The sequence below is a fragment of the Streptomyces sp. NPDC006610 genome, from assembly GCF_040611575.1.
Lineage (GTDB): Bacteria > Actinomycetota > Actinomycetes > Streptomycetales > Streptomycetaceae > Streptomyces.
Map to the genome: position 1 here is coordinate 1 of NZ_JBEXOP010000003.1, position 228,504 is coordinate 228,504.

The following is a 228,504-nucleotide window of genomic DNA, read 5'->3' on the forward strand; positions in this document are numbered from 1 at the left end:
CGCCCGGTTACATTCCGAACCCGGAAGCTAAGCCTTACAGCGCCGATGGTACTGCAGGGGGGACCCTGTGGGAGAGTAGGACGCCGCCGAACAATCTTTGAGAAAACCCCGTGCCTTTCGGCACGGGGTTTTCTGCGTTCAGGCGTTCAAGGGCTGGCCGACCGCGAACTGACGGCGGTCGGTGGTCGCAGGTCAGAGTCGGCCGGCCGCTTTCAGGGCCAGGTATGCGTCCGCCAGTGCCGGGGCCAGTTCCTCGGGCCTCGCGTCCACGACCGTAACCCCGTGACGGTGGAGTTGTTCGGCGGTGCGGTGGCGTTCGGACTGCGCCTGGGCAGCAGCCGCTGCGTCGTACACCGAGTCGATGTCTCCTCGGGACGCTGCCATGCGGGTGACGTGCGGGTCCGCTACTGACGCCACCAGGACCGTGTGGCGTTGGGTGAGCTGCGGCAGGACGGGGAGCAGGCCCTCCTCGACCGGGGCGGCGTCCAGCGTCGTGAGCAGGACGATCAGGGAGCGGCGGGGGGCCGTACGGAGGGCCGTGGCGGTCAGGCCGCGGGCGTCGGTTTCCACGAGCTCGGGTTCGAGAGTGGCCATGGCGTTGACCATGGATGGAAGGACTTCTCCGGTCGGGCGGCCCTGGACCAGGGCGCGGACGCGGCGGTCGTAGGCGAGCAGGTCGACGCGGTCGCCGGCGCGTGAGGCGAGTGCCGCCAAAAGCAGGGCCGCGTCCATGGAGGCGTCGAGTCGGGGGGCGTCGTCCACGCGGCCTGCGGAGGTGCGGCCGCTGTCCAGGACCAGGAGGATGTGGCGGTCCCGTTCGGGGCGCCAGGTGCGTACGGCGACCGTCGATTGGCGGGCTGTGGCGCGCCAGTCGATGGAGCGGGTGTCGTCGCCGGGGACGTACTCGCGCAGGCTGTCGAACTCGGTGCCCTCGCCGCGCTGCAGGACGCTGGTGCGACCGTCGAGTTCGCGCAGGCGGGCCAGCTTCGACGGGAGGTGCTTGCGGCTGGTGAAGGGAGGCAGGACGCGTACGGTCCACGGGATCTTGTGGGCGGCCTGGCGTGCGAACAGGCCCAGGGGACCGTAGGAGCGAACGGTGACGCGGTCCGCCTGGTGGTCGCCGCGGCGGGTGGGGCGCAAGCGGGTCGTCACGCGGCGGCGTTCGCCGGCCGGGACGGTCAGGCGGTGGCGGGACGAGGTCTCCGCGCCGGGCTGCCGGCTGCTCGGCGGCCAGGCGTCGCGGATGTCGGCGCGGAGGAGGCGGCCGGAGGGGTTGGTGACCGTGAGGGTCACGTCCGCCGTCTCGCCCAGTCGTGCCGAGGTGTCGCCGGAACGGGCCAGGATCAGGCGCCGTACGGGGGCCGCGAGGGCGAAGTCGCAGGCGCAGGCCAGGACGAGTGGACCGTTCACGGCGAGGATGCCCGTCCAGCCGGGTTCCCACAGGCCGACGGGGAGGGAGCCGAGGGCCGCGAGGAGCGCGGCGCGTCCGGTGAGAGCCATCAGCGGGGCACGGGGACGTGGGTGAGGATCGCGTTGATGACGGAGTCGGCCGTCACGCCCTCCATTTCGGCCTCGGGGCGGAGCTGGATCCGGTGCCGGAGGGTCGGCAGGGCCAGGGCTTTGACGTCGTCGGGGGTGACGTAGTCGCGGCCGGTGAGCCAGGCCCAGGCGCGTGAGGTGGACAGCAGGGCGGTGGCTCCGCGCGGGGAGACGCCGAGCGTGAGGGACGGCGATTCGCGGGTGGCGCGGCAGATGTCGACCACATAGGCGGTGATCTCCGGGGAGACCGTCGTCTTGGAGACCGCGGCGCGGGCGGCGTCGAGAACGGCCCGTCCCGCGACGGGGCGCACGCCGGCGGCGCGCAGGTCGCGCGGGTTGAAGCCCTCCGCGTGCCGGGTGAGGACGGCGATCTCGTCCTGGCGGGAGGGGAGGGGGATGGTGAGTTTCAGGAGGAAGCGGTCCAGCTGCGCTTCCGGGAGGGGATAGGTGCCCTCGTACTCGAGCGGGTTCTGGGTCGCGGCGACCAGGAACGGCTCGGGGAGCGGGCGTGGGGTGCCGTCGACGGTGACCTGGCGTTCCTCCATGGCCTCCAGGAGGGACGACTGGGTCTTGGGGGGCGTGCGGTTGATCTCGTCGGCCAGGAGGAGGTTGGTGAAGACCGGGCCGGGCTGGAAGGAGAACTCGGCGGTGCGAGTGTCGTAGACCAGGGAGCCGGTCACGTCGCTCGGCATCAGGTCGGCGGTGAACTGGACGCGCTTGGTGTCGAGCTCCAGGGCCGAGGCGAGGGCGCGGACGAGGAGGGTCTTGGCGACGCCGGGGACGCCTTCGAGCAGGACATGACCGCGGCACAGCAGCGCCACCACGAGGCCGGTCACCGCGGGGTCCTGGCCGACCACGGCCTTGGCGATCTCGGCGCGCAGGGTTTCCAGGGCGGCCCGGGCGTCACCCGGGGTCCCGCTCTGCCCGGCGTTGTCAGTGGTCGGGTCCATCATGGACGGCGTACCTCTCTTTCGAGGGCGTCGAGTCGGTCGGCGAGGGTGATCAGGCCTGCGTCGTCACGGGGCGGCGGGCCGAAGAGGAGGGTGTGCAGGGCCTGATCGCCGCCGAGTTCGCCGTGGAGGCGGGCGGACAGGGCCGGGAGCAGGGTCTCGGGCGAGTGCGCCCGGGCGACGGGGACGCCTACGAGGGGGGCGAGGCGGGTGCGGGTGGCGGAGCGAAGAGCGGTGGACGCGCGGTCGCGGGCGTTCGCCTTGCGGTAGAGGCGGGCGCGGCCTTCGACGGTCTCGGAGGCGCGGATCGCGACGGGGAGTTTCTCGGGCACCAGGGGGCCCAGTCGGCGAGCCCGCCACAGGGCGGCGAGGGCTGCGGCGATGAAGAGCTGGAGCGTGCCCCAGAGCCAGCCCGGAGGGAGCAGTTCGAACAGGGTGCGTTCGTCGTCCTGGCCCGCGGCGGAGGCGTCGGCCAGTGAGGGGAGGTACCAGACCAGATGCGGGCGCGAGCCGAGGAGTTGCAGGGCGAGCGAGGCGTTGCCGTGCTCGTCGAGGCGGTCGTTGTAGAGGATGTCGGGCGCGCCGAGGACGACGGTGTCGCCGTCGCCGGTCGGGGAGGGGAGCCGGATCAGGGTGGCCAGGCGCTGGCTGGCGTAGCACTGGTCGGCGTCGGGGTGGGTGGTGGTGTAGCGCAGGCCGCCGGTGTCGGCGGTGCCCGCGCGCCGGGCGGCGGGCAGGTCGCAGCCGGGGGTGAGGGTGGACCCGAGGCTGGTGGCGGGGTCGGCGGTGACGCCGGGGGCGAGCTGTTCGACGGAGGAGCCGCCGGGGGCGACGAGCAGGGTGCGGCCGCCGGAATCGGCGGTGCCGGCGTGCAGAAGGGCCTGTTGAGGGCGTGTCAGCAGGTCGGGGGTGGCGATCAGGAGGGTGGTGTCCGGGGCGGCCGCGGCGCGTGCCTCGTCCAGGGTGGTGACCACGCGGGTGGACACGCCGCGGTCGGCGAGGAGTTCGGCGACGGCTCGGCTGCCCTGCGCCTCGGCGGAACGCGGGTCGAGGGTGCCGCGCTGGGCGTCGGAGCGGATCACGGCGAGGACGACGGCCCCCGCGAGGAGCACGGCGAAGGCGAGGGCGACGCCTCGCGCGCGGGTCCACACCTGACGGACCGTGAGCGAGACCGAGGTGGTGGCGGGCTGGGCCTCGGTGGTCATCCGGCGGCTCCCGGGCGGGCGTTGTGGTCCGCGCTGCGGGCGTGGCTGCTGCTCGCGGCGGCAGTGAGCCGGGGCTTGGTGCGCTCCAGGTCGCGGTCGAGTTCGGTGATGCGGCGGTACGACTGTTCGTCCGCGGTGCGGCCACCGTATGTCACGTCGTCGAAGTCCCGGGCGGCGGCGCGGAGTCGGTCGGTGTGGGAGGGCAGGACGCGAGCGGCTTCGGCGGCCGCCTCGTCGGCGGTGCGGCCGGGGCGGGAGTCGAGCAGGGCGCGTTCCTCGAGGGAGCGGACGACGGCCCGCATGCGTTCCTGGAGGGCCTGGCTCCAGGAAGCCTGGGCGGCGTGGGCGTCGGCTGCGGCCCGGTGTTCCGCGGCGCTGCGGGGGCGGTCGTCGAACAGTGCGGGTGCGGAGGAGGCGGACCGGCGGTGCGGGGTGCCCAGCCGCCACCACAGGGCGGCCAGGACGGCGACCACCGCGAGGACGACGACGATCAGGCCCGCGGCGCCGCCGGGGGTCGCGGTCGCGGCGGCGCCGAACAGGTCGCCGACCCACTCCCAGAAGGCGTCGAGGGCTCGCTGGAGGAGGCCGGGGTCGTCCTCGTGGTACAGGCGCTTGGACAGCTCGCGGCGGGCCGCCTCGCGGGCGGGGTCGCGCGGAACGGTCAGCGGCGGCGCGTCGTCCGAGCCGTCGGCCGACAGCACCCACAGCGCCCGCGGTGCCGGGAGGACGAGCGTGGCGGACGCGTCGTGCGGCGGCCGTGTCGCCGCGGTGGCGCCCGGCAGCGCCTGCACCGCGGTGAGGACTCCCCCCGGCAGGATCACCGCATCAGCTCCCCGGGGTGGGACCGTAGCCCTGGACGCCGGCGGCCCGGGCCAGTTCGAGGTCGAGGGCCTCGCGGCGGATGCGCTGGTCGATGTAGAGCAGCACGGTCACGCCGGCCGTGATCGGGAAGGTGATCATGGAGCCGATCACCGAGCCGATCCCGGTGACGATGAGGAAGGTCCAGCTGAGGTGGCCGGTGCCCTCGATGAAGCCGTCGAGGCCCTCCGCGCCGAAGACCGCGGCGAGCACGGTGAAGGGGATGACGACGATCGCCGCGACGATGTTCGCGATGAGCGTGGCCAGCAGCTGGATGCCGAAGACGCGCCACCAGGAGCCGCGGACGAGCTTCGCGGAGCGGCTCATGGCCTTGCCGATGCCCTGCTTCTCCAGCATCAGTGCCGGGGAGGCCAGAGAGAAGCGGATCATCAGCCAGAGGGCGACGACCGCGCCGGTCAGGCCGCCCAGAACGGCCAGGGCGCCGCCTGCCGCGCCGCCGCCGCCCGCGAGCACCAGGATGCCCGGCAGCGCGCCGACGAGGGTCAGGCCGAACGCGATGAGCAGCAGCAGGACGATCAGGCCGAGCAGCTTCACCACGAGGGGGCGGGCGTCCTGCCAGGCCTCCTTGGTGGTCACCGGCTTGCCGAGGACCGCGCGGCTGGTGACGGTGGTGAGCAGCGCGGTCGCGGCGACCGTGCCGACGAGGGTGACGAGGAAGATGACGCCGTTGCCGAGCAGGACGTCGCCCAGGGCGCCGGCGAGTTCGTCGGTGGTGGCGCTCGGGTCGTTGAGTGCCTCGCTGCTGAGGGCGTCGTTGAGGAAGAAGCCCTGGAGCAGGATGACGGCGATCTGCATGACGACGGCGACGGTGAGGGAGATGCCGAGGACCGTGCGCCAGTAGGCGCGCATGGTCGAGACCGCGCCGTCGAGTATTTCACCGATGCCGAGCGGGCGGAGCGGGATCACGCCCGGCTTCGCGGCGGGAGGGGGACCGCCCCAGGGGCTGCCCCAGCCGCCGTAGGGGGCGCCTCCGGGGCCCTCGGGGCCGGTGGGGCCTCCAGGGCCTCCGGGACCGAAGCCGCCGGGTCCGCCGTGGGGCTGTTCGCCCCAGCCGGGGACCGGGGGCGGTGGGGGAGCCTGGCCGGGGCTCGCGGCGCCGGTGGGCGCGGACCACTGGGCAGGCGGCGGCTGCTCCTTGGACCACTGCGCGCCGGGGCCCTGTGGGTCGTGGGCCGGCTGCTCCGGCTGGCCCGGCCGATCCGCGGGCTGCGCGGGGCCGGGCCGGTCACCGGGACCGGACGTGCCGGACGGCTGCCCGTCGGACGGGGTGGATCCGGGCGAGGCCCAGCCCGGAGTGTCGTTCATCGTCGCTCCTTCACGGTGCCCGTCCGCAGGCGCGGCGGCAGGTTGGCAGACATCGTGCCATGGCGCGCTCCCCCGGGGCCCGGCCGAGGTCGGGGGTGCGCGCCTTCAATTGTCCGCCGTTCACGGGGCAGACTGACGACATGGCAGATCACTACGCGCGAAGCGGCGAGGACACATGGCCGAGTGACATACCCGCGATCCGCTGGGAGGAGCCGCCCGAGGGCCCGGTCGTGGTCCTGCTGGACCAGACCAGACTGCCCGCCGAAGAGGTCGAGCTGGTCTGCACGGACGCGTCCGCGCTGGTGGAGGCGATCCGTTCGCTCGCCGTGCGCGGGGCGCCGCTGCTCGGGATCGCGGGCGCGTACGGAGTCGCGCTCGCCGCCGCGCGGGGGTTCGACGTGGAGGAGGCGGCGACGGCGCTCGCGGGCGCCCGGCCCACCGCGGTGAACCTCTCCGTCGGCGTACGCCGGGCCCAGCAGGCGCATCAGGCGGCGCTGACCGGCGGCGGCACCCTCGGGCAGGCCGCCGGGGCGGCGCTGGCGGCGGCACGGCAGCTGCACCGTGAGGATGCGGAGGCCAGCGCCCGGATGGCGGAGCACGGGCTGGCGCTGCTGGACGAGCTGCTGCCCGGCGGCAACCACCGGATCCTCACCCACTGCAACACCGGCGCGCTGGTGTCGGGCGGGGAGGGGACCGCGTTCGCGGTGGCCCTCGCCGCGCACCGCCAGGGGCGGCTGAGGCGGCTGTGGGTGGACGAAACCCGTCCGCTGCTGCAGGGGGCGCGGCTCACCGCGTACGAGGCGGCGCGCAACGGTATGGCGTACACGCTGCTCACCGACAACGCGGCCGGTTCGCTGTTCGCGGCGGGAGAGGTCGACGCCGTGCTGATCGGCGCGGACCGGATCGCGGCGGACGGCTCGGTGGCGAACAAGGTGGGCAGTTATCCGCTGGCGGTGCTGGCGCGGTACCACCATGTGCCGTTCATCGTGGTGGCGCCGCTGACGACGGTCGACCCGGACACCGCCGACGGGGCGTCCATCGAGGTCGAGCAGCGGCCCGGGTTCGAGGTGACCGAGGTCGCGGTTCCGCAGGCGCCGGTGACCGGGGCCGGCGGCGGCGTGCCGGTGGCGCCGCTCGGGACGCAGGCCTACAACCCGGCGTTCGACGTGACGCCGCCGGAGCTGGTGACGGCGATCGTGACCGAGGAGGGCGTCGTCTCGCCGGTGACGGCGGAGGGCCTGGCCGAGCTGTGCGCGAGGTCGCGAGGGGCGGCGCCGGCCGGCGGATGACGGTGGCCGAGACCGTTCGCAGGGGGCCATGACGGGTGTGGGCAGACAGTGACGCCCTCGTACGACTATGGTCACGAGGCAGTGACCTGCCTCACCTGCGCCTTCGCCACCGTTATGAGAATGGGATGATGTCGTTTATGAAGGGAAGAGTCCTTGTCGTCGACGACGACACCGCACTGGCCGAGATGCTCGGCATTGTGCTGCGTGGTGAAGGTTTTGAGCCGTCTTTCGTAGCCGACGGCGACAAGGCGCTGGCCGCTTTCCGGGAGAGCAAGCCCGATCTGGTGCTGCTCGACCTGATGCTGCCCGGCCGTGACGGCATCGAGGTGTGCCGCCTGATCAGGGCGGAGTCCGGGGTGCCGATCGTGATGCTCACGGCCAAGAGCGACACCGTCGACGTCGTCGTGGGCCTGGAGTCGGGCGCGGACGACTACATCGTGAAGCCGTTCAAACCCAAGGAGCTGGTGGCCCGTATCCGGGCGCGGCTGCGCAGGTCGGAGGAGCCGGCGCCGGAGCAGCTCGCCATCGGCGATCTGGTCATCGACGTGGCCGGGCACTCCGTGAAGCGGGACGGGCAGTCGATCGCGCTGACGCCGCTGGAGTTCGACCTGCTGGTGGCGCTGGCCCGCAAGCCGTGGCAGGTGTTCACGCGCGAGGTGCTCCTGGAGCAGGTCTGGGGCTACCGGCACGCGGCGGACACGCGGCTGGTCAACGTCCATGTGCAGCGGCTGCGCTCCAAGGTCGAGAAGGACCCGGAGCGGCCGGAGATCGTGGTGACGGTCCGTGGTGTCGGATACAAGGCCGGGCCGAGCTGACATGACCGGGGACAGTGCCGCTTCGGCGCCCGGCCGGTCCGGGGCCCGCGCCGGGCGGCCTGTCGGCCGGAAGGCGGCGGGCTCCCGCTGGGGACGGTTCCCGGAGGGCGGCCTGCTGCAGGGCGGAGTGCAGGGCAGCCCGGTGTTCCGCCTGTTCATGCGGTGGGTGCGCCGCCCGCTGCTGCCCGTCATGCGGTTGTGGCGGCGCAACATCCAGCTCAAGGTCGTCGTCACGACCCTGCTGATGTCGCTGGGCGTGGTGCTGCTGCTGGGCTTCGTCGTCATCGGGCAGGTGCGCAACGGCCTGCTGGACGCCAAGGTGAAGGCGTCGCAGAGCCAGGCCACGGGCGGGTTCGCGGTGGCCAAGCAGGCGGCCGACGAGGCGGCGGGCGGGACCGCCGACGAGCCGGCGCCGGTGGACGGCCGCCCCTCCCAGAACGTCATCCAGTGGATGAGCGACCTCGTGTCCGACCTGTCCAGCGGCGGTCAGGGCGCTTTCGACGTGGTCACGCTCCCGGCGGGCGACGACAGCGGCAGCGGGCTCGGTCCGCGCGCCTCCGGCGGAGTGGACCCGAACAAGAGCGTTCCCGAGGACCTGCGGGCGCGGATCAACGCCAGCTCGGCCGCCGCGCAGAGCTACACGCGCATCATCTACAGCGGCGAGGCCAAGGAGGCCCAGCCGGCCCTGGTCATCGGCAAGACGGTCGACGACCCGAACGGCGACCCGTACCAGCTGTACTACCTCTTCCCGCTCACCCAGGAGGAGCGGTCCCTGAGCCTGGTCAAGGGGACGCTCGCGACGGCGGGGCTGTTCGTCGTCGTCCTGCTCGGGGCCATCGCCTGGCTGGTGGTGCGCCAGGTCGTCACGCCGGTGCGGATGGCGGCGGGGATCGCCGAGCGGCTGTCCGCCGGGCGGCTGCAGGAGCGGATGAAGGTCACCGGCGAGGACGACATCGCCCGCCTGGGCGAGGCGTTCAACAAGATGGCGCAGAACCTCCAGCTGAAGATCAGCCAGCTCGAGGACCTGTCGCGGATGCAGCGGCGGTTCGTGTCGGACGTGTCGCACGAGCTGCGGACGCCGCTGACGACCGTGCGGATGGCCGCCGACGTCATCCACGAGGCGCGCGAGGACTTCGATCCGGTGACCGCGCGGTCGGCGGAACTGCTCGCCGACCAGCTGGACCGCTTCGAGTCGCTCCTCGCCGACCTGCTGGAGATCAGCCGCTTCGACGCGGGAGCCGCCGCGCTGGAGGCGGAGCCGATAGACCTCCGGGAGGTCGTGCGACGCGTGGTCAGCGGGGCCGAGCCGCTCGCCGAGCGCAAGGGCTCGCGCATACGCGTCGTCGGCGATCAGCAGCCCGTCGTCGCCGAGGCCGACGCCCGGCGCGTCGAGCGGGTGCTGCGCAACCTCGTCGTCAACGCCGTCGAGCACGGCGAGGGCAGGGACGTCGTCGTCAGGCTCGCCGCGGCGGGCGGCGCGGTCGCCGTCGCGGTGCGCGACTACGGCGTCGGGCTCAAGCCCGGCGAGGCGACCCGTGTCTTCAGCCGCTTCTGGCGGGCCGACCCGGCCCGCGCGCGGACGACCGGCGGCACGGGCCTGGGGCTGTCCATCGCTTTGGAGGACGCGCGGCTGCACGGCGGCTGGCTGCAGGCGTGGGGCGAGCCGGGCGGCGGTTCCCAGTTCCGGCTGACGCTGCCGCGGACCGCGGACGAGCCGCTGCGGGGCTCGCCGATACCGCTGGAACCCAAGGACTCCCGACGCAACCGAGGACTGAACGAGGCCGGTGCGCCCCGCGGCGGCGAGAAGACCGCCACGGTGCCCGCGCAGCCCTCCGGCGGCCAGGGACCGGCCAGGGACCCGATAGGCGCCCGCACGGCGTCCGCCGCCCCCACGGCCGATCCGACAGCGCTGCCCGGCAACGGCGCGCGGGTGGTGCCGCGGCCCGCGGAGGCGGCGCGCAGAGCGGCTCCCTCCGGACCGGGGGACGCCCGCACCGAGGAGCGGAACGGACAAGGGGAGGCATTTCGTGGTCGCTGACCGCGAGGGGGGCGCCCGGCGTACGCCGGCGCGCGCGGTGGCGTACGCCGCCTGTGGCGCCGTACTGCTGGCGGGGTGCGCCTCGATGCCCGACCGCGGGGATCTGCGCGGGGTGGAGTCCACGCCCCGGCAGGACGCCCCGGTGCGCGTGTTCGCCGTGCCGCCCCGGGAGGACGCCTCGCCGTCGGAGATCGTGCGGGGCTTCCTGGAGGCGTTGACCAGCGACGATCTGCACTACGAGACGGCGAGGCAGTATCTGACCCCGGCCGCGGCGAAGCAGTGGCGGCCCGAGCTGTCCACCACCGTGCTCGCGGACGGGCCCGACGCCGACGCCGACTCGTACGCCGTCCGCGCGGAGGGCGTCGACTTCTCGTTCACGCTGACCGGCAGCAAGGTCGCGCTGGTGGACGAGCAGCAGTCGTACGTGCCGGCCGACGGCGAGTACAGCAAGCAGGTCCATCTCACGAAGGACGACAAGACCGGGCAGTGGCGCATCGACGGGCTGCCGCAGGGCGTGGTCCTCGGACAGTCGGACTTCCAGCGCAACTACGTGTCCGTCAACAAGTACTACTTCGCCTCCAACGGCACGGTCGTCGGGTCCGCGCAGCAGGCCGCCGTGGCGGATCCGGTGTACGTGCGGCGCGTGGACTCCATGACGCAGATGGTGCGTTCGGTGCTCAGGGGGCCCACGAGCTGGGTGGAGCCCGTGGTCCGGTCCAGCTTCCCTGCCGGTACGGCGCTGGAGAAGGGCGTCGCCACGCTGACGGAGGACGACCGGAGCAGGCTGACCGTGCCGCTGAACGGCAAGGCGGCGCGGGTCGGACCGGGCCGGTGCAACGAGATGGCCGCCCAGTTGCTCTTCACTCTCCAGGACCTCACCCCCGCGGTGGAGGAGGTCGAACTGCGGTCGGACGACCGGGAACTGTGCGTGCTCGACGCCGACGGTGCGGCCACCGTCGCCGCACACAGCACGGCCGGGCGCCCCGACTACCTGTACTTCCTCGACGGCGAGCACCAGTTGGTGCGGATCCCGGCCGGCAGCAAGGGCACGCGGGCCGAACCGGTGCCGGGGCAGTTCGGCGGGGGCGAGCAGGCCCTGCGGTCGGTGGCGGTGTCGCGCGACGAGCAGGCCGCGGCCGGCGTGACCCTCGACGGCTCGCGGCTGTACGTCGCCGAGCTGGTGTCGGGCGGTTCGCTCGGCGAGCCGGTGGTGCGCAGCACGGGCCGCACCGAGGCCGACCGGCTGACCACGCCCAGCTGGGACAGCCGGGGCGATCTGTGGGTCGCCGACCGTGATGACCGCAAGCCGCGGCTGCTGCTGCTCCGGCAGGGCAAGGGAGAGCCGCTGGAGGTGCGGGTGCCGGGGCTCGACGGGCGGATCAACTCGCTGCGGGTGGCCGCCGACGGGGTGCGGATCGCGCTGGTCGTGGAGAAGGACGGCAAGCAGTCCCTCCAGGTGGGGCGGATCGAGCGGGGCGCGGAGGACGAGCGGACCGGGGTGCAGCCGGTCTCGGTCCTGGACCTGCGGTCGGCCACGCCCGCGCTGGAGGAGGTGGCCGCCATGTCGTGGGCCGGGGACAGCCGGCTCGTGGTGGTCGGGCGGGAACACGAGGGCGTGCAGCAGCTGCGGTACGTCCAGGTCGACGGCTCCACGCCGGAAGGGCCCGCGCCCGACGCGCTGTCCGGCGTGGAGGAGATCGCCGCGGCGGAGGACGAGCGGCTTCCGCTGGTGGCGTACTCGGAGGACGGCATCGTGCGGCTGCCGGACGGGACGCAGTGGCAGAAGGTGGTCAAGGACGGGTCGGCACCGGTTTATCCCGGGTGATCGGCGCCGGCGCCCGGGTCGGCCGGGCGAGGGCCGGGGCGGTGTTCGTCCGGTCCGGTGAGGGGGAGGCTCGGCGCAGGTGACGCGGCCGTTCCCGGCGCGCTTGTCGAGGCACGCCGGGGACGGCCGTTTTCGCTGGTCGCCGCGGTGGGGCGGCCTGTGGGCGAGGCGGCCGGAGTTTTCCACAGGCGGTTTCCACAGGGGTGGCAGGCCCGCGGCGGCCTTGGCACAGTGGTGGTCATGCGGGGGTGGTGGCGGGATCTCACCGACCTGGTGCTGCCGGCCGAGTGCGGAGGCTGCGGACGGCCGCGCACGGTGCTCTGCCCGGAGTGCCGTGCCGTCCTCACGGCCGCCGTGCCGCGCCGGGTGCGGCCGGCGCCGGAGCCGTCCGGGCTGCCGGTGGTGCTCGCGGCGGCCCGGTACGCCGACGAAACGCGGGCCCTGCTGCTGGCCCACAAGGAACGCGGCGCGCTCGCACTCGCCGGGCCGCTCGGCACGGCTTTGGCGGGCGCGGTGCGGGCCACGCTCGGCGGTGGCCGGGCGAGGACGGGCGGCGCGACCGTGCTGCTGGTTCCCGTGCCGTCCGGGCGCGGTGCGGTGCGGGCGCGCGGGCACGACCCGACACGGCGGATCGCGCTCGCGGCGGCCGGTGAGCTGCGGCGGACCGGGACACCGGCGCGGGTCGTCGCCGTGCTCCGGCAACGGCGGCCGGTCGCCGACCAGTCCGGGCTCGACGCCCGGCAGCGGCGGGCGAACCTCTCGGGCGCGCTGGGAGTGGCGGCCGCAGGCGCGGGACTGCTCGGCGGCGGCCCCGTGGTGCTCGTCGACGACCTGATGACGACGGGCGCGTCCCTCGCGGAGGCGGCGCGGGCGCTGCGGGCGGTCGGTGTCGGCGCGGCGGTGTACGAAGGAGCCGACCGGGAAAGGACTGGAGAACGGATGGCAGCGGCAATGGAGGGGAACACGGACCACACCATCCGTGCCGCCGTGATCGCGGCGTCACCGGATTCTTTGGAAATAAACCGGAACTGACTGCGAACTTGCATCGTTCCAGCTAGTGAGAGCCTTAATTCACCTGAACGGAGGTACGCGTCGCTAGAGGGTGACGACATCCGTCCGGGCGAGATATGTTCGGTTGTGAGGGAAAGCCGCAGGCCAAGCGCAGGTCGCACCTCGCATATCCGAATGCCGTCCCGCGGGATTCAGCACAATCACCCGGGACGGTGGGGTGGACATCCCGCCCGTGGGGGAGGAGGAGGTGGACGTCACCGAGTCCGAGGTTCCGGAATCCCCGGAACCTGGTGCACAAGGGAGATGCTCCGCCAGTGGAGCGGAGCGATCCGGGAACGGAGTTCTGCGTGGACATCGTCGTCAAGGGCCGCAAAACAGAGGTGCCCGAGCGGTTCCGCAAGCACGTGGCCGAGAAGCTGAAGCTGGAGAAGATCCAGAAGCTCGATGGCAAGGTGATCAGCCTCGACGTCGAGGTGTCCAAGGAGCCCAACCCCCGACAGGCCGACCGTTGCGACCGGGTGGAGATCACCCTCCGCTCCCGCGGTCCGGTGATCCGGGCGGAGGCGGCGGCCAGTGACCCGTACGCGGCACTCGACCTGGCGGCGGAGAAACTGGAGGCGCGGCTGCGCCGGCAGCACGACAAGCGCCACACGCGCCGGGGTCTGCGCCGGCTCACGGCGGCCGAGGTCCCCGACCACGTCCCGGGCGCGGCGACGCTCAACGGCAACGGCGGCATCGTCCCGGCCGAGGGGGCGGACGAGGTCCCGACCAAGAAGATCGGCTCGCTGGAGGTCAAGGGCGAAGGGCCGCTCGTCGTCCGCGAGAAGACCCACGTCGCGGCGCCGATGACGCTCGACCAGGCGCTCTATGAGATGGAACTGGTCGGGCACGACTTCTATCTCTTCGTCGACTCCGAGACCAAGGAGCCCAGCGTCGTCTACCGGCGCCACGCCTACGACTACGGCGTGATCCACCTCAGCACCGACACGATGGTCACCGAGGCGTCCCCCGACGCGGGCGGGACGCTGGGCGGCTGACGTCGCGGACGGCGGTCGAAGCGGTGCCCCTGGAGCGCCTGTGCGCCCCCAGGGGCACCGGCGTGCGACCGCTTCCGCACCGCTTGGTCACCGAGGTGCCGCCCGGACATGGAATCATGGCGGCAACGGCTCAACCGGTGGGCCGTTGCCTTGGGTTGGCGATGGCACAGGACCACGGGCCACAGCCTTCAGGGGGAGGAACGATGGCGGACAGCTTCGGACCGATGCATCACGGGGACGCCGACGTCGGCGCCGCCGGCATGGGCCCGGACGCGGACTCACCACGCAAGGAACCGATCCGGGTCCTGGTCGTGGACGACCATGCCCTGTTCCGCCGCGGACTGGAGATCGTGCTCGCGGCCGAGGAGGACATCCAGGTCGTGGGGGAGGCAGGGGACGGCGCCGAGGCCGTGGAGAAGGCGGCCGACCTGCTGCCCGACATCGTCCTGATGGACGTGCGCATGCCGAAGCGGGGCGGGATCGAGGCCTGCACCTCCATCAAGGAGGTGGCGCCGAGTGCGAAGATCATCATGCTGACGATCAGCGACGAGGAAGCCGATCTCTACGACGCCATCAAGGCGGGAGCCACCGGTTATCTCCTCAAGGAGATCTCCACCGACGAAGTGGCCACGGCGATTCGCGCGGTGGCCGACGGCCAGTCGCAGATCAGCCCGTCCATGGCGTCGAAACTGCTCACCGAGTTCAAGTCGATGATCCAGCGCACGGACGAACGACGTCTGGTGCCCGCGCCCCGGCTCACCGACCGCGAACTCGAAGTGCTGAAACTGGTCGCCACGGGGATGAACAACCGGGACATCGCCAAAGAGTTGTTCATCTCCGAGAACACCGTGAAGAACCACGTGCGCAACATCCTGGAGAAACTGCAACTGCACTCCAGGATGGAAGCGGTGGTCTACGCGATGCGGGAGAAGATCCTCGAGATCCGGTGAGCGGCCCGTCAGGCCAGGGCCCGGGTGAGCTCCCTCGTGAGCGGCTCGCGCAGTTCGGGGGCGTCCACGCGCTCCACGCGCACGTTCGTGCAGTCCACCCAGCTCGCCGCCTCGATCAGCGCCTGCGCCACCGCCGGGACCGCCTTCGGCCCCTCCAGCGTGACCTGCCGGGCCACCAGCGTGCGGCCCTCGCGGGCGGGGTCCACCCGGCCGACCAGCCGGCCGCCGGCCAGGACCGGCATGGCGAAGTAGCCGTACACCCGCTTCGGCTTCGGGACGTAGGCCTCCAGCCGGTGGGTGAAACCGAAGATCCGCTCCGTGCGGGCCCGTTCCCAGATCAGCGAGTCGAACGGGGACAGCAGCGTCGTACGGTGCCGGCCGCGCGGGGGCGTCTCCAGGGCCGCCGGATCCGCCCAGGCCACCTTCCCCCACCCCTCGACCGTGACGGGCACCAGGCCCGAGTCGGCGATCACCGCGTCGACCTGCTCGGCCTTCAGCCGGTGGTAGTCGGCGATGTCCGCGCGGGTGCCGACGCCCAGGGACCGGCCGGCCAGCCGGACCAGCCGCAGCAGGCACTCGGCGTCGGACGGCTCCTCCCGCAGCAGGTCCGCGGGCACCGCGCGCTCGGCCAGGTCGTACACGCGCTTCCAGCCGCGGCGCTCCACGCAGACCACCTCGCCGTACATCAGCGCCCGCTCGACGGCGACCTTGGTGCCGGACCAGTCCCACCAGTCGCTCGTCTTCTTCGCCCCGCCCAGCTCGGTCGCGGTCAGCGGGCCCTCCGCGCGGAGCTGCTTGATCACCTGGTCGTAGACGCCGTCGGGCAGTTCGTGGTGCCACTGCGGGCGGTTGCGGTAGGCGCGGCGGCGGAAGGCGAAGTGCGGCCACTCCTCGATCGGCAGGATGCACGCGGCGTGCGACCAGTACTCGAAGGCGTGCGGCGGGGAGGCGGGCCCCTCGGCGGGCGACTTCCAGTAGGCGTTCTCCACCGCCCTGCGGCCGACGGCGCCGAGGCGGGCGTAGGGGACCAGCTCGTGGGAGCGGGCGAGGACCGAGATGGTGTCGAGCTGCACCGCGCCGAGGTGGCGGAGTATCCCGCGGACGCCGGAGCGGCGGTCCGGGGCGCCGAGGAAGCCCTGGGCGCGCAGGGCGATGCGGCGGGCCTCGGCCGCGGAGAGCTGGGTGGGACGCGCGGTCGTCATGCCCTCGAAGATAGGGGCTGCCACTGACAACCGGTCCGCTGCCGCCGACGACCGGTCCCCGCCGCAGAGTTGGCCGGTGTCACGGCCGGCCCGGCAGATACGGGGCCGTCGAGGGCAGGCCCAGGTCCGAGGGGAGCAGCGAGGCCACCCAGCAGTCGCGCAGGACGCCCTTGTTGTTGATGGCCGAGCGCAAGGTGCCCTCCAGGGTGAAGCCGGCCCGGGTCGCCACCGCGCGGGAGGCGGTGTTGCCGACCTCCGCGCGCCACTCCACGCGGTCGACGGACAGCTCGGTGAAGGCCCACCGGCAGGCGGCGACGGTGGCCTCGGTGATGTAACCGCGGCCACGGTGCTCCTTGGCGGCCCAGAAGCCGACCTCGGCGGTGCCCAGGGAGCGCATGGTCAGGCCGAGCATGCCGGTCAGGTCGCCGCCGGGCAGGAAGACGCCGAAGGTGAACATCGAGGCGCTCGCCCAGCCGTCGGGGGCGAGCTGTCCGGTGAAGCTCTCCGCGTGCTCGGGCAGGTAGGGCGAGGGGACGGTGGTCCAGCGCTGGATGTCGGGGTCCTGACACGCCGTGCAGACGGCGTCCGTGTCCTCGGGGCCGACGGTGCGCAGGCGCAGACGGGCGGTAGTGATCGTGACGGGCTCCATCGCCCGATTCTGCTCGCGACCGCGGCGACACGCCATCCGTTTTGCCACTGCGCGACTGTCCGGTCACCCTCCGCGAATTCGCCGGCGCGGCGCGGCACCATCCGCAACCCCGGGCCGTTGTCCGGGTGAAGGCAGAACCGAGAACCGATCTGCGGCGGTGGGCGTCGTCGTCCCGCAGGGCCTCCCGGCGCGGCGGGGTCCTCGCATACGATGGCCGTTGCTCAGTACGTCAAAGGAAACCGACCGTCCCAGGCCCGACCGGCAAGGAGACCAACCCCCGTGTCCGTCCTCTCGAAGATCATGCGTGCAGGCGAAGGCAAGATCCTGCGCAAGCTGCACCGCATCGCGGACCAGGTCAACTCCATCGAAGAGGACTTCATCGACCTCTCCGACGCCGAGCTGCGGGCCCTCACCGACGAGTACAAGCAGCGGTACGCCGATGGTGAGAGTCTGGACGACCTGCTGCCCGAGGCCTTCGCCACCGTGCGGGAGGCCGCCAAGCGCGTCCTCGGACAGCGGCACTACGACGTCCAGATGATGGGCGGCGCCGCCCTGCACATGGGCTACGTCGCCGAGATGAAGACCGGTGAGGGCAAGACCCTGGTCGGCACCCTGCCGGCGTATCTCAACGCGCTGTCGGGCGACGGCGTCCACCTCATCACGGTCAACGACTACCTGGCCGAGCGCGACTCCGAGATGATGGGCCGCGTCCACAAGTTCCTGGGCCTGAGCGTCGGCTGCATCCTCGCCAACATGACGCCGGCCCAGCGCCGCGAGCAGTACGCCTGCGACATCACGTACGGCACGAACAACGAGTTCGGCTTCGACTACCTGCGCGACAACATGGCGTGGTCCAAGGAGGAGCTGGTCCAGCGCGGCCACAACTTCGCCATCGTCGACGAGGTCGACTCCATCCTCATCGACGAGGCCCGTACGCCGCTGATCATCTCCGGCCCGGCCGACCAGGCCACCAAGTGGTACGGCGACTTCGCCAAGCTGGTCAAGCGCCTCAAGCGCGGTGAGGCCGGCCAGCCCCTCAAGGGCATCGAGGAGACCGGCGACTACGACGTCGACGAGAAGAAGCGCACGGTCGCCATCCACGAGTCCGGCGTCAGCAAGGTCGAGGACTGGCTGGGCATCGACAACCTCTACGAGTCGGTCAACACCCCGCTCGTCGGCTATCTGAACAACGCCATCAAGGCGAAGGAACTGTTCAAGAAGGACAAGGACTACGTCGTCATCGACGGCGAGGTCATGATCGTCGACGAGCACACCGGCCGTATCCTCGCCGGCCGCCGCTACAACGAGGGCATGCATCAGGCGATCGAGGCGAAGGAAGGGGTGCCGATCAAGGACGAGAACCAGACCCTCGCCACGATCACCCTGCAGAACTTCTTCCGCCTCTACGGCAAGCTCTCCGGCATGACCGGTACGGCGATGACCGAGGCCGCCGAGTTCCACCAGATCTACAAGCTCGGCGTGGTCCCGATCCCGACCAACAGGCCGATGATCCGCAAGGACCAGTCGGACCTGATCTACCGCACCGAGGTGGCGAAGTTCGAGGCGGTCGTCGACGACATCGCCGAGAAGCACGAGAAGGGCCAGCCGATCCTGGTCGGCACCACCTCGGTCGAGAAGTCCGAGTACCTCTCGCAGCAGCTGTCCAAGCGCGGCATCCAGCACGAGGTGCTCAACGCCAAGCAGCACGACCGTGAGGCGCAGATCGTCGCCCAGGCTGGCCGCAAGGGCGCCGTGACCGTCGCGACGAACATGGCCGGCCGCGGTACCGACATCAAGCTCGGCGGCAACCCCGAGGACCTCGCCGAGGCCGAGCTGCGCCAGCGCGGGCTCGACCCCGAGGAGCACATCGAGGAGTGGGCCGCCGCCCTCCCGGCCGCCCTGGAGCGGGCCGAGCAGGCGGTCAAGGCCGAGAAGGAGGAGGTCGAGGCGCTCGGCGGCCTGTACGTGCTGGGCACCGAGCGGCACGAGTCGCGCCGTATCGACAACCAGCTGCGCGGTCGTTCCGGCCGTCAGGGCGACCCCGGCGAGTCCCGCTTCTACCTCTCCCTCGGCGACGACCTGATGCGGCTGTTCAAGGCCCAGATGGTCGAGCGCGTGATGTCCATGGCGAACGTCCCGGACGACGTGCCGATCGAGAACAAGATGGTCACGCGCGCGATCGCGTCCGCCCAGTCCCAGGTCGAGCAGCAGAACTTCGAGACCCGCAAGAACGTCCTCAAGTACGACGAGGTGCTCAACCGCCAGCGCGAGGTCATCTACGGCGAGCGCCGCCGCGTCCTGGAGGGCGAGGACCTGCACGAGCAGATCCAGCACTTCATGGACGACACGATCGACGCGTACATCGCCGCGGAGACCGCCGAGGGCTTCGCCGAGGAGTGGGACCTGGACCGCCTGTGGGGCGCGTTCAAGCAGCTCTACCCGTGCGGCGTCACCATCGAGGAGCTGGAGGAGGCGGCCGGCGACCGGGCCGGGCTCACCGCCGACTTCATCTCCGAGTCCATCAAGGACGACATCCACCAGCAGTACGCGGCGCGTGAGGCGCAGCTCGGCTCGGAGATCATGCGCGAGCTGGAGCGCCGGGTCGTGCTGTCGGTCCTGGACCGCAAGTGGCGCGAGCACCTCTACGAGATGGACTACCTCCAGGAGGGCATCGGCCTGCGCGCGATGGCCCAGAAGGACCCGCTGGTCGAGTACCAGCGCGAGGGCTTCGACATGTTCCAGGCCATGATGGACGGCATCAAGGAGGAGTCCGTCGGCTACCTGTTCAACCTGGAGGTCCAGGTCGAGCAGCAGGTCGAGGAGGTCCCGGTCGAGGACGCCGCGCCGAGCCTGGAGAAGCAGGACGCGGTGCCGGCGCAGGCGGGCACCCCGCGCCCGGAGATCCGCGCGAAGGGCCTGGAGGCCCCGCAGCGGCGGAACCTGCACTTCACCGCGCCGACCGTCGACGGTGAGGGCGGCACCATCGAGGGCGAGTTCGCGGACGAGGAGCCGGTGCGTTCGTCCGCCGACGGCCTGACCCGCGCCGAGCGCCGCAAGCAGGCCAAGGGCGGGCGTCGCCGCAAGAAGTAGGCGATGGGGATGCGTTGAGGGCCGGGTCACCTTCGGGTGGCCCGGCCCTTCGCCGTGACGGCGGCCGGGTACGGCCGGACCGGGTCGGGTGTGCGGACCGGGGGCTGCTCCCGGGGGTGCGGGGCCGGGGGCAGCCCCCGGGTCTGTGGGCCGGGGGCTGCCCGCGCGGCCCTGGCCGTTCGGTGACCCGGGTTCTAGTCGGGTTCCGTGGGGCGGGGGCCGCCCGCTTCCACCGCCGTGCAGCGCCAGCGCAGGTCGCGGCCGAGTTCCAGGCGGAAGGCCAGGGCGCGCAGCCGGTCGCCGGCGCCGATGCGGGCGAAGGCCTCGATGGCGCCCGGGCGGGGCTCGAAGTAGCCGATGTCGCGGACGACCGGGCGGGCGCCGCGGGTGCGCAGGGGCCCGCGTTCGGCGAGCCGGGCCAGTTCGTCGTAGGCGCGTCCGGCGGTGTGGCGCAGCATGCAGTGCACGGGGCGCTGGCCGCTGAGGACCAGCACGAGACGGTCGGCGAAGACGTCGGTGGGGCGGGGTTGGGGGACGGCGACGGGGTGGCGGGGCGACTGGGCGGGGACTCGGAGCGGCGCGGCGGCGCGGTGGGGCGGTGCGTGGCGGGGTGGCGTGGAACCGGCCGGGGGCGGGGCGGGCGTCGGTGCGGGTCCCGGCCCGGCCGGCATCGCCGTCGTACGGGTCGCCTGGGTCGCCGTACGGGACGCCGGGGCCGTTGTGCCGGGGGTGGCGCGGGAAGGCCCCCTGCCGGGCGTGGGCGGGCGGCCCGTACCGGGCGGGTACGGGCGGCTCCTGCCGGGCGCGCCGACGGAAACCGCGGCGGGCGTGCCGGGGCCCGGGCGGGGCGCCTCGGATGGCGGTGCCTCGGGAAGGGGCGCCTCGCGGGTCCGGGACGAGCCCCGGACGGCGGGGCGTGGGGTGGTGCTGCCCGGGCGGCGGGGATCCCGGCGGGTCGGAGGGCGGGTGCCGGGGGAGGGGCGGAGGCGGGTCATGACCTTGTTCATCGGGGCCCCGTTCGGTGCGGCCGGTTGTACCGGTCGGTAACTTGCGGTCGGAGATCTTGTACGGGGACGAGGGCCGCGGCCGCAAGGCGGGAGGGAGCCGGGCGGAGGACCGGCCAGGTTCACTTATTCGGGTGATATCGAGCGATCGAGCCCAGGTCGGGGGCGTGTACGGGGTGAATTCGCCGCCCGCGGGTTGACCTGGACGGGGGTGCCGGGTACGCCCCGAAGGGGGACCCCCGCACGTATCCTGAAGGCCGTCCAGAGGTCTTGCGGAGCCCTCCGACCACGAGAAAGCGGCCAGCCCATGCGCGTCTACGTCCCCCTGACCCTCTCCGGTCTCGCCGAGGCGTACAGGACCGGCGAGGTGGGCGCCGGGCCGCTCGTCGCGTACGCCGTCACGCCCGCGTTGCGCGAGTGGTACCTCTCCGACGACATCGAGGAGCTGGAGTACGCGGCGCTCAGCAGGGCCGCGCTGGCCTCCCTGCGGCTGCTCGCCGCCGACCCGGACGCACCGCGGCGGCGGGTCGTCGTCGCCGTCGACGTGCCGGACGGCGCCGCTGCCGCCGACCCCGATCGGGGCCTCGACCCGGCCGCGCTCGGCGAGGTGCGGGTCAAGGGCGCCGTACCGCTGGCCAAGGCGGCGGCGGTGCACGTCGACGCGGACGAGGCGGAGGCGGACGTGACGGCCGCCGCGCAGGCGCTGGAGGCGGCGGACGCCGGGGACGACGACGCCCAGTTCGTGGTGGACGGGGCCGACGACCACGAGCTGCTGTGGTTCGCGACGCAGGAGATCCCGAACCTGGTGGGGCAGGACGGCTGAGTCCGGCCGTCACTGATTGTCAGCGGCGGCGGGTACGGTTTTCGGCATGGGGAAGCAGCAGACCGCGCACATCGTCTGGGACTGGAACGGCACCTTGTTCCACGACAATGACGCGATCATCGGGGCGACGAACGCGGCGTTCGCCGAGCTGGGACTGGATCCGATCACGATGGAGCAGTACCGGGCGCTGTACTGCGTGCCGGTGCCGAAGTTCTACGAACGGCTGATGGGCCGGCTGCCCACGGACGCCGAGTGGGAGGTCATGGACGCGATCTTCCACCGGCATTACAGCGAGCACCGGGTGCGGTGCGGGCTGACCGAGGGCGCGGCCGAGCTGCTGGCGCGGTGGCGGTCGGCGGGGCGCAGCCAGTCGCTCCTCAGCATGTACGGGCACGAGGACCTGGTCCCGCTGGTGCGCGGCTTCGGCATCGAGACCCACTTCATACGCGTCGACGGGCGTACCGGGCCGTCCGGCGGCAGCAAGGCCGAGCACATGGTGCGGCACCTGGAGGCGCTCGCGGAAGCCGTGCGCCCCGAGCGGACCGTGGTGATCGGAGACGCCGCGGACGACGCGGTCGCGGCCCTGCACGTCGGCGCGCAGGCCGTCCTTTACACCGGGGGCTCGCACAGCCGGGCGAGCCTGGAGGTCGTGGGCGTGCCGGTCGTGGACAGCCTGGCCGAGGCGGTCGACGAGGCGGGAAGACTCGCGGCGGCGGCCTGAGAGCCGGACGGAGCCGTCACGGGACGCGGCAGGACGCCGACCCCGCAACGGCTCCCGCCCGGTCCGTCGGGTCCCGGGTCCGTCGGGTCACGGGTTCGCCGGGGCCTTCTCCCGCAGGACCTTCAGGAACTCCCGCATCCACGCCGGATGGTCCGGCCAGGCGCGGGAGGACACCAGGGCGCCGTCCACCACGGCCTCCGTGTCCTGGAAGGTGGCGCCGGCGGCCTGCATGTCGAGTTCGAGAGCCGGGTACGCGGTGACCCGTCGGCCGCGCAGGCCGTCGGACGCCGCGGTCAGGAGCGGGCCGTGGCAGATCTGGGCGACGGGTTTGTCGGCGTCGAAGAAGGACTTGAGGATCTTGCGGAGTTCGGGATCGTTGCGCAGGTACTCCGGGGCGCGGCCCCCGGGGATCACGACGGCGGCGTACTGGCCGGGGTCGACCTCGGAGAAGGCGAGATCGGCGGGCCAGGTGTAGCCGGGCTTCTCGGTGTAGGTGTCGAAGCCCTCTTCGAAGTCGTGCACGACGAACCGCAGCGTCTTGCGGGTGGGAGCCGCGATGTGGACTTCGTAGCCCTCTTCGAGGAGGCGCTGGTAGGGGTAGAGGACCTCCAGCGACTCTGCTGCGTCGCCGGTGACGATGAGGATTTTGGCGGTCATGGGGGCAACGTGCACCGGACGGCGGACCCTGCCAAGGGGACGCGCGGGAACGCGTCGTGATCCGGCGCCGTGCGGGCTCCGTCCCGGACCCCGTCTCTGTGCAGAGTGTCAAAGTTCGGACCCCTGTTTTGTACACATACGGCTCATGACGCGCGCCCGGAGGGGAGAGATAGCCTTGTGGCGTGATCAGCGCGATAGCTCGCGGGGACATCGGTGTCCCCGCCCCGCGCCCGGGACGCACGGACCACATCCGTGACCGGGCGGCAGTCGCTGGTCCTCGCGGGCGGGCCGGGGACGCGAAGCGCCCCGCAGTGGCGCGCACACCCCGTTCGGGGGCGCCGGAATTGGCTGAAAACCCACCGCTCATCTCCCTTTGCGGCATAGCGTCGGTGAGGACCGGACACCCCGTGTCCCGGCGTGACGCCGGAAGGCCGGAGACCGTACTTCCTTCTACGTCACGCAACGGCGCGCGACAGGAGCCAGAGGACAATGCAGACCAAGCTGGACGAAGCAAAGGCCGAGCTGCTCGAGAGGGCCGCCCGGGTAGCTGAGAACAGCCCGGTCGGGGGGTATCTACCGACTGGGACGACCGAGGGCGGCACTCCGGACGCGGACGCCGTGCTCGCGTTCCTCCAGCGCTACTACCTGCACACCGCGCCCGAGGACCTCACCGACCGCGACCCGGTCGACGTCTTCGGCGCCGCCCACTCCCACTACCGGCTGGCCGAGAACCGCCCCCAGGGCACGGCCAACGTGCGGGTGCACACCCCGACGGTCGAGGAGAACGGCTGGACGTGCAGCCACTCCGTCGTGGAAGTCGTCACCGACGACATGCCCTTCCTGGTCGACTCGGTCACCAACGAGCTGACCCGGCAGGGCCGCGGCATCCACGTCGTCATCCACCCCCAGGTGGTCGTCCGCCGGGACGTCACGGGCAGGCTGGTCGAGCTGCTCACCACGCGCCCGACCGGGGACCTCCCGCACGATGCGCACGTCGAGTCCTGGATCCACGTCGAGATCGACCGCGAGACCGACCGCTCCGACCTCAAGCAGATCGGCGCCGACCTGCTGCGCGTGCTGTCCGACGTCCGCGAGGCCGTCGAGGACTGGGGCAAGATGCGCGAGGCGGCCCTGCGGATCGCCGAGGGGCTGCCCGGCGAGCCGGTCGCCGCCGACCTGCCCGGCGAGGAGATCGAGGAGGCCCGCGAGCTGCTGCGCTGGCTGGCCGACGACCACTTCACCTTCCTCGGCTACCGCGAGTACCAGCTGCGCGACGACGACTCGCTGGCCGCCGTCCCCGGCACCGGCCTCGGCATACTGCGCGCCGATCCCCACCACGCCGGCGGCGAGAGCCACCCGGTCAGCCCGTCCTTCGAGCGGCTGCCCGCCGACGCCCGCGCCAAGGCCCGCGAGCACAAGCTGCTCGTGCTGACCAAGGCCAACAGCCGGGCCACCGTGCACCGGCCGTCGTACCTGGACTACATCGGCGTCAAGAAGTTCGACGAGCAGGGCAACGTCGTCGGCGAGCGGCGCTTCCTGGGGCTGTTCTCCTCCGCCGCCTACACCGAGTCCGTCCGGCGCGTCCCGGTCATCCGGCGCAAGGTCGGCGAGGTGCTCAGCCGCGCCGGGTTCTCGCCCAACAGCCACGACGGCCGCGACCTGCTGCAGATCCTGGAGACCTACCCGCGCGACGAGCTGTTCCAGACGCCGGTCGGCGAGCTCCAGGCCATCGTCACCTCCGTGCTCTACCTCCAGGAGCGCCGCCGGCTGCGGCTGTACCTGCGTCAGGACGAGTACGGCCGCTACTACTCCGCCCTCGTCTACCTCCCGCGCGACCGCTACACCACCGGCGTCCGGCTGCGGATCATCGACATCCTCAAGGAGGAACTGGGCGGTATCAGCGTCGACTTCACCGCCTGGAACACCGAGTCGATCCTGTCCCGGCTGCACTTCGTCGTCCGCGTCCCGCAGGGCACCGAACTGCCCCAGCTGTCCGACGCCGACAAGGAGCGCATCGAGGCCCGTCTGGTCGAGGCCGCCCGCTCCTGGGCGGACGGCTACACCGAGGCGCTGAACGCCGAGTTCGGCGAGGAGCGCGCCGCCGAACTGCTGCGCCGCTACGGCAACGCCTTCGCCGAGGGCTACAAGGCCGACCACTCGCCGCGCGCCGCGGTCGCCGACCTCGCCCGGCTGGAACGGCTCGGCGAGCACAACGACTTCGCGCTCAGCCTGTACGAGCCGGTGGGCGCCGCCCACGACGAGCGCCGCTTCAAGATCTACCGCAAGGGCGACGCCGTCTCCCTGTCCGCCGTCCTGCCGGTGCTGAACCGGCTCGGCGTCGAGGTGATCGACGAGCGGCCGTACGAACTGCGCTGCGCCGACCGCAGCGTCGCCTGGATCTACGACTTCGGCCTGCGCATGCCCAAGCCGCAGGGCGCCGCCGGGGACTACTCGGGCGACGACGCGCGCGAGCGGTTCCAGGAGGCCTTCGCCGCCACCTGGACCGGCAAGGCCGAGAACGACGGCTTCAACGCCCTGGTGCTCGGCGCCGGGCTGACCTGGCGGCAGGCGATGGTCCTGCGGGCGTACGCGAAGTACCTGCGCCAGGCAGGATCGACGTTCAGCCAGGACTACATGGAGGACACCCTCCGCAACAACGTCCACACCACCCGGCTGCTCGTCTCCCTGTTCGAGGCGCGGATGTCGCCCGAGCGGCAGAGCGCCGGACGGGAGATCGTCGACGCCCTGCTGGAGGAGCTGGACGCGGCCCTCGACCAGGTCGCCTCGCTGGACGAGGACCGCATCCTGCGGTCGTTCCTCACCGTCATCAAGGCGACCCTGCGGACCAACTTCTTCCAGGAGGCCTCGGGCGGCAGGCCGCACGACTACGTCTCCATGAAGTTCGACCCGCGGGCCATCCCCGACCTGCCCGCGCCCCGGCCGGCGTTCGAGATCTGGGTGTACTCCCCGCGCGTCGAGGGCGTGCACCTGCGGTTCGGCAAGGTCGCGCGCGGCGGACTGCGCTGGTCCGACCGGCGAGAGGACTTCCGCACCGAGATCCTCGGCCTGGTCAAGGCGCAGATGGTGAAGAACACCGTCATCGTCCCGGTCGGCGCCAAGGGCGGCTTCGTCGCCAAGCAGCTCCCGGACCCGTCCGTGGACCGCGACGCCTGGATGGCGGAGGGCGTCGCCGCCTACCGGACGTTCATCTCCGCCCTGCTCGACATCACCGACAACATGGTCGCCGGCGAGGTCGTGCCCCCGCCGGAGGTCGTCCGGCACGACGAGGACGACACCTATCTCGTCGTCGCCGCCGACAAGGGCACCGCGACCTTCTCCGACATCGCCAACGAGGTCGCCCAGTCGTACAACTTCTGGCTCGGGGACGCCTTCGCCTCCGGCGGCTCGGCCGGCTACGACCACAAGGGCATGGGCATCACCGCGCGCGGCGCCTGGGAGTCCGTCAAGCGGCACTTCCGCGAGCTGGGCACGGACACCCAGAGCGAGGACTTCACCGTCGTCGGCATCGGCGACATGTCCGGCGACGTCTTCGGCAACGGCATGCTCCTCAGCGAGCACATCCGCCTGGTCGCCGCCTTCGACCACCGGCACATCTTCATCGACCCGACCCCGGACGCGGCCGTCTCCTACGCCGAGCGCCGCCGGCTGTTCGAACTGCCGCGCAGCTCCTGGGCCGACTACGACACCGCCCTGCTGTCGCCCGGCGGCGGGGTCTTCCCCCGCTCCGCCAAGTCCATCCCGGTCAACGCCCACGTCCGCCAGGCCCTCGGCATCGAGGACGGCGTCACCAAGCTGACCCCGGCCGACCTGATGAAGGCCATCCTCAAGGCGCCGGTCGACCTGCTGTGGAACGGCGGCATCGGCACCTACGTCAAGTCGAGCGCGGAGTCCAACGCCGACGTCGGCGACAAGGCCAACGACGCCATCCGCGTGGACGGCCAGGACCTGCGCGTCAAGGTCGTCGGCGAGGGCGGCAACCTGGGCCTGACCCAGCTCGGCCGGATCGAGTTCGCGCTGCAGGGCGGGCGGATCAACACCGACGCCATCGACAACAGCGCGGGCGTGGACACCTCCGACCACGAGGTGAACATCAAGATCCTGCTCAACGGCCTGGTCACCGAGGGCGACATGACGGTCAAGCAGCGCAACAAGCTGCTCGCCGAGATGACCGACGAGGTCGGCCGGCTGGTCCTGCGCAACAACTACGCGCAGAACACGGCCATCGCCAACGCCCTCGCCCAGTCCGCGGACATGCTCCACGCCCAGCAGCGCTTCATGCGCCACCTGGTCCGGGAGGGCCACCTCGACCGGGCGCTGGAGTTCCTGCCGACCGACCGCCAGATCCGCGAACGCCTCGGCTCCGGGCAGGGCCTGACCGGCCCCGAGACGGCCGTCCTGCTGGCGTACACGAAGATCACGGTCGCCGAGGAACTGCTGCACACCTCGCTGCCGGACGACCCCTACCTGCAGGGCCTGCTCCACGCGTACTTCCCGAGCGCGCTGCGCGAGCGGTTCCCGGAGCAGATCGACGGTCACCCGCTGCGCCGCGAGATCGTCACGACGGTGCTGGTCAACGACACCGTCAACACGGGCGGCACGAGCTTCCTGCACCGGCTGCGCGAGGAGACCGGAGCCTCGCTGGAGGAGATCGTCCGGGCGCAGACCGCGGCCCGCGCGATCTTCCACTCCGCCGCCGTGTGGGACGGCGTCGAGTCGCTCGACAACAAGGTGGCGGCCGACGTCCAGACCAGGATCAGGCTGCACTCCCGCCGCCTGGTGGAGCGGGGCACCCGCTGGCTGCTCAACAACCGGCCGCAGCCGCTGGAGATCGCCGAGACGGTGGAGTTCTTCGGCGAGCGGGTCGAACAGGTCTGGTCACAGCTGCCGAAGCTGCTGCGCGGCGCGGACCTGCAGTGGTGGCAGAAGATCCACGACGAGCTGACCGGGGCCGGCGTCCCGGACGAGCAGGCCACCCGCGTGGCCGGGTTCTCCTCCGCCTTCCCGGCGCTCGACATCGTCTCGGTGGCCGACCGCACGGGCCGTGAGCCGCTGGACGTCGCCGAGGTCTACTACGACCTCGCCGACCGCCTCGGCATCGCTCAGCTGATGGACCGGATCATCGAGCTGCCCCGTGCCGACCGCTGGCAGTCCATGGCCCGCGCCGCCATCCGCGAGGACCTCTTCGCCGCCCACGCGGCCCTGACGTCCGACGTGCTGGCGGTGGGCAACGGCACGTCGACGCCGGAGCAGCGGTTCCAGCTCTGGCAGCGGAAGAACGCCGCGATCCTGAGCCGGGCCCGCACCACCCTGGAGGAGATCCAGAACTCGGACGCGTTCGACCTCGCCAACCTGTCGGTGGCGATGCGGACGATGCGGTCGCTGCTGCGGGCGCACTCGTAGGGGCACGCCGTACGGCGGTTCGCAGCAGCACACCGAACGGCGGCTCTGTCGGGGCCTTGCGCGAAGGGCGCCCCGGGCCGGAATCCCCGGCTCGGGGCGCCCTTCGCCCTTCGCCCTACGGCCGTCGGGCGCGTCAGGCGGGTGCGGCGGTCGCGGGCGGCGTCTTGCGCCGGGGGGCTGGCGGGCGCCCCGGCGTCTTGTCGCCGGTGAAGGCCTCGTACTCCTTCATGACCTCCTCCGTGGGCCCGTCCATGCGCAGTTCGCCGCGCTCCAGCCACAGCACGCGCTCGCAGGTGTCGCGGATGGACTTGTTGTTGTGGCTGACCAGGAAGACCGTGCCGGCCTGGCCGCGCAGCTCCCGGATGCGGGCCTCGGAGCGTCGGCGGAAGGAGCCGTCGCCGGTGGCGAGGGCCTCGTCGATGAGCAGCACGTCGTGGTCCTTGGCGGCGGCGATGGAGAATCGCAGCCGGGCCGCCATGCCGGAGGAGTAGGTGCGCATCGGCAGGGTGATGAAGTCGCCCTTGTCGTTGATCCCGGAGAAGTCGACGATCTCCCGGTAGCGCGCCCGGATCTGCTCCCGGCTCATGCCCATCGCGAGCCCGCCCAGGTGGACGTTGCGCTCGCCGGTCAGGTCGTTCATCAGGGCGGCGTTGACGCCGAGCAGGGAGGGCTGCCCGCCGGTGTAGATGCGGCCGCGCTCCACCGGCAGCAGGCCCGCGACGGCCTTGAGCAGCGTCGACTTGCCGGAGCCGTTGGTGCCGATCAGCCCGATCGCCTCGCCCTTGTACGCGACGAAGGAGACGTCCCGCACGGCGTGCACGGTGCGTACGCCGGCCGCCCTCTCGGCCTTCTCGCGGCGCAGGATGCGGTTGAGCGCGGCGGTGGCGGAGCCGCGTCCGGCGCCGGTGCCGTTGACGCGGTAGACGATGTCCACGTGGTCCGCGATGACGGTGGGGACCCTGTCGCCCCGGGGGTTCTCAGCCACGGCCGTACATCTCCTCGGCCTTCCAGAAGTAGAGGAAGCCGCCGACTCCGGCGAGCAGTGCCCAGCCGGTGGCCAGCGCCCAGACGTGCGGAGGCAGCTGGCTCGCGTGGAAGCTGTCGATCAGCGCGAAGCGCATCAGGTCGATGTAGAGGGCGGCGGGGTTGGCCTGGAGCACGGTGCCCACCCAGGACGGCCAGTCGGTGTGCTTGCTGAGCACGTGCTCGATGCTCCACATCACGCCCGACGCGTACATCCAGGTCCGCAGCACGAACGGCATCAGCTGGGCGATGTCCGGCGTCTTCGCGCCGACCCGCGCGAGAACCATGGACAGGCCGGTGTTGAAGACGAACTGGAGCACCAGCGCCGGGACGGCCAGCAGCCAGGAGGCGGCGACGGGCACGCCGAACACGAGCAGGATGACGACGAGGGTCGCCATCGAGAACATCAGCTGCTGGAGCTGCTGGAGGCACAGGGCGATCGGCAGCGAGGCCCGCGGGAAGTGCAGGGCGCGCACGAGGCCGAGGTTCCCGGAGATCGCGCGGGTGCCCGACAGGAGCGACGTCTGGGTGAACGTCCAGATGAACACGCCCGTGACCAGGAACGGCACGTAGTCCGGCACGCCGTTCTTGGTCTGCAGCAGCACGCCGAAGATCAGATAGAAGACCGCCGCGTTGAGCAGCGGGGTCATCACCTGCCAGATCTGGCCCAGCTTGGCCTGGCTGTACTGGGCGGTGAGCTTGGCGGTCGAGAAGGCGGTGATGAAGTGGCGGCGTTCCCACAGCCGGCGCAGGTACTGGGGCAGGGTCGGGCGGGCGCCGCTGACCGTGAGGCCGTGGCGGGCGGCGAGGGCCGCGAGGTCGTCGTAGGCCGGGGTAGGGGCCACGGCCGTGGTCGAGGCCGTGGTCGTGGTCGACGGGTTCGTCGTCGGGGGCGGTGTGTCGAGGACCTGGCTCACATCCGCTGCTTTCGGTCGGGGGGTGGGGGGCGGGCGGTGCGGCGTCCGGCGTTCTCCGGGGGTCTCCCTCGCGGCCATACGACGGGACGGCACCGTATCGTCGCAACGCGAGCGTAGGCCGAGTGGGCGTCGGAACGCAACCGTTTCGTCGTCACGGCCTATGCTGTGGGGCATGACCACGAACGCCGACGGACCGCCGCCGCGCCCGCGCCGCCGCCCCGCGGGGGCGGCCGTGCTGCGCGAGGACGTGACCGAGGCGATCCGGGCGGCCGTGTTCGAGGAACTCGCGGCGGTCGGCTACGCGCGCATGTCGATCGAGGGCATCGCCCGCCGGGCCGGCGTGGGCAAGACGGCGGTGTACCGCCGCTGGCGCTCCAAGCTGCACCTGGTGCTCGACGTCGTCTCCGCCCTCGCGGTGCAGGGACTGCCCGCGCCGGACACGGGCTCGCTGGAGGGCGATCTGCGGCTGCTGTACGAGGTGACGTCACGGGCGCTGCGGCACCCGGTCGCCTCGCAGATCATCCCCGACCTCCAGGCGGAGGCGGCCCGCAACCCGGAGATCGCCGAGGCGCTCCAGAAGGCGGTGCGCGAGGGGCAGGACGGCGTCGCCAGCACGATCGTGGCGGCGGCGCAGCGCCGGGGCGAGGTCCGGCAGGGCATCGACGGAGACCTCGCCCTCGACCTGATCTCCGGGCCGCTGTACTGGCGGTCGGTGGTGATCCGGGGCGGGAAGCTGCCCAAGGGCTATCTGGCGTCGCTGACGCGGGCCACGGCGGGGGCGCTCAAGGCGCTGTGAGGGCGGGCCCGGTGGGCGGGTGCCGAGTGCCCGCACCGAGTGCCCGCACCGGGGACTTGCCCCGGGGACTCGGCCCGGGGAGTGGGCCGGGGGCTTCACCGCCGCTTCGGTTCACCGCCGCCTCAGTTCACCGCCGCCCCGGGATGCAGCCGCACCCAGCCCTCCCACGCCGATGTGATCATGTCCTCGACGTCGTACCGGGCCTTCCAGCCCAGCTCGGCGGCGATGCGGTCGGCGTCGGCGACGACGCGGGGCGGGTCGCCGGGGCGGCGCGGGGTGACGGTCGGGGCGCGGTGGTGGCCGGTCACGGCGTTGATGCGGTCGATCATCTCCCGCACCGAGACGCCCTCCCCGCGCCCGACGTTCAGGGTGAGGTCGCGGCCGGGGGCGGAGCGCAGGGCGCGGGCCACGGCGACGTGGGCCTCGGCGAGGTCCACCACATGGATGTAGTCCCGGATGCAGGTGCCGTCGGGGGTGGGGTAGTCGTCGCCGAAGATGCGCGGCGAGGCGCCCTCGGTGAGCTTCTCGAAGACCATCGGCACGAGGTTGAAGACGCCGGTGTCGGCCAGCGCGGGGGCCGCCGCGCCCGCCACGTTGAAGTAGCGCAGGGACGCGGTCGCCAGCCCGGTCGCCCGGCCCGTGGCCCGCACCAGCCACTCGCCGGCCAGCTTGGTCTCGCCGTACGGGCTCATCGGCGCGCACGGCGTCTCCTCGGTGACCGGCGCGCCCGCGCGCGTGGCGTCCGGCGTCCCGTACACGGCGGCCGAGGAGGAGAACACGAACGTGGCCACGTCGGCCTCCGTCACCGCCTCCAGCAGGACGCGCAGGCCCTCGACGTTCTCCCGGTAGTAGTGCAGCGGGCGGTCCACCGACTCGCCGACCTGCTTCTTCGCCGCCAGATGGACCACGCCGGTGATGCCGTGGCGGGTGAGCGCCCGCCGCAGCAGCGTGCCGTCCAGGGTCGAGCCGACGACCAGCGGGACACCGTCCGGCACCCGGTCGGCGACGCCGGTCGACAGGTCGTCGTACACGACCGTCCGCTCGCCCGCCTCGGTCATCGCCCGGACGACGTGCGCCCCGATGTATCCGGCCCCGCCGGTGATCAGCCAGGTCATCTGAGGCCGTCCCCTCGTGTCGCGCCTTTCGTGCCGCTCACAGTGAAGCAGGCCGCGGGGAGGAGCCGCAGGTCCGCTGGATCGCGGGTCTGCCGGGCCGCGAGTCGGCTGGGACGCGGGTCTTCCGGGAGGTGGGTCTGCCGGGGCGAGGGTCGGCTGGGACGCGGGTCTCCCCGACCGAGGGCTGTCCCGGTCGCGGGTCCTACCGGGAGGCCTCCGCCGCCACCGCCGCGTCGAGGGCGGTGGTGAGGCGGTCCAGGCGGGCCCGCAGTTCGCCGATCTCGTCGACGTCGCAGCCGGTCGCCGCGACGATCCGGCGCGGCACCTCCAGCGCACGCTCGCGCATCGCCGCGCCCTCCTCCGTCAGCCGCACCTCGACCGAGCGTTCGTCGCGGGTGCTGCGCTCACGGCGTACCAGCCCGGCCGATTCCAGCCGCTTGAGCAGCGGGGAGAGCGTGCCGGAGTCGAGGCGCAGATGTTCGCCCAGCCGCTTCACCGGCAGATCGCCGTGCTCCCACAGCACGAGCATCACCAGGTACTGCGGATAGGTGAGGCCGAGGTCCTTGAGCAGGACGCGGTAGACGCCGCCGAAGGCGCGCGAGGCGGCGTTCAGCGAGAAGCAGATCTGCTGGTCGAGTCTCAGCCAGTCGGCGGTGGGGGCGGTCATGGCTCCAGGGTAGCCGGGGACGTCCCTGCCCGCCATTTAGTTGTGCGCAACTCAATTGTGTGCTCTACTCATGTCCGTACTCGCCCGGCGGCCCGGTCCGACCGACCCGCCGCCGGGACACGACACGAGAGGGATGGTTTTCCATGGACGCGCTCTACACCGCCGTCGCCACCGCGACCCACGGCCGCGAGGGCCGCGCCGTCTCCTCCGACGGCAAGCTGGACCTCCAGCTGGGCATCCCCGTGGAGATGGGCGGCAACGGCCAGGGCACCAACCCCGAACAGCTCTTCGCCGCCGGCTACTCCGCCTGTTTCGCCAGCGCCCTCGGTCTCGTCGGCCGGCAGGCCAAGGTCGACGTCAGCGACGCCGCCGTGACCGCCGAGGTCGGCATCGGCAAGGACGGTCAGGGCTTCGGGCTCGCGGTCACCCTGCGCGTGGAGCTGCCCGAGGGCCTCGACGAGGCGACCGGCCGCAAGCTGGTCGACGCCGCTCACCAGGTCTGCCCGTACTCCAACGCCACGCGCGGGAACGTCCCGGTCGAGATCGTCGTGGAGTAGTCCGGGCCCGGCCGCGGATCAGACGGAGCGCATGGACCGGGCGGCGGTCGCCACGGCGCGGTACGCGTACCGCGCCGGTTTCCCGCCCGGGCCCGCCGTCCGTGCGGCCAGCCGGTCGGCCGCGCGCAGCGCCGGGTACGCCCCGGCCGCCAGCAGCCGCCGCCGTACGTCGGGGGCGCGGTGGCCGACGGGGCGGTGGCGGCGGTACAGGGCGCGCGCCCGGTGGAAGAAGATGCGGCGCTCGCGCGGGGACGTCACGCCGGGCAGCGCCCTCAGTACCGCGGCGAACAGCTGGTCGAACAGCGCGTACGACCGCCCGGCGGACAGTTCCTCGGCGGCGGCCCAGGACAGCACCAGCTCCACCTGGTCCAGCAGGGCCAACCGGTCGCCGGGGCCCCGCCCGGCCGGCCCGCGCCGTACGACGGCCGAGTCCAGCACCGCCAGCCGCCCGGCCAGGACCGTCACCAGCCCGCCCCAGCCGACGTCGGCGAAGTCGCCGTACGGGAAGGCGAGCTGGTGGACGGTGAGGAAGCCGCGCCGGTAGGCCGCGCCGCACACCGGGCGGTTCACGGCCGTGAGGTGCGGGGCCGCGTCCGGGGCGAAGGCGGCGGCCGGGGCCGGCGGAAGGGGGTGGGGGCGCGGCCCCGTCCCCTCCCGTTCGTACCCGAAGTGCAGGACGTCGACCGGGCCCGTCTGTCGCAGCCGTGCGTCCAGTGCCGCCAGCGCCCCCGGGAGCAGCAGGTCGCCGCCGTCGAGGAACAGCAGATGGGCGCCGGCCGCCTCCCGCATCCCCGTCGTGCGCGCCGCGCCCGCACCGGCGCGGGGCGGGCAGTGGGCCGCCCGTACCCGGCCGTCGCGCTCGGCGAGGGCGGCGACCAGGCGCCCGGAGGGGGTTCCGGGCTCGTCGCACACCGCGATCAGCTCGACGTCGCCGAACGGCTGGGCGAGGACGGAGTCCAGGGTCCGGGCCGCCGGGCCGCCGGGGGCGTCGTGCGCCGACACGACGACGCTGAAACGGGGCATGCGGGTTCCTCCGTTTCCTCGGGCCGGGTACGACGGGCTGCTGTGCCGCCGCGTCGTGTGCTGCTGTACTGCCGTGTTGCTGTGCCGCCGTGCTGCTGTCGGGTGGAGACGGCCGCTGCCAGGTGAAACGGCGCAGTCCGCTTTCGGTGACGGTGAAATGACCGGAAGGTTGCGAAATGGTGGCCCGGAGTGGTGAGTCCCGCACTGGTGTTCCCGCCGAACAGCCGAAGGGGCGGGCCGTCGCCGGTCCGCCCCTTCCCCGCCGTGACGCCGCTACTTGACCGCCCCCGCCATCACGCCGGACACGAACTGCCGCTGGAACGCGAAGAACACCGCCAGCGGGACCACCATGGAGATGAACGCGCCGGGCGCCAGCACGTCGATGTTGTTGCCGAACTGCCGTACCTGCGTCTGCAGCGCGACCGTGATCGGCTGGTTGCCGGAGTCGGAGAACACCAGCGCCACCAGCATGTCGTTCCACACCCACAGGAACTGGAAGATGCCCAGGCTCGCGATGGCCGGCCCGCCCAGCGGCATCACCACCCGCGTGAACAGGCGCAGTTCGCCCGCGCCGTCCAGCCGGGCCGCCTCCAGCAGCTCGCGCGGAATCTCCGCGAAGAAGTTCCGCAGCAGGAACACCGCGAACGGCAGACCGAACCCGACGTGGAACAGGACCACGCCGAGGATCGAGCCGAACAGACCGATGTTGCCGAACAGTTCGGCGATCGGGATCAGCGCCACCTGCACCGGCACCACCAGCAGCCCCACCACGCCCAGGAACCACCAGTCACGGCCCGGGAACTCCATCCAGGCGAACGCGTAGCCCGCGAGCGCGCCGATGACCACGACCAGCACGGTCGCCGGGACCGTGATCAGCACCGTGTTCACCAGGGAGTCGGTGATGTCGCCGTTCTCCAGCAGCTTCTCGTAGCTGTCGAAGGTGAGCTTCGCCGGCTCGGTGAACACCGTCCACCAGCCGCTCTCGTTCATGTCGGACGGCGTGCGCAGCGAGGACAGCAGCAGTCCGATCGTCGGCAGCAGCCAGAACAGGCCGACGGCGACCAGGAAGAACTGGATCAGACCCCCGCCGGCCTTCTCGACGAGGCGTGCGCCCAGGGGCCGTTTCACCGTGCCGGGCTCCGTCGTCATCGCCGCACCTCCCGCCTGAGCCTGCGGATGTTGAACCACATCACCGGGAGCACCAGGAGCAGCAGGAACACCGCGATGGCGCTGGCGATGCCCGGCTGGTCCTCGGAGAAGCCCTTGCGGTAAAGCTCCAGCGCGAGGACGTTGGCGTCGTCCTGCGAGGAGCCCGGCGCGATGATGAACACCAGGTCGAAGACCTTCAGCACATTGATCATCAAAGTGACCGTGACGACCGCGAGGACCGGTGCCAGCAGCGGCACCGTGATCCGCCGGAACACCTGCCACTCGTTGGCTCCGTCGACCCGCGCCGCCTCCAGCAGCTCCCGCGGCATCCCCGCGAGCCCGGCCGCGATCAGCACCATCGCGAACCCGGCCCACATCCAGATGTACGAGTCGATGATCGCCGGGGTGACCAGGGACGGGCCGAGCCAGTCCAGGCCGTTGTACGCCTCCTTGAAGTTGCTCGCCGGCAGTCTCAGCAGGGCGCCGTCGGCCTCGGCCGACAGGGAGAACGTGCCGTCGTCGGCCGCCGTGGCCGTCTCCACCACCTTGCCGTCCTTGACGGCCTCGATCTTCATGCCGGGATAGCCCAGCTCGTCGGCGTCGACGCCGTTCAGCGTGCCGACGCCCTTGCCACGGGTGAAGTCCTGCCAGGTCGTGCCCGTGATCCGGTCCGGCTCCGGCTTCGGCGCCGCCGCCCGCTTCGCGTCGTCCGGCATCAGGTCCGGGGCCACGCCGACCAGCGGCAGCACGACCGGGTCGCCGGCGCTCACCGGGGACCGGGTGATGTACGCGCCCCCGCCGGCCGGCTCCAGCGGCGACTCGCGCCCCGGGTGCGCCTTCGGGAACGCCGACGCCTGCGCGAAGGTGTCGTGCACGCCCACCCACACCGCGTTGGCGACGCCCTTGTCCGGGTCCTGGTCGTACACCAGACGGAAGATGATGCCCGCGGCGAGCATCGAGATCGCCATCGGCATGAAGACGATCAGTTTGAACGCCGTGCCCCAGCGGACCCGCTCGGTCAGCACCGCGAAGATCAGGCCGAGCGCGGTGGCGACCGTCGGCGCGAACACCACCCACACGATGTTGTTCTTCAGGGCGGTGCGGATTCCGTCGTCCGAGAAGAGGGCGCGGTAGTTGTCGAGCCCGGCGAAACCGTCGCCGGACTGGTCGTAGAAGCTGCGGAAGACCGAGTACCCGATCGGGTAGACCACGAGCGCGCCGAGCAGGACCAGGGCGGGCAGCAGGAACAGCGCCGCCACGGTCCTGCGGGTGCCGGTCACGCTCCTGCGCGACCTGGGGCCTTTTGGGGCGGCAGGGGCGGCGAGGGCCCCTGCCGTGGTGTCCGACTTCATCGCCGGCTCAGTGCCCGTAGGCCGCGGCCGCGTCGGCCTCCAGCCGGCGCTGGGTTCCCGCGACGTCCTTCGGGTTCTTCAGGAAGTCCTGCAGCGCCTTCCACTCACCCTTGCCGGGTGTGCCGCCGAAGGCCTGCGGGGCCTGGTCGGACATGTCGAAGCGGAAGTCGTCGCCGGCCGCGACGAGCGCCTCGGCCATCTTGCGCTGCACGTCGTTCGGGTACACCGACGGGTCCACGTTCTTGTTCGGCGACAGGTAGCCGCCGAGCTTCGCCTGGACGGCCGCCGCGTCCGGGGACGCCAGGAAGGTGGCCAGGGCCTGGGACGCCTTGGAGTCCTCCAGGATCACCGCCGCGTCGCCGCCGGAGACCACCGGCGCGGTGTCGCCGACCGCCGGGAACGGGAACACCTTGGCGTCCGTGCCGACCTCGGCGTCCGTCTCCGCGATGTTGACCTGCACGAAGTCGCCCTCGAAGACCATGCCCGCCTTCGGCTGGTCGCCCCCGGTGAAGGTCTGGGTGACCGACGCCGGGAACTCCGTCTGCAGGGCGCCGCTCGCACCGCCCGCCACGTAGTCGGCCTTGCCCCAGATCTCGGCGAGGGTGGTCAGCGCCTCCTTCACGGAGGGGTCCGTCCACTTGATCTCGTGCTTGGCGAGCTGGTCGTACTTCTCCGGACCCGCCTGCGACAGATAGACGTTCTCGAACCAGTCGGTGAGCGTCCAGCCGTCCGCGCCGCCGACCGAGAACGGCGTGACGCCGGAGTCGTAGACGGTCTGCGCGGCGGTCAGCAGTTCGTCCCAGGTCTTGGGCTCGGTCGCGCCCGCGTTCTCGAAGACCTGGGCGTTGTACCAGATCAGGGACTTGTTGGCGGCCTTGTAGTAGACGCCGTACTGCTCGCCGTCCACCTTGCCGAGGTCCTGCCAGCCCTGCGAGTAGTTCTTGGCCAGTTGCTCCTTCGCCTCCGCGCCGACCGGCTTGGCCCAGCCCTTCTCCACCGCCTGACGGATCGCGCCGACCTGCGGCAGCATCGCGACGTCCGGTGGGGCGCCGCCCGCGATCTTCGAGCCGAGGAAGTTGATGATCGGGTCCTGGGCGGGCACGAAGGCGACCTTCGCGCCCGTGCGCTTCTCGAACTCGGCCAGGACCTTCTTGAAGTTCTCCTGCTCCGGCCCGGTCCAGACGGCGGCGACCTCCAGGGTCTCGCCGTCGAGCTTGGGAAGGGTGACGGTCGCGGCGGTCTCCTTGCCGCCGCCTCCGCCCTCGTCGCCGCTGTCGTCGTCGTCACCGCCGCAGGCGCTCAGCGAGAACGCGAGCGCTCCCGCGAGTACGGCTGCCGCGGCCCTACCGGCCGCCCTGCGGGTCCTTGTCCGGCTGCTGGTGCTGCTGTCGCTGTACATCACGGCCCCGTTCTTCCGTTCCTCGTCGAACGTTCGAGCGCTGCTCCGTGGCCTCTGGTCTACGCCGGGTGCGAGGGGTCGGCAAGAGCGCCTGCCGTGTACAGCGAATGATCGTTAGCGCGTCGTGACGTGCGTTGTGGGCGGTTTCGGGAGGGGCGGGGAGGGTAGGGCGCGGGCGGTTGCCGGGGCGTCCGGGCATGCCTGATCAGGGATGCGGCGCAGTTGTACCCCGGGTGCGGCTGCGGCTGCCGGGGCGCGGCGCGCCGCTGCGGCCGGGGGGCGTGGGAGGCGCGTGCCGCGCGATGGCTTCGGGGGTGGTGCGGAAGCGGTGAGGGGGCGCGCGCCCTTGGTCGGGAAGGCCGGGGCGCAGCCGATCGCCCCGCCCCCCGTGCGCGACCCCCGTCCTCAGCCCCCTACAGCAGCGACGGCACCTTCGGGGCCGCGACCTCCCGGGCGGCCCGCTCCAGGGCGCTGGCCAGGAGGGCCAGGTCCGTGGGGCCGTTGCCCAGCTCCCGGACCGGCCGGCGGGTCGGGGGGTCGCCCATGCGGTGCCACTCCAGGGGGACGACCGTCGGGCGCAGGGTCGCCGTCCGCGGGATGCGGCCCGTGACCCGGCCGCCCTGGAACGGGGTGACCCGGCCGTCGCCCGCGGTCAGGCGCCCGCGTCCCGCCGGGGGTTCGTCGGGGCCGGTGGCCGGCGGGTCGAGCGTGACGCGCAGGGCGGCCCGGCGCACCGGCTCCGTCTCCGCCGTACGGCCGCCCGGGCCCGTCGCCGCCACGAGGTGGACGCCGAGCCGCTCGCCCTCCCGCGCCACCGCCTCCAGCGCCCGCACGACCGACCCGGCCGCGGGCCGACCGGGGGAGCCCAGCGGCGGCGAGACCAGGGCGTCCAGGTCGTCGACCACCACGACCAGCCGGGGCAGCGGCGGCGCCTCCACGGGACGCCGGCTCGCCGCGGGCCGCAGCTTCAGCGTGGAACTGGGCGGTGTGTCGATGTCGCCCGCCCCGCCCGAGGCGCCCGCGCGCTGGGCGACCATCCGGTCCGCCACCGCGCGCCCGGTGTGCCACTCGGCGAAGTCCGACCGGCCGAGCAGCTCCGCCCGGCGCTTCAGCTCCGCCGCCAGGGACTGCGCGAACTCCCGCATCCGCACCGGGTCGTTGGCCGGCAGGTGCGTCGAGACGTGCGGCACGTCCGTGCAGACCCGCAGCCCCTCGCCGTGACCGCTGCCCGCCCCGACGCCGTCCCTGCCGTCCATCAGGACGATGCCCAGCCGGTCCGGCCGCTCGGCGGCGGCGAGCGAGGCGACGACCGCGCGCAGCAGTTCGGTGCGCCCGCTGCCGGGCGGGCCCTCGACCAGCAGGTGCGGGCCGTCGGCGACGAGGTCGGCGGCGACCGGCCCGCGCGGCCCGGCGCCGAGGACGGCGCACGCCCTTCCGCCGAGCGCCTCGGCGTCGTCCGCCGCGTCCGCCCAGCGCGCCATCAGCGAGGCCGGGGTGGCGCGGGCGAGGCCCAGTTCGTCGAGCAGCCGTGCGGCCTGGGGCAGCGGGGCGGACACGCGGGAGTGCCGCTCGCCCGGGGCGGCGTCCGTCCGTAGCGGGGCCAGCGCGCGGGCGAACCGCTCGGCCCAGGCGGGCGAGACGGCGTCCACCGTGCCGACGGTGCCGTTGCCGACCGGGCCCGGCCGGTCGCCGGGCGCCACGCCCGCGCGGGCGATCCGCAGCAGCCGCAGCGCCGTGGCCACGTCGCCGCTGAGCAGTGCCGCCGCCCCGCAGCCGCGGAACGCCGGGGCCGCCTCGCAGGCCGCCTCGTAGGTGTCGGTCACGGGCGACGCCGGCGACGCGGGAGCCGTCTCCGCCAGGCAGACCACATGGACGCCCGCCCGTGGTCCCTCGGCCACCAGCCGCGTCACGGCCTCCCGCAGACCGGCCCCGCCGGGGTCGCCGTCCACGACGACGACCGTGTACGGGCCGGGGAAGGGGGAGCCGTCCCGGCCGGGGCCCGCCGCCTCGCCCGGGGCGTCGGCACGGGCCCAGGAGGGGCGGCGGGGCGGACCGGCGGTGGCCGCGCGGTCGGCGCCGGGGTCCGGGGTCCGGTCCGGCGCCCCGTCCGCTATGTGGTCGTCGAGGCGGCGCAGCAGTTCTTCCGTGCGGGCGGCGGCCTGCTCGCGGTCGTAGGCGAGCAGCAGCCGGCAGTCCTGGCCGTGGCCCGGCCGCACATGCGGGAGCCAGCCCAGCCAGCCCCACTCGGCGACCCGCTCCTCCAGCGGCCGGGAGCGGTCCGTGCTGATCAGGACCACTTCCAGGGCGTCCGGGGAGTGCAGGGCCGCGAGCTGGGCCACCACCGCGCGGGCCAGCCCGGACAGCCGGGGGCGCGGCCCGGCCAGGCCCAGCGCGCCGACCTCGCGCAGGTCGGCGGTCACCGGCACCGCGGGCAGCAGTCCCGAGCCGTCGGGCGCCGCCCGGTCGGCCGTGCCGAGCCGCACCGTGAGCGCCTCGGGATGGCCCGGGGCGCGCTCCCACAGGCGCGGGCCGGGGCCGTGCACCGTCAGCAGCAGCGCCGAGGGGTCGGGCCACCGCTCGGGCGCCTCGGGACGGGCGGGCGGCTCGTCGGCCGCGCCGGCCACCGGTCCGGGGACCTCGGCGGCAGCCGGGCCGGCCGGGTCCGGCTCGGCACGCGCGCCCGTCAGCCGCCGCGCCCAGGCCGTGAGCCCACGTCTGCGCACGCCCTGCGGGACGTCGGTGCCGGACAGGGGGGTGCCCTGGCGGCGGCCCCCGGCGTCGGAGGAGCCGAGGGCGAGACTGCCGCCGCCGTGGGTGGTGTCCCCGGAGGGAGGACCGGGGGGAACCGCCGGTCCGGCAGCGCCGGGGCGGCTCTCCACGTGCGGGGCCCGGCCCTGCTCCGGCACCAGCGCCGACCGCGCGGGGGAGTGCGTGGAGTGCTCCGCCCACGCGTCGGGGCCGTGGGGGCCGGCGGTGGCGTCCGGGACGGGCCGCGCGCCCAGGTCGGCGTCGCCGTACGCGTGCCCGGTCCGGTCGGAGGGGCCCGCCTGCGGCACGTCGGCGCCGGTGGCGGCTTCCCGCTCGGCCGCCGGGGACACCCGTACGTGGCCCTCGCCGTCCGGAGCCGTCGGCACGCGCGCCCCGGGGCCTCCGGGCGGGGCCAGACGCAGGGTGGACTCGCCGATCCGCAGCAGCGCGCCCGGCGCGAAACGCAGCGGGCGGGCGCCGACGCGCGCGCCGTCCAGGGTGGTGCCGTTGGTGGAGCCGAGGTCGGCGACCGTGACCCGGCCGTCGGCGGCGAGCGTCACGGCGCAGTGCAGCCGGGAGACGTCCGGGTCGTCGAGGGGGACGTCGGCGTCGGCGGAGCGGCCGATGTGGACCTGCCCGCCGTGCAGCAGATGGACGCCGCCCGCGTCGGGACCGGCGACCACATGGAGCCGCGCCGGGGCGTCGTCCACCTCGGGATGCGGCTCGGGATCGACCGGGCCGCCCACCGCCAGCACCGCGCCGTCCAGCAGCGGGGGCTCGCCCAGCGTGCAGCGCTGCGTGTCCAGGCGCTCGGCGCCGGCGTAGAGCACCACGTGCCCGCTCGGGGACGGTCCGCCGTCCCCGGAGACCGCCGAGGCCAGCGCCGCGGCCACCGCCGACAGGGCCGTGCCGGCGGGCGCCGTGACCAGCACGTCCCGGCTCGCGGCGCGCCCCCGTGCCTCCGCGGGCGGGCCCAGCGGGTCTACGACGGTCAGCCGGATCTGCATCGCCGTCAGCGTCCCTTCTGCACGGGCGCCCGCGCACCGGGCCGAGGCCGCACGCGGTCCCCCACCGCGGACTTCCCCCACCACCGCACGAGCACGTCGGCCAGTACTGGAGGCATCCTCGCACCTGCCACCGACAACGCGCCCGCCTCCCCTCCGCGAATGATCTTCATTGGTCGGCTCTGCCCGTAAAAATGCCTGACCACGACGCCACCGCTGTCCACTTGAGAACCGTTGGGGACCGATCACGTCCGGGTCCGGCAACCAAAGGGACCGGGTCGGGCGTCTTTCCTGTGACCGCGTTCGGCAGCCGGGGTCATGGGCGGCGGCACTACAGTGGGTCGGAACCCCGTAGCACAGTGGGCCAGGCAAGCAAGCAGCAGGGAGCGCATGACGTGCGGCCGGTAGGCAGCAAGTACTTCCTCGAGGAGCCGCTCGGACGCGGCGCCACGGGGACCGTCTGGCGAGCCCGCCAGCGGGAGACCGCGGGCGCCGAGGCGGCCGTGCCGGGGCAGCCCGGGGAAACCGTCGCGATCAAGGTCCTCAAGGAGGAGCTGGCCGGCGATCCGGACGTCGTGATGCGGTTCCTGCGGGAGCGCTCCGTCCTGCTCCGGCTGACCCACCCGAACATCGTCAGGGTCCGCGACCTGGTCGTCGAGGGCGAGCTGCTCGCCCTCGTCATGGACCTCGTCGACGGCCCCGACCTGCACCGCCACCTGCGCGAGAACGGGCCGTTCACCCCGGTCGCCGCCGCCCTGCTCACCGCGCAGATCGCCGACGCGCTGGCCGCCAGCCACGCCGACGGCGTCGTCCACCGCGACCTGAAGCCCGCCAACGTCCTGCTCAAGCGGACCGGCGACGAGCTGCACCCGATGCTGACCGACTTCGGCATCGCCCGCCTCGCCGACTCCCCGGGCCTCACCCGCACCCACGAGTTCGTCGGCACGCCCGCGTACGTCGCACCGGAGTCCGCCGAGGGCCGCCCGCAGACCTCCGCCGTCGACATCTACGGCGCCGGAATCCTGCTGTACGAGCTGGTCACCGGCCGCCCGCCGTTCTCCGGCAGCTCCGCCCTCGAAGTCCTCCACCAGCACCTGAGCGCCGAGCCGCGCCGCCCCTCCACCGTCCCGGAACCCCTGTGGACGGTCATCGAGCGCTGCCTGCGCAAGAACCCCGACGAACGGCCCGGCGCCCAGAACCTCGCCCGCGCCCTGCGGGTCGTCGCCGAGGGCGTCGGCGTGCACGCCAACTCCGCGCAGATCGCCGCCGCCGAGAACGTCGCAGCGCTCCTCGCGCCCGACCCCGCGCCCGCGGCCGTCCCCGGCACGCCCGGCGCCGCCGACCCGACGCAGGTCCTGCCGCGCGGCGCGTCCGGAGCCCACGACCCCAACGCCGCGACCAGCGTCCTGCCGCACACCGCGGGCCCGGCGGGCGCCGCCGACCCCACCTCCGTACTGCCGCACACCGGGGCGGCCGACCCGACCGCCGTCCTGCCGCAGAACCAGCAGGGACAGCAGAACCAGCAGGGACAGCAGAACCAGCAGGGACAGCAGAACCAGCAGGGCGAGCCCGGGCAGCAGGGTGAGCAGCCGCACCCCTGGCAGACCCAGCTGCGCGCCGCGCGGGACCGCAACGAGCAGACGCAGATCCAGTACCTCGACCCCGCCGAGGACCCGCTGCGCCGCCGCCCGCAGCGGCAGGTCGCCCGGCCGCAGCAGCAGCCGCGCCCTCAGCAGCCGCAGCAGCGCCCCCAGCAGGGCCCGCCGCCCGGTTACGGCTACCCGCAGCAGCAACACCAGCCGCAGCAGTACGCCCCCCAGCGCCGGCAGCCGCAGCCCCAGCAGCCTCAGCGGTACGCCCCGCCGCCCGCCCCCGCCGCGCCGCGGCGGCCGGCGCCGGAGCCCAGGCAGCCGCGGCAGCGCAGCGCCAATCCGATGCGCATCCCGGGGCTGGGCTGCCTCAAGGGGTGCCTGGTCACGGTCGTCATCCTGGTCGTCGCCAGTTGGCTGGTCTGGGAGCTGAGCCCGCTGCAGGACTGGATCGGCACCGGCAAGGGGTACTGGGAGCAGATCGGCGACTGGTTCACCACGGCCACCGACTGGATCGGGGAGCTGGGCGGGAACTCCGGCAGCGACTCTCCCACGATCGACGATGTTGGAGATTTGTCGACACCTGGCGGGTGATTTCCGCCTCCCCGGTGAAGGTTGGCTCTCCGGACGCGTAGTTTTGGCGACAACACGCGTCTGTAGGAGCAGTCTTGGCACGGAAGATCGGCAGCCGGTACACCGCGAACCAGATCCTGGGTCGGGGCAGCGCCGGCACGGTGTGGCTGGGCGAGGGCCCCGAGGGGCCCGTCGCCATCAAACTGCTGCGCGAGGATCTCGCATCCGACCAGGAGCTCGTCGGACGCTTCGTCCAGGAGCGCACGGCACTGCTGGGACTCGAGCATCCCCATGTCGTCTCGGTCCGCGACCTGGTCGTCGACGGCAACGACCTCGCGCTGGTCATGGACCTGGTCCGCGGCACCGACCTGCGCACCCGGTTGGAACGGGAGCGGCGGCTGGCTCCCGAGGCGGCGGTCGCGATCGTCGCCGACGTCGCGGAGGGGCTCGCCGCGGCGCACGCGGCCGGGGTCGTGCACCGGGACGTGAAGCCCGAGAACGTCCTGCTCGACATGCAGGGCCCGCTCGGGCCGGGAGGCTCGCACCGGGCGCTGCTGACGGACTTCGGGATCGCCAAACTGATCGACACCCCGCAGCGGACGCGGGCCACGAAGGTCATCGGCACGCCGGACTACCTGGCGCCGGAGATCGTCGAGGGCCTGCCGCCGCGGGCCGCCGTCGACATCTACGCGCTGGCGACGGTCCTGTACGAGCTGCTGGCCGGGTTCACGCCGTTCGGCGGCGGGCACCCCGGCGCCGTACTGCGCCGCCACGTCACGGAGACGGTGGTCCCGCTGCCGGGCATCCCGGACGAGCTGTGGCAGCTGATCGTCCAGTGCCTCGCCAAGGCCCCCGCGTCCCGGCTGCGCGCCTCCGAGCTGGCCGCCCGGCTGCGCGAGCAGCTCCCGGCCCTCGCCGGGATGCCCCCGCTGGACGTGGACGAGCCCGACGACGCCGAGCCCGCGGAGGAGCCGGCCGAGGCGACGCCGGGCGAGGCGGAGACGCCGGCGCGGGTACGGCGGGGCGCGGTGCCGCTGGTGCCGGGCGCGCGGCCGGACTCCAACCGCGACACGCACACGTCGATGCGGGTCCCCGCCCCCGACGAGCTGTCCGGCGGCGCCCACGGCACCGCCCGCGCCCCCCGCGCCGCGGGCGCCCCCCGCCCCGGCTCGGCCCGCAACCGCGCCGCGACCCGGCGCCGCCGCCTCGCCCTCGCGGCGGCGACCGCGGCCGTCCTGGCGATGGCGGGCCTCGGCACCTGGCTGGCCACCGCGGACGACGAGGCGCGGACGCCGCCCCAGGACACGAAGAACTCCTCCACGAGCCCCTGAACCCGGGGCGCACGCCCTATGCCCGCGCGCGCTCTGCGCCCGCGGGCATAGGGTCGCGAGGGCGGGGACGAACGCCGTGACGCGCCCCGTGAGGCCGTGACGCGTGCCGTGACGGACGCGGTGGCGTCGCGGTAAGACACGCGGTGAGGCAACGCGGTGAGGCAACGCGGTGAGGTATATGGCGCAGGTCACGTGCGGCGGAGCGGGCGGGAGGGCCCCCCGCCCCGCACCCGGCGCTGCCTTTCCGGCGGAGCCGTTACGCTGGGAGCGTGGCAGTCGTCGATGTATCCGAAGAGCTCAAGTCCCTCTCCTCGACCATGGAGTCGATCGAGGCCGTTCTGGACCTCGACAAGCTGAGGGCAGACGTCGCCGTGCTCGAGGAGCAGGCGGCCGCGCCGTCCCTCTGGGACAACCCGGACGAGGCGCAGAAGATCACCAGCAAGCTCTCCCACCTCCAGGCCGAGGTGAGGAAGGCGGAGGCCCTGCGCGGCCGGATCGACGATCTCGCCGTCCTCTTCGAGATGGCCGAGGAGGAGGACGACCCGGACGCCCGCGCCGAGGCCGAGTCCGAGCTGGCCGCCGTCAAGAAGGCGCTGGACGAGATGGAGGTCCGGACGCTGCTCAGCGGCGAGTACGACTCCCGCGAGGCGCTCGTGAACATCCGCGCCGAGGCGGGCGGCGTCGACGCGGCCGACTTCGCCGAGAAGCTCCAGCGGATGTACCTGCGCTGGGCCGAGCAGCGCGGCTACAAGACCGAGCTGATCGAGACGTCGTACGCCGAAGAGGCCGGCATCAAGTCGACCACCTTCGCCGTCCAGGCGCCCTACGCCTACGGCACCCTCTCCGTCGAGCAGGGCACCCACCGCCTCGTGCGCATCTCGCCCTTCGACAACCAGGGCCGCCGTCAGACGTCCTTCGCCGGCGTCGAGGTGCTCCCCGTGGTCGAGCAGTCCGACCACGTCGAGATCGACGAGTCCGAGCTGCGCATCGACGTCTACCGGTCCTCCGGCCCCGGCGGCCAGGGCGTCAACACCACCGACTCCGCGGTGCGCATCACCCACCTGCCCACCGGCATCGTCGTCTCCTGCCAGAACGAGCGGTCGCAGATCCAGAACAAGGCCACGGCGATGAACGTCCTCCAGGCCAAGCTGCTGGAGCGCCGCCGGCAGGAGGAACAGGCCAAGATGGACGCCCTCAAGGGCGACGGCGGCAACTCCTGGGGCAACCAGATGCGTTCCTACGTCCTGCACCCGTACCAGATGGTCAAGGACCTGCGCACGGAGCACGAGGTCGGCAACCCCGAGGCCGTGTTCAACGGCGAGATCGACGGCTTCCTGGAGGCCGGAATTCGCTGGCGCAAGCAGCAGGAGAAGTAGCGGAAACCGTTTTGTCGACAAGGCAACTGCCGCCCTGTGGGCGGCAGTTGCCTTTTGTGTACGGCCCGCACGGGATCTGCGTCACACTCGCACATCGCCGCGCCCGGCATTGACCCCGTATCAGGACATCGCGTACGCAACGGCCTTGACGCCTTCTTGAAAAGTGGGAAGGGTGAAGCTCGGCATGCGTATCTTCGGGGCGCATGTGAACCGGGGGGCTTTCCGATACGGCTGCTACCTCCGTCGATCACGGCCCCGAGCGCGGCCCTCATCGACGACTGGCTACTGGGGGTAGCAAACATATGACGAAGAAGATGCGGATCCGCGTCGCGCGTGTCGCGGCCGGCGCCGTGATCGCCGCGGGCGCGTCGCTGACCGCCGCCGGCGCCGCCTCCGCGCTCGACCTCGGCATCGGCGTCAGCGTGAACGACGGGGATTACAAGGACCCCTGCGACATCAGCGTCGATCCGGAGTGCGACGACGACACCAGTGGTGGCGCTGACGGTGGTGCCGATGGCGGTGCTGACGGTGGCGCTGATGGCGGTGCTGACGGTGGCGCTGATGGCGGTGCCGATGGTGGCGCTGACGGCGGTGCCGATGGTGGCGCTGATGGAGGCGCTGATGGCGGTGCCGATGGTGGCGCTGACGGTGGTGCCGATGGTGGCGCTGACGGCGGTGCCGATGGTGGCGCTGACGGCGGCGCTGACGGCGGTGCCGACGGGGGCGCTGATGGCGGTGCCGATGGTGGCGCTGACGGCGGTGCCGACGGGGGTGCTGACGGCGGTGCCGACGGCGGCGCTGACGGCGGCGCTGACGGTGGTGCGGACGGCGGTTCCGGCAACGGCGGCGGCAACGGCAACGGCGGCGGCAACGGCAACGGCGGCTCCGGCGACGGCGGCTCCGGCAACGGCGGCGCGGGCAGCGTCGGCGGCACCGACAACACCGACCCCGACGGCGGCAGCAACGACGCCGTGCAGGGCGAGGCCGAGTCGGCCCTGACCGACACCGGCACCGAGGCCACCCCGCAGGGCGGCGGCGAGGAGCTGGCCGAGACCGGCGCCGCGCAGACCACCTTCCTGCTGGTCGGCGCCGCGACGATGATCGCCGGCGGCATCGGCTTCCGCGTCCTGCCGCGTCTGATGGACGGCCGTGGAGGCGCGGCCGCCTAGGCGGCTGTACACAACCCCACCACGCGACGAGGGCCCGGAGCAGCCTGCTCCGGGCCCTCGCCCACGTCGTAAGCCGGCTGGTGGCCCTGCCGCAGGCGCTACGCGCTCTGGTGCGCCAGGAACGCCACCGCCGCGATCAGCACCGCCAGCAGGGCGATCAGCGTCATCGGGTTCAGCGAGGCGAAGGGGTTCTCCTGCTGCAACCGCTCGCGGTTGGCCCGGCATACCGGGCAACGGCCCTCGGCCACGGGCGCGGCACAGTTCGCGCACACCAGTCGGTCGTACGTCATGTGCCCTCCTCGCACCGGGACCGGTTCATCTCCACAACGCTCGCGGTCACCCGAACGTTCCCCCTCCACTGTGCCAGGTTCCGCCGCGACGGGCTCGGGGACCGGGGGAGCACCCGCTTGACATTCTCGGACAAAACGGGCAAGGGGCGTGCAACCTCCTACGGCGACTGCGGTTGCGCACCCGCTTCGCGTATGGTCACGCTCATCTACCCCCGGCGACCCGTGGTGCATCCGTGATCCGATTCGACAACGTCTCCAAGGTCTACCCCAAGCAGAACCGCCCCGCACTCAGGGATGTGTCCCTGGAAGTGGAGAAGGGCGAGTTCGTGTTCCTCGTGGGGTCCTCCGGCTCCGGAAAGTCCACCTTCCTGCGGCTGATCCTCCGCGAGGAGCGGGCCAGCCACGGACAGGTGCACGTTCTGGGCAAGGACCTCGCCCGTCTGTCCAACTGGAAGGTGCCGCACATGCGCCGCCAGCTGGGGACGGTGTTCCAGGACTTCCGGCTGCTGCCGAACAAGACGGTGGCGGAGAACGTCGCCTTCGCGCAGGAGGTCATCGGCAAGTCGCGCGGCGAGATCCGCAAGTCCGTGCCGCAGGTGCTGGAGCTGGTCGGGCTCGGCGGGAAGGAGGACCGCATGCCGGGCGAGCTGTCCGGCGGTGAGCAGCAGCGCGTCGCCATCGCGCGGGCCTTCGTCAACCGGCCCAAGCTGCTGATCGCCGACGAGCCCACCGGCAACCTCGACCCGCAGACGTCCGTCGGCATCATGAAGCTGCTCGACCGCATCAACCGGACGGGCACCACCGTGGTCATGGCGACGCACGACCAGAACATCGTGGACCAGATGCGCAAGCGCGTCATCGAGCTGGAGAAGGGCCGCCTCGTCCGCGACCAGGCCCGCGGCGTGTACGGCTACCAGCACTGACCGCGCCCCGACCCCGCAGACGTCCCGGAAAGGCTTGAAACAGACGCCATGCGCGCCCAGTTCGTTCTGTCGGAGATCGGTGTCGGTCTCCGCCGCAATCTGACGATGACCTTCGCGGTCGTCGTCTCCGTCGCCCTCTCCCTGGCCCTGTTCGGCGGTTCGCTGCTGATGCAGGACCAGGTGAGCACCATGAAGGGCTACTGGTACGACAAGGTCAACGTCTCGATCTTCCTGTGCAACAAGAGCGACGCCGACTCCGACCCGAACTGCGTCGAGGGCGCGGTCACCGGGGAGCAGAAGGAGGAGATCCTCGCCGAGCTCAAGGGCATGGAGGTCGTGGACACGGTCACGTACGAGTCGCAGGACCAGGCGTACAAGCACTACAAGGAGCAGTTCGGCGACTCCCCGCTGGCCAGCTCCCTCACGCCGGACCAGATGCAGGAGTCGTACCGCGTCAAGCTGAAGGACCCGGAGAAGTACCAGGTCATCGCCAGCAAGTTCAACGCCCGGGACGGCGTGCAGTCCGTGCAGGACCAGAAGGGCATCCTGGACAACCTCTTCGGGCTGCTGAACGGCATGAAGTGGGCCGCCCGGGCGATCATGGCGCTGATGCTGGTCGTCGCGCTGATGCTGATCGTCAACACGGTGCGCGTCTCGGCGTTCAGCCGACGGCGTGAGACCGGCATCATGCGCCTGGTCGGCGCGTCCGGCTTCTACATCCAGGCGCCGTTCATCGCCGAGGCGGCGGTCGCGGGGCTCATCGGCGGGGTGGTCGCCTGCGGCTTCCTGGTGACCGGGCGGTACTTCATCATCGACAACGGCCTGTCCCTGTCCGAGAAGCTGAACCTGATCAACTTCATCGGCTGGGACGCCGTCCTGACGAAGCTTCCGCTGATCCTCGCCACCAGCCTGCTCATGCCGGCGCTGGCCGCGTTCTTCGCTCTGCGCAAGTACCTGAAGGTGTGACACATGCCAAGAGGGCCGTACGGTCAACCGGCCGTACGGCCCTTCGCCTTGTCCTAGACTCACCGGCATGTCAGGCCGTGAGCTGTTCTGTCCGCCCCGCCGCGTCCGCCGCGGGGTCGCCCTGACATTGGTCTTCGGCTGCGTCCTCGTCGCCGGCGCCGCGACCGGATCGCTGCCGACCAGCGACCGGAAACCCACCCCCGGCCAGACCCGCACCTCCGCCTCCGCGGCCCGCCCGGACGCGGTCGCCGAGGCCGCCGCCGAGGCCCTGGCCGAGGGGAAGTCCCCGATGGAGGCCGCCGAGCGGGCGGTCAGCCGCAGCGGGGACCGCTGGGACGCGGTCTACTCCCAGGGCGAGTACGAGGAGTTCCAGGAGGCCCTCGACGGCGCGTACACCGGCGTCGGCCTCACCGCCCGGCGCGAGCGGGACGGCCGTATCGAGGTGACCGGCGTCGCCGCCGGCTCGCCCGCGGCCGCCGCCGGGATCCGGCCGGGCGACCGGTTGCGCAGCGTCGACGGGCACCGCGTCGACGGGCGCCCGGTCGCCGAGGTCGTCTCCCTCCTGCGCGGCGACGCCCAGGACGCGGCGGCCGGCACGACCGTCCGGCTCGGCCTCCAGCGGGGCGAGCGCGAGTGGACCGAGAGCCTGCGCCGGGCCCGGCTGTCCACCGGCTCCGTGACCGTCCGGCGGCTGCCGGGCGGGGCCACCGTGATCAGGATCGGCGCCTTCACCAAGGGCTCCGGCGACGCCGTGCGCACCGCCGTACGGAGGGACGCGCCCGGCGCCGGCGTCATCCTCGACCTGCGCGGCAACTCCGGCGGCCTGGTCACCGAGGCCGTCACCGCCGCCTCCGCCTTCCTCGACGGCGGCCTGGTCGCCACCTACGACGTCGAGGGCGACCAGCGCGCCCTGCACGCCGAACCCGGCGGCGACACCGCGACACCGCTGGTCACGCTGGTCGACGGCGGCACGATGAGCGCGGCCGAACTGCTCACCGGCGCCCTCCAGGACCGGGGCCGGGCCGTCGTCGTCGGCTCCCGCACCTTCGGCAAGGGCTCCGTGCAGATGCCGAGCCGGCTGCCCGACGGCTCCGTCGCCGAGCTGACCGTCGGCCACTACCGCACCCCGGCCGGGCGCACCGTCGACGGGCAGGGCATCACCCCCGACCTGGAGGCGGACGAGCGGGCGCTGGAGCGGGCGGAGACCGTCCTCGACGGCCTCGGGGACTCGCAGTAGACCGTCGCTCCTCCCGGGCGCCGCGTTAATCGGCTTCCCCCGCACCCCCCGCGTAGTGCGAAAATGGGCGGCACTATGGCTAAGGAAAAAGGGCGCAAGCTGATCGCGCAGAACAAGAAGGCGCGGCACGACTACCACATCCTCGACACCTACGAGGCCGGACTGGTCCTCACCGGCACCGAGGTGAAGTCGCTGCGCCAGGGGCGGGCCTCGCTGGTGGACGGCTTCGTCCAGCTCGACGGGCACGAGGCGTGGCTGTACAACGTGCACGTGCCCGAGTACAGCCAGGGCACCTGGACCAACCACAGCGCCCGGCGCAAGCGCAAGCTGCTGCTGCACCGCCTGGAGATCGACAAGCTGGAGTCCAAGTCCCAGGAGACCGGTCACACGATCGTGCCGCTCTCCCTGTACTTCAAGGACGGCCGGGCCAAGGTCGAGATCGCGCTGGCGAAGGGCAAGAAGGAGTACGACAAGCGCCAGACGCTCCGCGAGAAGCAGGACCGGCGCGAGGCCGAGCGGGCGATGTCGGCGGTCCGCCGCAAGCAGCGGGCCTGAGCCGCCGCGAGCAGGGGCCGCTGGGGCCGGGCCACCGCGGGCAGGGGGCCGGGCCGCCCGGAATACGCTGGCATCGACCCGCGTTGTTCACGTACGATGGCACCTGCACCTCACAGCGGGTGCGCACCTTGAGAAATCAACATGGGGATGATCGGTTTCGACAGCGGCTGTCGAAGCAGGGGAAGCGTGTCGAGGAAGCGGCCATGATCTCGTAAACCACAGGCCGAAAAAAATAATCGCCAACACCAAGCGCGATTCCTTCGCCCTCGCTGCCTAAGTAGCGACTTGCGAAGTGTCAGCCCGGGGCTGTTCCCGACCCGGATCCTGGCATCAGCTAGGGAACTAAACCTTGATCCCGGTCACGGGGTGAAGAGGGAAACCAAACAGTGACTGAGCCCGTCGGAGACTTGTCCGCGTGATCTCCGGGGCCGAGAAAAGCACAGCGGACTGCACACGGAGAAGCCCTGGTTCCGCACCGTTGGACGCGGGTTCGATTCCCGCCATCTCCACTCCACCCCATGTGGGCGAAGGCCCCGTCGCTGAAGCGGCGGGGCCTTCGTCATGCCGTCACCCCATCCGGAACTCCGCCACCCGCACCCCCTCGCTCACCACCAGGTACACATCCGCCCTCCCCCGGGCCGCCTCCGTCAGCTGTGCCGTCACCGTCTCGTACGTGTACGGCGACGGCGTGCCGTTCGCCGTGGCCGTGCCGGCGACGGGGCCGGTCGGGGAGTGGAGGCGGAGTTCGATCGTGCCGCGGGGGCCGGCGACCCGGGCAGTGAGGTCCGTGCCGGTCACACGGGCGTCCTTGAACTTCAGCCACGCCCCGTCCCGTGACGCCGACACCGCCGTGCCGCGTTCCTTCGACTCGTCCACCAGGCGTACGGCCTCGTAGTCGTCGAAGTTCTCCGCGCGCGTCGGGCGGGACAGGTCGCGGGGCGGGATGGTCTCGCCGTGGACGTGCCAGGAGGCGCGGACGCGGATGTCCGTGGCGGAGGCGCCGGCCAGGATGTCGTAGGCGCCGCTCTCCACCACCCACTTGGAGCGGGTCACGTCCCAGTGGGCCAGGTCCTCGCGGGTGAGGGGCAGGTGGACCGTCCTCGTCTCGCCGGGGGCGAGGGTGACACGGTCGAAGGACTTCAGCTGTCTCAGCGGCTGTTCGTTCCGCGACGTGCGGTGGCGGACGTACAGCTGCACCACCTCGTCGCCCGCCCGGCTGCCCGTGTTGGTGACCGGCAGCTCGTAGCCGCCCTTCACGCGGCGCAGGTCGCCGTAGCGGAAGGTGGTGTAGGAGAGGCCGTGGCCGAAGGGGTAGAGCGGGCGGCCCTTGAAGTACTGGTAGGTGCGGGCCGACTTGATGATGTCGTAGTCCAGGATCGACGGCAGGTCGGACTCCGAGCGGTACCAGGTCTGGGTGAGCCGCCCCGCCGGGTTGACGTCGCCGTACAGGACGTCGGCGAGCGCGTTGCCGGTCTCCTGGCCCGCGTGGGACGTCCACAGGATTGCCGGGACCTCGCGCTGCAGGGCGTTCAGGGTGGTCGGGTAGCTGTTCTCGACGATCACGACGGTGTTCGGGTTGGCCCGGTGCACCGCCCTGGCCAGGGCCTCCTGCGCGGGCGCGAGGCCCATGTCCTCGCGGTCGTCGGTCTCGCGGCCGTTGATCGCGGGCATCGAGCCGACGACCACCACCGCCGCGTCCTTGCCCCTGACCGCCGCCACGGCCTCGTCGACGCCGCTGCGGACGACGTCCATCGCGTAACGGGCCGCCCGGTCCTTCGCCACCAGGCCCAACACGCCGTCCACCGGGCCCAGGTACACCGGGCTCGACCACCACGACTCACGCGTCTCGTAGCCCGCGTAACGGAGGAGGTATGTGCCGTCCTGCTGCCGTTCCGGCACGAACTGCTGCTGGACGAACCAACCGCCCGGCTGCTCCTGGTCGTTGACGAAACCCGACCAGTCGTAGCCGACGTACCTGCCGTTCGCCGCCGAGCGGAGCGTGACGATGCCGGCGCCCCAGTCGAAGACGTCGAACTGCGCCGCCGGGCCGGTCTCCGGTGTCTCCCTCAGCGGCTCGCCGTCCGCGTCCGTGCCCGCCGTCACGTAGGCGCCCGTTTCCGTGTTGCGCAGCGTGATCCGGTCCACGCCCTCCACCGGCGACACCGGGCGGCCCGTGCGTGCCGCGATGCCCTCGGCGGGGGTGACGGCGTAGGGGAGGGCGCCCGAGTACCAGTCCGTGTAGAGGGTGTCGGCGAGGGGGCCGACCACGGCCACGTCGGCGGCCTTCGACAGGGGCAGCGCGCCCTTGTTCTTCAGCAGCACCGCGCCCTTCGCCGCCGCCTCCCGCGCCAGCCCGCGGTGCTCCACGCTGTTGACCACCGACTTGTCGATGGCGCCGTACTTCCCGCCGCCCGGATCGAATTCGCCCAGCCGGATGCGGACGGACAGGATGTGGGAGACGGCCCTGTCGATGTCCGGCTCCGACAGCAGGCCGTCCCGCAGGGCGGTGTCGATGGCCGTCGTCGTCGGGACCGGGTCCGATCCGTTGTCCGTGAAGCTGTCGATGCCCGCCTTCAGCGCCGCCGCGTCGCCCTGCGCCAGGGTCGGGTAATAGCGCTGCTCGCCGGGGAGGTTGGCGGGGGCGTAGGCGTCGGTGACGTTCAGCAGGTCGCGGTCGGTCCAGGTGCGCACCGCGTCGTTCAGGTCCGGGTTCACCGTGGCGGGGCGGCCGTTGACGAGGTTGTACGACGTCATCACGCCCGTCGCCGCGTCCGCCTCGATCGCCGGGCGGAACGCCGCCTCCTCGTACTCCTTCAGCACGCGCGGACGCAGGTCGGAGGAGGTCAGATGGCGGTTCGCCTCGTTGTTGTTGGCGAGGTAGTGCTTGAGCGTCGGGGCGGTCTTCAGGTGGTCCGGATCGCCGCCGGTCAGGCCCTTGCCGTACGCGGTGGCCAGGGCGCCGGTGAGGGTCGGGTCCTCGCTGTAGCCCTCCTCGTTGCGGCCCCAGCGCGGGTCGCGCAGCGGGTTGACCACGGGCGCCCAGACGTTCAGGCCCCAGCCCTCGGGGCGCTCCTGCTGGAAGCCGCGCACCTCGTCGCCGACCGCCGAGCCGACGCGCCGCATCAGCTCCGGGTCCCAGGCCGAGGCGAGGCCCACGGCCTGCGGGAAGACGGTGGCCTCGCCGAGCCAGGCGACGCCGTGCAGGGCCTCCGTGCCGGTGCGGAACGACCGGATGCCCAGGCGGGGGATCGCGGGCTGGTGCTGGTGGAGGAGGGAGACCTTCTCCGGGAGGGTGAGGCGGCCGAGCAGGTCGTCCACGCGGCGGTCGAGGGGCAGGGCGGGGTCGCGGAACGCGTACGCCGGGTCCGCGGCCTGCGCGGGGACGGCCGTGGCGCCGAGGCCCGCGGTCAGGGCCAGCGCCAGCAGCAGGATCGCGGCTCTCGGTCTTCTTCGCTCGCCTTTCATACGGCGGCTCCCATCGGGGGGTAGGGGCGTGGACGGCTCAGGCCGTGCGCGGGGCCGTGCTCGCCCGGACCGTCAGGCCGGGGCGCAGCAGCGTGGCCTCGGGGACGGGGGCGGTGCCGGCGAGCTTCTCCATCAGCAGCTCCACCGCCCGCGTGCCGATCTCCGCGGACGGCAGGTCGACGGAGGTCACGGGCACGCGGACCGACTCCGCCAGCTCGCGCGGACAGATGGCGGTGACCGAGAGGTCCTCCGGCACCCGCAGGCCCAGCTGCTCGAAGGCGTCGATCAGCGGTTCGAGGACTGGCTCGTTGTGCACGACGACACCGGTCAGCGCGGGCTGTTCGCGCAGCAGCCGCTCGGCGACGCGGCGGGCCGCGGCGGGCGCCGCCTCGCAGGGGCGGACGGCGGAGGCCAGCCCGTGCCGGTCGGCGGCGGCCGTGAAACCCTGGACGACCCGCTGGGCGAACGCGGTCTGCCGCACGTACACCTCCGGCGGCGAGCCGACCAGCGCCACCGACCGGTGCCCGAGCCCCGCCAGATGCTCCACGCACACCTCCCCGGCCGCCTTGAAGTCCAGGTCGATGCAGGTCAGCCCGGACGCCTCGGCGGGGAAGCCGATCATCACCGTCGGCCGGTCCAGCGAGCGCAGCAGCGGCAGCCGGGCGTCGGCGAGCTGCACGTCCATCAGGATCAGGGCGTCCACCAAGGCGGTGTCGGCGACCCTGCGCAGCCCTTCCTCGCCCTCCTCCTGGGTGAGCAACAGCACGTCGTGGTCGTGCCGGCGGGCAGCGGTCACCACCGACACCGCGAACTGCATCACCACGGGCACGTGCATCCCGGCGCGCAGCGGCATCACCAGCGCGAGCACGTTCGACTTGCTGCTGGCCAGGGCGCGCGCGCCGGCGTGCGGGCGGTAGCCGAGGGCGCGGATGGAGGCGTGGACGCGCCGCCGGGTCTCCTCGCTGATCGGGCGCTTGCCGCTGAGCGCGTAGGACACGGTGCTGGGGGAGACCCCGGCGTGCCGCGCGACGTCCGTGATCTTCACCATCGGGCCGGCTCCACCGTCAGGAACCCGGTCCCCGCCTCGGCCCGCACCTCGCGCCCGCCGGCCGCCAGCCCCCAGGGCGCCACCGGGTCGCTGCACGACGCCCGCAGCGTGTCGCCCTCCCGGACGACGGTGAAGACGACCTCGCCGACCCGCACCGTGACCTGGTCGCCGCGCCGCATCCCGTACGCCCGCAGCGTCACCCCGTCGGCGTGGTCGTAGTCGGGCCGGTCGTCCGCCGCGCCCACCGGGATCACCGCGCCGGGCCTGACCAGCAGCGGCACGCTCAGGACGTCGTGCCGCTCGCGCACCCAGCGCGGACCGGTCACCGTGCGCCCGGTGAGGAAGTGCGTCCAGACGCCCTCGGGGACGTAGTACGTCACCTCGCCCTCGTCGTCGAACACCGGCGCGACCAGCAGATCGGAGCCGAGCATGTACTGCCGCTCCAGATGGGCGCACCCCGGGTCGTCCGGGAACTCCAGCACCATGGCCCGCATCACCGGCACGCCCTCGGTGTGGGCGACGCGGGCGGCCTCGTACAGGTACGGCATCAGGCGCAGCTTCAGGCGCGTGAAGTGCCGGGCCACGTCGACGGCCTCCTCGTCGAACAGCCACGGCACCCGGTACGAGGAGCTGCCGTGCAGCCGGCTGTGCGAGGACAGCAGGCCGAAGGCGAGCCAGCGTTTGAACAGCGCGGGCGTCGGCGTGCCCTCGAAGCCGCCGATGTCGTGGCTCCAGTAGCCGAAGCCGGACAGGCCCAGCGACGGCCCGCCGCGCAGCGACTCCGCCATCGACTCGTACGTCGCCTCGCAGTCCCCGCCCCAGTGCACCGGGAACTTCTGGCTGCCCGTCGTCGCCGACCGGGCGAAGACCACGGCCTCGCCCTCGCCGCGGTGCCCCCGCAGCACCTCGAAGACGGTGCGGTTGTAGAGGTACGCGTAGTGGTTGTGCATGCGCTCCGGGTCGGAGCCGTCGAACCACACGACGTCGACCGGGACCCGCTCGCCGAAGTCGGTCTTGAAGCAGTCCACGCCCTGCGCGAGCAGCGCCTCCAGCTTCGCCGCGTACCAGGCGCGGGCCGCCGCGCTGGTGAAGTCGACCAGCGCCATGCCCGGCTGCCACAGGTCCCACTGCCACACGCTGCCGTCCGGCCGGCGCAGCAGGTGCCCGAGCGCCTTGCCCTCCGCGAACAGCGGCGAGCGCTGCGCGATGTACGGGTTGATCCACACGCTCACCCGCAGGCCCCGGGCCTTGAGCCGGGCCAGCATCCCCTCCGGGTCGGGGAAGACCCGCGGGTCCCACTGGAAGTCGCACCAGTGGAACTCCCGCATCCAGAAGCAGTCGAAGTGGAACACCGACAGCGGCAGCCGGCGGTCCCGCATCCCCTCGATGAAGGAGGTGACGGTCTTCTCGTCGTACGAGGTGGTGAACGACGTCGACAGCCACAGCCCGAACGACCAGGCGGGCGGCAGCGCGGGACGCCCGGTGAGGGCCGTGTACCTGCGCAGGATCTCCTTCGGCGTCGGGCCGTGGATCACGTAGTACGTCAGTTCCTGCGCCTCCACGCTGAACTGCACCCGCGACACCGTCTCGGAGCCGACCTCGAAGGACACCTTGCCGGGGTGGTCGACGAAGACGCCGTAGCCGGCGTCGGTGAGGTAGAAGGGGACGTTCTTGTAGGCCTGTTCGGTGGCGGTGCCGCCGTCGGCGTTCCAGATGTCGACGACCTGGCCGTTCTTCACCAGCGGGCCGAACCGCTCGCCGAGGCCGTAGACGTGGGCGCCGACGCCGAGGCCGAGTTGTTCGCGCAGGTAGTGGGCGCCGGTGGCGTCCCGCATGATGCCGATCCCCTTGGGACCGCTGGAGGTCAGGACGCGACCGCGGGCGAGGAAGTCGACGCGCCAGGAGCCGGTGCGGGCCACGCGCATCGACAGCTCGCCGGAGATCAGGGTGGCGTGCTCGTCGTCGTACTCCGTCTGCGGGGTGAAGTCCTGCCCGCTCAGGTCGAACACGGGGCCGCGCGGCCGGCCGCCCTCGAAGTGGGTGAGCGTGACCCCGATGACGCCCGGCATCGGCGCGTGGGCGGTGACGGTCACGACCGGTCCCTTCAGCAGGTCGCCGCGGTGGCGGACGGGCTGCGTCGGCGCGTGGATCTCCAGGCCGCCGTCCGTCGCGGCGACGTCGAGGACCTGCGCCGGGTGGGCGGCGGTGACGCCCTCGCGCAGCAGCCAGTACCCGTCGGTGAACTTCACGCGCGCACCCCTTACTTGACCGCGCCCACGGCGATGCCGCGGGTCAGCGTCCGCTGGAAGACGAGGAAGAAGACGATCGCGGGCAGCACGCCGAGCAGGGCGGCCGCGTTGGTCATGGTGGCGTCCATCAGCCGCTGGCCCTGGAGCACGCCGAGGGCCACGGAGACGGTCTGGTTGTCGTTGGAGATCAGCATCACCAGCGGCAGCAGGAACTCGTTCCACGTCCAGATGAAGAAGAACACCAGCAGCACCCCGAGGGTGGGCCGGCTGACGGGGACGACGATCCGCCACAGCACCTGCCACCTGGTCGCCCCGTCGATCCGGGCGGCCTCGATGATCTCGCGCGGGAACCGGCTCAGCACCGCCGAGAGCAGGTACGTGCCGAACGCCGCCTGGATCACCGTGAAGACGATGATCACGCTCAGCCGGGTGTCGTACAGCCCGGCCTCCTTGCTGAGGTGGTACACGGGGTAGACCAGCGCCTCCTGCGGCAGCATGTTGGCCAGCACGAAGAACGCCAGCACCCAGGTGCGGCCCCTGATCCGCCCGATGCCGATCGCGTAGGCGTTGAGCAGCGACAGAACGGCGGCGAGGACCGCCACCGAGCCGCTGATCAGCACGGAGTTGAACAGCTTCTGCCCGTAGTCGACGCGCTCCCAGAAGTCCGCGAGCCCGTCGAGGTACACGCCCTCGGGCAGGCTCAGCGGCCCGTTCCGAGCGTACTCCGCAGGGGACTTGACCGCGTTGACGGCGACGACGAGGAACGGCACCACCATGAACAGCGCGGCCAGGCAGAGCGCGACGAGGACGGGGTAGCGGCGCAGGACGGCGGCGCCGGGCCCGGGGGAGACCTTCGCGGGCACGGGCGAGCCCTTCGCGGACGCGTGCGCACCCTTCATGACCGCACCCCTCCTTCCTCCGCGTCCTCCGCGCGGGTCTGCAGCCTCAGCCCGACGAGCGACAGGGCGAGGATGATCACCGTCAGCACCGTGGAGATCGCGGCGCCGTAGCCGACCTGCGTCTTCTCGAAGAAGGTGGTGAAGGAGAAGTACGACGGAACGTTGGTCGCGCCGCCCGGGCCGCCCTTGGTCAGCACGTACACCGCGCCGAACACCTTCAGCGCGGCGATCGAGCACCAGGTGAGCACGACGTACGTCTCCGGGCGGATCTGCGGCAGCGTGATGTGCCAGAACCGGCGCCACCAGCCCGCCCCGTCCAGCTCCGCCGCCTCGTACAACTGCGGGTCCACCCGCTCCAGGCCGGCCATGAACACGACCAGCGGGAAGCCGATCTGCACCCAGACCATGACGCCCATCACCGTGTAGAGGGCGAGGTCCGGGTCGCCGAGCCAGTCCTGCCGCCAGGAGTCCAGGCCGACCGCGGTGAGCAGCTCGTTGAGCGAGCCGTTCTCCGGGGCGAGGATCCAGCTCCAGACGATGCCGGCGACGGCGATCGGCAGGACCTGCGGGAGGTAGAAGCAGGCCCGCAGCACGGTGGTCACGCGCGAGCCGAAGTGCTGGGCGACGTGGTCGAACAGCGCCGCGGCCAGCACCAGGCCGATCACCGTGGGCACCAGCGCCATCGCCAGGACCATGAACAGGCTGTGCCGGAACGACGCCCAGAACTCGCTGTCGTCCAGCAGCTCGCGGTAGTTGGCGAGCCCCGTCCACCGCGGGTTGCCCACGCCCTGCCAGTCGGTGAAGCTGACGCCCGTGTTCATCAGGAACGGCACGACGACCACCGCGAGGAAGGCCAGGGCGCCGGGGAGCAGGAACAGGGCGTACGACTCCCTCGGGCCGCGCGGACGGCCGGGCCGGCGCTCCTTGCCGGCCCCGGCCGTCCCCGCACCGCGTTCGACGGTGACCGTCATCGCCGGGAGACGCCCTTGTCGTACGCCTCCTGGAGGGCGCCGAGATAGGTGTGCGGCTTCGCGCTGCCGGTGATCAGCTTCTGCGTCTCGGAGACCAGGACGTCGTAGAAGCCGGCCGCCGGCCAGTCCGGGTAGAACGCGAGGCCGTCGCGCTTCGAGAGGGTGTTGAAGTCCTCGATCAGCTTCTTGGACTGCGGGTCGGTGATGGCGGCCGGGTCGGCGGCGACGGGGACGCCGCCGTTGTTGCCGAGCAGGTTCTGGATCTTCTCGGAGAGGGTGATCTCGATGAAGTCGTACGCCAGTTCCTTGTTCGGCGCCTTCTCGGGCACCACCCAGAGGTTGCCGCCGGAGCCCAGGGTCAGGTCGGAGCCGGGCCACAGGAACGTGCCCCAGTCGAACTTCGCCTCCTCCTGGAAGCGGCCGTACCACCAGCTGCCGGAGAACAGGATCGGCGTCCTGCCCTGGATGAAGTCGAGCCCGGCCTGCTCGGCCTTGGCGCCGGTGGAGTCCTTGGAGACGTACCCCTTGTCCACCCAGTCGGCGAAGGTCTCGGCGGCGTGGACCCAGGCCTCGTCGTGGAAGTCGGTCTTGCCCTTGTACAGCTGGTAGGCGTCCACCCAGGCGCGGTCCGCCCCGGACAGGGCGAGCTGGTAGACGTACTGCTGGGCGAGGTACTCGGCGCCGGCGTTGGCCAGCGGGGTGACGCCCGCGTCGACGAACGTGTCCATCGCGGCGGTGAGTTCGTCGAGGGTGGTGGGCTCCTCGACACCGTGCTCCTCGAAGAGCTCCCGGTTGTAGAACACCATCGTGTACTCGGCGTAGTTGGGCACGCCGTACCACTTGCCGGAGCCCATCACGCCCTGGGCGTCGTACATGCTGGTCGTGCGGACGCCCTCGCCGATCTTCTTGTCCCAGCCGCGCCGGGTCGCCTCGGCGGTGAGATCGGTGAGCAGGCCCTGCTTGGAGAGGTGGCCCGCGGTCGCGTTGCCCTTGTTGTACTCCATCAGGTCGGGCGCGTCCGAGGAGTTGAGCACCATGGGGGCGGTCTTCTGGATCTGCTCGAAGCTCTTCTCCTCGAACTCGACCGTCACGCCCGGGTGCGTCGCCTCGAACTCGTTGATCGCCTCCGTCCAGGCGACGCCCATCGCGCTGTTCGGGGCCTCGTAGTGCCACAGCCGCAGGGTCTTCGCCTCACCGGACCCTTCGTCCGAACCCCCGCAGGAGGCCAGCAGCAACGCCCCGACCAGGGCCGCCGCCGTCGCCACCACACGCCTTCGTGCCGTCAACATCCCGTGCCTCCAGGGGAGTCGGATGGGAATCGGGGCATCACGCGGCGTCCGTCGAACGGTTTCACCACGGGATGTCGAAGCGCTTCGACGCTGGAAGGTATGGGGGGTGGGGCGGGGTGGTCAATGGGTCGCGCGCGAATTGGTGAAGCGGTTCGACTGGGGGACCCGCGGGCGCCTCCTCGACGGCACCGCCGCCGACGTGATCCCCAGCGCGGCCACCGCCGCCGCCACCGGCACCGCGAAGCCCGCCGCCGGTGACGCGTGCTCCACCGCCCAGCCGCCCAGCGCGCTCCCGAGGGCGATCCCGCCGAGCAGGCCGGTGACCGCCAGGGTCATGCCCTCGTTCAGCCGGCCCTCGGGCGTGCGCTCCTGGATCAGCGTCATCCCCGTCACCATCGTCGGCGCCGTCGCCATCCCGGCGATCAGCAGCGCGCCGGCCAGGACGAGCAGCGACCCCGTCAGCGCCACGGCGAGCAGCGGCAGCGTCAGCAGCACGGCCATCACGGCGATGCACCAGCGGTAGCGCCGCTGAGCCGGACCGCTCGGCCGCAGCGTCCCGTACGCCAGCCCCGCCGCGCAGGAACCGGCCGCCTGGAGGCCGAGCACCACGCCCGCCCACACCCGTTGACCCTGTGCGTCCGCAAAGGCGATCGTGACGACCTCCATGGCCCCGAACACCGCGCCCATCGCCAGGCAGACGACGAGCAGCGGGGGTATGCCCGGCGCCCGCAGCGGCGGCCTCCCCGGCGCCCGGCCCGGGGGCGCGAGCGGCGGCTCGGTCGAGCGCTGCGCGGTGAACAGCAGTGTCCCGGTCACCAGCAGCACCCCGCCGACCAGCGTCCCCGCCTCCGGGAAGAACGTCGCGCACAGGAACGCCGCGAGGACCGGCCCCAGCATGAAGCACAGCTCGTCGGCCGCCTGCTCGAAGGAGTTTGCGGTGTGCAGCGCGTCGGGGTCGTCCCGGAACAGATGGGCCCACCGGGCGCGGGCCATCCCGCCGGTGTTCGGCGTCGTCGCGGTGGCGGCGTAGGCGGCGAACAGCGTCCACGCCGGGGCGTCCAGCCGTACGCACAGCAGCAGGCACAGCCCGCCGAGCGCGGCGACGAGGGTGGCGGGCCGGGCGACCCGGGCCTGGCCGTGCCGGTCGACCAGCCGGGCGGTCCAGGGCGCGACCAGCGCCGTCGCCGCCAGCCCGGTCGCCGTGACCGCGCCGGCGAGGGCGTAGGAGCCGTACGCGTCGGCGATCATCACGACCGCGCTGACGCTGAACATGCCCATCGGCAGGCGTGCGACGAGGTTCCCGATCGTGAAGGCGCGGGCGCCGGGGTGGACGAAGAGACGGCGGTAGGGGTGGGCGGGACGGGGCCCGGCGGAGGACTTCGGCATGCGCCCACCGTCGCCCGGAGCCGGTCAAGGGGTCCAACACCTGTCCCGGCCCCACTCACGCGCTCCTGTTGTAAATTCACCGGGTGCCCGCCCTCATGGACCCCCGCCTCCTGCGCGCCTTCGTCGCCGTCGCCGAGGAACTGCACTTCACGCGGGCCGCCGCCCGGCTCTACGTCGCCCAGCAGGCGCTCAGCCGGGACGTGCGGCGGCTGGAGCGGGAGCTGGGCACGGAGCTGTTCGTCCGCACGACCCGGCAGGTGACCCCCACCCCGGACGCCGAGCGCCTGCTGCCGTACGCCCGCCGGGTCCTCGCGGCCCACGACGACCTGCTCGCCGCCTTCGGGCAGGCCCGCCCGCTGCTGGTCGACCTCAACTCCCCGGGCCTCGGCACCCCGCGCCGCGTCCTGGAGCGCGCTCGCGACATCGCCCCCGACCACGAGTTGATGGCCCGCTACGAGAGCGGCCTGACCGGCGCGGCCGGGGAACTGCTCGCCGGGCGCCTGGACGCGTCGTTCGGCCGGTACGCGGGCCTGGCCCCCACGCTGCGCGCGCAGCTCGAACACCAACCCGTACGCTTCGAACCGATGGCGATCGTGCTGCCCGAGGACCACCCGCTGGCGTCCCTGGAGGCCGTGCCGCTCGCCGCGCTCGCCGGAGAGACCGTCTACGCGGGCGCCGGGAACCCGCGCACCCCCGAGTGGACCGACCTCGCGCACCGCCTCTTCGACGGCCGGGGCGTCTCGATCGCGGCCCCCTTCCCGCTGGCCGTCGGGACCGAGGAGTTCCAGCGGATCATGGCCAAGACCGGGCACCCGGTGCTGGCGGTGGTGGATTTCCCGCCCATGCCGGCGACCGTACGGCGGCCGCTGGTGGACCCGGTTCCGCTGTCCCCCGTGTCGCTGGTGTGGCGCCGGGGTCTGGCCCACCCGGCGCTGGACGCGCTGCGGCGGGCCGCGGCCGAGGTGGCGGCGGAGCGGGGCTGGCTGCGGGTGCCCGCCGGGAGCTGGACCCCGGAGGCGGACGGAAACCCGGCGGTTACCGCAGGTTCGACGGCTCGAACGACCGACCGGTGACGGGTGTTGTTCATCACCAACTGTGCCCTATTATGTACGAATTTGTTGTGTGGAGGTATTGTGCAGGCTGCTGGTATTTTGCAGACGCGTTGAACTGTGGGGTCGGCAGTCGGTCTACAGCCGCGTCCACCGCAACCAAGTCGGTCTCTCGGGCGTCTGACTTGCGCGACTGGTGCCGAATGCGAGGGGGGACATGGTGACGCCGAAGGGGCGAGGGGAGGAAGAGCCCTGGGAGCCGAAGCCTGAGTCGGAGTCCGACCGGACCATGCAGTTGAAGGCGCTCGGTCCGATCCAGCCGAACAGGCCGACGCAGCCGGTCGAACCGATCGAAGTGATCGAGCCGATGGAGCCGGCCGAAACGGCCAAGGCGATCAAGCCGTACCGACCGGAAGAGACCGTGCAGCTGCGCGTGCCCATCCAGCGCACGGCCGCCACGGAGAACGAGAGGTCCCGCGCGACCGACACGGCCGGGATCCTTGACGCCTTCGGAACTCCGGAGAAGTCCGAGACATCCGGGATCTCCGGGATATACGCGGCGTCCGAGGTGAACGCTGCGGACCGAATACCCGGCGGCGAAACGATCTCCCTCGCCCCCCGCCCGGAAACCCGCGCCTCCCGCCGTGCCCGCGGCGCCCGTAACAAAAGCAACAGCGAAAACGCCGACGCCTCCCGCCCCTCCCGCAAGGCCCCCCGCCCCTCCCTGCGCGCCCGCCTCGCCGCCGACCCCCGCCTCGCGGTCGTGCTGGGCGTCCTCGCCACGCTGGCCGCGCGCGCCGCGCCGTACGCCCGCCGGATGAAGCCGGAGTACCCCCGCCCCGGGCGCACCGGCTGGCGCCGCTGGCTCCCCTCCTGGCGGCAGTGGATCGGCGGCGCCTTCGCCGGCATCGGCCTCAGCGGCTGCTTCCTCGTCGTCGCCTACGCGGCCACCGACATCCCGGACAACCTCAACTCGTACGCCACCCAGCAGGACAACGTGTACTTCTGGGCGGACGGTACGCCCATGGCCCGCACCGGCTGGGTGCAGCGCCAGGAGATGCCGCTGGAGGACATCCCCGAGGACGTCCGCTGGGCGGTCCTCGCCGCCGAGAACGCGAGCTTCTACAGCGACCCGGGCATCTCCGTGAAGGGCATCAGCCGCGCCGTCCTGCGCACCTTCGGCCAGGGCGACACCCAGGGCGGCTCGACCATCACCCAGCAGTACGTGAAGAACGTCTACCTGAACCAGGACCAGACCGTCCGCCGCAAGTTCACCGAAGCGATGATGGCCCTCAAGCTCGACAACCGGATGAGCAAGGACGAGATCCTCGAGGCCTACCTCAACACCAGCTGGTTCGGCCGCGGCACCTACGGCATCCAGCGCGCCGCCCAGGCCTACTACGGCAAGGACGTCGGCGAGCTGAACGCCAGCGAGGCCGCCTTCCTCGCCGCTCTCCTCAAGGGCGCCGGCCTCTACGACCCGACCCTGAGCCAGACCAACCGCGACCGGGCCGTCGAGCGCTGGTCCTGGACCCTCGACCGGATGGTGGCGATCGGCAGGCTGTCGCCCGAGGAGCGGGCCGGCTACAAGAAGTTCCCCGAGCCGCTGAAGAACAACCCGCTGTACTCCACCGGCGAGCAGAGCGACTACCTGGTCGAACTCGCCTCCCAGTACGCAAAGAAGGCCGCGAAGATCTCCGACAAGCAGTTCGACCTCGGCGGCTACCAGATCTACACGACCTTCGAGAAGGACCGCGAACGCCGCCTCACCGACGTCGTCACCGACGCCCGCAAGAAGGCGCTGGAGGACGACCCGAAGACCGCGAAGACCGCCCACTACGGGGCGGCCTCGGTGGCCGCCGACGGCCGGATCCTCGCCGTCTACGGCGGTCCCGACTACCGCAAACAGGGCTTCAACGAGTCCAACGCCACCACCGTCCCGGCCGGCACCGCCTTCACGCCGTTCGTCTACGCGGCCGGCCTGGAGCACGGCGTGCGCACCGCCCGCGACGGGGCGACGACGCCGGTCACCGGCGAGTCCCTCTACAACGGCGACGACGACGTCCCGGTGACCACCCCGGAGGGCCCGTACTGGGACCGCAGCGGCCGCAAGGTCGCCGCCAGCAACGACGGCGACCGCTCCTACGGGCAGATCTCCCTGCACCGGGCGATGGCGCTGTCGGTCAACACCCCGTTCATGCAGCTCGGCATGGACACCGGCCTGGACAAGGTGCGCTCCACCGCCGTGGCCGCGGGACTGCTGCCGTCCAGCATCGGCGCCCGCGTCCCCGCCCTCTCCATGGGAAGCTCCACCCCCAGCGCCATCCGCATGGCGAGCGGCTACGCGACGTTCGCCGCCGAGGGCCGGCACACCGAGCCGTACTCGGTGCTCCGCATCACCCACAACGGCACCAAGCTCCCCCTGGACGCGCCCCAGTCGCGCCGGGCGGTCGGTGCGGACGTGGCCGAGGAGGTCACCTCCGCGCTCACGGAGTCCTTCCGCACCGCCCATCCCGACGCCGCGCCCCTGTCCGAGAAGGTGGCCGGGAAGGCCGGGACGACGGAGAAGGACACCGCCGCCTGGTACGTCGGCACCCACGAGTCCGTCTCCACGGCGGTCGTCGTCTACCGCATCGACCTCGCCAAGAGCCTCGAACCACTGCCGCTCAAGGGCATCGCCGGCACCGCCGACGACAGCGTCCCGTACGGCATCTGGTCCGGCGCCCTGGGCCTCGCCGGCTGACCCCGGCAGGGCCCCCGCAGTCCCACCGTCCTTGGAGAATGAGCCGCAGATGAAGTCACCGTCGGGGCGCCGCCGCAAAGCCCGGGCACCGCGCCGCACCGCAGCCCTGCGCCCGGGCTTCCTGGCCTCGGCGGCGCTGCTCGCCGCGGCGTCGCTCACGGCCGGCTACCTGATGCTGGGCGGCACCGGCAACACCGCGCCGACCGCGTCCTCGGGGGACCAGCGGAAGACGGCGGGGCCCGCCGGCGACGAGGAGCCGGAGTGGGACGGCAGGACCAAGGTCATCGGGGACGGCTCCACCTCGTACACCGGCCCGCAGAAGGGCCGCCTGAAGCCGGTGCCGCTCAAGCCGGGCCAGAAGCCGCCCCAGTTCGTCGTCTTCTCCTGGGACGGCGCGCTCCAGGGCGACGACGGCCTGTTCTCGCACTTCCTGGACGTGGCCAAGCAGCACGACGCCCACATGACGTTCTTCCTCACCGGGATCTACCTCCTCCCCGAGAGCAAGAAGGCGCTCTACGACCCGCCCCAGCACGACCGGGGCGCCGCGGCGATCAGCTACCCCACCGACGAGCACATCCGCACCACGCTGGAGCAGCTCGGCCGGGCCTGGAAGGAGGGGAACGAGATCGGCACCCACTTCAACGGCCACTTCTGCGGCGAGAAGGGCGGCGGCGACTGGAGTGTCGCGGAGTGGAAGAGCGAGATCGACCAGTTCAACTCCTTCGTCAAGAACTGGAAGACCAACACCGGTTACACCGACCTGCCCCCGCTGCCCTTCGACGTCGACAGGGAGGTCGTCGGCGGACGCGCCCCCTGCCTGGAGGGCCAGGCGAACCTGATGAAGGCCAGCAAGGACTACGGCTACCGCTACGACGCCAGCTCCGCGGGCGACTTCCAGATCTGGCCGGTCAAGAAGGACGGCATCTGGGACTTCCCGCTGCAGATGCTCCCGTACGAGGGCGGCAAGTACCAGGGCCTGTCCATGGACTTCAACTTCCTCTACAACCAGTCCGACGGCGAGACGGAGGGCGACCCGGCGATGTACCCGCAGTGGGAGCAAGAGACCCTCGCCACCTACATGAACGGCTTCAACCGCGTTTATTACGGCAGCCGGGCCCCGCTGTTCATCGGCAACCACTTCGAGACCTGGAACGGCGGCATCTACATGCGGGCCGTGGAGCGGATGATCGAGAACGTGTGCACCAAGAAGGACGTCAAGTGCGTGTCCTTCAAGGAGCTGGCGGACTGGATGGACGTACAGAAGCCGGAGACGCTGAACCGGCTGCGCACCCTCGACCCGGCGCAGTCCCCGGACTGGTCCACGGTCGTGCAGTGACGTTCCCGGGCCGTTTGTCCAACTGACGCACCCCTCTTCACAAGAGCCGCACACCGCGTGCAAAGATGCCGCTCCCCGGCACATCCCCCCGCCGGGGCAAGAGGGGAAACATCAGTGAAGTCACGAAAGATAAGCCGCACGCGGCGCCGGGCCACCGTATTCGGGGCGGCAGCCGCTTCCGTCGTCGCCGGAGCGGCGCTGCTGCCCAACTGGAACGCGGGCGCCGCGATCACCGACGATCCCACGGTGGACGCCAGGACCAGGGCGACCTTCCAGCGACTGGCGGACGCCGTCTTCACCGACCGTACCGAGGCACTGGTCGAGGGCGGCCGGAGCGAGCCGGGGAAGCCGCTGACCGACGACTTCTCGGGAGACGTCCGGCTGTCGTCCGGCACCGCCCGCAAGGAGGACGCCGCCCTCACGGCGCTCGACCGGCGCCGGGACCGACTCGCCCAGCTGGGCGAGGAGTACAGCAAGGGCAGCACGACCGTCACGCTGAACGCGACGAACGTCAAGGGCCGCAAGGCCAAGGTCGCGGTCACCGAGACGACGACGCTCACCTACGCCAAGGTGCGCGGCGGCGAGCCGAACACCACGGGGTTCCAGGCCCACCACGAACTGACGTTCACGGCGGACCGGCACGGAAACTGGCAGCTCACCGGAATCCGCCAGTCCGACGAGGACCAGCTCGCCGTCAACCAGACCACGGCCCCGCCCGCCACCGGCTCCAGGACCACGCGGTCCGGCACCACGATGCCGGCCGCGCCCAAGGCGTCGACCACGTACCCCGGCCCGGCGAACCCGAAGAACTTCACCGCCAGCGGCCTGGACTACAAGGCGATGGCCGCGTACGCCAAGCAGTACTGGTCCAACTACAACCCGGCCTACCCGAACTTCAACGGCCAGGGCGCCGGCGGCGACTGCACCAACTTCGTCAGCCAGGCCCTCAAGGCGGGCGGCTGGAAGCACGTCCCCGGCTACGTCTACGACTACACCCGGTGGTTCGGCAACGCCGACATCCAGTCGCACTCCTTCGTCGGCGTCAACGAGTGGTCCTGGTTCGCCCAGAACTCCAAGCGCACGACGAGCCTCGCCAACGTCTACCAGATGGACGTCGGCGACGTGCTCCAGATCGACTTCGACAAGAACGGCTCGAAGGACCACACGATGATCGTCACGTCCCGCAGCCGGGGCGTCCCGTACCTGACGTACCACTCCACGAACACGTACAGCAGGTCGGTGTCGAGCATCATCGCGTCGTACCCGACGGCGGCGTACTACGCGTACCGGACCTGATCCGGGGATCGGACCACGCGGTCGGCGCCTGCCCTGCTCTGGCCGGGGTGGGCGCCGACGTGCGAGCGGGGCGCCACGGTGGTCGCCGACCTGGTTTCACCCCTCTCGCGAGCCCGGCGTCGTCCTACGGCCGCCGCACCCTCATGACGGCAGTCGCGTAGACAAATGATTCCCGACATCCCGACATCCCGACATCGCGTCATCCCGACATCCCGTCACCCGGAAGGTTTCCGGCGCCCTCAGATGTTGACGGTGGAGAAATTGACGAGGTTGGCCGGTTTGCTGCGATGAGGAAGTGGGCGGGCCACAGTTTCCCCCCGTCAACCGCTGACGAGGGATCCCATTCCGGCCACACACCCGTCTTTTCCTTGCGGATCTGCTGGTCAGCGGGGCGAGCATCTCGCTAACGTCCTTGACCCTTCGGGACCGACGGGACGGGGTGGGGCACGATGGCGGATCGGCTGGCGGTCGACGGCGACGAACTCGGGCGTTTCATGAAGATGCTCAACCAGTCGAGCAGGTCGCTGAAGGGCGTCCGCAAGGCGCTGTCCGACGCGACGGTGACCGGGCTGGGTACGGACGACCTCGACGGCGCGTGCGAGGACTTCCAAGAGGACTGGAAGTACGGCTCGGAGGAGATCGGCAAGCAGACGGAGGACTTGGCGGAGATCATCGGCAAGAGCCGGGACAGCTACCGTGAAGTCGACCTGGCGCTGGAACGGGCGTTGCGGGAGGCCAAGTCCGGCAAAGGCGGGGGCGGCAGGTGAGCCTCTCGCCGGGTGACGAGCCGCTGCCGCGTCCGGATTCGCCGGCGTATCGGGACGGCCCGCTGCCGCAGGGTCTCAAGTCCTACCCGAAGATGAACAATCCCGATTACCCGCACCTGGGTTTCAACCCGGTGCCGGGCAGCACGGAGACCGTGCGCGCGCTGCGCAAGAAGCTGAGCGGCTGCGCGGAGGTCCTCCAGGACACCCATGACCTGGTGACCAGGCTTCTCGACGGCAGCTACTGGAAGGGCGACGCGGCGGTCGCCTTCCGGGAGCAACTGGAGGACGGCCCGCTGCCGTCGAACCTGAAGAACGCGGCACAGTCCCTCCGCAAGGCCGCCAAGCAACTCGGCCGCTGGGAGGGCGAGCTGGACGACTTCCAGGGACGGGCGCGGCAATTGGAGCGGTCGGCGAAGGACGCGCAGGACGTCGTGGACAGCGCGAAGGGCAGAGCGGCCAAGGCCGGCGCCGACCCGGACCTGGACAAGAAGGGCGACGATCGCGACACCGCGCGGAAGGCCCTGGACCGCGCGAACGCGGCCGTGGAAGAGGCCGAGGCGGAGCTGGAGAGGATCCGGACGAGGGCACGGCGGCTCGCGGAGGAGCATGAGAGCAAGGCCAAGCACCGCGCGGCCAAGATCCGCGACGCGACGGAGAAACTGGCGCCACAGGAGCCGGGGTGGTTCGACGAGGCGCTGGACTGGCTGGGGGAGAACCTTCCGGACATTCTGAGTTTCGTGGCGGGTGTGATCGGATTGGTGGCGATCATCTTCGCGGGGCCGTTGGGGATCGCGATGGTGGCGGCGCTGATGCTGACGGCGTCGGCGTTGAGCTTTACGGCTTTGACGTTGCGCCTGAGTGACGCCGAGACGTGGGAATCGTTGAAAGATGGAATCATGAAGGGTGAATTTGACGCCGATTTCTGGAGCAACGCGGTATCTGTGGGGGCTGACCTAGTAGGTACCCTCCCTGGTGTCGGAGCAGTTTCCAAGGGGGCGGCGACAGGTATCCAGGCTGTTTCCAGGAGCGGTCCTGCGCCGACTTTGGGGCAAAAGGTTTCCCTTTATGGAAGTGCGACCATGGATGAGGCCAAGGCCATCGCGGGGTTGGAAAACACGATCGTTATGCGCTCGGTACGCGGGCTGAGTAATCCGCAGGCAGCTGCGCAGACTGTATCGACCGCGTCGGCTTCCGTCGGTGTTGCCACTGCTGGTTTCGGAATCGTCAATAAGCTGGCGGATGCCGATGAAAACAAGTACAAGGACGGCACCGTTGCGGGAATTGATGGCGCGCGCCTCGCCATCGACAGTGGAAGCCTGTGGAGCCTTATTCAGTACGTGCGATGAACACCGCTACGGGAAAGGCAAGTCATTGAACCCCAGTGAACATGCGACCGCCTGGGATCACCCGCCCACTCGCTGGGCATGGGTCGGACAGATGGCCCTGAACCTCATCGGACTTATTGGTTGGTTGGCCATGCTCCTGGGGTTGTTTTATGTGCTACTTGGGTACCTCTCGCCGGGGTTTTCTGTACTCTTCGCTCCCTTGATTGTTTACTCCTTCTATCGCGTGGTCATTCAGTTGCGCTATTTCCCGGCGTCGTTGAATGTACTCCAAGTGCTCCAGTTCTATCCCTGGCGGGTTCTTCATGGCGCCCCGCGAAGCCTCGACCAGCATCCGGGTGCGGAGGCCGACGGCATGTGGATCGAGTTTCCGTATCCGGAGGGGAATGGTGAGAAGGGAATCCCGCTCGTCTTCGTCAAGCACTACCGCTCCCTCTGGTGGCTGAAGCGCATCGGCGGGCCGCGCACGAAACCGGAGCTGAAGGCACAACTGGACACCCTGTGGTTCGCGGGCGACCCCCGCTTTCTCGGTGTCGTCGCCGTGCCGTCCAAGAACGGGGACTCACCCAGGCGACTGCACTTCCTCTACCAGCCCTCGGCCTGTGCCCCAGCCGCCGCTCGTAGGCACTGGGAAAACGCCACGTTCGCCGACCTGGAACGCGCCCGCCGCGCCGGAGCCCGCTTCGTCGAGCCCAGTCCCAGCCCTCGCTGATGCCCTACGCCACCCCGAGCGGGGAGCCCATGCCCACCACCCCGGCCTTCGTCATCGACAACTCCGTCCACGACCCGGAAGCCGAACTCTGGTTCGCCGAACCCGCCGGCTTCACCCCCCTGCCACTCTCCGCACTGCTTCCTGCCCCCGATTCGGACGGCGCTGAGCAGTTACGAGTCGCCGCGGCACCGTTCCTGGAAGCCGCACCCGATGACCTGGCTCGGCAACAGTTCATCGCACGGTTCGCGGCAGGCCAGCAGATACTGGGCGCCTTGCGTGAAGTGGGCACCGTGCACGTCTCCGTAGGCCTGCACCGAGACGATGTCGACGCGGCGGCGGGCGAGAGCGGCAGACGTCAGCCGTTGCTCTCCTTCTTCACGATCTCCTGGCGTGACACGGCAGTCGCCCCGCGCGGGGTCACGGCCGCCCGTGCGGTGACCGGAGCGCAGGGACACGCGCACACCCAGTACCTGGAACTTCCCTGTGGCCCGGCCACCTTCAGCGAGACGTTGCGAACGCCGCGACCCGGCTCAGGCCTTCCGCGTGAACCGCTGCTCCAGCTCCACGCCCACCTCCCGCACCCGGACTGCAAGCGCCTGGCCGTCCTCACCTTGAGCACGACAGCAGTCGCCCGGCGCGAGGAGTACCGCGCGATCCGCCGCCTGATCGCGGAAACAGTCAGCTTCGAGGATCCACTGAAGGCTGAAGACCTGTGCTGAAGCGGGCAGCAGGTCGCTCCGTCCCAGTCTCGAAGTGTTCCGACCTTCAGGACCGCTCACCCATCGAACGTACCCCGCGCGAGTGGCACCGCAACGTCCTCGAGATCCCCCTGACCGAGGAGGGTCGCGCCGTCCTCGCCGACGCCGACGAACGGGCTGTGCGCACGAAACGAGGGCTGGCCGGGAGTTCACGAACGAGGAGCGGGAACGGAGTGGTCAACGTCGCTGTCGCGAACGGCAATTCAATCTGGTGTGCCGCTTGCCACCCCGGCTACGGTAGCGCTGTTCCCAGAACCGACAGTGTGCCCAGGAGCCCCTTGTGACCCGCCGCCCTCGCCTACTCACCACAACAGCCGCAGCAGGGGTGGCCGCCCTGCTTCTGACAGCGTGCGGCGGTGACGACAGCGACACGAAGGCGAACGACAAGATCGCGGGCGCGGAGACGAGCGCCCAGGCTACTTCGTCGCCGACTACGTCACCCTCTGCCACTGACGGCCGTCCGAAGATCGAGCTCCCGTCCGATCTCGAGCTGATCTTTGAGGACGCGGAAACGGGAGACCCGGTTCAGGACGCCGTTCTTGCGGATAATGCGGAGCGCATGCGGGCGGTAGACGCAGCGATTACCGGAACAGACCCCAAGGGCGAGGCGCTCGGGTTCTACAACACGGGCAAGGCGCTGGAAGCTGCTGTCTCCTGGGTCAACGCGTTCGAGAAGGCCGGCGCGACGATCACAGGCGAGGTCCGTTACTACGACCGCAAGGTGACGTTGAAGAACGACACGTCAGCGACCCTCACGTTCTGCGCCGACGAGAGCAAGGGCTTCAGCAAGGACAAGAAGACCGGAAAAATCGCCAAGACGCCGGTCACCAAGAACAGTTACGTCCAGTACAACACCAGGTTGGACAAGAACCCGGACGGTGTGTGGCAGACATCGCAGATCATTTCTACGAGGGGCGCCGAACGGTGCCAGCCATGAGCAGGACGCTGCTGTGCGCCCTTGCAGCCATCCTCTCCTTGGTGGCCTCAGCCGGGACGGCGCGCGCCGACATCGTGCCCGGGGGATCAGGCACAGGCTCTGAGAGTCAGGTGGGCGGTGGACAGGACGGTGACACGATCTCCGCCACCGCCGGCGGCGTCGTCTTCGACCGTTCCAAGAACGGCAGCGGCGCCTCCGTCGGACCCGTCACCGCCGCTTCCGCGTGGACCCCTCCCGCCTGCTGGTACGCGCCCAAGTACACCCCCGCGCAGCTCGAAGCCACGCTGAAGCCGATCTGGGCGGCCGAGTCCACCGGCGCCGAGTGGGAGGCGACGCAGCGGGCGCGTTATGTGGACGGGGAGCCGTACAAGGACTTCAACAAGGACAAGACCGGCGAGGGCTACTTCTGGGACTCGTACGTCAACGAATCCTTCCCGCCCGGTTGGGACAGTTGCGACGAGGACATCTTCTGGGTGGACACGGGTGAAGCCCCGCCTCCCGAGATCGAGAACGCCATCACCCCCGAGATCCTCGCCCAGCTCGCGTACGCCGAGATCCGCGTCCCCAGTACCGAAGTGACCCTGGCCCCCGAAGGCGCCACCAAGGTCAACCTGCCCACCTGGGCCTGGCTCGACGGCGCCGAGTTCAAGCCCGTCTCCGTCACCGCCTCCGTCCCGGTGCTCGGCATCCAGGCCACCACCACCGCCGAGCCCGTCGCCCTCAAGATCGAGCCCGGCACCGGCGACGCCGAGACCTACCCGGCGTCCGGGGTGTGCGAGATCAGGAACGGTCGTATCGGGGAGCCGTACGCCCGGGGCAAGGCGGATCGCACGCCGCCCTGTGGAGTGCGGTACCTGCGTTCCTCCGGTGACGGTTCCTATCCGCTCCGGGCCACCGTGACCTGGGAGATCTCCTGGACCGGTACCGGTGTCAACGATCCCCGGGACCTTCCGAACGGGGAGTTCGGCGCGGAGCAGGACGTGGTCGTGCAGGAGATCCAGGCGATCAACCGTTGATTGAGGTTCAGGTGCGGGGCCTGTTCCGGGACGCGGCGCCGGCTGCGTAGGTGAGGAATGGGCCCCAGGCGGAGGGCGCGACGGCCGAGTGCCCAGCGTCGGGGTTCTTCGAGTCGAGGATGCGTACGACGGTCCCGGTCCTGGCTGTGTCGACGCAGTTGATGCCGTCGCCGCTGTAGGTGGACTTCTGCCGGTGGCTGCATGGCCCAGAAGTGCGGGGATGTGGATCACCAAGGCCACCGATCGCAGGTCGAGTCCGAGAGCGACCGTCCGGCCTCCGCGCCTGCCGACGCCTGCGGTGGGCGGGCTGCGGCTCGTGCGGGAGTGTGCCGACTCCTGGGGCGCCTGGCCCGGCGGAGGTGCCGGGCTGCCCGGGCAGCGCGCCGGGAAGCTGCTGTGGTTCGAGGTGGGGCGGCCGGCGCGCGCGTGGCCGTAAGTCGACGCTCCCCCGAGCGGTCGTTGCTGTGTCAAACTTTTCCATTGCAGACGGTGACGTGACGCAAGCTACGGGGGAGCGGCGTGAGCGGCATGAACGACGAGAAGCACGTGCGGGCCGTGTTACGGAAGACGGCGACGGGCGGTTCCGTCGAGGTCGCCAGGACCATGGCCTGCGTCACAAGGCGGGGTGTCCCCGGACCCGTACCCGCTCCCGCCCCCGTCCCGTCCCGCCGGTTCCACCAGTACCGACCCCACCACCCACACCCCCACACCACCCCCTACCTGGGCCCCCCACAACCCTGCCCCCCGAAGCTCTCTGCCCCGGACCTCTCACCCCCCACCCCCAAACGGTGAGACCAAAGTTCCTTTCCGGTCACCCAGAGCCACAGGCAGGAAACGCGCCCTGCCTACCTTCGGGATCAGACAGTCACCCCGTACGAGCCGTACGTAGCCCGGAGCACCGTGGAGGCGTCATGACAGCCCGCAGTACAGCCCCCGCAACCCCGAGCAGGGGCGGCCGATGGATCCAGGAATGGGATCCCGAGGACGAGACCTTCTGGCGGGAGAAGGGCGAGAGAATCGCCAAGCGGAACCTGTACTTCTCCGTTCTGTCGGAGCACATCGGGTTCTCCATCTGGACGCTGTGGTCCGTGATGGTGCTGTTCATGGGGCCGGAGTACGGCCTCAGCCCCGCCGACAAGTTCACCATCGTGTCGATGGCGACCCTGGTCGGCGCCGTCGTCCGCATCCCCTACACCTTCGCCGTGGCGATCTTCGGCGGCCGGAACTGGACGATCGTCTCCGCGTCCCTCCTCCTCATCCCGTCGATCGCGGCCTTCTCGGTGATGGAGCCGGGGACGTCGTTCTCGACCTTCCTGATCTGCGCGATGCTCGCCGGCATCGGCGGCGGCAACTTCGCCTCCTCCATGACCAACATCAACGCCTTCTTCCCGCTCCGTAAGAAGGGGTGGGCCCTCGGTCTGAACGCCGGCGGCGGGAACATCGGCGTGCCGGTCGTGCAGCTGATCGGGCTGGCGGTCATCGGGGCCGGCGGCGGGCCGCGGCTGCTGCTCGGGATCTACATCCCCTTCATCTTCGTCGCCGCCGTCCTCGCCGCCCTCTACATGGACAACATCGCGTCCGTGAAGAACGACACCGGCGCCGCCAAGGAGGCCGTCCGGGACCGCCACACCTGGATCATGGCCTTCCTCTACATCGGGACGTTCGGCTCGTTCATCGGCTACAGCTTCGCCTTCGGCCTGGTGCTCCAGACGCAGTTCGGCCGCACGCCGCTCCAGGCCGCCTACGTCACCTTCATCGGCCCGCTGCTCGGCTCGCTCATCCGTCCGCTCGGCGGTGCGCTCGCCGACAAGTACGGCGGCGCGAAGATCACGCTGGGGAACTACGTGGCCATGGCCGCCGCCACCACCGTCGTGATCGTCGCCTCGATGCAGGAGTCGCTCCCGCTGTTCACGGTCGCCTTCATCGCGCTGTTCGTGCTCAGCGGCCTCGGCAACGGGTCGACGTTCAAGATGATCCCCGGGATCTTCCAGAACAAGGCGATCGCCATGGGGCTGACCGGCGAGGCCGCGGCGGCGTACGGGCGGCGGCTGTCCGGCGCGTCGATGGGACTCATCGGCGCGGTCGGCGCGGTCGGCGGGCTCGGGATCAACCTCGCGTTCCGCCAGTCCTTCCTCAGCGTGGGCTCCGGCACCGGCGCCTTCGTCGCCTTCCTCGCCTTCTACGGCGTGTGCTTCGCGGTCACCTGGGCCGTATACCTTCGCCGCCCGATGGGCCGCCCCGGGGCCGCGAAGATCACCGATGAGGAGAAGTCGCAGCTCAGCTACGCCGAGGTGTGACGTAACACCGGCGACATGAAGCGGAACCGAGCCTGTCACGAGCCGTTGACAGGCTCGGTCGGCATGCAGGTGCACTGACACCGACTCGAGTGCGGGACGAGAGTTAGTTATGTACGACGAACAGCAGCAGCGCACGGGGGCGACCCAGTCGCCCCCGGACCAGCCGGCGCACGAGCGACCGGATCGACCGGAGCGAGCGGACCGACCGGAGCGGGCCGAGCGGGCGGAGGCAGAGGGCGGCCGGGCGGACGAGCACGGGCCGCTCGCCGGATTCACCGTGGGCGTCACCGCCGCGCGCCGGGCCGACGAACTCGGGGCCCTGCTCCGGCGACGCGGCGCCGCCGTACTGCACGCGCCCGCCCTGCGGATCGTGCAGCTCTCCGACGACAGCGAGCTGCTCGACGCCACCAAAGGGCTCATCGACCAGGCGCCGGACGTCGTGGTGGCCACCACCGCCATCGGCTTCCGGGGCTGGATCGAGGCCGCCGAGGGGTGGGGGCTCGGCACGGCCCTCGTCGACCGGCTGCGCGAGGTCGAGCTGCTCGCGCGCGGGCCCAAGGTCAAGGGCGCGGTGCGGGCGGCGGGGCTGACCGAGCACTGGTCGCCGTCGTCGGAGTCCATGGCGGAGCTGCTCGACCGGCTGCTCGAAGAGGGCGTCGACGGGCGCCGTATCGCGGTGCAGCTGCACGGCGAGCCGCTGCCCGGGTTCGTGGAATCGCTGCGGGAGGCCGGGGCCGAGGTCATCGGCGTGCCGGTCTACCGGTGGATGCCGCCGGAGGACCTCTCGCCCGTGGACCGGCTGCTCGACGCCGCCGTCTCGCGCGGGGTGGACGCCGTCACCTTCACCAGCGCCCCCGCGGCCGTGTCCCTGCTGTCCCGGGCGGACGAGCGCGGGCTGCTGCCGGAGGTGCTCGCCGCCTTCAGCCACGACGTGCTGCCGGTCTGCGTCGGCCCGGTGACCGCGCTGCCGCTGCAGGCGCGCGGCATCGACACCGTGCAGCCGGAACGCTTCCGGCTCGGTCCCCTCGTCCAGCTGCTCTGCCAGGAACTGCCCGCGCGGGCCAGGGCGTTGCCGATCGCCGGGCACCAGGTGGAGATCCGCGGGCACGCGGTGCTGGTGGACGGGGAGCTCAAGCCCGTGCCGCCGGCCGGGATGTCGCTGTTGCGGGCGTTGTCCCGGCGGCCCGGCTGGGTGGTCTCCCGGTCCGACCTGCTGCGTGCGCTGCCGGGCGCGGGCAAGGACGAGCACGCCGTCGAGACGGCCATGGCCCGGCTGCGTACGGCGCTGGGCGCGCCGAAGCTGATCCAGACGGTCGTCAAGCGCGGTTACCGGCTGGCGCTGGACCCGGCGGCGGACAGCAAGTACGCCGACGCGTGAGGCTCCGCCCCGGGGGTTACGGCCGGGGCGGCGCCGGTGCACTGTGGGAGGAGGCGGCGGAACTCTCCGGCACCTTCCGGCACCCTCCGACCCTGGGCGGTGACAGGCGCATGGCACCGAGTACGGCCACGGCCTCGTCCTCCTCGTACGCGCTGCGGTTCGACGCCGGACGCGTCTGCCTCGACCTGCCGGCGACCACCCATCCCACCGAACGGCTCGACTCCGTACTGGTGTTGCGCGCGTGGATCAGCGGGGCCGGTCTCGTACCGCCGGGCACGCCGCTCGCCCACGTCGACGCCTCCTGGCTGCCGCCCTTCCGCGAACTGCGGGACGCGATCGCGCTGTTGACGCGCGGCGCCCTGCCCACGGGCCCCAGCCCATCCCCATCCCCACCCCCGCCTGCGTCCCCGTCTCCCCCCGACGACCTCGCTCTCGCCCGCGTCAACGCCGCGGCCCACGCCGCGCCCCCCGCCCCACACGCCGTCCGCGCCGACGACGGCACACTGGTCCGGGAGTTGGACCGGCTCCCCGACCGCGCGGCCCTGCTGTCCCTCGTGGCCCGCGACGCCGTGGACCTGCTCACCGACCCCGCCGCCCGCGCCTGCCTGCGCCGGTGCGCCGGCGACGACTGCCCCATCGTCTACCTCGACACCTCTCGCGGTCACCGCCGGCGCTGGTGCTCCGGCGACATCTGCGGCAACCGCGAACGGGTGGCCCGGCACCGACGGCGCACGGGGGCGGGGGCGCGTCCCGAGCCACGCCGCTGAAGTCGGCGGGCGCCGCGTCAGGTCGTCGGCCTTTCGGGCCGTCAGGCGTCGGGCGCCGGGCCGTTCCGCGCCGGGCCGGGCCGTCGGGCCGATACGCATCGAACCTCCATCGAACCCCCCGAGAAAATTCCCGCCCCTTTGAACACACCGCCCCCTCGCATCCGTACCCGTCCTCGAGCGACCGACTGGGGGAACCCCCGGACACCGGAGGTGGGCGTGCGCAAGGATGCGGCCGTGGCCAGGGAACGCGGAGCGAGGGCCCGACATCGCATGACCCAGCCCGCGTCGGAGCCCGACGAGGAGCTGATGCGCGCGCTGTACCGCGAGCACGCCGGACCCTTGCTCGCCTATGTGCTGCGGCTGGTCGCCGGAGACCGCCAGCGCGCCGAGGACGTCGTGCAGGAGACGCTCATCCGTGCCTGGAAGAACGCCGGTCGGCTCAACCGAGCGACCGGTTCGGTACGCCCCTGGCTGGTGACGGTCGCCCGGCGCATCGTCATCGACGGCCACCGCAGCCGGCAGGCCCGGCCGCAGGAGGTCGACCCGTCGCCGCTGGAGGTCATCCCCGCGGAGGACGAGATCGACAAGGCGCTGTGGCTGATGACGCTGTCGGACGCGCTCGACGACCTGACCCCGGCCCACCGGGAGGTGCTCGTCGAGACGTACTTCAAGGGGCGTACCGTCAATGAGGCGGCGGAAACGCTCGGCATACCCAGCGGCACCGTCCGCTCGCGGGTGTTCTACGCCCTGCGTTCCATGAAGCTGGCACTGGAGGAGCGGGGGGTGACGGCGTGATGAGCGGTTACGGGGGATTCGGAGCGGAGGGTCCGGGTACGTCTGGCCCCATGCAGCCCATGCAGCCCATGCAGGGTCAGGGATCAACGGGCCCGAACGAACACGAGACCGTCGGCGCCTACGCCCTCGGGATTCTCGACGACGCCGAGGCGACCGCTTTCGAGGCCCATCTCGCCGGCTGCGAATGGTGCGCCCAGCAGCTCGACGAGCTGGCCGGGATGGAGCCGATGCTGGCGGCGCTCGCCGACCTGCCGGGCGCCGGGACGCCCGCGATCGGGGAGTCGCTGTCCGCGCGTCCGAGCCCGCGGCTGGCGGAGGCGCTGGTCGACGAGGTCGCCGAGCGCCGGGCGGAGAAGCGGCGGCGCGGGATGTACATGGTGGCGGCCGCCGCCGCGCTGATCGTCGGCGGCCCGTTGGTGTCGGTCGCGGCGACCGGGGGCGGCGACGACTCCGGCGGTGGCAACGTCCCGCTGCGGGCGTCCAGTCCGGCCGAGATCGCCTTCGAGGCCATGCCCGACCGGGTCACCGCCACCGACCCGGGCACGGCGGTCAGCGCGACCGTCGCCCTGGAGAAGAAGGCGTGGGGCACCAGCGCGGTGCTGGAGCTGAAGAACGTCAAGGGTCCCGAGAAGTGCGCCCTGATCGCCGTCGGCAAGAACGGCGAGCGGGAGACGGTCAGTTCCTGGTCCGTCCCGGACTGGGGGTACGGCATCCCGAACGCCACGACCGAGCAGGCCAAGAACCCGCTCTACGTCCAGGGCGGCGCCGCCCTCACCCCCAACGAGATCGACCACTTCGAGGTCATGACCTTCGACGGACGCCGACTCGTGGAGGTCGACGCGTAGCCTGAACCGGTCCCCTTCGCGTACGGTGGACGGCTGCCCAGCACGTCAGAAGGGGGCCCGGTGGCCGCTCAGGCTCAACAGGAAACCGCGCTCGATCCCGCCCGGGACTCCGTCCGCGACCGAGAGATCGGCGTCGAGCAGGAGCACCTGGACCGGGTGTACCGGCGCCTCGAGGAAAAGATCCACGAGGCGGAGTTCCTCATGCACGACGCGGCCCAGCGCGGCCAGGTCGGCACTCCCGGAGCGCTCGCCGAGCGGGACGCCCAGGTCTTCCGGGCGGGGGTGCATCTCAACCGGCTGAACAACGAGTTCGAGGACTTCCTCTTCGGCCGGATCGACCTGCTGCCCGGCAAGGACGGCAAGAAGGGCCCCGACGGCGCGTACACGGCGGTGGAGCCCGCCGAGGGCGCCATCCGCGCCGACCGCACCGCCGACATCGCCGAGACCCTGCACATCGGCCGCATCGGCGTCCTCGACCAGGACTACGCCCCGCTGGTCATCGACTGGCGGGCGCCCGCCGCCGCGCCGTTCTACCGCTCGACGCCGGTCGACCCGGGCCGGGTCGTACGGCGCCGGGTCATCCGCTCCAAGGGGCGGCGCGTCCTCGGCGTCGAGGACGATCTGATGCGTCCCGAGCTGACGGCGTTCCTTGACGGCCACGAGCTGGCGGTGATCGGCGACGGCGCGCTGATGGCCGCCCTCGGACAGGCCCGCAGCCACACCATGCGGGACATCGTCGCCTCCATCCAGGCGGAGCAGGACCTGGTCATCCGGGCCCCCGCCGCCTCCGTGACGTACGTCGAGGGCGGGCCCGGCACCGGCAAGACAGCCGTCGCCCTGCACCGGGCGGCGTACCTCCTCTACCAGGACCGGCGCCGGTACGCGGGCGGCATCCTGATCGTCTCGCCGACCCCGCTGCTGGTGGCGTACACCGAGGGCGTGCTGCCCTCCCTCGGCGAGGAGGGGCAGGTCGCGATCCGCGCGATCGGCTCGCTCGTCGACGGGGCGGAGGCCACGCTGTACGACTCCCCGGCCGTGGCCCGCGCCAAGGGCTCGTACCGCATGCTCAAGGTGCTGCGGAAGGCCGCCCGCGGCGCGCTGGAGTTGAACGATTCGCCGCAGCGGCTGAGAGTCGTCGCCTTCGGCCGCCGGCTGGAGCTGGAGGCCGGGGAGCTGGAGCACATCCGCCGCATCGCCCTCGGCGGCACCGCGCCCGTCAACCTGCTGCGCCCGCGCGCCCGCAAGCTGCTGCTGGACGCCCTGTGGGAGAAGTCGGGCGGCGCCACCCGCCACACCGACCCGGAGCTGGCCGCAGAACTGCGCTCCTCCTTCGACGAGGACGTGGTCTCCGAGGACCCGTTCATCGAGTTCCTGGACGCATGGTGGCCGGAACTGACCCCGCAGGCCGTGCTGCGCGCGATGGCCGACGAGCGCCGGCTCGGCCGCTGGGCCCGGCGGATCCTGAACCCGGGGGAGGTGCGCAAGGTCGCCCGTTCCCTGAAGCGGGACGGCCACTCGGTGCACGACATCGCCATGCTGGACGAGCTGCAGGCCGTCCTCGGCGCCCCGGCCCGCCCGCGCCGCCGGCGCGAGCTGGACCCGCTCGACCAGCTCACCGGCCTGGAGGAGCTGATGCCGGTGCGCGAGGAGTCGCAGCGCGAGCGCGCCGAGCGGCTGGCGCAGGAGCGGGTCGAGTACGCCCACGTCATCGTCGACGAGGCCCAGGACCTCACGCCGATGCAGTGGCGGATGATCGGCCGCCGCGGCCGGCACGCCACGTGGACGATCGTCGGCGACCCGGCGCAGTCGTCCTGGTCCGACCCGGACGAGGCGGCCGAGGCCCGCGACGAGGCCCTCGGCAGCCGCCCGCGCCGCCGCTTCCGGCTCACGGTGAACTACCGCAACCCCGCGGAGATCGCCGAGCTGGCCGCGAAGGTGCTGGCGCTGGCCATGCCCGGCTCCGAGTCGCCGTCGGCGGTCCGCTCCACCGGGGTCGAGCCGCGCTTCAGCGTCGTACGGGACTCCCTCCCGCAGACCGTCCGGGAGGAGGCCGCGCGGCTGCTGGACCGGGTTGACGGCACGGTCGGCGTCGTCGTCGCCATGAACCGGCGCGAGGAGGCCGCCCGCTGGCTCGCCGGACTCGGCGACCGGGTGGTGGCGCTGGGCAGCCTGGAGGCGAAGGGCCTGGAGTACGACGCGACGGTGGTCGTCTCCCCGGCCGAGATCGCCGACGAGTCGCCCGCCGGGCTGCGCGTGCTGTACGTGGCGCTGACCAGGGCGACCCAGCAGCTGACCATCGTCTCCGCGGAGCGGGACGAGCCGGACGAGGCGGGGGTGCCGGACCTGCTGCGGGACTGATCCGAAATAGTCGCGCCGCAGGGAATGGTCTCGCCGGATCCGTTTGTTAGCCTGGATGTGACACCGGCCCGATCCAAGCCCCCGGGCCCAACCTTCGTCGCTACGAGCGACCACTTGCCGCGAGGCGAGCATGGCGGGTCGGTGTCACCAAACGTGTGCGAGGCCCGCGTCACCTTCGGGTGACGCGGGCCTCTTTCGTGTGCCTCCGCTGTGAACACAACGTCCGTAACCCGGGGCGGCTACCGCCTACCCGGCGGTAGGTGCGACGATCGGACGGCAACAGAGCGACACGGTGAAAGCAGAGGAAGTCGGCCATGGCAACGGCGCCCAGCGTCTCCTACTCGATGACGATCCGGCTGGAGGTGCCCGCGAGCGGAACGGCCGTCTCGCAGCTCACCACCGCCGTGGAGTCCTCCGGAGGCTCGGTGACCGGCCTCGACGTCACCGCGTCCGGGCACGAGAAACTCCGCATCGACGTCACCATCGCGGCGAGCTCCACCGCGCACGCCGACGAGATCGTGGGCAAGCTGCGCACCATCGAGGGCGTCACGCTCGGCAAGGTCTCCGACCGTACGTTCCTGATGCACCTCGGCGGCAAGATCGAGATGGCGTCCAAGCACCCCATCCGCAACCGTGACGACCTCTCCATGATCTACACGCCCGGTGTCGCCCGCGTCTGCATGGCCATCGCCGAGAACCCCGAGGACGCCCGCCGCCTCACCATCAAGCGCAACTCCGTTGCGGTCGTGACGGACGGCTCCGCCGTGCTGGGGCTCGGCAACATCGGCCCCAAGGCCGCGCTGCCCGTGATGGAGGGCAAGGCGGCCCTCTTCAAGCGGTTCGCCGGCATCGACGCCTGGCCGATCTGCCTCGACACCCAGGACACCGACGCGATCGTCGAGATCGTCAAGGCCATCGCCCCGGGCTTCGCCGGCATCAACCTGGAGGACATCTCCGCGCCGCGCTGCTTCGAGATCGAGGCCCGCCTGCGCGAGGCGCTCGACATCCCCGTCTTCCACGACGACCAGCACGGCACGGCCATCGTCGTCCTCGCCGCCCTCACCAACGCACTGCGCGTGGTGGGCAAGGGAGTCGGCGACGTGCGCGTCGTCATGTCCGGCGCCGGCGCGGCCGGTACGGCGATCCTCAAACTGCTGCTCGCCGCGGGCGTCAAGCACGCCGTCGTCGCCGACATCCACGGCGTCGTGCACGCCGGCCGCGAGGACCTGGTCGACGCCGCGCCCGGCTCGGCGCTGCGCTGGATCGCCGACAACACCAACCCCGAGGGCGTCACCGGCACCCTCAAGGACGCCGTGCGCGGCGCCGACGTGTTCATCGGCGTCTCCGCCCCCAACGTCCTCGACGGCACGGACGTGGCCGCGATGGCCGACGACGCGGTCGTGTTCGCGCTCGCGAACCCGGACCCCGAGGTCGACCCGGCAATCGCCCGGCAGACCGCGGCAGTTGTCGCCACCGGCCGCTCCGACTTCCCCAACCAGATCAACAACGTGCTGGTCTTCCCCGGTGTGTTCCGCGGTCTGCTGGACGCCCAGTCCCGCACCGTCAACACGGAGATGATGCTCGCCGCCGCGAAGGCCCTGGCCGGCGTGGTGACCGAGGACGAGCTGAACCCGAACTACATCGTCCCCAGCGTGTTCAACGACAAGGTCGCGGGCGCCGTGGCCGGGGCGGTGCGGGAGGCCGCGAAGGCGGCGGGCGCGTCGGCGACCGGCTCCTGAACGGCCTCGTTCGTGTGACGTCGTGGCTGTGAGCATCGCCACGATCGGGCGCCGCGACGGCGCGTCGCGGAACCGCGCGCGGCGTACGGGCCTCTAGGGTGGCGGCCGGACTCGGGTCTCCCGGGTCCGGAAGACCTCGCGTTCCGCTGCCGGGAGCGGACTGGGCGTCACCACGTCGAGGCCGTGGCGCTCACCGTGACTCCCAAGGGTGTTCTCACGACTCCTACGGGTGCCGGATTGGCTTTCCCGCCGCAGGTGGGGGCAGGATGCTCCTCCAGGACGGAGTCCTGGGGGCACCCCCAGGGGCGCGAGCGTCTGACGACGGACCCGGTCCGGGCACCGTCCGAGGACCCTGGCAGCATCGGCTTCGCTGTGCCCGGTGGCGGCTCCGCCGCGTGGCACGCCCCAACAGCAAGAAGAACACGGGAGTAAGAAAATGAACCGCAGTGAGCTGGTGGCCGCGCTGGCCGACCGCGCCGAGGTGACCCGCAAGGACGCCGACGCCGTCCTGGCCGCGTTCGCCGAGGTCGTCGGCGACATCGTCTCCAAGGGCGACGAGAAGGTCACCATCCCCGGCTTCCTGACCTTCGAGCGCACCCACCGTGCCGCTCGCACCGCCCGCAACCCGCAGACCGGCGACCCGATCCAGATCCCGGCCGGCTACAGCGTGAAGGTCTCCGCGGGCTCCAAGCTCAAGGAAGCCGCCAAGGGCAAGTGACCCTGCCGTACGCACACCGCGGGACGGCGTGCGGGGCCCGCTAGGGCGCAGCGGCAACGCCAATGGGGCGGCCACCCGATCGGGGTGGCCGCCCCATGGTCGTTCAGGAAGGGCTGCCCGCCGGGTCAGCCCAGAGCCTTGCCGGGCAGTTCGACCTTCGCCCCGAGTTCCATCAACTTCTCCATGAAGTTCTCGTAACCCCGGTTGATCAGGTCGATGCCGTGGACCCGGGACGTGCCCTGGGCCGCCAGGGCCGCGATGAGGTAGGAGAAGCCGCCGCGCAGGTCGGGGATGACCAGGTCGGCGCCCTGGAGGCGGGTCGGGCCGGAGACCACCGCGGAGTGCAGGAAGTTGCGCTGGCCGAAGCGGCAGTGGGAGCCGCCGAGGCACTCGCGGTAGAGCTGGATGTGCGCGCCCATCTGGTTCAGCGCCGAGGTGAAGCCGAGCCGGGACTCGTACACCGTCTCGTGGATGATCGACAGGCCGGTGGCCTGCGTCAGCGCCACCACCAGCGGCTGTTGCCAGTCGGTCTGGAAGCCGGGGTGCACGTCCGTCTCCAGCGCGATCGACTTCAGCTGCCCGCCCGGGTGCCAGAAGCGGATGCCCTCGTCGTCGATCTCGAACGCGCCGCCGACCTTGCGGTAGGTGTTCAGGAACGTCATCATCGACCGCTGCTGGGCCCCGCGGACGTAGATGTCGCCCTCGGTCGCCAGCGCCGCGGACGCCCAGGAGGCCGCCTCCAGGCGGTCCGGGAGGGCGCGGTGGGTGTAGCCGCCGAGCCGGTCCACACCGGTGATGCGGATCGTGCGGTCGGTGTCCATCGCGATGATCGCGCCCATCTTCTGCAGCACGCAGATGAGGTCCTCGATCTCCGGCTCCACCGCCGCGTTCGCCAGCTCCGTCACGCCCTCGGCCAGCACCGCCGTCAGCAGCACCTGCTCGGTCGCGCCGACGGACGGGTACGGCAGCCGGATCTTGGTGCCGCGCAGCCGCTGCGGCGCCTCCAGGTACTGGCCGTCCGCCCGCTTCTCGATCGTCGCGCCGAACTGCCGCAGCACGTCGAAGTGGAAGTCGATGGGCCGGCCGCCGATGTCGCAGCCGCCGAGACCGGGGATGAAGGCGTGCCCGAGCCGGTGCAGCAGCGGGCCGCAGAACAGGATCGGAATCCGGCTCGACCCCGCGTGCGCGTCGATGTCGGCGACGTTCGCGCTCTCCACATGCGTCGGGTCCAGCACCAGCTCGCCCGGTTCCTCACCCGGACGGACCGACACCCCGTGCAGCTGGAGCAGGCCGCGCACGACGCGGACGTCGCGGATGTCCGGGACGTTGCGCAGCCGACTCGGCGCACTGCCCAGCAGGGCGGCGACCATGGCCTTGGGTACGAGGTTCTTCGCACCGCGGACACGGATCTCGCCCTCGAGCGGGGTGCCGCCATGGACAAGCAGTACGTCGTCAGTGCCGTTGACGGTCATGTATCTCGCGTTCCGATGAGTTGGGCTGACGTTGGGCAGGGCCGGGGCCGGGAAACGGCTGGATCGGGCAAGGGCCGGATGGACAGAGTAATCGCCGCCGACCCCCCTGCCGTAAGCCCAGGGACCACCCGGGGACGTCATGGCTGTGTCACAACACGAACCGTTCCCAATCGGGCACAAGGGGTCACCACGGTCCCGCCCGGGGCGGCCGTGCGCCCCGTCCGCTCCCGTCCGCCCCTGAGCTGCGCACACCCCGGTGGACGGATTGGCTCCCCATGCGCCGGGAAGATGCGGGATCATGTGTGGCATGACCGAGGTGTCCTCGCTCACAGGGCGGCTGCTCGTGGCAACGCCCGCCCTGGCGGACCCGAACTTCGACCGCGCGGTGGTGCTGCTCCTCGACCACGACGAGGAGGGCTCGCTCGGCGTCGTCCTCAACCGCCCGACGCCGGTGGGCGTGGGCGACATCCTGGAGGCGTGGGCGGACCTGGCCGGCGAGCCCGGCGTCGTCTTCCAGGGCGGGCCGGTCTCCCTCGACTCGGCCCTCGGCGTCGCCGTCATCCCCGGCGGCGGGTCCGGCGACGGCGCGCCCCTCGGTTGGCGGCGCGTGCACGGCGCGATCGGCCTGGTCGACCTGGAGGCCCCGCCCGAGCTGCTGGCCTCCGCCCTCGGCTCGCTGCGGATCTTCGCCGGGTACGCCGGCTGGGGCCCGGGCCAGCTGGAGGACGAACTGGCCGAGGGCGCCTGGTACGTCGTGGAGTCCGAGCCCGGCGACGTCTACTCCCCGGAGCCGGAGCGGCTGTGGCGCGAGGTGCTGCGCCGGCAGCGCAACGAGCTGGCGATGGTGGCCACGTATCCGGACGACCCTTCGCTCAACTGATGCGTGTGAGCTTCAGTACCCTTGGCGGTATGAGCACTCTCGAGCCCGAGCGCGGGACTGGTACGGGGACCCTCGTCGAGCCCACGCCGCAGACTTCCCACGGCGACGGCGATCACGAGCGCTTCGCCCACTACGTCCAGAAGGACAAGATCATGGCGAGCGCGCTCGACGGCACGCCCGTCGTGGCGCTGTGCGGCAAGGTGTGGGTGCCCGGCCGCGACCCGAAGAAGTACCCCGTGTGCCCCATGTGCAAGGAGATCTACGAGTCCATGGGCGCCGGCGGCGACGACAAGGGCAAGGGCAAGGGCGACAAGTAGATCTCCGGACGGGCAGAGCTCTGCCGGGCTCGTTCGTCGGGGGGCTCTCTCTCGGGCTCGTTCGTCGCGTTGGTCGGGGGACCATCCCGGGCTCGCCCGTCCGGAGGTCCTCCCCGGACCGTGTCCGTCCGGAGGTCACTCCCGGACCTCGTCCGTCCGGTGGCACACGCAAGGCCCCCGGGGTGCGTTCGGCGCGCCCCGGGGGCGCTCACGTTCGATCACATCTGTGAAGGGCTGGGATGAGCGACGGGGTGGATGTGATTCCGGCGCCGCGGCTGCTGCGCCGGGACGGGGCGGGCCGTACGCGCCTCGACGAGGGGACCTGGCTCCGGGCGCTGCCCGGGACCGAGGGCGTCGCGCGCTGGCTGCGGGCGACGGTCGGCGCGGCGACCGGGCTGCCGCTGCCCGAGGGACCGGGTGATCCGGACCGCGGCATCGTGCTGGGCATCGACCCCGGCCTGCCCCCGGAGGGGTACCGTCTCGTCGTCGACGGCCGGGTGCGCCTGGAGGGCGGCGGCGCGGCCGGCGTCTTCTGGGCCGCGCAGACCCTCCGTCAGCTGCTCGGCCCCGACGCCTTCCGGCGGGCTCCCGTGCGCCCGGGCGCGGAGTGGCAGCTGCCGTACGTGACGATCGAGGACGCCCCGCGCTTCGGCTGGCGCGGCCTCATGCTCGACGTCGCCCGGCACTTCACGCCCAAGGAGGGCGTGCTGCGCCACCTCGACCTGATGGCGGCGCACAAACTCAACGTCTTCCACTTCCACCTGACGGACGATCAGGGCTGGCGCGTCGAGATCGAGCGGTATCCGAGGCTGACCGAGGTCGCCTCCTGGCGGGCGCGGACGAAAATCGGTCACCGTGCCTCGCCGCTGTGGGAGGAGAAGCCGCACGGCGGTTTCTACACCCACGACGACATCCGGGAGATCGTCGCCTACGCCGCCGAGCGGCACATCACCGTCGTCCCGGAGATCGACGTACCGGGACACTCGCAGGCCGCCATCGCCGCGTATCCGGAACTCGGCAACACCGACGTCATCGACACCACCGCCCTCACCGTCTGGGACAACTGGGGAATCTCCGCCAACGTCCTCGCCCCCACGGACGACACCCTCCGCTTCTACGAAGGGGTGTTCGAGGAGCTGCTGGAGCTGTTCCCGTCGGAGTTCATCCACGTCGGCGGCGACGAGTGCCTCAAGGACCAGTGGCAGCGGTCGGCTACGGCGCAGGCGCGCATCGCGGAACTCGGGCTCGCGGACGAGAACGCGCTCCAGGCGTGGTTCATCGGCCATTTCGACGCCTGGCTCGCCGCGCGCGGACGCCGGCTCATCGGCTGGGACGAGATCCTGGAGGGCGGTCTCGCGGCGGGCGCGGCCGTCTCCTCGTGGCGCGGGTACGCGGGCGGGATCGCCGCCGCGCGGGCCGGCCACGACGTCGTCATGTGCCCCGAGCAGCAGGTCTATCTCGACCACCGGCAGGCCGCCGGGGACGACGAGCCCGTGCCGATCGGCTACGTCCGCACCCTGGAGGACGTCTACCGGTTCGAGCCCGTGCCCCCGGAGCTGACCCCCGCGGAAGCCGAGCACGTCCTCGGCACGCAGGCCAACCTGTGGACCGAGGTGATGGAGGACCAGGCGCGCGTGGACTACCAGGCGTTCCCGCGGCTCGCCGCGTTCGCCGAGGTGGCCTGGAGCGCCCTGCCCGCCCCCGCCGACCGGGACTTCGCCGCATTCGAGCGGCGGATGGCCGTCCACTACCGGCGGCTCGACGCGCTCGGCGTCGCCTACCGGCCGCCCTCCGGCCCGCGCCCCTGGCAGCGGAGGCCGGGCGTCCTCGGCCGCCCGATCGACGGACCGCCGCCCAGCGCCTGAGACGGCCCGGTCGGGTGGGTGTGACGCAAAACCTTCACAACGGTCACCGAAGAGTGTCAATGTCGGTGCACCCGTGAAGTGCGGCCGAAATGGGACGGAAGTGGAAAAAAGCTGGCCATCTCGCCGGTCAGGTGGGCGAATGCCTCCTAGCGGACCCCCGCGTTCGAGCCCTGCGAAGATGTGCCAGAGTTGCCACGTCCGCCCTGTCGGCACGTACCGTACGGGCCACACGGGCGGGACCAGGTGGGGCAGCGGGAAGGGGCAGCCGGTTTGACCACGCACGCACCGCAGGCGGCGCAGGCCGTCACGCTGCCCGCCACGCTGGACGAGGCAGTGGCGGCGCTCACCGCCATGCCCGCCGCCGTACCCGTGGCGGGCGGCACGGACCTGATGGCCGCCGTCAACAGCGGACAGCTCAGGCCCGCCGCGCTGGTCGGCCTCGGCCGCATCAGCGAGATCCGCGGCTGGCAGTACCAGGACGGCCACGCGCTGCTCGGCGCCGGACTCACCCACGCGCGGATGGGCCGCCCCGACTTCGCCGCCCTGATCCCGGCGCTCGCCGCCGCCGCGCGCGCCGCGGGCCCGCCGCACATCCGCAACGCCGGCACCCTCGGCGGCAACATCGCCTCCGCCGCGCCCACCGGCGACGCGCTGCCGGTGCTGGCCGCCCTGGAAGCCACGCTGATCATCGCGGGCGCGGGCGGCGCCCGCCGGGAGATCCCGGTGTCGCACCTGCTGGCCGGCATGGAGACGCTGCGCCCCGGGGAGCTCATCGGATACGTGCGCGTGCCGCTGCTGCACGCCCCGCAGGTCTTCCTCAAGGCGACCGGCCGGACCGGGCCGGGCCGCGCGGTGGCCTCCGTCGCGCTGGTCCTCGACCCGGCCCGGCGCGGGGTGCGGTGCGCGGTCGGTGCCATCGCGCCGATGCCGCTGCGCCCGCTGGACGCCGAGCAGTGGGTCGCCCAGCTCATCGACTGGGACAACGACCGCGCGGTCGTCCCCGAGGCGCTGGGCGCCTTCGGCGAGTACGTCGCCGCGGCCTGCATCCCCGACCCCGCGCCGGCCGAGGACGGCTCCGTACCGCAGCTTCCGCCCGCCGTACTGCACCTGCGGCGCACCGTCGCCGCGCTGGCCCGACGAGCACTGGGGAGGGCGCTGTCGTGACCGACGAACAGCACGGACAGGGCACGCCCCCGGGCGGCGGCGGCCGCTGGGACCCGCTGCCGCAGGGCGACTACGACGACGGCGCGACCGCCTTCGTCACGCTCCCCGAGGGCGGTCTCGACGCGCAGCCGGCCTCCTCCGAGTCGCCGCTCGCCGCGCCGGGCCACGGCTACGTGCCGCCGCAGATAACGGTCGCGCCCGCGACGACGGCGGGCACCGACCCGGCCGCCACGGGCAGCTGGGCCATGCCGCCCGAGGGCGCGCAGTGGCCCGACCCGAACGCCGGACAGGACGGCTCGGGGCAGGACCGGTTCGCGTACAACCCCGGCGCCACCCAGCAGTGGTCCTTCGAGGACGCCGGGACGGGGGAGCCGTCGGCGCCCGCGCCGGGGCACGACGTGACCGGGCAGTGGTCGATTCCCGTGGCGAACGGGGACATCCCGGACGAATCGGGCGAGTTCACCACGTCGTCCCTGGTCGAGCAGTGGGGCGGTACCCCGCCGACGACCCTGCCCGGCGGCGCGTCGGCCCCGTGGGCGACGCACCAGCCGGAGCGGCAGGACCGGCAGGAGCACGCCGAGCAGCCCGGGTACGTCGAGCGGCCGGGTCGCGGGGAGCATCGCGGTCACGCGGAGCAGCCCGGTCACGACGGGTACCCCGACGAGTCCGGGCAGCCGTCCCACGCCGGGCAGCCGTCCCACGCCGAGCAGTCGGCGCACGGCGGGCAGTCGGCGCACGGCGAGCACCCGCGACACGCCGGGCGCCCGGCCGCCGAGGTGTCCGCGCAGGCGTACACGCGTCCCGCGCCGCGGCCCGACGCCCCCGGCGACGCCTCACCGCCCGCGGAGCCCTCACAGCCTGCCCCCGTGCACCGTGAGACCGCCGACGCGACCCCCGAAACCGGGTCGGCAGGGCCCGCCGAGGCCCCTGGGAGCCCCGCGGAGCCCCCGGCCGGTGACCCGCCGTCCACCCCTGCCGCAGGGCAGGCCGCGCAGGAGCCGGCGACGGCCGCAGCGCAGGACGCCCCGGACGGCGCCCCCGAGCCGCGGCCCGAGGACGCCCGGGGCACCTCCGAGGCGGCCGACGCTCCGGACGCCCCCGCCGCACCCGCGGCCCCCCACGACGAACACCCCCTCGCCTCCTACGTCCTGCGCGTCAACGGCGCCGAGCGCCCGGTCGCCGACGCCTGGATCGGCGAGTCGCTGCTCTACGTGCTGCGCGAGCGGCTCGGTCTCGCGGGCGCCAAGGACGGCTGCTCCCAGGGCGAGTGCGGCGCCTGCAACGTCCAGGTCGACGGCCGTCTCGTCGCGTCCTGCCTGGTGCCGGCCGCGACCGCCGCCGGCAGCGAGGTCCGTACGGTCGAGGGTCTGGCCGCCGACGGACAGCCCTCGGACGTGCAGCGGGCGCTCGCCAAGTGCGGCGCGGTGCAGTGCGGTTTCTGCGTGCCCGGCATGGCGATGACCGTGCACGACCTCCTGGAGGGCAATCCGGCGCCGACCGAGCTGGAGACCCGCCAGGCGCTGTGCGGCAACCTGTGCCGCTGCTCCGGCTACCGGGCCGTCCTGGACGCCGTCAAGGAGGTCGTGTCCGAACGCGAGGCGCACGCCGCGCCCGAGGCGTCCGAACACGACGGCGACGAGCCGCGTATTCCTCAGCAGGCGGGCCCCGGCGCCGGCGGCGTCAACGCGTCGGCGTTCGAGTCCCCCCGCACCTCGGGCCTGTACGACCGGCCCGACACGCCGCCGGACGACCGGACGTACGGCAACGGACACGGGCACGGACCAGGACGCGACCAGGGACAGGGACAGGACGGAGGCCCGGCGTGAGCAACGAAACCGCCACCGCGACCACCGCCGCGGAGACCCTCTCCGCCCCCGAGCCGCTGCCGCACGGTCTCGGCGCGTCCCTGCCCGCGGCCGACGCGGGCGCCAAGACGGAGGGCACCTTCCCCTACGCCGCCGACCTGTGGGCGGAGGGCCTGCTGTGGGCGGCCGTGCTGCGCTCACCGCACCCGCACGCGCGCATCGTGTCCATCGACACCACCCACGCGCGCGAGATGCCCGGCGTCCGCGCGGTCGTCACGCACGAGGACGTCCCGGGCAACCCGCTGCACGGACGCGGCAAGGCCGACCGCCCCGTCTTCGCCTCCGAGGTCGTACGGCACCACGGCGAGCCCATCGCCGCCGTCGCCGCCGACCACCCGGACACCGCGCGGATGGCCGCGGCGGCCGTCATCGTCGAGTACGAGGTGCTCGACCCGGTGACCGACCCCGAGCAGGCGTTCGAGGCCGAGCCGCTGCACCCCGACGGCAACCTGATCCGGCACATCCCGCTGCGCCACGGCGACCCTGAGGCGGCCGGCGAGATCGTGGTCGAGGGCCTCTACCGCATCGGCCGCCAGGACCCCGCCCCGATCGGCGCCGAGGCCGGCCTCGCCGTGCCCCGCCCGGACGGCGGCGTCGAGCTGTACGTCGCCTCCACCGACCCGCACACCGACCGCGACACGGCCGCCGCCTGCTACGGGCTGGAGCCCGAACGGGTGAAGGTCGTCGTCACCGGCGTGCCCGGCGCCACGGCCGACCGCGAGGACCAGGGCTTCCAGCTCCCGCTCGGACTGCTCGCCCTGAAGACCGGCTGCCCGGTGAAACTCACGGCCACGCGCGAGGAGTCCTTCCTCGGGCACGCGCACAGACATCCCACGCTGCTGCGCTACCGCCACCACGCCGACGCCGAGGGCCGGCTGGTCAAGGTCGAGGCGCAGATCCTGCTCGACGCGGGCGCGTACGCCGACACGTCCTCCGACGCCCTCGCCGCCGCCGTCTCCTTCGCCTGCGGCCCCTACGTCGTGCCGAACGCCTTCATCGAGGGCTGGGCCGTGCGCACCAACAACCCGCCCTCGGGCCATGTGCGCGGCGAGGGCGCCATGCAGGTGTGCGCCGCCTACGAGGCGCAGATGGACAAGCTCGCCAAGAAGCTCGGCGTCGAACCGGCGGAGCTGCGGCTGCGCAACGTCATGGCGACCGGCGACGTCCTGCCGACCGGCCAGACGGTGACCTGCCCCGCGCCGGTCGCCGAACTCCTCCGGGCGGTACGCGACTTCCCGCTGCCGGCGCTGCCCAAGGACACGCCCGAGGACGAGTGGCTGCTGCCCGGCGGCCCCGAGGGCGCGGGCGAGCCCGGCGCCGTGCGCCGGGGCGTGGGCTACGGCGTGGGCATGGTGCACATGCTCGGCGCCGAGGGCGCCGACGAGGTCTCCACGGCGACGGTGAAGGTCCAGGACGGCGTCGCGACCGTGCTGTGCGCGGCCGTGGAGACCGGGCAGGGCTTCAGCACGCTCGCCCGCCAGATCGTCCAGGAGATCCTCGGCGTGGACGAGGTGCACGTCGCCCCCGTGGACACCGACCAGCCCCCGGCCGGCGCCGGCTGCCGGGGCCGCCACACCTGGGTGTCGGGCGGCGCGGTGGAGCGGGCGGCCAAGATGGTCCGCACCCAGCTCCTGCAGCCCCTCGCGCACAAGTTCGGCATGTCGGCGGAGCTGCTCCAGATCGCCGACGGCAAGATCACCTCGTACGACGGCGTCCTGTCGACCACGGTCGCCGAGGCGCTGGAGGGCAAGGAGCTGTGGGCCACCGCCCAGTGCCGCCCCCACCCGACCGAACCGCTCGACGAGGCCGGTCAGGGCGACGCCTTCGTGGGGCTCGCCTTCTGCGCGATCCGCGCGGTGGTGGACGTCGACATCGAACTGGGCTCGGTGCGGGTGGTGGAGCTGGCGGTCGCCCAGGACGTCGGCCGGATCCTCAACCCGGCGCAGCTGGCGGCCCGGATCGAGGCGGGCGTCACCCAGGGCGTGGGCGTGGCCCTCACCGAGAACCTGCGTACGCCGCGCGGTGTGATCCGCCATCCCGACCTCACCGGCTACGCCCTGCCGACGGCCCTGGACGCGCCCGACATCCGGATCGTCAAGCTGATCGAGGAGCGGGACGTGGTGGCGCCGTTCGGCGCGAAGGCGGTCAGCGCGGTCCCGGTCGTGGCGTCCCCGGCGGCGATCGCGTCGGCGGTGCGGGCGGCGACGGGCCGCCCGGTCAACCGCCTGCCGATCCGCCCGCAGGCCGCGGTGGTGGTCACGGGGTGATCCCCGCGGGGGGCGGGTACCCCCAGGGCGGTCGTTTCCGCAGGTGGGAGCGATTGTCAGTGGGGGCGCGTAGTGTTCTGGGCAGTGAGGACGACGGCGACCGCGTCGAACGACGAAGGCGGCCGTCCGCGTCCTCGCTTCGAGCGAGCATGCGCGGGGGAGCCATGATCACGACCGAGACCGTCACGCCGGTGACCGCGATGACGGTGGCCGCCACGACCGAGCGCCTCACTGCCGGGACGGTCACGACGGGCGGCACCGTGCCCGGCGTCGCCGCCGCGACCGCCACCACGACCGGCGCCGCCACCACGATCTCCGCCGCCCTCTGCGAGGAGACGCTCGCCGAAGACGCCCTCGCCGATCTGCTGACGTGCGCCTCTCTGCTCGGCGGCGTGAGCGCGCCGCCCCCGGCCGACCCGGCGCTGTGCACGCTGCTGCGGTTCGCCACGGCCGCGGAGGAACTGGCGGAGCTACGCCGTGACGCCGCCTCGGGCCTGGCGCTGGACGTGCCGGGACGGCTGCTGGCCGAGGAGTTCGGGCGCGGCGGCATCGTCCGCTTCGAGGAGCTCGACTTCCCCGCGGCGCTCACCCACGAGCCGACGCGCCGCTTCCTGCGCGAGACGGGCCTGCCGGAGGACGGCCGACTCTTCCACCTGGACATGGACGTCCCGCTGCCCACCCTCACCGCCTATTACGAGGCCGAACGCCCCGGCGGCCGGCTCCCCGCCCGCGCCGACCACCTGATACGCCTGGGCCACCCGGCCGAGGACCACAGCGTGGTCGTCGACGGCGCGACCGGCGAGGTGCACATCTGGAGCGAGCGCGAGGCGATTCTGCATCCGCTCAGCCGGGACGTCTCCACCCTCGCCTTCACCCTCTGGCTGCTCAACGGGTCCTAGCTAGGGGGTGTCCGCCTCAGTCGCCCGTGTCCCGTAGCGGGCGGCCAGGGTGCGTGCCGTCTCGGCGATGCGGTCGCGCAGTTCGGCCGGCGCGAGGACCTCGACGTCCGCGCCGAGGCGCAGAAACTCCCCGTGGGCGTGGTCGACCGACTCGATGGGCACCCGCGCCCGCGTCCAGCCGTCGCCGGCGGGGGTCACGCCGAGGCGGCGGGCGCCCTCGGGGGTCAGCCGCACCAGGGCCTCCCCGGTGTGCAGGCGCGCCCGGAAGTCTGCCAGGTAGCCGTCCCAGTACCCGGCCAGGTCGAACCCGTCCGGACGGTCGAACTCCTCCTCCAGCGACCGCAGTTCGAGGATCCGGTCCACCCGGTAGGTGCGGATCCCGGACGGCCCGCCGGCGACCAGGTACCAGCGGCCCGCCTTGAGGACCAGCCCGTACGGCTCCACCCGCCGCTCGATCTCCTCCGGCGCCCGCCAGCGCCGGTACCGCAGCACCACCGCACGCCGGTCCCACACCGCGGCGGCGACCGCGGTCAGATGAGGCGCCCGGTCGGCGTCGCCGTACCAGCCCGGCGCGTCGAGCAGAAAGCACTCCTGAAGACGCTCGGCGTGCTCGCGCAGCTCCGCCGGGAGGGCGGCCCGCAGCTTGAGCCGGGCGGTGGCCAGCGCCTCGCCGAGGCCGAGTTCGGCGGCGGGACCGGGGAGCGCGGCGAGGAACGCGGCCCGCGCCTCGTCCGCGGTCAGTCCGGTGAGGCGGGTCCGGTAGCCGTCGACCAGCCGGTAGCCGCCGGCGTGCCCGGCGTCGCCGTAGAGCGGGATCCCGGCGGCGGCGAGCGCCTCGACGTCCCGGTAGACGGTCCGCACCGACACCTCCAGCTCCGCGGCCAGCTGCCGGGCCGTCATCCGCCCCCGGTCCTGCAGCAGCAGAAGCAGGGTCACCAACCGGCTCGCACGCATGACGCCCAGTATCGCCGCACCCCACCGCACTCCACTGACAGAAGATGTCAGCGGACCGCCCCTAACCTGCGCGCATGAGCATCGTCGAACTCCGGCAGTACACCCTCCACCCCGGCGCCCGGGACACCCTGATCGAGCTGTTCGAGCGCGAGTTCGTGACCGGTCAGGAGGCGGTGGGCATCACCGTCGGCGGCCGGTACCGCGACCTGGACGACCCGGACCGGTTCGTCTGGATGCGCGCCTTCCCCGACATGGCGCACCGCCGCCGCGCGCTGGAGGCGTTCTACGACGGCCCGGTGTGGCGGCAGCACCGGGAGGCGGCCAACGCCACGATGGTCGACAGCGACGACGTCCTGCTGCTGCGCGGTCCCGGCCACACCCCGCCGCCCGGCGCCGACGAGGTCCTCGCGCACATCTGCCACCCGCCGGACGAGACGGCCTTCGACGCGTACGCCGCCCGGCACCTGACCCTCGGCCACGCCCTGCACCGCACGGAACACGCGGAGAACGACTTCCCCCGCCTGCCGGTCCGCACCGGCGAGGACGTCCGCGTCTGGTTCGGCCCGTCGGAGCCGCCCCCCTGGCCGACGCGACGGCTGAGACTGGAGGCCGTGGCGGGATTCGAACCCACGTAACTCGCTTTGCAGGTTTGTCCGCGCTGGTCACGGCGTGATCCATAGCCGTTCAACCCCGTTCACTCCCGTCGCCCCGCCCGGAGCGTGAACCGCTGTGGACGGCTCCGGACGGGGGTGAATGAGACGGAAACTGAGACGGAGTGAGACGAACACTCGGCGCACTGACCAGCCACTGTCACCACTGACAGAAGGCTACGGCGGCATCGTCGCCGGACTTGTAGCGCGGCCACCGCCGCCCGGTGGGATCGGTGGCTTCGACCTTTCGCACGGTGGCGATCAGTTCTTGCGGGCCGCCGGTGCGGAGCGTTGTGAAGACTTCGGACCACGTGGCCATGCCGTACTCGGTGACCAGTCGCGACGCGCCGTCGGAGAGCACCGCCGCGGCCCGTACGTCCTCGGTGGGAGTGCTGCCGACGATGGCGTGAGCGGCAGCTTCCGCATCCGAGGCAGCGACCCAGTAGCCGGTGAGTGTGTTGCGGGTCTGACGTTGCTCGGTGACGAGCCGGCGGAGTGCTTCCCGATGCTCCGCCGTGTGCGTCTCGTACTGCTCGACTTCCGCCCGCAACTCGGGGAGGACGCCGTCCACCCGCAGGTCGGTGTGCACGGTGCAGCCGTCGGCACCTTCCAGCACGATGGGCGAGTCCGCCAAGACCAGGTGGTCAAGGAAACCGGGGCGCTCCCGAAGGATCGCCACCGTCGCCGAGGGTGTTCCGGGGTTGTCCAGGTCGCATTCGGGATGCAGCGCGGCCACCCGTTCGAGGGCATCCGCCAGACCCGCGGTGAGTGACGTGTCCGGGTCTGCGAGCGCGCCCACAAGCTGACTACCCAGGTGCGTCACGTACCAGGGCACGCCGTGGCGGCATCCAGTGTCCAGGCCTGCCGTGCTGAGTCCGTCCAGCACGACGGCGAGCGTCGGCGTACCGGCCACCCAGTCTTCGTTGGGAGCGGCTCCACCAGGTTGGGTTTCAATGGCGACGCGCATTCTCAGCCCTCGTGTCGGTACAGCGGAGTGACGCGTCGGCTCTCCAGCACTTCGAGCGTCTTCGGGTGGTAACGGCACGAAATCAGGGTGGAGAAGCGACGCGTGCGAACCTCTCGGTAAAGCTCTGCCAGGTTGTTCTCCAGGAAGTGAACGACTCCGTTCGCGCCGATTGCATGGATACCGGCGATATAGAGGAACGTCCCTTTTCCGTCCAATCGTGGGAGCCGACCCAGGTACCCGACGTCGCCGGCTGACCCGTCTTCGTCCTGTGGCGACCGGTACTCCTTCCCGGCCACCTGGTCCACTAGGTGCCACGTGCTGTCTTTGGCAAACCGAAGGTTGTCGTCACCTTCGAGTACCTGCGCCACGATCGGGGAGAGGCGAGGGCCGCAGATCACGACGTGGTTGTCCCGGTTGAGGTTCACGATTCCGGTGGGCGGAATCACCTCGTACTGCGTGTCGAGCTTCATCCCGCCCAACAGCTTGCGCAGGTGCTCGAAGTTGTTCAGGTCCTCTCGGGTGACCACTTCGCTGGGGTTCTGATCGGGCCCCTTGCCTGCTTCGTACTTGCCTCCGAGCGACACCGTGACCAGGTCCGTGCCAAAGAATGCGCGCTCCGGCGGCGGGCCGGCTGACGCGAGCTGACCCACGCGCCCCCTGCTGACCCCGAGTCGCTTCGCGATCTCGGCTTGGGTCATGCCCGATGCCTGAGCCTCTTCGATCGCTTCCCGGCGGATGCGGGACAGCTCGTTCACGTGGCTCTGGTACCGCGCCATCAGGTCGATTGCGGCTTTGGCGCGGTCAACGGGGTCTGTGATCCCGGAGACCTTCTGCATGTCGTCCTGCACGGTTCTCCCAACGTCGCCTAGGGGGTCTATCAGACTCTACCGCGAGAGGGGGTTGCGTGCAGCCGTCAGTTTGCCTACGGTACCTATCAGCGCGTTGGGAACCCCCCCTAAGCAAGACGGGGGGAGGTGCCCTCGTGGCTGCTTGACCTGCACGAACGCAAGACATCGGAGGCTGTTGCAGCCTCAAGGGGCCCGGGATAGAGCGGGCCGAGGGCGCACCCGACCCTGGTCATTCGGGAGGGCTTAGACCGAAAGGTCATGTCTCCGTACGCCTACAACGGAGGTCATGCCGCGCTACCTGATACGGGTGCGGCACCCCAAAGGAGACACCCTGCTGCCTCGGCATCTCGCCGTGAGGGCGTCGGATCGAATCCGACCCGAGGCACTGACCGCACTTCTGCGGTCCGTCGCACGACTCCCGTGCGGCTTTCACTTCAACGGCGCGCGCCCCCGGAGCTGGCACTCCGGGGGCGCTGTTCGGGCCGTTCACCTGCGAGGGAGAGCACGACCCATGGACCACATCGTCACTGTTCAGGACGCTGTTACCGCGTTCGCCGACTTCATGGAGCCGACGGACAAGGAGTTGAACGCGATCGAGCTGGAGATGCCCGTCATCCTGGCGGACGTCGAGCTGTTGGACGCGCACATCGTGTCCCTCGACCGCACGCCGACGGAGCTGGACGAGCGCCGTATCCGGCGGGCGCGGCGTCGGGCGCTGGCCGCTCGTGTCGCGCTGGTCAACCGCACGGTGGGCGTGAGCCTTCCGGGGGGTGCGGCATGAGCCTTCACCGCAAGGGGCGCGCGGCCCTGGTGTTCGCGCTGGTCGTTGTGGTCGTGATGGCGTTTCGCGTGTCCTGGAACGCCCTGCGGGATATTGCGGGGGCTATCGGTGCGGATGACACGGCGGCGATGCTGTATCCGTTCGTGGTCGACGGCCTGATGGCGCTTGCTCTGATCGCCACGCTCGTGCTGGCGGGGCGGGATCGGGTGTTCGCGCTGCGGGTGCTGGCCGGCTACACGATCGCTTCGCTCGTGCTCAACTACGTGCACGGCCTGGTTCCCGAGCTGCACGGCCGGTCGGTTGACTGGGGTCGACTGGCGGACTGGGACCCGGCGAACTGGGCGCTCGTGCTGCTCGCCACGTCGCTGCCGGTCGGGTCGATCTACTTCGGGTCAGACCTCGTGGCCAAGGTGCTGCACCACCGCCCCGCCCCGATCCCGCTCCCGACCGCGAATGTGGAGGAATCGACCGGGACCGAGAGGAAACAGTCTAGTTCCGACCTCACGGTATCGACCCCGGCACCGATCACGCCGAACGTCACGGCGCTGCCCCGACCGGTGGCCGTCGGCTTCCTGAAGTCGACCATCCCGGCCAAGGCGACCCGCGCCGTCGAGCAGCCGACCGCGACACCGACCGCGTCGCCGGCCGTGCGGCGCGCGGTGGCGGCCGAGTCGACCCGGCCGCGCCGGGCCACGGGCCGCGTGCCCGAGGCCGCCCGCACCCCGCGCCCCAAGCGCAGCCGCGATGAGCTGCTGGCCGAGGCACGGAAGGCGACCGCCGACTGGCCGGACGCCAGGCTGACGGCCGAGGGCATCCGCCGTGAGGTCCGTACCTCCCCGGCCAACGCCCGCAGCCTGCGTGACGCCCTGCGCGCCGAACGCGGTCTCCAGGCCGCGTGATGGCCGCCCTTCCCGTCTACCGGTGGCGGCTGGCCCCGGACGGCTACGCCACCCGTCGCCAGCTCCGCGCCCGCGGGTTGCGCCCCGGCGGTCAGGACGTGGCCGCGCAGTTGGAGAGGCCGCGCCGTCGCCGGCCGCCGCTGGTCGCCTACCTCTACCGCATCGACCAGGCCAAACCCGTACGCCCGATGACCCCGGCCCGCTGGGCAGCGCTGGCCAAGGCCAACGCCGCCCGCCGCGTCTGCCCCGAGTGCCGCACGGATGCGGGATACGTCATCCCGCCGTCGCTCGGCATGTGCGTGCCCTGCGCCTACCCGGAAGGGAGCCCTTCGTGAGCAACGCCGACCTGCGTCGTCTGGATCGTGAGATCCAGACGACCGCGAAGAAACTGGAAGCCGTCCGCCGCGGCGAGTGGTGGCCGCTCAACGGCAGCGAGCGCCGCGCGATGGCCCGCGCTCTGGCCGGCGGTTCCTACCGCGTCGCCCGCGGCCGGAGCGCGGGACGTGCTGAGGAGCGGATGGACGCCACCGGCAACGCCGCCGAGATGCGACTCAACGCCGAGTTGACCGCGCTGCACGCCGAGCGTCAGCGGCTGATCACGGAGGCCGCGCGCGCCAAGGCGGCCCGGAAGTCGAAGGGCTGGTGGTGAGGGTGGCCGACCCGCTGAAGCCGCCGCCGGGTGAGTGCCCGCAGTGCTGGCAGCACGCCCACGACCAGCGCGTACACCGTCATCTCGGCCCGCGTCAGGACTGCCCGCAGTGCGTGGACCACATGCGCAACGGCTGCCCGTACCTCGTGCCGAAGAAGCCGTCCCGCTGGTGGTGACCGCCCCCACCGCACGCCCCTGCGCCGGGGTGGCCGCTCTTTCCACGGACCCGGCCACCCCGGCTCACCCCTTACTCCCGCCCCGACAGGGGCAGTCAGGAGCACTCCCAGCATGAGTGAGAACGTCGTTCACCTCCACAAGCACACCGGCCCCCCGCCCGCCGATCCGGCGACCGTGACCACGTTGACCGTCGTCCCGGACGCCCCGCCGGCCGCGCCCGCGCCCTTGTGGGTGCGCTCGGGGCGCGCGGCGAAGACCGCCGTCACGCACGAGAGGACCAAGACCACCGCCCGCGCGGTGGTCCGGCACGGCCTCTACACCCTGAACGGCGGGCGGATCGTGGCGCGTCGGGCGTGGGACGGCCGCACCGGTGCCCGCTACGAACGTCTGCTCCGGGCGGCCGAGGCCGCGGGGAACCTGGACGCTGCGCAGGAGTGGGAGGACCGGTTGCAGCGCTTCCGCGATGCCCGCCACCGCCGCCGCATGGACCTGCTCCACTCCCCGGTGGAAGCGGCCAAGGGCGTTGCCGTGGGCACCGGCATGGGCATCGGCACCTTGGTCGCCCTCGGCGTCGTCATGGCCATCAACACCGGCCAGGCCGGCGACGTCATCACCCCTCTGTCGGCGACGATCGACTTCATCGCTCTGCTGATCCGCATCGTCCAAATCGTGTGGGGTCCGGCACTCACCATCGGCCCCTTCCTGGCGCTGCTCGCGCTGTGGTCGGTGGGGCGCAAGCAGCACGCGGCACCCCAGTGGGCGCTCCCGGCCAGCGTCCGCTCCGGTCAGGGGGAGCCGATCACGCCGTCCATCGTGGTCAAGGCGCTGCGCGACCTCGGCGTGCCGACGCTGCGCAAGGCCATTCAGGAGATGGGCGACGCGGGTGCGTCCATGCTGGGCCCGATCACCATCGCCGGGTGCGGTGTGGAAGTCGACGTCACGCTGCCTTCGGGGGTGGCCACCAACGAGGTGCAGAAGCGGCGGCGCAAGCTCGCGGAGAACCTGACCCGGCATGAGCACGAAGTGTTCATCACCCTGCCCCAGGCCGCGCGCACGGTGCGGTTGTGGATCGCCGACTCCGGTGCGCTGGACGAGCCGATCGGCCCATCTCCACTGGTGACGGACGAGACGATGACCGCCGACTACGTCAAGGGCGCGGCTCCGTGGGGTCAGGACCTGCGCGGTGACGCCGCCACGCTCAGCCTCTTTCAGCGGCATCTGCTGGTCACGGGCATGTCCAACCAGGGCAAGACCGCGGCCGTGCGCGCGCTCGCGCTGTGGCTGGCTCTGGATCGCAGGGTGCAGTTCTGGATCGCCGATTTGAAGGGCGTGGGCGACTGGGCCATGTTCCAGGGCATCGCGCAGGTGCTGATCGAGGGTCCCTCCGACAGCCACTGCATCCAGGCCACGGAGATGGTCGAGGAAGCGATCAAGGAGATGAACCGGCGGATCGAGGCCCGCCGCAGGGACCGCACCGTCTCCTTCCCGCCGCTGATCGTGCTGGTGGATGAGGCGCAGAAGGCGTTCATGTGCCCGGCCAAGGGCGAGGACGGCCGCCCGTACGGGGGTGCCAAGGGCACCAGCCGCTACTTCATGGCGGTCCGTGAGATCCACAACCAGGGCCGCGCGGTCGACGTCCTGATGTGGCAGGGCACGCAGGACCCCACCGACCAGAACCTGCCCAAGCTCGTGCGGGAGGGCGCGCACACCCGAGCTTCCCTCGTGCTCGGCACCGAGTCGCAGTCGCGCATGGCGCTGGGGGACAAGGCCGTCGACGGCGGGGCCGCCCCCCACCTGCTGCGCCAGGGGCTGGACAAGGGGACCTTGGTCGTGGCCTCGGACGGGATCGCCATTCCGGCCGGCCAGACGTCCATCACGGTGCGCACGCACTTCATCGATGACGAGCCGGCCGCCGAGATCGCCGCACGGGCCAGGGCCCTGCGCGACGGGGTGACCACCCTGGCCCTGGTCGACCGGGGCGAGGAGCGCGACGCGCTCGCCGACGTCGCCGCCGTCCTGGGCGACGCGCCCCGGCTGCGCACCAACGAAGTCCTCAAGCGGCTGCACGCGCTGGACTCGAAGGTCTACGGCGACGAGTGGACCAACGACCGGCTCAAGCGGCTGATGGAAGCGCACGGCGAGGAGCCGAAGAAGTCCCACGGCGTCATGGTCGTCCACCGCGATCACGTCCTGCGCGCCCTCGCCAACCGCGATGCGGAAGGTTCCGCTTCCACCGCCGAATAGCGGGGAGGAACGCCCGTCCGGGGCGGGGAGGCGGGGAGAACTCCCCAATCCCCTCCCCGGACCGTCCTCCCCCCGCTGATCAGCGCAAACACCGTTTCGGGGAGGCGGGGAGCCTGCCTGCTCAAACCCCCGGAACACCCCTCCACACGACACCCCCAACAGGGTGCCCCAGCCTCCCCCGACACCCACCGGAAGGCATTCCGCATGTATCCCAAACCCGCCCACCGGCCGCCCACCGGGCCGGTCGTCGACGTCCACCGGCCCGTGCCGTTGCACCCCGGCAGCATCGCGCCGGCACCGCTGGTGCCCGTCCAGCCGGACACCGTGCCGACCGTGGCGAGCATCGTCCTGCCGGACGGACGGGTCGTCACCGGCTACGCCGTCCACCCCGCCCACCCCGAACCGGCCGCCGCCAAGCCGGCCGTCTCCCGTACCGCCGTGAACGCCGCCCTCGGAGGCGTCGGCTTCCTGGCCGTGTCCGGCGGACTGCTGCTGCTCACCACCTTCATCACCGCCCTGACCGCGCTCGTCACCCAGCTCGTCATCCTCGCCGCCGTCGTCTTCGGCGGCTGGATCGCTGTGCAGGTGTTCACCGGCAGCGGTCGCCAGGGCGGGACCACGGTCCACATCCGCAAAGCCGTGATCAAGCGCAACCACTTCCACGGCTAGCTACGCCAAGGGCGGCCCCCGTCTCGCCAAAGTCCGGGGCCGCCCTTGTCCACCTGCCCATCACAGACCTGTGGAGGTCTCCCAGCATGACGCAACCGACCCTCATCCGGCGAGAGCACAGCAGCACGCACGCGCTGCCTGCTCTCCTGCAGACCGCGCTGCCGCTGGCCGCTGCCGGTGTGCCAGTGCTGCCCCTGCGCGCGGGCAAGAAGCCGTTCGGCAACTGCCGCCCGTGCATGGGTAATGCGTGCGGCGGCCGGCCGAACATGAAGACCGCGGGCCCGTGCCGGTGCCCCGGCGTCTGCCACGCGTGGGCCGCCGCCACCACCGACCCGGACGTCCTCACCTCCCCGCCATGGACGGCCGCGTGGCAGCGGGCCGTCTGCGTGGCCTACCACCCCGGCGCCGCCGGGCTGACCGTGGTCGACCTGGACGACGCGGCGGCCGTCGACTGGGCCCGCGCCCACCTGCCCGCCACCCGCACCATCGCCACGACGCGCGGTGAGCACTGGATCTACCGGGGCACCATGACGTCCCACAACGCCGTGCGCCCCGGTGTCGACGTCAAGTCGTCCATGGCCTACGCCCGCTACCTCGGCCCCGGCACCGGCCCCCTGGCCGACCTGCCCGACGCCGTCTGCGCCCTGGCCGTGAAGACCCCCGGCCCGGTCCGTCCGGTGGCCCCGGCCGCCGTGCCTGCACGGTCCGGTGGCGGGGAGTGCCCGCACCGCACGCCCGCCTATCTGGAGCGCGGGATCGCCATTGCCGTGCAGCAGATCACCGAGGCGCGCAGCGCGGTGCACGCGACGGTGTACCGAACGTTCCTGGCCGTGCTGTCCCGGCACGGCCGCTGCGGATGCCTCACCGACGCGCACATGGCGCGGCTGTTCGCCGCCGCGCAGGCCAAGGGCGAGACCGTCCGGCACTGCACGGACGCGTGGACCAACGCCCGCACCACGTTGGGACTGTGACCCATGTCCGAGGACGACAAGACCCCCGCGCGCGACGTCATCACTGACTACGCGCAATCGCACTTCCGGTACTTCCGCACCGCCGACGGGACCGTGTACGCGCAGCGCAACGGCCACCCCGTCGCCCGCCCGATCCGCTCGCAGGGCACCACGGGAAGCCACCGCCAGGAACTCATGGTCGGCCTCTACCGCGACGGACTGGGCGTGTACAACGGCACTGCCATGAAGGAGGCACTGGACTTGATCGAAGCACTCGCGCTGACCGAGGACGTGCAGCCGGTGCACATCCGCGTCGCCCCCGGTTTCGACGGGGCGACGTGGCTGGACCTCGGCCGCGCCGACGGGCTGTCGGTGCGTATCCACCCCACCGGGTGGGACGTCCGCATCCCCGACCCGCAGGAAGTGTGCTGGCGGCGTACCCAGCTCACTGGGGAGCTGCCCCTGCCGGCCAAGGACACCAACGGCAAGGGCATCGATCTGCTGATGCGGCTGTGCAACTTCGCCACCGCCGAGACCGAATGCCTGGCCATCGCCTGGCTCATCGGCTGCCTCGGACCCTCCGTCCCCGTCCCGGCACCGTTCCTCACCGGCCCCCAGGGTGCGGGCAAGTCGACCGGCGGGCGGATGCTCCTGCGAATCATCGAGGGCATGACCGGTGACCTGCGCCGGGCCCCGAAGGACGAGGAAAACCTGATCGCGGCAGTGGCGGCCGGATGGGTCACCGCCCTGGATAACCTCTCCCACCTCACTCCGGACCTGTCGGATGCTATGTGCTGCATCGTCACCGGAGCGGAGAACGTCAAGCGCGCCCTGTTCACCGACGGGGACGTCTTCCGCGTCGGCTACCGCCGCCCCCTGCTCCTGACCGGCATCGACGTCGGCGTCCTTCGGGGCGACTTGGCCGAACGTCTGCTGCCGCTCCGGCTGGAACGCCCCCGCGTCCGGCGTACGGAGACGGAACTGTGGGCCGAGTACGCGGAGATCCTGCCCGTCGTCCTCGGCTCCCTGCTCGACCTCACCGTGCGGGTCCGTGCGGCAGAGGCGGATACCCCGACCGACCTGCGCATGGCCGACTTCGCCCACCTGTGCGCTCAGCTCGACGCCGCGACCGGTCTGGGGGCTCTCGCCGCCTACCGGGCCAGCCTGGACGACCTCAATGACGATGTCATCGAGGGCGACCTGTTGGCACAGACGGTGCTGAAGTACGCCGTCGGCATCGCGCCGGGGACAGCGGAGCGGATGACGTCTGCCGGGTGGCTGCACGCCCTCACGGGCCTCTACATGGGCGAGGAATGCCGCCCCCTGCCTAAAGGCTGGCCGACCACCGGCAAGGTCCTCTCAGACCGCCTCAAGCGGCTACAGCCCACCCTCGCCGCCCGCGGCGTCCTCACCGATTGGGGCCGCAGCAACACCGCCCGCTACATCGAGATCGCGCGGCCGGCCGCCGCGCCACCGCCGCCCGAGCAGGAAGCGGCCTTCTGACCGCACGCCCTTCGCCGCGAACGGACAAGCAAGAGGAGCACCCGGCGACGCGTGCTCCTCTTGCTGTTCGGCGGCAGTGCCGCCCTGCGATGGACGCGCCGCGAAGCGGCCCCTTCTTCAATCGCTGAGCCGCGCACCACAACAGACACCACCCCCTCTTTGTCCTAAGTAGGAAGACGCTGCGTCACCTGCGTCACCCACACCCCGCAAACGGCCCGTGATCAGGCGAAACAGTGGTGACGCAGACGGCCAAATTCTGCGTCACCCCGCGTCACCCGCGTCACCCGATGACGAAGGTCTGCGTCACCGGTGACACACCCCCGCACCCCTGCGTCACCAAAAAGTCGCAGGTCAGGGCCATAAATGACGCAGATGACGCAGGTGACGCAGAAATCCGCACCTCGGACACACGGACACAGCTCCCGGATGGACTGCCCCACAGGAGTGCCTGCATGAGCATCACCGATCTCGACACTGCCCGCCCTGTCAAGGCCAACGGTCCGGCCCCCGTTCTCCTGACCGTCGAGGAAGCTGCCACCTGCCTCCGCGTCGGTCGCACCACCTGCTTCGCTCTCATCCGCAGCGGTGAGCTGGAGTCGCTGCTGATCGGCGGACTCCGCCGCGTACCCGCCGACGCGCCGGCCGCCTACCTCGCCCGCCGCCGCGCTGAGCGACAGGCGGCCTGACCCACTCCCGCGGAGCGCCACCCGCCAGGGGTGGCGCTCCGGTCGTTTCCACCCGCACTGATATGAGGAGTCCGCCCGTGGCGGAAGACAAGAAGCGCACCCGGCAGCCCAACGGCCGCAGCTCCATCTACCAGGGCAAAGACGGCAAGTGGCACGGCCGCGTCACCGTCGGCATCCGTGATGACGGCACCCCGGACCGCCGCCACGTCGAACGCAAGACCCGTACTGAGGTGACGGCCGCCGTCCGTGAGCTGGAGAAACAGCGCGATGCCAAGACCGTGCGGAAGCCGGGCAAGGCGTGGACGGTCAAGGCATGGCTGACGCACTGGATTGAGAACGTCGCACCCCTCGCCGTCAACGACAACACGATGGTTGGGTACGGCGTCGCCGTGCGAAAGCACCTCATCCCCGGCTTGGGGGCACACCGTCTCGACAGGCTCAAGCCTGAGCATATCGAGACGTTCTACGCGAAGATGCAGGCCAACGGCAGCAAGGCCGCGACCGCTCACCAGGTACACCGCACCTTCCGTACCGCCCTCAACGAGGCTGTACGGCGCGGGCATCTCGGCAAGAACCCGGTTCAGTTGGCCAAGCCGCCGAAGACGGGGGAGTACGAGGTGGAGCCGTACACCGTTCAAGAGGTCAAGCGACTGCTCAAAGCCGCAAACCAGCACCGCAACTCCGCTCGCTGGGCTGTCGCCCTGGCACTCGGACTGCGACAAGGGGAAGTGCTCGGTCTGCGGTGGGAGGACGTTGACCTTGACGGCGGATTCCTCGTGGTCCGCCGTAGCCGTCACCGCCCGCAGTACGCCCACGGATGCGCGGACCCCTGCGGACGCAAGGCGGCCGGGTACTGCCCCCAGAGGCGTCGCACGAACCCGGAGTTGGCCGCTACCAAATCCCGCGCCGGCCGCCGCGCCGTTGGTCTTCCCGAGCAGCTTGTCGACCTGCTCCGTGCCCACCTCAAGGCGCAGGGCGAGGAGCGGGCGGCGGCCGGGAAGCGTTGGGAGGAGAACGGACTGGTGTTCCCTGATGAACACGGCCGTAGCCCTTCCCACCGCCGGGACTGGGCCGACTGGAAGGCTCTCCTGGCGGAAGCGAACGTCAGGGACGGACGGCTGCACGATGCTCGCCACACGGCCGCCACGGTGCTGCTCATCCTCGGAGTGCCCGAGCGTGCCGTCATGGGCCTCATGGGGTGGTCGACCACCGCCATGGCCGCGCGGTACCAGCACATGGTGGACGCCGTTCGGGCCGACGTCGCGCGACAGGTGGACGGTCTGATCTGGAAGTCCGAGACGGACCGGCTGGACGACGGCGACGACGGTGCGGCCGGTGCCCTCGTACCGGCCAACTGAGACGGGAACTGAGACGAACGGCCGGAAGGGCGGCACCCCGCTGAGGGGTGCCGCCCTTCCGTTTTGCCTGACCAGATGGCTGGAGGCCGTGGCGGGATTCGAACCCACGTAACTCGCTTTGCAGGCGAGCCCCTGAACCACTCGGGCACACGGCCGTGATCGCTGAGACGACCGTAGGCCGGGCGGGGAGCGGGGCTCAAGGGATGGGCGTCGCGTGCAACGGGACTGCCATACGCCGTTCATGAACGGGGGGCAGGGGCGGGCGGCAGGCGGTCGTGCCGTCCGCCGCGGAGGGCCGGGACCTACGACCAACGGACGAGCCGGGCCCCGACTCCCGACAGGAGTCAGCGTCGGTCGTGCCCCTTACTCTTGCGGCATGGCTGCCCCGGAACCCCGCGACACCGATGTCGCCGGCGTCGTCGACGCCCCGACCGTCCCACCGTCCCCCGAGGACGGCGGCGTGCTGAGCCGTTCGCACCGGGCGCTCAGCGTCGGGATCGTCTCCGTCGTGCTGCTGATCGCCTTCGAGGCGACGGCGGTCGGCACGGCGATGCCGGTGGCGGCGCGGGAGCTGGACGGGGTGTCGCTGTACGCGTTCGCGTTCTCCGGGTACTTCACCACCAGCCTGTTCGGGATGGTGTTCGCCGGGCAGTGGTCGGACCGGCGGGGGCCGCTCGGGGCGCTGACCACGGGGATCGCGGCCTTCGGGGCGGGGCTGCTGCTGTCCGGGACGGCCGCGGCGATGTGGCCGTTCATCCTCGGGCGGGCGGTGCAGGGGCTCGGCGGCGGGCTGGTGATCGTGGCGCTGTACGTCGTCGTGGGCCGTGCCTACCCGGAGCGGCTGCGGCCCGCGATCATGGCGGCGTTCGCGGCGAGCTGGGTCGTGCCGTCCATCGTGGGGCCGCTGGCGGCGGGCGCGGTGACCGAGCGGCTGGGCTGGCGGTGGGTGTTCGTCGGCATCCCCGTGCTGGTGCTGCTCCCGCTCGCGCTGGCGCTGCCGCAGATACGCCGGCGGGCCGCCGGGCCCGTGGACGAGAAGGCCGGCCGGGCCCCCTTCGACCGGCGGCGGATCCGGCTCGCGCTCGGCATCTCCGCCGGCGCGGGCCTGCTCCAGTACGCCGCCCAGGACCTGCGCCCGCTCTCCCTCCTGCCCGGCGCGGCGGGCGTCGCCCTGCTGGTGCCGTCCGCGCTCGGGCTGCTCCCGCGCGGCACCTACCGGGCGGCGCGCGGACTGCCGTCGGTCGTGCTGCTGCGCGGCGTCGCGGCGGGGTCGTTCATCGCGGCGGAGTCCTTCGTGCCGCTGATGCTGGTGACCCAGCGGGGGCTCAGCCCGACCCTGGCCGGGTTCTCCCTGGCGGCGGGCGGGGCGACCTGGGCGCTGGGCTCGTGGGCGCAGTCGCGTTCGTGGGCGGAGCCGTACCGGGAGCGGCTGATGACGCTGGGCATGGTGCTGGTGGCGGCGGCCATCGCGGCCGCGCCGAGCGTGCTGATCGCGTCCGTGCCGGTGTGGACGGTCGCGGTCGCCTGGGGGTTCGGCTGTCTGGGCATGGGCCTGGTGATCTCCTCCACCAGCGTGCTGCTCCTGCACCTGTCCGCCCCCGAGGAGGCCGGCGCCAACTCCGCCGCCCTCCAGATATCCGACGGGCTGTCCAACGTCGTCCTGCTGGCCGCGGGCGGCGCGGCCTTCGCCGCCCTCGGCGGCGGCGCGATCAGCCACACCGCCGCCACGGCCACGGGCCACGCCTCCCACCCGGCGGCCTTCGCCGCGGTGTTCCTGCCGATGGCCGCGGTCGCGCTGGTGGGGGCGTGGGTGACGACGCGGGTGCGGGCGCCGCAGCGGTGAGCGCGGTGCCGCCGAGGCGGCTGTGACGTGGGTCCCACCCGGGAGCGACGTGGGGGCGTTGCGGCGTTCGGGGGAAGGGCCGCCGGTAGGGTGGCCCGGTTGTCATACGCAGCCGAGCAGTCGACCCCTCCACGGAGACCGTGACTACCACCGCCGCTTCCTCGACGTCCTCCCATCACCTGTCACCCGCGTTTCCCGGCCGGGCGCCCTGGGGTACCGCCAGCAAGCTGCGCGCCTGGCAGCAGGGGGCGATGGAGAAGTACATCCAGGAGCAGCCGCGCGACTTCCTCGCCGTCGCCACGCCCGGCGCCGGAAAGACGACCTTCGCGCTGACCCTGGCGTCGTGGCTGCTGCACCACCACGTCGTGCAGCAGGTGACCGTCGTCGCGCCGACCGAGCATCTGAAGAAGCAGTGGGCCGAGGCCGCGGCGCGGATAGGGATCAGGCTCGACCCCGAGTACAGCGCGGGCCCGCTCGGCAAGGAGTACCACGGCGTCGCCGTCACCTACGCCGGCGTCGGCGTACGCCCCATGCTGCACCGCAACCGCGTCGAGCAGCGCAAGACCCTGGTGATCCTGGACGAGATCCACCACGCCGGCGACTCCAAGTCCTGGGGCGAGGCCTGCCTGGAGGCATTCGAGCCGGCCACCCGGCGGCTCGCGCTGACCGGTACGCCGTTCCGCTCCGACACCAACCCCATCCCCTTCGTCACCTACGAGGAGGGGAACGACGGCATCCGCAGATCGTCCGCCGACTACACCTACGGCTACGGCTCCGCCCTCGCGGACGGCGTCGTACGGCCCGTCATCTTCCTCTCCTACAGCGGCAACATGCGCTGGCGCACCAAGGCCGGCGACGAGATCGAGGCCCGCCTCGGCGAGCCGATGACCAAGGACGCGGTCAGCCAGGCCTGGCGCACCGCCCTGGACCCGCGCGGCGACTGGATGCCCGCCGTGCTGCGCGCCGCCGACCAGCGCCTGACCGAGGTCAGGAAGGCCATCCCGGACGCCGGCGCCCTCGTCATCGCCTCCGACCAGGACTCCGCCCGCGCCTACGCCAAGCTCATCCGCGACATCACCGGCCACAAGGCCACCCTCGTGCTGTCCGACGACGCCGGCGCCTCCGACCGCATCGACGAGTTCAGCCACGGCACCGACCGCTGGATGGTCGCCGTCCGCATGGTGTCCGAGGGCGTCGACGTGCCCCGCCTCGCGGTCGGGGTGTACGCGACGACGATCTCCACGCCGCTGTTCTTCGCGCAGGCCGTCGGCCGTTTCGTACGGTCCCGGCGGCGCGGCGAGACCGCCTCCGTGTTCCTGCCGACCGTCCCCGACCTGCTCTCCTTCGCCAACGAGATGGAGCGCGAGCGGGACCACGTCCTGGACAAGCCGAAGAAGGACGGCGAGGAGGACCCGTACGCCGAGGAGGACAAGCTCCTCGCCGAGGCCGAGAAGCAGCAGGACGAGGACACCGGCGAGCAGGACATGCTGCCCTTCGAGGCGCTGGAGTCCGACGCCGTCTTCGACCGGGTGATGTACAACGGCGCCGAGTTCGGGATGCAGGCGCACCCCGGCAGCGAGGAGGAGCAGGACTACCTCGGCATCCCCGGCCTGCTGGAGCCCGAGCAGGTCCAGCTGCTGCTGCAGAAGCGGCAGGCCCGGCAGATCGCGCACAGCAGGAAGAAACCCGACGCCGAGGCCGACCTGCTCGAACTGCCCGCCGAGCGGCGGCCGGTCGTCTCCCACAAGGAGATGATGGAGCTGCGCCGGCAGCTGAACACGATGGTCGGCGCGTACGTCCACCAGAGCGGCAAGCCGCACGGGGTGATCCACACCGAACTGCGCCGCGTGTGCGGCGGGCCGCCGGCCGCGGAGGCCACCGCGGGGCAGCTGAGGCAGCGCATCGCCAAGGTGCAGGAGTGGGCCACGCGGATGCGGTGACCCCCGCCCCGTCGGCCCCGTCGGCCCCGTCGGCCCCGTCGGCCCCGTCGGCCCCGTCGGCCCCGCCCCTTCCCGACTCGCGGTGCGCGCACGGTCGCGTCCCCGCGGCGCGGACAAGGCTCCTGCCGTCCCGGCTCGCGGGCGCGGGGGCGCGTCCCGTGGCGCGTGCAAGGCCCGCCCGTAGTGCCCGCTCGGGCTACCACTCCGGCGTGCGCCCGTCGCATATCAGGTCAAACCACAGCGCTCCTTCTTCGCCACTGCCCGGATTCTGGACGGAGCCTTCCGCTGAGCGAACCGCCTTCGCTAATGTCCCGCTACGCACACGCCCCGTGGCAGCGCCGCCGCGGAGCGCAGCCGTGAAGCGACTGGGCCCGGACACGCCGGGCCGTCAGCCGATCGGCGGCCTCTGAAGCGCGTCGCTGACGGGACTCGGCGACGTATCCGCCACGAAGGGGCTGCCGACCTCACCACCAAAGGAGTGGGCGTCGTGACCGCGGAGACCTCTCAGACGCTCGACCGGGGACTGCGGGTCCTCAAGCTGCTGGCCGACACCGACCACGGGCTGACCGTCACCGAGCTTTCCACCAAGCTGGGCGTCAACCGGACGGTGGTCTACCGGCTCCTCGCCACGCTGGAGCAGCACGCGCTCGTACGCCGCGACCTCGGCGGGCGGGCCCGGGTCGGGCTGGGCGTGCTCGGGCTCGGCCGGCAGGTGCATCCGCTGGTACGGGAGGCCGCGCTGCCGGCGCTGCGGTCGCTGGCCGAGGACATCGGGGCCACGGCGCACCTGACGCTGGTGGACGGGTCGGACGCGCTGGCGGTCGCCGTCGTGGAACCGACGTGGACGGACTACCACGTCGCCTACCGGGCGGGCTTCCGGCACCCGCTGGACCGGGGGGCGGCGGGCAAGGCGATCCTGGCGGCCCGGCAGCGCCCGTCGGGCGACCCCGGTTACACGCTGACCCAGGGCGAGCTGGAGGCCGGGGCCTGCGGCGCCGCCGCGCCGCTGGTCGGGGTGAGCGGCGTCGAGGGCAGCGTGGGCGTGGTGATGCTGGCCGACGCGGTGCCGGAGCGGGTGGGACCGCGGGTGGTGGACGCGGCCCGCGAGGTCGCCGACGCCCTGCGCTGACCGCTTTCGCCGCCGGGAGTCTGTCGAGCCCCGGTCCTCACCAGGTCGCCGCCCCCCTGTGCCGAGCGCCCCGCCGGGACCCCGTCGGGCCGCGGTCGTCGCCGCGTTAGATTGACCCCGTGTCCTCACGCCTCTCGCGCCTCACCCGTCCCCGGGCCGCCCTCGCCGTCTGTGCGCTGCCCGTCGCCGCCCTGCTCGCCACGGCGGTGTTCGCGCCGCTGCCGTTCTCGGTGGCGCAGCCGGGCATGACGGCGGACGTGCTCGGCGAGAACCGCGGCGACCCGGTGATCACGATCTCCGGCGCGCCGACCCGGAAGACCGGCGGCGAGCTGCGGATGACGACGATCGAGGCGACCAACCCCGACACCGACATCTCCCTGGCCCAGGTGTTCGACGCGTGGTGGCGGTCGGACCAGGCGGTCATGCCGCGCGACTCGGTCTATCCGAGCGGCGACAGCACCGAGGAGATCGAGCGGCACAACGCGGCCCAGATGAAGCAGTCGCAGAACGAGGCGACCGAGGCGGCACTGTCCCACCTCGGCCTGGACGACCGGGACGTGAAGGTCGGCCTGGAACTCGCCGACGTCGGCGGGCCGAGCGCCGGTCTGCTCTTCTCCCTCGGCATCGTCGCGAAGCTCGACGGCGACGGCAGGGGCGGCGACCTCACGGGCGGCCGGGTCGTCGCCGGAACCGGCACGATCACCGCGGACGGGAAGGTCGGCGCGGTCGGCGGCGTGGCCCTGAAGACGCAGGCCGCCCGCCGCGACGGCGCGACGGTCTTCCTGGTGCCGAGGGCGGAGTGCGCCGACGCCGAGGCGGAGCTCCCCGAGGGCCTGCGCCTGATCCCGGTGACCACCCTGGAGGGGGCGGTGGACTCGCTGGTGGCCCTGGAGACCGGCAAGGGCGAGGTTCCCAGCTGTTGAGGGCGTTCGGCACAGGTCTCATCCCTCCTTGACGAACCCCTCCTCCACCAGCCAGTCCAGGGCCACCTGGTGGGGGTCCTCGCCCTCGACGTCGACCTTCGCGTTCAGGGTCCGGGCGATCGTGTTGTTCAGCTTCTTCGTGATGGGGGCGAGGATCTCCGCGATCTCCGGGTGCTCCTCCAGGGTCTTCGTGTGGACCATCGGCGCCGCGTTGTAGTTGGGGAAGAACTTCTTGTCGTCCTCCATCACCACGAGGTCCATCGACTTGATGCGGCCGTCGGTCGTGAAGACCTCGCCGAAGGTGCAACCGCCCTTCGCCGCCTGCGTGTAGATGATTCCGGTGTCCATCTGCGTGACGTTCCTCGCCGGGATGTCCATGCCGTACTTCTCGGCCATGCCGGGCAGGCCGTCCGCCCGGTTGGCGAACTGGTTCTCCACGCACAGCGTCACCGCGCCCGGGTCCTTCTTCGCCAGCGCCGCCACGTCCGACAGGGTCCTGGTGCCGTACTTCTCGAAGTTCTTCCGGTTCATCGCCAGGGCGTAGGTGTTGTTCAGGGGCGACGGCTCCAGCCATGTCACGCCGTTCTCGCGGTCCGCGTCCCGGACCGCCTCCCACTGTGCGCGCGGGTCGGGCAGCGGTTCGGTGTTGCCGAGGTAGTTGATCCACCCGGTGCCCGTGTACTCGTAGTCGGCGTCCGCCTCCCCGCTGCGCACCGCCTCGCGCGAGCCGATCGAGCCCTGGATGCCGGTGCGGTCCAGGACGTTCGCGCCGGCCGCCTCGAAGGCGATCCCCATGATCGCGCCCAGGATCAGCTGCTCGCTGAACTCCTTCGAGGTGACCGTCAGATCGACGCCCTTGAGCGGCTCACCCCGTCCGATCGACCCGGGGGAGACGTCGTCGACCATCGGCGAGCCGCTGGTCAGTCCGCAGCCGGACGCCAGCACCAGCGCCCCGGCCAGGAGCACGCACCCGCGTCTCATGTCCCCGCCTCCAGGCCCCGCGGCCGCAGCCCCAGCTCCGCCAGCGACGCCAGCCAGTCCACCAGCAGCGCCAGGACGACCGTGAGGATCGAGCCCAGCACGAGCACCGGCATCCGCTGGTTGGTGATGCCGGTCGTGATCAGGACGCCGAGACCGCCGCCCCCGCCGAACGTGGCCAGCGTGGCCGTGCCGACGTTCAGGACCAGCGCCGTACGGATGCCCGCCAGGATCAGCGGGACCGCCAGCGGCAGCTCGACCCTGGTCAGCACACCCAGCGGGGACATGCCGATGCCGCGCGCGGCCTCCAGCAGCGTCGGGTCGTTCGCCCTGAGACCGGCCATCGTGTTCGACAGCACCGGCAGGACGGCGTACGCGACGATCCCGATCAGGGCCGCCTTCTTGCCCGTGCCGAGCCAGATCACCAGCAGGGCCAGCAGACCGATCGCCGGGGTCGCCTGACCCGTGTTGGCGATCGCCATGGCCACCGGCGTCGCCCTGCGGAAGGCGCGGCGGGTCAGCAGGACGCCCAGCGGGATCGCGATGATCAGCACGAAGAAGGTGGAGATCGCCGTCAGCTCGATGTGCTGCCACAGCGCCTTGGACACCTGCCCGCCCGACAGGGCGTTCTCGGAGATCGCGTCCAGGTCCGCCTGCCGGAACCACAGCCAGGTCGCCAGCAGCACCGCGATCAGCACGACGGGCAGGAACGTCAGCTTCTGCCAGGTGATCCGCCGGGCCGGTCCCGGGCGCGCGGGAGCGTTCCGCTCCTCGTCCGCGGAGTCGTCGTCCCCGAGGACGTCCGTCTCCGGTTCGTCCTCGGGCCGGGGCGGCTGCCGGAAAGCGGTGCTCACGCCTTCGCCTCCCCGTCACCGACGCCCTCCTGCGCGAAGTGCGTCTGCTGGGCTCTGGCCTCCTGCAACTCGTGCTGGGCCTCCATGGCCTCCAGCCGGTCGGCCTCCAGCATCTCGTGCACGGAGTTGATCAGCGTCTCCATGTCGACGACGCCGGTGTACTCGCCCCGGCGCCCGGTCACCGCCACCCGGCCCGCGTTGTCGGTGAGCACCGCCTCCAGCGCGTCCCGCAGCGTGGCGTCCCGGGTCACCGTGTCCTGGACGAGCGTCCCGGCGCGCGCCAGCGACCCCCTCGCGCGCATCAGGTCGCCGCGCCGGAGCCACTTGTAGGGGCGTCCGCGCCGGTCGAGCAGCAGGATCTCGTTGCTGCCGCCGGACCGCAGCCTGTTGAAGATCTCCTGGAGCGGGTCGTCGACGGTCACCGTCGGATAGTCGGTGATCTTCACGTCCCGCACGCGGGTGAGGTTGAGCCTCTTCAGGGCCGCGCCCGCGCCGACGAAACCGGAGACGAAGTCGTCGGCCGGGTTGGTGAGGATCGCCTCGGGCGTGTCGAACTGCGCGATGTGGGAGCGCTCGCGCAGCACCGCGATCCGGTCGCCCAGCTTGATCGCCTCGTCGAAGTCGTGGGTGACGAACACGATCGTCTTGTGCAGCTCGCGCTGGAGCCGGATCAGCTCGTCCTGGAGGTGGTCCCGGGTGATCGGGTCCACGGCCCCGAACGGCTCGTCCATCAGCAGCACCGGCGGATCCGCGGCCAGTGCCCGGGCCACGCCCACCCGCTGCTGCTGCCCGCCGGACAGCTGGCGCGGGTAACGGCCCTGGAACTCGCCGGGGTCCAGCCCGACCAGGTCGAGCATCTCCTCCACCCGGCCGGCGATCCGCGTCTTCGACCAGCCGATCATGCCGGGGACCAGGGCGATGTTCTGGGCGACGGTCATGTGCGGGAACAGGCCGGACGACTGGATGGCGTACCCGATCTTGCGGCGCAGCTTCACCGGGTCCATGTGGGTGACGTCCTCGCCGCCGATGCGGATCCGGCCGCCGCTCGGCTCGATCAGCCGGTTGATCATCTTCAGCGTGGTCGACTTGCCGCAGCCGGACGGCCCGACCAGGATCACCGTCTCGCCCGCCTTGATCTCCATGGTGACGCTGTCCACGGAGGGCTGCGGGTTGCCGGGGTAGCGCTTGGTGAGGTTCTCCAGCTCGATGGCGGCGCCGGACGTGCTGGTGTCGGACCGGTCAGGCACGGATCCCCCTGGGAATGGTCAACCGCCCGATCAGGACGTACGCGGCGTCGAACAGCAGGGCCAGGACGATGATCCCGAGCGTGCCCGCGAGTACCTGGTTGAGCGCGTTCTGGCTGCCCAGGGAGGCGATCCCGCGGAAGATGAGGTTGCCGAGGCCGGGCCCGGAGGCGTAGGCGGCGATGGCCGCGATGCCCATCAGCATCTGTGTCGAGACCCGGATGCCGGTGAGGATCGGCGGCCAGGCCAGCGGCAGCTCCACCCGCAGCAGCCGGGCCGTGCGGGACATGCCGATGCCCCGCGCGGCGTCCACCAGGGAGGGGTCGACCCCGCGCAGGCCGACGATCGCGTTGCGCACGATCGGCAGCAGTCCGTACAGCGTCAGCGCGATCACCGTCGGCGGCACGCCGAGGCCCACGACCGGGATCAGCAGCCCGATCATCGCCAGCGACGGGATGGTCAGCACGGTCGACGTCGCGGTCGTGGCGAGGTTCCCGGCCCACTCGCTGCGGTAGGCGGCCACGCCGATCGCCACCCCGAGCAGGGTGGCGGCCACCATGCACTGGAAGACAGCGCTGGCGTGCTGGAAGGCGTCCGTGAACAGCTGCTGGTGACGGCTGCCCAGGTACTCCCAGAAGTTCACCCGCCTCACTCCTCGCTGCCGGGTCGCTCCCGCCGGTCCGCGTCCTCGGCCGCCTGCTCCACCAGCGGGATGATCCGCAGCGGAACGGGGTTCTCCAGCACGATCGTCGTGGCGGCCCGGACGATGCCATCAAAACCGAGGACCAGGTCGATCACACGCTGGAGATCGGCGTTCGAGCGGGCCACCAGCCGGCACAGCATGTCCCCGCTGCCGGTGGTGGTGTGCAGCTCCAGCACCTCCGGAACGGTCGCCAAGTGCGCCCGTACGTCGGCTCCTTGGCCCTGCCGGATCTGCAGGGTCGCGAACGCGGTGACCGGGTATCCGAGCGCCGCCGGATCGACCTGCGGACCGAATCCGCGGATGACTCCGTTCGACTGAAGCCGGTCCAGCCGCGCCTGCACCGTGCCCCGCGCCACCCCCAGCCGCCGGGACATCTCCAGCACCCCGATCCGCGGCTCCTCGGCGAGCAGCACGATGATCCGCCCGTCCAGCCGGTCGATCCCCACAGCGGCCTCCTCGATGGTCATCCTGTACAGAAAGTCCGGCGCTCTCGCCGTTTTGCTGTGCATATTGTTCAGTAAAAACGCGAACTATTGCGCATCTTGACGGATCGGAGAGACTCTGCGGCTATGACGCAGACCACACACCACGCTCCCGACACCGCCCGGCAGGCCGATCCCTTCCCGGTCAAGGGCATGGACGCGGTCGTCTTCGCCGTGGGCAACGCCAAGCAGGCGGCGCACTACTACTCCACCGCCTTCGGCATGCAGCGGGTCGCCTACTCCGGACCGGAGACGGGCAGCCGCGAGACCGCCTCGTACGTCCTGGAGAACGGCTCCGCCCGGTTCGTCTTCACCTCGGTCATCAAGCCCGCCACCGCCTGGGGCCACTTCCTCGCCCAGCACGTGGCCGAGCACGGCGACGGCGTCATCGACCTCGCCCTGGAGGTTCCCGACGCGCGCGCCGCGTTCGCTCACGCCGTCGAGCAGGGCGCCCGCCCGATCGCCGAGCCGTACGAGCTGAAGGACGAGCACGGCACCGTCGTCCTCGCCTCGATCGCCACCTACGGCGAGACCCGCCACACCCTGGTCGAGCGCTCCGGCTACGACGGCCCCTACCTTCCCGGCTACGTCGCCGCCGACCCGATCGTGCCGCCGCCCGCGCACCGCACCTTCCAGGCCATCGACCACTGCGTCGGCAACGTCGAACTCGGCCGGATGGACGAGTGGGTCGGCTTCTACAACCGGGTCATGGGCTTCACGAACATGAAGGAGTTCGTGGGCGACGACATCGCCACCGAGTACAGCGCCCTGATGTCGAAGGTGGTCGCCGACGGCACGCTCAAGGTCAAGTTCCCGATCAACGAGCCCGCCATCGCCAAGAAGAAGTCCCAGATCGACGAGTACCTGGAGTTCTACGGCGGCGCCGGCGTCCAGCACATCGCGCTCAACTCCGGCGACATCGTCGAGACGGTCCGCACCATGCGCGCGGCCGGCGTCCAGTTCCTGGACACCCCCGACTCGTACTACGACACGCTGGGGGAGTGGGTCGGCGAGACCCGCGTCCCGGTCGAGACGCTGCGCGAGCTGAAGATCCTCGCCGACCGCGACGAGGACGGCTATCTGCTGCAGATCTTCACCAAGCCGGTCCAGGACCGCCCGACCGTCTTCTTCGAGATCATCGAGCGGCACGGCTCGATGGGCTTCGGCAAGGGAAACTTCAAGGCCCTGTTCGAGGCGATCGAGCGCGAGCAGGCCAAGCGCGGCAATCTGTGAGCACCACCGTCTAGGCGCGCGCCGGTCCCCGGGCGAACCGGGGCACCGGCCGCACCGGCGGCTCGCCCAGCGCCGCCAGCGCGGCACGGGCCGCCGGTGCGTGCAGCGGCGAGAAGTACGGGTTGGTCCGCAGCGCCTCCGTCAGATGCCTGCGGGCCGCCCCGGACCGGCCCAGCGCCTTCTCGATCATCCCCCGGTGGTACAGGTGCTCCGCGCCGCGCGCCCCGGCCCCGCGCTCGGGGTCCGTCGCCCGCGCCGCGAACCACAGCGCCTCCCGACCGCGGCCCGCCCGGTGCAGCGCCCAGCCCAGCGCGTCCGCCACCTCGACGCCCGGCTGCCGCCGCCACTGCGCGCGCAGCCGCCGCACCGCCGCCGCCGGATCGCCGTGGTCCGCCTCGAACCGGCCCAGCACCAGCCCCTCGTCCGCGCCGCCCTCCGCCGCGGCCCGCACCCCCTCCCGCACCACGTCGTACTGCTCCCGTGCCGCGTGCTCCAGCCCCAGCGACTCGTACAGTTCCCCGAGTTCGAGCGCGTACCGCGGCGCCGGACGCCCCGCCAGCGCCGCCCGGTACGCGCGCACCGCCCGCTTCTCCCGGCCCAGCGCCGCCAGCGCCCGGCCCTGTCCGGCCCGCGCGGCCCGCTGGTCCGGGTCGACGCGGACCGCCTCCGCGAAGTGCCGCAGGGCCGCCTCCGGCTCGCCGCGCTCCCAGGCGAGCTGCCCGGCCCGCTCCAGCAACGCCGCCCGCTCGGCCGGCGTGCGCGCGCCGGCCGCCGCGTCCGACAGCACCGCCGCCGCGTCCTCGTACCGCCCCCGGTCCCGGTGGACGCCGGCCGCCGTGCGGGCCCGCACCGACGCCGCCGGCCGCAGCTCCAGCAGCCGCTCCAGCGCCCGCCCCGCCCCCTCGTGATCGCCGAGCCCCGTGCAGGCGTCGACGAGCAGCGGATACGCCGTCCACCGCGCGCCGTCCACCCGCAGCGCGGCCCGCGCCCAGGCCCGCGCCGCCCGGAAGTCGCGGCGCGCGCCCGCCAGCGCCGCCATGCCCTCCAGGGCCCGCGCGTTGCCCCGCGGCCGGACCTCCAGGGAGGCGCGCAGCGCCCGCTCGGCCTTCGGGTAGTTCCCCGCGTCGAAGGTCCCCCGCCCCTGCTCCACGTACGCCGCCCCCAGCACCGCCCAGGCGCGGGCGTCCCGCGGCTGCCGGCGCAGATGCTCCTCCCGGTCGGCGATCAGCGCCGCGAGGCCGGGCAGCGCGGCCGGCGCGCCCGCCGTGACCGCGGTCATCGCCTGCCCCACCGCGCCCGGCGCGGGCCGGACCCCCTCCGGCGCGTCCGGCGGCAGCAGCGTCACCACGAAGGCGAGACATCCCGCGAGCGAGGCGGCCACCGCCCAGGACGCCCGGCGGGAGAGCCGCCACCGCCGCCCGCCGCCCCGCAGTCTCTCCTCGGAATCCATGCCGCTCACTGTGCGTCACTACGGCGATCGGGTCCCGGCACGCGCGGGCAGCCCCCGGCGGGGTTCACACCGATGGCCGCCGGTGTCACGCTGTGATCATGAGCCGTAACGACGCCGTACCCGGGGAAGCGCACGCCACCCTCACCGACCGGCTGCTCGCGGGACTGCCGGCCGACGCCGTGCTGACCGACCCCGACGTCACCGCCTCCTACGCCCGCGACATGGCGAGCTTCTGCCCGGCCGGCGCCCCCGCCGTGGTCGTGCTGCCCCGCACCGTCGAGCAGGTGCAGCACGTCCTGCGCACCGCGACCGAGCTGCGCGTCCCCGTCGTCCCGCAGGGCGCCCGCACCGGCCTGTCCGGCGGGGCCAACGCCACCGACGGCTGCGTCGTGCTGTCCCTGACCCGGATGAACCGCATCCTGGAGATCAGCCCCGTCGACCGGATCGCCGTGGTCGAACCGGGCGTCGTCAACGCGGACCTGGCCCGCGCGGTCGGCGAGCACGGCCTGTACTACCCTCCCGACCCCTCCAGTTGGGAGACGTGCACCATCGGCGGCAACATCGGGACGGCCTCCGGCGGCCTGTGCTGCGTCAAGTACGGGGTGACGGCCGAGTACGTCCTCGGCCTCGACGTCGTCCTCGCCGACGGCCGGCTGATGTCCACCGGCCGCCGCACCGCCAAGGGCGTCGCCGGATACGACCTCACCCGGCTGTTCGTGGGCTCCGAGGGCTCCCTCGGCGTCGTCGTCCGGGCTGTGCTGGGCCTGCGGCCCAAGCCGCCGCGCCAGCTCGTGCTGGCCGCCGAGTTCGCCTCCGTGCGGGACGCCTGCGACGCCGTGTGCCGGATCATGGCGGACGGACACGTCCCGTCCCTCCTCGAACTGATGGACCGCACGACCGTCCGGGCCGTCAACGACCTCACCCGCATGGGCCTGCCGGAGACGACCGAGGCGCTGCTGCTCGCCGCCTTCGACACCCCCGACCCGGGCGCCGACCTCGCCGCCGTGGGCGCCCTGTGCGAGGCGGCCGGCGCGACGCAGGTGGTGCCCGCCGACGACGAGGCGGAGTCGCAACTCCTGCTCCAGGCACGGCGGTCGTCGCTGCCCGCGCTGGAGGCCGTCAAGGGCACGACGATGATCGACGACGTGTGCGTGCCCCGCTCCCGGCTGGGCGACCTGCTCGAAGGGGTCGAGCGGATCGCCGCGGAACACCGCCTCACCATCGGGGTCTGCGCGCACGCCGGCGACGGCAACACCCATCCGACCGTCTGCTTCGACGCGGCGGACGCCGAGGAGACGCGGCGCGCCCGGCGGTCCTTCGACCAGATCATGGCGCTCGGGCTGGAACTCGGCGGCACCATCACCGGGGAGCACGGGGTGGGGGTGCTGAAGAAGGAGTGGCTGGCGCGCGAACTCGGCCCCGTGGGGCTGGAGATGCAGCGCGCGGTGAAACATGCCTTCGACCCGCTCGGCATCCTCAACCCGGGCAAGCTGTTCTGAGCCACGAGCACGAGCACGAGCACGGGCACGGTCCCGGTCGCGGGCACGGCGCCTGCCACGAACACGCTCACGGCTCCGGCTCACTGCGCGAGCAGCTGGGCCAACCCGTCGTCGATCCCGAGCTGTTCGCCCTCCGTGCCCGGCGGCACCACCCGCAGCGTGCGCTCCAGCCACGCCGACACCTGCGCCGACGGGGCCTCCAGCAGCGCCTCGCCCTCCGGGGAGCTGAGCGCCATCAGCACGACGCTGCGCCCGTCGGACTTCGAGGGCCACACCCGCACGTCCCCGTAGCCGCAGGGCCGGAAGACCCCCTCGACCAGCAGGTCCCGGGCGAACGTCCAGTGCACCGGGTACTCCGAGTTGATGTGGAAGGTGATGTGGACCGCGTACGGGTCGTCGACGCGGTAGCCCAGACGGGCCGGCACGGCGACGCTGTGCTCGGGCGACAGGACGAGCTTCATCTCGAGTTCGCGCTCCACCACGGTGTTCATCTCGTACGTCCTCTCTGTGCCGGTCGGTTCCGGCCGGTTCCGGTCGTCTGTTTCCGAGGCCCCGGTGCGGGCCCGCACGAGGGAGAGGGCGGGAGGCCACGAGCATTACGCGGGTTCGGCGAACTTTTTTCCGGCTTCTTCTCCAGCGTCACGGCGACGGCGTGCGCGCGGTAGCGAAACGGCGCTCGAAAGGAGTGGGTACGGCCGGACGGGCCATACCGGTTGCCCCGGTCTGATAGATGTGGAGGCCCCCATCACACCCCCGAGCAGATACGGGACGACGGACATGAGCGCCCCAACCCCGGCACCCGGAGACGACCGGCCCCGCGAGGGCTACTACCCGGACCCCTCCATCCCCGGATACGTCCGGTACTGGAACGGCGCCAACTGGGTCCCGGGCACCAGCCGCCCGGCCCCGTCCGAGGGCGAGGTCCTGGCGCCGCCCTCCACGGCGCCCGTCGAGGAGACGGGCCCGCACTTCTTCGACGAGGCCGGGCCCGCCGACGCCCGCCACGGCAGCCGTCCCGAGCCCGCCGCCGCGTGGGGCGCGGACCGCCTCCACCAGTCGGGCTTCGGCGGCGACCAGGACCGCCGGGTGGCGTGGGGCGCGCCGCAGGGGACCGATCCGCGGGTGCCGGCGGGGCAGGACGGCGGGAACGGTTCTGCCGGGGGCGCGGGGCACGGCTCCTCAGCGGCGGGCGCGACCGGGCCCGGTGCCGCCCACGCCTCGGACGGCTCCGCCGGACCGGTGCGGCCGGACGGGGCCGGTGCGGCCGACGAGGCCGCCGCCGGCCGCTTCGGTGACGCCGGGGACGCCCGGCCCGGAGGCGGGTCGGCGGGGTCCGCCACGCCCGCGTGGCCTTCCCCCGCCGAGGCGACGGGGCCCGTGACCCAGGCATCCCCCACCGCGCTCGCCGGTTCGGCCGGGGCCGGCGCGTCGGCCGGTTCCGCCGAGGCCGCCCGGCCGGGACCGTCCGGGCACCTCGCCGGGCAGGCCGGCGACGGCAGGGTCTCCGGGGCGAGCGGACCGTCCGGGACCGGTGCGGCCGCGTGGCCCGGCGGGCCGGCGCCGTCCGTGACGGGCACGGGCCCGTCGCCCGCGCCCGCCTGGCCCGCCTCTTCTCCCGAGGCGCCCGCCGCCTCCGCCGCGCACACCGCGGCCGGGGACGGCTCCGGTCCGGGCGGTGGCGACGTCGACTCGGGCAGCACCTTCGTGTTCCGCAGGCCCAAGGGCGGCGCGCCCGCTGCGGACACGGCTGCCGAGGAGGACCGCGGGACCATGACCTTCCGGGCCGTCTCCCCGCGCGGCGGGCAGCACACGCCCCGGTCCGCCCCTTCCGGCGTGCCCCGGCAGGCCCCCGCCCCCGCTACCCCCGTCACCACCGGCCCCGGCGGCGGGCAGGCCTCCTGGCCCCAGCAGGTGCACCGGCTCCCCGGCGACGAGCAGCAGCCCGTCGCGCCCTGGAAGCCCCCCGTCGAGGACGTCTTCCAGGCCGCCGCCCGGCGTCAGGCCTCCGCCCGTCCCGCCGGGCTCGGCAGGCGGCTGGCCGCCCGGCTGATCGACAGCCTCGTCGTCGTCGCCGTCACCTCGGCCGCCGCCGTCCCGCTCGGCGCACAGGCGGCGGACCACATCCAGGGCAAGATCGACGAGGCCAAGCTCTCCGGCCGCACGGTCACCGTCTGGCTCCTCGACGGCACGACGTCCGTCTACTTCGGCGCCGTCCTCGCCGTCCTCCTCCTGACCGGCGTGCTCTACGAGGCGCTGCCCACCGCCAAGTGGGGCCGCACCCTGGGCAAGCGGCTGCTCGGCCTGGAGGTGCGCGACATCGAGGCCCACGAACCCCCGTCCTTCGGCGCCGCCCTGCGCCGGTGGCTCGTCTACAGCGTGCCGGGGCTGCTCGGCCTCGGCCTGATCGGCGTGGCCTGGTGCCTGTTCGACAAGCCCTGGCGGCAGTGCTGGCACGACAAGGCCGCGCATACGTTCGTAGCGGGCTGAAACGGTCCCTCGGACGGCCGCCCGTCGGATGCGAAGAGCTGATCTTCGCGATCCACTCGGGCCATGAGCACCGAACCGCCCCCCGGCGCCGGCGGGCCCTCGCCGGACGACGACCGTTTCAGGAAGCAGCCCCCGCCCGGCCAGGGGGCCGGCTCGCCGTACGACCCGCCCGGAGGCGGCGGCCAGCCGCCACCCCCGCCCGGCGCCGGCGGACCCCAGGGCGGCGGCCCGTACAACGGCGGTGGCGGCCCCTACGGCGGCGGCGGACCTTACGGCGGCGGCCCCTACGGCGGTGACCCGTACGGCGGCGGTGGTTACCCCACCGACCCGCTCGCCGGCATGCCCCCGCTCGCCGACAGCGGCAAACGCACCCTCGCCCGGATCATCGACCTCATCCTCGTCGGCATCGTCGTCTGGCTTCTCACGCTCGGCTTCAACGTCAACGAGTACGAATTCGGCGGCGACCGCGCAGAGGTGGGCAAGTCGCTGGGCCAGTCCCTCATCGCCCTCGTGCTCTACATGGCGTACGACACCGTCATGACCGCCAGGACCGGGCAGACCCTCGGCAAGAAGTGGCTCAACCTGCGCGTGGCCAACCTCGACGACGGAGCCAACCCCTCCGTGCAGACCGCGCTGATCCGGGCCGCGGTGCTGTGGATCCCGTTCGCCTTCTGCTGCGCCTGCATCTGGACGGCGATCTCGGGCGGCTGGAGCTTCTTCGACAAGCCGTACAAGCAGGGCCTGCACGACAAGGCGGCCAAAACGGTCGTCGTCGCTACGAATTGAGGCGGGTCGGCTCCCGTACCGGCTCGGGCGCCGGCGCCGGGACGGAGGAGGCCACCACCGAGGAGGCCCGCTTCGGCGCGGGCGCCCGCAGGGCGACCAGCAGCCCCAGCAGGAGCGCCGCGACGGCGACGACCGCGACCCCCGGGCCCGAAGTCGCCCCGGAGAGCAGCAGCATGGCGAGCGCCGAGAAGATCACGGTCAACGTGCCGTAGACGAGCTGTGCGGCAGTCGGACGAGGCATGGCAATCGTGTCCTCGAGGAAACGGGGGTGTCGTCGTGATACCGGTTCAATCTATTCGCCTGCATGCCCGAGCGGGACTAACCGTAAGCGTGAGATGACCAACAGTGCCGGAGCACAGGGGGCGCACCGATTCATGGCGTCCGCCAAGCGGACGGCCCCACGCGCCGGTTGAGGGGCCGTCCGCAGGAGCGGTCGGCGGGTTCGCCCGCGGGGTCCGTCGCGGGGTCCGGCGCAGGGACCGTCGGACCGGCTCGCGACCGGGCACCCCCCCCGTATGGTCCCCGTGCGGCCCCTGCGTGGTCCCCGTGTGGTCCCTCGTCCGGTCAGCGGACCGGGGTTCCCGCATAATGCACTTGACCTGCGCAAGTCAAGGTCTGTCTTTTCCGGGCAACCTCTAGTCCAATGTCGTCACTTGACTACACGCGTTGATTACGCGCGCGCAGGCAGCCACATCTCACTGGTTCCTTCCTTCGCGCGCCCGGACGCGGGGGAGGAACCCACCAAGTGTCCAGCAGATCCTGGAAGTTCAGAACGGCCGCGACCGCGGTCGCACTCGCGGCGGCCACCGCCACGATCTCCAGCCTCACCGTGGCGCAGGCCGACTCGGCCACCCCGGTGAAGGCCGGCTCCGTCGACCGGCACGACCCGGCCGCGCCCCACGACCACGAGAAGCACAACCTGTCCGGTCCGCTGACCGAGACGGTCGAGGCCCAGCGCGAAGAGGCGCTGAAGCAGGTCATCTCCGGCGAGGCCGAGGTCAAGGAGCGCGACGGCTCCAAGGTCGTGGAGCTGGAGAGCGGCCGGGGCGGCAGCAAGTACGTCGAGCTGGGCCGGGAGAAGACCGACAAGATCTTCACCATCCTGGTCGAGTTCGGCGACAAGATCGACAGCCGCTACGGCGGCACGCCCGGCCCGCTGCACAACCAGATCGCCGAGCCGGACCGCACCAAGGACAACAGCACGGCCTGGAAGGCGGACTACAACCGCGAGCACTTCCAGGAGCTGTACTTCGGCGACGGCACCGACTCGATGAAGACCTACTACGAGAAGCAGTCCTCGGGCCGCTACTCGATCGACGGTACGGTCTCCGACTGGGTCAAGGTCCCCTACAACGAGGCCCGCTACGGCTCCAACAAGTGCGACCCGGACAACTGCGCCTGGTTCGCGGTGCAGGACGGCGTCACCGCCTGGGTCGAGCAGCAGAAGGCCGCCGGCAAGACCGACGCCGAGATCAAGGCGCAGCTCGCCGAGTACGACCAGTGGGACCGCTACGACCACGACGGCGACGGCGACTTCAACGAGCGCGACGGCTACATCGACCACTTCCAGATCGTGCACGCCGGCGAGGACGAGTCCGCGGGCGGCGGCGCGCAGGGCGAGGACGCCATCTGGGCGCACCGCTGGTACGCCTTCGGCACCGACGCCGGCGCGACCGGCCCCGAGGGCAACCGCCTCGGCGGCACCCAGATCGGCGACAGCGGCATCTGGGTCGGCGACTACACCATCCAGCCGGAGAACGGCGGACTCGGCGTCTTCGCCCACGAGTACGGCCACGACCTCGGCCTGCCGGACCACTACGACACCAACGGCGGCGAGAACTCCACCGGCTTCTGGACGCTGATGTCGTCCGGTTCCTGGCTCGGCACCGGCCGGAACGAGATCGGCGACCTGCCGGGCGACATGACCGCCTGGGACAAGCTCCAGCTCGGCTGGCTCGACTACGACGTGGCCAAGGCCGGGACCAAGTCCCGCCACAAGCTGGGCGTCGCCGAGTACAACACCGAGAACAAGCAGGCCCTCGTGGTCGAGTTGCCCGAGAAGGCCGTCACCACCGAGGTGGTCACCCCGGCCGAGGGCGCGACCCAGTGGTGGAGCGGCAGCGGCGACGACCTGCGCAACACCCTGACCCGCTCGGTCGACCTGACCGGCAAGACGTCGGCGAGCCTGACCCTGGACGGCTGGTACGACATCGAGGCCGACTACGACTACCTCTACACCGAGGTCTCCACGGACGGCGGCGCCAACTGGACGGCGGTCGACGGCACCGTGGACGGTCAGCCGATCCCGCGTGACGGCAGCGGCAAGCCGGCCCTGACCGGCACGGTCGACGGCTACAAGCCGCTCGCCTTCTCGCTGGACGCCTACGCCGGCAAGAAGATCGACCTGCGCTTCCGCTACGCCACCGACGGCGGCGTGGCCCAGAAGGGCTTCGCGGCGGACCGCATCACCGTCACCGCCGACGGCGCCGCGCTGTTCACGGACAACGCGGAGAGCGCGGACGCGGCCTGGACGGCCAACGGCTTCTCGCGCATCGGCGCCTCGTTCACCGAGGACTACGCCCAGTACTACATCGCCGAGAACCGTCAGTACGTGTCGTACGACAAGACCCTGAAGGTCGGCCCGTACAACTTCGGCTTCGCGGACCGTCCGGACTGGGTGGAGCACTACGCGTACCAGAACGGCCTGCTGATCTGGAAGTGGGACACCTCCCAGAAGGACAACAACACCAGTCAGCACCCGGGCACCGGCCTGCTGCTGCCGGTGGACTCCCACCCGACCGCGCTGAAGTGGTCCGACGGCACGCTGATGCGCGCCCGCATCCAGGCCTACGACTCGCCGTTCAGCCTCTACCGCACGGACGGCATGACGCTGCACAAGGCGGGCGTGCCCACCACCATCCCGTCGTCGAAGGGCGTTCCGGTCTTCAACGACCACCTGAACGACTACTACGACGAGACGAACCCGCGGGCCGGTGTCAAGATCACTGACACCAACACCAAGATCAGGATCGTCAAGGAGGCCCTGAACGGCTCGACGATCTCGCTCGAGGTCGGCCCCGCCCTGCGGTAACCGGTATATCCGCAGGTCAGACGCGTATCGGCGGCAACCCCTTGGCGGGTTGCCGCCGATCGTGTTTAGGTGCGTGCTGTGGCTCTCTTATTGACACCGACACGCACGGGGGTATGACGCGCATGGCCGCAGGAGGTTTCTGCAAGCTGCCGAACGGATCGGTGGTGGTGGCGCTGAACCTGCCCAGCCCCGCCGCCGGAGGTCCGGCCGGCGTCCGGGTCCTCGTCCACGCCCAGAACCGGGCGCGCGCCCTGACCAGGCTGCGCAACCTGGGACTGCGCGCGGTCTACCTGCGGGGCAACGCGGCCCCGCCGACCCCGGACGAGATCACGGCGGTCCTGCACCACCCCGACGGCCTCATATGGCGCACGGCCCCGCAGACCGGGGTGACGATCACCGAACTCTGGCACCCGATCCGCGCCCTCCTGCGCAGGCCGGCGGCGTCGGCGTGAGCCCCCGGCCCCCGGCTACTGAGCGGCTCCCCGGCTGACCACCGGCTTCCCCGTCAGTTCCACGCCCGCCGCGCGCAGTTCCTCCAGAGCCCGCTCGGTGGTGTCCGGGGCCACGCCCGCGGTCAGGTCGAGCAGGACGTGGGTGCGGAAGCCCTCGCGGGCGGCGTCCAGGGCGGTGGCCCGTACGCAGTGGTCGGTGGCGATGCCGACGACGTCCACCTCGTCGACGCTGCGCTCGCGCAGCCAGTCGGCGAGGGCGACGCCGTTCTCGTCGGTGCCCTCGAAGCCGCTGTAGGCGGCGGCGTAGGCGCCCTTGTCGAAGACGGCCTCGACGGCGCCGGAGGCGATCGCCGGGGCGAAGTTCGGGTGGAATCCGACGCCCTCGGTGCCCGCGACGCAGTGCGCGGGCCAGGAGTGGAGGAAGTCGGGGTTGTCGGCGAAGTGGCCGCCGGGGGCGATGTGGTGGTCGCGGGTGGCCACGACATGGCGGTAGCCGGCGGGGGCCTGCCCGATCAGCTCGGTGATCGCGGCGGCCACGTCGGCCCCGCCGGCCACCGGGAGGCTGCCCCCCTCGCAGAAGTCGTTCTGCACGTCAACGACGATCAAGGCGCGGCGCATGGTCGGTGTCCTTCGGCTGAGGATTGCGGTGGGCGGGGTACGGGGGCCGGGGTCTGGACTCCCGAGCCTAGAGACTGCGCGGGTGGTACGGGAGGGGCTCTCCGGAAGCATCCGGCCGCGCAGGGGCGGCGCGCCGGATGTCCGGGTACCCCGTCTACTCGCCGTGCACATGTTCCGTGGGCAGGACCGGCTCCCCGCGGGAGAGCTGCGTGGCGGACAGGGGCAGGGCGGCTCGGGCGGCGATGTGGCGGTCGCGGGGTGCGTCCAGGGGCTCGCGCGTGAGGACCTCGCCCCCCTTGACCAGCTGCACCTGGAGCAGGTGGTCGACGAGATGCGCCGGGACCGGGCCGGTGCCGACGACCTCGGCCTCGGCGACGCCCTGCTCGTCGGGGCGGCGCGCGGCCCACTTGCGGCCGCCGAGGGAGCTCTTGCCGCCCGTGGACTTCTTGGCCACCGGCACCAGGGGCGCGTCCGGGTCGGCGGAGGCGGCGCGGGCGACCAGCTTGTAGACCATCGAGCTGGTGGGGTGCCCGGAGCCGGTGACCAGCTGGGTGCCGACCCCGTAGGCGTCCACGGGCGCCGCCGCCAGCGAGGCGATGGCGTACTCGTCCAGGTCCGAGGTGACGATGATCCGCGTGTCCGTGGCGCCCAGCTCGTCCAGCTGCCGGCGCACCCGGTGCGCGACCAGCAGCAGGTCGCCGGAGTCGATCCGCACCGCGCCGAGCCCGGGACCGGCCACCTCCACGGCCGTGCGGACGGCCTCGGTGACGTCGTAGGTGTCCACCAGGAGGGTGGTGCCCCGGCCCATGGTGTTGACCTGTGCCCGGAAGGCGTCCCGCTCGCGGTCGTGCAGGAGGGTGAAGGCGTGGGCGGAGGTGCCGACCGTCGGGATGCCGTAGCGGAAACCGGCCGCCAGGTCCGAGGTCGAGGAGAAGCCGCCGACGTAGGCGGCGCGGGCGGCGGCCACCGCGGCCAGCTCGTGGGTGCGCCGGGCGCCCATCTCGATCAGCGGGCGGTCCCCGGCCGCCGACGACATCCGGGACGCGGCGGCGGCGATCGCCGAGTCGTGGTTGAGGATCGACAGGATCACCGTCTCCAGCAGCACGCACTCCGCGAAGCTGCCCTCCACCCGCAGCACCGGCGAGCCCGGGAAGTACACCTCGCCCTCCGGATAGCCCCAGATGTCGCCGGTGAACCGGTATCCGGCCAGCCACTCCAGGGTCTCGGGGCCGACGATGCCCCGCTCGCCCAGGAAGCCGAGGACGTCCGCGTCGAAGCGGAAGTTCTCCACGGCGTCCAGCACCCGCCCGGTGCCCGCCACCACGCCGTACCGGCGCCCCTCCGGCAGCCGCCGGGTGAAGACCTCGAAAACGCTGCGCCGCCCGGCGGTGCCCGCCTTCAGGGCGGCCTGGAGCATCGTCAACTCGTACTGGTCCGTGAAAAGAGCCGTCGAGGGGACTTCCACCGGCAGCCCAAGGTCCGCTGTGTTCATGGCAAGAAGGATACCCCATTCTCGTCAGTGTGACGATTTGTGGCGGGCATGGCAGCATGGAGAGGTGACGTCAGCCGCTCCCATCGAGATCGAACGCACCGAGTCGGCGGAGGAGGTCTCTGCCGTTCCCGAGCCGGACGTCCCCTGGGTCACGATCGTCCACAACGACCCGGTCAACCTCATGAGCTACGTGACGTACGTCTTCCAGACGTACTTCGGCTACTCCAAGGACAAGGCCACCAAGCTCATGCTCGACGTCCACCACAAGGGCCGGGCGGTCGTCTCCAGCGGCAGTCGCGAGGAGATGGAACGCGACGTGCAGGCCATGCACGGCTACGGACTGTGGGCCACCCTCCAGCAGGACCGGAAGTAGCGAACGCCGCCATGCCAGGAACCTTCGAACCGCTCCCCGGCGGCGGCGCGGCCGTCGCGCTCGACGAGGTCGAGATCTCCATCATCCGCTCCCTCGCCCTGCAGCTCCTGGAGCTCATCGGTCCCGGCCCCGCCGAGGACGCCGACGCCGACCCGCTCGCCGAACTGTTCTCCGAGGGCCCCAGCGAGCCCCCCTCCGACCCGGTGCTGCGCCGCCTCTTCCCCGACGCCTACACCGACCCCGAGCGCACGCCCGACTCCGCCGTGGACGCCGAGGAGCGCAAGGCGTACTCCGCCGAGTTCCGCCGCTACACCGAGAACGACCTGCGCGCCGGCAAGCGGGACAACGCCCTCGCGGTCATCCGCACCCTGGACGCCCTGGCTCCCGGCGAGGACGGCGGCGCCGTTCTCCAGCTCTCCCCGGACCAGTCCCGGCAGTGGCTCGGCGCCCTCAACGACCTGCGCCTGGCCATCGCCGCCCGGCTGGAGATCACCGACGAGGACGACACCGACCTGCTCTACCGGCTGCCGGACGAGGACCCGCGCAAGCCGATGGTGATGGCCTATCTCTGGCTCGGCGGCCTCCAGGAGACCCTGGTCACGACGCTCATGCCCTGACATGACGTGACATCTCCGGGCAGGCTGTTCGCTCAGCGGACGCTCAAATCCGGATAACGATCCCGTCAACGCTCCGGCCGCCCTTGCACCCCTCGGGTGCGCTTTGCCCCTTTTTCCTGTGCCGTGCGCCACACGCGCCTCGGATACCGGCTGCCGCCGCCGTGATAAATCTTCACGACCGCCCGGCGACACCACCCATGTCCCGCCGGGTGCGCCACCGAGCCGACGACCGTCGGCCAGGCAACAGCTCCAGAACATCCGGGGGGATCGTGACCCGGTCCGAGGCCGACGAGAGGCCGCGGGGCGGGATGGAGAAAGGCGCACTGCATGGCCTCCGTGAAGGTCGACAACCAGCACACCTCGGAAGAGGGCTACGAACGCGGACTCGGCAGCCGCCAGGTCCAGATGATCGCCATCGGCGGCGCCATCGGCGTCGGCCTCTTCCTGGGCGCCGGGGCGAACATCGCCAAGGCCGGGCCCAGTCTGATCCTGATGTACGCCCTCGCCGGCGTGATCATCTTCTTCATCATGCGGGCCCTGGGCGAGCTGCTGCTCTACCGCCCCGTGTCGGGCTCGTTCGCCGAGTACTCCCGCGAGTTCCTCGGCCCGTTCTTCGGCTACTTCACCGGCTGGACGTACTGGCTGATGTGGGTCGTCACCGGCATGGCCGAGCTGACGGCCGCCGCGATCTACGTCAACTACTGGTGGCCGGCCGTCCCCCAGTGGGTCACGGCACTGGTCTTCCTGGTGATCCTCTTCGCCGCCAACCTGATCTCCGTCAAGCTGTTCGGCGAGATCGAGTTCTGGTTCTCGATGGTCAAGGTCACCGCCCTGATGGGCATGATCGTCATCGGCCTCGGCGTGCTCACCTTCGGTTTCAGCGCGGCCGGCGACACCGCCGCCGTCTCCAACCTCTGGGCCTTCGACGGCTTCTTCCCCAAGGGCGTCGGCTCCTCCCTGATGACCCTCCAGGGCGTCATGTTCGCCTACCTCGCCGTCGAGCTGGTCGGCGTCACCGCCGGCGAGTCCGAGGACCCCGAGAAGACCCTCCCCAAGGCCATCAACACCCTGCCCTGGCGGATCGCCCTCTTCTACGTCGGCGCCCTCACCGTCATCCTCTGCGTGGTGAAGTGGACCGAGTTCGCACCCGGCGTGAGCCCCTTCGTCGCCGCCTTCGCCCAGATCGGCATCCCGGCCGGCGCCGGCATCGTCAACTTCGTGGTCCTCACCGCCGCCCTGTCGTCGTGCAACTCCGGCATGTACTCCACGGGCCGCATGCTGCGCACCCTGGCCGACAACGGCGAGGCCCCGCGCGTCTTCACCAAGCTCTCCGCCACCCGCACCCCCGCCCTCGGCATCACCGTCTCGGTGCTGTTCATGGGCATCGGCGTGGTGCTCAACTACGTCGTCCCGGAGAAGGCGTTCGGCTACGTCACCTCCGTCGCCGTCGCCGCCGGCATCTGGACCTGGCTGATGATCCTGGTCAGCCACGTCCTGTACCGCCGCGCGGTCGAGGCGGGCCGGCTGCCGGCCTCCTCCTTCCCGGCGCCGGGCGGCGCGGTCTGCTCGTACATCGCCATCGCGTTCCTGATCTTCGTGACCGGCATCATCGTCTGCGACGCCGACGCCCGCGTCAGCCTGATCGTGATGGCCGGCTGGGCCGTCGCCCTGTGGATCGGCTGGTCCGTCCTCAAGGTCCGCAACCCGCGGATCGCCGAACGCCGCACCCCGGAGCAGCCCGGCCCGCTCGGCTGACGAGCCGCCGGGAGCCGCCGGCGGGCGGCCGTCGAGCCCTCGACCGGCGACCGCCGAGCCGCCGGCGACCGACCGCCGAGCCCTCGGCGAAGTCGCCGGTCGACGGCACCGCGTCCGGCATGCGGGCCGCCCCGTACCAGCCCTCGGTACAGGGCGGCCCGTCCGCTTATCCTGACCACCATGCTGACCATCACCCAGGTGCTGTTCGACCAGATCGTCGCCCACGCCCGCGCGGACCACCCCGACGAGGCGTGCGGCGTGGTGGCCGGACCGGTGGGCTCGGGACGCCCCGAGCGCTTCATCCCCATGCTCAACGCCGCCCGCTCGCCCACCTTCTACGAGTTCGACTCGGGCGATCTCCTCAAGCTCTACCGCGAGATGGACGACCGCGACGAGGAGCCGGTGATCATCTACCACTCGCACACCGCGACCGAGGCCTACCCCTCCCGCACCGACATCTCCTACGCCAACGAGCCCGGCGCGCACTACGTCCTCGTCTCCACCGCGGACACCGACGAGGCCGGCCCGTTCCAGTTCCGTTCGTTCCGGATCGTCGAGGGAGAGGTCACGGAAGAGGAGGTCAAGGTGGTCGAGAGCTACTGACCGCGCCCGACCGCCGCCGCCGAACTCACGCCCTTGTCGCAGCGATCTCGTACTTCGGATGAAATCTGTCCGAAGGATGGGATCACATTCCAGGAGCCGGACCGGGAATCGATACGATGAGCCCATGGTTTTCCACGACGTGAGCGAAAAGACGCCGGGCACGCTGCTCGTGGCGCGGCTGCACGTCGATCTGTGCAGGCTCGCCAGCGCCATCTGTTGACGCCGGACCCTGCCGCCGCACGGCCGTGAGCCGCGGCGCCCTCATACGCACGACCTGCTGTATCTGCGCCGCCGCGCGCCTTATCGACCTGACTTCTCCCGACAGGAGCCCTGAGCCATGGCCATCGAGGTCCGCATCCCCACCATCCTCCGCCAGTACACCGACGGCCAGAAGGCCGTCGAGGGCGCCGGGGAGACCCTCGCCGAGCTGTTCGCCGACCTCGAGACCCGCCACTCGGGCATCCAGGCCCGCATCGTGGACGGCGACCAGCTGCGCCGCTTCGTCAACGTCTACCTCAACGACGAGGACGTCCGCTTCCTCGAGGGCATCAACACCAAGCTCACCGACGGCGACAACGTCACGATCCTGCCGGCCGTGGCCGGCGGCATGGCCTGACGGCGATGCGATACGACTCCCCGCTGGCCGCGGTGGGCAACACCCCCCTGGTGCGCCTGCCGCGGCTGTCGCCGTCCGCCGACGTCCGGATCTGGGCCAAGCTGGAGGACCGCAACCCGACCGGCTCCGTCAAGGACCGCCCCGCCCTGCACATGATCGAGCAGGCGGAGAAGGACGGCCGGCTCACCCCCGGCTGCACCATCCTGGAGCCCACCTCCGGCAACACCGGCATCTCCCTCGCCATGGCGGCCAAGCTCAAGGGCTACCGCATGGTGTGCGTCATGCCCGAGAACACCTCCCAGGAACGGCGGGACCTGCTCGGCATGTGGGGCGCCGAGATCATCTCCAGCCCGGCCGCCGGCGGCTCCAACACCGCCGTCCGCGTCGCCAAGGAACTCGCCGCCGAGCACCCCGACTGGGTGATGCTCTACCAGTACGGCAACCCGGACAACGCCGGCGCCCACTACGCCACGACCGGCCCGGAGATCCTCGCCGACCTGCCGTCCGTCACCCACTTCGTCGCCGGCCTCGGCACCACCGGCACCCTCATGGGCGTCGGCCGCTACCTGCGCGAGCACAAGCCGGACGTGAGGATCGTCGCCGCCGAACCGCGTTACGACGACCTCGTCTACGGCCTGCGCAACCTCGACGAGGGCTTCGTCCCCGAGCTGTACGACGCCTCCGTCCTCACCACCCGCTTCTCCGTCGGCTCCGCCGACGCCGTCACCCGCACCCGCGAGCTGCTCCAGCAGGAGGGCATCTTCGCGGGCGTCTCCACCGGCGCCGCGCTGCACGCCGCGATCGGCGTCGGCAACAAGGCCGTCAAGGCCGGCGAGAGCGCGGACATCGTGTTCGTCGTCGCCGACGGCGGCTGGAAGTACCTCTCCACCGGCGTCTACACCGCCGCCACCACCGAAGAGGCCATCGAGGTCCTCCAGGGCCAGCTGTGGGCGTGAGCGCTACGTCGTGAGGTGGCGGACCTGGTCCCACAGGACCGGGTCCACCACCCCGACCCGGCGCCGGAAGTCGCCCACCGGCACTTCCCGCAGCTCGTCCGTCTCCAGGAAGCTCGCCCGCCCCCGCGCGTCCCCGACCGACCCCGGCGGCAACGGGATCACCCCGCACCGCTCGTCCCGGTACCTACTGGTGATCTTCGCGACCGTGGCCCGCCGCCCGCGCACCGCCAGCACCAGACACGGCCGGTCCTTCGCCCCCGGACCGTCCTCGTAGGGCACGTTCGCCCACCAGATCTCCGCCGCCCGCGGCCGCCCCGCCGGCCCCTCCGCCCGCCCCGGCGGCCGGGTCCGCCGCCCCGCCGGACGCCGCCTCCAGCCGCCCGCGAGCACGGCGGCCACCGCGAGCAGCACCACCGCCGCCACCGCCGGCCACCAGGACGTGTCCATACGACGACCGTACCGGCGCACAGCCCGCCCCGCGCCCTCCCGTGCGCCCCACACGCCCCGCAGCCAGCCGAACCGGTGACAGCACAGGTGAGTTCGCCCACAACGCCCCCTGGCGGAGGAGCGACCGGAGGCTGCGCGCCTTACGCTCGACGGACCGCACGACCCCCGTCTTCTCACATCCGCCAGCGGAGGTTTCTGCTTCATGAAGCTCACCGTCGTCGGCTGCTCGGGGTCGTTCCCGTCCGCGGAATCGGCCTGCTCGAGCTACCTCGTAGAGGCCGACGGCTTCCGGCTGCTCCTCGACATGGGCAACGGCGCCCTGGGCGAGCTGCAGCGCCACTGCGGTCTCTACGACCTCGACGCGATCTTCCTCAGCCACCTGCACGCCGACCACTGCATCGACATGTGCGCCTACTTCGTGGCGCGCTACTACCGGCACGACGGCGGGCGCTGCGCCCCCCTCCCGGTCTACGGCCCCGAGGGCACCGAACACCGCCTGACCACCGCGTACGCCGACACGCCCTCGGCCTCCTCGATGAGCGAGGTCTTCGACTTCCACACGGTCAAGCCGTCCACCTTCGACATCGGCCCCTTCACGGTGCACACCGAGCGGGTCGCCCATCCCGTGGAGGCGTACGGCATCCGCGTCGAGCACGGCGGACGGACCCTGACCTACTCCGGCGACACCGGCGTCAGCGCGGCCCTCGACGAACTCGCCCGGGACGCCGACCTGTTCCTGTGCGAGGCCGCCTTCACGCACGGCAAGGAGGACATCCCCGACCTCCACCTCAACGGCCGCGAGGCGGGAGAGACGGCGACCCGGGCGGGCGCCCGCCGCCTGCTCCTCACCCACATCCCCCCGTGGACCGACCCCGAGGTGAACCTCGCCGACGCCCGCGCGGTGTACCGCGGGCCGGTCGAGCTGGCGGCGCCGGGACGGTCGTACGACATCTAGCCGCGGACAGGCCGAGGGCCCCGGATCCGTCCGATCCGGGGCCCTCGGCACGCATGTTCCGGCCCGCCGCTACTTGGCCTCCGCCTTCTGCAGCTCGGCCAGTTCCTCGTCGGACTCGCGGCCCGGCGTCGGCAGGTTGAACTTCGTGATCGCGAAGCGGAAGACCACGTAGTACACCGCACCGAAGCCGACGCCGACCAGGGCCAGGCCCCACGGGTTGGTCGCGATGCCCAGGTTCAGGACGAAGTCGATCGCACCGGCCGAGAAGCCGAAGCCGTCCTTCATGCCCAGCGCCCAGGTCAGCGCCATCGAGACGCCGGTGAGGACGGCGTGAACGGCGTAGAGCACCGGCGCGATGAACATGAACGTGAACTCGATCGGCTCGGTCACGCCGGTGAGGAACGAGGTCAGCGCCAGGGAGAACATCATGCCGCCGACGACCTTGCGGCGCTCGGGGCGGGCGCAGTGCACGATCGCCAGGCAGGCGGCGGGCAGCGCGAACATCATGATCGGGAAGAAGCCGGTCATGAACTGGCCCGCCGTCGGGTCGCCGGCCAGGAAGCGGGCGATGTCGCCGCTCTTGCCCTCGTACTCGCCCGCCTGGAACCACGGGAAGGAGTTCAGCAGGTGGTGCATGCCGACCGGGATCAGCGCACGGTTGGCCACACCGAAGATGCCGGCGCCCACCGCGCCCGAGCCGACCAGCCACTCGCCGAAGTTGTGCAGACCCGCGCCGAGAACCGGCCAGATGTAACCGAAGACGATGCCGATGACCAGACCCGCGAAGGCCGACAGGATCGGGACCAGGCGACGGCCGCCGAAGAAGCCCGCCCAGCCGGGCAGCTTGGTGCGGTGGAAACGCTGGTAGAGCAGGGCGACGACCAGGCCCATGACGACGCCGCCGAGGACCTTGGCGTCCACCGCCTGCTCCACCATGACGATCTTGCCGTCGACTATGGCTTCCTTCTTGGGCAGATTGCCGTCGGTGAAGGTGCCCAGCACGCTCTTGAAGACCAGGTAGCCGACCACCGCCGACAGGGCCGTCGAACCGTCCGACTTCTTCGCGAAGCCGATCGCGATGCCCACCGCGAACAGCAGCGCCATGTTGTCGAGAATGGCGTTGCCGCCGGCCGTCATGAAGCCCGCGATCTTCGTCAGGAAGGCCGGGTACTCCGGGTCGCCCAGCATGTCCGCGTTGCCGAAGCGAACCAGCAGCGCCGCCGCCGGCAGCACCGCCACCGGCAGCATCAGGCTGCGGCCGATGCGCTGCAGCTGCGCCATCACGCGGGAGCCCCGGCTCTTCTTCTCGTCGGCCGCGGGAGCGGCGCCGGCGTCGGTCACAACTTCCTCCTGGGGGTGCCCCCGGCCGAGGACCGGGGGAGGCAAGGCGCCGCCCATGAGGGCAGTACGCGGAGATGGTCTACACCAGACTGGTGTAGACCTGTTGTAGCACGACGCGGCAAGGAAGAGGAACCCGCACTTCCCCGACGTTTGGCGACCGTCCACCCCGTGGTGTAGACCAGTCGCCGGAGGTCCGCCACCGTGGCGCCATCATCACGGCACCCACCGGACCGCCGCTCGCGAAGATGGGCCGACTGTGGGTTACTGCCACAAAGCGACCGCGCACCAGGGAGAAGGACATGGCCAGCAAGGCTGAGAAGATCGTCGCCGGGCTCGGTGGCATCGACAACATCGAGGAGATCGAGGGCTGCATCACCCGGCTGCGCGTCGAAGTCAACGACGCCTCCCTGGTCGACGACGCCGCCCTCAAGAACGCCGGCGCCCACGGCGTCGTCAAGATGGGCAGCGCCGTCCAGGTCGTCATCGGCACCGACGCCGACCCCATCGCCGCGGACATCGAAGACATGATGTGAGCCCCACCGGCCCACCCAGGGGCCCATTCCCGCCACCGGCCGGGGAAGGGCCCCTTCCGCATGCCACTAGGCTCACCCCATGTCTCGAATCGACGGCCGCACCCCCCAACAGCTCCGCCCCGTCACCATCGAACGCGGCTGGAGCAAGCACGCCGAAGGCTCCGTCCTCGTCTCCTTCGGCGACACCAAGGTCCTGTGCACCGCCTCCGTCACCGAAGGCGTGCCGCGCTGGCGCAAGGGCAGCGGCGAAGGCTGGGTCACCGCCGAATACGCCATGCTCCCCCGCGCCACCAACACCCGCGGCGACCGCGAAGCCGTCAAAGGCCGCATCGGCGGCCGCACCCACGAGATCTCCCGCCTCATCGGCCGCTCCCTGCGCGCCGTCATCGACTACAAAGCCCTCGGCGAGAACACCGTCGTCCTCGACTGCGACGTCCTCCAGGCCGACGGCGGCACCCGCACCGCCGCCATCACCGGCGCCTACGTCGCCCTCGCCGACGCCATCGGCTGGGCCCAGGGCAAGAAACTGATCAAGCCCGGCCGCAAGCCCCTCACCGGAACCGTCAGCGCCGTCTCCGTCGGCATCGTCGCCGGCACCCCCCTCCTCGACCTCTGCTACGAGGAAGACGTACGCGCCGACACCGACATGAACGTCGTCTGCACCGGCGACGGACGCTTCGTCGAAGTCCAGGGCACCGCCGAAGCCGAACCCTTCGCCCGCCAGGAACTCGACGCACTCCTCGACCTCGCCGTCACCGGCTGCACCGAACTCGCCGCACTCCAGCGCACCGCACTCGAACTCTAGAAAACCGCGGGACGGGCGGCGGCCGGTGGCAACCACGCCGCCCACCACAGCGTCTGAACAACCACGGGCGCACGGCTCAACCCCGCGCGCCCGGCCAGCCGACAGTGGCCCACCCGGGCCAGCAGGGAGGAACCGTTCCATGGCCGCGAGCCGCAGCCGTCGCCGCACCGCAGCCGTCGCCGCCACCATGGCCGCGATCGCCCTCACCGCCGGACTCACCACCGGCTGCGCCGCCGTCGACAAGGCCCTCGACTGCGTCCAGACCGCCGACGCCATCGCCGACAGCGTCACCGACCTCCAGCAGGCCGTCGAGTCCGCCGCCAACGACCCGACACAACTGCAGGAATCCCTCGACGCCATCGAGAAGAACCTCGGCGAAATCGGCGACAAGACCGACAACGCCGACGTCGAAAAGGCCGTTCAGGACCTCGAACAGGCCGTGAACAACGTCCGCACGGCCGTCGAGAACGGCGACGAGACCCCCGACATCAGCCCCGTCACCGACGCGGCCGGCGAACTCACGAAGGTCTGCACCCCCTGATACTGGTGCCCATGACCCGCCTGATCCTCGCCACCCGCAACGCCGGCAAGCTCACCGAACTGAAGGCGATCCTCGCCGACGCAGGCCTGACCCACGACCTCGTCGGCGCGGACGCCTTCCCGGAGATCCCCGACGTCCGCGAAACCGGCATCACCTTCGCCGAGAACGCCCTGCTCAAGGCCCACGCCCTCGCCAGGGCCACCGGCCTGCCCGCCGTCGCCGACGACTCCGGCCTGTGCGTCGACGTCCTGGGCGGCGCCCCCGGCATCTTCTCCGCCCGCTGGTCCGGCCGCCACGGCGACGACCAGGCCAACCTCGACCTGCTCCTCGCCCAGCTCTCCGACATCGCCGACGAACACCGCGGCGCCCACTTCGCCTGCGCCGCCGCCCTGGCCCTCCCCGACGGCACGGAACGCGTGGTCGAGGGCCGCCTGAGCGGCACCCTCCGCCACACCCCGGCCGGCACGGGCGGCTTCGGCTACGACCCGATCCTCCAGCCGGAGGGCGAGACGAGGACGTGCGCGGAACTGACGCCGCAGGAGAAGAACGCGATCAGCCACCGGGGGAAGGCGTTCCGGGCGCTGGTGCCGGTGGTCAGGGAGCTGCTGGGCTGAGCACGCCGAAGGCGCCACCCCTGAACATCGCGGGGATGGCGCCTTCTCACGTGCGCCCGGTCGGATTCGAACCGACAAACACGACCACCTAAAGATCGCCGCTCGGCCGTTGGCGTACGGGCGCCTGGCTGCGGACCACTTTACTGGGCCCTCCGCGGCACCAGGTACTGGTTACCGCGTGGCAGTTCGGACACAGCAACCTAAGGTTCTCCCGCCGGTCGTCGCTCCAGTCTCCGTTGATGTGATCCACCTCGAGGGTCATGGGTTTGCCGAACCACTGGGGATCGATGCCGCAGTCGTCGCATCGTTCCGGTACGCCGATCGCATGGAGGGCTCGACGCAGCAGCGCGGACTTCGTGCGGCCTTTGCCGTCGTGCTTGACGAGGATGTCTTCGGGCTGCTTGGCGAGGTGGGGGCGCGCTTTGCCGCGGTGCTGCGCCCGTCCCAGGAAATGGTCGGTCGTGAGGCCCTCGTCGGTGATCCACTCCCGCAACATCGCACGCTGGCTGACATTGTCCGGGCGGCCGAGGCGACGTAAGGCTTCGGCGATGGACGTGGACCCCTCCACCGCTATGCGCAGCGCGTCGCTGGTGGGGCGTGTGCGCTGCTTGGTGAGCCTTCCGCGGTATCGGAAGTGCGAGATGTCGATGTCGAAGTCGGTGAACCGCTTGACGAGGTATCGCCGGAGTGAGCCGTAGGGCCGTGTGCCGAAGAAGGCGATCACTTCGTCAAGGCTGGCGCATTGCTCGGCGGCCTTGGCCAGTCGCTCGCGGGTGTACCGCACGCCGCGGCTCATCGGCTTCCGCGCCCCTTGCCCCGGCCGCGGTAGTTGTCCGTCGTGGAGTGGCAGTTCGGGCAGAGCAGCCGCAGGTTCCCGATGCGGTTGTCCCGCCAATTGCCGTCGATGTGGTCGACTTCCAGGGGAAGCGGCCGACCGCGCCACCACGCGTCCGTGCCGCAGAAAGCGCAGCGTTCCGGCACCCCCATGGCCGCCATCGCCCACCTGAGGCGGTCGCTGGGAATGCGCCGGGCCTCGCCCATGGGTTGTTCGACGAGGAGGCCCTCCGGAGTGCGAGGGCTGCGTGGCTTGCCCCGCTGGGACGGAAACCGGAAATGCGACGTGTCGATCCCGTACGCCTTGACCCGGCGGCTGATGTGCGTGTGATGCCCGCCGACGACTTCGAGTCCGAGGCGGCGCAGCACCTCGCACATGTTCGTCGACGCCGAGACGGCTGCCTGGAGCACCTCTCGGTTCCACTTGACTTCGGGCTCGAAGTGGGAGACATCCACTCCGAGTTTGTTCATGCGCTCCCAGACGTATCTCCGGGTCGAACTCCTCGGATCCACCCCCAACCTCACCAACGCCTCCGAGAGATTCCGCGCCCCCCGAGCCGCCTCCTCCAGCCGCTCCCTGGTGTACGCACTGGCCCCCATCGAGACCCCTCCGTTTCTCGACCACCCGTTCGTGATCTCGTACGGAGTAACGAACCGTTTATCGGACGGTCACGCACGGAAAGTGGAACGGCCCGTACCGGAGATGCCGGTGCGAGCCGTTGGGAGTCGCGGAAGGACGAGGACGGTCAGACGCCCAGATCCTTGATGATCTTGGCGACGTGCCCCGTCGCGCGGACGTTGTACAGGGCACGCTCGACCTTGCCCTCCTCGTCCACCACGATCGTGGAGCGGATGACGCCCAGGTAGGTGCGGCCGTAGTTCTTCTTCTCGCCGTACGCGCCGTACGCGTCGAGGACCTTGTGGTCCGGGTCGGCCAGGAGGGTGACCTTGAGGGACTCCTTCTCGCGGAACTTCGCGAGCTTCTCGGGGGTGTCCGGGGAGATGCCGAGGACGTCGTAGCCGGCGCCGGCCAGGAGGTCGAGGTTGTCGGTGAAGTCGCAGGCCTGCTTGGTGCAGCCCGGTGTCAGGGCGGCCGGGTAGAAGTAGACGATGACCTTGCGGCCCCGGTGGTCCGCCAGGGAGACGTCGTTGCCGTCGGCGTCGGGCAGGGTGAAGTCGGGGGCCACGTCCCCGGGCTGGAGTCGCTCGCTCATCGGACCAGCGTAACCGGGGGTGTGCACGGTGCGGGCCGCCGGGGAACTGACAGACTGTCCGGAAGAAGCATGCATCGGTTGACTTCGGAGGCCCCACCGTGGCGGACACGTCGGACACGAGAACCCCGGCGCAGATCGAGGCGGACATCAAGCGCCGCCGGGCGATGCTGGCCGAGACGCTCGACGAGATCGGGGTGCGGGTGCATCCGAAGACGATCGTCGGGGACGCCAAGGCCAAGGTGGCCTCGAACATCGACCACACGCTGGGCCGGGCGTACGTCCAGGTGAACCGGGCGCTGACGGACGTGCGGGCGCAGTTCGTGGACGAGGAGGGCGCGCCCCGGATGTCGCGTGTGCTGCCCGTCGCGCTGGTGGCCGTGGGCGTGGTCGGCCTGTTCGTGGCCGGCGGCCGGCGGCGTCGGCGCTGATGCGACCCTCTCGCGTACGCATTCGGCCGAGGCAGGTAGGTTCACAGGCGTGAGCGCCAACAGAAACGACGACAGCACCCATCCCGACAAGCTGCCCATCCGGATGTTGCACGACCGTGTGCTCGTGCGGCAGGACACCAGTGAGGGTGAGCGGCGTTCCGGCGGCGGCATTCTGATTCCCGCCACGGCGGCCGTGGGCCGTCGGCTGGCGTGGGCGGAGGTCGTGGCGGTGGGGCAGAACGTGCGGACGGTGGAGCCCGGGGACCGGGTTCTGTACGACCCGGAGGACCGTGCCGAGGTGGAGGTGCGGGGCGTGGCGTACGTGCTGATGCGCGAGCGCGATCTGCACGCCGTGGCCGCGGACCGGTTCGAGGGGTCCGAGGACTCGACGGGGTTGTATCTGTAGTTCCCCGCAGCGGGAGAGGACGGGACCGGCGACGTTCGTCGCCGGTCCCGTCGGCCTGTGCGGATCACTGTCTGCGGCTTGTCACCGGCCCCGGTCCAGGGCCTGTCCCCGTGGTCGTGCCGGTCGTGCCCGTTGTGGTGCCGCCGTCCGCCGTGCCTCCGGGGAGGCCGCCCGTCGTGGTGCCGCCGGTGTCGGTGCCGGCCGTGGCGCCGCCGTCCGTGGTGGCGCCGCCGTCCGTGGTGGCGCCGCCCGTGACGGGTCCGCCGGTGGTGGCGCCGCCGTCGGTGGCCGTGCCGCCCGTGGTGGTCGTGGTGCCGCCGCCGGGTGTGGTGGGGCTGTCGGTCCGGCCGCCGTCGTCGTCGCCTCCCGTGGTCGTGCCGCCGCCGTCGGAGGGTTCCTCGGGCTCGGGGGCGCCGGTGTCGTCGGGGATGTCGGGGATCTGCCACTCGTCGGTGCGGCCGTCCTGGACGCGCAGGTCGAAGTCGGTGGCGGGGGTGTCCTTCAGTGCCTCGCGGGTGTACTGGGCCCAGATCTGTGCGGGCGGGCCGCCGCCGTTGACGCGGGGCAGGCCGAGGGCGCCGTAGAGGGGCTTGTGGTCGGCGGTCACGGGGTCCTGGCCCATGACGGCGACGACCGTGGCGAGGTCGGGGGTGTAGCCGGCGAACCAGGCGGCGGTGTCCTCCTCGGCGGTGCCGGTCTTGCCGGCCGCGGGGCGGCCGGCGGCCTGGGCCTCGGTGCCGGTGCCGTTGCGGACGACGCTGCGCAGGACGGCGGTGGTGGTGTCGGCGGCCTCCCGGGTCACCGCCTGCCGGGTTCCGCGCTCGGGCAGGGGGATCTCTGCGCCGTCCTTGGTGATCTTCTCGACCATGGTGTAGGTGCCGTGTTCGCCGTGGTTGGCGAGGGTGGCGTAGGCCTCGGCCATGTCCAGGGCGCTCGCGGTGGCGGTGCCGAGGGCGACGGAGGGGCCGGCGTGGAGGCTGGGGGTGTCGGGGGAGAGGCCGAGGTCGACGGCGGTGTCCTTGACCTTCTGAGGGCCGACGTCGACGGCCATCTGCGCGTAGACGGAGTTGACGGACTTGTCGGTGGCCTCGCGGACGCTGATGTCGCCGTAGGAGACCTGGTCCTCGTTCTCGGGGGCGTACGAGCCGGTCCAGCCTTCGACGGGGCGTTCGCTGGTGCCGTCGTAGACGGTGTCGGGGGTGATGACGCGGCCGTCCTGGGTGGTGGAGTCGTGGTGGACGGCGGCGGTGAGGACGAAGGGCTTGAAGGTGGAGCCGACCTGGAAGTCCCGTCGGGTGGCGCCGTTGGTGTACTGCTTGACGTAGTCGATGCCGCCGTACATCGCGACGACCCTGCCGGTCCTGGGGTCGACGGAGGCGCCGCCCGCGCGGACGTACGTGTCGACCTTGCGGCTCTCGTCGAGGCGGGAGACGAGTTTGTCGTTGACGGCCTTCACGAAGGCGTCCTGCTTGGGCTTCTCCAGGGTGGTGGTGATCCGGTAGCCGCCCGCTTCGAGTTCCTCCTCGCTGACGACGCCGTGCCCGGTCAGGTATTCCTGGACGGCGTCCACGAGGTAGCCGCGCTGCCCGGACAGGCCGGTGGAGACGGTGGCCTCCTTCGGCATGGGGAAGTCGAGGCCGGCCCGCTCGGCGCTGCCGAGCCAGCCTTCCTTGACCATGCCGTCGAGCACGTAGCGCCAGCGGGCCTCGGCGGCGCGCCGGTTCTGGGGGTGGGCGACGACGTCGTACTCGCTGGGCGCGTTGAGCAGGGCGGCGAGGTAGGCGCCGCGTGCGGCGTCGAGGTCCTTGGCGTCGATGCCGTAGTAGGCCTGCGCGGCGGCCTGGATGCCGTAGGCGTTGCGGCCGAAGTAGCTGGTGTTGAGGTAGCCCTCGAGGATGTCGGCCTTGCTCTTCTCGCGGTCGAGTTTGATCGCGATGAAGAACTCCTTCGCCTTGCGGGTGAGGGTCTGTTCCTGGGCGAGGTAGTAGTTCTTCACGTACTGCTGGGTGATGGTGGACCCGGACTGGCGGCCCTTGCCGGTGGCGGTGTTCCAGGCGGCGCGCACCATGGCCTTGGGGTCGACGGCGGACTCGGTGTAGAAGTCGCGGTCCTCGGCGGCGAGTACGGCGTGCTGGGCGGCCTTGGAGACCTGTGCGAGCCGGACGTTCTCGCGGTTGACCTCGCCGTCGCGGGCGAGCTGGGAGCCGTCGGCGTAGAGGTAGACGTTGCTCTGCTGGACGGCGAGCGCGTTGGCCGGCGGGATGTGGACCAGGGAGTAGCCGAGGACGAAGCCGCCGACGAGCAGCATGCCGGCGATGATCAAGGTGCCGAGTACGGTGCGCCAGGTGGGGATGATCCTGCGCCAGCCGGTGCGCCGGGGCCGCCCGGGCTTCTTCCCGGGCCCCGTGAGGCCCTGGACCACCGGCTGCTGTGGTTTCGGCTGCGGCTCGTCGCTCATGTCGTGCACGGACTCCTGATTCACGTCTTCCTGCCGTACGTCCCCTGGTTGAAGACTCTCGCACCAAGCGATCCGTTCCCTGATCGCGGCACGCGTCCGGCGGGAAATTGCGTGGCGTGCCGTCGGCGGCGGCCAGTAGGCTCCTGCGCTTCGGTGTCGGGCGGTGCGGGAGGCGGTCGGTGTGGGCGCGGGGCGGCTGTACCTGTCGGTCGCGGTGGGCGGCTTCCGGCGGTACGCGACCTACCGGGTGGCGACGGCGGCGGGCGTGTTCACGAACACCGTGTTCGGGCTGATCCTCGTCTACACCTATCTGGCGCTGTGGGACGAGAGGCCGGGCCTCGGCGGGTACGACCAGGCGCAGGCCGTGACCTATGTGTGGCTGGGGCAGGCGCTGCTGTCGACGCTCGCGATCGGGGGCGGGGGTTTCGAGACGGAGCTGATGGAGCGCATCCGTACGGGGGACGTGGCGATCGACCTGTACCGTCCGGCGGACCTGCAGTTGTGGTGGCTGGCCTCGGACGTGGGGCGGGCGATGTTCCAGCTGCTGGGGCGCGGGGTGGCGCCGTTCGCGTTCGGTGCGCTGGTGTTCGACGTGGCGTTGCCGTCGGAGGCGGGGACGTGGGCGGCGGCGCTGGTGGCGGTGGTGCTGGGGATGGTGGTGAGCTTCGGCATCCGGTACCTGATGGCGCTGTCGGCGTTCTGGCTGCTGGACGGCACGGGGGTGTCGCAGATGGGGATGCTGGTCGGGTTCTTCTGCTCGGGGATGCTGCTGCCGCTGAACCTGTTCCCGGGGCCGCTGGGGGAGGTCGTGCGGGCGCTGCCGTGGGCGTCGCTGCTGCAGGCGCCGGCGGATGTGCTGCTGGGGCGGGCCGATGTGTGGGGCACGTTCGCGTTCCAGGGGGCGTGGGCGGTGGCGCTGCTGGGGGCGGGGCGGCTGGTGCAGTCGGCGGCGACGCGGCGGGTGGTGGTGCAGGGTGGCTGACGTGACCCGGGTGGGGGAGGGGCTGCGGGCGTACCGGCTGATCGCCGGGATGTGGGTCCGTTCCACCATGGCGTACCGGGCTTCCTTCGCCATGACGACGCTGGGCAACTTCCTGGCGACGGGGCTGGACTTCGTGGCGATCCTGCTGATGTTCTCCCGTGTGGACGCGCTCGGCGGCTACTCGCTGCCCGAGATCGCGTTCCTGTACGGGCTGACCAATCTGGCGTTCGGGTTCGCGGATCTGGCGATCGGGTCGGCGGAGCGGCTGGGGCGGCGGGTGCGCGACGGCACGCTGGACACGCTGCTGGTGCGTCCGGCGCCGGTGCTGGCGCAGGTGTGCGCGGACCGGTTCGCGCTGCGCCGGCTGGGCCGGATCGTGCAGGCGTCGCTGGTGCTGGGGTATGCGCTGGCTTCGCTGGACGTGGACTGGACGCCGGCGAAGGTGCTGCTGATGCCGGTGATGGTGGTGAGCGGGTGCGGGATCTTCTGCGCGGTGTTCGTGGCGGGGGCGGCGTTCCAGTTCGTGGCGCAGGACGCGTCGGAGGTGCAGAACGCGTTCACGTACGGGGGCACGACGATGCTCCAGTATCCGCCGACGGTGTTCGGCAGGGAGCTGGTGCGCGGGGTGACGTTCGTGCTGCCGCTGGCCTTCGTCAACTGGGTGCCGGCCGCGTATGTGCTGGGGCGGCCGTATCCGCTGTGGCTGCCGGAGTGGGTGGCGTTCGCGCCGCCTCTGGTGGCGGTGGGGTGTGGTGCGCTCGCCGGGGCGGCGTGGCGGGCGGGCCTTCGTTCGTACCGGAGCACGGGGAGTTAGGGCGGTCATGACGGACAGCGGGATCGACGGGGTCGGCGGCGCCGGCGGATCGGGTGGGGCCGGGAGGGGCGGCGGCGCGTTCATCGAACTGGACGCCGTCGAGAAGGTGTTCGACGTTCGGAGGAAGGCGGGCTTCCTGCGGCGGGAGCGGCAGCAGGTGCGGGCGGTCGACTCGCTCTCCTTCTCCGTGGCGCGCGGCGAGATGGTCGGCTACATCGGCCCGAACGGCGCCGGCAAGTCGACCACGATCAAGATGCTGACGGGCATCCTCACCCCGAGCGGCGGCCGGCTGCGGGTCGCCGGCATCGACCCGTCGCGGGAGCGGGCCCGCCTGGCGCACCGGATCGGCGTGGTGTTCGGGCAGCGCACCACCCTGTGGTGGGACCTGCCGCTGATCGACTCGTACCGCCTGGTGCACCGCATGTACCGCATCCCCGGGGCCCGTTACCGCGAGAACCTCGACCGCTGCGTGGAACTCCTCGAACTGGGCGGCCTGCTGGACGTCCCGGTCCGTCAGCTCTCGCTCGGCCAGCGGATGCGCGGCGACATCGCGGCGGCGCTGCTGCACGACCCCGAGGTGCTGTACCTGGACGAGCCGACCATCGGCCTGGACGTCGTGTCCAAGGCCAGGGTGCGGGAGTTCCTGCGCGACCTGAACGCCGAGCGCGGCACGACGGTGCTGCTGACCACGCACGACCTCCAGGACATCGAGCAGGTGTGCTCCCGCGTGATGGTCATCGACCACGGCCGGCTGATGTACGACGGCCCGCTCGCCGGCCTGCACCAGGCGGGCGAGAGCGAGCGCACCCTCGTGGTCGACCTGGAGCGCGAACTGCCGCCCGTCGACGTGCCGCCGCCCGCGCGGGTCGTGCGGGTCGAGGGGCCGCGTCAGTGGCTGGCGTTCCCGGCGTCGGCGTCGGCGGCGCCGCTGGTGGCGCGGATCGCGGCGGAGTACCCGCTGGTCGACCTGTCGGTGCGGGAGCCGGACATCGAGGCCGTCATCGCGCGCATGTACGCCCAGGAGAGGGCGACGGCGTAGCACCGGGCGAGGGGCCGGCGCGGCCGGAGGGCGGGCGGCGGGGTGGTCGGGGGCGGGCGACGGCGTAGTGCCGGGCCGGGGGAATCCGTAGGCTGACCGTATGACCGACGATGCCCCGGAGCTGCGCGCCTCCGACGCCGACCGTGAGCGAGTGGCCGAGGTCCTGCGGGACGCCCTCGCGGAGGGCCGGCTGGACATGACGGAGTTCGAGGACCGCCTGGACGCCACGTACAAGGCCCGCACCTACGGGGAGCTGGAGCCGATCACCCGCGACCTGCCGGCCGGACCGTCCGTCTCCCTGATCCAGGAACCCGGGGGCGACGGCGGCTGGGCGGACCGGATCACCGGCGGGGAGGGGACGTCCGAGTGGGGCGTCGCGGTGATGTCCGGCTTCCAGCGCAAGGGCCACTGGACGGTGCCGCGCCGCTTCAACTGCTTCGCCTTCTGGGGCGGCGGCGACATCGACCTGCGCGAGGCGTACTTCGCCGACCGGGAGGTCCAGATCAACTGCGTCGCCGTGATGGGCGGCGTGAACGTCGTCGTGCCGCCCGGCGTCGAGGTCGTGGTGCGCGGGATCGGCGTGATGGGCGGCTTCGACCACCGCGAGGAGGGCGTCCCGGCGGAACCGGGCGCGCCCCGGGTGGTCATCACCGGGTTCGCCTTCTGGGGCGGCGTGGGCGTCGAACGCAAACCGACCCGGGCGGAGCGCCGCCGGCTGAAGGAGGAGCGCCGCCTGGACAAGCGGGACCGCAGGGCGGCCCGCCGCGAGCTCCACGCGGAGTTCCGCGAGAACATCGAGAGCGCCCACCACCGCATGCTGGAGGGGCACCGCGACCTGATGAACCACCACCGCGAGGAGCGCCGGGAGCGCCGCGCCCGCCGCCGGCCCGGCGACGGCTGACCGAGGCCCTCGACGGCGGCCCCGGCCCTTCGCGGCTGCCGGAGGGCGCCCGCGTGCGGCGGGCCGGGACGGGGCGCGGAAACCGCCCCCGCCCGCCGCGGGGGTCGCCCGGCCCGGACCAGGCGGGGGCGGTCGTGGCCGTCGTGCCTCACAGCCGCGCCGACGTGGCCCCCTCCAGGGACCCCGCCTCGACGGCCGCCGCCATCGCCGCGTACCCCGCGTCGCTCGGGTGGAGATGGTCGCCGGAGTCGTAGCGCGGGAGCAGGCGGCGCGGGTCGTACGGGTCGCGCACCGCCTCGTCGAAGTCCGCCACGGCGTCGAAGACGCGGCCCGCGCGGATCTCGGCGTTGACGCGCTGCCGCACGGCCTCGCGGGCGTCGGTGTAGCCGCGGTGGCCGTGGAAGGGCATCAGGGTGGCCCCGACGGCGCGGATGCCGCGGGCGTGGGCGCGGTCGACCAGCTCGCGCAGGCCGTCGAGGATCGGCTCGGGGTCGGTGACGGACGGGGTGCGCAGGATGTCGTTGACGCCGAGGGCGATGACGACGACCTCGACGTTCGCGCCGCCGAGGACGTCTCGGGCGAAGCGGTTCAGGCCGCTGGGGTTGTCGGCGGGGCGGCCGAGGCCGTCGGTGAGGACGCGGTTGCCGCTGATGCCGTGGTTGACGACGCCGTAGCGGGGCGCGTCCGGCCCGGCGTCCGCCAGTCGGCGGGCGAGCACGTCGGGCCAGCGGCGGTTGGCGCCGACGGTGGAGGTGATGCCGTCGGTGAGGGAGTCTCCGAACGCGACGAGGGTCCCGGCGGCCTCCGCGCTGAGGACGTCCAGCGCCGTCAGGTACCGCCAGGACCCGGTGCGCCCGGTGAACGGCGTTCCGCTCTCGTCGCCCGCCCGGTCGCCGCGCGCGGCGTACGAGACCTGCCGCGCGTGCGGGTGGACGGTGACGGGTCCGGGCTCGGCGGGGGAGTACGTCGTCACCAGTACGTCCGCGTCCGCCGGCACGGCGATGCGCACGGGGTCGCTGGTGACCTGCTGCCCCGGCGGCACGACGACCTCGCCGTCCCCGTCGAAGGTTAGCCGCCGCAGCGTGCCCGGCACCGCCGCGGGCCCGTCCCCGGCGGCGAGGGCGAGGGTGGCGTGGGCGACGGTCAGCGGGCCGCGCCCGTAGAGATTGGACAGCGTGATCCGGGCACTCGTACCGCCGACGCTCGTGTGCACGACGTTGCGCACCGTGCGGTCGGTGAGGCCCGCCGTCTCGGTGCCGGGCTCGGCGGCGGCCGGGGAGGCGGCCCAGGACCCGACCCAGGTCGCGGTGGACGCGGGCGCGGCCGGCCGGTGCGACGGGCGGGGGCCCGCGGCCGTACGCCGGACGGCCGTACCGTCGTCGGAGCGGTCGGCGTGGATGCCGGCCGCGGCGGCCACGATCAGACAGAGGATCGTGGCGAGCAGGGCATAACCGTGATGACGCCTGGTCATGCGGGTGCGGTTCTCCTCGCGGGCAATGGGGCCACCACTCATGACCGGTCGCCCCACGAATGATCACTCCATGATGAGCCATGGCACGGGAGCCGCCGACGCGGGAACCACTGACCGGGAACCACGGACGCGGGACCACCGGCGCGCGGGAACCGCCGGCACGGGGAACTGTCGACACGGGGAACTACCGGCGCGGCCCGGGAGTCCGTCAGGAAGGACAATGTCACCGTGGGGGACCGGGAACGGGTGGAGTGGATGGACCGTACGAATCCGGAGGGGCCCGGCGGGCCGGCGGGACGCCCCGCCGTCGCCACCGCCGTCCGCGCGATGACGACCTTCAGCCCCGCCGACGAGGAGAAGCAGCGCGGCGTACGCCGGATGAAACTGACGGCGACCGGCCTGCTGCTGTTCGTGGCGCTGGTGTACGTCCTGGCCAAGTGGGCCGCGAACGCCGGCGCCGGCCCCTGGGCGGGGTACGTCGCCGCGGCGGCCGAGGCCGGGATGGTCGGCGCGCTCGCCGACTGGTTCGCGGTCACCGCCCTGTTCCGCCGCCCGCTGGGGCTGCCCATCCCGCACACCGCGATCATCCCCACGAAGAAGGACCAGCTCGGCGTCTCGCTGGGCGAGTTCGTCGGCGAGAACTTCCTCTCCGAGGCCGTCGTACGGCAGCGGCTGCGCGCCGTCGGCATCGGCAGCCGCCTCGGCGCGTGGCTCGCCGAGCCGCAGAACGCCGACCGGGTCACCGCGGAGCTGGCCACCGCCCTGCGCGGCGCGCTCACCGTCCTGCGCGACTCCGACGTCCAGGCGGTGGTCGGCGAGGCCATCACCCGGCGCGCGAACGCCCAGGAGATCGCGCCCGGCATCGGCAAGATGCTGGAGAAGGTCGTCGCCGACGGCGGCCACAAACGCGTCGTCGACCTCGTCGTCACCCGCGCGCACGACTGGCTCGTCCTGCACGCCGACTCCGTGATGGACGCCGTCCAGGGCGGCGCCCCCGGCTGGACCCCGCGTTTCGTGGACCGCAAGGTCGGCGAGCGCGTCTACAAGGAACTGCTGCGCTTCTGCGCCGAGATGCGCGACATGCCCTCCCACCCCGCGCGCGGCGCCCTCGACCGCTTCCTGTCCGACTTCGCCTCCGACCTGCAGTCCGACACCGACACCCGGGCGCGCGTGGAGCGGCTCAAGGGCGAGGTCCTGGGCCGCGGCGAGGTGCAGGACCTGATCGCGTCCGCCTGGACGGCCGTACGCTCCATGATCGTCGCGGCGGCGGAGGACGAGCGCAGCGAGCTGCGGCTGCGGGTGCGGGCGTCGCTGCTGTCGCTCGGGGCGCGGATGGCGAGCGAGCCCAAGGTGCAGAACAAGGTCGACAGCTGGGTGGAGGGCGCCGCGGTGCACGTCGTGACGACGTACCGGGGGGAGATCACCTCCCTGATCACGGACACCGTGGCGAGCTGGGACGCCGAGCACACCACGAAGAAGATCGAGGCGAACATCGGCCGCGACCTGCAGTTCATCCGCATCAACGGCACGGTCGTCGGCTCGCTCGCCGGGTTGCTGATCTACACCGTGTCCCGTCTCCTGGGAGCCTAGCCCTCGTTCGGGCGAGCGTGGCGGCCCCGCATCCGGGCACAAGGGTGGGGGTCGCTCAACGGAGAGGGAGCCATGACAGCAGCATCGTCGTCGCCGGCCTCTGTGCCCGCCACCGGAACCGTCACCACGTCCGTGCCCGCCCGCCTCGACCGGCTGCCCTGGTCGCGCTGGCACTGGATGATCGTGATCGGTCTCGGCACCGTCTGGATCCTGGACGGCCTCGAAGTCACCATCGTCGGCAACGTCGCCGGCCGGCTCGCCGAGGACGGCAGCGGCCTCGACATCACCTCCGCCCAGGTCACCGGCCTCGCCGCCGCCCTCTACGTGGCGGGCGCCTGCACCGGCGCCCTGTTCTTCGGCCGGCTGACCGACCGCTACGGCCGCAAGAAGCTGTTCATGGTCACGCTCGCCGTCTATCTGGCGGCGACCGCGCTGACCGCGCTGTCGTTCGAGTCGTGGTGGTTCTTCCTGTTCCGGTTCCTCACCGGTTTCGGCATCGGCGGCGAGTACGCGGCCATCAACTCCGCCATCGACGAGCTGATCCCCTCCCTCTACCGGGGCCGGGTCGATCTGATCATCAACGGCAGCTACTGGCTCGGCGCGGTCGGCGGCGCCCTGCTGTCCATCGTCATGCTGGACACCGACATCTTCCCCAAGGATCTCGGCTGGCGGCTCAGCTTCGCCCTCGGCGTCGTCCTCGGCCTGGTGATCCTCCTCGTACGGCGGCATGTGCCGGAGAGTCCGCGCTGGCAGTTCATCCACGGCCACGGCGAGGCGGCCGAAGTGCTCGTCTCCAGCGTCGAACGCGAGATCGAGCGGGAGAAGGGCGAGCCGCTGCCGCCCCCGCGCGGCGAGATCACCATCGAGCAGCGCAAGAGCATCGGCTTCGGCCTGATCGCCAAGACCGTCTTCACCCGCTACCCGCGCCGCTCGGTCCTCGGCCTGTCCCTCTTCATCGGCCAGGCGTTCCTCTACAACGCCATCACCTTCGGCTTCGGCGCGATCCTCACCAAGTTCTTCGACGTGCCGACCGGCTCGACCGGCTACTACTTCGCCGTCATCGCCGCGGGCAACTTCCTCGGCCCGCTGCTGCTCGGCAAGCTCTTCGACACGGTCGGCCGGCGCATCATGATCTCGTCCACCTATCTGCTCTCCGGCCTGCTGCTGTTCGGCACGGCCTGGCTGTTCGACCGCGGCTCGCTGACGGCGACCACGATGACGGCGTGCTGGTGCGTGGTGCTGTTCTTCGCCTCCGCGGGCGCCTCCAGCGCCTATCTGACCGTCTCCGAGATCTTCCCGATGGAGACCCGGGCGATGGCCATCGCCTTCTTCTACGCCGTCGGCACCGCGGCCGGCGGCATCAGCGGCCCGCTGATCTTCGCCGACCTCACCGAGTCCGGCGTCGTCGGGGACACGGTGCTGGCGTTCCAGATCGGCGCGGCGCTGATGTGCGCGGCGGGCCTGGTGGCGGCGTTCCTGGCGATCAAGGCGGAGCGGCGCTCGCTGGAGGACATCGCGACCCCGCTGTCGGTGACGCAGGCGCCGGCGCCGGCGCAGACGCGGAGCTGACGCGTCCCCGGCCGGCGCCCGTCCCCCAGGGGTGGCTCAGGCGCCGGTCGTGGACCCCGGCCGCACGATCATCAGCACGGTCACGGTGGCCCACAGCAGGTTGAACACGCCGGTGTACATGCCGAGCCGCACGGTCGTCTCCCGGGTGCCGCCGCCCGGCTCCAGCAGGGCGCCCTGCCGGGGCAGCACCAGCGCGGCCAGGACGACCGCGGCCAGGGCGGTGAGCACGATCGACGTCACCAGCCAGGCGTCGCCGAGCACCCCCATGCTGCTCGCGGTGGCGAACCCGAACACGGGGACGACGACGCCGACGGTGGCGTAGACCCGGCAGATGCGGTGCAGCAGCCGGACGGTCTCGGTCGCCTTGGGGTCGTCGGGGGCGGCCAGGGCCCGGCGTGCGGCGGGCGGGAACATGCTGGCGGCGACGGTGACGGGCCCGATGGCGACGATCGCGGCGATGACATGGACGGCGAGGAGGAACTTGGTCACGGGGTGACGCTAGGCGGACCGGGGATCATGCAGAAGTGGCGATAGTGACAGGGTTCGACGGATTCTCGCCAGACGCGTGACCAGGCATTACAAGGTTTGTCCCCATGCTCGCTCCGTTGGCGGGAACCGGGCGCAGGCGTACTCTCTCGCCATGCACACCGTGGCCGTACTGGCGCTGGACGGCGTCATCCCGTTCGACCTCTCCGCCCCCATCGACTCCTTCGGCTGGGCCCGCCTGCCCGACGGCCGCGAGGCCTACCGGGTGCGGGTGTGCTCGGTGCGGGAGGAGGTGAACGCCGGGCCGTTCACGATCCGGGCGCCGTACGGCCTGGAGGCGCTGGCGGACGCCGACACGATCGTCCTGCCCGGCGTCGAGGACCCGCCCGACCCGCTGCCGCCCGGCGTGACGGAGGCGCTGCGCGCGGCGGCGGCCGACGGGACGCGCATCGCGTCCGTCTGCGTCGGCGCGTTCGTCTTCGCCGCGACCGGCCTGCTCGACGGACTGCGTGCGACCACGCACTGGATCGCGGCGCCCGACCTGGCGGCGCGCTACCCGAAGGTGACCGTCGACCCGAACGTCCTCTACGTCGACAACGGCCAGTTCCTCACCTCCGCGGGCGCGGCGGCGGCGCTGGACATGTGCCTGCACATGATCCGCAAGGACCACGGCTCGGCGGTGGCCGCGCATGCCGCCCGGATGTCCGTCATGCCGCTGGAACGGGAGGGCGGACAGGCGCAGTTCATCGTCCACGACCGCCCCCCGGCCCCGGCCGGCGCGACCCTGGAGCCGCTGCTGCGCTGGCTGGAGGAGCACTGCGACCGCGACCTGACGCTGGAGGAGATCGCGGCGCAGGCGGGCATGAGCAGCCGTACCCTCAACCGCCGCTTCCGCGAGCAGACCGGCACGACGCCGCTGCAGTGGCTGCACCGGGCGCGGGTACGTCGGGCGCAGTACCTGCTGGAGACGACGCCGTACTCGGTGGAGCGGATCGCGGCGCAGACGGGCTTCGGCTCGCCGACGGCGTTCCGGGAGCGTTTCCGCAGGGTGGTGGGGACGAGCCCGCAGGGGTACCGGAGGGCGTTCCGCAGCGGGGCGGGGACCGAGGGGACCTGACGTGAACAGGCCTTCACCCGACCTGAGTCGGGGGTTGTCAAGTTTCCTCTCCGGAGCTATATAAATAGGCGTAGGGCATCGCATACAGGACATCGCCTGGAGGAGGGAGAGTGACTGTGATGCTCATGCGCACCGACCCTTTCCGCGAAATCGACCGGCTCGCGCAGCAGGTCCTCGGCTCGGCCACCCGGCCCGCCGCGATGCCGATGGACGCCTACCGGTCGGGTGACGAGTTCGTCGTCCACTTCGACCTGCCCGGCATCGACCCCGAGACGATCGAGCTGGACGTCGAGCGCAACGTCCTGAACGTGCGCGCCGAGCGCCGTTCGCCGGCCCCCGACGACGCGGAGACCGTCGTCGCCGAGCGGCCCACGGGCGTCTTCACCCGCCAGCTCTTCCTCGGCGAGACGCTCGACACCGAACGCATCGACGCCTCGTACGACGCCGGCGTCCTGACCCTGCGCATCCCGGTGGCCGAGGCCGCGAAGCCGCGCCGCATCCGGATCAGCGGCGGCAGCGAGCGCAGGCAGATCAGCGGCTGAGCCGGCCTGCCGGGCCCACGCGGACGGCCATGACGCAGCAACCCCAGGAGTAGCGTCCCGCGGGCGGGGCACCAGCACCCGCGGGACGCGTTCACCCTGCCCGCCGCGCCCCCACGCCGAGGACGGGCGGACCCCCCGGAGGAGGAGCCCAACGATGACCGCGACCACCGTGCCGAGCCTGACCGTGCCGAGAGCGGCCACCGCGGAGGCGACGGAGCCGAAGGCCACGGCGACGGCGACCACCGCGACCGCGTCCGGGACGACGACCACCCAGCAGACCCTGAAGCAGACCGCCCAGCAGATCGTCCAGCCGACGGCCTCGAAGACCCCGAGCCCCTCGAAGACCCCGCAGCCTTCGAAGGCGGTCCCGCAGCCGGCGCAGCAGACCCCGAAGGCGGCCCTGCTGACCACACCCCCCACCCACCACGTGACCGCGCCGGCCCCGCGGCCCGCGCGAGTCGAGTGGCTCCAACTCATCGACGCCGTCCGCGAGTCGGGCCAGTACGCCACGCGGGCGGAGGCCGAGAGCGTCACCCGCGTCGTCCTGTCGGCCCTGGGCGGCCACGTCGTCGGCGACGAACGCGTCGACCTGGCGCAGGCCCTCCCCGATGAGGCGGCGAGGGTGGTGGCGACCCAGATCCCGGCCACCCGCCCCCTGACCGCCGCGGAATTCGTCGACCAGGTGGCCGCCCGCATCGAGGGCGCGACCCCGGCGACGGCCCGCTGGGACGTCAGCTCGGTCCTGAGCGCCCTGCCCCAGCTGGTCGGCGACGACCTGGTGACCCGCATCCTCGCCCAACTCCCGCCCGGCTACGCCCTCCTGTTCGGCAAGGCGGAACTCGCCCCGGCGGACTGACCACCGGCGGGCCGGAGACTCAGGGTTCCCCGATCCCCGGCCCGCCCGCAGTCAGCACGGCCGCGCCCCAGCACCCCGCGGCGAGCAGCGCACCCCCCACCGCGACCGGGTTGACCCACTCCGGCACGTTACCGCTGTCGTACACCCCGCCGTCGCTGGTCTCGCACCGGAAGGCGAGCGGCGCATAGCCCACCGAGTAGTCCACGATGTCGATCCCCTGCGCGGACCGCTCCAGCCACCCCTCCGTACGGCAGGGCCGGTACGGCGCCGAGTCGGTCCCCCCGTCCTCCGCGTCGAGCACGGCCACTCCCACGGCGGCCAGCCCCAGCAGATAGGCGCCTCCCGCGACGAGCCCCGCCGCGACGGCGACGCCGCGCAGCCAGTCCGCCCGGTCCCAGCGCCCGTCCGGAGTCCTGGCGCGCACGGGCCGCCCCGGATACGTCCCGTCGTCCCGCCCGGCGAGCACGCCGGTGACCACGACGAGGACGACGAGACCGCCCAGGACCCACAGCACCACCACGGCCTCCGCGCCACATCGGTCGACGACCCCTGCCCACCAGCCCCCGGTACCGGGACGCCCCGCCCTCCCTCGCCGGTTCCCGCCCCGCCCGGCACGCGGACTCACCATCACCCCCGGGAGTGACAACCAGCCCAACGGACAATCGTTCAGCAGGACGTGCTCACTCCCCGACGACGCCTCGGCGGCGCGCTGCTCGCCGCCCTCGCCCTGACCACCGCGCCGGCCACCGCGACCGCCGCCGACCCCGCCCCGCCGAAGGCGTGCGCCACGACCACCGGCTACTCGGCCGACGGCCACCACGCGGGCGAACTGACCGTCTGCCTCACCGAGACGATGATCCACGACTCCCTCCTCGGCCACGAGATGCCGAGGCCGGCCACGTCGGTCGAGGCCCGCTGCTGGACCAGGGACACCCTCTGGAGCTGGAACCGGAACGAGCGGAACTGCGAGTTCGGCGCCGACCTCACCCTCGCCAAGGACGGCGACCGCCTGTGGACCGAGCCCCGCGCCCTGCGGACCGACCACCTCCACTCGGGCGGGACCACCTCCCTGAACAGCTGGACCTGCGAGGGCGCGGGGACCTACGCCCTGACCCTGCACCACATCACGATGCGGGTGATCGGCCCGGCCTCCGCCCCGCGAGTCGACCCCGCCCCCGTGACCGCGGCCGCACTCGGCTGCTGAGCCGTGCCCGGCCCCCGAGGGGGCGTTGCGCCGTCACCGCCCGCGTCACCGCACCGCCGACGGGCTTCTCCCGCGAGCCCGTCAGCGGGCCCCGTCGGCTCCCCCCGTGCCGCCGTGGTTCCGCCCGGCCAGGGCGGTGATTCCCGCTGTGGCGGCGAGGGCGAGGTCGGCGACCATCGCGTCGTCCACGGGCAGATTGAGGACGTACAGCGCGGACGCCAGGGAGCCGAGCAGCAGCAGGTGGGCCATCGCCGGATCGACGGGGGCGGCCAACTCCCCGCGGCCCACGGCCCGTTCGATGATCTCGGCGAAGGCGGCCTGCTCGGCGGCCAGAAAGGTCTCGCCGAACCGGTCGTCCACCTCGGGATCGGCGGAGAGCTCGCCGATCAGCGCCGGTGCCAGTTGCCGGGCCACGGGGGTGGCCATACGGACGTGGAACGCCCGGACCAGCGCCAGCAGATCCCCGTGCAGCGAGCCGGTGTCGGCCAGCGGAGGCAGCTGGTGCTCGTGCACGGTGGCGGCGAACGCCATCTCGGCCTTGGAGGCGTAGCGGCGGTAGATCGCCGCCTTCCCCACCCCGGCGCGCGCCGCGACCCGGTCGACGGTCAGGGCCTGGTAGCCGACTTCGTCGAGGAGCTCACGCGTCGTCTCCAGGATTCTGTGATCCACGCGACTGTCCCGGGGGCGGCCGCCCCGTTGCTTTCCCTCTGCCATGCACGCCATGATACGAGACGTTAGTATCGGAACTGCGGTCTCGGAATCGAGATCGGGAATCGCGATCGAGCGGGGGAACTCGAATGATCAAGTGGGCAGGCTGGATCATCACTCTCTTCGGGACGGCGCACACGATCGCCGCCCTCACCCTGGAAAAGGCCGCGCGTCACGCCGGGACATGGTTCAGCGGCGGGCTGTGGCACGAGAACTTCGACGACATGACCCCGGCGGGCAGCGCCTACTGGCTGAGCCTGGACAGCTTCGGCATCCCGCTCGTCCTCATCGGCCTCACGGTGCTGTGGCTGGACCGCCGCGGCATCACCCCGCCGGTCTTCATCGCCTGGACGCTGGGCGTCTGGACCGTCGTGGACGCCGTGATCATCCCGTTCACACCGTGGCCGCTGGTCCTGATCGCGAGCGTTCTCCTGCTGACCGGAGCCCACCGCGCCCGCCGCGACACGGCCCCCGCACCTTCCCCCGCAACCCCGCGGTGACGCCGCATCCCACGCCGAGCACGGCGAACCCGACCACGGCCGGGTTGACGTACGCGGGCACGTCACCGCTGTCGTGACTCCCCGGCGCCGCTCCCCCCGGGACGCCCGTGGCGCGCATCACACCGACCCCGTGTCACGAACCGCCCCGCAGCCTCCATCCCCTGGTCGTCAACGGCAGGACGAGCGGAGAAGGACGGGACGAGACAATGAGCGCACAGCACGGAACCGGCACGACGGCGGCCACCACCCCCCACCGCGTCCTGATCCTGGGCGCGGGCTACACGGGCATGTGCGCCGCCACCCAGCTCGCCGGCCGGACCCGCCGCCGCGAGGATGTGCACATCACCCTGGTGAACGCCCAGGAGCGCTTCACCGAGCGGCTGCGCCTGCACATGACGGCGACCGGGCAGCAGCTCGCCGAGCTGAGCGTCCCGGAGCTGCTGGAGGGCACGGGCATCCGGTTCGTACGCGGCTGGGTGACCGCGGTCGACGCGGACGCCCGTACGGTACGGGTCGACGACGACCGGGTCCTGCCCTACGACACCCTGGTGTACGCCCTGGGCAGCGTGGCCGACACGACCGCCGTGCCCGGCGTCGACGACCACGCGTACACCCTCGACAGCGCCCAGGACGCCGAGGCGCTGGCCGACCGGCTGGCCCGCCTCGGCGGCGGCACGGTCGCGGTCGCCGGCAGCGGACTGACCGGCGTCGAGTCCGCCGCGGAGATCGCCGAGCGGCATCCGGAGCTGAACGTCGTCCTGCTGGGCCGCGGCGAGGCCGGTGCGGGCATGAACCCGAGGGCCGGGACGTACCTGCGGTCGGTGCTCGACCGCCTCGGCGTCGCGGTGCGCGGCGGCGTCGAGGTGGTGAAGGTGCTGCCCGGGTCGGTCGAACTGGCGGGTGGGGAAAGCATCGCCGCCGACGCCGTCCTGTGGGCGAGCGGCACCCGGGTGTCACCGCTGGCGGCAGCCGCCGGACTGGCCGTCGACGAGCGCGGCCGCATCGTCACCGACCCCGCGCTGCGCTCCGTCTCGCACCCCGACGTGTACGCCATCGGTGACGCCGCCGCGATCCGCCAGGGGTACGGCTTCCTGCACGGCACCTGCCAGAGCGGCATGCCCACCGGGGTGCACGCCGCGGTGTCGATCGACCGCACTCTGAACGGCAAGCGGCCCAAGCCGTTCCGCTTCGGCTACTACCACATCCCGGTGAGCCTCGGCCGGCACGCCGCGGTCGTGCAGTTCACCCGCCCCGACGGCAGCCCGCGCCGCCTGTGCCTGACGGGCAGGACCGCGGCCTGGTACAAGGAGACGGTGACTGCATCGCCCTGGGCCATCTTCGCCCGTATGCGGAAGATGCCCGCGACGGGCGCGTTCTGGCCGCACGGCGGCCGCTGCAACCGGGTCAACCGCGTCAACCTCGTTGCCGAGGGCGCCGCATGAGCGCCGGGCAGCAGGACGGGGTCTTCCACGCACACCGCAGGCTGCTGTTCTCCGTGGCCTACCGCATCCTCGGCTCCGCGGCCGACGCCGAGGACGCGGTGCAGGACGCCTGGATCAAGTGGTCGTCCGCCGATCGCTCCCAAGTCGCCGACCCCAAGGCCTACTTGACGCGCATCGTGACCAACCTGGCCCTGGAACGCCTGCGCTCCACCCGCCACCAGCGCGAGACCTACGTCGGTCCGTGGCTCCCCGAGCCCATCCTGACCAGCGCCGACACCGCCGACACCGTCACGGACGCCGAGTCGGTGTCGATGGCGATGCTGGTGGTCCTGGAGACACTGAGCCCGCTGGAGCGCGCGGTCTTCGTCCTGAAGGACGTCTTCGGGTTCAGCCACGCCGAGATCGCGGAGGCGGTGGAACGCTCCGAGACGGCGGTACGCCAGGCCGCGCACCGCGCCCGTGAACACGTACGGTCCCGCAGACCCCGGTACGCCACCGACCGCACCCGGCAACGCGAGGTCACCGAGCGCTTCTTCGCCGCGGCGATCGGCGGCGACATCAACACCCTGATGGAACTCCTCTCCCCGGACGTCACCCTGTGGACCGACGGCGGCGGCAAGGTCCGCCAGGCCCTCAGACCGGTCACGGGAGCCCCCAAGGTCGCCACCTGGTTCGCGGCCATCGGCACGACCCCCTACCAGGGCATCCTCCCCGCCGACATGCACACCGACCTCGTCGACGTCAACGGCACCCCGGGCCTGGTCTTCAGCGCACCGGACCGCGTGATCGCGACGGTCACCTTCGACTTCGACGCCGACGGGCGGATCACGGCGATCCACAATGTGGCGAACCCGGACAAGCTGGGGGCGATCGGGGAGGGGGTGGCGTATGACGTGGGGACGCGGTGACGCGGACCCCATGCACCGCTGTCCGTGTCCAGCCCCGCCGGCAGCCGCAGCCCGTACTCCGCGGGGCTGCCGGGACCAGCAGCTCCATGCCCGACTCGTCCGGCAGCGGGAAGTTCTCCTGGTGCAGCTCCAGCCGGCCGACGCTTGTGCAGCGCCATGACCGCCCTCCCAGGCCATCGGTGACTCGGTGGCGCCCAGGCTTGCGTGTGATCGACGTCGTGCGGCGGCGACTTGCGCGGACTTCTACGGCGCACGGGAGGCCATTTCGGGGGCACACCCCCGCCACCCTCGAACGGGATGGCACAGGGGGCAATCAGAGGCTCGCCCCGAGCGGCCGCAGCACGGCCAACCCTCCCTCCCACCCGACCTTCATGGCGAAGTCGAACCGGTCGACCTCCGTACACAGCTCCACGTCGGTGGAGTGAGCACCCCGGCGACGTCCGCTGCGCAGGTCGTCCGCGGCCGAGGAGGCGCGGGCACGCTGCAGATAAGGGCCGGGGGCGGGACGATCCCCGGCCAGGAGCCGTTCCAGGTACGCGGCGCAGGCCAGATCCTCGGCGGCACGGCCGCCCTCGCCCGTGGCCACGAACGTCACCGAGTCGGCGCCGGCGTTCGCCAGGGCGCGGGCCGTAGCGCCGGCCACGACGAAACTCGCGCACAGCGCCAGCTCGGCCTCGACCACAGCCAAGGCCCCGACCGTTCCCGCAGTGGTCTTCTGAATCACGGTACGGCCGCCCAAGTCGGCCTTTCGGAGCAGCGCAGGGGAGTTGGTCAGGTCGAACCCGCTGACCGGTGCGCCGTCCTTGAGCGCGAGCCAGCCCGGGCGACCCGCCTTGATCGCCAGAGCCTCGTCCTCGTCGGCGGCGAGGACGATCTTCTCCGCCCCGAGGTGGAAAGCCCATGCGGCGGTGGTGAACGCCCGCATCACATCGATCACTACGGCCACCTGCTCGGTGCCGTCCACGCCTGGTATGCCGACCACTCGCGAGTCCATGCGGCGATCGTCACAGTACGGCGGACGGGCCACAAGTGACATTCGGTCGGCACGCAGCTCGCGCCCGGCTGTGACGGACGGGTCTGGAATCCTTGTCCTCATGAGTACACCGCCAGACGGATTGCCCACGTACCGAGTCCTGACCGGTCCGGACGACGCCGCCTTCTGCCAACGTGTGAGCGAGGCGCTGAGCCTCGGCTACGAGCTGCACGAAGGCCCTGCCCTCACCTTCGACGGTGAGAGGGTCATCGTCGCCCAGGCGCTCGTCTGGCCGACCCGGCCGTAGTGGTCTTGGGGCAGTGGTGGCCGTGATCGGCCGGTGAAGGGGGAGGGCGCCACGGGTGGGGTGAGTCGTGGGGGCTTACCAGGGCCTGTCTGAGTCTCTCCCGTCCTGCCCCGCGTGTCTCCCGCGTCGGTTGGGGAGGCTTGCGTTGCCCATGGCTTGGTCGTCCCAGCCTTCGGGTGTGGCCGGGCGAGCGGCGGCGCGTTCGGGAGGCGATGTGCCGGGGCACGGGTACGCATCGTCACCGGGCTCTATGAAGAAGCCACGCACCGGTGGTCACGCCGAACGCAACGGTTCCCGCACCATCGACGCGAAGACCGGAGAGTCCGGGAAGGGCTGCTGCTCGCCGATCTTCACGTAGCCCCAGCTCTCATAGACCGACTGCACCTTGCCGTCTCCCGCCTTGGGGTTCACAAGCAGCGTGACCCGGGCCTCGCGCCGGTTGGCCAGGAGTTCTTCGTGGATGCGGTGGGCAGCTCCTGTGCCGCGCCAGGGGCGCCGTACGACGATCTCGTTCAGCGCGAGCGTGCGGGTGCCCGTCTCCACGGTGTAGTCGCCGGGCAACGGCGTCGTCATCGCGCTCCACCAGCGTGTGGTGGAGGCAAGTGGGGTGCCGTAGGCGAAACCAACAGGCTCCTCACCGTCGTAGGCGAGGACGGCTTCCCAACCGGGCGTTGAGCTGTGGCTCGATAGACGTTCGTCGAAGCGCTCGGCAGCGTAGAAGGGGCCGGTGAGCCCGAAATCGCGTTGGCGGACTTCCACGTGGATGTCCACGATCGTCTGGCGTACGGGCTTGACGTCGGTGTGATGACGCAGCTCAAGAGTCACACAAGCTCCTTTTCGAACCAGTCCCGGGTCGCCGGTGCCTCCGGCGCAAGGGCGTGTAGACGTCGCCCGAAGGCATTCAGTAGGCGAGCCGTGCGCCCGTGCCGTGCTGGCGCGGGGATCCGATGTGCGGTCGCCACGGCGAGCTCCGGCTCTCCTTGGCCCAGCTGAGCGTGGGCGAGATAAGCATGAGTGAGGGCGCGATTGCGCTTCAGGTCGGGGCGCAGTCTGGCGAGGGTTTGGTGGGCGTGTGCTTCCGCTTCCGCCCACAGGCCCAGCGTCGTCGTGGTCGTGAGAGCGAGCAGGTGGAACTCGGCAGAGTCGTAGAACCGCAGCCACGCAGGGCGGGGCTCCTGGGTATCCGCTCGGTGCAACGCGGATTCGGCAAACCCGAGAGACTTGAGCGCGGCTTGTCGGTTGCGGGTGTCTGCATGATGCACGGCCGTGCGCGCGTGCAGGAGGGACGCATAAAGAGGGTCGCGGGCAGCCCGGGTGCGCCTCGCAGCCTCGTCGGCCGCCAGTGCGTTCGTGTACTGGCCCAGATGCCGATAGAGCGCACCCGCGTGGCCCCAGATACGGAACTGCATGGAGGGGTCACCGGAAAGGCCGGCGAGTGACACCGCCTGACTCAGGTGTTGCTGCGCTCGATCGAGGCGGCCTCCGTCGATGGCAGCCCACAGGGCGGACCCGGTGAAGGCCGCAGCGAGGCCGTACAACTGGCCGCGCACTCGCTGAGATGCGGTCCTCGTCCTCTGTAGAGTCAGCACCCGTTCCGCCCAGGCAAGCGCCGTCTCCTCGACCTGGAAGGTGCCGCCGGAGGTGTTGTCGTGGGCGACGATCAGTGTAAAGCGGGCGGCAAGCCTATTGACGTCGGATTGCCCCAGACGACCTGCGGCCGTGGCTGTCGTCGCGGCGCCGAGTGTGGTGAGAGCGACGGCGGAAGTCGAGGTGATGAAGCTTCGGCGGAGCACGGGCTCCTCCTCTTGGTACGGCGAGCCTGCGGACGTGGGAGGACGGTTCACGGATCGGGCATGAGGCGTGAACCCCAACTCGACTGCTGTGCAGCCAAATACTGCCTCTAACGCCAGACGGTGCTTGGCCTGTGGCCACCGAGTTTTTCCGGTGACGAGGTTGTAGATCGTCCGGACGGAGACGGTGCCGTATCTGCCCGTGATCTGCTCGATGGCCCTGTTCAATGCCTCGGCCAGTTCTTCCTGCGTAAGGCCGAGTTCGCGCATACGTTCGCTGAGCCGCACGTTTGCCGCCACATCCACCACGGTAGCGGTGAGCTGGGCCCGCCACGGAGGCATGTGTAAAGGGAGAGTCAGTTTTTCCGCTTGCCCGCGAGCGCTGGGACGTCGGTATTTCCTGCCGATCTACCCGGCTCGGACTGTTCACTGACTGTCACAGCATGAACACATGATGCTTGGAGTCAGTCGTGGGGAAACCAGAAGTGCCGGTCTCGACCATCACGCAGCCGCGCTGCACCGTAACGGCCTTGTCCGGCTCCGTTCAGCGAACCGAGTCCTGGACAGAGGCGTTCCTGGCTGAGCCCGAGGAGGTCGCTTCCCTGCGCCGGCTCGTTTGGGTGCACTTGACCGCCTGGGGCGCACACGAACTCATTGACTCCGCTCAGCTCTGCGTCAGTGAGCTTGTCTCCAACGTGATCACTCACGTCGGCCGAGGAACCCCCACCAACCTCAGCGTCGCACTGAGCAGCACCTGCCTACGCATCGAGGTACACGACCCCGACGCCCGAGCGCTTCCCACTCTCTTGGAAGCGAGTGACGATGCGGAAGGCGGTCGCGGTATGGCGCTGGTGCAGGCGCTTGCGAAGTGCTGGGGCGTAGTGCTCCATGCCGACTGCAAAGTGACGTGGTGCGAACTCGCCACTGCACCGCCCGTGTCCGAGGAACCCACGGGCAGTGCACGTGTGGTGAGAGCTACGAAGGTTCTCAGCTCTTATCGGGACGGCCAGCCTTTGCCGACGCCCAGGCACAGCCGACTGGGTGCGATGGCGGCGGAGGCCGCTGCCATCGACGTCATCACGGACCTGTTGCATTGGCTACAGGTCCACGGGCATGACCCGGATGAAGTCCTGGATCGTGCACAGACGCACTTCGAGGCTGAACTGCGCGCGGCGACGCGTGTGACGCACTGAAGGTCAGCCTGCCGCTACCGCCTTCGCATACGTCAGCACATCGGCCGGGAGCGGATGCTGCAACTCCCAGGTAATGGCCATCGGTTTGCTGCCCTCGTGCTTCTTGTACTCCGCAGGGCCCAAGAGCATCCACGGTTGAGCACCGCCTATGTCGGTGGTCTTGTAGCGGCGGACGAACAGCAAGACCTGGCTGCCCTGAGCGACGTGGTTCCGGTACCTCAGCCCGGTTGGTGAGTTCTCGGACGTCTGGTTCTGGGACTCCCAGTGAAACTGGGTCTCGCTCAGGGCAAAGTCGCGGTAGCGGGTCTGAGGGGAGAAGTCCTTCTCATCCTTTTCCAGGGTGATGAGGAGCGCGTCCGTCCTGATGGATTCACACCACTTCACGCCCTCGCGGAAGTCACCCGGCATGAAGCCACCGATATCCGCTTGGCCGAGGGCAGGAAGAATTTCTTCGCGGCTGTAGGAGGCGTGCACGGTCAGTGGGATCCCTCGGTCACCGGTCGCGCCGAGTAGAGGGATGGGGACGTGCTCGGTGTGGGCGAGGTTGTACGCCAGCACCTGGCGCAGTTCACTGCGGACGGCGTGCTGTTTCTGGAGGATGGTGAATCCGGCGTCGTAGCTCGCGAAGCTCTTTCTCGTAACTCCGCCCAGGGGCCAGAGCTGGAAGAAGAGCATGCGAGCGTATGCCTTCCCCTGCTCACTGAGATCGCCGTAGGCGGGCGCGTCGTCCTCCAGCATGCGCGTGTACTTAGCAATACGTAGCGGATCGTCCACGTGGAGGAAGGCAGGCACTCGCTTCAGCAGCGCGGCCTCACCTTCGGGTCCCTCGCGGTCCAGCAGGCCGGCGCGGCGAAGCAGCCCTGTCCAGGAGTTACCACTCCCTCGATATACCTCCTTGATGTCCCGTCCGCTCTCCTCCAGGTAGCGGCTGAGCCGTGGCTCTGCGTAGTCGGCCACTTCTCGCGCCAACGTGGTGACGTTGACGCTGAGCTGCTCCTTGATGTTGGAGATGATGGTCTTCTTGGCCTTCTCTTCCAGGATGATCGCGCAGCCCGAGGGCAGTCGCGGGAAGTCATGCTCGATGTGGTCCAGCAGTCGCTTGCGCGTGAGGTTGGTGAGGGCGCGCAGCTGGTTCTCGAAGCGGAACTCCTTGCGGTGCTGTCCGATGAAGTCCAGGACCGTCAGAACGGCCTTGTTATGAGCTCGCCGCAGCCCGCGGCCGAGCTGCTGGAGGAAGACGGTCGCGCTTGACGTGGGGCGGAGCAGGAGCAGGGTGTCTACGTCGGGGACATCGAGGCCCTCATTGAAGAGGTCAACGGAGAAGATGACCTGGAGTGCTCCGGACTTCAAGTCGGCCAGGGCCTGACGTCGTTCATCAGCAGGGGTCTCTCCGGAGAGCGCCGCGGCGTTGATCCCGGCCGCTCGGAAGCACTCCGCCATGAAGTGAGCGTGGGCGACCGAGACGCAGAACCCCAACGCGCGCATGCGGCTCGGATCAGCAACCTTCTCCTCGACGGCCTTGACGACGAGCGCGGCACGAGTCTTGTTGCCGGTGAGGACATTGCTGAGTGAGCTAACGTCATACCCGCCGCGCTTCCACTCCACTGCACTCAGATCGGTGTTGTCGCTGATGCCGAGGTAGTGGAAGGGAGTGAGGAGTTCGTTTTCCAATGCCTCCCAGAGACGCATTTCGGCTGCGATACGGCCGTCGAAGAACTCGTCCTGGACGTTTTTGCCGTCCATGCGCTCAGGGGTCGCCGTGAGCCCGAGCAATTCTAGTGGTTGGAAGTGATCGATGATCTTTCGGTACGTCGGTGAGGTCCCGTGATGGAACTCGTCGATCACGATGACATCGAAGTGGTCGGGAGTAAGCTGCTCCAGCGCCCGGGTGTTGAGAGACTGGACACTGGCAAATACATGCGTCCAGCGGTCGGGAATCTCGCCGCTGTGGAGGGCCTCGCCGAAGTCGGCGTCGATCAACACGTCCTGGTACGTCCGTAGGGACTGCTCCAAGATTTCCTTGCGGTGCGCGACGAAGAGAAGACGCAGATCGCGGTTGTGCTTCCGGCGGAGGTGCCGATAGTCGAGCGCAGCCATGACCGTCTTGCCCGTGCCGGTCGCTGCAACCAAGAGGTTCCGGTGTCGGCCATGGACCTCACGCTCGACCTCCAGCCGTTCCAGCATGTCTCGCTGGTACGGGTGGGGCTTGACTTCCAGCCCTGACAGAGTGACGGGACGTGCGGCGCTGGTACCGCGTGATACGCCTCCGGAGACTGCAAGTGCCTCCAGGAGACGGTCGCCATCTGATTCAGGGTCGTACATCTCAAACGAAGGATCGTTCCAGTAGGACTCAAAGGTCGCCTCGAACTTCCGCAGCACATCGGGTGTGGCTACGGACGAGAGGCGGACGTTCCATTCGAGACCGTCGAGCAGGGCTGCCTTCGACAGGTTGGAGCTGCCGACGTACGCGGTGTCGTACCCGCTCTTGCGTCGGAACAGCCATGCCTTGGCATGCAGGCGGGTCGAGCGAGTCTCGTAATTGATTTTGACCTTGGCGTCGAACTCCTGGATCAGGCGGTCGAGGGCTCGCCGCTCAGTGGCGCCGATGTACGTGGTCGTGAGGACTCGTATCGGCACGCTCCGCTCGCGAGCTGCTCTCAAAGAACCCTCGATGACGCGCAGGCCGTGCCACTTCACGAAGGCGCAGAGGAGGTCCACGCGGTCAGCGGTTGCCAACTCGGCGCGCAGTTCGAAGCCAAGGCTTGGGTCCTCGGGCGAGTTGGTGAGAAGCGCGGTGTCGGAGAGCGGAATGCCGGGGCGTACGGCGTAGACGCCTGGGGCTTCCTCTCGGGTGATCGCCAGAAGCTGCCGCGGGCCATCGGCGACGAGGTCCACCCACTTTTGCGCACCCTTGAGCGTGCTGATGGACTCCAGGATGTGGTTCGCCGCGTGCACGCGCTCCTCGGGAGGCAGATCCCGCAGGATGCGGCGCACCGTGCGTGACACATGGCGTGCGAGCACGTGAGGGACGGACTCGGGGCCAACGGCGTCGGTCACCGGGTACCACCCGAGCTCGGGGAGCTGCTTGAGCTGCTGTTCAAAGCGGAGCGTAATGAGCTGCTCGTACAGACCGGCATCAGGGTGGGACACGTCCTCCAGCTCGGACAACGCAGGCTCCTTCGCTCGCCTTGGGTAGCTGTGCCCATATCTAACAGAGGCCTCTGACAGAGCGGGACGCGCGTGTCCGATGCGATGGACAAGACGAGTCCTAACGCGCCTAGTTTCGATAAGGGTTTGACATGTGTGGTCAAGATCGATCAAGTATGGGCGAGTGGGAGTCGAACAGGTTATCGGGCACATCGAAGGCATCCCTGTGGGCGCGGTCTTCCGGGGCCGCAAGGAGGTCAGGCTGGCGAAGCTGCACGATCACAATCAGCGAGGCATCTCCTGGGTCTTGGACCGAGACGGCCTGCGCGTGGGAGATGCGATCGTCCTGCACGGCGGATACGAAGATGACGAGGATGAGTGGGACACGATCCGCTACACGGGAGCTTCGCCGGGGAAAGACAAGGACCCGAAGACAAAGAAGCTACTGCGTAGCCAGTCGTGGTCCTACCGGGATAACGCCGCCCTTCGGCGGAGCTACGACAGGGGACATCCGATCCGGGTGATCCGTGGGCACAAGGGCGACCGGCGGTACTCCCCCTCGACGGCTGATGGGTACAGGTACGACGGTCTGTACGAGATCACGTCCGTTCTCACGGTGACGTCGAAGTCTTCCGCTCCGGACGGGACGGAGGTCAAGATATGCCGGTTTGTCCTGAAGCGGTTGCCGGACGCTGTCCAGATGACAGCGCTGGAGCGTCGAGCCCTGGAAGCCCTGGAAGAACTCGACGAGGAGGGGCATGTCGAGAGGTTCCCTCAGTCTCGTGACGTGACGGTGCGGCGTCTGATTCGGGATACGGCCGCGGCGAAGCGGATCAAGGCGCTCCATGATGGAAAGTGCCAGTTGTGCGGGCTTCGGCTGGTGGGGCCTGATGGGAGGCCGTACAGCCAGGGGGCGCATATACGGCCTCTGGGCGAGCCGCATCACGGGCCTGACGTCGAGCCCAATATCCTCTGCCTGTGCCCTAACTGCCACGCCCGGCTCGACATAGGCGCGGTCATCGTTGACGAGGATTGGTCCGTCATCGTGCGGGCGGAGATCCCCGGCGTCAGCCTCTTGCCGAAGCTGCACCTAGTGGCTGGGCACAACGTGCACCCGGATTACCTGCGGTACCACCGGGACTACTGGCGGCAGCGAGCGGTGAGGGCACCTGGCTAGGACCCTTGACCTGGGTCCCTCCAGCGTGGAAGAGGCGGACGGCGGCCCGGGGAAGCGGGCCGCTCCGTGGACGGCTCGTAGCCGGGGCGACTGCCCCCGCACAGGCCTACTCCCCGTGACACCCCCCATAAGCCTCCCCCGACCCGCACCAGCACCCCGCCCCCGCCTCCGGTGGCCACGCCACTGCCCGTCCCCGGGCCGCGAGTGTCGTCGCGTACTGGGGGAGGAGGGTCGCGTCGGACGGGGAGGCGCCCTCCGAGGCTGCGAAGGCCTCGTAGGAGGGGACCGTGCCCGTCACGATGCCCAGGTTCTCGGTGCCGGAGCCGGACAGTTCGCGCAAGGACTCCTCTATCGACCTCAGATGGGCGCCGTGGGACGGGTACTCCGCCGCCAGCTCCGGGTACGCCGCGACCAGTTCCGTCAGTTCCGGGGCCGGCCAGTGGAGGACGGCGACCGGGAAGGGGCGGGAGAGGGCCTCGCGGTAGGTGCCGAGTTCCGCGCGGAGGCGGGAGATCTCGGCCTGGAGTTCCGCGGGGTTGTCGGAGCCGAGGGACCAGACGCGTTTCGGGTCGTGCAGTTCGTCCAGGGAGACGGGGGCGGAGTGCAGGGAGTCCGCCAGGGTGTCCCAGTCGTCGTGGGGCAGACCCAGCATGCGGCGGACGCGGTGGCGGCCGAAGAGGAGGGGGTGGACCGGCCGCGGGGGCTGCGGCGCGTCCGCGACGAGGAGGCGGGCGCCCTCCGTCAGGGTGTCCTGCGCGGCCTCCAGCTCGTCGTGGGCCTCCAGGGCCTCCGCGATGATGATCCAGGGGGCGGGATCGCGCGGGGCGGAGGCCCGGAGGCCCTCGATGATCGCTCTGGCCTCCGCCTCGTGGCCGTACTCCCACAGGTTCGACGCCTTCAGGGCGCGGACCAGGTGCGGGTTCTCCAGGCCGTCGGGGGACGAGAGCAGGCGGTCGTAGAGGGCGGACGCCGCGGGGCGGTCGCCGGAGAGTTCCCGGTGGGCCGCCGCGCGCAGCAGCAGGGCCTCGGCGTCCTCGGGGTAGAGGCCGGCGGTTCGCTCCAGGCGTGCCGCTTCCGCGGCGTGGTCGACGTTCTCGGCAGGCGTGTCGGGGCGCATGGGGGACACGGTATCGCCGGTCGGTGACGAGAGTGCGGTGACCGTACGTCCTTACGCCGTCACGCCGTCGACCTGCAACGTCTGCACCGACCTCGGCTCGAAGCGGACGCTCACCGTTTTGCCGTTCAGGCGGGTGTCCGTGTGGGCGCGGTAGCGGTCGGCGGCCGGGGCGGTGTTCCAGCGGGGGACCAGGCCCCCCGTGCCGCCGGTCACCGTCGTGAAGCGGGACAGGTCGAAGGTGAGGGTCTGGGCGGACGTGGACGTGTTCACCGCCACGATCACCAGGCGTTTCGCCGTGCGGTCCAGGGCTGCCACGGCGTAGCTCACGCCCGTGTCGAGGATCGTCATGCCGGGGCGGATGTGGCGGCTGAACTGGGCCATGACGTAGTACTTCGGCTGGATCGACGTCGGCTGGAGGCTGCCGGCGTCGTACGCGATCATCGCCCAGCCCGCCGTCGGGTCCATGACCTGCCAGTAGCACCAGGCCGTCGGGTGCAGCCAGCGGAAGTCGTAGCAGAGGTTCGACGCCATGGTCAGGCCCGTGCCGTCGCCGTCGCCCGTCTCGGAGTTCCAGAGCTTCTTGCCGGACGACGTGACGACGTCCGTGTACAGGAGGTCGCGGCGGCCTCCCGAGCCCTGGTAGCCGTGCACGTTGACCTGGGAGACCAGGGCCCTGGTCGAGGCGCCGAAGGATGCCCATGTCGAGCGGGCCGCGTCGTAACTCGTCTCGTCCGAGGCGGAGATGCGCACCCCCGTCAGGCCCCGCTTGTCCAGCTCGCTGCGCATGTACGGGAGTACGGCCGCCTGGACCGCCGGGTCCATGTGGCAGCCCTCCTGGGTGCCGGTGGCCGTCCACCAGCTCGCGGCCGGCTCGTTGAAGGGGTCCACGGTCGCGAAGTTCACGCCCCAGTGCGTGCGGGCGCGCAGGGCCACGGCGGCCAGGTGGGAGGCGTGCTGGCGGTAGTTCCAGGTCTGGAGGTTGTTGCCGCCGTTGGCCGCGCCGGACGGGTTGTGGTTGGAACACATCCACCACATCGGGGAGTTGGCGAACAGCTCGGTGACCGCGCCGCGCTGGACCGCCTTCGACAGCATCGCGCGCTGGTTCGCGTCCGCCGTCCAGTCCCAGGCCGAGGACGCCGGGTCCTCGTTGTTCCAGTCCTGCCAGAAGCCCTCGATCTGCTTGAACGCCGGGATGTTCGGCGACTCGACCATGGTCTCGCCGCCGACGCTGTTCCAGCTGCACGCGCCGAGGTTGTAGCGGGCGATGTTGAGGCCGAGGCCGGGGAGCGCGGTGCCGTCGTACGTGACCGACTTGGTGGTGAAGAACAGGTCGGCGAAGTCCTCGCGGGCGCCGAAGACGTTGGCCCACCAGGCCAGTGAGGTGCCCCAGCCCTCCCAGGCGCCGTACGACGCCGACGGGTCGACGGCGATCGTCGCGTCGGCGTGGGCCGTGCCGGTGGCCAGGGCGCTGCCGAGGAGCGTGCCACCGGTGGCCGCGAGCAGGGTTCTGCGTCGGATCATGACTACAACTCCGCTTCGCTCATGGGGAGCGGGCCGGTCGTCCCGACCGGCCCGTAACGCATGGGGGAGTGCATGCTCGAGCGCGTCGCGGTACGAAGCATCGGGGGTGCGGGCGGGGTTGTCGAGGGTTGTGGCAGCCCTTTCTCTAACCGATGGAGGAAGGGGGTGGCGTCCGAGGTCGTCACCAAGTGGTTGCGGGATCGGGAAACTTGGGGCGGTCGCGGTCGGGTATAACCGAGAGGGGCGCCCGGACAGGCGTCCCGGACTTCGGAGGAGGGGGCGAGCAGTGAACAACCGCGCATGGCCCGCCCTCGCGTTCCTCCTCACCGTCCTCCAGCTCGTCCTCCTCGACGCCGGCGGCCTCCATGCCGCCGTCACCGTCGCCTTCGCCGCGACCGCCGTCGCCGCGGCCGCGCTCGTCGTCTGCTCCGTCGTCGCCGCGCGCTGCGCGCCGGCCGTGCCGCCCACGCGGGTGCGTACGGCGATCCGGGACCGGGACCGCCGTACGGCCTTCCTGCCGCAGCGCGATCCCGACGCCAGGGGGCGCACCCGGCCCCGGGCGCCCGGACACGCCCTCCCTGCGGCCGTCGCGTAGGGCAGACCTTTTCGCATCACTGCGGATCACTACGGATCACTACGGATCATTGCGCGTCGTTCCGTGTCTTTCCGCATCGCGAGTGTGCCCGCGCGGGCCGTCCTGCCGTCCTTTCTCCTTCTCGGCACGACGAGACCCACGGAGGGCTCACCCATGTCCGTTTTCGCCCAGCTGGTCGAGCAACTCGCCCGAGCGCTCGAGCCGTTGTTCCACACTTCCGCGGCCGCAGCCGCGATCGTCCTGTTCACCGCGTTCGTACGGCTGCTGGTGCTGCCGCTCTCGCTGGCCGCCGCGCGGGGGCACAAGGCGCGGGCGGCGCTGCAACCGAAGATCGCCGAGCTGCGGAAGAAGCACGCGAAGGACCCCGAGCGGCTGCAGCGGGCCGTGCTCGCGCTGCATGCCGAGGAGAAGGTGTCCCCGCTCGCCGGCTGCCTGCCGGGGCTGCTGCAGGCGCCCGCCTTCCTGCTGCTCTACTACCTCTTCTCCAGCCCTTCCATCGGCGGTGAGGCCAACGCCCTGCTCGGCGAGCGGCTGCTGGGCGCGCCGCTGGGCGACCGGTGGGCCGACGCGCTCGGCGCGGGCGGGGTGTTCGGGGAGGCGGGGATGGTGTACGTCGTGCTGTTCGCGGTCGTCGCGTGCGTCGCCGGGTTCACCTTCCGGCGTACGCGGCGGATGGTGGCCGCCGGTGAGTTCGGCGGGGGCGACCAGGCGGTGCCGGGGGCGGCGGCCATCGGCAGGGTGATGCCGTTCGTGTCGTTCTTCACGCTCGTCACCGTGGCCGTGGTGCCGCTGGCCGCCGCGCTGTACGTGGTGACCAGTACGACGTGGAGCGCGGTGGAGCGGGCGGTGCTGTACCGCTAGCCGCAAAGGGGCGTGCGGTGCGGGGTTGTGGGCCTCGCCGGCCAGGTCCAGTACGTGAACGGGGTCTTGCGGAGTGGACCTTGCCCTTGGAGGATCGACCAGTCCTCCGGTGGCTGCACCCGCCCGAGGGCGCCCGTGACCGAGGGAGACTGTGATCATGAAGCTGCTGCGAGTCGGTGCGGCCGGGGCGGAGCGGCCCGCGCTGCTGGACGCCGAGGGTGTGCTGCGGGACCTGTCGGGACTCGTGCCGGACATCGACGGAGCACTGCTCTGCGACGACGCGGCCCTCGGCCGGATCCGGGACGCGGCCGACGCCGGGGAGCTGCCCGCGCTGGAGGCGGACGGGCTGCGGATCGGGCCGCCGGTGGGGCGGATCGGCAAGATCGTGTGCATCGGGCTGAACTACCACGACCACGCCCGCGAGACCGGCGCCGAGCCGCCGTCCGAGCCGGTGATCTTCTTCAAGGCCGCGGACACGGTCGTCGGCCCGTACGACACCGTGCTGGTGCCCCGGGGTTCCGAGAAGACCGACTGGGAGGTGGAGCTGGCGGTCGTCATCGGGCGTACCGCCCGCTATCTGGAGTCGGCCGAGGACGGGCTCGCGCATGTCGCGGGGTACGCGGTCGCGCACGACGTCTCCGAGCGGGAGTTCCAGATCGAGCGGGGCGGCACGTGGGACAAGGGGAAGAACTGCGAGACGTTCAACCCGCTGGGGCCGTGGCTCGTGACCGCCGACGAGGTGGGCGACCCGCAGAAACTGGGGCTGCGGCTGTGGGTGAACGGGGAGCTGAAGCAGGACGGGACGACCGCCGAGCAGATCTTCTCCGTGGGGGAAGTGGTGCGCTACGTCAGCCGATTCATGGTGCTGTACCCCGGTGACGTGATCAACACGGGGACGCCCGCGGGGGTGGCCATGGGGCGGCCGGAGCCCAAGCCGTATCTGCGGGGCGGGGATGTGGTGGAGCTGGAGATCGACGGGCTGGGGCGGCAGCGGCAGGTGTTCGGCCAGGCGTGACGGTCCCTCGGGGCGGGGCCGGTCCCCTGGGGGCGCGGGTGACTGTGCGGGCCCGTCGTGGCCTGTCGCACAGTTCCCCGCGCCCCTGAACGCGCAGTTTTCCGCGCCCCTTCAGGGCGTCGCTCGTCCCGGCGTTCTAGAGGTTCAGGTACTCCTCCAGCGCCTCCACCACGAAGCGGTGGTCCTGGAGCTGGGGGAGGCCCGAGACCGTCACCGCGCCGATGACGCCCACGTTCTCCACCGTGATCGGGAAGGAGCCGCCGTGCGCCGCGTACGCGTCCGGGTCCAGGCGGGAGGAATCCTCGAACGTCGTGCCCTTGGCGCGGAACCGGGCGCCCACCAGGTACGACGCGCTGCCGTAGCGCTCGACCACGCGGCGCTTGCGGTTGATCCAGGCGTCGTTGTCGGGGGACGAGCCGGGCAGGGCGGCGTGGAAGAGCTGCTGGCCCGCGCGGTGGATGTCGACGGCCACCGGCGCCTGGCGCTCCTGGGCCATCCGGACCAGGAGGCAACCGAGGTTCCAGGCGTCGTCGTTGGTGAACTGCCGGAAGACCAGGCGGCGTTCCTGCGCCTCCAGTTCCTCGATGCTCGGCGTCAGCTCGGGGGTGATCTTCGGGGTCAGCGGGGTCGTCGCGTGCTTGTGCGTGCTCGTCACAGCGTCACCGTCACTCCGTCTCGGGCCGAACGGCGAGCCGCCTCCAGGACGTCGAGGGCGGCGGCCGCCTCCAGCGCGGTCACCGGGTTGGGGCCATCCTCCAGCAGTGCCTTCGCCACCGCCGCGTAGTACGCCGGGTAGTCGCCCGGCAGGGTGGGCTCGGGCCGGCCGCCGCCGGTCAGCGGGGACTCCCCGGAGCCGACGCGGCCCCACAGCGTCTCGGGCTCCGTGCCCCAGTCGGCGCCGGCCGATCCGGGACGCAGGCCCTCGCGCAGGGCGGCCTCCTGCGGGTCGAGGCCGTACTTCACATACCCCGCGCGCGAGCCGAGCACCCGGAAACGCGGGCCGAGCTGGGCGGTCGTGGCGGAGACGTAGAGGTGGGAGCGGACGCCGCTCGTGTGCGTCAGCGCGAGGAACGTGTCGTCGTCGGTCTCCGCGCCCGGCCGCCGTACGTCCGTCTCCGCGTAGACGGACGCCACCGGGCCGAACAGCACCAGCGCCTGGTCGACGACATGGCTCCCGAGGTCGTACAGCAGCCCCCCGATCTCGGCCGGGTCACCGGACTCGCGCCAGCCGCCCTTCGGCTGCGGGCGCCAGCGCTCGAAGCGGGACTCGAAGCGCCACACGTCGCCCAGTTCGCCGGCGTCGAGCAGCCCCCGCAGGGTGAGGAAGTCGTTGTCCCAGCGGCGGTTCTGGAACACGGAGAGCAGCAGGCCCCGCTCCTCGGCGAGCGCCGCGAGCTCCCGGGCCTCGGCCGCCGCGCCCGCGACCGGCTTGTCCACGACGACCGGCAGGCCCGCCTTCAGGGCGGCGGTGGCGAGCGGCACGTGCGTCTTGTTCGGGGACGCGACGACGACCAGGTCCAGCTCGTCCGCGCGGTCGAACAGTTCGTCGGCCGTGGCGGCGACGCGTACGTCCGGGAACTCGGCGCGGGCCTGCTGCTGCCGCTCGGGGTTCGAGGTGACCACCGTGTCGAGGGCGAGGCCCTCGGTGGCGGCGATCAGCGGGGCGTGGAAGACGGAGCCGGCGAGGCCATACCCGATCAGGCCCACGCGGAGGGGAGTACCAGTCGTACCAGTCATGGCACCCACTTTCGCAACGCTGTTGCCAAAGTGCAAGCGGTGAGGAAAATGGGGGTGTGAACAGGTCGAACGCGGTCTCCCCGGTCCCGTCCGCCGCCGCGGGGGTCAACCTGCCGGCGCTGCGCAGCCACAACGCCGCCCTCGTCCTGGACCTGCTGCGCACCGCCGGCTCCGACGGCATCTCACGGCTCGAACTCGCCGACCGCACCGGTCTCACCCCGCAGGCCGTCAGCAAGATCACCGCCCGGCTGCGGGCCGAGGGGCTGGCCGCCGAAGCGGGGCGCCGCGCCTCCACCGGGGGCAAGCCGCGCACGGTCCTGCGCCTGGTGCCGGACGCCGGGCACGCGGTCGGCGTCCACCTCGACCGGGACGAGCTGCGGGCGGTGCTGGCCGACCTGACAGGGGCCGTGGTGGAGGAGCGGAGGGCCCCGCTCGGGCTGGGCGCGGGCGCGGACGCCGTGGTCGACGGGCTGGTGGGCGAGGTGCGGGCACTGCTCGCGGACGCCGAAGGGGCCGTGCGGCGCGGGGCGGTCCTCGGTGTCGGGGTCGCGCTGCCGGGGCCGCTCGACCATGCGCGCGGGGTGCTCCACCGGGTCACCGGGTTCCCGGAGTGGGACGGCTTTCCGCTGCGGGACGCGCTGACCGAGCGGCTCGGGATGCCGGTCGTGGTCGACAAGGACACCAACGCCGCCGCGCTGCGGCTGGCGGTCGGCGGGGGCCTCGACGGGGTGGCCGACGGGGCCTTCGCGGGCGGGGAGGGGTCCTGCGTCGGCGGCGAGGGCGGTGCCGTCGTGGCCGAGGGCGGGTCCTTCGTCGGAGGGAGTGATTCCTTCGTCGGCGGGAGTGGTTCCTTCGCCTACCTCCACCTGGGCACGGGACTCGGCGCCGGGCTGGTGATCGGCGGGCAGGTGCACCGGGGGGCGCGGACCGGGGCCGGGGAGTTCGGGCACCAGGTCCTCCAGCTCGATGGGCCGCCCTGCACCTGCGGCGACCGGGGCTGCGTCGAAGCGCTGTGCCTGGCCGCCGTGGCGCGCGGCGACATCGGCGAGGCGGCCCGCGTGCTCGGCGCGGGCGCCGCGAACCTCGTCGGGCTGCTCGACATCGACCTGGTGCTGCTCGGCGGCCGTACGGTGACGGCGGCGCCGGACGTCTTCGTGCGCGGGGTCGCCGAGGTCGTCGGGGCGCGCGCCCGGCGCGAGGGCGGGGGCGGGGGCACGGCGGAGGCGGTGCCGGTGCGGGTCGCGCCGGGCGGGGAGCGGGCGGTGGCGGAGGGGGCGGCACAGTTGCTGCTCGCGCCGCTGTTCGGGCGGGGGGAGTGAGAGGGGTCGGGGTCGGCCGTTCCGGGCGAGGAGGAGCGCCTGGGACTCCCTGTCCGGGCGGGGCGTCCGGGCTCCGCCGCCCGCGCGGGCGTGAGCGCCCGACGCCACCGTCCGGGCGAGGGAAAACCCCCGCGGTGCACTGATCGGGCGTCGTTGCTCCGCCATCCGGAGCGGTGGCCGCGCGGACGTCACCGGTCGCGCCCAGGTTGGGTGTTCATGCGACTGCGTACGTCCGCCCTGCTCGTCCTGTCCCTCGCCCTCGCCCCTCTGGCCCCCCTCCCCGCCCACGCGGCCCCCCACCCCGACCCCGCCCCCGACTGCGCCGCCTCCACCGCCCGCCGCTTCCCCCTCACCACCCGCATCCACGGTGGCCCCGACTCCTACGCGGCCGGCGGCGGCCACGGCGACTGGTCCCTCGACCTCACCAACACCACCGACCGCCCCTGCGCCGGCGTCCATCCGGTGGTCGTCCTGGTCGACGAACGGCGGGACCTGAAACCGGGTCAGGTGAGCCTGGAGTTCTCCGACGGTCGACGCGCGCACCGGGTGCGGTTCGAGGCGACGGAGGAGGATGAGCTGGTCGGCGCGTTCGGCGGCCGGTTCCCGGGGTTCACGGTGGCGCCGGGGCGGACCCTCACCGTGCGGGTGAGGCTGGCGATCGCCTCCGACGCCGTACCGAACGAAGTCACCGCCAACGCGGCGGTCGTCCGGCGGCGTGCGGGGGACGGCGACTGGGTGGGGCAGTCGAACGACTACCGCTTCCGCATCGAGGGCGGCGACACCGAGGCGGGCGACGCCGACGCCGTCGAGCCCGGAGAGGCCGCAGGCCGAACGGCGCCGGGCGATCCGGCCACGGACTCCCGTCAGGACCCGCCCCCGTGGGACCCGCGCCCTTCCCCGGGCGCCCCCGCTTCCGCCACCCCGACCCCCGACGCCTCCCTCCCCCTCACCGAGGAACCCGCCGACGGCCTCGCCGACAACCCCGGCGGCGGACCCACCGACGCCCTCACCCACCGCCTCGCCGCCACCGGCCTTCCCGCCCGTCGCGGCGCCCTCGCCGCGACCGGCGTGCTGTTCCTCTCCGCCGGCAGCGTCCTGCTCCTGGCCAGCCGACGCCGCTGACGCCGACCTCCGACGCCGCTGAACGTCCCGGTGACGGGCCTGTCGTGCCGTTCGGTGACACCACCCGTGCCATCGCGGAGTCGCCGACCGACCAGCCGGCCGGCGGGCGCGGGTGTGGCCGAACAGCCGGCCGGGATGCCGGCCTCGCCTGCTTCGACTCCGCCCTGGCCGGTGCGGCCACCCGGTGACCGGCGGCCGCACCGCCATCCTGACCTGTACGACCTTCCGCCGGCAGGAGAACCCGCAGAAGGGCGAGGTCACCGTCTCCTACGACGGTGGGGCGCCCGTCACCGTGCGCACCTGCACCGCCGACGTGCCCTCCCGCACCGGGACGGTGACCCTCCAGGTCCCGGCCGGCACGTCCACCGCCCGCGTCCGGTTCCGCCGCACCGCGGGCGACAACTGGTTCCGGGTGATCGACGGGGTCCGTTCGGCGCAGTCCTGACTAGGCTGAAGGGCGTCGGTACGCCGTGGTTCCGGCGCCCTTCCCGCACGTACTGCAGGACGTCTCGGCACGTACTTGCACGACCCACGCACGCCAGGAGTTCGAAGCACATGGCAGAACGCAAGCCGATCGAGTCGTGGCTCACCGACATGGACGGTGTCCTGATCCACGAGGGCGTGCCGATCCCCGGCGCCGACGCCTTCCTGAAGAAGCTCCGCGACACGGAGCGGCCGTTCCTCGTCCTGACCAACAACTCGATCTACACGCCGCGCGATCTGCACGCCCGGCTGCGCCGCATGGGCCTCGACGTGCCCATCGAGAACATCTGGACCTCCGCCCTGGCCACCGCCAAGTTCCTGGACGACCAGCGGCCCGGCGGCTCGGCGTACGTCATCGGCGAGGCCGGTCTGACCACCGCCCTGCACGACATCGGCTACATCCTCACCGACCACGAGCCCGACTACGTCGTCCTCGGCGAGACCCGCACCTACTCCTTCGAGGCCATGACCAAGGCCGTACGGCTGATCAACGCGGGCGCCCGCTTCATCTGCACCAACCCCGACGAGACCGGCCCCTCCACCGAGGGCCCGCTTCCGGCGACCGGCGCCGTCGCCGCGCTGATCACCAAGGCGACCGGGAAGAAGCCCTACTTCGCGGGCAAGCCCAACCCGCTGATGATGCGCACCGGTCTGAACGCCATCGGCGCCCACTCCGAGACCAGCGCCATGATCGGCGACCGGATGGACACCGACGTCCTCGCCGGCATCGAGGCCGGGATGCAGACCTACCTGGTGCTCACCGGCCTGACCCGGCCGGAGCAGGTGGAGAACTTCCCCTACCGGCCGTCGAAGATCGTCGACTCGATCGCGGACCTCGTCGAGCGGATCTGACGGTTCGCGCCGGATACGCCCGCGATCGGAACCGACGGGTCGTGGGGGATACCCCCGGGATGGGAACCGACGGGTCGTGGGGGATACCCCGGGGATGGGAACCGACGGGTGACGGGTCGCGGGGGACACGCCCGCGATCGTGAACCGACGGGTCGCCGGGGGACACCCCTCGACCGGACCTGACGGTTCACGGGGGGACAGTCCCCCTAAACCGGACAGGCGGCAGATCTCACCCGAGCGGAGCAACCCCGGTGCCGTCGAGGATGCGGTGCCGGGGCCCGCGGGGGAGCCTTCGGACAACTGGAGGTTCACGATGGGCTCACTGCCACTCACTGTCCGTGCCGGCGTCCTCGCCGCCGGCCTCGCCGTGGCCGCCCCGCCGGCGCACGCGGCCGGCGGCGGGGTCTCGGTCAGTCCCTCCACCCCCGCCCCCGGCAGCGACCTCGCGCTGCGGGTCACCGGCTGCCCCGGCGCCACCGGCACCGCGGCCTCCGCCGCCTTCGTCGCCGACGCCCTGCTCACCGGCGCCGAGGGCACGCTGACCGGCGAGACCCGCGTCCGCTCCATGCTCACGCCGGGCACGTACGAGGTCCGGGTCGACTGCGCCAGCGAACGAACGCCCAGGACGCTCCGGGCGGCCCTCACCGTCGCCGGCGCGGACGCCCCCTCCGCCCCCGCCTCCCCGGTCGCCCCCGTCACCGCCGGAGGGGGCGGTGCGGCCCGCCTCGCCTCGGTGGACGCCGCCGAGACCGGCCCCAACATCGCCCAGACGGTGACCGGCCTGGTCCTCGCCGGCGTCGCCGCCGTGGCCGTGGTGCTCACCGGCGCCCGCCGGAGCCGCAGGACGGACTGAACGGCCATGCACGACCCGGAACACTCCACCGGCGCCGGCCGCCTGGTCATGGGCCTGACCTGGGCGGCGCTGCTGCTCGGGCTCTGGCTGTGGGGACAGGGGGCGACCGACGTGCCGCACGGGACGGCCGCCGCCCCGGCCACCGGTGACATGGCCGCGGCCGGCCGCCCGCCCCGCGCCGCCCTGCCGTCCGCCGCCCGGCCCCTGCCCGACGCCCTGCCCCAGCGCCTGGACGTCCCCGCCCTCGGCGTGCGCGCCCCGGTCGTCGCCCGCGGCCTCGACCGGCGCGGCGCGCCCGAGCCGCCGCCCTACGACCAGTCCGGCGTCGTCGGCTGGTACGCGGCCGGCGTCCGGCCCGGCGCCAGGGGAGCGGCGCTGCTGGTCGGGCACGCCGACACCGAGACCCGCCCGGCCGTCTTCCACCGCCTCGACCTGCTGCGGCCCGGCGAGCGGGTCCGGGTCGTCCGCGACGACGGCACGATCGCCGAGTTCACCGTCGAGGACGTCGCCGTCCTCACCCGCGACCGCTTCGACGCCCACCGGGCCTACGGCGTCCGGCAGCCCGGGCGCGCCGAGCTCCGGCTGATCACCTGCGCGGGCGTCTTCGACCGGGAGACCCGGAGCTACTCGGCCAACGTCGTCGTCTCGGCGTATCTCACGGGCGCCGGCCCCTGACGGCTCCGGCCCTTGACCGGCTCCGGCTGTTCCCGGGCAAAGCGAAAGGCCCCTCGCTGCTGCGAAGGGCCTTGCTGTCGGTGCGCCGCCAGGGACTCGAACCCCGGACCCGCTGATTAAGAGTCAGCTGCTCTAACCAACTGAGCTAGCGGCGCCTGCTGACGTCGTTAACTCTACATGACCTGCGCGGGTGCCCCGGACCACCGGCCGGGGTCCGCGAGGGGGCGGGAAGCGCCCGGCGCAGGGGACGGGGGCGGCGTACATCATTCGGACCGTCAACATGCGAGCCGGAAAGACAGTTGTGAAACTGATCGTCGTGCACCGTCCTGGACGTCTCCGCCCGGAGTGTGAGGGGAATCGCATGACGGCTCCGGCATCCGAGCACTTCGATCCCCCGGCGGACCGTCGCGACGTCGAGGCGGTCCGGTCGGCCCCGGCCCGTGCGGCCCGGCTCATCCACACCGAGGCGACCACCGAGATCCCCGTCCACCTGCTCTTCCGCGACGATCCCGACCCGGTGGCCACGCCGCCGGGGCCGTCCGTGGTGGGCAGCCGGCAGGGGAGCGGGGAGCAGCCCCGGGTGCGCCGCCCGGTCCCGCTGCGGGCCCGCCCGGTCCCGCGGGTCGACCCGGCGCTCACCGAGCGGCCGGGGCGGGTGCTGCCCGGCGCGGCCGGGGTGCTCGCCGGCGCGGCGGGCGCCGCCGGGTGCGCGGTCACCTCCTGGTGGGCGGGCGTGCTGCCGCCGGTCGCCGTGGCCGCCCTGGGGCTGCCGGCGTCCGCCGCGACCGGGCCTGGACCGGCGCAGTGGGCGTCGTACGCGGGCGCGGGCGCGCTCGCCCTGTTCGGCTTCGGAGGGCTCGCGCGCGGGCGCACGGGGCGCGCCTGGGTGCTCGGGCTGTTCGGCCGCTACCGGGGGACCGTTCGGCACACCGGCCTGATGTGGGTCAACCCGCTGCTGCTGCGTCGCCGGGTCGACGTACGGCTGCGGCACTGGCGCAGCGAACCGATGCCGGCGGTGGACGCGAGCGGGGTCGCGCTGCGGGTGGTCCTGCTGGTGGTGTGGCGGGTGCGCGACACCGCGCGGGCCGCGCTCGGAGTCGAGGACCACGAGGCGTACCTGCGCGCGTGCGTGGAGGCGGCGCTGGTCCGGGTGCCGGTGGAGGCGCCGGGCTCGGGGCGGGGCACGGTCGCGGCGGCGGGGCAGACGCTCACCCGGCTGGCTGCGGCGGACACGGCGCCGGTCGGCCTGGAGGTGTTCTCGGTGCTGCCGGTCCGGGTCGAGTACGCCCCCGAGGTGGCGGCGGAGAGGAGCCGGCGGCGGATCGCCGCGCCGGACGACGCCACGGCGGGGTTCTGCGCGAGGTGTGGTGAACCCGGTCCGTGATTGGTATGGACATGTTCAACTCACGGCAATAATCTGAACTTGGTCTAGACCTGCAAGCTCAATGATCCTCCCCACATCAGGAGCGGCAGTATGCGCAAGAAGACCAAGTTGTCCGTCGCGATGGTGGGCCTGGCCACCACGGGAGCGCTCGTGCTCTCGTCCGGCGGCGCCAGCGGTCACGGCTACACCGACCTGCCCATCAGCCGGCAGAAGCTCTGCCAGAACGGCACCGTCACCAACTGCGGCAACATCCAGTGGGAGCCGCAGAGCGTCGAGGGCCCCAAGGGCTTCCCGGCCGCGGGCCCGGCCGACGGGCGGATCTGTTCCGGCAACAACACGCCGTTCGCCCAGCTCGACAGCCCGCGCACCCCGTCGGGCGGCGCCTGGCCGGCGACGAAGGTGACCGGCGGCCAGAGCTACACCTTCCGGTGGCAGTTCACGGCCATGCACGCCACGAGCGACTTCAAGTACTACATCACCAAGCCGGGCTGGAACCAGAACCACGCCCTCGCCCGGTCCGACCTCAACCTCACCCCGTTCCTGACCGTCCCCTACGGCGGTCAGCGTCCCCCGCAGACCCTCTCCCACAGCGGAACACTGCCGACCGGGCTCAGCGGCCGGCACGTGATCCTCGCGGTGTGGACGGTCGCGGACACGGCGAACGCGTTCTACGCCTGCTCGGACGTCACGTTCTAGCGGTGACGTTCCGGACGTAATGGTCCGGATGTAATGGTCCGGACGTAATGGTCCGGACGTAATGGTCCGGAACGTGACGCTCTGCACGTCACGTTCCGGACATGGCGTTCCGGTCGGGACACGCGAAGGAGCCCCCCGCTCTCGCGAGGGGCTCCTGTGCTGTGCGCCGCCAGGGACTCGAACCCCGGACCCGCTGATTAAGAGTCAGCTGCTCTAACCAACTGAGCTAGCGGCGCATGACTCCCGCCGTCCGCTCCGCGCGGTCGGCGACGAAGAAAATAGTACCTGGTCCGCGGAGGTGCTTCCGACCACCGCGGACCAGGCACCGGCCTGCGCCTACACCGTCAGCGACAGGAGCATCCCGGCCGCGTTGCGGTTGAGCGTGTCCGCCGCCTGGCGCAGGCGGTGGGCCTGCTCCACCGGCAGCGACAGCGCCAAAGACCCCACCGAGGCGCCCGCGGTGATCGGGACGGCCGCGCAGACCGTGCCCACCGCGTACTCCTGGAGGTCCAGCACCGGCGCCGTGGGCGGCTGGGCCGAGAGCCGGGACAGCAGCAGCCTGTCGCTGGTGATCGTGCGCGACGTCAGCCGGGCCATCCGGTACCGGGCCAGATGGTCGCGCCGGCCCGCGTGGTCGAGCTGGGCGAGCAGGCTCTTGCCCATGGCCGTGGCGTGGGCGGCGTGGCGGAAGTCCACCCACTCGTGCGCGGCCGGCGCCGCGGGACTCTCCGCGTACTGGTCGATCCGTACCTCCCCGTCGACGTACCGGCCGAGATAGACCGCGGCTCGTACCGAGTCGCGCAGCCGGTTGAGGTTGTGCTGGAGCTGCTCGCGCACGGCCTGGTCACGGCCGTGCGACGAGCCGAGGCGGGCGAGGGCGCCGCCGGTGACGTACGCCCCGTCGGTCACCTGCTCGACGTAGCCCTCGCGCCTCAGCATGAGCAGGAGCGTGGTCAGGCGCTCCGGGCTCATGCCGGTGTGGCGGGCGATCTGGGTGTCGGTGACACCGGTGGAGTGCCGCGCCACCGTCTCCAGGACGCGCAGGGCGTCCTGAGCCGAGTGGTACGGCGCGGTCGGCTCGTGCTTCAGCGCCACGGTTTCCCCCTGTGCGCTTGCTGTCTTGCCGTAATCCGGACGGCGGATATGTCCTCACGATAGCCGTGGGGGAGTGCGCCGTAGGTGAATGTCGAACGGATTACGCCCCGAGGGACGGCCGCACCCGGGTTGGCATATGCCAACGTCACAGCACCGCGCCGAGGAACTCCCGGGTCCGCTCGTGCTCCGGGTCGGCGAAGATCTTCTCCGGCGTCCCCGACTCGATGATCCGGCCCGAGTCGAACATCAGGACCTGGTCGGAGATGTCCCGGGCGAAGTTCATCTCGTGGGTGACGCAGAGCATGGTGATGTCGGTGCTGCGCGCGATGTCCCGCAGCACGTCCAGCACGCCCGCGACCAGCTCCGGGTCGAGCGCGGAGGTCACCTCGTCCAGCAGCAGCACCTGCGGCCGCATGGCCAGCGCCCGCGCGATCGCCACGCGCTGCTGCTGGCCTCCGGACAGCCGCGAGGGCCGGGCGTCGCACTTGTCGGCCAGCCCGACCATGTCCAGCAGCTCTCGGGCGCGCGCCTCCGCCTCGTCCCTGGACAGACCGAGGACGGTGACCGGCGCCTCGGTGACGTTGCGCAGGACGGTCATGTTCGGGAACAGGTTGAACTGCTGGAACACCATCCCGATCTTCTTGCGCACCTCGCGGCGCCGCTTCTCGGAGGCGGGGAACAGCTGCTCCCCGCCGACGGTGATGGTGCCCTCGTCGGGCTTGGTGAGGGTCATCAGCAGCCGCAGGATCGTGGTCTTGCCCGATCCGGACGGGCCGATGAGGGTGACGTGCCGGCCCGCGTCCACCGAGAAGTCCAGGTGGTCGAGGACCGTGTTCTCGCCGAACCGTTTCGTCACCCGGTCCAGACGGATCAGCGGGGACCGCTCGGGGAGGGCGTCGGCCGGCTGCTTGCTGCTGTCAACGGACAAGACGTCGCTCCAGGGTGCGCAGAAGAAGGGAGGCCAGGTACGAGACGACGACGAAGGCGACGCCGATCACGGTGAGGGGCTCGGTGAACCGGAAGTGCTCCTGGGAGAACAGCCGCGCCTGACCCAGCATCTCCAGCACGGTGATCGCCATCAGCAGCGGCGTGTCCTTGAGCATCGACATCACGTAGTTGCCGAGCGCCGGCACCACCCGGCGGACCGCCTGCGGAAGGATCACCGCCCGCCACGTCCGCGTCACCGGCAGGCTCAGCGCCGTCGCCGCCTCCCACTGACCGGCCGGCACCGCCTCGATGCCGGCCCGGTAGACCTGCATCGTGTACGTCGAGTAGTGCAGCCCGATCGCGAGGACGCCGGTGGCCATGGCGGAGAAGGCCAGCCCCCACTCCGGCAGTACGTAGAAGAGGAAGAACAGCTGCACCAGCAGCGGCGTGTTGCGCACGAACTCCGTGAACGCCCCGACCGGCCAGCGCACCCAGCGGGTCGGCACGCGCATCAGCAGCGCCCACACCAGCCCCAGGGCGAAGGAGATCAGCGAGCCCAGCACCAGCGCCTGCAGGGTGACGGCCAGGCCGTCCCAGAAGTGCGGCATGAAGTCGCGTACGGCTTGCCAGTCCCAGTTCACCGGGCCACCCCCGCCTTCAGCCGGCGCTCCAGGCCCCGCATCAGCCGGGTGAGCACGAACGCGATCAGGAAGTAGATGACGAGCACGTACGCGTAGATCTCCGCGCTCTCCTGGAGGGCGAGCCGCACCAGGTTGCCGCTGAACGCCAGATCGCCCATGCCCATGACCGACACCAGGGCGGTGCCCTTGAGCAGCTCCACGAGCAGGTTGGAGAAGGAGGGGATCATCTCGGGCACGGCCTGCGGCAGCAGGATCAGCCGCATCCGCTGCCAGGGCGTGAAGCCGAGCGCGATGCCGCCCTCCCGCTGCGCGGGGTCGACGGCGTTGAGCGCGCCGCGCACGATCTCCGTGCCGTACGCCCCGTAGGTCAGGCCGAGCGCGAGCGTGCCCGCCCACAGCGGCACCAGCTGCCAGCCGAAGGCCAGGGGCAGCACGAAGAACACCCAGAAGATCATGACCAGCGCCGAGGTGCCGCGGAACACCTCGGTGTAGAGGCCCGCGAGGAAGCGGACGATCCACAGCCGGTGGGTGCGCGCGACGCCCACGACGAAGGAGACCGCCGTCGCCAGCAGTCCGCTGAGGACGAGCAGCTGGATCGTGACCCAGACGCCCCCGAGCACCAGTTCCCACAGTCCGGAAGTCATCCGCCGCACAGCTCCTTCGCGGTCAGCTCCGTCATCTCGGCCTCGGTGAACCCGAACGGCCTGAGGATGCGGAGCAGCTCGCCGCTGTCCTTGAGCTTGTGCAGCTCGACGTTGAAGGCGTCGCGCAGCTTCGTCTCGGTGGGCCGGAACGCGAAGGCGCCGCCGTCGATGCGCGGTTTGCCGTCGACGACCGGCTTGAACGGCTCGGTCGCCTCGGTCCTCGGGGACTTCTTCACCACGTCGCGGGCGGTGACCGCCGTCGCGGCGAACACGTCCACGCGCCCGGCCTCCACCGCGTTCAGCCCGGCGACCTGGTCGGGGACGATGAGGAGGTCGCTCTCCGCGTACCCGGCCTCGACCGCGTACTGGATCTGCGCGTAGCCGGTGCCGGTGGCGAACCGCGCCTTCTTCGCCACGACGTCCCGGTAGTCGCGCAGCCCCAGCGGGTTGCCCTTGCGCACGACGAACGAGTCGAGCATCTGGTAGTCGGGGTCGGCGAAGATGACCTGCTCGCAGCGCTCCGGGTTGACGTACATGCCGGCGGCGACGACGTCGAACTGCTGCGAGTTCAGCCCGGGGATCAGCGAGCCGAACTCGGTCGGCACCGGCTGGACCCGGTCCACCCCCAGCCGCTTGAAGACGACCTTGGCCAGTTCCGGCGCCTCGCCGGTCAGCTCGCCGTTCCTGTCGATGTACCCGAAGGGGATCTCCCCGGCGATGCCCAGCCGGACCACGCCCGCCGCCCGGATCCGTTCCAGCAGGTCACCGCCGTCCCTGCCCGACTCGGTCGCCACGCGCGAGCAACCCGAGGCGCCGAGCACGCCGAGCGCGGCCGCTCCCGCGAGCAGCGAGCGACGGGTCGGACCTGGCGGGCGGGGTCTGTTTTCGGCTGTCCCTGTTCCCTGTGGTGAAGCCATGGGCGCGCGGCTACCCAGAGTCCATTCCGCTTATGCGGACGGCTTTGGACGGCTTTCGGGCGAAGGCGGGTACCCGAGGCGGTGCCGCTAACGGCAGGACCGGTACCACTCGCAGGGATCAGCAGGAGGCTGACATGACCGCACTCGGAATTCTCTACCCGGGGCATCCGGCCGAGGACGACTATCCGCGCATCGAGCAGCTCCTGGGCAGTGACATCCGGGTCGACCTCGTCCGCACGGAGGGCGAGGAGCGGTTGCGGGGGGCTACCAGGGAGGACGTGCTGCGCGAGCTGGGCGCCCCGCAGCGGCTGGCGGCGGGCGTGGAGGAGCTGCGGCTCGCCGGGGCGGAGGCGGTGGTGTGGGCGAGCACCGAGGGCAGCTTCGTGCACGGCTGGGACGGCGCCCTGGAACAGGCGCGGTCGCTCGCGGTCGCGGCCGGCATGCCGGCCTCCTCGACGGCGATCGGCTTCGTGCACGCGGCACGCGAGCTGGGGGTGCGCCGGGTGGCGGTCGGCAGCACCGCCCCGCGGGAGGTGACGGCGCTGTTCGGCCAGTTCCTGCGGGCGGCCGGCCTCGAGGTGGTCTCCGTGCGGGCCGGCGCCGGCGGGGCCGCGGCGGACGGGGCCGGCTGGGGCGAGGCCGAGCTGCGGGGGCTGGTCGGCGAGGCGGACCACCCGGACGCCGAGGCGCTGCTGCTGCCCGACGCCGCCCTGCGCACCGCCGCCCACCTCACCACCCTGGAGCGCGGGCCGGGCAAGCCGGTCCTCACCGCCAGCCAGGTCACCGTGTGGGAGGGGCTGCGCCTGGCGGACCGCCGGGTCAACGCTCCCGTCCTCGGCGCCCTCTTCACCCGGGAGCCGCTCGTGCAGGCGTGAGGCCGGGACCGGGGAACGCGGGATCGGGGAACAAGCGGAGGGCGCCTCCTGTTGGCACCGTGCGTACGGAGACGGACCGTACCGCGACAACCCACGCACGCGGCACGGCGACGACGCAGGAGGCACCCCAGGTGGCGGCAGACGAGAACCGGGACGGCACCACGCACCCCGACGAGATCCGCGGCCGGACACGGGGCTCGGCCCCCGTCCCGCTGTCCGTGCTCGACCTGGTCACCGTCGGCGCCGGCCGCACCGCCACCGACGCGCTGCGCACGAGCGCGGCCCTGTCCCGGCTCGCCGAGTCCCGCGGCTACCACCGCTACTGGGTCGCCGAGCACCACTCCATGCCGGGCGTGGCCTCCTCCTCCCCGGCCGTGATCCTCGCCCACCTCGCCGCCCACACCGAGCGCATCCGGCTCGGCTCGGGCGGCGTGATGCTGCCCAACCACGCCCCGCTGGTCATCGCGGAGCAGTTCGGCACGCTGGAGGCGCTGGCCCCCGGCCGGATCGACCTCGGCCTCGGCCGCGCCCCCGGCACCGACGGGGCCACGGCCGCCGCCCTGCGCCGCACCGACCGGCTGGGCGAGGGCGCCGACGACTTCCCCGAGCAGCTGGCGGAGCTGACCCGCTTCCTGGACGACGACTTCCCCGACGGCCACCCCTACCGCCGCATCCACGCCATACCGGGGCCCGTGCAGGCGACCTCGCCCGGCGGCGTGCAGTCCCCGCACCGGCCGCCGATCTGGCTGCTCGGCTCCTCCGGTTTCAGCGCCCGCCTGGCCGGGCTGCTGGGCCTGCCGTTCGCCTTCGCCCACCACTTCTCGGCGCAGAACACCATCCCGGCCCTCGACCTGTACCGGGACTCCTTCCGCCCGTCCGCCGTGCTGGACGAGCCGTACGCCCTCATCGGCGTCTCCGCGCTCGCCGCCGACGAGGAGCGCGAGGCCCGCCGCCAGGTGCGCGCCGGCGCGCTCAGCATGATCCGGCTGCGCTCCGGCCGCCCCGGCCTGATCCCCACCCCGGAGGAGGCCGAGGCGTACCCGTACAGCCCGCTGGAGCAGGAGGTCGCCGACTCCTGGACGGCGAACGTCATCCACGGCACCGCCGACGAGGTCCGCTCCGGCCTGGACGACCTGCAGAAGCGCACCGGCGCCGACGAACTGATGATCACCGCCAACGCGCACACCGGCGAGCTGCGGCTGCGCTCCTACGAGCTGATCGCCGACGCCTACGGGTTCCCGACCGCCTGATTGGCCTGCCCGGCCCGGTCCGACGGACGTTCCAGCAGCTCGGAGATGCGGTCCGGGGGCACCGGCCGGGAGTACAGCCACCCCTGACCGGTGTCGCAGCCGATCCTGCGCAGCCGGGCCGCCTGCGCCGAGGTCTCCACGCACTCCGCGGTCACCGTCAGCCCCAGCCGGTGGGCGAGCTGGATCATCGCCTCCACGATCACCTCGTCCGCCGGCGACGCGCCCGCACCGGCCTCCTCGTACTGGAAGCCCCGCACGAACGACCCGTCCAGCTTCAGCACCGACACCGGCAGCCGGCTCAGATAGGCGAGGTTGGAGTAGCCGGTGCCGAAGTCGTCGATGGCGATGCGCACGCCCATGTCGCTGAGCGCCTGCAGGGCCTGGAGGGGCCGGCCCGCCGAGCCCATCACCGCCGACTCGGTCAGTTCCAGCTGCAGCAGGTGCGGCGCGAGGCCGGTCTCGTCGAGGATCCGGGCCACGTCGGCGACCAGGTCGGAGTCCCAGACCTGGCGCACGGCGACGTTGACGCTGACGAACAGCGGAGGCTCGCACGGGTGCTCCAGCTGCCAGCGGCGGGCCTGCCGACAGGCGGTGGCCAGCACCCAGCGGCCCAGCGGCACGATCGCCCCGTCCTCCTCCGCCAGTCCGATGAACCGATTCGGCGTCAGCGTCCCGAACTGCGGGTGGTTCCAGCGCACCAGCGCCTCCACTCCGCTCAGCCGACCGTCCGCCATGCCGACCAGCGGCTGGTACTCCAGCGTGAACTCGCCCCGCTCGATGGCCGGGCGGAGCGTGGAGGCGAGCGCCTGACGGGTCATGCGGTGGGCGTTGCGCTCCGGGTCGAACAGCGTCCAGCGGGACTTGCCGTCAGCCTTCGCCCAGTACAGCGTCGTGTCGGCGGCCTGCATCAGACCGGTGGCGGAGGTCCCGGCCACCTGCCGCTCCACGACCCCGATCGACGCGGACAGCGACAGCCGCCGCCCCGCCAGGTCGAACGGCTCCTGAAGCGCCGTCAGCACCGCCTCGGCCAGGTCGGCGACCTGCTCGGTGCCGGTGGAGCCCTCCACCAGCAGCGCGAACTCGTCGCCCCCGAGCCGCGCCACCAGCGGCGCGCTCGCCCTGCCGTACCCGGCCTCGTCCGCGCACGCGGTCAGCCGCTCGGCCACGGCGGCCAGCAGCAGGTCGCCGATGCGGTGGCCGAGGGTGTCGTTGATGGCCTTGAAGCCGTCCAGGTCCAGATAGCACAGGCCGACCCGGCCGGTGCCGCCGCGCGCGTACGACTCGACGTCCAGCGCGGCCGACAGGCGCTCGAAGAACAGGGCGCGGTTGGGCAGCCGGGTCACCGGGTCGTGCATCTGCAAGTGCCGCAGCCGCGCCTGGAGCTCCTGTCGGTCGCTGATGTCGGCGGCGGCCATCAGCACGCCCCCGGCCTCCCCGGGCAGCGGGGAGACGGTGACCTGCACCCAGACGCTCGCCCCCGCCGCGCGCTTCAGCCGCCGGGTGCAGCGCAGCCGCGCGTCCCGGCCGCCCAGCAGTTCGCGGTACGCGTGCCGGGAGCGCGCGTCCGACGCCAGGTCGACCAGGTCGGCGGCCGGGCGCCCGGCCAGGGCGCCGGGGACGACGCCGAGCAGCGCCCCGAACGCGTCGTTGGCGCTGACGACCAGACCGTCCCGGTCGACCACCGCCATCGCGAGCGGCGCCGACCCGAACGCGGCCCGGAACGCGCCGAGCCGCTCTCCGGCACGGCCGCCGGTACCACCCGGCGCATCATGATCACTGTCTGTGACGGCCGGCCGGATGAGGTCTGCCGCGGGCGCCGGCCCTTCGGACGTTCCGCTCACCGCTCGCTCCCGCAGTGCACTCGATCTGCTCGATCTCTGCTCGATCTCTGTCCGGGCAGGAAAGGTCAGGAAAGTGTGCCGATCATAGAGGTTGGCCCCGGAGTCCTGCAGCCACTGTCCAGTGTCCCGGAACCCTTTCGAATCCACGCGCTGTCCCGACAGATCGTTTCTGCCCACTCCGGACCCGGTTCCCTCCTCTACCGACCAGTTGTGACGGACCGTGAACAATCCCAGCGCGTAGACCGCGTGTCGCCCGAACGGCCCTCACTCGTCCGGTGCAGACAAACAGGGCATACAGGAATTTAGTCACACAGGCTGGGTGCGGTGTCCCGCGAACCGCACCCGGAGGTCTCCCGTGCCGCGTCTGCCGCGTCCGCTCCCGCGCCCCCGACTGCGCGGCGCCGCGGCCGTGTTCACCACCCTCTCCGCCCTCGCCGCCACCTCCCAGGTCACCGGCCCCTCGATCGCCGAGCCCCTCGCGGCCCCGCCCTGCGCCCTCGCCCGCACCGACGCACACCACTCGGAGGGCCTGGACACCTGGAACGCCGCCTATCCGCGGCCGGACCGCACCCTCGACGCGGTGATGGTGTTCCTGTCCTTCCCCGACGCGCGCCCGGCGACCACCCCGGCCGAGCTGGCCGCCGACCACTTCCCGGTGACCAGCCAGTACTTCGCGCGTGCCTCCTACGGCAAGTTCCGCCTGCGCGCGCACCCGCTGCCGCAGTGGATCCGCATGCCGCGGCCGTCCGCCGACTACGCCATACAGCGGGACTGGACCCCGCGGCACCGCGCCGCCTATCTCCGCGACGCGCTGGCCGCCGTCGACGACCGGGTCGACTTCTCCCGCTACGACGTCGTCTACTTCGTCGCCGACCCGGACGCGCCCGGCGTGGACTCCGACGCGACCAAGGTCGTCAACCTGGAGCGCCCGCTGCGCGCGGACGGCACGGACATCCGCCGGGTCGTCACGGTGTTCGAGCAGCATCCGCCGGACCGGCTGGTCCTCGCCCATGAGACCGGGCACGTGTTCGACCTGCCCGACCTCTACCACCGCCCGTCGGACGGCAGGGGCGACTGGGACACCTACGTCGGCGACTGGGACCTGATGGGCAGCCAGTTCGGGATGGCCCCGGATCTGTTCGCCTGGCACAAGTGGAAGCTGGGCTGGCTGGAGCCGCGGCAGGTGGTGTGCGTACGGGGGGACGAGCCGGTGCGGCTGACGCTGGAGTCGCTGGGGGCGGGGCCGGGGGCGGTGCCGGTTGCCGGTGCGGCGGGCGCGACGGGTGGCGCGGCGGGGGCCTGGGCCGGTTCGACGGGTGCGGGGGCCGGCCCGACGGGGGCGGGGGGTGGGGCGGCCGGGGTCCGGCCCGGACGCGGGATCAAGCTCGCGGTGGTGCGGACCGGGCCCGACACCGTGCTCGCCTTCGAGGCGCGCGGTGCGGTCGGCAACGACCGCACCGCCTGCCGGCAGGGCGTCCTCGTGTACCGGGTGCACAGCGGGGAGGAGTCCGGCGGCGGGCCGGTCCAGGTGATCGACGCCCATCCGCGCACCGAGGCCTGCTGGGAGAACTCGGTCTACCCGCCGCTGGCCGACGCGCCGGTGGGCGTGGGGGAGAGCTTCGCGGTGCCGGGCGAGGACGTGCGCGTGGAGGTGGAGGGACGTACGGCGACGGGGGCGTGGACGGTGCGGATCTCGCCCGCGTGAGCCGGGCGGGGGCGCCGGCGTGAGCTGAGGCGGGGGCGTCGGCGCGTCTGCGTGCGCATACGACGATGGCGGGCGATCCACGATCGCCCGCCATCCGCATCATGTGCGCCGCCAGGGACTCGAACCCCGGACCCGCTGATTAAGAGTCAGCTGCTCTAACCAACTGAGCTAGCGGCGCCTGCTGACGTCGTAGACCTTAGCACCCTGCTCGGCGGGAGGAAAAATCGTTATGCGCACCGCGGCGCGGGCCGCCCGCACGGCCGCCCAGACCAGGATCTCCGGCCCGGGGAGCCAGGGCTGCCTGGTGTCCGGGGCGACCAGCCAGCGCGATCCCGAGCCGGGAGGCGTGTCGGGGTCGGCGGGGTCGGGGGCCGGCTCGGCGGTCGGGGCGGGGACGGTCACCGCGTCGCCGTTGCCGTGGCACAGGAGCGGCGGGATGTCCTCGGCGCGGCTGCCGCCGGAGCTGCCCCACTCCTCCCACTCCAGCAGGGACGGCAGCCGCTGGGCGGTGCCGGGGGCGGCGAACAGGAGGATCCGCCCGCGGTACGCCGCGACCGGCCCCGAACCCGGGCCCTCCTCCCACAGCCGGTCCAGCATCCGGCGGCCGAAGACCGCGGGCGCGCTGACGATGTCGAAGGCGGAGCCGCAGGGCAGGACGACCGGTGCGTCGGGCCGCTCGGCCCAGAGCGCCAGCGTGCTACGCGGATACGTTCCTGCCGAGGCGAGCCATGCGGCGCCGTCCGGGGTGATCGTGCTGCTGCTCATGGCAACAACATCTACCGGTCGTGAGTGGTCCGTTTCTCTGAGTTGCGGGAAATGGGGGCAGGGAAGCCACGAAGGGAGTATCTTTCGCGCGCCACGGGCATATGCCCAGCGGGTTGCGGGTTGCGGGTTGCGGGTTGCGGGTTGCGGGTTGCGGGTTGCGGGTTGCCGGGCGCGGGTCGTCGGTGGCCTGGTGGCCCGGTCGCCGGTTGGCGGCGGCCGGCCGACGGACTCCGGCTCTCGGCCGACGGTGCGGGTCGCGGGTGTCGGCCGACGGGCGCCGGTCACACCGGGTCCGGACCCCGCCCTTCCGCACCGCGCATCAGGTCCCGCCCGAACTCGACCATCTTCCTGGCGTAGTCCTCGGTCCACTCCGCCTGCTCGGCGATGTCCGCGGCCGTCAGCCGGTCGAACCGCCGGGGGTCGGCGAGTTGCGCCGCCGCCATCGCCTGGAACTCCACCGCCCGGTCCGCCGCCGCCCGGAAGGCGAGCGTCAGCTCCGTGGCCCTGGCCAGCAGCGCGCGCGGGTCGTCGATCGACTCCAGGTCGAAGAAGTGCTCCGGATCGGCGGCCGCTTCCGCGGGCTCGAAGAGCAGGGGCGCGGGGCGTAGCCGCGGTTCGTTCCGACGCGGCGTGGGCTCCGCCATGTCTTGTCCTCCTCGTACGGTTCGGGGGGCGCCCCCAAGGGCGGACCACCGTCAATTGTCTCGCGCCCGCGCAAGGGGGCGTCCGCCCGAGATCGAGGGCTGGTGGAGGTTGGGGGGAGATGGGGCGTCGGTGCTGGTCGGGGGCGTGCGGGTGGGGTGCGCGGGCGTCGGCGGGGGTGGCGGGCAGGGGAGGTCGTCCGCACCGGCAGGGTGGCGGATGGTCGAGGCGCGTCCCTACAGGCGGGGGCGGTGGGCAGCGGAGGTCGTCCGCATCGCGCGGGGGTGGGCCTGCCGTCGTCGGCGTGGGCGGGTTCGCCGTTGTCCGGCGCCCGGCATCGCACCCACCGGGCAGAGCCCGGTCCGCGCGGACCCCGCGCGGGCGACCCGGCCGGGTTGCCGCCCGGCGCACCGAGGCGGCCCGCCCGTGTGCCGCCCGGCGCCGAGGTGAGAGCGGGCCGAGCGGTCCGCACGGGGCGCGGGCCGTACGGGAGCCGGTGTTCCGACCGCGCGGGCGCGACCCCGCCATGCCGAGGCGGGGAGCCGCACCGAGCGGTTTCGCCCGGGGGCACGGGCCGTACGGGACCCGGTGTTCCGACCGCGCGGGCGCGACCCCGCCATGCCGAGGCGGGGAGCCGCACCGATCGGTTTAGCACGGGGGCACGGGCGGTGCGGGGCCCGGTGTTCCGGCTCCGCGCGCGCAGCTCATCGTGCGGAGCCCGATGTACGCCCGGCCCGGCCCGTGTGCCGCCCGGCGCCGAGGTGGGAGCGGGCCGAGCGGCCCCGTCGGGTCACGGGCGGTACGGGACCCGGTGTTCCGCCAGGTGGGCCAGGACCGCGTGGTTGGCCTCCCAGCCGTCCGGGAACTTCACGAGCGTTCCCAGCTGGACCGGTTCCGTGGACGGGTAGGCGTCCAGGAGGTCGCCGACGCCCTCGCGGCAGACCACGATGCACGCGTGCCGGTGGCGGGAGGCCAGCACGCACAGGCGGCCCGTCTCCAGATGGAACGCCGTCGCGTCGGGGCGGCCGGACAGCGGATGCAGGACGACCGTCACGTCGTACTCCCGCCCCTGCAGCCGGTTCGCCGTGTCCACCGTCACATCACTCACGCCCAGGTCGGCGAGTGCCGCGCGGACCGCCGCCGCCTGGTCCCGGTGCGCCGTGCCCACGGCGATGCGGGCCGGCGTCAGCGGTGCCGGCTCGGGCGAGCGCTCAGAGACGGCCGCGCCGTCCCGGTCCAGCAGCCGCCGCACCACCGCCGCCACCGCCCGCACCGCCTCCGGGTCCGTGCGCGGGGTGTGCCGCGCGGGCAGCTCCAGCAGGCCCCAGCCCGACCGTGCCGCCTCGTCGATCACCCGGTCCGGCCCCGAACCGTCCGAGGGCGTCGCGAAGGCGAGCCGCCGGTCGCCGTGGTCCGTGCCGCTGCGGAACGGCGTGTACGGGTAGAACGCCGCCGACACCAGCGGCGCGGCCGACGCGGGCAGCCGCCAGGACACCGGCAGCCGGTGCTGCGGCAGGTCCGGGTTGTGCGCGAGCAGCGTCGTCACCGCCGACGCCGACGGGTCGTACGACAGCCCCGCCCACTGCTCGCTGCCCACGATCGCGAACGGGTCCAGCTGCCCCGGGTCGCCCACGAACAGCGCCCGCTCGAACAGTCCGGCCACCGCCAGCAGCGCGTCCGAGCGCATCTGGTACGCCTCGTCCACGATCGCGTGCGCCCACGGCTCGTCGGCCTTGACGTGCGCCCACTTCGCCGCCGTGGAGATCACGACCGGCAGCCCGGCCAGGTCGCCCGCCTTCGCCGACTTCCGTACGTGCGGCAGGTCGTCCAGCGCCTTGTCGTAGGCGTCGGCGTCGCTGCTGTGCAGCCGACCCACCGGCAGCCCGGGCTCCTTCTCGGCCAGCCTGAGCACCAGGTCGTCCACCTGCGCGTTGGTCTGCGCGACGACCATCAGCGGGCGCCCGGCCTCGGCCAGCTCCAGCGCGGCGCGCACCACGAGCGTGGACTTGCCCGCGCCGGGCGGGGAGTCCACGACGACGCCCCGGTGCGTGCCGTGCAGCGTGTCGCGGAGGATCGCGTCGGTGGCCCGGGCCGCCGCGGCGCCGGGCTCGAAGGCGGTCTCCGTGGTCACAGGACGTCCTCCTCGGTCGCGGCGTCGGCCGGCTCGGGCGTGGGCTGCTCGCCGGGCGGCCCGCCGTGCGTCCACGGCGTCTGCTCGGGGTCGGGCAGCTTCGCGCCGCCCCGCTGCTCGTGCTCGAACAGCGTGAAGCACACCGCGTCGCCCTTCTCCGGCACCGAACCGGCCTCCGGTTCCTTGCCGCGGCCCATCTTGTCGAGGACGCGCAGCACCACCACCGTGCCCTCGCCGTCGTCCTCCCGGCTCACGCACTCGGCGGTCTGGGGCTTGCCGCCCAGCGAGCGGTACGCCTTCGCCCGCTCGGCCAGATGCGGCCGGTCGTCCGTGCGGACCACGACCAGCGGGCGCGGACTGGGCCGCTTGCCCTCGCTGTACGCCATGACCACGTCCACGACCTCCCCCGCGAACGCCTCCCCGGCCAGCCGCCGCCCGGCCATCACCAGCGGGTCGTCCAGCGCCTCCTGCGCCTCCAGCCGGGCCTGCTCGCGCTCCCGCGCGGCGAGCTTGTTCGCCGCCGTCACCGCGTCGTCGCGGCGCGGCTGCGGCGGCTCGCCCGCCAGCACCCGGTCGCGGTGGCCGGTGAACGACCAGCGGTCGCGCGTCCACCGCTCCTCCACGTGCGCCCCCTCGGGCAGCGCCCGCAGCAGGTCGATCCCTCGCCACACCGCGTCCCAGGTGGGGCGCGTACGACTCTCCACCAGGGCCCGGATCTCCCGCTCCGCGGCGGTCAGCTCCCCGAGCCACGCGTCGGCGCCGGCGCCGTCCTCGGCGGCGGCCAGCGAGGAGCGGGCACGGTCGTAGCGCTCGATGGCGGGGGCGAGCAGCTTGTTGTCGAAGGCCGGGTCGGTGGCCGGGCCGGCGGGCGGGCACAGCAGCTGGCCCTTCCCGTCCCGCTCCAGCTCGGCACGGAGCGCCGCCTCGGCCCCGGAGAGCCCGTCCGGCGGGTCGATCCAGGCCAGCAGTGCGCCCAGGTGCTGGTCCTCCAGGCTGGACTGGCCGGTCGCCCAGTGCCGCGCGAGCACGTCGGTCAGCGCCAGCAGCAGCGAGGAGCCCGGCACCCTCGCCCGCTCGCCGTAGTGGGTCAGCCAGCGCCCGAGCAGCGGCACCCTCGGCGGCGCCGGGTACGGCGTCTCGGGGTCCTGCTCCGCCGTGCGCCGGAACCGCATGGAGCGGCCCAGCAGCCGTACGAACTCCACGCCCGCGCGGCTCGGCACGATCAGCTGGGCCGCGTCCGCGCACAGGTCGACCTCGACCTTGACCCGCTTGCCCGTCTCCGGGTCGGTCTCGGTGCGCTCGGCCGTCTCCACCTGCTCGGCGTGTGCGTCGATGTGCGGCAGGACGACATCGGCCAGCTCGGCGAGGAACGCGAATCTCAGGTCCCGGTCGCGTGGCTGCGGCACCACCAGCAGGCGCGGGGCGTCCCGGTCGGCGCCCACCAGCGCGCCCAGCGGGGCGCCGGCCTCACCGGCGGTGGTCAGCGGCACGAACACCAGCGGCCGTTCGGACAGATGCCGGTGCCGGACGGTCGCGGTGGGCTGGGCGCGGCCGGTGTCGACGGCCTCCAGCCGGGCGAGGGTGGTGATCAGCGACACGGGGCGCCCTCCGGGGAGTCCGTGGCGGGGTGGGTCCGGCGGCCGAGGGCCTGCGCGCGTAGCCGCGCGGCCCGCCGCAGCGCCGCCACGGCCGGGTCGTCCGGGTCGCCGGCCTCGCCGCGGGCCGCCGCCAGGACGTCGCCGACGGTCGTCAGCCCGCCCAGTTCGGCGCGGGCCGCGCGGCCGAGCGAGGTCACCGCGTCCGCCGCGCGGGACCGCTCCCGGCAGTGGAAGGCCAGCTCACAGGCGGACAGGCACTCCGGCGCGTACGTCGCCGGAACCGACTCGACGGCCTCGGCGAGCCGCTCGGCCGGCAGCCCCGGATCGAAGCAGACGCCGTCCGGGAGCGCGGCGGCGATGTCCTCGATGCGGGTCAGCCGGGCGAGCTGGCGGCGCGTCACCGCGTGCTGCTTGCGCACGTCCACGGCGGAGGCGGCGGGCAGGTTGGAGAAGTCCTTGGGGCACACCAGCAGCACCCGGTGGCCGACCGGCGGGGCCGTGTCGAGCCGGGCGGCGACCTCCTCCAGCGCGAGTACGTAGACGGCCGCCTGCCGGGCCGCCGCGCCCACCTTCGCCGGGTCCGCGGAGCCGTCCAGCATCGGGAACGACTTGATCTCCACGACCGTCCAGCGGCCGTCCGGGTGCACCACGACCGCGTCCGGCTCCAGGAACGCCGGGGAACCGGCGACGTCCAGCGCCAGCATCGGGTGGTCCAGCAGCGTCCAGCCGCCCGCCTCGACGGCCTCGCGCAGCGCCAGCGCGGTCCGCGCGGTCCGTCCCTCGGGGCCGATCGCGGACAGGTCCGGGGCGCTCGCCCCCACGGGCGGCTCGGCGCCCGGGTCCAGCTTCTCGTGCGCCAGCCGCAGCAGTTCGGCGCCGCCGTCCGCCTTGACCTTGGCCTCGAAGGCGTTGCCGCGCGTGAGGGCGAACTGCGACTGCCCGAAGGCCGACGGCGAGCCCAGCGCGCCCGCGACCGCCGCCTTGTCCACCCCGGCGCCGTCGAGGATCGCCCGCCGCGCACAACCCGGGTTCGCGGCGAGGGCCGCGAGGGCGCGCGCGTCGAGTGCCTTGGCCGGTACGTCGGGACCGCGCAGCTCAGCGAGCCGCTGCCGGAGCGCCGTCCCCCCTGTCCGGGGAGGAGGCACCCGGCTCGGCTCCCGGTCCGAACCGTGACTCGCGCTGCCGTGGTATTCGCTCACCCGTCGAAGTCTGGCATCCGCCACTGACAACCGAGGCACGCGCGGTCAGGGAGTCCAGCGAGACGGCCGTGCCGTCCGCGGCGGAAAGTGAATCCCGGACCGGCGCCGACACCGAATCCCCGGCCTGCGCGGAACCGGAACCCCCGGCCCGGACGGTGACGGACTCCTTGGCCCGGACGGTGACGGACTCCTTGGCCGGGACGGTGACGGACCCACCGGTCGGTGCGGAGACGGACCCGGCGGCCGGTGCGGCGCCGGCATCCGCGGCCTGCCGGGAGGCGGCCCGGGCCGCCCGGACGACGACGCGACGGGTCGTCAGCCACGTCCGCGCCCGCTCAGCCCCCCGCGTCACCCAGGGCGCCGCCAGGTACCCGGCGCCCATCACGGCGGCGCCGGCGACCGCGTCGAGGAAGTAGTGGTTCGCGGTGCCCATCACCACGATCGTGGTCACCAGCGGGTAGACGACCGCCGCGATCCGCGCCCAGCGCGTCCCGCCGAACCGCCACAGGATCACTCCGCACCACAGCGCCCAGCCCACGTGCAGGCTCGGCATGGCCGCGTACTGGTTCGTCATGCCGCCGAGCCCGCGCGGCGCGCTCGCCTCGCCGGCCCACCAGCCGTACCCGCTGTACTGGGCCATCGTGTCCACGAAGCCGTACCCCGCCGACAGCAGCCGCGGCGGGCAGGTCGGCACCAGGGTGAAGCCGATCAGCCCGATGAACGTGGACGTCATCAGCCAGGTGCGCGCCGCCCGGAAGTGCGCGGCACGGCGCCGGAACAGCCAGATCAGCAGCGCCGGCGTGAGCACGTAGTGCAGCGAGGCGTACCAGAAGTCGGCCGGCACGCCGAGCCACGCCTCGCGCGTGAACAGCCGGTTGAGCGGGTGCTCGGCGTTGAGGTGCAGGGCCTTCTCGATGCGCAGGATCGCCAGGCCGTGGTCGACGGCGGTGGTGACGTCGCCCCGGGCGAGGAGCCGGCCCGCCGAATAGCACGCGTACACCAGAAGGATCAGCGGCAGCTCCGTCCACCAGCGCAGCCGGAGGCGCGAGGACGCCGCCTCGATGCCCGGTGTCTCGGCGTGCGGCATCCGATCGCCCTCCCCCTTCTCAACGCGCGGCCCTGACCCGCCCGGTGGCCGGTCATCCCACTTTACGGTGTATGTGTCGGGCCCCCGAGAAGTGCCTTCCGGTGCTGAGAGACGCAGAGATCGCCCGCCGGGTTGCCCTGGGACAGGGTGCGCGATGATGGAGGGGTTCCGCCGCTGATTTCCCTCGGAAGGTCGATTTTCCCATGGCACCGCGCATCCTGCTGGCCCGGCACGGACAGACGCAGTGGTCGCTGTCCGGCAAGCACACAGGCAGGACCGACATCCCCCTGCTCGACGAGGGCAGGCGGGGCGCGAAGCTGCTCGGGGAGCGGCTGCACCAGCCGCCGTACGACGGTCTGCGCGGCGTCGAGGTGCGCACCAGCCCGCTGGCACGCGCGCGTGAGACCTGCGAGATCGCCGGATTCGGCGACCGCGCGCAGACCTGGGACGCGCTGCTGGAGTGGGACTACGGCACGTACGAGGGCCTCACGCCCGCCGAGATCCAGGCAGCCCGGCCCGGCTGGCTGATCTGGCGCGACGGCGTCCCCGGCGGAGAGTCCCTCGCCGGGATGACCGCCCGCGCGGACGAGGTCGTCGCCTGGGCGCGCGAACGGGACCGGGACGTCCTGATCTTCGCCCACGGCCACATCCTGCGCTCCATCGGCGCCCGCTGGCTGGGTCTGCCCCTCGACTTCGCGGCCCGCATCCGGCTGAATCCGACCTCGCTGTCGGTGCTGGGCTGGGCCTACGGCGAGCCGGCGATCGAGAGCTGGAACGACCTGGGCCACCTCGCGGGCTGACCGCCGCTGCGGCTACACCGCGCGCGGCACGGCGGCGTGCCGTTCCAGGAAGTCCGACACCTCCGGGGCGCGCCGATGGGGGAGGAGCACGCGCGCGGTGCCGGCCAGCATGGTCCTGATGCGGGACGACTGGACCTGGTCCAGCAGGTCCAGCACCCGCATGCCGGCGGCCGCCGCCTCGTCGGGGCTGCCGCCGCGGGCGAGGTCGTCGGCGAGTTCGGCGGTGTAGAGGGCGATGTTGCGGCTGAAGTGCGGGTCCTGGAGCTCGGCCGCCCGGCGGGCGTGCCGGGCCGCGCGCGGCCAGTCGCCGAGGGTGGACCAGCACTGCGCCTCCAGGGCCTCCAGTTCGGCCTCGCCGTAGAAGCTCATCCACTCGGGGTCGGCGTCCGAGGGGCCTCGCTGGAAGAGGGCGTGGGCGCGGGTGAGGGCCTGTCGGCAGCCGGTCGGGTCGGAGAGCCCGGCCCAGCCGCCGGCCTCGCGCAGCGCGAGCAGCGACATCAGCCGGTCGGAGCCGAGAGGGCGCGCGATGCGCTGAGCGGCCTGCGCGGCGCGCAGCGCCTCGCGCGGGCGTCCGGCGTCCCGCGCGAGAAACGCCGTGTTGCAGAACGCGTGCGCCTCCAGGGCCGCGTCACCGGTCATCCGGGCCGTGGCGAGCGCCTCCGCGTAGTGGGAGCGGGCGTCCTCGAACCGGCCCGAGTCGTGTGCCAGCCAGCCCACGGAGATGGCGAGCTCACCGGCGCCCGAGTACAGCCGGTCGGCGGTCGCCTGCCGGGTCGCGCCGGCGTCGAGCAGCGCGTAGGCGGCGCGCAGGGGTCCTGCCGCGCGCCGGTAGAGGCCGTCGGCGCCGTGCCGGTCGTCGAGCAGCCGGATTCTGCGGACGGCGTCCTCGAGGGCGCCGGCCTCCTTCGAACCGACGCGGCCGGGCGGACGTTCCGCCGCCGAGGCGTCGAAGGCGAGCCCGAAGGGGCCCAGGGAGGCGGCGGCCACGGTGGCGCCGCCCCCGGTCATGAATGCGCGACGCAGCACGTCGCTCTCCTCGTAGTTGAAGTGCGTGTCGTACGGATCCTGCGTGTCATACGGCTCGTACACCCGTTCCGTCTCAGGGGTGGCGAGTTCCGGACGGGGCGTGGGCGCCGACGGCGGCTCCGCGGCGGCGGCGCGCGCCCCCCGTCCGCGTACGGACGAGCGTGGCGCGAAGCCCAGGTCGGCGAGCGTGCGGCCGGGGAACATGTGCAGGAACACCCGTTCGTACGCGTAGTTGGGGCAGCGGATCTCGCCCGCCTCCACCCGGCCGATGTACCGGGCGTCACAGCTGACCTGCTCGCCGATCTCCCGTGCGGCCCGGCGGACCGCGGCCGCGAACTCGGCCGGTGAGCGCCGGCCGCGCAGCCGGCGGAAGGCGAGGTTGGGCCGGGGCGGGCGGTCGGGTCGAGACGAGGTCACCGTTGACGACGCCATGGCCGGGTCCTCTCGTGCGAACCGTCGAACCATGCCGGAGCGGGGACGAGTTGACCGCGTGGTCGGTGCGCTGTCCTGTTTTCCGGCGGCAAGAACGTACCTTCTGGGGCGGGTCCACCACACGGAGTTTGGTGTCAAAAGGGATATCCCGCCCGTGATCTGCCATGAACTGCCATCCTTTGCGGGGCACTTTGGCCGTAGCTCTTGACGCGGCCGTGCGTTGAGCACCGTGGACCGGGAACGGCACGATTCCCGTCCTGTTCGACCTTGTTCCTCGTGGTTCTTCGTCGTTCCTCGTCGTTCTCAGTGCTCGTTCAAGGAGGGATTTCCGGTGGAGGTTGGCTCGGACACCGGCCGGAACCTCGACGCCCGCGCGTGGGACGTCGTGACCGTGCCGGCCCGGCAGGGGCTGGAGGCGGTCGACATCCTGCGGCGCGGCGCCGGGGACGAGGCGGTCGGCCCCGTGCTGCACGACGACACCGGCGACACCCTCGGCTTCGTCGTGCCCCCGGGCACCGCGGCCGCCTGGGACGTCCCCGGCAGCACCTGCACCCACACCCACGCCGAGGGCAACGGCCCGCCCGCGCGGCCCCCTGCCACGGGCACGGCCGGCGGCGGTTCCTGGCTCCTCCCGCCCGGCACGACCGAACCGGCCACGGACCCGGCGGTCCTGCGCGAGGCCCTGGACGAGGCGGCCCGTCTGATCGAGGCGGCGGACAGCTGCCGCTGACCGGCGCCGGCGGTCGGCAGCGGGCGGCTGCGTCGGCAGCGCGGGCCGATGGCGTCGGTGGCGTGCGACGCGGGCGGCAGCCGAACCCGCCCCTCGGACACGGGTGCCGCTGCCCGGCCCTGGGCGGCGGCACCCCGCGCGCCTTGCGAAAATGGTCCGATGGGAAAGTCCAGGACCCCCCGGCGGGCGCCGGCCGCAGACTCGGTCGTCGAAACCGTCGACGGCGGGCTCGCGCAGTTGATACCCGACCGGGACCGGGCGCGGGCCTGGACGCTGCTGATCGACGGGGCGCCGCAGTCGCACGTCGATCTGGACGATCCGGCGTATCTGTCCTTCGAGTACCAGCGCCGCCTCGGCCACGTGGCCGACCTCGCCGCCCCGCCCGGCAAACCCGTGCACGCCGTCCACCTGGGCGGCGGCGCCTTCACGCTGGCCCGTTACGTCGCCGCCACCCGCCCCCGCTCCACCCAGCAGGTGGTCGAGCGGGACGCCGCCCTCGTCCGGCTCGTCCGGCACGAGCTGCCCCTGGCCCCCGGCGCGCGGATCCGGGTGCGCTCCACCGACGCCCGGGAAGGCCTCGGCAAGGTACCGGACGGCTGGGCCGACCTCGTCGTCGCCGACGTGTTCAGCGGGGCGCGCACTCCCGCGCACCTGACCTCCACCGAGTACCTGGACGAGGTGCGCCGGGCGCTGCGGCCGGGCGGGCTGTACGCCGCCAACCTCGCCGACGGACCGCCCCTCGCCCACGTACGCGGCCAGATCGCCACCGCGGCCTCCCGGTTCGCGGAACTCGCCCTCGTCGCCGACCCGGCGGTGCTGCGCGGCAAGCGCTTCGGCAACGCCGTCCTCGTCGCCTCCGACGGCCCGCTCCCGATCCCCGAGCTGACCCGCCGCGCCGCCTCCGACCCGCACCCCGGCCGGGTCGAACACGGCAAGGCGCTCACCGACTTCGCCGGAGGCGCGGCACCGGTCACGGACGCCGCGGCCGTCGCCTCACCCGCGCCGCCCGCGTCCGTCTTCCGCTGAGACCCGCCCGTCGGGAGGTCCTCCGCCCGCGCCCGGCCCGGCGGTCACCGGTCTCGTCCCAGCCGGTTCGACCGGCGCCCGGTCTCCGCCTTTGCGGCTCGGCGGACGCCTCGCCTCCGCCCGGCTCAGTACGTGCCGATCTCCACCCGCGGCGGCCCGTCGTGCCAGGTGCAGAACACCGACACCCGGTCGGCGCCCGCGCTGAACTCCACCCGGATCCACGTCTGCGTCTTCCACACCTGCATCGACCAGCCGGGACCAGGGCTCGCCGACACGAGCGTCGCCGACGTCCTCCCCAGGTCGAAGACGACCCGGCCTCCGTCCGTGGCGTAACTCCTCACCTCGCCGGGCCCGTCCGCCGACGCCGAACCACCGGCCGTGGGCGAGGCCGTGGCGGCGGAGTCGGGTCCGGCGGTGGCCGTGCGGCCCGAGTCCGAGTCCGGTCCCGGGTCACGGTCCGCCCCGGCCGCCGGCGCCCCGGACGGCTCCGGCGACGGCTTCCCGCCCGGCGCCGGACTCGTCGACGGCGCCGGACGCCGTGTGCTCGCCGAGGTGGCCCGCGGCTCGGGCGAGGCGGCGCCCGCCGCGACCGGAAGGGCGCGCGGCGGGTCGTACGCCGTCCCCGCCATGACGGTGTGCACGCCCCACCACGACAGCGTGGTCGCCGCGCCGGTGGCGAGCGACCAGGCCAGTACGTGTACGAGTCCTCTGAGCATCGCGGTCATACTGCCACGCGGGTTGTCCACAGGGTCGTCACGGGGAGTTGTCCACAGGGCAGAGGTTGTCCACAGGCCCCGGACCGGGCCGGTCCGGATGGCGTACGGTGCGGCGCATGGCAAGTGTTCTCGTGGTCGAGGACGACCAGTTCGTACGCTCGGCGCTCATCCGGCACCTCACCGACGCCTCGCACACGGTGCGCAGCGTCGGCACGGCGCTCGAGGCGCTGCGCGAGGTCGCCCACTTCCGTTTCGACGTGGTCATCCTGGACCTCGGGCTGCCCGACCTGGACGGGGCCGAGGCGCTGAAGATGCTGCGCGGCATCACGGACGTGCCGGTGATCATCGCCACCGCCCGGGACGACGAGTCGGAGGTGGTCCGGCTGCTGAACGCCGGCGCGGACGACTATCTGACCAAGCCCTTCTCCGTCGACCATCTGTCCGCCCGGATGGCCGCCGTCCTGCGCCGCTCCCGCACGCCGGCGGGCGACGCCCCCGCCTCCCCGATACTGCGCGTCGGCGGCCTGACCGTGGACCCGCTGCGCCGCCAGGCCGAACTCGACGGCATACAACTGGACCTGACCCGGCGCGAGTTCGACCTGCTCGCCTTCCTGGCCGGTCGGCCCGGTGTGGTCGTGCCGCGCCGGGAGCTGCTCGCGGAGGTGTGGCAGCAGTCCTACGGCGACGACCAGACCATCGACGTCCATCTGTCCTGGCTGCGGCGGAAACTGGGCGAGACCGCGGCCCGGCCCCGCTATCTGCACACCCTGCGCGGCGTCGGCGTGAAGCTGGAGCCGCCGGCCGCGGAGACGGGGCCGGCGCGATGAGATGGGCACTGGTCAAGGTCTCGCTCGCGGTCACCGCCATGGTGGTGGTCGCCTTCGCGGTGCCGCTCGGCCTGGTCATCCGGGAGATGGCCCGCGACCGCGCCTTCTCCGACGCCGAGCGCGACGCGGCGGAGATCGCCCCGGCGCTGTCCATCACCACCGACCGAGCCCAGCTCGAACGCGTGGTCGCCTCGGCCGGTTCCGGCGAGGGCATGGCCGTCCACCTCCCCGGCGGCGACGGCGCGGACGCCTTCGACATCGGCCGGCAGCGGGCCGGGGACGCGGACATCGCCGCGACCCGGAGGATGGGCCGCGCCTCGACCGCGGAGGCGCCCGGCGGCTCGGCCCTGCTGCAGCCGGTGGCGCTGAGTTCGGGGCGGATCGCCGTCGTGGAGGTCTACATACCCGACACCGCCGTCTCCAAGGGCGTCGGCGCCGCCTGGGCGGTGCTGGCCGGCGTCGGTCTGACGCTGATCGTCGGCTCCGTCGCGGTCGCCGACCGGCTGGGCGCGCGGATGGTGCAGCCCGCCCAGCGCCTGGTCGAGGGCGCGCGCGAACTGGGCGACGGCAAGCTCGGAGCGCGCGTGCCCGAGCAGGGACCCCGCGAACTGCGGCTGGCGGCGGTGGCGTTCAACTCCATGGCCGACCAGGTCGTCCAACTGCTCGCCAACGAGCGGGAGCTGGCCGCGGACCTCTCGCACCGGCTGCGCACCCCGCTGACCGTGCTCCGGCTGAACGCCGCCTCCCTCGGCGACGGTCCGGCCGCCGAGCAGACCCGCGCCGCGGTCGCCCAGCTGGAGCGCGAGGTCGACACGATCATCCGCACCGCGCGGGAGGCCAAGCCGCAGACCGCGGCGGCCGGCCCCGGCGCCGGGTGCGACGCGGCGGAGGTGGTGCGCGAACGGATGGAGTTCTGGTCGGCGCTGGCGGAGGACGAGGGCCGCAAGGTCCGCGTGGCCGGCGTGGACCGGCCGGTGCGCATACCCGTGGCCCGCGCCGATCTGGCCGCCGCCCTCGACGCACTGCTCGGCAACGTCTTCCGGCACACCCCGGAGGGCACCGCCTTCGCGGTCGACGTGCACAACGGCGAGGACGCGGTGATCGTCCTGGTGTCCGACGCGGGGCCGGGCATACCGGATCCGGAGGCGGCGATGGCGCGCGGCCGGGGATCGGGCAGCGACGGGTCGACGGGGCTGGGACTGGACATCGTGCGCCGGCTCGCCGAGGCCACCGGCGGGGACGTGCGCATCGGGTCGTCGGTGCTGGGCGGCACGGAGGTGCGGATCTGGATCCAGCTGGACGGCCGGGAGGGCGCGCCCGTGCGACGCGGTCACCGGGGCATGCGCCGCCGCCGGCCGAGCAGGCCGAGGAGGACCGGCAAACCGAGCCAATCCGTCGAGCGGGAGGAGAGGGACGAATCGACCGCCGGTTTTAACCGCTCCCGATCCCTCCCTTAAGCCCGCCCTAAGATCACCGACCGCCGTCCGGATCGGGCCGTTCGCCCGGTTCCGGATCGCTAGCGTGCTGCCGCACCTCACCCCCGTGAACAGCGAAGGCAGGCACGTTGATGACCACGCACCGGCGCAGGATCAGTGGCAGGAACAAGGCGATCGGCGGGGCCGTGGCGGCGGCCGTGGCCGCGGGCGGCGCGTTCCTGTTCACCGGCACCGCGCAGGCGGCCGGCGTCGGCGCGGCGTACACGAGGACCAGCGACTGGTCGACGGGCTACACCGCGCAGTACGTCGTCACCAACGACAGCGGGCAGACCAGGGCCGACTGGACGCTCCGGTTCGAGCTGCCGGCCGGCGCGAAGCTCGGCTCGCTGTGGAACGGGCAGCCGAGCGTGAGCGGACAGCGCGTCACCGTGAAGCCGCCCACCTGGGACAAGGAGGGCCTGGCCGCGGGCGAGTCGGTCACCGTCGGCTTCGTCGTCAACGGCTCCGGCGACCCGACCGGCTGCGTCATCGACGGCGCCAAGTGCTCCGCCGACGACTCCGCCACCCCCGAGCCCACCGGCCGCCCCACCGGCCCCACCACCCCGGCCCCCACCCCCACGCCGACCCCCACCCGCACCGGCGCCCCCGCGCCCACCGCGACCCCCACCGCCACCCCCTCCGAGAGCACCGGCACCGGCACCCCGGCCGGCGCGGCCTTCGCCCCGTACGTCGACACCTCGCTCCACCCGGCGTTCGACCTGCTCAAGAGCGCGGAGACGACCGGCGTGAAGGACTTCAACCTCGCCTTCGTCACCGACGGCGGCGGCTGCACCCCGAAGTGGGGTGGCGTCACCGACCTGGCGAGCGACGCGGTGGCCGCCCAGATCGGCGCGCTGCGCGCCAAGGGCGGCGACGTGCGGGTCTCCTTCGGCGGCGCGGCCGGCCGCGAGCTGGCCACCGCCTGCTCCTCGGCCGACGCGCTGAAGGCGGCGTACGAGAAGGTGGTGAGCGCCTACAGGCTCACCAAGGTCGACTTCGACGTCGAGGGCGGCGCACTGCCCGACAAGGCGGCCAACACCCGCCGCGCCCAGGCCATCGCCGCACTTCAGCGTGCCCACCCGGAGCTGGACGTCTCCTTCACCCTTCCGGTCATGCCCGAGGGCCTCACCCAGGACGGCGTCGGCCTGCTCGCGGACGCCAAGGCCAACGGGGTGCGGATCGACGCGGTGAACATCATGGCGATGGACTACGGACCGGCGTACAGCGGTGACATGGGCACGTACGCCGAGCAGGCGGCCACCGCCACCCAGGCGCAGATCAAGAGCGTCCTCGGGCTCTCCGACAGCGCGGCCTGGAAGACGGTCGCGGTCACCCCGATGATCGGCGTCAACGACGTCACGACCGAGATCTTCACCGTGGAGGACGCCACCCAGCTGGTGAACTTCGCCAGGTCCAAGGGGCTCGGCTGGCTGTCCATGTGGTCGGGCACCCGCGACAAGCAGTGCCCCGGCGGCGCCAAGAACCAGGCCGACCCGACGTGCAGCTCGATCCTCCAGCAGGACTTCGCCTTCACCAGGGCGTTCGCGGCCTACAAGTAGCAGGCCCCGCGGCCCGCGAGGGGCAAGCCCGCGGTCTGTGAGCGGCAGGCCCCGCGACCCGCAAGGAGCAAGCCCCGCATGCTGCACGGGGCAGGCCCAGCAAAAACGGGGCGCGACACCCCCCCAGGTGTCGCGCCCCGTCCCCCGACCCTGCCGCCCGGTCCTCAGACCTCCGCGACCGGCGGCAGGGCTTCCGAGACCGGCGGCAGGGCTTCCGAGACCGGCGGGAGGGCTTCCGCGACCGGCGGCAGAGCTTCCGAGACCGGCGGGAGGACGTCCGTGACCGGCGGCAGCGCGCCCGTGCGGGCGGCCTCGCGGTACCACAGGGCGCTCGACTTCGGCGTCCGCTCGAGGGTCGCGTAGTCGACGTACACCGCGCCGAAGCGCTTGCCGTAGCCGTACGCCCACTCGAAGTTGTCCATCAGCGACCACAGGAAGTACCCGCGCACGTCCGCGCCGTCAGTGATCGCCCGGCGCACGGCGGTCAGGTGACCGTGCAGGTAGGCGATGCGCTCGGGGTCGTGCACCCGGCCGTCGGGGTCGGGCTTGTCGTCGTAGGCCGCGCCGTTCTCGGTGATGTACAGCGGCAGGCCCGGGGCCTCGCGCGTGTAGCGCATGATCAGCTCGTGCAGGCCGCTCGGGTCGATCGTCCAGCCCATCTCGGTGCGGTCGCCCGGCGTCTGGTGGAACGCCACGTCGTCGGCGGCCGGCCAGGGGGAGTGCTCGCTGGTGCCGTGACCGTCGGCGCGCGGCCCCTTCGGCGCGTTCTCGACCGAGGAGACCAGGGTGGGCGTGTAGTAGTTCAGGCCCAGCGCATCCAGCGGCTGGTGGATGGCGCTCAGGTCGCCGTCCTGGACGAACGCCCAGTCCGTGAGCGAGGCCGTCGAGTCGAACAGCGACTGCGGGTACGCGCCGTGCAGCATCGGGCCGTGGAAGACGCCGTTGGCCCGGTCGTCGATCTTCTTGGCCGCCGCCAGGTCGCCCGGGTCCTGCGACAGGGGGCGCACCGAGGCGGAGTTGAGCGACACCGCGACCGAGTTGCGGGCCGGCATCACCGAGCGCAGGGCGGTGGTGCCCAGGCCGTGCGCCAGGTTCAGGTGGTGGGCGGCGCGCAGGGAGGCGGCCGGCTCGGTGCGGCCGGGCGCGTGCACGCCGGAGCTGTAGCCGAGGAAGGCGCTGCACCAGGGCTCGTTGAGGGTGATCCACTGCTCCACGCGGTCGCCCAGGGCCTCGCCGACGATCTGCGCGTACTCGGCGAACCGGTAGGCGGTGTCGCGCTCCGGCCAGCCGCCCGCGTCCTCGAGCTCCTGCGGCAGGTCCCAGTGGTAGAGCGTGATCGCGGGCTTGATGTCGTGCGCGAGCAGCTCGTCGACCAGTCGGCGGTAGAAGTCCAGGCCGACCTGGACGGCGGGGCCGCGGCCGGTGGGCTGCACCCGGGACCAGGAGATCGAGAAGCGGTACGCGCCGAGGCCCAGGTCCGCCATCATCGCGACGTCGTCGCGGAAGCGGTGGTAGTGGTCGACAGCGATGTCACCGGTCTCGCCGCCGGCCGTCTTGCCCGGCGTGTGGCTGAAGGTGTCCCAGATCGACGGGGTACGGCCGTCCTCCCGCACCGCCCCCTCGATCTGGTAGGCGGACGTCGCCGCGCCCCAGAGGAAGGCGGGAGGAAAGGTCACGGGGTTCGCCGGGGTGGCCGGATTCACGGGCTCAGGCATGGAAGCGCTCCCATTGGGTCGTAAGACCGACGAGTAGGGGGAGGGGGAAGGAAGTGAGGAAAGGGGCCGAGGCGGCGGTGGCTCGGCCCCCGGGGAGGAGGCGGGCGTCAGCCCTTGACCGCGCCCTGCATGATGCCGCCGACGATCTGCTTGCCGAAGATCGCGAAGACGAGCAGCAGGGGCAGCGTGCCGAGCAGCGCGCCGGCCATGATCAGGGACTGGTCGGGGGTGTACCCGCGGCCCAGGCCCGCCACCGCGACCTGCACGGTCGGGTTGCCGGTCTGGGTCAGGACCAGGAACGGCCACAGGAAGTCGTTCCAGGTCTGGACGAACATCAGCATGCCCAGGACGGCCATCGCGGGCCTGGCGGCCGGGAAGACCACGTGCCAGACCACGCGCCAGCTGCTCGCGCCGTCCACCCGGGCGGCCTCGATGATCTCGTCGGGCAGCGCCTGGATCAGGTACTGCCGCATGAAGAACACACCGAAGGCGCTGACGAGCGACGGCAGGATCACCGCCTGCAGCTGGTCGGTCCAGTCGAGCTTGGCGACCATCATGTACAGCGGGATCACGCTGAGCTGCGGCGGCACCATCATCGTCCCGACGACGATCAGCATCAGCGCGTTGCGGCCCTTGAACCGCAGCTTGGCGAAGGCGAACCCGGCGATCGTCGACAGCACGACGATGGTGATCGCCGAGATGCCGGCCACGATGGTGGTGTTGAGGAACGCCTCGCCGAGGTTGGCGTCCGTCCAGGCGATTTCCAGGTTGTCCATCAGGTTCGCGCCGAACCAGAACGGCGGCGGGCTCTGCGCCAGCCGGGCGTTGTCCCGGGAGGCGGCGATCGCCGTCCAGATCAGCGGGAACAGCGAGACCAGCGTGAACAGTCCCAGAAGCACATAGGCGAGCGGACCGGCGTGCATGGTGCCGCCCGCGCGCGCTGCCTTCGACCGGCGTGCGCGCGCCGGCTTCTTCTCGGTGTCGTCCGCTGGAGTCAGTGTCGTCGTCACGGCCGGTTCTCCTAACTACTGGCGCGCAGCCGGCGCGAGATGACGTAGTTGACGATCCCGATCAGGATGAGGATCAGGAACATCGCCCAGGCGATCGCGGAGGCGCGGCCCAGGTGCTGGTTGACCCAGCCCTGCTCGTACAGGTAGAGGCCGAGCGTCTGGAACTGGTGCTGGGATCCGCCCGACGCGCCCTTGTTCGCGTCGAACAGCAGCGGCTCGCCGAACAGCTGCGAGGCGCCGATGGTCGACACGACGACGGTGAACAGGATCGTCGGCCGCAGCGACGGCAGCGTCACGTGGAAGAACTGCTGCCAGCGGTTGGCGCCGTCCAGCGCCGCCGACTCGTACAGGTCCTGCGGGATCGCCTGCATCGCGGCCAGGTAGATCAGCGCGTTGTAGCCGGTCCAGCGCCAGATGACGATCGAGGAGACCGCGAACTGGGAGGGCCACTTGTCGTTCTGCCAGTCGACGTCGTCGAAGCCGAGACCGCCCAGCACCCAGTTGATCATGCCGTAGTCGCGGCCGAACAGCAGCACGAAGACCAGCGACGCGGCGGCGATCGAGGTGGCGTACGGGGCGAGCATGACGACCCGGTAGAAGGTCGAGGCGCGCAGCTTGTAGTTGAGGATGTGGGCCAGGCCCAGCGCCATCAGCAACTGCGGGACGGTCGAGATGACCCCGATGGTGAGGGTGTTCTTCGCCGCGTTCCAGAAGAAGTCGTCGTCGAAGATCCTCGTGTAGTTGCGCAGGCCCACCCACTCCATGTCGGTGGGCGCGGTCAGCTCCACCTGGTGCAGCGAGGCCCAGCCCGTGTACACGAGCGGGAACAGTCCGAACGCCAGGAAGAGCAGGAAGAAGGGCGAGACGAACGCGTACGGGCTCCAGCGCATGTCCCGCTGCCAGCGGCGGGACAGCCGGGCCCTGCGCTTCTCGCTCTCCGGGTCCGGAGCGTTCTTCGACGAGCGGGCCGGGGCCGCGCCCCCCTTGACGGGGGACGCGGCGGCGGTGTCGTGCCCAGTGGTCATACGGGTCACTGGTCCAGGTTGTTGTCGATGGTCTTCACGGCGTTGTCCCAGGCCTCCTTGGGCGACTTGCCCTGGGCGACCAGGATGACGCCGTTGTCGGTCAGACCCTGCTGGATGATCTGGTCCTTCGGGCCGATCACCTGGACGGGGCTGGCCTTGGCGGCCTCGGCGAAGATCTCGCCGATCGGGGCGTCACCGGTCATGTCGTTCTTGGCGCCGGTGACCTCGGGGGTGTCGTACGCGGCCGGGGTGCTGGGGAAGCTGCCCTGCACGGCGAACAGCTTGGCCTGCTGCTCGGGCGCGGTGAGCCAGGCGGCGAGCTTGGCGGCTTCCTCGGTGTTCTTGCCGGCCTTCGGCACGGCGAGGAAGGAGCCGCCCCAGTTGCCGGACTTCGGAGCCTGGGCGACGTCCCACTTGCCGGCCGCGTCGGGCTTCGACTTGCCCTTGATGTAGCCGAGCATCCACGGCGGGCAGGACATCGCCGCGAACTTGCCGTTGGCGATGGTGGTGTCCCACGCGGGCTGGAACTGCGTCTGGTTGCCGACGAGCCCGTCCTCGGCGGCGGCCGCGGTCAGGTCGAAGGCGTTCTTGACGGCGGGGTTGGTCTTGTAGATGACCTCGCCCTCGGCGTCGTAGAAGCGCTCCTCCTCACTGGAGAGGATGGCGTTGATCAGACCGCCGGGCGAGTCCATGAAGGTGGTGCCCTCGGGCGCCTTCTTCTGGTAGTCGCGACCGGTCTCGACGAACTTCGCCCAGTCGCCCGCCCACAGCTTGCCGACTTCCTCGCGGTCGGTCGGCAGGCCGGCCTTCTCGAAGAGGTCCTTGCGGTAGCAGATGGCCATCGGGCCGACGTCCGTGCCCAGACCGACGGTCTGGCCCTCGGGAGTGGTGGCCTGGGCCCACTTCCACTCCAGGTAGTCGGCCTTCTTGCCGTACTTCGAAAGGTCGAGAAGCTTCTCCGACTGCGTCTGCACCACCTCGGCGATGTTGCCGACTTCGACGCCCTGGATGTCCATCAGGCCACTGTTGGTGGTCAGATGGTTGACCAGCGCGGGATAGTAGTTCTCGTTCCGCTCGACGACGTTCTCTTTGATGGTGATGTCGGGGTTGAGCTTCATGTACTCGTCGTAGAGGCCGGCCTCCTTGAAGCCGAACGTGCCGAAGAGTCCCAGGGTGATGGTGGTCTTGCCGCCACCGCCCTCCGACGACTTGGTCTCGTCGTCGCCGTCATCGGCACAACCGGCCAGCAGGCCGGCGCCCAGCGACGCGACGGCCGCGAGAACCACCGCCTTGCGGCGGATTCGGATAGGTGCTCGCATAACGTCCTCCTGTTGCCTGACGTGCCGACCCCCCGGCCAGAAATACGTGGTTGTTGCCCGTAGATGTTCTCGCTGCGGCTCGGGCGGGGAACGTGCGGGTTGTGTATGTGTCAGGTACCGTGGGAGCGCTCCCATCGGTGATGTGTTGAAGGTTCGTGGGTTCGAGCGGGGGTGTCAAGGGCACGGACGCGGAAGCGTGTGTTCAGTTATCGGCCTGTTAACTGGAACACGACGGTCCGGCCGGAATCCACCCCCCGGTCCGTCTGCGACTCGGAGTCCCGGTCCGTCCTGCGCCGAGGGGCGGTGTCACTGTTAGATTCCAGGCCAACGGTGCAGGACGGGAGGGCGTCAGACCATGGCAAGCCACGGAACGCGGGGCCGCAGCGGCGGTCGGCCGACCCTCGAAGAGGTCGCCGCACGTGCCGGCGTCGGCCGGGGCACGGTCTCGCGGGTGATCAACGGCTCGCCACGGGTCAGCGACGCCACCCGGGCGGCCGTCGAGGCGGCGGTCGCGGAGCTGGGTTACGTCCCGAACACGGCCGCCCGCGCGCTCGCCGCGAACCGCACCGACGCCATCGCCCTCGTCGTCCCCGAGCCGGAGACCCGGTTCTTCGCCGAGCCGTACTTCTCCGACATGCTGCGCGGCGTGGGGGCCGAGCTGTCGGAGACGGAGATGCAGCTGCTGCTGATCTTCGCGGGCAGCGACCGGGAGCGCCGCCGGCTCGCCGAGTATTTGGCCGCCCACCGGGTGGACGGCGTCCTGCTGGTCTCCGTCCACGCGGACGACCCGCTGCCCGACATGCTGTCCCAGCTCGAGATCCCCGCGGTCATCAGCGGCCCGAGATCCGCGCAGGAATCGCTGACCTCGGTCGACTCCGACAACTACGGCGGCGCCCGCTCAGCCGTCGAACACCTGCTCAGTCGGGGACGCCGGCGAATAGCGCACATCACCGGCCGCCTCGACGTGTACGGCGCCCAGCGGCGTTCCGACGGCTACCGCGCGGCCCTGCGCGACGCCGGCCACGCGGTGGACGAGCAGATGATCGAGTCCGGTGACTTCACCGAGGAGGGCGGCCGTCGCGCCGCGGCCGCACTGCTGGCCCGCTGCCCCGACCTGGACGCCATCTTCGCCGCCTCCGACGTGACGGCGGCGGGCGCCCGCCAGGCCCTGCGCGAGGCGGGCCGCCGCATCCCGGACGACGTCGCCCTGGTCGGTTACGACGACTCGGCCATCGCCCGCCACATGGACCCGCCGCTGACGAGCGTCCGCCAGCCGATACAGGACATGGGCCGCCGCATGATCGACCTCCTCCTCTCGGAGATCGCCGACCGCCGCCCGGCGGCGTCCCGGGGGCTGGAGCGCCGGCAGGTGGTACTGGCGACGGAACTGGTGGAGCGGGCGTCGTCCTGACGGCCACGGGGGCCTCCTGACGGCCACGGGGGCCCTGGGCGGGTGAGCGCCCCGCGCGTACGCCCGGTGCGGGCCCACCGGTCTGCACGTGCGCGTCGCTCGTATACGGCTCTCCAGCGCCCCGCTGCCCGCCTCCGGCCGACGGACGGCAACCCGGACGGCAGCCGTCCGGCCCACGTCGCCTGGGCGGGTCCCTGCGGCCTCCTGCGGGGGCCTGTCGCGGGGAGTGGGGAAGGCGGGAGCCGACCGGGGCGGCGGAGGCATCGGCGTGGCCGACGGCACCGGCGCAGCCCGGGACGCGCCCGCTCGGCCGTTCCGTGGGCCCGCAAGGCCCCGGCATGGCCCGTCCAGGGCACGACGCATCGCGCGCGCACCCTTGATGGGCGGGTTGTGGAGGATGTGTGCGGGTCCGTGCGTAAGATCCGCGCGTGGGACACACCTTCGAGGAACTCGTGGCGAAGCAGCGCGCCGTGGCCGAGGCGCACGCGCGGGTCGTGCAGTTGCGCGACTCCTTCGGTCCGCCGACCCAGGAGGGCGGCTGGAACGAGAACCAGACCGAGACGTACGAGACCGCCTGGCGGGCCTGGCGCGACCTGGACCGCGACGTCCGCGCGACGGTGGCGGAGTTCGCGAAGACGGAGGGCCGCTCCCGCCAGGAGGTCGAGGCGGAGCTGGAGCGGGCGGTGGCGGAGCCCGGTGACGACTGAGGGCCGATCCGCTTCCACGGACCGGCCCTCAGTCGTACAGGGTGAGTGACGGGACTCGAACCCGCGGCATCCTGGACCACAACCAGGTGCTCTACCAGCTGAGCTACACCCACCATGACCGGCTTGGGAATCAGACTGCTTTCCCCGACCGGCCGAGAAAAAGTGTACAGGGTCCGAAGGGGTGCTCGCGCCCGGCATTCCCGGGGGTCCGCACGGGCCCCGGCCGGGCGGCTACTCCGAGGGCAGGACGTGCTTCGCGGCGATCGTCCTGGCGGTGTCGGAGTCCGGACCGGGCTGGGGGACGAAGATGGCCTCGCGGTAGTAGCGCAGCTCCGCGATGGATTCGCGGATGTCGGCGAGGGCGCGGTGGTTGCCGTTCTTCTCCGGGCTGTTGAAGTACGCCCTCGGGTACCAGCGGCGGGCCAGCTCCTTGACGGAGGAGACGTCCACGATGCGGTAGTGCAGGTAGTCCTCCAGCGTCGGCATGTCACGCAGCAGGAAGCCGCGGTCCGTGCCGACGGAGTTCCCGCACAGCGGCGCCTTGCCCGGCTCCTTGACGTGCTCGCGGACGTAGGCCAGCACCTGCTCCTCGGCGTCCGCCAGCGTCGTGCCGCCCGGCAGCTCGGCCAGCAGCCCGGAGGCGGTGTGCATCTGACGCACCACGTCCGGCATCGTCTCCAGCGCCCGCTCCGGCGGCCGGATGACGATGTCCACCCCTTCGCCGAGCACGTTCAGCTCGGAGTCGGTGACGAGGGCGGCAACCTCGATGAGCGCGTCGTCGGACAGCGAGAGGCCGGTCATCTCGCAGTCGATCCACACCATGCGATCGTTCATGCGTCCACATTACGGCCGACATCCGCCGGTGGACGCCCCGCGTGCGGGCGGTAATGACAGGGGCCGGGATCCGTGACGGATCCCGGCCCCGAGGTCATCCGGCCCGGCTCACGCGCCGCTGCGCTGCCCGGGCAGGCTCGCCCGGCCGCCGACGTACGCCTCGCGCGGATGGTCCTGGGCGAGGGACGGCGAGGCGCCGATCGCGCTCGCCGCCGTCCGCCGGGACTGCAGCGGCACCGGGCTGTCCGGGTGCAGCGCCGTGCCCGGCAGGCCCGACGGCGTGGCCGCCGACCCCATGGGCGTGGACGGACCCGGCTGGCCCTCGCCGTCCGACGCCCGCTCGGACTGCGGCCGGCGCGCCCGGTAGGCCGCCCGGTACGCGGCCGGGGACGAGCCCAGCTGGCGGCGGAAGTGCCCGCGCAGCGCAACCGGCGAACGGAAGCCGCAGCGGCCCGCCACCTCGTCCACCGAGTAGTCCGACGTCTCCAGCAGTCGCTGCGCCTGCAGCACCCGCTGGGTGATCAGCCACTGCAGGGGAGCGCTCCCCGTCAGCGAACGGAACCGGCGGTCGAAGGTGCGCCGGCTCATGTACGCACGCGCGGCCAGCGTCTCCACGTCGAACTGCTCGTGGAGGTGTTCCAGCGCCCAGGCGACGACCTCGGCCAGCGGGTCGGCGCCGATCTCCTCCGGTAAAGACCGATCGAGGTAGCGCTCCTGACCGCCACTGCGGCGCGGCGGGACCACCAGCCGGCGGGCCAGCGCGCCGGCCGCCTCGTTGCCGTGGTCCGTCCGCACGATGTGCAGACAGAGATCGATTCCGGCCGCCGTGCCCGCGGACGTCAGCACGTCGCCGTCGTCGACGAACAGCTCCCGTGGATCGACGTGCACCGACGGATAGCGCTTGGCCAGCGTCGGCGCGTACATCCAGTGGGTGGTGGCCGGCCGTCCGTCCAGCAGTCCGGCCGCGGCCAGCACGAAGGCGCCGGTGCACAGACCCACGATCCGTGCGCCCTCCTCGTGTGCGCGGCGCAGCGCGTCGAGCGCCTCCTCCGGTGGTGGGGAGGTGATCGAGCGCCAGGCCGGCACGACGACCGTGCCCGCTCGGGAGATCGCCTCCAGACCATGTGGCGCGGTGAGTTCGAGACCCCCCGTGGTCCGCAGCGGGCCTTCCTCACCGGCGCACACCAGCAGCCGGTAGCGCGGCACGCCGGCGTCCTGACGGTCGATTCCGAACACCGACAGCGGGATGGAACTCTCGAAGATGGGGCCGCCGCTGAACAGCAGCACCGCGACGATCTCCTTGCGGCGGCGTCCGGAGAGCTTCCGGCCCGCTCCATCCGGCGCGGCAGTGGAGTCGTGGCTCATACTGCTAAGCCCCCCTCGGTGGTCGCGGCTCCTCGGTTGTGTCGCACCTGCACGTTTCCCCTCGGTCCTGCACGAGTCCCCCGCCGTAAGACAGTCAAGATCGAATCTACTGTGTTGCGCTGCGCCGGGTTGGCCAGTTCGGCGCCCGACGCATTGTCGACTTGGCAACTTGGCGTGAAGCATTCGATCACGAAGCGTTGCACTCGGGGAGCGTGCAGGGAAGTGCGCCTCGTGGCAGTGGCCAAACCGCGTAGGGTGCGGGAACCCTCCGAGACCCTTTCCGTGCAGGTGGAACGTGGGTTGGGGGGTGCTCATGACCCCTGATGCACACCCTTCGGAAGTTGGCTGAAAACAAACGTTCGTGTGCGCGGAAACCGGTCAACCGACCGGTGTGCGTCCCCCGTGGGTGCCGACCGCCCCGACGGGGGCCCTCCGGAACGGAGTTCGCGTCCAGGGCGCCGGCGTGACGGACCTCCTCCGCGGGGTGCGCGGGGTCCCGGGAGCCCACGCGGTCCGACGCCCGTCCGTCCGATCGGTCGCCGCCCGGTGGGCCGCAGATGAATGCCGGGCGAACCGCCTGTACGGGACAGCGACCATTGCGTTACCGGCGCCCCCTCGTGCATGCTCCGGTGAACCACTGCGTGCGTGCGCGGAAACCGGGCGAAGGAGGCGTATCGCCGTACCCTTGGGGGTATGGGGTTGGGAAGATGATTCCCGGACACAGCTCCGCCGCCGCACTGTCGTCCCACCCGTGAAGGATCACAACGCCGAGACAGCCATGGCCGGTCACGAATTCTTTGAACCCGCGGACCGCAAGCGGCCGGTCGCCGACCCCACGGCGGCCGATCCCCTGGCGGCGGACGAGTCGCGCCACGCGTGCGACCCCGCCTTCAAGCACGGCGTCGTCGTCGGCTTCGACGGCTCCACCTCCAGTGAGCGCGCCCTGGCCTACGCGATCGGCATGGCGCAGCGCTCCCGCGCGGGCCTGATCATCGTCCATGTGGCCAACCGGCTGCCCACCACGGTCTGGGCCGGCTGCGAGCCGCCCGTCTTCGTGGACGTCCCCGACCACCGCACCGAGGTGCTGGGCCTGGAGCTGGCCTGCGCCGACTACCTGGCCGAGGTGCCGTGGATCCTGGTGGAGCGGGGCGGCGACATCTGCCACGAGCTGGAAGAGGTCGGGCGGGAGTACGAGGCGGACGCGATCGTGGTGGGCTCCACCCACGGGCTCGTCGGGCGCATCTTCGGCTCGGTGGCGGGGCGGCTGGCCAAGCGGGCGAAGCGGCCGGTCGTCGTCATCCCGTAGGTCCGGCACGCGCCCGGCCCCGCGGACGGCCGATCCGGCACACGACAGCAGCGGCCCCTCGCCCGCCACCGGGCGCGAGGGGCCGCTGCTCGTACGGGGTGCGGGGTGCTCCTACTCCACCGTCACCGACTTCGCCAGGTTCCGGGGCTTGTCGATGTCCCGGCCCAGGGCCAGGGCCGTGTGGTAGGCGAGGAGTTGGAGCGGGATGCCCATCAGGATCGGGTCCAGCTCGTCCTCGTTCTTCGGTACGACGATCGTCTGGTCGGCCTTCTCCTGCTCCTGGTGGGCCACCGCGAGGATCTGGCCGCTGCGGGCCTTGATCTCCTCCATCGCGGCGCGGTTCTTCTCCAGCAGGTCGTCGTCCGGCACGATCGCGACCGTCGGCAGCGCGGGCTCGATCAGCGCGAGCGGGCCGTGCTTCAGCTCGGAGGCCGGGTAGGCCTCGGCGTGGATGTACGAGACCTCCTTCAGCTTCAGCGAGGCCTCGCGGGCGACCGGATAGCCGCGCACCCGGCCGATGAAGAGCATCGAGCGGGCCTCGGCGTACCGCAGGGCCAGCTTCCGGATCTCCTCCTCCTGCTCCATGATCTCGGCGATCTGGCCGGGGAGCCTGCGCAGGCCCTCGATGATCCGCTTGCCGTCGCGGACCGAGAGGTCACGGGTGCGGCCCAGATGCAGGGCGAGCAGCGCGAAGGCGACGGTCGTGTTGGTGAAGCACTTGGTGGAGACGACGCAGACCTCGGGCCCGGCGTGCACGTAGATGCCGCCGTCCGCCTCGCGGGCGATGGCCGAGCCGACGACGTTGACCACGCCCAGCACCCGCGCGCCCTTGCGCTTCAGCTCCTGGACGGCCGCCAGCACGTCGTACGTCTCACCGGACTGGGAGACGGCGACGTACAGCGTGTCGGGGTCGACGACCGCGTTGCGGTAGCGGAACTCGGACGCCGGCTCGGCGTCGGCGGGGATGCGGGCCAGCTCCTCGATCATCTGGGCGCCGATCATGCCCGCGTGGTACGAGGTGCCGCAGCCGAGGATCTTCACCCGGCGGATCCGGCGGGCCTCGCGGGCGTCCAGGTTGAGGCCGCCGAGGTGCACGGTGGAGAAGCGGTCGTCGATGCGGCCGCGCAGCACGCGGTCCACGGCCTCGGCCTGCTCGTGGATCTCCTTGTGCATGTAGGTGTCGTGGCCGCCCATGTCGTAGGAGGCGGCCTCCCACTCCACGGTGGTGGGCTCGGCGGTGGTGCGGGTGCCCTCGGTGGTGTAGGTGCGGAAGTCGTCGGCCTTGAGGGTGGCCATCTCGCCGTCGTCGAGGGTGACGATCTGCCGGGTGTGGGCGACCAGGGCGGCGATGTCCGAGGCGACGAACATCTCCTTCTCGCCGATGCCGAGGACGACCGGGGAGCCGTTGCGGGCGACGACGATGCGGTCGGGGAAGTCGGCGTGCAGCACCGCGATGCCGTACGTGCCCTCGATGAGCCGCAGCGTGTCGCGGACCTTGTCCTCCAGCTTGACCGCCTGCGAGCGGGCGATGAGGTGGACGAGGACCTCGGTGTCGGTCTCGGAGAGGAACTCGACGCCGTCCGCCTCCAGCTTGCGGCGCAGGTCGGAGGCGTTGTCGATGATGCCGTTGTGGACGACGGCGACCTTGCCCTCGGCGTCCAGGTGCGGGTGGGCGTTGACGTCGGAGGGGGCGCCGTGGGTCGCCCAGCGGGTGTGGGCGATGCCGGTCGTGCCCTTGAACCGCGCCGGGACCTTGGTCTCCAGGTCCCGGACCCGGCCCTTGGCCTTGACCATCCGCAGGCCCGACGCCTTCGGGGAGGTGACGACGATCCCGGCCGAGTCGTAGCCGCGGTACTCCAGGCGCTGCAGGCCCTCCAGGAGCAGCGGGGCGACGTCGCGCTTCCCGATGTAACCGACGATTCCACACATACAGGTATGACCCTCAGTTCCTCAGCCGTAGACGATGCGCCGCAGCTGCCGGAGCGAGAGCTCGGGCGGGGCCACGGCGCGGTACTGCAGTTCCGCCGCGATCCGTTCGAAGATCTCCGCGTTCACCAGGCCCTGGGCCTGCAGCTCGCGGTGGCGGCGACGGACGAATTCCTCGGTCGTCTCGTCGAAGTAGGCGAGCACGTCCTGGACCACACGCAGCGCCTCGCCCCGGCTGAGGGGCGTGGACCGCGTCAGATGATCGAGAAGTTCGTCGTGCACCCGGTAGATCCTGCGGCAGTGGAAGGAGATGCGCAACAATGCTGCCCGGAATCGGGCAGGACAAGGCGACGGGCGCCTCGGAGGACCGTCTCCGGGGCGCCCGTCCGGTCGCGTCAGGGGCGTGTCGTCACGGCCCCGCGATGGGTTGTCACAGCCCCGCGATGGGGTTCGTCAGGTTGCCGACCAGCTGCAGGGCGGCCGAGGGGTCCGCGAGGTCGACCATCTGCCTGTTGTTGCGCAGCTGGAGCCGGTTGAGGCAGGACAGCGCGAACTCAGGGGCGAACATGTCGTACCGCTCGAACTTCTCGGCGAGTTCCGGCACCGACCGCTGGTACTCGCGGGTGACCTCGGCCACCGTCTTCCAGAAGGCGTCCTCCGTCAGGACGCCCTCGGTGGCGAGGTTCGCGGCGAGGAAGCGGAAGAAGCAGTCGAAGACGTCCGTGAAGATCGACAGGAGTTTCATGTCGTCGGGGACCTCGGCGCGGATGCGCCGCACCTCGGGCGGCAGCGCCGCGTCCGGGTCCATGACGACGATCTCCTCGGCGATGTCCTTGTAGATCGCCCGCTGCACGACGCCGTCCTCGAGGACCAGGATGACGTTCTCGCCGTGCGGCATGTAGACGAGGTCGTAGGCGTAGAAGCTGTGCAGGAGCGGGGTGTAGTAGGCCCGCAGGTAGCGCCGCAGCCACTCCTCGGGGGCGAGCCCCGACCGCTCGATCAGCGCACCCGCCACGGACGTGCCCTCGTGGTCGACGTGGACCAGACAGGCCATGGTGGCGAGGGTCTCGCCGTCCTGGAGGGAGGGCACGGGGCTCTCCCGCCACAGCGCGGCGAGCATCTTGCGGTACGGCGAGTAGCGGTCGGTCGCCCGCTCGTACTCCAGGTGCCGGTAGCCGACCGCGGCCCGCTCGCGGATGATCGACAGGCCCGTCGACTTCAGCACCGGGTCGCCGTCGATCAGCTGGGCCAGCCAGTCGTTGATCGCCGGCGTGGCCTCCATGTAGGCGGCCGACAGCCCGCGCATGAAGCCCATGTTGATGACGGACAGGGCCGTCTTGACGTAGTGCTTCTCGGGGTGCGAGGTGTTGAAGAAGGTGCGGATGGACTGCTGGGCCAGGTACTCGTCGTCGCCCTCGCCCAGGCACACCAGGTGCTGCCGGGCGACCTCCGCGGCGAAGGTGACGCTGAGCTTGTTCCACCACTGCCAGGGGTGGACGGGCATGAGCAGGTAGTCGGCCGGGTCCAGCCCCTTGTCGCGCAGGACGCCGTGGAAGCGCTCGACGGTGTCCGCGCCCAGCTCCTGGCGGACGAAGGACTCGTACTCGATGCCCACGCCCGCGGTGAACGCCGCCCGCGAGCGGTGCGCGGCCAGCCACACCAGGCGGATCGGGCTCGCGGTCTCCGGGGCGTACGACAGGTACTCGTGGATGCCGAAGCCCAGCCGCCCGTTGTTGGCGACGAAGCAGGGGTGGCCCTCGGTCATGCCGGTCTCGATGTCCTGGAAGCCTGCGCGGGCCAGTTCGGCGGACGTGACCCGCGGCTTGGCGAGCTTGTAGCAGGTGCCGGAGAGGGTGGAGGAGATCTCCTCCAGGTAGACCGGGAGGATCTCGTCGCTCAGGCCGAGGGCGTCCTTCAGCTCGATGAAGAAGTCCAGCG

The 228,504-nt window shown here is 72.0% G+C and carries 202 protein-coding genes, 6 tRNA genes, 1 rRNA gene, 1 other RNA gene and 2 pseudogenes (1 of these 212 only partly in view); 123 read left to right on the forward strand and 89 right to left on the reverse strand.

All coding sequences use genetic code 11. The features are described from left to right. Nucleotides 1-92 (forward strand): 5S ribosomal RNA (rrf, locus tag ABZY13_RS03190); the annotation flags it as partial. A gap of 100 nt (nt 93-192) precedes the next feature. Here the strand turns inward: rrf and ABZY13_RS03195 are convergent. The 5 genes from ABZY13_RS03195 to ABZY13_RS03215 are packed head-to-tail and all read right to left on the reverse strand — an operon-like array spanning nt 193 to nt 5,878. Continuing rightward, nucleotides 193-1,500, reverse strand: coding sequence for a DUF58 domain-containing protein (locus tag ABZY13_RS03195; protein WP_356627139.1), 1,308 nt, complete (start codon nt 1,498-1,500; stop codon nt 193-195). Then, the gene (locus ABZY13_RS03200) at nt 1,500-2,489 is read right to left on the reverse strand and encodes a MoxR family ATPase (protein WP_356627358.1); all 990 of its coding nucleotides are present in this window, start codon (nt 2,487-2,489) and stop codon (nt 1,500-1,502) included. The genes ABZY13_RS03195 and ABZY13_RS03200 overlap by 1 nt, the downstream gene beginning before the upstream one ends. Continuing rightward, nucleotides 2,489-3,694: a DUF4350 domain-containing protein gene (locus ABZY13_RS03205; RefSeq protein ID WP_356627140.1), complete on the reverse strand. Its 1,206-nt coding sequence runs from the start codon at nt 3,692-3,694 to the stop codon at nt 2,489-2,491. The genes ABZY13_RS03200 and ABZY13_RS03205 overlap by 1 nt, the downstream gene beginning before the upstream one ends. After that, nucleotides 3,691-4,515, reverse strand: a complete 825-nt coding sequence (locus ABZY13_RS03210; RefSeq protein WP_356627141.1) for a DUF4129 domain-containing protein — start codon at nt 4,513-4,515, stop codon at nt 3,691-3,693. The genes ABZY13_RS03205 and ABZY13_RS03210 overlap by 4 nt, the downstream gene beginning before the upstream one ends. Before the next feature lie 4 nt (nt 4,516-4,519). Beyond that, nucleotides 4,520-5,878 carry a glycerophosphoryl diester phosphodiesterase membrane domain-containing protein gene (locus ABZY13_RS03215; RefSeq protein ID WP_356627142.1) on the reverse strand — a complete coding sequence of 453 codons (1,359 nt, stop codon included), beginning with the start codon at nt 5,876-5,878 and terminating at the stop codon, nt 4,520-4,522. A gap of 140 nt (nt 5,879-6,018) precedes the next feature. On the opposite strand from ABZY13_RS03215, the gene mtnA reads away from it, so the two are divergent. From mtnA to ABZY13_RS03250, 7 genes are all read left to right on the forward strand, one after another. Continuing rightward, complete coding sequence (gene mtnA / locus ABZY13_RS03220) at nt 6,019-7,167, forward strand: S-methyl-5-thioribose-1-phosphate isomerase (RefSeq protein WP_356627143.1); 1,149 nt, start codon at nt 6,019-6,021, stop codon at nt 7,165-7,167. Nucleotides 7,168-7,292: 125 nt separating this feature from the next. Beyond that, nucleotides 7,293-7,982 carry a two-component system response regulator MtrA gene (gene mtrA / locus ABZY13_RS03225; RefSeq protein ID WP_187284748.1) on the forward strand — a complete coding sequence of 230 codons (690 nt, stop codon included), beginning with the start codon at nt 7,293-7,295 and terminating at the stop codon, nt 7,980-7,982. Between the two features lies 1 nt (nt 7,983). Beyond that, a complete protein-coding gene (gene mtrB / locus ABZY13_RS03230; protein ID WP_356627144.1) occupies nt 7,984-10,020 on the forward strand; it encodes an MtrAB system histidine kinase MtrB in 2,037 nt (678 codons plus the stop codon). Next, on the forward strand, nt 10,010-11,845 hold the full coding sequence (locus tag ABZY13_RS03235; RefSeq protein WP_356627145.1) for an LpqB family beta-propeller domain-containing protein: 1,836 nt from the start codon (nt 10,010-10,012) through the stop codon (nt 11,843-11,845). Before mtrB ends, ABZY13_RS03235 begins: the two co-directional genes overlap by 11 nt. A 240-nt stretch (nt 11,846-12,085) precedes the next feature. Then, nucleotides 12,086-12,877, forward strand: a complete 792-nt coding sequence (locus tag ABZY13_RS03240) for a ComF family protein (RefSeq protein WP_356627146.1) — start codon at nt 12,086-12,088, stop codon at nt 12,875-12,877. Between the two features lie 293 nt (nt 12,878-13,170). Then, a complete protein-coding gene (raiA, locus tag ABZY13_RS03245; RefSeq protein WP_356627147.1) occupies nt 13,171-13,893 on the forward strand; it encodes a ribosome-associated translation inhibitor RaiA in 723 nt (240 codons plus the stop codon). Between the two features lie 203 nt (nt 13,894-14,096). After that, a complete protein-coding gene (locus ABZY13_RS03250) occupies nt 14,097-14,843 on the forward strand; it encodes a response regulator transcription factor (protein WP_356627148.1) in 747 nt (248 codons plus the stop codon). Between the two features lie 8 nt (nt 14,844-14,851). On the opposite strand, the gene ABZY13_RS03255 is transcribed toward ABZY13_RS03250, so the two are convergent. Next, complete coding sequence (locus ABZY13_RS03255) at nt 14,852-16,045, reverse strand: crosslink repair DNA glycosylase YcaQ family protein (protein WP_356627149.1); 1,194 nt, start codon at nt 16,043-16,045, stop codon at nt 14,852-14,854. Nucleotides 16,046-16,124: 79 nt separating this feature from the next. Next, complete coding sequence (locus tag ABZY13_RS03260; protein ID WP_356627150.1) at nt 16,125-16,694, reverse strand: GNAT family N-acetyltransferase; 570 nt, start codon at nt 16,692-16,694, stop codon at nt 16,125-16,127. A 279-nt stretch (nt 16,695-16,973) separates the two neighbouring features. On the opposite strand from ABZY13_RS03260, the gene secA reads away from it, so the two are divergent. Then, nucleotides 16,974-19,784, forward strand: coding sequence for a preprotein translocase subunit SecA (secA, locus tag ABZY13_RS03265; RefSeq protein WP_356627151.1), 2,811 nt, complete (start codon nt 16,974-16,976; stop codon nt 19,782-19,784). Nucleotides 19,785-19,978: 194 nt separating this feature from the next. On the opposite strand, the gene ABZY13_RS03270 is transcribed toward secA, so the two are convergent. Continuing rightward, nucleotides 19,979-20,791 carry an Rv3235 family protein gene (locus tag ABZY13_RS03270; protein WP_356627152.1) on the reverse strand — a complete coding sequence of 271 codons (813 nt, stop codon included), beginning with the start codon at nt 20,789-20,791 and terminating at the stop codon, nt 19,979-19,981. Between the two features lie 304 nt (nt 20,792-21,095). Between ABZY13_RS03270 and ABZY13_RS03275 the strand changes: the two genes are divergently transcribed. After that, the gene (locus ABZY13_RS03275; RefSeq protein ID WP_356627153.1) at nt 21,096-21,611 is read left to right on the forward strand and encodes a hypothetical protein; all 516 of its coding nucleotides are present in this window, start codon (nt 21,096-21,098) and stop codon (nt 21,609-21,611) included. Nucleotides 21,612-21,657: 46 nt separating this feature from the next. After that, nucleotides 21,658-22,332 (forward strand): HAD family hydrolase, encoded by a 675-nt coding sequence (locus tag ABZY13_RS03280; protein WP_356627154.1) that lies wholly within the window; start codon nt 21,658-21,660, stop codon nt 22,330-22,332. Nucleotides 22,333-22,419: 87 nt separating this feature from the next. Here the strand turns inward: ABZY13_RS03280 and ABZY13_RS03285 are convergent, their stop codons facing one another. After that, entirely contained in the window at nt 22,420-22,989 is a 570-nt protein-coding gene (locus ABZY13_RS03285) for a DJ-1/PfpI family protein (protein ID WP_356627155.1), read from the reverse strand. 489 nt (nt 22,990-23,478) lie between these two features. On the opposite strand from ABZY13_RS03285, the gene ABZY13_RS03290 reads away from it, so the two are divergent. Then, entirely contained in the window at nt 23,479-28,410 is a 4,932-nt protein-coding gene (locus tag ABZY13_RS03290; protein ID WP_356627156.1) for an NAD-glutamate dehydrogenase, read from the forward strand. A 133-nt stretch (nt 28,411-28,543) separates the two neighbouring features. Here ABZY13_RS03290 and ABZY13_RS03295 read toward each other — a convergent pair whose 3' ends face one another. Beyond that, nucleotides 28,544-29,395, reverse strand: coding sequence for an ABC transporter ATP-binding protein (locus tag ABZY13_RS03295; protein ID WP_356627157.1), 852 nt, complete (start codon nt 29,393-29,395; stop codon nt 28,544-28,546). Beyond that, entirely contained in the window at nt 29,388-30,350 is a 963-nt protein-coding gene (locus ABZY13_RS03300) for an ABC transporter permease (RefSeq protein ID WP_356627158.1), read from the reverse strand. Before ABZY13_RS03300 ends, ABZY13_RS03295 begins: the two co-directional genes overlap by 8 nt. 172 nt (nt 30,351-30,522) lie before the next feature. Here ABZY13_RS03300 and ABZY13_RS03305 point away from each other — a divergent pair, with 172 nt between their 5' ends. Continuing rightward, nucleotides 30,523-31,146, forward strand: a complete 624-nt coding sequence (locus ABZY13_RS03305; RefSeq protein WP_356627159.1) for a TetR/AcrR family transcriptional regulator — start codon at nt 30,523-30,525, stop codon at nt 31,144-31,146. 122 nt (nt 31,147-31,268) lie between these two features. Here the strand turns inward: ABZY13_RS03305 and galE are convergent, their stop codons facing one another. Continuing rightward, nucleotides 31,269-32,261 (reverse strand): UDP-glucose 4-epimerase GalE, encoded by a 993-nt coding sequence (gene galE / locus ABZY13_RS03310; RefSeq protein WP_356627160.1) that lies wholly within the window; start codon nt 32,259-32,261, stop codon nt 31,269-31,271. A 202-nt stretch (nt 32,262-32,463) separates the two neighbouring features. Beyond that, on the reverse strand, nt 32,464-32,928 hold the full coding sequence (locus ABZY13_RS03315; RefSeq protein WP_356627161.1) for a MarR family transcriptional regulator: 465 nt from the start codon (nt 32,926-32,928) through the stop codon (nt 32,464-32,466). Nucleotides 32,929-33,071: 143 nt separating this feature from the next. Here ABZY13_RS03315 and ABZY13_RS03320 point away from each other — a divergent pair, with 143 nt between their 5' ends. Further along, nucleotides 33,072-33,485 carry an organic hydroperoxide resistance protein gene (locus ABZY13_RS03320; protein WP_356627163.1) on the forward strand — a complete coding sequence of 138 codons (414 nt, stop codon included), beginning with the start codon at nt 33,072-33,074 and terminating at the stop codon, nt 33,483-33,485. A gap of 18 nt (nt 33,486-33,503) precedes the next feature. On the opposite strand, the gene ABZY13_RS03325 is transcribed toward ABZY13_RS03320, so the two are convergent. The 5 genes from ABZY13_RS03325 to ABZY13_RS03345 all read right to left on the reverse strand — a co-directional run bounded on the left by ABZY13_RS03325 (nt 33,504) and on the right by ABZY13_RS03345 (nt 42,163). Next, complete coding sequence (locus ABZY13_RS03325; RefSeq protein ID WP_356627165.1) at nt 33,504-34,508, reverse strand: glycosyltransferase; 1,005 nt, start codon at nt 34,506-34,508, stop codon at nt 33,504-33,506. Between the two features lie 273 nt (nt 34,509-34,781). After that, entirely contained in the window at nt 34,782-35,657 is an 876-nt protein-coding gene (locus ABZY13_RS03330) for a carbohydrate ABC transporter permease (protein WP_356627166.1), read from the reverse strand. Beyond that, nucleotides 35,654-36,937, reverse strand: coding sequence for a sugar ABC transporter permease (locus ABZY13_RS03335; protein ID WP_356627167.1), 1,284 nt, complete (start codon nt 36,935-36,937; stop codon nt 35,654-35,656). Before ABZY13_RS03335 ends, ABZY13_RS03330 begins: the two co-directional genes overlap by 4 nt. A gap of 79 nt (nt 36,938-37,016) precedes the next feature. After that, nucleotides 37,017-38,408, reverse strand: coding sequence for an ABC transporter substrate-binding protein (locus ABZY13_RS03340; RefSeq protein WP_356627168.1), 1,392 nt, complete (start codon nt 38,406-38,408; stop codon nt 37,017-37,019). Nucleotides 38,409-38,821: 413 nt separating this feature from the next. Beyond that, nucleotides 38,822-42,163 (reverse strand): FHA domain-containing protein, encoded by a 3,342-nt coding sequence (locus ABZY13_RS03345; RefSeq protein ID WP_356627169.1) that lies wholly within the window; start codon nt 42,161-42,163, stop codon nt 38,822-38,824. A gap of 392 nt (nt 42,164-42,555) precedes the next feature. Between ABZY13_RS03345 and ABZY13_RS03350 the strand changes: the two genes are divergently transcribed. The 4 genes from ABZY13_RS03350 to ABZY13_RS03365 all read left to right on the forward strand — a co-directional run bounded on the left by ABZY13_RS03350 (nt 42,556) and on the right by ABZY13_RS03365 (nt 48,198). After that, nucleotides 42,556-44,343, forward strand: a complete 1,788-nt coding sequence (locus tag ABZY13_RS03350; RefSeq protein WP_356627170.1) for a serine/threonine-protein kinase — start codon at nt 42,556-42,558, stop codon at nt 44,341-44,343. A gap of 74 nt (nt 44,344-44,417) precedes the next feature. Beyond that, the gene (locus ABZY13_RS03355; protein ID WP_356627171.1) at nt 44,418-45,653 is read left to right on the forward strand and encodes a serine/threonine-protein kinase; all 1,236 of its coding nucleotides are present in this window, start codon (nt 44,418-44,420) and stop codon (nt 45,651-45,653) included. Nucleotides 45,654-45,922: 269 nt separating this feature from the next. Then, the gene (gene prfB, locus ABZY13_RS03360; protein ID WP_356627172.1) at nt 45,923-47,029 is read left to right on the forward strand and encodes a peptide chain release factor 2; all 1,107 of its coding nucleotides are present in this window, start codon (nt 45,923-45,925) and stop codon (nt 47,027-47,029) included. A gap of 302 nt (nt 47,030-47,331) precedes the next feature. Beyond that, nucleotides 47,332-48,198: an LPXTG cell wall anchor domain-containing protein gene (locus ABZY13_RS03365; protein WP_356627173.1), complete on the forward strand. Its 867-nt coding sequence runs from the start codon at nt 47,332-47,334 to the stop codon at nt 48,196-48,198. 98 nt (nt 48,199-48,296) lie between these two features. On the opposite strand, the gene ABZY13_RS03370 is transcribed toward ABZY13_RS03365, so the two are convergent. Further along, on the reverse strand, nt 48,297-48,488 hold the full coding sequence (locus tag ABZY13_RS03370) for a hypothetical protein (protein ID WP_356627174.1): 192 nt from the start codon (nt 48,486-48,488) through the stop codon (nt 48,297-48,299). Between the two features lie 233 nt (nt 48,489-48,721). On the opposite strand from ABZY13_RS03370, the gene ftsE reads away from it, so the two are divergent. The 5 genes from ftsE (at nt 48,722) to ssrA (ending at nt 52,681) form a co-directional block, all read left to right on the forward strand. Continuing rightward, a complete protein-coding gene (ftsE, locus tag ABZY13_RS03375; protein WP_103784254.1) occupies nt 48,722-49,411 on the forward strand; it encodes a cell division ATP-binding protein FtsE in 690 nt (229 codons plus the stop codon). A gap of 48 nt (nt 49,412-49,459) precedes the next feature. Continuing rightward, nucleotides 49,460-50,377 (forward strand): permease-like cell division protein FtsX, encoded by a 918-nt coding sequence (gene ftsX / locus ABZY13_RS03380; RefSeq protein ID WP_356627175.1) that lies wholly within the window; start codon nt 49,460-49,462, stop codon nt 50,375-50,377. Nucleotides 50,378-50,444: 67 nt separating this feature from the next. Then, nucleotides 50,445-51,614 (forward strand): S41 family peptidase, encoded by a 1,170-nt coding sequence (locus ABZY13_RS03385; RefSeq protein ID WP_356627176.1) that lies wholly within the window; start codon nt 50,445-50,447, stop codon nt 51,612-51,614. Nucleotides 51,615-51,689: 75 nt separating this feature from the next. Beyond that, nucleotides 51,690-52,169 carry an SsrA-binding protein SmpB gene (gene smpB / locus ABZY13_RS03390; RefSeq protein WP_356627177.1) on the forward strand — a complete coding sequence of 160 codons (480 nt, stop codon included), beginning with the start codon at nt 51,690-51,692 and terminating at the stop codon, nt 52,167-52,169. A gap of 143 nt (nt 52,170-52,312) precedes the next feature. Further along, nucleotides 52,313-52,681, forward strand: a transfer-messenger RNA (tmRNA) gene (gene ssrA, locus ABZY13_RS03395). Nucleotides 52,682-52,736: 55 nt separating this feature from the next. On the opposite strand, the gene ABZY13_RS03400 is transcribed toward ssrA, so the two are convergent. From ABZY13_RS03400 to ABZY13_RS03430, 7 genes are all read right to left on the reverse strand, one after another. Continuing rightward, nucleotides 52,737-55,634, reverse strand: a complete 2,898-nt coding sequence (locus ABZY13_RS03400) for a glycoside hydrolase family 3 C-terminal domain-containing protein (protein WP_356627178.1) — start codon at nt 55,632-55,634, stop codon at nt 52,737-52,739. A gap of 37 nt (nt 55,635-55,671) precedes the next feature. Next, nucleotides 55,672-56,682: a LacI family DNA-binding transcriptional regulator gene (locus ABZY13_RS03405; protein WP_356627179.1), complete on the reverse strand. Its 1,011-nt coding sequence runs from the start codon at nt 56,680-56,682 to the stop codon at nt 55,672-55,674. Next, complete coding sequence (yicI, locus tag ABZY13_RS03410; protein WP_356627180.1) at nt 56,676-58,931, reverse strand: alpha-xylosidase; 2,256 nt, start codon at nt 58,929-58,931, stop codon at nt 56,676-56,678. Before yicI ends, ABZY13_RS03405 begins: the two co-directional genes overlap by 7 nt. A gap of 11 nt (nt 58,932-58,942) precedes the next feature. Beyond that, nucleotides 58,943-59,707, reverse strand: coding sequence for a carbohydrate ABC transporter permease (locus ABZY13_RS03415; protein WP_356627359.1), 765 nt, complete (start codon nt 59,705-59,707; stop codon nt 58,943-58,945). Between the two features lie 119 nt (nt 59,708-59,826). Then, nucleotides 59,827-60,801, reverse strand: coding sequence for a sugar ABC transporter permease (locus ABZY13_RS03420; RefSeq protein WP_356627181.1), 975 nt, complete (start codon nt 60,799-60,801; stop codon nt 59,827-59,829). After that, complete coding sequence (locus tag ABZY13_RS03425; RefSeq protein ID WP_356627182.1) at nt 60,798-62,090, reverse strand: extracellular solute-binding protein; 1,293 nt, start codon at nt 62,088-62,090, stop codon at nt 60,798-60,800. Before ABZY13_RS03425 ends, ABZY13_RS03420 begins: the two co-directional genes overlap by 4 nt. Before the next feature lie 120 nt (nt 62,091-62,210). Beyond that, nucleotides 62,211-63,476, reverse strand: a complete 1,266-nt coding sequence (locus tag ABZY13_RS03430; protein ID WP_356627183.1) for an MFS transporter — start codon at nt 63,474-63,476, stop codon at nt 62,211-62,213. A 95-nt stretch (nt 63,477-63,571) separates the two neighbouring features. On the opposite strand from ABZY13_RS03430, the gene ABZY13_RS03435 reads away from it, so the two are divergent. The 10 genes from ABZY13_RS03435 to ABZY13_RS03480 all read left to right on the forward strand — a co-directional run bounded on the left by ABZY13_RS03435 (nt 63,572) and on the right by ABZY13_RS03480 (nt 75,433). Beyond that, nucleotides 63,572-64,549 carry a LysR family transcriptional regulator gene (locus ABZY13_RS03435; RefSeq protein WP_356627360.1) on the forward strand — a complete coding sequence of 326 codons (978 nt, stop codon included), beginning with the start codon at nt 63,572-63,574 and terminating at the stop codon, nt 64,547-64,549. Between the two features lie 265 nt (nt 64,550-64,814). Beyond that, nucleotides 64,815-67,268, forward strand: coding sequence for a transglycosylase domain-containing protein (locus tag ABZY13_RS03440; protein WP_356627184.1), 2,454 nt, complete (start codon nt 64,815-64,817; stop codon nt 67,266-67,268). A 49-nt stretch (nt 67,269-67,317) separates the two neighbouring features. After that, nucleotides 67,318-68,604: a hypothetical protein gene (locus tag ABZY13_RS03445; protein ID WP_356627185.1), complete on the forward strand. Its 1,287-nt coding sequence runs from the start codon at nt 67,318-67,320 to the stop codon at nt 68,602-68,604. A gap of 114 nt (nt 68,605-68,718) precedes the next feature. Further along, nucleotides 68,719-69,900: an amidase domain-containing protein gene (locus ABZY13_RS03450; protein ID WP_356627186.1), complete on the forward strand. Its 1,182-nt coding sequence runs from the start codon at nt 68,719-68,721 to the stop codon at nt 69,898-69,900. 449 nt (nt 69,901-70,349) lie between these two features. Further along, the gene (locus ABZY13_RS03455; protein WP_356627187.1) at nt 70,350-70,667 is read left to right on the forward strand and encodes a hypothetical protein; all 318 of its coding nucleotides are present in this window, start codon (nt 70,350-70,352) and stop codon (nt 70,665-70,667) included. Beyond that, a complete protein-coding gene (locus ABZY13_RS03460) occupies nt 70,664-72,013 on the forward strand; it encodes a hypothetical protein (protein ID WP_356627188.1) in 1,350 nt (449 codons plus the stop codon). Before ABZY13_RS03455 ends, ABZY13_RS03460 begins: the two co-directional genes overlap by 4 nt. Nucleotides 72,014-72,104: 91 nt before the next feature. Then, nucleotides 72,105-72,722, forward strand: a complete 618-nt coding sequence (locus tag ABZY13_RS03465) for a hypothetical protein (RefSeq protein ID WP_356627189.1) — start codon at nt 72,105-72,107, stop codon at nt 72,720-72,722. Nucleotides 72,723-72,751: 29 nt separating this feature from the next. Further along, nucleotides 72,752-73,441 (forward strand): hypothetical protein, encoded by a 690-nt coding sequence (locus ABZY13_RS03470; RefSeq protein ID WP_356627190.1) that lies wholly within the window; start codon nt 72,752-72,754, stop codon nt 73,439-73,441. 319 nt (nt 73,442-73,760) lie between these two features. Continuing rightward, entirely contained in the window at nt 73,761-74,417 is a 657-nt protein-coding gene (locus tag ABZY13_RS03475) for a hypothetical protein (protein ID WP_356627191.1), read from the forward strand. Further along, nucleotides 74,405-75,433 carry a hypothetical protein gene (locus ABZY13_RS03480; protein WP_356627192.1) on the forward strand — a complete coding sequence of 343 codons (1,029 nt, stop codon included), beginning with the start codon at nt 74,405-74,407 and terminating at the stop codon, nt 75,431-75,433. The genes ABZY13_RS03475 and ABZY13_RS03480 overlap by 13 nt, the downstream gene beginning before the upstream one ends. 7 nt (nt 75,434-75,440) lie before the next feature. Here the strand turns inward: ABZY13_RS03480 and ABZY13_RS03485 are convergent, their stop codons facing one another. Next, nucleotides 75,441-75,914 carry a DUF397 domain-containing protein gene (locus tag ABZY13_RS03485; RefSeq protein WP_356627193.1) on the reverse strand — a complete coding sequence of 158 codons (474 nt, stop codon included), beginning with the start codon at nt 75,912-75,914 and terminating at the stop codon, nt 75,441-75,443. Nucleotides 75,915-76,344: 430 nt separating this feature from the next. Between ABZY13_RS03485 and ABZY13_RS03490 the strand changes: the two genes are divergently transcribed. From ABZY13_RS03490 to ABZY13_RS03525, 8 genes are all read left to right on the forward strand, one after another. Further along, complete coding sequence (locus ABZY13_RS03490) at nt 76,345-77,730, forward strand: nitrate/nitrite transporter (RefSeq protein ID WP_356627194.1); 1,386 nt, start codon at nt 76,345-76,347, stop codon at nt 77,728-77,730. A 109-nt stretch (nt 77,731-77,839) separates the two neighbouring features. Continuing rightward, nucleotides 77,840-79,108: a uroporphyrinogen-III synthase gene (locus ABZY13_RS03495; RefSeq protein WP_356627195.1), complete on the forward strand. Its 1,269-nt coding sequence runs from the start codon at nt 77,840-77,842 to the stop codon at nt 79,106-79,108. 110 nt (nt 79,109-79,218) lie between these two features. After that, entirely contained in the window at nt 79,219-79,875 is a 657-nt protein-coding gene (locus ABZY13_RS03500) for a CGNR zinc finger domain-containing protein (RefSeq protein WP_356627196.1), read from the forward strand. Between the two features lie 210 nt (nt 79,876-80,085). Further along, nucleotides 80,086-80,670 carry a sigma-70 family RNA polymerase sigma factor gene (locus ABZY13_RS03505; RefSeq protein WP_356627197.1) on the forward strand — a complete coding sequence of 195 codons (585 nt, stop codon included), beginning with the start codon at nt 80,086-80,088 and terminating at the stop codon, nt 80,668-80,670. 50 nt (nt 80,671-80,720) lie between these two features. Continuing rightward, nucleotides 80,721-81,515 carry a zf-HC2 domain-containing protein gene (locus ABZY13_RS03510; RefSeq protein WP_356627198.1) on the forward strand — a complete coding sequence of 265 codons (795 nt, stop codon included), beginning with the start codon at nt 80,721-80,723 and terminating at the stop codon, nt 81,513-81,515. A 60-nt stretch (nt 81,516-81,575) separates the two neighbouring features. Continuing rightward, complete coding sequence (locus tag ABZY13_RS03515) at nt 81,576-83,873, forward strand: UvrD-helicase domain-containing protein (RefSeq protein WP_356627199.1); 2,298 nt, start codon at nt 81,576-81,578, stop codon at nt 83,871-83,873. 314 nt (nt 83,874-84,187) lie between these two features. Further along, nucleotides 84,188-85,612, forward strand: coding sequence for an NAD-dependent malic enzyme (locus ABZY13_RS03520; RefSeq protein ID WP_356627200.1), 1,425 nt, complete (start codon nt 84,188-84,190; stop codon nt 85,610-85,612). Between the two features lie 436 nt (nt 85,613-86,048). After that, the gene (locus ABZY13_RS03525) at nt 86,049-86,330 is read left to right on the forward strand and encodes an HU family DNA-binding protein (protein WP_004000874.1); all 282 of its coding nucleotides are present in this window, start codon (nt 86,049-86,051) and stop codon (nt 86,328-86,330) included. A 125-nt stretch (nt 86,331-86,455) separates the two neighbouring features. On the opposite strand, the gene murA is transcribed toward ABZY13_RS03525, so the two are convergent. Next, nucleotides 86,456-87,802 carry a UDP-N-acetylglucosamine 1-carboxyvinyltransferase gene (gene murA / locus ABZY13_RS03530; RefSeq protein WP_356627201.1) on the reverse strand — a complete coding sequence of 449 codons (1,347 nt, stop codon included), beginning with the start codon at nt 87,800-87,802 and terminating at the stop codon, nt 86,456-86,458. 307 nt (nt 87,803-88,109) lie between these two features. On the opposite strand from murA, the gene ABZY13_RS03535 reads away from it, so the two are divergent. The 7 genes and pseudogenes from ABZY13_RS03535 to ABZY13_RS03565 form a co-directional block, all read left to right on the forward strand. Beyond that, a complete protein-coding gene (locus tag ABZY13_RS03535; protein ID WP_356627202.1) occupies nt 88,110-88,682 on the forward strand; it encodes a YqgE/AlgH family protein in 573 nt (190 codons plus the stop codon). 29 nt (nt 88,683-88,711) lie between these two features. Continuing rightward, nucleotides 88,712-88,999 carry a DUF3039 domain-containing protein gene (locus ABZY13_RS03540; RefSeq protein WP_019754409.1) on the forward strand — a complete coding sequence of 96 codons (288 nt, stop codon included), beginning with the start codon at nt 88,712-88,714 and terminating at the stop codon, nt 88,997-88,999. 239 nt (nt 89,000-89,238) lie between these two features. Then, nucleotides 89,239-90,864, forward strand: a complete 1,626-nt coding sequence (locus ABZY13_RS03545; RefSeq protein WP_356627203.1) for a beta-N-acetylhexosaminidase — start codon at nt 89,239-89,241, stop codon at nt 90,862-90,864. A gap of 270 nt (nt 90,865-91,134) precedes the next feature. Then, nucleotides 91,135-92,028, forward strand: coding sequence for an FAD binding domain-containing protein (locus ABZY13_RS03550; RefSeq protein ID WP_356627204.1), 894 nt, complete (start codon nt 91,135-91,137; stop codon nt 92,026-92,028). After that, nucleotides 92,025-93,854, forward strand: coding sequence for a 2Fe-2S iron-sulfur cluster-binding protein (locus tag ABZY13_RS03555; RefSeq protein WP_356627205.1), 1,830 nt, complete (start codon nt 92,025-92,027; stop codon nt 93,852-93,854). The genes ABZY13_RS03550 and ABZY13_RS03555 overlap by 4 nt, the downstream gene beginning before the upstream one ends. Continuing rightward, entirely contained in the window at nt 93,851-96,160 is a 2,310-nt protein-coding gene (locus ABZY13_RS03560; protein WP_356627206.1) for a molybdopterin cofactor-binding domain-containing protein, read from the forward strand. Before ABZY13_RS03555 ends, ABZY13_RS03560 begins: the two co-directional genes overlap by 4 nt. A gap of 488 nt (nt 96,161-96,648) precedes the next feature. Beyond that, nucleotides 96,649-97,050, forward strand: a pseudogene (locus tag ABZY13_RS03565) (SUKH-4 family immunity protein); the annotation flags it as partial. A gap of 9 nt (nt 97,051-97,059) precedes the next feature. Here ABZY13_RS03565 and ABZY13_RS03570 read toward each other — a convergent pair. Beyond that, the gene (locus ABZY13_RS03570; RefSeq protein WP_356627207.1) at nt 97,060-98,013 is read right to left on the reverse strand and encodes a YafY family protein; all 954 of its coding nucleotides are present in this window, start codon (nt 98,011-98,013) and stop codon (nt 97,060-97,062) included. A gap of 74 nt (nt 98,014-98,087) precedes the next feature. On the opposite strand from ABZY13_RS03570, the gene ABZY13_RS03575 reads away from it, so the two are divergent. Next, a complete protein-coding gene (locus tag ABZY13_RS03575) occupies nt 98,088-98,648 on the forward strand; it encodes an NIPSNAP family protein (protein WP_356627208.1) in 561 nt (186 codons plus the stop codon). Nucleotides 98,649-98,823: 175 nt separating this feature from the next. Here ABZY13_RS03575 and ABZY13_RS03580 read toward each other — a convergent pair whose 3' ends face one another. Together ABZY13_RS03580 and ABZY13_RS03585 are read right to left on the reverse strand one after the other, a co-directional pair. Further along, nucleotides 98,824-99,630, reverse strand: a complete 807-nt coding sequence (locus tag ABZY13_RS03580) for a hypothetical protein (RefSeq protein ID WP_356627209.1) — start codon at nt 99,628-99,630, stop codon at nt 98,824-98,826. Nucleotides 99,631-99,632: 2 nt separating this feature from the next. Next, nucleotides 99,633-100,478: a sigma-70 region 4 domain-containing protein gene (locus tag ABZY13_RS03585; protein WP_356627210.1), complete on the reverse strand. Its 846-nt coding sequence runs from the start codon at nt 100,476-100,478 to the stop codon at nt 99,633-99,635. Nucleotides 100,479-100,989: 511 nt separating this feature from the next. On the opposite strand from ABZY13_RS03585, the gene ABZY13_RS03590 reads away from it, so the two are divergent. The 11 genes from ABZY13_RS03590 (at nt 100,990) to ABZY13_RS03640 (ending at nt 110,394) form a co-directional block, all read left to right on the forward strand. Next, a complete protein-coding gene (locus ABZY13_RS03590; RefSeq protein WP_356627211.1) occupies nt 100,990-101,259 on the forward strand; it encodes a DUF6284 family protein in 270 nt (89 codons plus the stop codon). Next, nucleotides 101,256-102,158: a DUF2637 domain-containing protein gene (locus ABZY13_RS03595; protein ID WP_356627212.1), complete on the forward strand. Its 903-nt coding sequence runs from the start codon at nt 101,256-101,258 to the stop codon at nt 102,156-102,158. The genes ABZY13_RS03590 and ABZY13_RS03595 overlap by 4 nt, the downstream gene beginning before the upstream one ends. Beyond that, nucleotides 102,158-102,493, forward strand: coding sequence for an RRQRL motif-containing zinc-binding protein (locus ABZY13_RS03600; protein ID WP_356627213.1), 336 nt, complete (start codon nt 102,158-102,160; stop codon nt 102,491-102,493). The genes ABZY13_RS03595 and ABZY13_RS03600 overlap by 1 nt, the downstream gene beginning before the upstream one ends. Further along, nucleotides 102,490-102,807, forward strand: coding sequence for a hypothetical protein (locus tag ABZY13_RS03605; protein ID WP_356627214.1), 318 nt, complete (start codon nt 102,490-102,492; stop codon nt 102,805-102,807). The genes ABZY13_RS03600 and ABZY13_RS03605 overlap by 4 nt, the downstream gene beginning before the upstream one ends. 2 nt (nt 102,808-102,809) lie before the next feature. Further along, nucleotides 102,810-102,983 carry a pRL2-8 gene (locus ABZY13_RS03610; RefSeq protein ID WP_356627215.1) on the forward strand — a complete coding sequence of 58 codons (174 nt, stop codon included), beginning with the start codon at nt 102,810-102,812 and terminating at the stop codon, nt 102,981-102,983. Nucleotides 102,984-103,095: 112 nt separating this feature from the next. Next, on the forward strand, nt 103,096-105,228 hold the full coding sequence (locus tag ABZY13_RS03615) for an FtsK/SpoIIIE domain-containing protein (protein WP_356627216.1): 2,133 nt from the start codon (nt 103,096-103,098) through the stop codon (nt 105,226-105,228). A 204-nt stretch (nt 105,229-105,432) separates the two neighbouring features. Next, nucleotides 105,433-105,897, forward strand: coding sequence for a hypothetical protein (locus ABZY13_RS03620; protein WP_356627217.1), 465 nt, complete (start codon nt 105,433-105,435; stop codon nt 105,895-105,897). A gap of 86 nt (nt 105,898-105,983) precedes the next feature. Then, nucleotides 105,984-106,868, forward strand: a complete 885-nt coding sequence (locus tag ABZY13_RS03625; RefSeq protein WP_356627218.1) for a bifunctional DNA primase/polymerase — start codon at nt 105,984-105,986, stop codon at nt 106,866-106,868. Between the two features lie 3 nt (nt 106,869-106,871). Further along, nucleotides 106,872-108,350: an ATP-binding protein gene (locus ABZY13_RS03630; RefSeq protein WP_356627219.1), complete on the forward strand. Its 1,479-nt coding sequence runs from the start codon at nt 106,872-106,874 to the stop codon at nt 108,348-108,350. Nucleotides 108,351-108,802: 452 nt separating this feature from the next. Then, the gene (locus ABZY13_RS03635; RefSeq protein WP_356627220.1) at nt 108,803-109,036 is read left to right on the forward strand and encodes an excisionase family DNA-binding protein; all 234 of its coding nucleotides are present in this window, start codon (nt 108,803-108,805) and stop codon (nt 109,034-109,036) included. Between the two features lie 77 nt (nt 109,037-109,113). Further along, on the forward strand, nt 109,114-110,394 hold the full coding sequence (locus tag ABZY13_RS03640; RefSeq protein ID WP_356627221.1) for a site-specific integrase: 1,281 nt from the start codon (nt 109,114-109,116) through the stop codon (nt 110,392-110,394). Between the two features lie 80 nt (nt 110,395-110,474). Here the strand turns inward: ABZY13_RS03640 and ABZY13_RS03645 are convergent. Next, nucleotides 110,475-110,549, reverse strand: a tRNA-Cys gene (locus ABZY13_RS03645). 221 nt (nt 110,550-110,770) lie between these two features. Between ABZY13_RS03645 and ABZY13_RS03650 the strand changes: the two genes are divergently transcribed. The 4 genes from ABZY13_RS03650 (at nt 110,771) to ABZY13_RS03665 (ending at nt 116,229) form a co-directional block, all read left to right on the forward strand. After that, complete coding sequence (locus tag ABZY13_RS03650) at nt 110,771-112,237, forward strand: MFS transporter (RefSeq protein WP_356627222.1); 1,467 nt, start codon at nt 110,771-110,773, stop codon at nt 112,235-112,237. 140 nt (nt 112,238-112,377) lie between these two features. Then, nucleotides 112,378-114,177: a DEAD/DEAH box helicase gene (locus ABZY13_RS03655; protein WP_356627223.1), complete on the forward strand. Its 1,800-nt coding sequence runs from the start codon at nt 112,378-112,380 to the stop codon at nt 114,175-114,177. Nucleotides 114,178-114,664: 487 nt separating this feature from the next. Beyond that, entirely contained in the window at nt 114,665-115,306 is a 642-nt protein-coding gene (locus ABZY13_RS03660) for a helix-turn-helix domain-containing protein (RefSeq protein WP_356627224.1), read from the forward strand. Nucleotides 115,307-115,425: 119 nt separating this feature from the next. Then, nucleotides 115,426-116,229 (forward strand): S16 family serine protease, encoded by an 804-nt coding sequence (locus tag ABZY13_RS03665; RefSeq protein WP_356627225.1) that lies wholly within the window; start codon nt 115,426-115,428, stop codon nt 116,227-116,229. A gap of 18 nt (nt 116,230-116,247) precedes the next feature. Here ABZY13_RS03665 and ABZY13_RS03670 read toward each other — a convergent pair whose 3' ends face one another. Genes ABZY13_RS03670 through ABZY13_RS03690 form a run of 5 tightly spaced genes read right to left on the reverse strand, consistent with a single transcriptional unit; the run spans nt 116,248 to nt 120,454 of the window. Further along, nucleotides 116,248-117,210, reverse strand: a complete 963-nt coding sequence (locus tag ABZY13_RS03670; protein WP_356627226.1) for a glycine betaine ABC transporter substrate-binding protein — start codon at nt 117,208-117,210, stop codon at nt 116,248-116,250. Next, the gene (locus tag ABZY13_RS03675; protein ID WP_356627227.1) at nt 117,207-118,061 is read right to left on the reverse strand and encodes an ABC transporter permease; all 855 of its coding nucleotides are present in this window, start codon (nt 118,059-118,061) and stop codon (nt 117,207-117,209) included. Before ABZY13_RS03675 ends, ABZY13_RS03670 begins: the two co-directional genes overlap by 4 nt. Then, on the reverse strand, nt 118,058-119,308 hold the full coding sequence (locus ABZY13_RS03680) for a betaine/proline/choline family ABC transporter ATP-binding protein (RefSeq protein ID WP_356627228.1): 1,251 nt from the start codon (nt 119,306-119,308) through the stop codon (nt 118,058-118,060). The genes ABZY13_RS03675 and ABZY13_RS03680 overlap by 4 nt, the downstream gene beginning before the upstream one ends. Then, complete coding sequence (locus tag ABZY13_RS03685) at nt 119,301-119,948, reverse strand: ABC transporter permease (RefSeq protein WP_356627229.1); 648 nt, start codon at nt 119,946-119,948, stop codon at nt 119,301-119,303. Before ABZY13_RS03685 ends, ABZY13_RS03680 begins: the two co-directional genes overlap by 8 nt. 5 nt (nt 119,949-119,953) lie before the next feature. Further along, nucleotides 119,954-120,454: an Lrp/AsnC family transcriptional regulator gene (locus ABZY13_RS03690; RefSeq protein WP_356627361.1), complete on the reverse strand. Its 501-nt coding sequence runs from the start codon at nt 120,452-120,454 to the stop codon at nt 119,954-119,956. Nucleotides 120,455-120,577: 123 nt separating this feature from the next. Between ABZY13_RS03690 and hppD the strand changes: the two genes are divergently transcribed. Continuing rightward, nucleotides 120,578-121,723, forward strand: a complete 1,146-nt coding sequence (hppD, locus tag ABZY13_RS03695) for a 4-hydroxyphenylpyruvate dioxygenase (RefSeq protein ID WP_356627230.1) — start codon at nt 120,578-120,580, stop codon at nt 121,721-121,723. Nucleotides 121,724-121,733: 10 nt separating this feature from the next. On the opposite strand, the gene ABZY13_RS03700 is transcribed toward hppD, so the two are convergent. Then, nucleotides 121,734-123,173, reverse strand: a complete 1,440-nt coding sequence (locus ABZY13_RS03700; RefSeq protein ID WP_356627231.1) for a tetratricopeptide repeat protein — start codon at nt 123,171-123,173, stop codon at nt 121,734-121,736. Between the two features lie 98 nt (nt 123,174-123,271). Here ABZY13_RS03700 and ABZY13_RS03705 point away from each other — a divergent pair, with 98 nt between their 5' ends. Next, the gene (locus ABZY13_RS03705) at nt 123,272-124,672 is read left to right on the forward strand and encodes an FAD-linked oxidase C-terminal domain-containing protein (RefSeq protein ID WP_356627232.1); all 1,401 of its coding nucleotides are present in this window, start codon (nt 123,272-123,274) and stop codon (nt 124,670-124,672) included. Between the two features lie 80 nt (nt 124,673-124,752). Here the strand turns inward: ABZY13_RS03705 and ABZY13_RS03710 are convergent, their stop codons facing one another. Next, nucleotides 124,753-125,163 (reverse strand): SsgA family sporulation/cell division regulator, encoded by a 411-nt coding sequence (locus ABZY13_RS03710; RefSeq protein WP_356627233.1) that lies wholly within the window; start codon nt 125,161-125,163, stop codon nt 124,753-124,755. 286 nt (nt 125,164-125,449) lie between these two features. Here ABZY13_RS03710 and ABZY13_RS03715 point away from each other — a divergent pair, with 286 nt between their 5' ends. Both ABZY13_RS03715 and ABZY13_RS03720 read left to right on the forward strand, forming a co-directional pair. Continuing rightward, nucleotides 125,450-127,159 carry an RDD family protein gene (locus ABZY13_RS03715; protein ID WP_356627234.1) on the forward strand — a complete coding sequence of 570 codons (1,710 nt, stop codon included), beginning with the start codon at nt 125,450-125,452 and terminating at the stop codon, nt 127,157-127,159. A 63-nt stretch (nt 127,160-127,222) separates the two neighbouring features. Beyond that, complete coding sequence (locus tag ABZY13_RS03720; protein WP_356627235.1) at nt 127,223-127,945, forward strand: RDD family protein; 723 nt, start codon at nt 127,223-127,225, stop codon at nt 127,943-127,945. Here the strand turns inward: ABZY13_RS03720 and ABZY13_RS03725 are convergent. After that, nucleotides 127,935-128,186, reverse strand: a complete 252-nt coding sequence (locus ABZY13_RS03725) for a hypothetical protein (RefSeq protein WP_356627236.1) — start codon at nt 128,184-128,186, stop codon at nt 127,935-127,937. The genes ABZY13_RS03720 and ABZY13_RS03725 overlap by 11 nt on opposite strands. 504 nt (nt 128,187-128,690) lie before the next feature. Between ABZY13_RS03725 and ABZY13_RS03730 the strand changes: the two genes are divergently transcribed. Together ABZY13_RS03730 and ABZY13_RS03735 are read left to right on the forward strand one after the other, a co-directional pair. Beyond that, nucleotides 128,691-131,036, forward strand: a complete 2,346-nt coding sequence (locus ABZY13_RS03730; RefSeq protein WP_356627237.1) for an immune inhibitor A domain-containing protein — start codon at nt 128,691-128,693, stop codon at nt 131,034-131,036. Nucleotides 131,037-131,158: 122 nt separating this feature from the next. After that, nucleotides 131,159-131,488, forward strand: a complete 330-nt coding sequence (locus tag ABZY13_RS03735) for a hypothetical protein (protein WP_356627238.1) — start codon at nt 131,159-131,161, stop codon at nt 131,486-131,488. A 15-nt stretch (nt 131,489-131,503) separates the two neighbouring features. Here ABZY13_RS03735 and ABZY13_RS03740 read toward each other — a convergent pair whose 3' ends face one another. Both ABZY13_RS03740 and ABZY13_RS03745 read right to left on the reverse strand, forming a co-directional pair. Next, a complete protein-coding gene (locus ABZY13_RS03740; protein ID WP_356627239.1) occupies nt 131,504-132,106 on the reverse strand; it encodes an isochorismatase family protein in 603 nt (200 codons plus the stop codon). Nucleotides 132,107-132,260: 154 nt separating this feature from the next. Then, the gene (locus ABZY13_RS03745; RefSeq protein WP_356627240.1) at nt 132,261-133,598 is read right to left on the reverse strand and encodes a nicotinate phosphoribosyltransferase; all 1,338 of its coding nucleotides are present in this window, start codon (nt 133,596-133,598) and stop codon (nt 132,261-132,263) included. A 64-nt stretch (nt 133,599-133,662) separates the two neighbouring features. Between ABZY13_RS03745 and clpS the strand changes: the two genes are divergently transcribed. From clpS to ABZY13_RS03780, 7 genes are all read left to right on the forward strand, one after another. Then, nucleotides 133,663-133,971 (forward strand): ATP-dependent Clp protease adapter ClpS, encoded by a 309-nt coding sequence (gene clpS / locus ABZY13_RS03750; RefSeq protein ID WP_356627241.1) that lies wholly within the window; start codon nt 133,663-133,665, stop codon nt 133,969-133,971. 11 nt (nt 133,972-133,982) lie between these two features. After that, entirely contained in the window at nt 133,983-134,588 is a 606-nt protein-coding gene (locus tag ABZY13_RS03755) for a DUF2017 domain-containing protein (RefSeq protein WP_356627242.1), read from the forward strand. 327 nt (nt 134,589-134,915) lie between these two features. Beyond that, nucleotides 134,916-136,343, forward strand: a complete 1,428-nt coding sequence (locus ABZY13_RS03760) for an amino acid permease (RefSeq protein ID WP_356627243.1) — start codon at nt 134,916-134,918, stop codon at nt 136,341-136,343. A 180-nt stretch (nt 136,344-136,523) separates the two neighbouring features. Continuing rightward, the gene (locus ABZY13_RS03765; RefSeq protein ID WP_356627244.1) at nt 136,524-136,946 is read left to right on the forward strand and encodes a M67 family metallopeptidase; all 423 of its coding nucleotides are present in this window, start codon (nt 136,524-136,526) and stop codon (nt 136,944-136,946) included. 124 nt (nt 136,947-137,070) lie between these two features. Then, nucleotides 137,071-137,166: a putative leader peptide gene (locus ABZY13_RS03770; protein WP_328363763.1), complete on the forward strand. Its 96-nt coding sequence runs from the start codon at nt 137,071-137,073 to the stop codon at nt 137,164-137,166. Nucleotides 137,167-137,283: 117 nt separating this feature from the next. Beyond that, nucleotides 137,284-137,562 (forward strand): MoaD/ThiS family protein, encoded by a 279-nt coding sequence (locus ABZY13_RS03775; RefSeq protein WP_356627245.1) that lies wholly within the window; start codon nt 137,284-137,286, stop codon nt 137,560-137,562. Nucleotides 137,563-137,567: 5 nt separating this feature from the next. Beyond that, nucleotides 137,568-138,518 (forward strand): cysteine synthase, encoded by a 951-nt coding sequence (locus tag ABZY13_RS03780; RefSeq protein WP_356627246.1) that lies wholly within the window; start codon nt 137,568-137,570, stop codon nt 138,516-138,518. A gap of 3 nt (nt 138,519-138,521) precedes the next feature. On the opposite strand, the gene ABZY13_RS03785 is transcribed toward ABZY13_RS03780, so the two are convergent. Next, entirely contained in the window at nt 138,522-138,965 is a 444-nt protein-coding gene (locus tag ABZY13_RS03785; protein WP_356627247.1) for a type II toxin-antitoxin system PemK/MazF family toxin, read from the reverse strand. A 202-nt stretch (nt 138,966-139,167) separates the two neighbouring features. On the opposite strand from ABZY13_RS03785, the gene ABZY13_RS03790 reads away from it, so the two are divergent. Further along, nucleotides 139,168-139,920 carry an MBL fold metallo-hydrolase gene (locus tag ABZY13_RS03790; RefSeq protein WP_356627248.1) on the forward strand — a complete coding sequence of 251 codons (753 nt, stop codon included), beginning with the start codon at nt 139,168-139,170 and terminating at the stop codon, nt 139,918-139,920. A gap of 69 nt (nt 139,921-139,989) precedes the next feature. On the opposite strand, the gene ABZY13_RS03795 is transcribed toward ABZY13_RS03790, so the two are convergent. Next, nucleotides 139,990-141,261, reverse strand: coding sequence for a PTS transporter subunit EIIC (locus tag ABZY13_RS03795; protein ID WP_356627249.1), 1,272 nt, complete (start codon nt 141,259-141,261; stop codon nt 139,990-139,992). A gap of 245 nt (nt 141,262-141,506) precedes the next feature. On the opposite strand from ABZY13_RS03795, the gene ABZY13_RS03800 reads away from it, so the two are divergent. From ABZY13_RS03800 to rdgB, 4 genes are all read left to right on the forward strand, one after another. Next, the gene (locus ABZY13_RS03800; RefSeq protein WP_356627250.1) at nt 141,507-141,794 is read left to right on the forward strand and encodes a PTS glucose/sucrose transporter subunit IIB; all 288 of its coding nucleotides are present in this window, start codon (nt 141,507-141,509) and stop codon (nt 141,792-141,794) included. A gap of 79 nt (nt 141,795-141,873) precedes the next feature. Beyond that, complete coding sequence (rph, locus tag ABZY13_RS03805; protein WP_356627251.1) at nt 141,874-142,599, forward strand: ribonuclease PH; 726 nt, start codon at nt 141,874-141,876, stop codon at nt 142,597-142,599. Between the two features lie 139 nt (nt 142,600-142,738). Next, a complete protein-coding gene (locus ABZY13_RS03810; protein WP_356627252.1) occupies nt 142,739-143,140 on the forward strand; it encodes a hypothetical protein in 402 nt (133 codons plus the stop codon). A gap of 11 nt (nt 143,141-143,151) precedes the next feature. Next, nucleotides 143,152-143,754 (forward strand): RdgB/HAM1 family non-canonical purine NTP pyrophosphatase, encoded by a 603-nt coding sequence (gene rdgB / locus ABZY13_RS03815; protein ID WP_356627253.1) that lies wholly within the window; start codon nt 143,152-143,154, stop codon nt 143,752-143,754. Between the two features lie 51 nt (nt 143,755-143,805). Here the strand turns inward: rdgB and ABZY13_RS03820 are convergent. From ABZY13_RS03820 to bcp, 4 genes are all read right to left on the reverse strand, one after another. Further along, nucleotides 143,806-143,878: transfer RNA gene (locus ABZY13_RS03820), tRNA-Leu, on the reverse strand. Further along, the gene (locus ABZY13_RS03825; protein WP_356627254.1) at nt 143,843-144,550 is read right to left on the reverse strand and encodes an HNH endonuclease; all 708 of its coding nucleotides are present in this window, start codon (nt 144,548-144,550) and stop codon (nt 143,843-143,845) included. Before ABZY13_RS03825 ends, ABZY13_RS03820 begins: the two co-directional genes overlap by 36 nt. Continuing rightward, nucleotides 144,547-145,188: an HNH endonuclease signature motif containing protein gene (locus ABZY13_RS03830; RefSeq protein WP_356627255.1), complete on the reverse strand. Its 642-nt coding sequence runs from the start codon at nt 145,186-145,188 to the stop codon at nt 144,547-144,549. The genes ABZY13_RS03825 and ABZY13_RS03830 overlap by 4 nt, the downstream gene beginning before the upstream one ends. A 146-nt stretch (nt 145,189-145,334) precedes the next feature. Then, nucleotides 145,335-145,802 (reverse strand): thioredoxin-dependent thiol peroxidase, encoded by a 468-nt coding sequence (gene bcp / locus ABZY13_RS03835; RefSeq protein ID WP_356627256.1) that lies wholly within the window; start codon nt 145,800-145,802, stop codon nt 145,335-145,337. Nucleotides 145,803-145,900: 98 nt separating this feature from the next. Between bcp and ABZY13_RS03840 the strand changes: the two genes are divergently transcribed. After that, nucleotides 145,901-146,230, forward strand: coding sequence for a DUF3618 domain-containing protein (locus ABZY13_RS03840; RefSeq protein WP_356627257.1), 330 nt, complete (start codon nt 145,901-145,903; stop codon nt 146,228-146,230). A gap of 49 nt (nt 146,231-146,279) precedes the next feature. After that, on the forward strand, nt 146,280-146,636 hold the full coding sequence (locus ABZY13_RS03845) for a co-chaperone GroES (RefSeq protein WP_356627258.1): 357 nt from the start codon (nt 146,280-146,282) through the stop codon (nt 146,634-146,636). Nucleotides 146,637-146,700: 64 nt separating this feature from the next. Here the strand turns inward: ABZY13_RS03845 and ABZY13_RS03850 are convergent, their stop codons facing one another. Further along, nucleotides 146,701-149,094, reverse strand: a complete 2,394-nt coding sequence (locus ABZY13_RS03850; protein ID WP_356627259.1) for a transglycosylase domain-containing protein — start codon at nt 149,092-149,094, stop codon at nt 146,701-146,703. A 196-nt stretch (nt 149,095-149,290) separates the two neighbouring features. On the opposite strand from ABZY13_RS03850, the gene ABZY13_RS03855 reads away from it, so the two are divergent. From ABZY13_RS03855 to ABZY13_RS03870, 4 genes are all read left to right on the forward strand, one after another. Next, nucleotides 149,291-150,076: an ABC-2 family transporter protein gene (locus ABZY13_RS03855; protein ID WP_356627362.1), complete on the forward strand. Its 786-nt coding sequence runs from the start codon at nt 149,291-149,293 to the stop codon at nt 150,074-150,076. Between the two features lie 49 nt (nt 150,077-150,125). After that, the gene (locus ABZY13_RS03860; RefSeq protein ID WP_356627363.1) at nt 150,126-150,890 is read left to right on the forward strand and encodes an ABC transporter permease; all 765 of its coding nucleotides are present in this window, start codon (nt 150,126-150,128) and stop codon (nt 150,888-150,890) included. Between the two features lie 7 nt (nt 150,891-150,897). After that, on the forward strand, nt 150,898-151,929 hold the full coding sequence (locus ABZY13_RS03865; RefSeq protein ID WP_356627260.1) for an ATP-binding cassette domain-containing protein: 1,032 nt from the start codon (nt 150,898-150,900) through the stop codon (nt 151,927-151,929). Nucleotides 151,930-152,029: 100 nt separating this feature from the next. Further along, nucleotides 152,030-152,830, forward strand: coding sequence for a DUF1707 domain-containing protein (locus ABZY13_RS03870; RefSeq protein WP_356627261.1), 801 nt, complete (start codon nt 152,030-152,032; stop codon nt 152,828-152,830). A gap of 148 nt (nt 152,831-152,978) precedes the next feature. Here the strand turns inward: ABZY13_RS03870 and ABZY13_RS03875 are convergent, their stop codons facing one another. Further along, nucleotides 152,979-154,301, reverse strand: a complete 1,323-nt coding sequence (locus ABZY13_RS03875; RefSeq protein WP_356627262.1) for an SGNH/GDSL hydrolase family protein — start codon at nt 154,299-154,301, stop codon at nt 152,979-152,981. A gap of 255 nt (nt 154,302-154,556) precedes the next feature. On the opposite strand from ABZY13_RS03875, the gene ABZY13_RS03880 reads away from it, so the two are divergent. After that, nucleotides 154,557-155,891, forward strand: a complete 1,335-nt coding sequence (locus ABZY13_RS03880) for a DUF445 domain-containing protein (RefSeq protein ID WP_356627364.1) — start codon at nt 154,557-154,559, stop codon at nt 155,889-155,891. 72 nt (nt 155,892-155,963) lie between these two features. Further along, nucleotides 155,964-157,460: an MFS transporter gene (locus ABZY13_RS03885; protein ID WP_356627263.1), complete on the forward strand. Its 1,497-nt coding sequence runs from the start codon at nt 155,964-155,966 to the stop codon at nt 157,458-157,460. A 36-nt stretch (nt 157,461-157,496) separates the two neighbouring features. Here ABZY13_RS03885 and ABZY13_RS03890 read toward each other — a convergent pair whose 3' ends face one another. Next, complete coding sequence (locus ABZY13_RS03890; protein WP_356627264.1) at nt 157,497-157,949, reverse strand: hypothetical protein; 453 nt, start codon at nt 157,947-157,949, stop codon at nt 157,497-157,499. A gap of 151 nt (nt 157,950-158,100) precedes the next feature. Between ABZY13_RS03890 and ABZY13_RS03895 the strand changes: the two genes are divergently transcribed. The 3 genes from ABZY13_RS03895 (at nt 158,101) to ABZY13_RS03905 (ending at nt 160,461) form a co-directional block, all read left to right on the forward strand. Further along, complete coding sequence (locus tag ABZY13_RS03895) at nt 158,101-159,063, forward strand: helix-turn-helix domain-containing protein (RefSeq protein ID WP_356627265.1); 963 nt, start codon at nt 158,101-158,103, stop codon at nt 159,061-159,063. A 119-nt stretch (nt 159,064-159,182) separates the two neighbouring features. After that, nucleotides 159,183-159,605: an Hsp20/alpha crystallin family protein gene (locus tag ABZY13_RS03900; protein WP_356627365.1), complete on the forward strand. Its 423-nt coding sequence runs from the start codon at nt 159,183-159,185 to the stop codon at nt 159,603-159,605. 427 nt (nt 159,606-160,032) lie between these two features. Further along, nucleotides 160,033-160,461, forward strand: coding sequence for a DUF2267 domain-containing protein (locus ABZY13_RS03905; RefSeq protein ID WP_356627366.1), 429 nt, complete (start codon nt 160,033-160,035; stop codon nt 160,459-160,461). A gap of 19 nt (nt 160,462-160,480) precedes the next feature. Here the strand turns inward: ABZY13_RS03905 and ABZY13_RS03910 are convergent, their stop codons facing one another. Continuing rightward, nucleotides 160,481-160,978: a hypothetical protein gene (locus ABZY13_RS03910; protein WP_356627266.1), complete on the reverse strand. Its 498-nt coding sequence runs from the start codon at nt 160,976-160,978 to the stop codon at nt 160,481-160,483. Nucleotides 160,979-161,137: 159 nt separating this feature from the next. Here ABZY13_RS03910 and ABZY13_RS03915 point away from each other — a divergent pair, with 159 nt between their 5' ends. Next, a complete protein-coding gene (locus tag ABZY13_RS03915) occupies nt 161,138-161,665 on the forward strand; it encodes a hypothetical protein (protein WP_356627267.1) in 528 nt (175 codons plus the stop codon). Between the two features lie 81 nt (nt 161,666-161,746). Here the strand turns inward: ABZY13_RS03915 and ABZY13_RS03920 are convergent, their stop codons facing one another. Next, nucleotides 161,747-162,334 carry a TetR/AcrR family transcriptional regulator gene (locus ABZY13_RS03920; protein WP_356627268.1) on the reverse strand — a complete coding sequence of 196 codons (588 nt, stop codon included), beginning with the start codon at nt 162,332-162,334 and terminating at the stop codon, nt 161,747-161,749. 128 nt (nt 162,335-162,462) lie between these two features. Here ABZY13_RS03920 and ABZY13_RS03925 point away from each other — a divergent pair, with 128 nt between their 5' ends. The 3 genes from ABZY13_RS03925 (at nt 162,463) to ABZY13_RS03935 (ending at nt 165,223) form a co-directional block, all read left to right on the forward strand. Beyond that, the gene (locus ABZY13_RS03925) at nt 162,463-162,873 is read left to right on the forward strand and encodes a DUF6463 family protein (RefSeq protein ID WP_356627269.1); all 411 of its coding nucleotides are present in this window, start codon (nt 162,463-162,465) and stop codon (nt 162,871-162,873) included. A gap of 206 nt (nt 162,874-163,079) precedes the next feature. Next, the gene (locus tag ABZY13_RS03930; protein ID WP_356627270.1) at nt 163,080-164,315 is read left to right on the forward strand and encodes an FAD-dependent oxidoreductase; all 1,236 of its coding nucleotides are present in this window, start codon (nt 163,080-163,082) and stop codon (nt 164,313-164,315) included. Next, on the forward strand, nt 164,312-165,223 hold the full coding sequence (locus ABZY13_RS03935) for an RNA polymerase sigma-70 factor (protein WP_356627271.1): 912 nt from the start codon (nt 164,312-164,314) through the stop codon (nt 165,221-165,223). The genes ABZY13_RS03930 and ABZY13_RS03935 overlap by 4 nt, the downstream gene beginning before the upstream one ends. 14 nt (nt 165,224-165,237) lie before the next feature. Here the strand turns inward: ABZY13_RS03935 and ABZY13_RS03940 are convergent. Together ABZY13_RS03940 and ABZY13_RS03945 are read right to left on the reverse strand one after the other, a co-directional pair. Continuing rightward, nucleotides 165,238-165,392, reverse strand: a pseudogene (locus ABZY13_RS03940) (XRE family transcriptional regulator); the annotation flags it as partial. 144 nt (nt 165,393-165,536) lie between these two features. After that, nucleotides 165,537-166,217, reverse strand: coding sequence for a 2-phosphosulfolactate phosphatase (locus ABZY13_RS03945; RefSeq protein WP_356627272.1), 681 nt, complete (start codon nt 166,215-166,217; stop codon nt 165,537-165,539). Between the two features lie 100 nt (nt 166,218-166,317). Between ABZY13_RS03945 and ABZY13_RS03950 the strand changes: the two genes are divergently transcribed. Continuing rightward, a complete protein-coding gene (locus ABZY13_RS03950; RefSeq protein ID WP_356627273.1) occupies nt 166,318-166,503 on the forward strand; it encodes a DUF1737 domain-containing protein in 186 nt (61 codons plus the stop codon). A 273-nt stretch (nt 166,504-166,776) separates the two neighbouring features. On the opposite strand, the gene ABZY13_RS03955 is transcribed toward ABZY13_RS03950, so the two are convergent. Next, nucleotides 166,777-167,328 (reverse strand): N-acetyltransferase, encoded by a 552-nt coding sequence (locus ABZY13_RS03955; RefSeq protein ID WP_356627274.1) that lies wholly within the window; start codon nt 167,326-167,328, stop codon nt 166,777-166,779. Further along, the gene (locus ABZY13_RS03960) at nt 167,325-168,593 is read right to left on the reverse strand and encodes a helix-turn-helix transcriptional regulator (protein ID WP_356627275.1); all 1,269 of its coding nucleotides are present in this window, start codon (nt 168,591-168,593) and stop codon (nt 167,325-167,327) included. Before ABZY13_RS03960 ends, ABZY13_RS03955 begins: the two co-directional genes overlap by 4 nt. A 230-nt stretch (nt 168,594-168,823) precedes the next feature. Between ABZY13_RS03960 and ABZY13_RS03965 the strand changes: the two genes are divergently transcribed. After that, nucleotides 168,824-169,486: an ATP-binding protein gene (locus ABZY13_RS03965; RefSeq protein WP_356627367.1), complete on the forward strand. Its 663-nt coding sequence runs from the start codon at nt 168,824-168,826 to the stop codon at nt 169,484-169,486. Between the two features lie 3 nt (nt 169,487-169,489). Here ABZY13_RS03965 and ABZY13_RS03970 read toward each other — a convergent pair whose 3' ends face one another. Beyond that, nucleotides 169,490-172,654, reverse strand: a complete 3,165-nt coding sequence (locus ABZY13_RS03970) for a DUF3427 domain-containing protein (RefSeq protein WP_356627276.1) — start codon at nt 172,652-172,654, stop codon at nt 169,490-169,492. Nucleotides 172,655-172,817: 163 nt separating this feature from the next. Between ABZY13_RS03970 and ABZY13_RS03975 the strand changes: the two genes are divergently transcribed. Next, nucleotides 172,818-173,810 (forward strand): YDG/SRA domain-containing protein, encoded by a 993-nt coding sequence (locus ABZY13_RS03975; RefSeq protein WP_356627277.1) that lies wholly within the window; start codon nt 172,818-172,820, stop codon nt 173,808-173,810. A 106-nt stretch (nt 173,811-173,916) separates the two neighbouring features. On the opposite strand, the gene ABZY13_RS03980 is transcribed toward ABZY13_RS03975, so the two are convergent. Then, nucleotides 173,917-174,927 (reverse strand): SEC-C domain-containing protein, encoded by a 1,011-nt coding sequence (locus tag ABZY13_RS03980; protein ID WP_356627278.1) that lies wholly within the window; start codon nt 174,925-174,927, stop codon nt 173,917-173,919. A gap of 51 nt (nt 174,928-174,978) precedes the next feature. Continuing rightward, nucleotides 174,979-176,448, reverse strand: a complete 1,470-nt coding sequence (locus tag ABZY13_RS03985) for a glycoside hydrolase (RefSeq protein WP_356627279.1) — start codon at nt 176,446-176,448, stop codon at nt 174,979-174,981. 286 nt (nt 176,449-176,734) lie between these two features. Between ABZY13_RS03985 and ABZY13_RS03990 the strand changes: the two genes are divergently transcribed. From ABZY13_RS03990 to ABZY13_RS04000, 3 genes are all read left to right on the forward strand, one after another. Further along, a complete protein-coding gene (locus ABZY13_RS03990) occupies nt 176,735-177,043 on the forward strand; it encodes a DUF6412 domain-containing protein (RefSeq protein ID WP_356627280.1) in 309 nt (102 codons plus the stop codon). A 153-nt stretch (nt 177,044-177,196) separates the two neighbouring features. Further along, on the forward strand, nt 177,197-177,904 hold the full coding sequence (locus ABZY13_RS03995; protein ID WP_356627281.1) for a YidC/Oxa1 family membrane protein insertase: 708 nt from the start codon (nt 177,197-177,199) through the stop codon (nt 177,902-177,904). 157 nt (nt 177,905-178,061) lie between these two features. Beyond that, nucleotides 178,062-178,919, forward strand: coding sequence for a fumarylacetoacetate hydrolase family protein (locus tag ABZY13_RS04000; RefSeq protein WP_356627282.1), 858 nt, complete (start codon nt 178,062-178,064; stop codon nt 178,917-178,919). A gap of 136 nt (nt 178,920-179,055) precedes the next feature. Here the strand turns inward: ABZY13_RS04000 and ABZY13_RS04005 are convergent, their stop codons facing one another. Together ABZY13_RS04005 and ABZY13_RS04010 are read right to left on the reverse strand one after the other, a co-directional pair. Continuing rightward, the gene (locus ABZY13_RS04005; RefSeq protein WP_356627283.1) at nt 179,056-179,574 is read right to left on the reverse strand and encodes a heme-degrading domain-containing protein; all 519 of its coding nucleotides are present in this window, start codon (nt 179,572-179,574) and stop codon (nt 179,056-179,058) included. Next, nucleotides 179,571-180,656, reverse strand: coding sequence for a Gfo/Idh/MocA family oxidoreductase (locus ABZY13_RS04010; RefSeq protein WP_356627284.1), 1,086 nt, complete (start codon nt 180,654-180,656; stop codon nt 179,571-179,573). The genes ABZY13_RS04005 and ABZY13_RS04010 overlap by 4 nt, the downstream gene beginning before the upstream one ends. A gap of 56 nt (nt 180,657-180,712) precedes the next feature. On the opposite strand from ABZY13_RS04010, the gene ABZY13_RS04015 reads away from it, so the two are divergent. The 6 genes from ABZY13_RS04015 to ABZY13_RS04040 all read left to right on the forward strand — a co-directional run bounded on the left by ABZY13_RS04015 (nt 180,713) and on the right by ABZY13_RS04040 (nt 185,960). After that, the gene (locus ABZY13_RS04015; protein WP_356627285.1) at nt 180,713-181,975 is read left to right on the forward strand and encodes an ROK family transcriptional regulator; all 1,263 of its coding nucleotides are present in this window, start codon (nt 180,713-180,715) and stop codon (nt 181,973-181,975) included. A 216-nt stretch (nt 181,976-182,191) separates the two neighbouring features. After that, nucleotides 182,192-183,097 (forward strand): hypothetical protein, encoded by a 906-nt coding sequence (locus tag ABZY13_RS04020; protein ID WP_356627286.1) that lies wholly within the window; start codon nt 182,192-182,194, stop codon nt 183,095-183,097. A gap of 184 nt (nt 183,098-183,281) precedes the next feature. Then, nucleotides 183,282-183,542 carry a hypothetical protein gene (locus ABZY13_RS04025; protein WP_356627287.1) on the forward strand — a complete coding sequence of 87 codons (261 nt, stop codon included), beginning with the start codon at nt 183,282-183,284 and terminating at the stop codon, nt 183,540-183,542. 110 nt (nt 183,543-183,652) lie between these two features. Then, nucleotides 183,653-184,432 carry an HAD-IIA family hydrolase gene (locus ABZY13_RS04030; protein WP_356627288.1) on the forward strand — a complete coding sequence of 260 codons (780 nt, stop codon included), beginning with the start codon at nt 183,653-183,655 and terminating at the stop codon, nt 184,430-184,432. Nucleotides 184,433-184,745: 313 nt separating this feature from the next. Continuing rightward, entirely contained in the window at nt 184,746-185,285 is a 540-nt protein-coding gene (locus ABZY13_RS04035) for a hypothetical protein (RefSeq protein ID WP_356627289.1), read from the forward strand. Nucleotides 185,286-185,291: 6 nt separating this feature from the next. Beyond that, nucleotides 185,292-185,960, forward strand: coding sequence for a class F sortase (locus tag ABZY13_RS04040; RefSeq protein ID WP_356627290.1), 669 nt, complete (start codon nt 185,292-185,294; stop codon nt 185,958-185,960). An 81-nt stretch (nt 185,961-186,041) separates the two neighbouring features. On the opposite strand, the gene ABZY13_RS04045 is transcribed toward ABZY13_RS04040, so the two are convergent. Continuing rightward, nucleotides 186,042-186,115 (reverse strand) — tRNA-Lys (locus ABZY13_RS04045). A 206-nt stretch (nt 186,116-186,321) separates the two neighbouring features. Here ABZY13_RS04045 and ABZY13_RS04050 point away from each other — a divergent pair. Both ABZY13_RS04050 and ABZY13_RS04055 read left to right on the forward strand, forming a co-directional pair. After that, nucleotides 186,322-187,344 carry an SPFH domain-containing protein gene (locus tag ABZY13_RS04050; RefSeq protein WP_356627291.1) on the forward strand — a complete coding sequence of 341 codons (1,023 nt, stop codon included), beginning with the start codon at nt 186,322-186,324 and terminating at the stop codon, nt 187,342-187,344. A 90-nt stretch (nt 187,345-187,434) separates the two neighbouring features. After that, complete coding sequence (locus ABZY13_RS04055; RefSeq protein ID WP_356627292.1) at nt 187,435-188,040, forward strand: lytic polysaccharide monooxygenase; 606 nt, start codon at nt 187,435-187,437, stop codon at nt 188,038-188,040. 162 nt (nt 188,041-188,202) lie between these two features. On the opposite strand, the gene ABZY13_RS04060 is transcribed toward ABZY13_RS04055, so the two are convergent. From ABZY13_RS04060 to ehuB, 6 genes are all read right to left on the reverse strand, one after another. Next, nucleotides 188,203-188,276 (reverse strand) — tRNA-Lys (locus ABZY13_RS04060). A gap of 100 nt (nt 188,277-188,376) precedes the next feature. Beyond that, a complete protein-coding gene (locus ABZY13_RS04065) occupies nt 188,377-189,135 on the reverse strand; it encodes an IclR family transcriptional regulator C-terminal domain-containing protein (protein ID WP_356627293.1) in 759 nt (252 codons plus the stop codon). A gap of 145 nt (nt 189,136-189,280) precedes the next feature. Next, complete coding sequence (gene ehuA, locus ABZY13_RS04070) at nt 189,281-190,063, reverse strand: ectoine/hydroxyectoine ABC transporter ATP-binding protein EhuA (protein ID WP_356627294.1); 783 nt, start codon at nt 190,061-190,063, stop codon at nt 189,281-189,283. Next, nucleotides 190,053-190,703, reverse strand: coding sequence for an ectoine/hydroxyectoine ABC transporter permease subunit EhuD (gene ehuD / locus ABZY13_RS04075; protein WP_356627295.1), 651 nt, complete (start codon nt 190,701-190,703; stop codon nt 190,053-190,055). The genes ehuA and ehuD overlap by 11 nt, the downstream gene beginning before the upstream one ends. Beyond that, the gene (gene ehuC / locus ABZY13_RS04080) at nt 190,700-191,347 is read right to left on the reverse strand and encodes an ectoine/hydroxyectoine ABC transporter permease subunit EhuC (protein WP_356627296.1); all 648 of its coding nucleotides are present in this window, start codon (nt 191,345-191,347) and stop codon (nt 190,700-190,702) included. Before ehuC ends, ehuD begins: the two co-directional genes overlap by 4 nt. Beyond that, entirely contained in the window at nt 191,344-192,264 is a 921-nt protein-coding gene (gene ehuB / locus ABZY13_RS04085) for an ectoine/hydroxyectoine ABC transporter substrate-binding protein EhuB (protein WP_356627297.1), read from the reverse strand. The genes ehuC and ehuB overlap by 4 nt, the downstream gene beginning before the upstream one ends. A 134-nt stretch (nt 192,265-192,398) precedes the next feature. Between ehuB and ABZY13_RS04090 the strand changes: the two genes are divergently transcribed. Beyond that, a complete protein-coding gene (locus ABZY13_RS04090; protein ID WP_356627298.1) occupies nt 192,399-193,139 on the forward strand; it encodes a decarboxylase in 741 nt (246 codons plus the stop codon). Nucleotides 193,140-193,270: 131 nt separating this feature from the next. Further along, complete coding sequence (locus tag ABZY13_RS04095) at nt 193,271-194,389, forward strand: LLM class flavin-dependent oxidoreductase (RefSeq protein WP_356627299.1); 1,119 nt, start codon at nt 193,271-193,273, stop codon at nt 194,387-194,389. On the opposite strand, the gene ABZY13_RS04100 is transcribed toward ABZY13_RS04095, so the two are convergent. Further along, nucleotides 194,368-196,230, reverse strand: a complete 1,863-nt coding sequence (locus ABZY13_RS04100) for an EAL domain-containing protein (RefSeq protein ID WP_356627300.1) — start codon at nt 196,228-196,230, stop codon at nt 194,368-194,370. The two genes, ABZY13_RS04095 and ABZY13_RS04100, sit on opposite strands and share 22 nt — an antisense overlap. Before the next feature lie 364 nt (nt 196,231-196,594). Between ABZY13_RS04100 and ABZY13_RS04105 the strand changes: the two genes are divergently transcribed. Beyond that, complete coding sequence (locus ABZY13_RS04105) at nt 196,595-197,935, forward strand: M6 family metalloprotease domain-containing protein (RefSeq protein WP_356627368.1); 1,341 nt, start codon at nt 196,595-196,597, stop codon at nt 197,933-197,935. Nucleotides 197,936-198,039: 104 nt separating this feature from the next. Here the strand turns inward: ABZY13_RS04105 and ABZY13_RS04110 are convergent. The 7 genes from ABZY13_RS04110 to ABZY13_RS04140 form a co-directional block, all read right to left on the reverse strand. Beyond that, nucleotides 198,040-198,113: transfer RNA gene (locus ABZY13_RS04110), tRNA-Lys, on the reverse strand. Beyond that, complete coding sequence (locus tag ABZY13_RS04115) at nt 198,104-198,700, reverse strand: bifunctional DNA primase/polymerase (protein WP_356627301.1); 597 nt, start codon at nt 198,698-198,700, stop codon at nt 198,104-198,106. The genes ABZY13_RS04110 and ABZY13_RS04115 overlap by 10 nt, the downstream gene beginning before the upstream one ends. Nucleotides 198,701-198,981: 281 nt before the next feature. Next, the gene (locus ABZY13_RS04120) at nt 198,982-199,344 is read right to left on the reverse strand and encodes a hypothetical protein (protein ID WP_356627302.1); all 363 of its coding nucleotides are present in this window, start codon (nt 199,342-199,344) and stop codon (nt 198,982-198,984) included. A 788-nt stretch (nt 199,345-200,132) separates the two neighbouring features. Next, the gene (locus ABZY13_RS04125) at nt 200,133-201,473 is read right to left on the reverse strand and encodes an AAA family ATPase (RefSeq protein WP_356627303.1); all 1,341 of its coding nucleotides are present in this window, start codon (nt 201,471-201,473) and stop codon (nt 200,133-200,135) included. Continuing rightward, on the reverse strand, nt 201,470-203,071 hold the full coding sequence (locus ABZY13_RS04130) for a hypothetical protein (protein ID WP_356627304.1): 1,602 nt from the start codon (nt 203,069-203,071) through the stop codon (nt 201,470-201,472). The genes ABZY13_RS04125 and ABZY13_RS04130 overlap by 4 nt, the downstream gene beginning before the upstream one ends. Continuing rightward, nucleotides 203,062-204,216 carry a hypothetical protein gene (locus tag ABZY13_RS04135; protein WP_356627305.1) on the reverse strand — a complete coding sequence of 385 codons (1,155 nt, stop codon included), beginning with the start codon at nt 204,214-204,216 and terminating at the stop codon, nt 203,062-203,064. The genes ABZY13_RS04130 and ABZY13_RS04135 overlap by 10 nt, the downstream gene beginning before the upstream one ends. Continuing rightward, a complete protein-coding gene (locus tag ABZY13_RS04140; protein ID WP_356627306.1) occupies nt 204,167-205,357 on the reverse strand; it encodes a phosphatase PAP2 family protein in 1,191 nt (396 codons plus the stop codon). The genes ABZY13_RS04135 and ABZY13_RS04140 overlap by 50 nt, the downstream gene beginning before the upstream one ends. 203 nt (nt 205,358-205,560) lie before the next feature. Here ABZY13_RS04140 and ABZY13_RS04145 point away from each other — a divergent pair, with 203 nt between their 5' ends. Next, nucleotides 205,561-206,157, forward strand: a complete 597-nt coding sequence (locus ABZY13_RS04145; RefSeq protein ID WP_356627307.1) for a histidine phosphatase family protein — start codon at nt 205,561-205,563, stop codon at nt 206,155-206,157. Between the two features lie 12 nt (nt 206,158-206,169). On the opposite strand, the gene ABZY13_RS04150 is transcribed toward ABZY13_RS04145, so the two are convergent. Further along, nucleotides 206,170-207,615, reverse strand: coding sequence for a hypothetical protein (locus ABZY13_RS04150; RefSeq protein ID WP_356627308.1), 1,446 nt, complete (start codon nt 207,613-207,615; stop codon nt 206,170-206,172). 331 nt (nt 207,616-207,946) lie between these two features. Between ABZY13_RS04150 and ABZY13_RS04155 the strand changes: the two genes are divergently transcribed. Together ABZY13_RS04155 and ABZY13_RS04160 are read left to right on the forward strand one after the other, a co-directional pair. Beyond that, on the forward strand, nt 207,947-208,345 hold the full coding sequence (locus tag ABZY13_RS04155) for a hypothetical protein (RefSeq protein WP_356627309.1): 399 nt from the start codon (nt 207,947-207,949) through the stop codon (nt 208,343-208,345). Between the two features lie 159 nt (nt 208,346-208,504). Then, nucleotides 208,505-209,371 carry a fused MFS/spermidine synthase gene (locus tag ABZY13_RS04160; RefSeq protein ID WP_356627310.1) on the forward strand — a complete coding sequence of 289 codons (867 nt, stop codon included), beginning with the start codon at nt 208,505-208,507 and terminating at the stop codon, nt 209,369-209,371. Nucleotides 209,372-209,496: 125 nt separating this feature from the next. On the opposite strand, the gene ABZY13_RS04165 is transcribed toward ABZY13_RS04160, so the two are convergent. Further along, entirely contained in the window at nt 209,497-210,096 is a 600-nt protein-coding gene (locus ABZY13_RS04165; protein WP_356627311.1) for a hypothetical protein, read from the reverse strand. A 107-nt stretch (nt 210,097-210,203) separates the two neighbouring features. Between ABZY13_RS04165 and ABZY13_RS04170 the strand changes: the two genes are divergently transcribed. The 3 genes from ABZY13_RS04170 (at nt 210,204) to ABZY13_RS04180 (ending at nt 213,948) form a co-directional block, all read left to right on the forward strand. Further along, nucleotides 210,204-210,914, forward strand: a complete 711-nt coding sequence (locus ABZY13_RS04170; protein WP_356627312.1) for a response regulator transcription factor — start codon at nt 210,204-210,206, stop codon at nt 210,912-210,914. Continuing rightward, on the forward strand, nt 210,911-212,371 hold the full coding sequence (locus ABZY13_RS04175) for a HAMP domain-containing sensor histidine kinase (RefSeq protein WP_356627313.1): 1,461 nt from the start codon (nt 210,911-210,913) through the stop codon (nt 212,369-212,371). The genes ABZY13_RS04170 and ABZY13_RS04175 overlap by 4 nt, the downstream gene beginning before the upstream one ends. Before the next feature lie 110 nt (nt 212,372-212,481). Beyond that, nucleotides 212,482-213,948 (forward strand): cellulose binding domain-containing protein, encoded by a 1,467-nt coding sequence (locus ABZY13_RS04180; RefSeq protein WP_356627314.1) that lies wholly within the window; start codon nt 212,482-212,484, stop codon nt 213,946-213,948. A 164-nt stretch (nt 213,949-214,112) separates the two neighbouring features. Here the strand turns inward: ABZY13_RS04180 and ABZY13_RS04185 are convergent, their stop codons facing one another. From ABZY13_RS04185 to ABZY13_RS04200, 4 genes are all read right to left on the reverse strand, one after another. Continuing rightward, nucleotides 214,113-215,663, reverse strand: a complete 1,551-nt coding sequence (locus tag ABZY13_RS04185) for a GH1 family beta-glucosidase (protein ID WP_356627315.1) — start codon at nt 215,661-215,663, stop codon at nt 214,113-214,115. Between the two features lie 107 nt (nt 215,664-215,770). Continuing rightward, entirely contained in the window at nt 215,771-216,673 is a 903-nt protein-coding gene (locus tag ABZY13_RS04190) for a carbohydrate ABC transporter permease (RefSeq protein WP_356627316.1), read from the reverse strand. 11 nt (nt 216,674-216,684) lie between these two features. Beyond that, on the reverse strand, nt 216,685-217,698 hold the full coding sequence (locus ABZY13_RS04195) for a sugar ABC transporter permease (protein WP_356627317.1): 1,014 nt from the start codon (nt 217,696-217,698) through the stop codon (nt 216,685-216,687). 5 nt (nt 217,699-217,703) lie between these two features. Continuing rightward, on the reverse strand, nt 217,704-219,017 hold the full coding sequence (locus ABZY13_RS04200) for an extracellular solute-binding protein (protein WP_356627319.1): 1,314 nt from the start codon (nt 219,015-219,017) through the stop codon (nt 217,704-217,706). A gap of 355 nt (nt 219,018-219,372) precedes the next feature. On the opposite strand from ABZY13_RS04200, the gene ABZY13_RS04205 reads away from it, so the two are divergent. Both ABZY13_RS04205 and ABZY13_RS04210 read left to right on the forward strand, forming a co-directional pair. Next, nucleotides 219,373-220,428 (forward strand): LacI family DNA-binding transcriptional regulator, encoded by a 1,056-nt coding sequence (locus ABZY13_RS04205; protein WP_356627320.1) that lies wholly within the window; start codon nt 219,373-219,375, stop codon nt 220,426-220,428. A 428-nt stretch (nt 220,429-220,856) separates the two neighbouring features. Then, nucleotides 220,857-221,135, forward strand: a complete 279-nt coding sequence (locus ABZY13_RS04210) for a hypothetical protein (RefSeq protein ID WP_356627321.1) — start codon at nt 220,857-220,859, stop codon at nt 221,133-221,135. Between the two features lie 40 nt (nt 221,136-221,175). On the opposite strand, the gene ABZY13_RS04215 is transcribed toward ABZY13_RS04210, so the two are convergent. The 3 genes from ABZY13_RS04215 to ABZY13_RS04225 all read right to left on the reverse strand — a co-directional run bounded on the left by ABZY13_RS04215 (nt 221,176) and on the right by ABZY13_RS04225 (nt 223,334). After that, a tRNA-His gene (locus ABZY13_RS04215) sits at nt 221,176-221,248 on the reverse strand. A 118-nt stretch (nt 221,249-221,366) separates the two neighbouring features. Further along, nucleotides 221,367-221,969 (reverse strand): oligoribonuclease, encoded by a 603-nt coding sequence (gene orn, locus ABZY13_RS04220; protein WP_356627322.1) that lies wholly within the window; start codon nt 221,967-221,969, stop codon nt 221,367-221,369. A gap of 108 nt (nt 221,970-222,077) precedes the next feature. After that, entirely contained in the window at nt 222,078-223,334 is a 1,257-nt protein-coding gene (locus ABZY13_RS04225) for a helix-turn-helix domain-containing protein (RefSeq protein ID WP_356627323.1), read from the reverse strand. 778 nt (nt 223,335-224,112) lie between these two features. Here ABZY13_RS04225 and ABZY13_RS04230 point away from each other — a divergent pair. Then, complete coding sequence (locus ABZY13_RS04230) at nt 224,113-224,640, forward strand: universal stress protein (protein ID WP_356627369.1); 528 nt, start codon at nt 224,113-224,115, stop codon at nt 224,638-224,640. A 111-nt stretch (nt 224,641-224,751) separates the two neighbouring features. Here the strand turns inward: ABZY13_RS04230 and glmS are convergent, their stop codons facing one another. From glmS to ABZY13_RS04245, 3 genes are all read right to left on the reverse strand, one after another. Further along, entirely contained in the window at nt 224,752-226,569 is a 1,818-nt protein-coding gene (gene glmS, locus ABZY13_RS04235; RefSeq protein WP_356627324.1) for a glutamine--fructose-6-phosphate transaminase (isomerizing), read from the reverse strand. A 21-nt stretch (nt 226,570-226,590) separates the two neighbouring features. Continuing rightward, nucleotides 226,591-226,848 carry a hypothetical protein gene (locus tag ABZY13_RS04240; protein WP_356627325.1) on the reverse strand — a complete coding sequence of 86 codons (258 nt, stop codon included), beginning with the start codon at nt 226,846-226,848 and terminating at the stop codon, nt 226,591-226,593. A 148-nt stretch (nt 226,849-226,996) separates the two neighbouring features. Next, on the reverse strand, nt 226,997-228,504 hold the 3' portion of the coding sequence (locus tag ABZY13_RS04245) for an IucA/IucC family siderophore biosynthesis protein (RefSeq protein WP_356627326.1). 265 nt of this gene lie beyond the right edge of the window; 1,508 of the gene's 1,773 nt are visible here — the last part of the coding sequence; its start codon lies beyond the right edge, outside the window; its stop codon occupies nt 226,997-226,999.

Coding starts and splice junctions, on each gene's coding strand:
- ABZY13_RS03215 (WP_356627142.1), bottom strand. CDS start 5,878: ATGAACGACACTCCGGGCTGGGCCTCGCCCGGATCCACCCCGTCCGAC.
- ABZY13_RS04180 (WP_356627314.1), top strand. CDS start 212,482: ATGACCACGCACCGGCGCAGGATCAGTGGCAGGAACAAGGCGATCGGC.
- ABZY13_RS03575 (WP_356627208.1), top strand. CDS start 98,088: ATGAGCATCGTCGAACTCCGGCAGTACACCCTCCACCCCGGCGCCCGG.
- ABZY13_RS04195 (WP_356627317.1), bottom strand. CDS start 217,698: ATGACCACTGGGCACGACACCGCCGCCGCGTCCCCCGTCAAGGGGGGC.
- ABZY13_RS03900 (WP_356627365.1), top strand. CDS start 159,183: ATGCTCATGCGCACCGACCCTTTCCGCGAAATCGACCGGCTCGCGCAG.
- ABZY13_RS03600 (WP_356627213.1), top strand. CDS start 102,158: ATGGCCGCCCTTCCCGTCTACCGGTGGCGGCTGGCCCCGGACGGCTAC.
- ABZY13_RS03280 (WP_356627154.1), top strand. CDS start 21,658: ATGGGGAAGCAGCAGACCGCGCACATCGTCTGGGACTGGAACGGCACC.
- ABZY13_RS04225 (WP_356627323.1), bottom strand. CDS start 223,334: ATGAGCCACGACTCCACTGCCGCGCCGGATGGAGCGGGCCGGAAGCTC.
- ABZY13_RS03455 (WP_356627187.1), top strand. CDS start 70,350: ATGGCGGATCGGCTGGCGGTCGACGGCGACGAACTCGGGCGTTTCATG.
- ABZY13_RS03345 (WP_356627169.1), bottom strand. CDS start 42,163: ATGCAGATCCGGCTGACCGTCGTAGACCCGCTGGGCCCGCCCGCGGAG.
- ABZY13_RS03765 (WP_356627244.1), top strand. CDS start 136,524: ATGCTGACCATCACCCAGGTGCTGTTCGACCAGATCGTCGCCCACGCC.
- hppD (WP_356627230.1), top strand. CDS start 120,578: ATGACGCAGACCACACACCACGCTCCCGACACCGCCCGGCAGGCCGAT.
- ABZY13_RS03755 (WP_356627242.1), top strand. CDS start 133,983: ATGCCAGGAACCTTCGAACCGCTCCCCGGCGGCGGCGCGGCCGTCGCG.
- ABZY13_RS03305 (WP_356627159.1), top strand. CDS start 30,523: ATGACCACGAACGCCGACGGACCGCCGCCGCGCCCGCGCCGCCGCCCC.
- ABZY13_RS03430 (WP_356627183.1), bottom strand. CDS start 63,476: ATGCCGAAGTCCTCCGCCGGGCCCCGTCCCGCCCACCCCTACCGCCGT.
- ABZY13_RS04140 (WP_356627306.1), bottom strand. CDS start 205,357: ATGCCGCACGCCGAGACACCGGGCATCGAGGCGGCGTCCTCGCGCCTC.
- ABZY13_RS04205 (WP_356627320.1), top strand. CDS start 219,373: ATGGCAAGCCACGGAACGCGGGGCCGCAGCGGCGGTCGGCCGACCCTC.
- ABZY13_RS03785 (WP_356627247.1), bottom strand. CDS start 138,965: ATGGACACGTCCTGGTGGCCGGCGGTGGCGGCGGTGGTGCTGCTCGCG.
- ABZY13_RS03740 (WP_356627239.1), bottom strand. CDS start 132,106: ATGCGCCGCGCCTTGATCGTCGTTGACGTGCAGAACGACTTCTGCGAG.
- ABZY13_RS03255 (WP_356627149.1), bottom strand. CDS start 16,045: ATGACGACCGCGCGTCCCACCCAGCTCTCCGCGGCCGAGGCCCGCCGC.
- ABZY13_RS03485 (WP_356627193.1), bottom strand. CDS start 75,914: ATGGAAAAGTTTGACACAGCAACGACCGCTCGGGGGAGCGTCGACTTA.
- bcp (WP_356627256.1), bottom strand. CDS start 145,802: ATGAGCGAGCGACTCCAGCCCGGGGACGTGGCCCCCGACTTCACCCTG.
- galE (WP_356627160.1), bottom strand. CDS start 32,261: ATGACCTGGCTGATCACCGGCGGGGCCGGATACATCGGGGCGCACGTC.
- ABZY13_RS03595 (WP_356627212.1), top strand. CDS start 101,256: ATGAGCCTTCACCGCAAGGGGCGCGCGGCCCTGGTGTTCGCGCTGGTC.
- ABZY13_RS03620 (WP_356627217.1), top strand. CDS start 105,433: ATGTATCCCAAACCCGCCCACCGGCCGCCCACCGGGCCGGTCGTCGAC.
- ABZY13_RS03950 (WP_356627273.1), top strand. CDS start 166,318: ATGAGTACACCGCCAGACGGATTGCCCACGTACCGAGTCCTGACCGGT.
- ABZY13_RS03545 (WP_356627203.1), top strand. CDS start 89,239: ATGAGCGACGGGGTGGATGTGATTCCGGCGCCGCGGCTGCTGCGCCGG.
- ABZY13_RS04055 (WP_356627292.1), top strand. CDS start 187,435: ATGCGCAAGAAGACCAAGTTGTCCGTCGCGATGGTGGGCCTGGCCACC.
- ABZY13_RS03445 (WP_356627185.1), top strand. CDS start 67,318: ATGAAGTCACCGTCGGGGCGCCGCCGCAAAGCCCGGGCACCGCGCCGC.
- ABZY13_RS03385 (WP_356627176.1), top strand. CDS start 50,445: ATGTCAGGCCGTGAGCTGTTCTGTCCGCCCCGCCGCGTCCGCCGCGGG.
- ABZY13_RS04020 (WP_356627286.1), top strand. CDS start 182,192: ATGCGACTGCGTACGTCCGCCCTGCTCGTCCTGTCCCTCGCCCTCGCC.
- ABZY13_RS03415 (WP_356627359.1), bottom strand. CDS start 59,707: ATGGTGGTGCCGTTCCTCGTCGTCGCCGTCAACGCGGTCAAGTCCCCT.
- ABZY13_RS03200 (WP_356627358.1), bottom strand. CDS start 2,489: ATGGACCCGACCACTGACAACGCCGGGCAGAGCGGGACCCCGGGTGAC.
- ABZY13_RS03980 (WP_356627278.1), bottom strand. CDS start 174,927: ATGCGCCCCGACACGCCTGCCGAGAACGTCGACCACGCCGCGGAAGCG.
- ABZY13_RS03780 (WP_356627246.1), top strand. CDS start 137,568: ATGCGATACGACTCCCCGCTGGCCGCGGTGGGCAACACCCCCCTGGTG.
- ABZY13_RS03650 (WP_356627222.1), top strand. CDS start 110,771: ATGGCTGCCCCGGAACCCCGCGACACCGATGTCGCCGGCGTCGTCGAC.
- ABZY13_RS03325 (WP_356627165.1), bottom strand. CDS start 34,508: ATGCCCCGTTTCAGCGTCGTCGTGTCGGCGCACGACGCCCCCGGCGGC.
- ABZY13_RS03205 (WP_356627140.1), bottom strand. CDS start 3,694: ATGACCACCGAGGCCCAGCCCGCCACCACCTCGGTCTCGCTCACGGTC.
- ABZY13_RS03465 (WP_356627189.1), top strand. CDS start 72,105: ATGGCCCTGAACCTCATCGGACTTATTGGTTGGTTGGCCATGCTCCTG.
- ABZY13_RS03705 (WP_356627232.1), top strand. CDS start 123,272: ATGAGCCGTAACGACGCCGTACCCGGGGAAGCGCACGCCACCCTCACC.
- glmS (WP_356627324.1), bottom strand. CDS start 226,569: ATGTGTGGAATCGTCGGTTACATCGGGAAGCGCGACGTCGCCCCGCTG.
- ABZY13_RS04115 (WP_356627301.1), bottom strand. CDS start 198,700: ATGAGCAGCAGCACGATCACCCCGGACGGCGCCGCATGGCTCGCCTCG.
- ABZY13_RS04160 (WP_356627310.1), top strand. CDS start 208,505: ATGGGAAAGTCCAGGACCCCCCGGCGGGCGCCGGCCGCAGACTCGGTC.
- ABZY13_RS03710 (WP_356627233.1), bottom strand. CDS start 125,163: ATGAACACCGTGGTGGAGCGCGAACTCGAGATGAAGCTCGTCCTGTCG.
- mtrA (WP_187284748.1), top strand. CDS start 7,293: ATGATGTCGTTTATGAAGGGAAGAGTCCTTGTCGTCGACGACGACACC.
- ABZY13_RS03925 (WP_356627269.1), top strand. CDS start 162,463: ATGATCAAGTGGGCAGGCTGGATCATCACTCTCTTCGGGACGGCGCAC.
- ABZY13_RS03870 (WP_356627261.1), top strand. CDS start 152,030: ATGACCGACGATGCCCCGGAGCTGCGCGCCTCCGACGCCGACCGTGAG.
- ABZY13_RS03880 (WP_356627364.1), top strand. CDS start 154,557: ATGGACCGTACGAATCCGGAGGGGCCCGGCGGGCCGGCGGGACGCCCC.
- ABZY13_RS03495 (WP_356627195.1), top strand. CDS start 77,840: ATGTACGACGAACAGCAGCAGCGCACGGGGGCGACCCAGTCGCCCCCG.
- ABZY13_RS03850 (WP_356627259.1), bottom strand. CDS start 149,094: ATGAGCGACGAGCCGCAGCCGAAACCACAGCAGCCGGTGGTCCAGGGC.
- ABZY13_RS03540 (WP_019754409.1), top strand. CDS start 88,712: ATGAGCACTCTCGAGCCCGAGCGCGGGACTGGTACGGGGACCCTCGTC.
- ABZY13_RS04000 (WP_356627282.1), top strand. CDS start 178,062: ATGAAGCTGCTGCGAGTCGGTGCGGCCGGGGCGGAGCGGCCCGCGCTG.
- ABZY13_RS03865 (WP_356627260.1), top strand. CDS start 150,898: ATGACGGACAGCGGGATCGACGGGGTCGGCGGCGCCGGCGGATCGGGT.
- ABZY13_RS03625 (WP_356627218.1), top strand. CDS start 105,984: ATGACGCAACCGACCCTCATCCGGCGAGAGCACAGCAGCACGCACGCG.
- ABZY13_RS03270 (WP_356627152.1), bottom strand. CDS start 20,791: ATGAACAAGGTCATGACCCGCCTCCGCCCCTCCCCCGGCACCCGCCCT.
- ABZY13_RS03760 (WP_356627243.1), top strand. CDS start 134,916: ATGGCCTCCGTGAAGGTCGACAACCAGCACACCTCGGAAGAGGGCTAC.
- ABZY13_RS04010 (WP_356627284.1), bottom strand. CDS start 180,656: ATGACTGGTACGACTGGTACTCCCCTCCGCGTGGGCCTGATCGGGTAT.
- ABZY13_RS03615 (WP_356627216.1), top strand. CDS start 103,096: ATGAGTGAGAACGTCGTTCACCTCCACAAGCACACCGGCCCCCCGCCC.
- ABZY13_RS03420 (WP_356627181.1), bottom strand. CDS start 60,801: ATGACGGTCACCGTCGAACGCGGTGCGGGGACGGCCGGGGCCGGCAAG.
- ABZY13_RS04090 (WP_356627298.1), top strand. CDS start 192,399: ATGACCGCACTCGGAATTCTCTACCCGGGGCATCCGGCCGAGGACGAC.
- ABZY13_RS04035 (WP_356627289.1), top strand. CDS start 184,746: ATGGGCTCACTGCCACTCACTGTCCGTGCCGGCGTCCTCGCCGCCGGC.
- ABZY13_RS03400 (WP_356627178.1), bottom strand. CDS start 55,634: ATGAAAGGCGAGCGAAGAAGACCGAGAGCCGCGATCCTGCTGCTGGCG.
- ABZY13_RS03985 (WP_356627279.1), bottom strand. CDS start 176,448: ATGATCCGACGCAGAACCCTGCTCGCGGCCACCGGTGGCACGCTCCTC.
- ABZY13_RS03425 (WP_356627182.1), bottom strand. CDS start 62,090: ATGTTGACGGCACGAAGGCGTGTGGTGGCGACGGCGGCGGCCCTGGTC.
- ABZY13_RS03500 (WP_356627196.1), top strand. CDS start 79,219: ATGGCACCGAGTACGGCCACGGCCTCGTCCTCCTCGTACGCGCTGCGG.
- ABZY13_RS03830 (WP_356627255.1), bottom strand. CDS start 145,188: ATGGGGGCCAGTGCGTACACCAGGGAGCGGCTGGAGGAGGCGGCTCGG.
- ABZY13_RS03490 (WP_356627194.1), top strand. CDS start 76,345: ATGACAGCCCGCAGTACAGCCCCCGCAACCCCGAGCAGGGGCGGCCGA.
- ABZY13_RS03275 (WP_356627153.1), top strand. CDS start 21,096: ATGCGCGTCTACGTCCCCCTGACCCTCTCCGGTCTCGCCGAGGCGTAC.
- smpB (WP_356627177.1), top strand. CDS start 51,690: ATGGCTAAGGAAAAAGGGCGCAAGCTGATCGCGCAGAACAAGAAGGCG.
- ABZY13_RS03995 (WP_356627281.1), top strand. CDS start 177,197: ATGTCCGTTTTCGCCCAGCTGGTCGAGCAACTCGCCCGAGCGCTCGAG.
- mtnA (WP_356627143.1), top strand. CDS start 6,019: ATGGCAGATCACTACGCGCGAAGCGGCGAGGACACATGGCCGAGTGAC.
- ABZY13_RS04030 (WP_356627288.1), top strand. CDS start 183,653: ATGGCAGAACGCAAGCCGATCGAGTCGTGGCTCACCGACATGGACGGT.
- ABZY13_RS03320 (WP_356627163.1), top strand. CDS start 33,072: ATGGACGCGCTCTACACCGCCGTCGCCACCGCGACCCACGGCCGCGAG.
- ABZY13_RS03365 (WP_356627173.1), top strand. CDS start 47,332: ATGACGAAGAAGATGCGGATCCGCGTCGCGCGTGTCGCGGCCGGCGCC.
- ABZY13_RS04230 (WP_356627369.1), top strand. CDS start 224,113: ATGGCCGGTCACGAATTCTTTGAACCCGCGGACCGCAAGCGGCCGGTC.
- ABZY13_RS03745 (WP_356627240.1), bottom strand. CDS start 133,598: ATGAACACAGCGGACCTTGGGCTGCCGGTGGAAGTCCCCTCGACGGCT.
- ABZY13_RS03895 (WP_356627265.1), top strand. CDS start 158,101: ATGCACACCGTGGCCGTACTGGCGCTGGACGGCGTCATCCCGTTCGAC.
- ABZY13_RS03670 (WP_356627226.1), bottom strand. CDS start 117,210: ATGAGACGCGGGTGCGTGCTCCTGGCCGGGGCGCTGGTGCTGGCGTCC.
- ABZY13_RS03810 (WP_356627252.1), top strand. CDS start 142,739: ATGGCCGCGAGCCGCAGCCGTCGCCGCACCGCAGCCGTCGCCGCCACC.
- ABZY13_RS03250 (WP_356627148.1), top strand. CDS start 14,097: ATGGCGGACAGCTTCGGACCGATGCATCACGGGGACGCCGACGTCGGC.
- murA (WP_356627201.1), bottom strand. CDS start 87,802: ATGACCGTCAACGGCACTGACGACGTACTGCTTGTCCATGGCGGCACC.
- ABZY13_RS04150 (WP_356627308.1), bottom strand. CDS start 207,615: ATGGCGTCGTCAACGGTGACCTCGTCTCGACCCGACCGCCCGCCCCGG.
- ABZY13_RS03290 (WP_356627156.1), top strand. CDS start 23,479: ATGCAGACCAAGCTGGACGAAGCAAAGGCCGAGCTGCTCGAGAGGGCC.
- ABZY13_RS03580 (WP_356627209.1), bottom strand. CDS start 99,630: ATGCGCGTCGCCATTGAAACCCAACCTGGTGGAGCCGCTCCCAACGAA.
- ehuB (WP_356627297.1), bottom strand. CDS start 192,264: ATGGCTTCACCACAGGGAACAGGGACAGCCGAAAACAGACCCCGCCCG.
- ABZY13_RS04175 (WP_356627313.1), top strand. CDS start 210,911: ATGAGATGGGCACTGGTCAAGGTCTCGCTCGCGGTCACCGCCATGGTG.
- ABZY13_RS04170 (WP_356627312.1), top strand. CDS start 210,204: ATGGCAAGTGTTCTCGTGGTCGAGGACGACCAGTTCGTACGCTCGGCG.
- ABZY13_RS03195 (WP_356627139.1), bottom strand. CDS start 1,500: ATGGCTCTCACCGGACGCGCCGCGCTCCTCGCGGCCCTCGGCTCCCTC.
- ABZY13_RS04165 (WP_356627311.1), bottom strand. CDS start 210,096: ATGACCGCGATGCTCAGAGGACTCGTACACGTACTGGCCTGGTCGCTC.
- ABZY13_RS03510 (WP_356627198.1), top strand. CDS start 80,721: ATGCAGCCCATGCAGCCCATGCAGGGTCAGGGATCAACGGGCCCGAAC.
- ABZY13_RS03440 (WP_356627184.1), top strand. CDS start 64,815: ATGCAGTTGAAGGCGCTCGGTCCGATCCAGCCGAACAGGCCGACGCAG.
- ABZY13_RS03790 (WP_356627248.1), top strand. CDS start 139,168: ATGAAGCTCACCGTCGTCGGCTGCTCGGGGTCGTTCCCGTCCGCGGAA.
- rph (WP_356627251.1), top strand. CDS start 141,874: ATGTCTCGAATCGACGGCCGCACCCCCCAACAGCTCCGCCCCGTCACC.
- ABZY13_RS03470 (WP_356627190.1), top strand. CDS start 72,752: ATGCCCACCACCCCGGCCTTCGTCATCGACAACTCCGTCCACGACCCG.
- ABZY13_RS03770 (WP_328363763.1), top strand. CDS start 137,071: ATGGTTTTCCACGACGTGAGCGAAAAGACGCCGGGCACGCTGCTCGTG.
- ABZY13_RS03720 (WP_356627235.1), top strand. CDS start 127,223: ATGAGCACCGAACCGCCCCCCGGCGCCGGCGGGCCCTCGCCGGACGAC.
- ABZY13_RS03735 (WP_356627238.1), top strand. CDS start 131,159: ATGGCCGCAGGAGGTTTCTGCAAGCTGCCGAACGGATCGGTGGTGGTG.
- ABZY13_RS03590 (WP_356627211.1), top strand. CDS start 100,990: ATGGACCACATCGTCACTGTTCAGGACGCTGTTACCGCGTTCGCCGAC.
- ABZY13_RS03370 (WP_356627174.1), bottom strand. CDS start 48,488: ATGACGTACGACCGACTGGTGTGCGCGAACTGTGCCGCGCCCGTGGCC.
- ABZY13_RS03285 (WP_356627155.1), bottom strand. CDS start 22,989: ATGACCGCCAAAATCCTCATCGTCACCGGCGACGCAGCAGAGTCGCTG.
- ABZY13_RS04200 (WP_356627319.1), bottom strand. CDS start 219,017: ATGCGAGCACCTATCCGAATCCGCCGCAAGGCGGTGGTTCTCGCGGCC.
- ABZY13_RS03260 (WP_356627150.1), bottom strand. CDS start 16,694: ATGGAGCCCGTCACGATCACTACCGCCCGTCTGCGCCTGCGCACCGTC.
- ABZY13_RS03860 (WP_356627363.1), top strand. CDS start 150,126: ATGTGGGTCCGTTCCACCATGGCGTACCGGGCTTCCTTCGCCATGACG.
- ABZY13_RS04120 (WP_356627302.1), bottom strand. CDS start 199,344: ATGGCGGAGCCCACGCCGCGTCGGAACGAACCGCGGCTACGCCCCGCG.
- ABZY13_RS03725 (WP_356627236.1), bottom strand. CDS start 128,186: ATGCCTCGTCCGACTGCCGCACAGCTCGTCTACGGCACGTTGACCGTG.
- ABZY13_RS04050 (WP_356627291.1), top strand. CDS start 186,322: ATGACGGCTCCGGCATCCGAGCACTTCGATCCCCCGGCGGACCGTCGC.
- ABZY13_RS03700 (WP_356627231.1), bottom strand. CDS start 123,173: ATGGATTCCGAGGAGAGACTGCGGGGCGGCGGGCGGCGGTGGCGGCTC.
- ftsX (WP_356627175.1), top strand. CDS start 49,460: ATGCGCGCCCAGTTCGTTCTGTCGGAGATCGGTGTCGGTCTCCGCCGC.
- ABZY13_RS03825 (WP_356627254.1), bottom strand. CDS start 144,550: ATGAGCCGCGGCGTGCGGTACACCCGCGAGCGACTGGCCAAGGCCGCC.
- ABZY13_RS03525 (WP_004000874.1), top strand. CDS start 86,049: ATGAACCGCAGTGAGCTGGTGGCCGCGCTGGCCGACCGCGCCGAGGTG.
- ABZY13_RS03875 (WP_356627262.1), bottom strand. CDS start 154,301: ATGACCAGGCGTCATCACGGTTATGCCCTGCTCGCCACGATCCTCTGT.
- ABZY13_RS03330 (WP_356627166.1), bottom strand. CDS start 35,657: ATGACGACGGAGCCCGGCACGGTGAAACGGCCCCTGGGCGCACGCCTC.
- ABZY13_RS04040 (WP_356627290.1), top strand. CDS start 185,292: ATGCACGACCCGGAACACTCCACCGGCGCCGGCCGCCTGGTCATGGGC.
- ABZY13_RS03800 (WP_356627250.1), top strand. CDS start 141,507: ATGGGCCGACTGTGGGTTACTGCCACAAAGCGACCGCGCACCAGGGAG.
- ABZY13_RS03240 (WP_356627146.1), top strand. CDS start 12,086: ATGCGGGGGTGGTGGCGGGATCTCACCGACCTGGTGCTGCCGGCCGAG.
- ABZY13_RS03570 (WP_356627207.1), bottom strand. CDS start 98,013: ATGCGTGCGAGCCGGTTGGTGACCCTGCTTCTGCTGCTGCAGGACCGG.
- ABZY13_RS03435 (WP_356627360.1), top strand. CDS start 63,572: ATGGACCCCCGCCTCCTGCGCGCCTTCGTCGCCGTCGCCGAGGAACTG.
- ABZY13_RS04185 (WP_356627315.1), bottom strand. CDS start 215,663: ATGCCTGAGCCCGTGAATCCGGCCACCCCGGCGAACCCCGTGACCTTT.
- ABZY13_RS03885 (WP_356627263.1), top strand. CDS start 155,964: ATGACAGCAGCATCGTCGTCGCCGGCCTCTGTGCCCGCCACCGGAACC.
- ehuC (WP_356627296.1), bottom strand. CDS start 191,347: ATGACTTCCGGACTGTGGGAACTGGTGCTCGGGGGCGTCTGGGTCACG.
- ABZY13_RS03945 (WP_356627272.1), bottom strand. CDS start 166,217: ATGGACTCGCGAGTGGTCGGCATACCAGGCGTGGACGGCACCGAGCAG.
- ABZY13_RS03635 (WP_356627220.1), top strand. CDS start 108,803: ATGAGCATCACCGATCTCGACACTGCCCGCCCTGTCAAGGCCAACGGT.
- orn (WP_356627322.1), bottom strand. CDS start 221,969: ATGAACGATCGCATGGTGTGGATCGACTGCGAGATGACCGGCCTCTCG.
- ABZY13_RS03405 (WP_356627179.1), bottom strand. CDS start 56,682: ATGGTGAAGATCACGGACGTCGCGCGGCACGCCGGGGTCTCCCCCAGC.
- ABZY13_RS03340 (WP_356627168.1), bottom strand. CDS start 38,408: ATGTACAGCGACAGCAGCACCAGCAGCCGGACAAGGACCCGCAGGGCG.
- rdgB (WP_356627253.1), top strand. CDS start 143,152: ATGACCCGCCTGATCCTCGCCACCCGCAACGCCGGCAAGCTCACCGAA.
- ABZY13_RS03775 (WP_356627245.1), top strand. CDS start 137,284: ATGGCCATCGAGGTCCGCATCCCCACCATCCTCCGCCAGTACACCGAC.
- ABZY13_RS03535 (WP_356627202.1), top strand. CDS start 88,110: ATGACCGAGGTGTCCTCGCTCACAGGGCGGCTGCTCGTGGCAACGCCC.
- ABZY13_RS03315 (WP_356627161.1), bottom strand. CDS start 32,928: ATGACCGCCCCCACCGCCGACTGGCTGAGACTCGACCAGCAGATCTGC.
- ABZY13_RS03930 (WP_356627270.1), top strand. CDS start 163,080: ATGAGCGCACAGCACGGAACCGGCACGACGGCGGCCACCACCCCCCAC.
- ABZY13_RS03520 (WP_356627200.1), top strand. CDS start 84,188: ATGGCAACGGCGCCCAGCGTCTCCTACTCGATGACGATCCGGCTGGAG.
- ABZY13_RS03715 (WP_356627234.1), top strand. CDS start 125,450: ATGAGCGCCCCAACCCCGGCACCCGGAGACGACCGGCCCCGCGAGGGC.
- ABZY13_RS04145 (WP_356627307.1), top strand. CDS start 205,561: ATGGCACCGCGCATCCTGCTGGCCCGGCACGGACAGACGCAGTGGTCG.
- mtrB (WP_356627144.1), top strand. CDS start 7,984: ATGACCGGGGACAGTGCCGCTTCGGCGCCCGGCCGGTCCGGGGCCCGC.
- ABZY13_RS03630 (WP_356627219.1), top strand. CDS start 106,872: ATGTCCGAGGACGACAAGACCCCCGCGCGCGACGTCATCACTGACTAC.
- ABZY13_RS03935 (WP_356627271.1), top strand. CDS start 164,312: ATGAGCGCCGGGCAGCAGGACGGGGTCTTCCACGCACACCGCAGGCTG.